The organism is Arthrobacter sp. TJ-254 (genome assembly GCF_058269175.1).
In genome coordinates this window covers 1-223,599 of the sequence record NZ_JBZCNF010000002.1, presented here as the reverse complement: position 1 = coordinate 223,599, position 223,599 = coordinate 1, and the positions used below count along the sequence as shown (strand labels likewise).

At 66.6% G+C, this 223,599-nt stretch carries 223 protein-coding genes, 2 tRNA genes, 1 pseudogene and 3 riboswitches; of the genes and pseudogenes, 114 read left to right on the top strand and 112 right to left on the bottom strand.

Annotation, left to right across the window (positions count from 1 at the left end; genetic code table 11):
- Positions 1-18 precede the first annotated feature (18 nt).
- A complete protein-coding gene (locus AC4D14_RS06100) occupies positions 19-492 on the top strand; it encodes a cupin domain-containing protein (protein ID WP_490900767.1) in 474 nt (157 codons plus the stop codon).
- 103 nt (positions 493-595) lie between these two features.
- Here the strand turns inward: AC4D14_RS06100 and AC4D14_RS06095 are convergent, their stop codons facing one another.
- On the bottom strand, positions 596-994 hold the full coding sequence (locus tag AC4D14_RS06095; RefSeq protein WP_490900765.1) for an MmcQ/YjbR family DNA-binding protein: 399 nt from the start codon (positions 992-994) through the stop codon (positions 596-598).
- Between the two features lie 48 nt (positions 995-1,042).
- Entirely contained in the window at positions 1,043-1,696 is a 654-nt protein-coding gene (locus tag AC4D14_RS06090; RefSeq protein WP_490900763.1) for an isochorismatase family protein, read from the bottom strand.
- Between the two features lie 132 nt (positions 1,697-1,828).
- On the opposite strand from AC4D14_RS06090, the gene AC4D14_RS06085 reads away from it, so the two are divergent.
- Positions 1,829-2,803, top strand: a complete 975-nt coding sequence (locus AC4D14_RS06085; RefSeq protein ID WP_490900761.1) for a GlxA family transcriptional regulator — start codon at positions 1,829-1,831, stop codon at positions 2,801-2,803.
- A 33-nt stretch (positions 2,804-2,836) separates the two neighbouring features.
- On the opposite strand, the gene AC4D14_RS06080 is transcribed toward AC4D14_RS06085, so the two are convergent.
- The 5 genes from AC4D14_RS06080 to AC4D14_RS06060 all read right to left on the bottom strand — a co-directional run bounded on the left by AC4D14_RS06080 (position 2,837) and on the right by AC4D14_RS06060 (position 7,429).
- Complete coding sequence (locus tag AC4D14_RS06080; RefSeq protein ID WP_490900760.1) at positions 2,837-3,469, bottom strand: response regulator; 633 nt, start codon at positions 3,467-3,469, stop codon at positions 2,837-2,839.
- A gap of 19 nt (positions 3,470-3,488) precedes the next feature.
- Entirely contained in the window at positions 3,489-4,811 is a 1,323-nt protein-coding gene (locus tag AC4D14_RS06075; protein ID WP_490900758.1) for a sensor histidine kinase, read from the bottom strand.
- Between the two features lie 34 nt (positions 4,812-4,845).
- Positions 4,846-5,727 (bottom strand): ABC transporter permease, encoded by an 882-nt coding sequence (locus AC4D14_RS06070; protein WP_490900757.1) that lies wholly within the window; start codon positions 5,725-5,727, stop codon positions 4,846-4,848.
- Complete coding sequence (locus tag AC4D14_RS06065; RefSeq protein ID WP_490900755.1) at positions 5,724-6,677, bottom strand: ABC transporter ATP-binding protein; 954 nt, start codon at positions 6,675-6,677, stop codon at positions 5,724-5,726. Before AC4D14_RS06065 ends, AC4D14_RS06070 begins: the two co-directional genes overlap by 4 nt.
- A gap of 158 nt (positions 6,678-6,835) precedes the next feature.
- Complete coding sequence (locus tag AC4D14_RS06060) at positions 6,836-7,429, bottom strand: LURP-one-related family protein (protein WP_490900753.1); 594 nt, start codon at positions 7,427-7,429, stop codon at positions 6,836-6,838.
- Between the two features lie 218 nt (positions 7,430-7,647).
- Here AC4D14_RS06060 and AC4D14_RS06055 point away from each other — a divergent pair, with 218 nt between their 5' ends.
- Positions 7,648-7,983 (top strand): DUF6968 family protein, encoded by a 336-nt coding sequence (locus AC4D14_RS06055; RefSeq protein WP_490901511.1) that lies wholly within the window; start codon positions 7,648-7,650, stop codon positions 7,981-7,983.
- A gap of 18 nt (positions 7,984-8,001) precedes the next feature.
- Here the strand turns inward: AC4D14_RS06055 and AC4D14_RS06050 are convergent, their stop codons facing one another.
- The gene (locus tag AC4D14_RS06050) at positions 8,002-8,784 is read right to left on the bottom strand and encodes an ABC transporter permease (RefSeq protein WP_490900751.1); all 783 of its coding nucleotides are present in this window, start codon (positions 8,782-8,784) and stop codon (positions 8,002-8,004) included.
- A 43-nt stretch (positions 8,785-8,827) separates the two neighbouring features.
- Positions 8,828-9,826 (bottom strand): ABC transporter ATP-binding protein, encoded by a 999-nt coding sequence (locus AC4D14_RS06045; RefSeq protein ID WP_490900749.1) that lies wholly within the window; start codon positions 9,824-9,826, stop codon positions 8,828-8,830.
- Between the two features lie 113 nt (positions 9,827-9,939).
- Here AC4D14_RS06045 and AC4D14_RS06040 point away from each other — a divergent pair, with 113 nt between their 5' ends.
- Together AC4D14_RS06040 and AC4D14_RS06035 are read left to right on the top strand one after the other, a co-directional pair.
- Positions 9,940-11,328: a sensor histidine kinase gene (locus tag AC4D14_RS06040; RefSeq protein ID WP_490900747.1), complete on the top strand. Its 1,389-nt coding sequence runs from the start codon at positions 9,940-9,942 to the stop codon at positions 11,326-11,328.
- Positions 11,325-11,927 (top strand): response regulator transcription factor, encoded by a 603-nt coding sequence (locus tag AC4D14_RS06035; protein ID WP_490900745.1) that lies wholly within the window; start codon positions 11,325-11,327, stop codon positions 11,925-11,927. Before AC4D14_RS06040 ends, AC4D14_RS06035 begins: the two co-directional genes overlap by 4 nt.
- A gap of 46 nt (positions 11,928-11,973) precedes the next feature.
- Here the strand turns inward: AC4D14_RS06035 and mnhG are convergent, their stop codons facing one another.
- Genes mnhG through AC4D14_RS06005 form a run of 6 tightly spaced genes read right to left on the bottom strand, consistent with a single transcriptional unit; the run spans position 11,974 to position 18,247 of the window.
- Positions 11,974-12,339 carry a monovalent cation/H(+) antiporter subunit G gene (gene mnhG / locus AC4D14_RS06030; RefSeq protein ID WP_490900743.1) on the bottom strand — a complete coding sequence of 122 codons (366 nt, stop codon included), beginning with the start codon at positions 12,337-12,339 and terminating at the stop codon, positions 11,974-11,976.
- Between the two features lie 5 nt (positions 12,340-12,344).
- On the bottom strand, positions 12,345-12,602 hold the full coding sequence (locus AC4D14_RS06025; RefSeq protein WP_490900741.1) for an MrpF/PhaF family protein: 258 nt from the start codon (positions 12,600-12,602) through the stop codon (positions 12,345-12,347).
- Positions 12,599-13,147: a Na+/H+ antiporter subunit E gene (locus AC4D14_RS06020; RefSeq protein ID WP_490900739.1), complete on the bottom strand. Its 549-nt coding sequence runs from the start codon at positions 13,145-13,147 to the stop codon at positions 12,599-12,601. The genes AC4D14_RS06025 and AC4D14_RS06020 overlap by 4 nt, the downstream gene beginning before the upstream one ends.
- On the bottom strand, positions 13,144-14,754 hold the full coding sequence (locus AC4D14_RS06015) for a Na+/H+ antiporter subunit D (protein WP_490900737.1): 1,611 nt from the start codon (positions 14,752-14,754) through the stop codon (positions 13,144-13,146). The genes AC4D14_RS06020 and AC4D14_RS06015 overlap by 4 nt, the downstream gene beginning before the upstream one ends.
- Positions 14,751-15,248, bottom strand: coding sequence for a Na(+)/H(+) antiporter subunit C (locus AC4D14_RS06010; RefSeq protein ID WP_490900735.1), 498 nt, complete (start codon positions 15,246-15,248; stop codon positions 14,751-14,753). Before AC4D14_RS06010 ends, AC4D14_RS06015 begins: the two co-directional genes overlap by 4 nt.
- Positions 15,245-18,247, bottom strand: coding sequence for a Na+/H+ antiporter subunit A (locus tag AC4D14_RS06005; protein ID WP_490900733.1), 3,003 nt, complete (start codon positions 18,245-18,247; stop codon positions 15,245-15,247). Before AC4D14_RS06005 ends, AC4D14_RS06010 begins: the two co-directional genes overlap by 4 nt.
- A 198-nt stretch (positions 18,248-18,445) precedes the next feature.
- Here AC4D14_RS06005 and AC4D14_RS06000 point away from each other — a divergent pair, with 198 nt between their 5' ends.
- The 3 genes from AC4D14_RS06000 to AC4D14_RS05990 all read left to right on the top strand — a co-directional run bounded on the left by AC4D14_RS06000 (position 18,446) and on the right by AC4D14_RS05990 (position 21,056).
- Complete coding sequence (locus tag AC4D14_RS06000; protein ID WP_490900731.1) at positions 18,446-19,642, top strand: TerC family protein; 1,197 nt, start codon at positions 18,446-18,448, stop codon at positions 19,640-19,642.
- A 165-nt stretch (positions 19,643-19,807) separates the two neighbouring features.
- On the top strand, positions 19,808-20,383 hold the full coding sequence (locus AC4D14_RS05995) for an NADPH-dependent F420 reductase (RefSeq protein WP_490900729.1): 576 nt from the start codon (positions 19,808-19,810) through the stop codon (positions 20,381-20,383).
- A gap of 172 nt (positions 20,384-20,555) precedes the next feature.
- Positions 20,556-21,056 carry a MarR family winged helix-turn-helix transcriptional regulator gene (locus AC4D14_RS05990; RefSeq protein WP_490900727.1) on the top strand — a complete coding sequence of 167 codons (501 nt, stop codon included), beginning with the start codon at positions 20,556-20,558 and terminating at the stop codon, positions 21,054-21,056.
- A gap of 58 nt (positions 21,057-21,114) precedes the next feature.
- Here the strand turns inward: AC4D14_RS05990 and AC4D14_RS05985 are convergent, their stop codons facing one another.
- The 6 genes from AC4D14_RS05985 to AC4D14_RS05960 all read right to left on the bottom strand — a co-directional run bounded on the left by AC4D14_RS05985 (position 21,115) and on the right by AC4D14_RS05960 (position 27,389).
- Entirely contained in the window at positions 21,115-22,080 is a 966-nt protein-coding gene (locus AC4D14_RS05985; RefSeq protein ID WP_490900725.1) for a DUF368 domain-containing protein, read from the bottom strand.
- Between the two features lie 143 nt (positions 22,081-22,223).
- On the bottom strand, positions 22,224-23,162 hold the full coding sequence (locus AC4D14_RS05980) for a MurR/RpiR family transcriptional regulator (RefSeq protein WP_490900723.1): 939 nt from the start codon (positions 23,160-23,162) through the stop codon (positions 22,224-22,226).
- A gap of 133 nt (positions 23,163-23,295) precedes the next feature.
- On the bottom strand, positions 23,296-24,738 hold the full coding sequence (gene lysA / locus AC4D14_RS05975; RefSeq protein ID WP_490900721.1) for a diaminopimelate decarboxylase: 1,443 nt from the start codon (positions 24,736-24,738) through the stop codon (positions 23,296-23,298).
- An 86-nt stretch (positions 24,739-24,824) separates the two neighbouring features.
- Positions 24,825-25,655, bottom strand: coding sequence for an amino acid ABC transporter ATP-binding protein (locus AC4D14_RS05970; protein ID WP_490900719.1), 831 nt, complete (start codon positions 25,653-25,655; stop codon positions 24,825-24,827).
- A gap of 2 nt (positions 25,656-25,657) precedes the next feature.
- Positions 25,658-26,494 carry an amino acid ABC transporter permease gene (locus AC4D14_RS05965; protein WP_490900717.1) on the bottom strand — a complete coding sequence of 279 codons (837 nt, stop codon included), beginning with the start codon at positions 26,492-26,494 and terminating at the stop codon, positions 25,658-25,660.
- A gap of 73 nt (positions 26,495-26,567) precedes the next feature.
- Complete coding sequence (locus AC4D14_RS05960) at positions 26,568-27,389, bottom strand: ABC transporter substrate-binding protein (protein WP_490900715.1); 822 nt, start codon at positions 27,387-27,389, stop codon at positions 26,568-26,570.
- A gap of 304 nt (positions 27,390-27,693) precedes the next feature.
- Here AC4D14_RS05960 and AC4D14_RS05955 point away from each other — a divergent pair, with 304 nt between their 5' ends.
- Positions 27,694-28,191 (top strand): winged helix-turn-helix transcriptional regulator, encoded by a 498-nt coding sequence (locus AC4D14_RS05955; protein WP_490900714.1) that lies wholly within the window; start codon positions 27,694-27,696, stop codon positions 28,189-28,191.
- Positions 28,188-29,555 carry an MFS transporter gene (locus AC4D14_RS05950; protein WP_490900713.1) on the top strand — a complete coding sequence of 456 codons (1,368 nt, stop codon included), beginning with the start codon at positions 28,188-28,190 and terminating at the stop codon, positions 29,553-29,555. Before AC4D14_RS05955 ends, AC4D14_RS05950 begins: the two co-directional genes overlap by 4 nt.
- A 25-nt stretch (positions 29,556-29,580) precedes the next feature.
- Here AC4D14_RS05950 and AC4D14_RS05945 read toward each other — a convergent pair whose 3' ends face one another.
- The 3 genes from AC4D14_RS05945 to AC4D14_RS05935 all read right to left on the bottom strand — a co-directional run bounded on the left by AC4D14_RS05945 (position 29,581) and on the right by AC4D14_RS05935 (position 32,998).
- Complete coding sequence (locus AC4D14_RS05945; protein WP_490900712.1) at positions 29,581-30,528, bottom strand: DMT family transporter; 948 nt, start codon at positions 30,526-30,528, stop codon at positions 29,581-29,583.
- A gap of 152 nt (positions 30,529-30,680) precedes the next feature.
- Positions 30,681-31,706 carry a zinc-dependent alcohol dehydrogenase family protein gene (locus tag AC4D14_RS05940; RefSeq protein WP_490900710.1) on the bottom strand — a complete coding sequence of 342 codons (1,026 nt, stop codon included), beginning with the start codon at positions 31,704-31,706 and terminating at the stop codon, positions 30,681-30,683.
- A 17-nt stretch (positions 31,707-31,723) separates the two neighbouring features.
- Positions 31,724-32,998 (bottom strand): multidrug effflux MFS transporter, encoded by a 1,275-nt coding sequence (locus AC4D14_RS05935; RefSeq protein ID WP_490900709.1) that lies wholly within the window; start codon positions 32,996-32,998, stop codon positions 31,724-31,726.
- A gap of 100 nt (positions 32,999-33,098) precedes the next feature.
- Here AC4D14_RS05935 and AC4D14_RS05930 point away from each other — a divergent pair, with 100 nt between their 5' ends.
- A complete protein-coding gene (locus AC4D14_RS05930; protein WP_490900707.1) occupies positions 33,099-33,974 on the top strand; it encodes a helix-turn-helix domain-containing protein in 876 nt (291 codons plus the stop codon).
- A gap of 171 nt (positions 33,975-34,145) precedes the next feature.
- Here the strand turns inward: AC4D14_RS05930 and aztA are convergent, their stop codons facing one another.
- Positions 34,146-34,826 (bottom strand): zinc ABC transporter ATP-binding protein AztA, encoded by a 681-nt coding sequence (aztA, locus tag AC4D14_RS05925; RefSeq protein WP_490900706.1) that lies wholly within the window; start codon positions 34,824-34,826, stop codon positions 34,146-34,148.
- A 55-nt stretch (positions 34,827-34,881) separates the two neighbouring features.
- Here aztA and aztB point away from each other — a divergent pair, with 55 nt between their 5' ends.
- From aztB to aztD, 4 genes are read left to right on the top strand one after another with little or no spacing between them, the layout of a single operon-like run.
- Positions 34,882-35,775 (top strand): zinc ABC transporter permease AztB, encoded by an 894-nt coding sequence (aztB, locus tag AC4D14_RS05920; RefSeq protein ID WP_490900705.1) that lies wholly within the window; start codon positions 34,882-34,884, stop codon positions 35,773-35,775.
- Positions 35,762-37,018: an ABC transporter gene (locus AC4D14_RS05915; RefSeq protein ID WP_490900703.1), complete on the top strand. Its 1,257-nt coding sequence runs from the start codon at positions 35,762-35,764 to the stop codon at positions 37,016-37,018. The genes aztB and AC4D14_RS05915 overlap by 14 nt, the downstream gene beginning before the upstream one ends.
- A gap of 3 nt (positions 37,019-37,021) precedes the next feature.
- Positions 37,022-37,930 (top strand): zinc ABC transporter substrate-binding protein AztC, encoded by a 909-nt coding sequence (gene aztC, locus AC4D14_RS05910; protein ID WP_490900701.1) that lies wholly within the window; start codon positions 37,022-37,024, stop codon positions 37,928-37,930.
- 22 nt (positions 37,931-37,952) lie between these two features.
- On the top strand, positions 37,953-39,206 hold the full coding sequence (gene aztD, locus AC4D14_RS05905; protein ID WP_490900699.1) for a zinc metallochaperone AztD: 1,254 nt from the start codon (positions 37,953-37,955) through the stop codon (positions 39,204-39,206).
- 78 nt (positions 39,207-39,284) lie between these two features.
- Here aztD and AC4D14_RS05900 read toward each other — a convergent pair.
- Positions 39,285-39,548: pseudogene (locus AC4D14_RS05900) on the bottom strand (zinc-binding dehydrogenase); the annotation flags it as partial.
- A 37-nt stretch (positions 39,549-39,585) separates the two neighbouring features.
- Positions 39,586-40,113 (bottom strand): carboxymuconolactone decarboxylase family protein, encoded by a 528-nt coding sequence (locus AC4D14_RS05895; RefSeq protein WP_490900698.1) that lies wholly within the window; start codon positions 40,111-40,113, stop codon positions 39,586-39,588.
- Positions 40,114-40,418: 305 nt separating this feature from the next.
- Here AC4D14_RS05895 and AC4D14_RS05890 point away from each other — a divergent pair, with 305 nt between their 5' ends.
- The 12 genes from AC4D14_RS05890 to purM all read left to right on the top strand — a co-directional run bounded on the left by AC4D14_RS05890 (position 40,419) and on the right by purM (position 52,140).
- Entirely contained in the window at positions 40,419-40,610 is a 192-nt protein-coding gene (locus AC4D14_RS05890; RefSeq protein WP_490900696.1) for a hypothetical protein, read from the top strand.
- A gap of 200 nt (positions 40,611-40,810) precedes the next feature.
- A complete protein-coding gene (locus AC4D14_RS05885; RefSeq protein ID WP_490900694.1) occupies positions 40,811-41,401 on the top strand; it encodes a sugar O-acetyltransferase in 591 nt (196 codons plus the stop codon).
- Positions 41,398-41,961: a TetR/AcrR family transcriptional regulator gene (locus tag AC4D14_RS05880; protein ID WP_490900693.1), complete on the top strand. Its 564-nt coding sequence runs from the start codon at positions 41,398-41,400 to the stop codon at positions 41,959-41,961. The genes AC4D14_RS05885 and AC4D14_RS05880 overlap by 4 nt, the downstream gene beginning before the upstream one ends.
- A complete protein-coding gene (locus AC4D14_RS05875) occupies positions 41,961-43,232 on the top strand; it encodes an MFS transporter (RefSeq protein ID WP_490900692.1) in 1,272 nt (423 codons plus the stop codon). Before AC4D14_RS05880 ends, AC4D14_RS05875 begins: the two co-directional genes overlap by 1 nt.
- Before the next feature lie 86 nt (positions 43,233-43,318).
- Positions 43,319-44,971: a molybdopterin-dependent oxidoreductase gene (locus tag AC4D14_RS05870; RefSeq protein ID WP_490900691.1), complete on the top strand. Its 1,653-nt coding sequence runs from the start codon at positions 43,319-43,321 to the stop codon at positions 44,969-44,971.
- A gap of 52 nt (positions 44,972-45,023) precedes the next feature.
- A complete protein-coding gene (locus AC4D14_RS05865) occupies positions 45,024-46,028 on the top strand; it encodes an asparaginase (RefSeq protein ID WP_490900690.1) in 1,005 nt (334 codons plus the stop codon).
- A gap of 93 nt (positions 46,029-46,121) precedes the next feature.
- Positions 46,122-46,520 (top strand): sterol carrier family protein, encoded by a 399-nt coding sequence (locus AC4D14_RS05860; protein ID WP_490900688.1) that lies wholly within the window; start codon positions 46,122-46,124, stop codon positions 46,518-46,520.
- A 41-nt stretch (positions 46,521-46,561) separates the two neighbouring features.
- Positions 46,562-47,953: a DUF2079 domain-containing protein gene (locus AC4D14_RS05855; protein ID WP_490900687.1), complete on the top strand. Its 1,392-nt coding sequence runs from the start codon at positions 46,562-46,564 to the stop codon at positions 47,951-47,953.
- Positions 47,954-48,103: 150 nt separating this feature from the next.
- Positions 48,104-49,075: a universal stress protein gene (locus AC4D14_RS05850; RefSeq protein ID WP_490900686.1), complete on the top strand. Its 972-nt coding sequence runs from the start codon at positions 48,104-48,106 to the stop codon at positions 49,073-49,075.
- Positions 49,076-49,084: 9 nt separating this feature from the next.
- Entirely contained in the window at positions 49,085-49,393 is a 309-nt protein-coding gene (locus tag AC4D14_RS05845) for a hypothetical protein (protein WP_490900685.1), read from the top strand.
- Between the two features lie 78 nt (positions 49,394-49,471).
- Entirely contained in the window at positions 49,472-51,031 is a 1,560-nt protein-coding gene (gene purF / locus AC4D14_RS05840; protein ID WP_490900683.1) for an amidophosphoribosyltransferase, read from the top strand.
- Entirely contained in the window at positions 51,028-52,140 is a 1,113-nt protein-coding gene (gene purM, locus AC4D14_RS05835; protein WP_490900682.1) for a phosphoribosylformylglycinamidine cyclo-ligase, read from the top strand. The genes purF and purM overlap by 4 nt, the downstream gene beginning before the upstream one ends.
- A gap of 208 nt (positions 52,141-52,348) precedes the next feature.
- Here the strand turns inward: purM and AC4D14_RS05830 are convergent, their stop codons facing one another.
- Positions 52,349-52,585 carry a DUF3073 domain-containing protein gene (locus tag AC4D14_RS05830; protein WP_490900681.1) on the bottom strand — a complete coding sequence of 79 codons (237 nt, stop codon included), beginning with the start codon at positions 52,583-52,585 and terminating at the stop codon, positions 52,349-52,351.
- Between the two features lie 292 nt (positions 52,586-52,877).
- Here AC4D14_RS05830 and AC4D14_RS05825 point away from each other — a divergent pair, with 292 nt between their 5' ends.
- A complete protein-coding gene (locus AC4D14_RS05825; protein WP_490900680.1) occupies positions 52,878-54,275 on the top strand; it encodes a hypothetical protein in 1,398 nt (465 codons plus the stop codon).
- A 40-nt stretch (positions 54,276-54,315) separates the two neighbouring features.
- Here the strand turns inward: AC4D14_RS05825 and clpB are convergent, their stop codons facing one another.
- On the bottom strand, positions 54,316-56,937 hold the full coding sequence (gene clpB, locus AC4D14_RS05820) for an ATP-dependent chaperone ClpB (protein ID WP_490900678.1): 2,622 nt from the start codon (positions 56,935-56,937) through the stop codon (positions 54,316-54,318).
- A gap of 282 nt (positions 56,938-57,219) precedes the next feature.
- Between clpB and betT the strand changes: the two genes are divergently transcribed.
- Genes betT through AC4D14_RS05800 form a run of 4 tightly spaced genes read left to right on the top strand, consistent with a single transcriptional unit; the run spans position 57,220 to position 64,473 of the window.
- The gene (gene betT, locus AC4D14_RS05815) at positions 57,220-59,358 is read left to right on the top strand and encodes a choline BCCT transporter BetT (protein ID WP_490900677.1); all 2,139 of its coding nucleotides are present in this window, start codon (positions 57,220-57,222) and stop codon (positions 59,356-59,358) included.
- Positions 59,355-60,848, top strand: a complete 1,494-nt coding sequence (locus AC4D14_RS05810) for an aldehyde dehydrogenase family protein (protein WP_490900675.1) — start codon at positions 59,355-59,357, stop codon at positions 60,846-60,848. Before betT ends, AC4D14_RS05810 begins: the two co-directional genes overlap by 4 nt.
- Positions 60,845-62,443 (top strand): GMC family oxidoreductase, encoded by a 1,599-nt coding sequence (locus tag AC4D14_RS05805; protein WP_490900673.1) that lies wholly within the window; start codon positions 60,845-60,847, stop codon positions 62,441-62,443. The genes AC4D14_RS05810 and AC4D14_RS05805 overlap by 4 nt, the downstream gene beginning before the upstream one ends.
- Positions 62,444-62,487: 44 nt before the next feature.
- On the top strand, positions 62,488-64,473 hold the full coding sequence (locus AC4D14_RS05800) for a penicillin-binding transpeptidase domain-containing protein (protein WP_490900671.1): 1,986 nt from the start codon (positions 62,488-62,490) through the stop codon (positions 64,471-64,473).
- Between the two features lie 3 nt (positions 64,474-64,476).
- Here the strand turns inward: AC4D14_RS05800 and AC4D14_RS05795 are convergent, their stop codons facing one another.
- Together AC4D14_RS05795 and AC4D14_RS05790 are read right to left on the bottom strand one after the other, a co-directional pair.
- Positions 64,477-64,923 (bottom strand): YccF domain-containing protein, encoded by a 447-nt coding sequence (locus AC4D14_RS05795; protein ID WP_490900669.1) that lies wholly within the window; start codon positions 64,921-64,923, stop codon positions 64,477-64,479.
- A gap of 194 nt (positions 64,924-65,117) precedes the next feature.
- Positions 65,118-66,782, bottom strand: coding sequence for a DEAD/DEAH box helicase (locus AC4D14_RS05790; protein ID WP_490900667.1), 1,665 nt, complete (start codon positions 66,780-66,782; stop codon positions 65,118-65,120).
- A 334-nt stretch (positions 66,783-67,116) separates the two neighbouring features.
- Here AC4D14_RS05790 and AC4D14_RS05785 point away from each other — a divergent pair, with 334 nt between their 5' ends.
- Complete coding sequence (locus AC4D14_RS05785; RefSeq protein WP_490900666.1) at positions 67,117-68,385, top strand: M20 metallopeptidase family protein; 1,269 nt, start codon at positions 67,117-67,119, stop codon at positions 68,383-68,385.
- Positions 68,386-68,446: 61 nt separating this feature from the next.
- Positions 68,447-69,343 carry a tRNA (guanosine(46)-N7)-methyltransferase TrmB gene (gene trmB / locus AC4D14_RS05780; RefSeq protein ID WP_490900664.1) on the top strand — a complete coding sequence of 299 codons (897 nt, stop codon included), beginning with the start codon at positions 68,447-68,449 and terminating at the stop codon, positions 69,341-69,343.
- Positions 69,344-69,362: 19 nt separating this feature from the next.
- Here trmB and AC4D14_RS05775 read toward each other — a convergent pair whose 3' ends face one another.
- Positions 69,363-69,710 carry a UBP-type zinc finger domain-containing protein gene (locus AC4D14_RS05775; protein ID WP_490900662.1) on the bottom strand — a complete coding sequence of 116 codons (348 nt, stop codon included), beginning with the start codon at positions 69,708-69,710 and terminating at the stop codon, positions 69,363-69,365.
- A gap of 367 nt (positions 69,711-70,077) precedes the next feature.
- On the opposite strand from AC4D14_RS05775, the gene AC4D14_RS05770 reads away from it, so the two are divergent.
- Positions 70,078-71,067, top strand: coding sequence for a DUF5996 family protein (locus AC4D14_RS05770; RefSeq protein ID WP_490900660.1), 990 nt, complete (start codon positions 70,078-70,080; stop codon positions 71,065-71,067).
- A gap of 100 nt (positions 71,068-71,167) precedes the next feature.
- Here the strand turns inward: AC4D14_RS05770 and AC4D14_RS05765 are convergent, their stop codons facing one another.
- A complete protein-coding gene (locus AC4D14_RS05765) occupies positions 71,168-71,851 on the bottom strand; it encodes an SDR family NAD(P)-dependent oxidoreductase (protein WP_490900659.1) in 684 nt (227 codons plus the stop codon).
- Between the two features lie 75 nt (positions 71,852-71,926).
- Between AC4D14_RS05765 and AC4D14_RS05760 the strand changes: the two genes are divergently transcribed.
- On the top strand, positions 71,927-72,496 hold the full coding sequence (locus AC4D14_RS05760; protein ID WP_490900657.1) for a DUF5655 domain-containing protein: 570 nt from the start codon (positions 71,927-71,929) through the stop codon (positions 72,494-72,496).
- Here AC4D14_RS05760 and AC4D14_RS05755 read toward each other — a convergent pair.
- From AC4D14_RS05755 to AC4D14_RS05720, 8 genes are all read right to left on the bottom strand, one after another.
- Complete coding sequence (locus AC4D14_RS05755; RefSeq protein WP_490900655.1) at positions 72,468-73,169, bottom strand: PspA/IM30 family protein; 702 nt, start codon at positions 73,167-73,169, stop codon at positions 72,468-72,470. The genes AC4D14_RS05760 and AC4D14_RS05755 overlap by 29 nt on opposite strands.
- Before the next feature lie 35 nt (positions 73,170-73,204).
- A complete protein-coding gene (locus AC4D14_RS05750) occupies positions 73,205-73,771 on the bottom strand; it encodes a hypothetical protein (protein ID WP_490900654.1) in 567 nt (188 codons plus the stop codon).
- Positions 73,772-73,894: 123 nt separating this feature from the next.
- Positions 73,895-74,296, bottom strand: coding sequence for a heat shock protein transcriptional repressor HspR (locus tag AC4D14_RS05745; protein ID WP_490900652.1), 402 nt, complete (start codon positions 74,294-74,296; stop codon positions 73,895-73,897).
- A gap of 81 nt (positions 74,297-74,377) precedes the next feature.
- A complete protein-coding gene (locus AC4D14_RS05740) occupies positions 74,378-75,361 on the bottom strand; it encodes a DnaJ C-terminal domain-containing protein (RefSeq protein WP_490900651.1) in 984 nt (327 codons plus the stop codon).
- Positions 75,362-75,531: 170 nt separating this feature from the next.
- Positions 75,532-76,212, bottom strand: coding sequence for a nucleotide exchange factor GrpE (locus tag AC4D14_RS05735; RefSeq protein WP_490900649.1), 681 nt, complete (start codon positions 76,210-76,212; stop codon positions 75,532-75,534).
- A 2-nt stretch (positions 76,213-76,214) separates the two neighbouring features.
- A complete protein-coding gene (gene dnaK, locus AC4D14_RS05730) occupies positions 76,215-78,092 on the bottom strand; it encodes a molecular chaperone DnaK (protein ID WP_490900648.1) in 1,878 nt (625 codons plus the stop codon).
- Positions 78,093-78,234: 142 nt separating this feature from the next.
- Positions 78,235-79,083 carry an esterase/lipase family protein gene (locus AC4D14_RS05725; protein WP_490900647.1) on the bottom strand — a complete coding sequence of 283 codons (849 nt, stop codon included), beginning with the start codon at positions 79,081-79,083 and terminating at the stop codon, positions 78,235-78,237.
- Positions 79,084-79,371: 288 nt separating this feature from the next.
- Positions 79,372-81,549: an MMPL family transporter gene (locus tag AC4D14_RS05720; RefSeq protein WP_490900646.1), complete on the bottom strand. Its 2,178-nt coding sequence runs from the start codon at positions 81,547-81,549 to the stop codon at positions 79,372-79,374.
- 99 nt (positions 81,550-81,648) lie between these two features.
- On the opposite strand from AC4D14_RS05720, the gene AC4D14_RS05715 reads away from it, so the two are divergent.
- The 4 genes from AC4D14_RS05715 to pabB are packed head-to-tail and all read left to right on the top strand — an operon-like array spanning position 81,649 to position 85,779.
- Positions 81,649-82,146 (top strand): MarR family winged helix-turn-helix transcriptional regulator, encoded by a 498-nt coding sequence (locus AC4D14_RS05715; protein ID WP_490900644.1) that lies wholly within the window; start codon positions 81,649-81,651, stop codon positions 82,144-82,146.
- Complete coding sequence (locus tag AC4D14_RS05710; RefSeq protein WP_490900642.1) at positions 82,143-82,940, top strand: methyltransferase domain-containing protein; 798 nt, start codon at positions 82,143-82,145, stop codon at positions 82,938-82,940. Before AC4D14_RS05715 ends, AC4D14_RS05710 begins: the two co-directional genes overlap by 4 nt.
- A 58-nt stretch (positions 82,941-82,998) precedes the next feature.
- Positions 82,999-83,616, top strand: coding sequence for a LysE family transporter (locus tag AC4D14_RS05705; RefSeq protein ID WP_490900640.1), 618 nt, complete (start codon positions 82,999-83,001; stop codon positions 83,614-83,616).
- Between the two features lie 45 nt (positions 83,617-83,661).
- On the top strand, positions 83,662-85,779 hold the full coding sequence (gene pabB, locus AC4D14_RS05700; protein WP_490900638.1) for an aminodeoxychorismate synthase component I: 2,118 nt from the start codon (positions 83,662-83,664) through the stop codon (positions 85,777-85,779).
- Between the two features lie 43 nt (positions 85,780-85,822).
- Here the strand turns inward: pabB and AC4D14_RS05695 are convergent, their stop codons facing one another.
- From AC4D14_RS05695 to AC4D14_RS05665, 7 genes are read right to left on the bottom strand one after another with little or no spacing between them, the layout of a single operon-like run.
- Positions 85,823-86,809 (bottom strand): sugar kinase, encoded by a 987-nt coding sequence (locus AC4D14_RS05695; RefSeq protein ID WP_490900637.1) that lies wholly within the window; start codon positions 86,807-86,809, stop codon positions 85,823-85,825.
- Positions 86,806-87,492, bottom strand: coding sequence for a bifunctional 4-hydroxy-2-oxoglutarate aldolase/2-dehydro-3-deoxy-phosphogluconate aldolase (locus AC4D14_RS05690; RefSeq protein WP_490900636.1), 687 nt, complete (start codon positions 87,490-87,492; stop codon positions 86,806-86,808). Before AC4D14_RS05690 ends, AC4D14_RS05695 begins: the two co-directional genes overlap by 4 nt.
- Entirely contained in the window at positions 87,489-88,244 is a 756-nt protein-coding gene (locus AC4D14_RS05685) for an SDR family oxidoreductase (protein ID WP_490900634.1), read from the bottom strand. Before AC4D14_RS05685 ends, AC4D14_RS05690 begins: the two co-directional genes overlap by 4 nt.
- Entirely contained in the window at positions 88,237-89,292 is a 1,056-nt protein-coding gene (locus tag AC4D14_RS05680) for a zinc-dependent alcohol dehydrogenase (RefSeq protein WP_490900633.1), read from the bottom strand. The genes AC4D14_RS05685 and AC4D14_RS05680 overlap by 8 nt, the downstream gene beginning before the upstream one ends.
- Positions 89,289-90,263 carry a C-terminal binding protein gene (locus tag AC4D14_RS05675; RefSeq protein WP_490900632.1) on the bottom strand — a complete coding sequence of 325 codons (975 nt, stop codon included), beginning with the start codon at positions 90,261-90,263 and terminating at the stop codon, positions 89,289-89,291. The genes AC4D14_RS05680 and AC4D14_RS05675 overlap by 4 nt, the downstream gene beginning before the upstream one ends.
- A 1-nt stretch (position 90,264) precedes the next feature.
- Entirely contained in the window at positions 90,265-91,635 is a 1,371-nt protein-coding gene (locus AC4D14_RS05670) for an MFS transporter (RefSeq protein WP_490900631.1), read from the bottom strand.
- Positions 91,632-92,720, bottom strand: a complete 1,089-nt coding sequence (locus tag AC4D14_RS05665; protein ID WP_490900630.1) for a mandelate racemase/muconate lactonizing enzyme family protein — start codon at positions 92,718-92,720, stop codon at positions 91,632-91,634. The genes AC4D14_RS05670 and AC4D14_RS05665 overlap by 4 nt, the downstream gene beginning before the upstream one ends.
- Before the next feature lie 181 nt (positions 92,721-92,901).
- On the opposite strand from AC4D14_RS05665, the gene AC4D14_RS05660 reads away from it, so the two are divergent.
- Both AC4D14_RS05660 and AC4D14_RS05655 read left to right on the top strand, forming a co-directional pair.
- On the top strand, positions 92,902-93,975 hold the full coding sequence (locus tag AC4D14_RS05660; RefSeq protein ID WP_490900628.1) for a LacI family DNA-binding transcriptional regulator: 1,074 nt from the start codon (positions 92,902-92,904) through the stop codon (positions 93,973-93,975).
- Positions 93,976-94,021: 46 nt separating this feature from the next.
- Complete coding sequence (locus AC4D14_RS05655; RefSeq protein WP_490900626.1) at positions 94,022-94,897, top strand: aminodeoxychorismate lyase; 876 nt, start codon at positions 94,022-94,024, stop codon at positions 94,895-94,897.
- Positions 94,898-94,944: 47 nt separating this feature from the next.
- Here the strand turns inward: AC4D14_RS05655 and AC4D14_RS05650 are convergent, their stop codons facing one another.
- Genes AC4D14_RS05650 through AC4D14_RS05640 form a run of 3 tightly spaced genes read right to left on the bottom strand, consistent with a single transcriptional unit; the run spans position 94,945 to position 97,843 of the window.
- Positions 94,945-95,742: an energy-coupling factor transporter transmembrane component T family protein gene (locus AC4D14_RS05650; protein WP_490900624.1), complete on the bottom strand. Its 798-nt coding sequence runs from the start codon at positions 95,740-95,742 to the stop codon at positions 94,945-94,947.
- Entirely contained in the window at positions 95,739-97,232 is a 1,494-nt protein-coding gene (locus tag AC4D14_RS05645; RefSeq protein ID WP_490900622.1) for an ABC transporter ATP-binding protein, read from the bottom strand. The genes AC4D14_RS05650 and AC4D14_RS05645 overlap by 4 nt, the downstream gene beginning before the upstream one ends.
- Positions 97,232-97,843, bottom strand: a complete 612-nt coding sequence (locus AC4D14_RS05640) for an ECF transporter S component (protein WP_490900621.1) — start codon at positions 97,841-97,843, stop codon at positions 97,232-97,234. The genes AC4D14_RS05645 and AC4D14_RS05640 overlap by 1 nt, the downstream gene beginning before the upstream one ends.
- A gap of 64 nt (positions 97,844-97,907) precedes the next feature.
- Positions 97,908-98,040: riboswitch (TPP riboswitch) on the bottom strand.
- Between the two features lie 120 nt (positions 98,041-98,160).
- Between AC4D14_RS05640 and AC4D14_RS05635 the strand changes: the two genes are divergently transcribed.
- Entirely contained in the window at positions 98,161-98,421 is a 261-nt protein-coding gene (locus AC4D14_RS05635; RefSeq protein WP_490900619.1) for a DUF4235 domain-containing protein, read from the top strand.
- Between the two features lie 79 nt (positions 98,422-98,500).
- Positions 98,501-99,892, top strand: a complete 1,392-nt coding sequence (locus tag AC4D14_RS05630) for an MFS transporter (RefSeq protein ID WP_490900618.1) — start codon at positions 98,501-98,503, stop codon at positions 99,890-99,892.
- A 313-nt stretch (positions 99,893-100,205) separates the two neighbouring features.
- On the opposite strand, the gene AC4D14_RS05625 is transcribed toward AC4D14_RS05630, so the two are convergent.
- Positions 100,206-101,156, bottom strand: a complete 951-nt coding sequence (locus AC4D14_RS05625; protein ID WP_490900617.1) for an endonuclease domain-containing protein — start codon at positions 101,154-101,156, stop codon at positions 100,206-100,208.
- A 122-nt stretch (positions 101,157-101,278) separates the two neighbouring features.
- On the opposite strand from AC4D14_RS05625, the gene AC4D14_RS05620 reads away from it, so the two are divergent.
- A complete protein-coding gene (locus AC4D14_RS05620) occupies positions 101,279-101,404 on the top strand; it encodes a hypothetical protein (protein WP_490900615.1) in 126 nt (41 codons plus the stop codon).
- On the opposite strand, the gene dcd is transcribed toward AC4D14_RS05620, so the two are convergent.
- The gene (gene dcd, locus AC4D14_RS05615) at positions 101,401-101,976 is read right to left on the bottom strand and encodes a dCTP deaminase (RefSeq protein WP_490900613.1); all 576 of its coding nucleotides are present in this window, start codon (positions 101,974-101,976) and stop codon (positions 101,401-101,403) included. The genes AC4D14_RS05620 and dcd overlap by 4 nt on opposite strands.
- A gap of 18 nt (positions 101,977-101,994) precedes the next feature.
- The gene (gene kynA / locus AC4D14_RS05610) at positions 101,995-102,849 is read right to left on the bottom strand and encodes a tryptophan 2,3-dioxygenase (protein ID WP_490900612.1); all 855 of its coding nucleotides are present in this window, start codon (positions 102,847-102,849) and stop codon (positions 101,995-101,997) included.
- 103 nt (positions 102,850-102,952) lie between these two features.
- On the opposite strand from kynA, the gene AC4D14_RS05605 reads away from it, so the two are divergent.
- From AC4D14_RS05605 to AC4D14_RS05565, 9 genes are all read left to right on the top strand, one after another.
- Positions 102,953-103,993, top strand: coding sequence for a M4 family metallopeptidase (locus tag AC4D14_RS05605; RefSeq protein WP_490900610.1), 1,041 nt, complete (start codon positions 102,953-102,955; stop codon positions 103,991-103,993).
- Positions 103,990-104,292 carry a protealysin inhibitor emfourin gene (locus tag AC4D14_RS05600; protein WP_490900609.1) on the top strand — a complete coding sequence of 101 codons (303 nt, stop codon included), beginning with the start codon at positions 103,990-103,992 and terminating at the stop codon, positions 104,290-104,292. Before AC4D14_RS05605 ends, AC4D14_RS05600 begins: the two co-directional genes overlap by 4 nt.
- 117 nt (positions 104,293-104,409) lie before the next feature.
- A tRNA-Gly gene (locus tag AC4D14_RS05595) sits at positions 104,410-104,480 on the top strand.
- Between the two features lie 82 nt (positions 104,481-104,562).
- Positions 104,563-104,988 carry an aspartate 1-decarboxylase gene (gene panD / locus AC4D14_RS05590; RefSeq protein WP_490900608.1) on the top strand — a complete coding sequence of 142 codons (426 nt, stop codon included), beginning with the start codon at positions 104,563-104,565 and terminating at the stop codon, positions 104,986-104,988.
- Between the two features lie 188 nt (positions 104,989-105,176).
- On the top strand, positions 105,177-106,493 hold the full coding sequence (locus AC4D14_RS05585) for an extracellular solute-binding protein (RefSeq protein ID WP_490900607.1): 1,317 nt from the start codon (positions 105,177-105,179) through the stop codon (positions 106,491-106,493).
- Positions 106,490-107,494 (top strand): carbohydrate ABC transporter permease, encoded by a 1,005-nt coding sequence (locus tag AC4D14_RS05580; protein WP_490900606.1) that lies wholly within the window; start codon positions 106,490-106,492, stop codon positions 107,492-107,494. The genes AC4D14_RS05585 and AC4D14_RS05580 overlap by 4 nt, the downstream gene beginning before the upstream one ends.
- Positions 107,494-108,336 carry a carbohydrate ABC transporter permease gene (locus tag AC4D14_RS05575; RefSeq protein WP_490900605.1) on the top strand — a complete coding sequence of 281 codons (843 nt, stop codon included), beginning with the start codon at positions 107,494-107,496 and terminating at the stop codon, positions 108,334-108,336. The genes AC4D14_RS05580 and AC4D14_RS05575 overlap by 1 nt, the downstream gene beginning before the upstream one ends.
- A 30-nt stretch (positions 108,337-108,366) precedes the next feature.
- A complete protein-coding gene (locus AC4D14_RS05570) occupies positions 108,367-109,743 on the top strand; it encodes an ABC transporter ATP-binding protein (RefSeq protein ID WP_490900604.1) in 1,377 nt (458 codons plus the stop codon).
- A 172-nt stretch (positions 109,744-109,915) separates the two neighbouring features.
- Positions 109,916-110,899 (top strand): hypothetical protein, encoded by a 984-nt coding sequence (locus tag AC4D14_RS05565; RefSeq protein ID WP_490900603.1) that lies wholly within the window; start codon positions 109,916-109,918, stop codon positions 110,897-110,899.
- A 158-nt stretch (positions 110,900-111,057) separates the two neighbouring features.
- On the opposite strand, the gene AC4D14_RS05560 is transcribed toward AC4D14_RS05565, so the two are convergent.
- From AC4D14_RS05560 to AC4D14_RS05525, 8 genes are all read right to left on the bottom strand, one after another.
- Entirely contained in the window at positions 111,058-113,034 is a 1,977-nt protein-coding gene (locus AC4D14_RS05560; RefSeq protein WP_490900602.1) for an NHL domain-containing thioredoxin family protein, read from the bottom strand.
- Positions 113,031-115,160, bottom strand: a complete 2,130-nt coding sequence (locus AC4D14_RS05555) for a bifunctional copper resistance protein CopD/cytochrome c oxidase assembly protein (RefSeq protein WP_490900601.1) — start codon at positions 115,158-115,160, stop codon at positions 113,031-113,033. The genes AC4D14_RS05560 and AC4D14_RS05555 overlap by 4 nt, the downstream gene beginning before the upstream one ends.
- A gap of 115 nt (positions 115,161-115,275) precedes the next feature.
- Positions 115,276-115,554, bottom strand: a complete 279-nt coding sequence (locus AC4D14_RS05550; protein ID WP_120167571.1) for an HU family DNA-binding protein — start codon at positions 115,552-115,554, stop codon at positions 115,276-115,278.
- Between the two features lie 273 nt (positions 115,555-115,827).
- Positions 115,828-116,133 (bottom strand): 30S ribosomal protein S14, encoded by a 306-nt coding sequence (gene rpsN / locus AC4D14_RS05545; RefSeq protein WP_049830829.1) that lies wholly within the window; start codon positions 116,131-116,133, stop codon positions 115,828-115,830.
- A 3-nt stretch (positions 116,134-116,136) separates the two neighbouring features.
- A complete protein-coding gene (rpmG, locus tag AC4D14_RS05540) occupies positions 116,137-116,304 on the bottom strand; it encodes a 50S ribosomal protein L33 (RefSeq protein ID WP_019481734.1) in 168 nt (55 codons plus the stop codon).
- Positions 116,304-116,540: a 50S ribosomal protein L28 gene (rpmB, locus tag AC4D14_RS05535; RefSeq protein WP_026545364.1), complete on the bottom strand. Its 237-nt coding sequence runs from the start codon at positions 116,538-116,540 to the stop codon at positions 116,304-116,306. The genes rpmG and rpmB overlap by 1 nt, the downstream gene beginning before the upstream one ends.
- Positions 116,541-116,876: 336 nt before the next feature.
- Positions 116,877-117,371 carry a MarR family winged helix-turn-helix transcriptional regulator gene (locus AC4D14_RS05530; RefSeq protein ID WP_490900600.1) on the bottom strand — a complete coding sequence of 165 codons (495 nt, stop codon included), beginning with the start codon at positions 117,369-117,371 and terminating at the stop codon, positions 116,877-116,879.
- The gene (locus AC4D14_RS05525; protein ID WP_490900599.1) at positions 117,368-118,144 is read right to left on the bottom strand and encodes an SGNH/GDSL hydrolase family protein; all 777 of its coding nucleotides are present in this window, start codon (positions 118,142-118,144) and stop codon (positions 117,368-117,370) included. Before AC4D14_RS05525 ends, AC4D14_RS05530 begins: the two co-directional genes overlap by 4 nt.
- A 107-nt stretch (positions 118,145-118,251) precedes the next feature.
- Here AC4D14_RS05525 and AC4D14_RS05520 point away from each other — a divergent pair, with 107 nt between their 5' ends.
- Positions 118,252-119,214 carry a diacylglycerol/lipid kinase family protein gene (locus tag AC4D14_RS05520; protein ID WP_490900598.1) on the top strand — a complete coding sequence of 321 codons (963 nt, stop codon included), beginning with the start codon at positions 118,252-118,254 and terminating at the stop codon, positions 119,212-119,214.
- A 51-nt stretch (positions 119,215-119,265) separates the two neighbouring features.
- On the opposite strand, the gene AC4D14_RS05515 is transcribed toward AC4D14_RS05520, so the two are convergent.
- The 6 genes from AC4D14_RS05515 to AC4D14_RS05490 all read right to left on the bottom strand — a co-directional run bounded on the left by AC4D14_RS05515 (position 119,266) and on the right by AC4D14_RS05490 (position 125,651).
- Complete coding sequence (locus AC4D14_RS05515) at positions 119,266-120,075, bottom strand: M23 family metallopeptidase (RefSeq protein WP_490900597.1); 810 nt, start codon at positions 120,073-120,075, stop codon at positions 119,266-119,268.
- A 3-nt stretch (positions 120,076-120,078) separates the two neighbouring features.
- Positions 120,079-120,287, bottom strand: a riboswitch (cyclic di-AMP (ydaO/yuaA leader).
- A gap of 120 nt (positions 120,288-120,407) precedes the next feature.
- Entirely contained in the window at positions 120,408-121,472 is a 1,065-nt protein-coding gene (locus tag AC4D14_RS05510) for a siderophore-interacting protein (protein WP_490900596.1), read from the bottom strand.
- Entirely contained in the window at positions 121,469-122,362 is an 894-nt protein-coding gene (locus AC4D14_RS05505) for an ABC transporter ATP-binding protein (RefSeq protein ID WP_490900595.1), read from the bottom strand. The genes AC4D14_RS05510 and AC4D14_RS05505 overlap by 4 nt, the downstream gene beginning before the upstream one ends.
- 1 nt (position 122,363) lies before the next feature.
- Entirely contained in the window at positions 122,364-123,350 is a 987-nt protein-coding gene (locus tag AC4D14_RS05500; RefSeq protein ID WP_490901510.1) for a FecCD family ABC transporter permease, read from the bottom strand.
- 47 nt (positions 123,351-123,397) lie between these two features.
- A complete protein-coding gene (locus AC4D14_RS05495; RefSeq protein ID WP_490900594.1) occupies positions 123,398-124,444 on the bottom strand; it encodes a FecCD family ABC transporter permease in 1,047 nt (348 codons plus the stop codon).
- Between the two features lie 112 nt (positions 124,445-124,556).
- Entirely contained in the window at positions 124,557-125,651 is a 1,095-nt protein-coding gene (locus AC4D14_RS05490; protein WP_490900593.1) for a YihY/virulence factor BrkB family protein, read from the bottom strand.
- 148 nt (positions 125,652-125,799) lie between these two features.
- Between AC4D14_RS05490 and AC4D14_RS05485 the strand changes: the two genes are divergently transcribed.
- Positions 125,800-126,870, top strand: coding sequence for an NAD-dependent epimerase/dehydratase family protein (locus tag AC4D14_RS05485; RefSeq protein ID WP_490900592.1), 1,071 nt, complete (start codon positions 125,800-125,802; stop codon positions 126,868-126,870).
- Here AC4D14_RS05485 and AC4D14_RS05480 read toward each other — a convergent pair.
- On the bottom strand, positions 126,867-128,954 hold the full coding sequence (locus AC4D14_RS05480) for an ATP-binding protein (protein WP_490900591.1): 2,088 nt from the start codon (positions 128,952-128,954) through the stop codon (positions 126,867-126,869). The genes AC4D14_RS05485 and AC4D14_RS05480 overlap by 4 nt on opposite strands.
- Positions 128,955-129,133: 179 nt before the next feature.
- On the bottom strand, positions 129,134-129,955 hold the full coding sequence (locus tag AC4D14_RS05475; RefSeq protein WP_490900590.1) for a CPBP family glutamic-type intramembrane protease: 822 nt from the start codon (positions 129,953-129,955) through the stop codon (positions 129,134-129,136).
- A 106-nt stretch (positions 129,956-130,061) separates the two neighbouring features.
- On the opposite strand from AC4D14_RS05475, the gene AC4D14_RS05470 reads away from it, so the two are divergent.
- The 5 genes from AC4D14_RS05470 to AC4D14_RS05450 all read left to right on the top strand — a co-directional run bounded on the left by AC4D14_RS05470 (position 130,062) and on the right by AC4D14_RS05450 (position 133,663).
- The gene (locus AC4D14_RS05470) at positions 130,062-131,432 is read left to right on the top strand and encodes a dihydrolipoyl dehydrogenase family protein (protein ID WP_490900589.1); all 1,371 of its coding nucleotides are present in this window, start codon (positions 130,062-130,064) and stop codon (positions 131,430-131,432) included.
- A gap of 129 nt (positions 131,433-131,561) precedes the next feature.
- Positions 131,562-131,822: a hypothetical protein gene (locus tag AC4D14_RS05465; RefSeq protein ID WP_490900588.1), complete on the top strand. Its 261-nt coding sequence runs from the start codon at positions 131,562-131,564 to the stop codon at positions 131,820-131,822.
- 83 nt (positions 131,823-131,905) lie between these two features.
- Positions 131,906-132,136 carry a DUF6480 family protein gene (locus AC4D14_RS05460; RefSeq protein WP_490900587.1) on the top strand — a complete coding sequence of 77 codons (231 nt, stop codon included), beginning with the start codon at positions 131,906-131,908 and terminating at the stop codon, positions 132,134-132,136.
- Positions 132,137-132,240: 104 nt separating this feature from the next.
- On the top strand, positions 132,241-133,293 hold the full coding sequence (locus AC4D14_RS05455) for an iron-siderophore ABC transporter substrate-binding protein (protein ID WP_490900586.1): 1,053 nt from the start codon (positions 132,241-132,243) through the stop codon (positions 133,291-133,293).
- Positions 133,294-133,357: 64 nt separating this feature from the next.
- Entirely contained in the window at positions 133,358-133,663 is a 306-nt protein-coding gene (locus AC4D14_RS05450) for a PRC-barrel domain-containing protein (protein ID WP_490900585.1), read from the top strand.
- Positions 133,664-133,686: 23 nt separating this feature from the next.
- Here AC4D14_RS05450 and AC4D14_RS05445 read toward each other — a convergent pair whose 3' ends face one another.
- Positions 133,687-134,100, bottom strand: a complete 414-nt coding sequence (locus AC4D14_RS05445) for a ChaB family protein (RefSeq protein ID WP_490900584.1) — start codon at positions 134,098-134,100, stop codon at positions 133,687-133,689.
- Positions 134,101-134,130: 30 nt separating this feature from the next.
- Positions 134,131-135,105, bottom strand: a complete 975-nt coding sequence (locus tag AC4D14_RS05440; RefSeq protein ID WP_490900583.1) for an ATP-grasp domain-containing protein — start codon at positions 135,103-135,105, stop codon at positions 134,131-134,133.
- 146 nt (positions 135,106-135,251) lie between these two features.
- Between AC4D14_RS05440 and AC4D14_RS05435 the strand changes: the two genes are divergently transcribed.
- A complete protein-coding gene (locus AC4D14_RS05435; protein ID WP_490900582.1) occupies positions 135,252-136,889 on the top strand; it encodes an ABC-F family ATP-binding cassette domain-containing protein in 1,638 nt (545 codons plus the stop codon).
- A 96-nt stretch (positions 136,890-136,985) separates the two neighbouring features.
- Here AC4D14_RS05435 and AC4D14_RS05430 read toward each other — a convergent pair whose 3' ends face one another.
- Positions 136,986-137,546, bottom strand: a complete 561-nt coding sequence (locus AC4D14_RS05430; RefSeq protein ID WP_490900581.1) for an AMIN-like domain-containing (lipo)protein — start codon at positions 137,544-137,546, stop codon at positions 136,986-136,988.
- 105 nt (positions 137,547-137,651) lie between these two features.
- On the opposite strand from AC4D14_RS05430, the gene AC4D14_RS05425 reads away from it, so the two are divergent.
- Positions 137,652-138,347, top strand: coding sequence for an SDR family oxidoreductase (locus tag AC4D14_RS05425; protein ID WP_490900580.1), 696 nt, complete (start codon positions 137,652-137,654; stop codon positions 138,345-138,347).
- 439 nt (positions 138,348-138,786) lie between these two features.
- Here the strand turns inward: AC4D14_RS05425 and AC4D14_RS05420 are convergent, their stop codons facing one another.
- The 4 genes from AC4D14_RS05420 to AC4D14_RS05405 all read right to left on the bottom strand — a co-directional run bounded on the left by AC4D14_RS05420 (position 138,787) and on the right by AC4D14_RS05405 (position 142,610).
- Positions 138,787-139,851 (bottom strand): spore photoproduct lyase family protein, encoded by a 1,065-nt coding sequence (locus AC4D14_RS05420; protein WP_490901509.1) that lies wholly within the window; start codon positions 139,849-139,851, stop codon positions 138,787-138,789.
- A 146-nt stretch (positions 139,852-139,997) separates the two neighbouring features.
- Positions 139,998-140,630, bottom strand: coding sequence for a uracil-DNA glycosylase family protein (locus tag AC4D14_RS05415; RefSeq protein WP_490900579.1), 633 nt, complete (start codon positions 140,628-140,630; stop codon positions 139,998-140,000).
- A 275-nt stretch (positions 140,631-140,905) separates the two neighbouring features.
- Entirely contained in the window at positions 140,906-141,574 is a 669-nt protein-coding gene (locus AC4D14_RS05410) for an alpha/beta hydrolase (protein ID WP_490900578.1), read from the bottom strand.
- Between the two features lie 94 nt (positions 141,575-141,668).
- Positions 141,669-142,610 (bottom strand): ring-cleaving dioxygenase, encoded by a 942-nt coding sequence (locus AC4D14_RS05405; protein WP_490900577.1) that lies wholly within the window; start codon positions 142,608-142,610, stop codon positions 141,669-141,671.
- Between the two features lie 410 nt (positions 142,611-143,020).
- Here AC4D14_RS05405 and AC4D14_RS05400 point away from each other — a divergent pair, with 410 nt between their 5' ends.
- Together AC4D14_RS05400 and AC4D14_RS05395 are read left to right on the top strand one after the other, a co-directional pair.
- Positions 143,021-144,313, top strand: a complete 1,293-nt coding sequence (locus AC4D14_RS05400; protein WP_490900576.1) for a HipA domain-containing protein — start codon at positions 143,021-143,023, stop codon at positions 144,311-144,313.
- A 121-nt stretch (positions 144,314-144,434) separates the two neighbouring features.
- Positions 144,435-144,902: a MarR family winged helix-turn-helix transcriptional regulator gene (locus AC4D14_RS05395; protein ID WP_490900575.1), complete on the top strand. Its 468-nt coding sequence runs from the start codon at positions 144,435-144,437 to the stop codon at positions 144,900-144,902.
- A 29-nt stretch (positions 144,903-144,931) separates the two neighbouring features.
- On the opposite strand, the gene AC4D14_RS05390 is transcribed toward AC4D14_RS05395, so the two are convergent.
- Entirely contained in the window at positions 144,932-146,431 is a 1,500-nt protein-coding gene (locus tag AC4D14_RS05390) for an MFS transporter (RefSeq protein ID WP_490900574.1), read from the bottom strand.
- Positions 146,432-146,754: 323 nt separating this feature from the next.
- Between AC4D14_RS05390 and AC4D14_RS05385 the strand changes: the two genes are divergently transcribed.
- The 11 genes from AC4D14_RS05385 (at position 146,755) to AC4D14_RS05335 (ending at position 156,557) form a co-directional block, all read left to right on the top strand.
- Complete coding sequence (locus AC4D14_RS05385; protein ID WP_490900573.1) at positions 146,755-147,318, top strand: dihydrofolate reductase family protein; 564 nt, start codon at positions 146,755-146,757, stop codon at positions 147,316-147,318.
- A gap of 137 nt (positions 147,319-147,455) precedes the next feature.
- A riboswitch (cyclic di-GMP riboswitch) is annotated at positions 147,456-147,530 on the top strand.
- A 70-nt stretch (positions 147,531-147,600) separates the two neighbouring features.
- On the top strand, positions 147,601-148,803 hold the full coding sequence (locus AC4D14_RS05380; RefSeq protein WP_490900572.1) for a glycoside hydrolase family 26 protein: 1,203 nt from the start codon (positions 147,601-147,603) through the stop codon (positions 148,801-148,803).
- A 225-nt stretch (positions 148,804-149,028) separates the two neighbouring features.
- Positions 149,029-149,235, top strand: coding sequence for a Flp family type IVb pilin (locus AC4D14_RS05375; protein WP_490900571.1), 207 nt, complete (start codon positions 149,029-149,031; stop codon positions 149,233-149,235).
- An 87-nt stretch (positions 149,236-149,322) separates the two neighbouring features.
- On the top strand, positions 149,323-149,700 hold the full coding sequence (locus AC4D14_RS05370; RefSeq protein ID WP_490900570.1) for a TadE/TadG family type IV pilus assembly protein: 378 nt from the start codon (positions 149,323-149,325) through the stop codon (positions 149,698-149,700).
- Positions 149,688-150,695, top strand: coding sequence for a pilus assembly protein TadG-related protein (locus AC4D14_RS05365; RefSeq protein ID WP_490900569.1), 1,008 nt, complete (start codon positions 149,688-149,690; stop codon positions 150,693-150,695). The genes AC4D14_RS05370 and AC4D14_RS05365 overlap by 13 nt, the downstream gene beginning before the upstream one ends.
- A gap of 8 nt (positions 150,696-150,703) precedes the next feature.
- Positions 150,704-151,438, top strand: coding sequence for a Flp pilus assembly protein CpaB (gene cpaB, locus AC4D14_RS05360; protein ID WP_490900568.1), 735 nt, complete (start codon positions 150,704-150,706; stop codon positions 151,436-151,438).
- Positions 151,435-152,631, top strand: coding sequence for a CpaE/TadZ family protein (locus AC4D14_RS05355; protein ID WP_490900567.1), 1,197 nt, complete (start codon positions 151,435-151,437; stop codon positions 152,629-152,631). The genes cpaB and AC4D14_RS05355 overlap by 4 nt, the downstream gene beginning before the upstream one ends.
- Entirely contained in the window at positions 152,628-154,130 is a 1,503-nt protein-coding gene (locus tag AC4D14_RS05350; protein WP_490900566.1) for a TadA family conjugal transfer-associated ATPase, read from the top strand. Before AC4D14_RS05355 ends, AC4D14_RS05350 begins: the two co-directional genes overlap by 4 nt.
- 27 nt (positions 154,131-154,157) lie before the next feature.
- Positions 154,158-155,087 carry a type II secretion system F family protein gene (locus AC4D14_RS05345; RefSeq protein WP_490900565.1) on the top strand — a complete coding sequence of 310 codons (930 nt, stop codon included), beginning with the start codon at positions 154,158-154,160 and terminating at the stop codon, positions 155,085-155,087.
- 7 nt (positions 155,088-155,094) lie between these two features.
- Entirely contained in the window at positions 155,095-155,979 is an 885-nt protein-coding gene (locus AC4D14_RS05340) for a type II secretion system F family protein (protein ID WP_490900564.1), read from the top strand.
- A 197-nt stretch (positions 155,980-156,176) separates the two neighbouring features.
- Entirely contained in the window at positions 156,177-156,557 is a 381-nt protein-coding gene (locus AC4D14_RS05335) for an Hpt domain-containing protein (RefSeq protein WP_490900563.1), read from the top strand.
- A gap of 31 nt (positions 156,558-156,588) precedes the next feature.
- Here AC4D14_RS05335 and AC4D14_RS05330 read toward each other — a convergent pair whose 3' ends face one another.
- A complete protein-coding gene (locus AC4D14_RS05330) occupies positions 156,589-157,356 on the bottom strand; it encodes a response regulator transcription factor (protein WP_490900562.1) in 768 nt (255 codons plus the stop codon).
- 179 nt (positions 157,357-157,535) lie between these two features.
- On the opposite strand from AC4D14_RS05330, the gene AC4D14_RS05325 reads away from it, so the two are divergent.
- Both AC4D14_RS05325 and AC4D14_RS05320 read left to right on the top strand, forming a co-directional pair.
- Complete coding sequence (locus AC4D14_RS05325) at positions 157,536-159,254, top strand: sensor histidine kinase (protein ID WP_490900561.1); 1,719 nt, start codon at positions 157,536-157,538, stop codon at positions 159,252-159,254.
- Positions 159,255-159,328: 74 nt separating this feature from the next.
- Positions 159,329-161,476 (top strand): alpha-galactosidase, encoded by a 2,148-nt coding sequence (locus AC4D14_RS05320; protein WP_490900560.1) that lies wholly within the window; start codon positions 159,329-159,331, stop codon positions 161,474-161,476.
- Positions 161,477-161,483: 7 nt separating this feature from the next.
- Here the strand turns inward: AC4D14_RS05320 and AC4D14_RS05315 are convergent, their stop codons facing one another.
- Positions 161,484-162,500, bottom strand: a complete 1,017-nt coding sequence (locus AC4D14_RS05315) for a LacI family DNA-binding transcriptional regulator (RefSeq protein ID WP_490900559.1) — start codon at positions 162,498-162,500, stop codon at positions 161,484-161,486.
- A 204-nt stretch (positions 162,501-162,704) separates the two neighbouring features.
- On the opposite strand from AC4D14_RS05315, the gene AC4D14_RS05310 reads away from it, so the two are divergent.
- The 6 genes from AC4D14_RS05310 to AC4D14_RS05285 all read left to right on the top strand — a co-directional run bounded on the left by AC4D14_RS05310 (position 162,705) and on the right by AC4D14_RS05285 (position 169,220).
- On the top strand, positions 162,705-164,765 hold the full coding sequence (locus tag AC4D14_RS05310) for a beta-galactosidase (protein WP_490900558.1): 2,061 nt from the start codon (positions 162,705-162,707) through the stop codon (positions 164,763-164,765).
- Positions 164,762-165,691, top strand: a complete 930-nt coding sequence (locus AC4D14_RS05305) for a carbohydrate ABC transporter permease (RefSeq protein WP_490900557.1) — start codon at positions 164,762-164,764, stop codon at positions 165,689-165,691. Before AC4D14_RS05310 ends, AC4D14_RS05305 begins: the two co-directional genes overlap by 4 nt.
- A gap of 77 nt (positions 165,692-165,768) precedes the next feature.
- Complete coding sequence (locus AC4D14_RS05300) at positions 165,769-166,602, top strand: carbohydrate ABC transporter permease (RefSeq protein ID WP_490901508.1); 834 nt, start codon at positions 165,769-165,771, stop codon at positions 166,600-166,602.
- A gap of 72 nt (positions 166,603-166,674) precedes the next feature.
- Positions 166,675-168,006 (top strand): ABC transporter substrate-binding protein, encoded by a 1,332-nt coding sequence (locus AC4D14_RS05295; RefSeq protein WP_490900556.1) that lies wholly within the window; start codon positions 166,675-166,677, stop codon positions 168,004-168,006.
- A 228-nt stretch (positions 168,007-168,234) separates the two neighbouring features.
- Positions 168,235-168,939 (top strand): alpha/beta hydrolase, encoded by a 705-nt coding sequence (locus AC4D14_RS05290; protein WP_490900555.1) that lies wholly within the window; start codon positions 168,235-168,237, stop codon positions 168,937-168,939.
- A complete protein-coding gene (locus tag AC4D14_RS05285) occupies positions 168,936-169,220 on the top strand; it encodes an acylphosphatase (RefSeq protein WP_490900554.1) in 285 nt (94 codons plus the stop codon). The genes AC4D14_RS05290 and AC4D14_RS05285 overlap by 4 nt, the downstream gene beginning before the upstream one ends.
- Here the strand turns inward: AC4D14_RS05285 and AC4D14_RS05280 are convergent.
- The 3 genes from AC4D14_RS05280 to AC4D14_RS05270 form a co-directional block, all read right to left on the bottom strand.
- On the bottom strand, positions 169,217-170,134 hold the full coding sequence (locus AC4D14_RS05280) for an NAD(P)/FAD-dependent oxidoreductase (protein ID WP_490900553.1): 918 nt from the start codon (positions 170,132-170,134) through the stop codon (positions 169,217-169,219). The genes AC4D14_RS05285 and AC4D14_RS05280 overlap by 4 nt on opposite strands.
- 46 nt (positions 170,135-170,180) lie before the next feature.
- Positions 170,181-172,352 (bottom strand): 4-alpha-glucanotransferase, encoded by a 2,172-nt coding sequence (gene malQ / locus AC4D14_RS05275; protein WP_490900552.1) that lies wholly within the window; start codon positions 172,350-172,352, stop codon positions 170,181-170,183.
- Between the two features lie 113 nt (positions 172,353-172,465).
- Positions 172,466-172,678 (bottom strand): hypothetical protein, encoded by a 213-nt coding sequence (locus AC4D14_RS05270; protein ID WP_490900551.1) that lies wholly within the window; start codon positions 172,676-172,678, stop codon positions 172,466-172,468.
- A 332-nt stretch (positions 172,679-173,010) separates the two neighbouring features.
- Between AC4D14_RS05270 and AC4D14_RS05265 the strand changes: the two genes are divergently transcribed.
- Entirely contained in the window at positions 173,011-174,648 is a 1,638-nt protein-coding gene (locus tag AC4D14_RS05265) for a hypothetical protein (RefSeq protein WP_490900550.1), read from the top strand.
- A gap of 58 nt (positions 174,649-174,706) precedes the next feature.
- Here the strand turns inward: AC4D14_RS05265 and AC4D14_RS05260 are convergent, their stop codons facing one another.
- Together AC4D14_RS05260 and AC4D14_RS05255 are read right to left on the bottom strand one after the other, a co-directional pair.
- Entirely contained in the window at positions 174,707-175,261 is a 555-nt protein-coding gene (locus tag AC4D14_RS05260) for an acyl-CoA thioesterase (RefSeq protein ID WP_490900549.1), read from the bottom strand.
- A gap of 40 nt (positions 175,262-175,301) precedes the next feature.
- Positions 175,302-175,964, bottom strand: coding sequence for a pyridoxine/pyridoxamine 5'-phosphate oxidase (locus tag AC4D14_RS05255; protein ID WP_490900548.1), 663 nt, complete (start codon positions 175,962-175,964; stop codon positions 175,302-175,304).
- An 86-nt stretch (positions 175,965-176,050) separates the two neighbouring features.
- On the opposite strand from AC4D14_RS05255, the gene AC4D14_RS05250 reads away from it, so the two are divergent.
- Positions 176,051-176,845 (top strand): phosphatase PAP2 family protein, encoded by a 795-nt coding sequence (locus tag AC4D14_RS05250; protein WP_490900547.1) that lies wholly within the window; start codon positions 176,051-176,053, stop codon positions 176,843-176,845.
- Between the two features lie 31 nt (positions 176,846-176,876).
- Here AC4D14_RS05250 and AC4D14_RS05245 read toward each other — a convergent pair whose 3' ends face one another.
- From AC4D14_RS05245 to AC4D14_RS05235, 3 genes are read right to left on the bottom strand one after another with little or no spacing between them, the layout of a single operon-like run.
- Complete coding sequence (locus AC4D14_RS05245) at positions 176,877-177,533, bottom strand: cyclase family protein (protein ID WP_490900546.1); 657 nt, start codon at positions 177,531-177,533, stop codon at positions 176,877-176,879.
- Positions 177,530-178,942: a purine-cytosine permease family protein gene (locus AC4D14_RS05240; RefSeq protein WP_490900545.1), complete on the bottom strand. Its 1,413-nt coding sequence runs from the start codon at positions 178,940-178,942 to the stop codon at positions 177,530-177,532. The genes AC4D14_RS05245 and AC4D14_RS05240 overlap by 4 nt, the downstream gene beginning before the upstream one ends.
- A 9-nt stretch (positions 178,943-178,951) precedes the next feature.
- Complete coding sequence (locus AC4D14_RS05235) at positions 178,952-179,362, bottom strand: YybH family protein (RefSeq protein WP_490900544.1); 411 nt, start codon at positions 179,360-179,362, stop codon at positions 178,952-178,954.
- A gap of 131 nt (positions 179,363-179,493) precedes the next feature.
- Between AC4D14_RS05235 and AC4D14_RS05230 the strand changes: the two genes are divergently transcribed.
- Entirely contained in the window at positions 179,494-180,159 is a 666-nt protein-coding gene (locus AC4D14_RS05230) for an alpha-ketoglutarate-dependent dioxygenase AlkB family protein (RefSeq protein ID WP_490900543.1), read from the top strand.
- A 9-nt stretch (positions 180,160-180,168) separates the two neighbouring features.
- Here AC4D14_RS05230 and AC4D14_RS05225 read toward each other — a convergent pair whose 3' ends face one another.
- Complete coding sequence (locus tag AC4D14_RS05225; protein WP_490900542.1) at positions 180,169-180,606, bottom strand: GNAT family N-acetyltransferase; 438 nt, start codon at positions 180,604-180,606, stop codon at positions 180,169-180,171.
- Positions 180,607-180,993: 387 nt separating this feature from the next.
- Here AC4D14_RS05225 and AC4D14_RS05220 point away from each other — a divergent pair, with 387 nt between their 5' ends.
- Complete coding sequence (locus tag AC4D14_RS05220; RefSeq protein ID WP_490900541.1) at positions 180,994-182,238, top strand: alpha-hydroxy acid oxidase; 1,245 nt, start codon at positions 180,994-180,996, stop codon at positions 182,236-182,238.
- A gap of 181 nt (positions 182,239-182,419) precedes the next feature.
- Positions 182,420-182,743, top strand: a complete 324-nt coding sequence (locus AC4D14_RS05215; RefSeq protein ID WP_490900540.1) for a hypothetical protein — start codon at positions 182,420-182,422, stop codon at positions 182,741-182,743.
- An 87-nt stretch (positions 182,744-182,830) separates the two neighbouring features.
- Here the strand turns inward: AC4D14_RS05215 and AC4D14_RS05210 are convergent, their stop codons facing one another.
- On the bottom strand, positions 182,831-183,133 hold the full coding sequence (locus tag AC4D14_RS05210) for a DUF4193 domain-containing protein (RefSeq protein ID WP_490900539.1): 303 nt from the start codon (positions 183,131-183,133) through the stop codon (positions 182,831-182,833).
- Between the two features lie 256 nt (positions 183,134-183,389).
- On the opposite strand from AC4D14_RS05210, the gene AC4D14_RS05205 reads away from it, so the two are divergent.
- From AC4D14_RS05205 to AC4D14_RS05190, 4 genes are all read left to right on the top strand, one after another.
- On the top strand, positions 183,390-183,899 hold the full coding sequence (locus AC4D14_RS05205) for a MarR family winged helix-turn-helix transcriptional regulator (protein WP_490900538.1): 510 nt from the start codon (positions 183,390-183,392) through the stop codon (positions 183,897-183,899).
- Between the two features lie 169 nt (positions 183,900-184,068).
- Positions 184,069-184,332, top strand: a complete 264-nt coding sequence (locus tag AC4D14_RS05200; RefSeq protein WP_490900537.1) for a hypothetical protein — start codon at positions 184,069-184,071, stop codon at positions 184,330-184,332.
- Between the two features lie 1,149 nt (positions 184,333-185,481).
- Entirely contained in the window at positions 185,482-186,129 is a 648-nt protein-coding gene (locus AC4D14_RS05195) for a hypothetical protein (protein ID WP_490900536.1), read from the top strand.
- Complete coding sequence (locus tag AC4D14_RS05190) at positions 186,129-186,356, top strand: helix-turn-helix domain-containing protein (RefSeq protein WP_490900535.1); 228 nt, start codon at positions 186,129-186,131, stop codon at positions 186,354-186,356. Before AC4D14_RS05195 ends, AC4D14_RS05190 begins: the two co-directional genes overlap by 1 nt.
- 7 nt (positions 186,357-186,363) lie before the next feature.
- On the opposite strand, the gene AC4D14_RS05185 is transcribed toward AC4D14_RS05190, so the two are convergent.
- Entirely contained in the window at positions 186,364-186,984 is a 621-nt protein-coding gene (locus AC4D14_RS05185; RefSeq protein WP_490900534.1) for an ABATE domain-containing protein, read from the bottom strand.
- Positions 186,985-187,083: 99 nt separating this feature from the next.
- On the opposite strand from AC4D14_RS05185, the gene AC4D14_RS05180 reads away from it, so the two are divergent.
- The 4 genes from AC4D14_RS05180 (at position 187,084) to AC4D14_RS05165 (ending at position 190,174) form a co-directional block, all read left to right on the top strand.
- Positions 187,084-187,626, top strand: coding sequence for a carboxymuconolactone decarboxylase family protein (locus AC4D14_RS05180; RefSeq protein WP_490900533.1), 543 nt, complete (start codon positions 187,084-187,086; stop codon positions 187,624-187,626).
- A 285-nt stretch (positions 187,627-187,911) separates the two neighbouring features.
- Positions 187,912-188,853 carry a LysR family transcriptional regulator gene (locus tag AC4D14_RS05175; protein WP_490900532.1) on the top strand — a complete coding sequence of 314 codons (942 nt, stop codon included), beginning with the start codon at positions 187,912-187,914 and terminating at the stop codon, positions 188,851-188,853.
- Positions 188,854-189,039: 186 nt separating this feature from the next.
- Positions 189,040-189,690: an isochorismatase family protein gene (locus AC4D14_RS05170; RefSeq protein WP_490900531.1), complete on the top strand. Its 651-nt coding sequence runs from the start codon at positions 189,040-189,042 to the stop codon at positions 189,688-189,690.
- A gap of 178 nt (positions 189,691-189,868) precedes the next feature.
- The gene (locus tag AC4D14_RS05165; RefSeq protein ID WP_490900530.1) at positions 189,869-190,174 is read left to right on the top strand and encodes a DUF4193 domain-containing protein; all 306 of its coding nucleotides are present in this window, start codon (positions 189,869-189,871) and stop codon (positions 190,172-190,174) included.
- 55 nt (positions 190,175-190,229) lie between these two features.
- Here the strand turns inward: AC4D14_RS05165 and AC4D14_RS05160 are convergent, their stop codons facing one another.
- Positions 190,230-190,550, bottom strand: a complete 321-nt coding sequence (locus AC4D14_RS05160; protein WP_490900529.1) for a hypothetical protein — start codon at positions 190,548-190,550, stop codon at positions 190,230-190,232.
- Positions 190,551-190,876: 326 nt separating this feature from the next.
- On the opposite strand from AC4D14_RS05160, the gene AC4D14_RS05155 reads away from it, so the two are divergent.
- Complete coding sequence (locus tag AC4D14_RS05155) at positions 190,877-191,539, top strand: alpha/beta fold hydrolase (protein ID WP_490900528.1); 663 nt, start codon at positions 190,877-190,879, stop codon at positions 191,537-191,539.
- Here the strand turns inward: AC4D14_RS05155 and AC4D14_RS05150 are convergent.
- The 3 genes from AC4D14_RS05150 to AC4D14_RS05140 all read right to left on the bottom strand — a co-directional run bounded on the left by AC4D14_RS05150 (position 191,472) and on the right by AC4D14_RS05140 (position 193,138).
- Entirely contained in the window at positions 191,472-191,885 is a 414-nt protein-coding gene (locus AC4D14_RS05150) for a hypothetical protein (protein WP_490900527.1), read from the bottom strand. The genes AC4D14_RS05155 and AC4D14_RS05150 overlap by 68 nt on opposite strands.
- 299 nt (positions 191,886-192,184) lie before the next feature.
- Complete coding sequence (locus AC4D14_RS05145; RefSeq protein ID WP_490900526.1) at positions 192,185-192,775, bottom strand: hypothetical protein; 591 nt, start codon at positions 192,773-192,775, stop codon at positions 192,185-192,187.
- A 78-nt stretch (positions 192,776-192,853) separates the two neighbouring features.
- A complete protein-coding gene (locus tag AC4D14_RS05140; protein WP_490900525.1) occupies positions 192,854-193,138 on the bottom strand; it encodes a hypothetical protein in 285 nt (94 codons plus the stop codon).
- Between the two features lie 64 nt (positions 193,139-193,202).
- On the opposite strand from AC4D14_RS05140, the gene AC4D14_RS05135 reads away from it, so the two are divergent.
- From AC4D14_RS05135 to AC4D14_RS05120, 4 genes are all read left to right on the top strand, one after another.
- Positions 193,203-194,075, top strand: a complete 873-nt coding sequence (locus tag AC4D14_RS05135; RefSeq protein WP_490901506.1) for an IS30 family transposase — start codon at positions 193,203-193,205, stop codon at positions 194,073-194,075.
- Positions 194,076-194,101: 26 nt separating this feature from the next.
- The gene (locus AC4D14_RS05130; RefSeq protein WP_490900524.1) at positions 194,102-194,623 is read left to right on the top strand and encodes a barstar family protein; all 522 of its coding nucleotides are present in this window, start codon (positions 194,102-194,104) and stop codon (positions 194,621-194,623) included.
- A 427-nt stretch (positions 194,624-195,050) separates the two neighbouring features.
- On the top strand, positions 195,051-195,416 hold the full coding sequence (locus tag AC4D14_RS05125; RefSeq protein ID WP_490900523.1) for a hypothetical protein: 366 nt from the start codon (positions 195,051-195,053) through the stop codon (positions 195,414-195,416).
- A gap of 1,343 nt (positions 195,417-196,759) precedes the next feature.
- A complete protein-coding gene (locus AC4D14_RS05120) occupies positions 196,760-196,975 on the top strand; it encodes a helix-turn-helix transcriptional regulator (protein ID WP_159620314.1) in 216 nt (71 codons plus the stop codon).
- Between the two features lie 224 nt (positions 196,976-197,199).
- On the opposite strand, the gene AC4D14_RS05115 is transcribed toward AC4D14_RS05120, so the two are convergent.
- On the bottom strand, positions 197,200-197,403 hold the full coding sequence (locus tag AC4D14_RS05115) for a hypothetical protein (RefSeq protein ID WP_490900522.1): 204 nt from the start codon (positions 197,401-197,403) through the stop codon (positions 197,200-197,202).
- 21 nt (positions 197,404-197,424) lie between these two features.
- Between AC4D14_RS05115 and AC4D14_RS05110 the strand changes: the two genes are divergently transcribed.
- A complete protein-coding gene (locus tag AC4D14_RS05110; protein ID WP_490900521.1) occupies positions 197,425-198,171 on the top strand; it encodes a tyrosine-type recombinase/integrase in 747 nt (248 codons plus the stop codon).
- Between the two features lie 161 nt (positions 198,172-198,332).
- On the opposite strand, the gene AC4D14_RS05105 is transcribed toward AC4D14_RS05110, so the two are convergent.
- Positions 198,333-198,405: transfer RNA gene (locus AC4D14_RS05105), tRNA-Ala, on the bottom strand.
- A gap of 113 nt (positions 198,406-198,518) precedes the next feature.
- Here AC4D14_RS05105 and AC4D14_RS05100 point away from each other — a divergent pair.
- Genes AC4D14_RS05100 through AC4D14_RS05090 form a run of 3 tightly spaced genes read left to right on the top strand, consistent with a single transcriptional unit; the run spans position 198,519 to position 201,744 of the window.
- On the top strand, positions 198,519-200,054 hold the full coding sequence (locus AC4D14_RS05100; protein WP_490900520.1) for a DHA2 family efflux MFS transporter permease subunit: 1,536 nt from the start codon (positions 198,519-198,521) through the stop codon (positions 200,052-200,054).
- A gap of 37 nt (positions 200,055-200,091) precedes the next feature.
- On the top strand, positions 200,092-201,570 hold the full coding sequence (locus AC4D14_RS05095) for a S10 family peptidase (RefSeq protein WP_490900519.1): 1,479 nt from the start codon (positions 200,092-200,094) through the stop codon (positions 201,568-201,570).
- Positions 201,571-201,618: 48 nt separating this feature from the next.
- The gene (locus AC4D14_RS05090; protein ID WP_490900518.1) at positions 201,619-201,744 is read left to right on the top strand and encodes a hypothetical protein; all 126 of its coding nucleotides are present in this window, start codon (positions 201,619-201,621) and stop codon (positions 201,742-201,744) included.
- A gap of 30 nt (positions 201,745-201,774) precedes the next feature.
- Here the strand turns inward: AC4D14_RS05090 and AC4D14_RS05085 are convergent, their stop codons facing one another.
- Positions 201,775-202,275 carry a DUF456 domain-containing protein gene (locus AC4D14_RS05085; RefSeq protein WP_490900517.1) on the bottom strand — a complete coding sequence of 167 codons (501 nt, stop codon included), beginning with the start codon at positions 202,273-202,275 and terminating at the stop codon, positions 201,775-201,777.
- 109 nt (positions 202,276-202,384) lie between these two features.
- On the opposite strand from AC4D14_RS05085, the gene AC4D14_RS05080 reads away from it, so the two are divergent.
- Positions 202,385-203,245 carry a hypothetical protein gene (locus AC4D14_RS05080; protein ID WP_490900516.1) on the top strand — a complete coding sequence of 287 codons (861 nt, stop codon included), beginning with the start codon at positions 202,385-202,387 and terminating at the stop codon, positions 203,243-203,245.
- A gap of 92 nt (positions 203,246-203,337) precedes the next feature.
- On the opposite strand, the gene AC4D14_RS05075 is transcribed toward AC4D14_RS05080, so the two are convergent.
- Positions 203,338-204,255 carry an SDR family oxidoreductase gene (locus AC4D14_RS05075; protein WP_490900515.1) on the bottom strand — a complete coding sequence of 306 codons (918 nt, stop codon included), beginning with the start codon at positions 204,253-204,255 and terminating at the stop codon, positions 203,338-203,340.
- A 379-nt stretch (positions 204,256-204,634) separates the two neighbouring features.
- On the opposite strand from AC4D14_RS05075, the gene AC4D14_RS05070 reads away from it, so the two are divergent.
- Both AC4D14_RS05070 and AC4D14_RS05065 read left to right on the top strand, forming a co-directional pair.
- Positions 204,635-205,717, top strand: coding sequence for a fatty acid desaturase family protein (locus AC4D14_RS05070; protein ID WP_490900514.1), 1,083 nt, complete (start codon positions 204,635-204,637; stop codon positions 205,715-205,717).
- A gap of 113 nt (positions 205,718-205,830) precedes the next feature.
- Positions 205,831-206,079, top strand: coding sequence for a zinc-ribbon domain-containing protein (locus tag AC4D14_RS05065; protein ID WP_490900513.1), 249 nt, complete (start codon positions 205,831-205,833; stop codon positions 206,077-206,079).
- On the opposite strand, the gene AC4D14_RS05060 is transcribed toward AC4D14_RS05065, so the two are convergent.
- The 6 genes from AC4D14_RS05060 to AC4D14_RS05035 all read right to left on the bottom strand — a co-directional run bounded on the left by AC4D14_RS05060 (position 206,058) and on the right by AC4D14_RS05035 (position 213,503).
- Entirely contained in the window at positions 206,058-206,903 is an 846-nt protein-coding gene (locus AC4D14_RS05060; protein ID WP_490900512.1) for an HpcH/HpaI aldolase/citrate lyase family protein, read from the bottom strand. The two genes, AC4D14_RS05065 and AC4D14_RS05060, sit on opposite strands and share 22 nt — an antisense overlap.
- Before the next feature lie 138 nt (positions 206,904-207,041).
- Positions 207,042-208,955 (bottom strand): Na+/H+ antiporter, encoded by a 1,914-nt coding sequence (locus AC4D14_RS05055; protein WP_490900511.1) that lies wholly within the window; start codon positions 208,953-208,955, stop codon positions 207,042-207,044.
- Entirely contained in the window at positions 208,952-210,424 is a 1,473-nt protein-coding gene (locus tag AC4D14_RS05050) for an ATP-binding protein (RefSeq protein ID WP_490900510.1), read from the bottom strand. Before AC4D14_RS05050 ends, AC4D14_RS05055 begins: the two co-directional genes overlap by 4 nt.
- Positions 210,421-212,121 (bottom strand): NAD(P)/FAD-dependent oxidoreductase, encoded by a 1,701-nt coding sequence (locus tag AC4D14_RS05045; RefSeq protein ID WP_490900509.1) that lies wholly within the window; start codon positions 212,119-212,121, stop codon positions 210,421-210,423. Before AC4D14_RS05045 ends, AC4D14_RS05050 begins: the two co-directional genes overlap by 4 nt.
- Before the next feature lie 268 nt (positions 212,122-212,389).
- Positions 212,390-213,145, bottom strand: a complete 756-nt coding sequence (locus AC4D14_RS05040) for a MerR family transcriptional regulator (RefSeq protein WP_490900508.1) — start codon at positions 213,143-213,145, stop codon at positions 212,390-212,392.
- Positions 213,146-213,242: 97 nt separating this feature from the next.
- Positions 213,243-213,503, bottom strand: a complete 261-nt coding sequence (locus AC4D14_RS05035; protein WP_490900507.1) for a hypothetical protein — start codon at positions 213,501-213,503, stop codon at positions 213,243-213,245.
- A gap of 155 nt (positions 213,504-213,658) precedes the next feature.
- Here AC4D14_RS05035 and AC4D14_RS05030 point away from each other — a divergent pair, with 155 nt between their 5' ends.
- On the top strand, positions 213,659-214,039 hold the full coding sequence (locus tag AC4D14_RS05030; RefSeq protein WP_490900506.1) for a helix-turn-helix domain-containing protein: 381 nt from the start codon (positions 213,659-213,661) through the stop codon (positions 214,037-214,039).
- Here AC4D14_RS05030 and AC4D14_RS05025 read toward each other — a convergent pair.
- Positions 214,036-215,250 carry a PucR family transcriptional regulator gene (locus tag AC4D14_RS05025; protein ID WP_490900505.1) on the bottom strand — a complete coding sequence of 405 codons (1,215 nt, stop codon included), beginning with the start codon at positions 215,248-215,250 and terminating at the stop codon, positions 214,036-214,038. The genes AC4D14_RS05030 and AC4D14_RS05025 overlap by 4 nt on opposite strands.
- Positions 215,251-215,581: 331 nt before the next feature.
- On the opposite strand from AC4D14_RS05025, the gene ald reads away from it, so the two are divergent.
- Entirely contained in the window at positions 215,582-216,694 is a 1,113-nt protein-coding gene (gene ald / locus AC4D14_RS05020) for an alanine dehydrogenase (RefSeq protein WP_490900504.1), read from the top strand.
- Positions 216,695-216,730: 36 nt separating this feature from the next.
- Here the strand turns inward: ald and AC4D14_RS05015 are convergent, their stop codons facing one another.
- The 5 genes from AC4D14_RS05015 to AC4D14_RS04995 all read right to left on the bottom strand — a co-directional run bounded on the left by AC4D14_RS05015 (position 216,731) and on the right by AC4D14_RS04995 (position 220,167).
- Positions 216,731-217,762 carry a Gfo/Idh/MocA family protein gene (locus AC4D14_RS05015; RefSeq protein ID WP_490900503.1) on the bottom strand — a complete coding sequence of 344 codons (1,032 nt, stop codon included), beginning with the start codon at positions 217,760-217,762 and terminating at the stop codon, positions 216,731-216,733.
- 44 nt (positions 217,763-217,806) lie between these two features.
- On the bottom strand, positions 217,807-218,613 hold the full coding sequence (locus AC4D14_RS05010) for a GAF and ANTAR domain-containing protein (RefSeq protein WP_490900502.1): 807 nt from the start codon (positions 218,611-218,613) through the stop codon (positions 217,807-217,809).
- Positions 218,614-218,719: 106 nt separating this feature from the next.
- Positions 218,720-218,911, bottom strand: a complete 192-nt coding sequence (locus tag AC4D14_RS05005) for a hypothetical protein (RefSeq protein WP_490900501.1) — start codon at positions 218,909-218,911, stop codon at positions 218,720-218,722.
- A 51-nt stretch (positions 218,912-218,962) separates the two neighbouring features.
- Positions 218,963-219,925 carry a lantibiotic dehydratase C-terminal domain-containing protein gene (locus tag AC4D14_RS05000; RefSeq protein ID WP_490900500.1) on the bottom strand — a complete coding sequence of 321 codons (963 nt, stop codon included), beginning with the start codon at positions 219,923-219,925 and terminating at the stop codon, positions 218,963-218,965.
- Between the two features lie 104 nt (positions 219,926-220,029).
- Positions 220,030-220,167 (bottom strand): hypothetical protein, encoded by a 138-nt coding sequence (locus AC4D14_RS04995; protein WP_490900499.1) that lies wholly within the window; start codon positions 220,165-220,167, stop codon positions 220,030-220,032.
- A gap of 428 nt (positions 220,168-220,595) precedes the next feature.
- On the opposite strand from AC4D14_RS04995, the gene AC4D14_RS04990 reads away from it, so the two are divergent.
- The 3 genes from AC4D14_RS04990 (at position 220,596) to AC4D14_RS04980 (ending at position 223,203) form a co-directional block, all read left to right on the top strand.
- Positions 220,596-221,564: a helix-turn-helix transcriptional regulator gene (locus AC4D14_RS04990; RefSeq protein WP_490900498.1), complete on the top strand. Its 969-nt coding sequence runs from the start codon at positions 220,596-220,598 to the stop codon at positions 221,562-221,564.
- Between the two features lie 46 nt (positions 221,565-221,610).
- Positions 221,611-222,924, top strand: coding sequence for an aminotransferase-like domain-containing protein (locus tag AC4D14_RS04985; protein WP_490900497.1), 1,314 nt, complete (start codon positions 221,611-221,613; stop codon positions 222,922-222,924).
- An 87-nt stretch (positions 222,925-223,011) separates the two neighbouring features.
- Complete coding sequence (locus AC4D14_RS04980) at positions 223,012-223,203, top strand: hypothetical protein (protein ID WP_490900496.1); 192 nt, start codon at positions 223,012-223,014, stop codon at positions 223,201-223,203.
- A 62-nt stretch (positions 223,204-223,265) separates the two neighbouring features.
- On the opposite strand, the gene AC4D14_RS04975 is transcribed toward AC4D14_RS04980, so the two are convergent.
- Positions 223,266-223,599, bottom strand: a 334-nt coding sequence (locus tag AC4D14_RS04975) for an NAD(P)-dependent oxidoreductase (RefSeq protein WP_490900495.1), incomplete at its 5' end; no start/stop codon positions are given.

Here is a 223,599-nt window from a genome sequence, read left to right as displayed (position 1 = left end):
ATGGGACAGAATTCGGTAATGGACATCACCGACAATGGACCGAAGCCGAATGCGTTCGACATCGAGAGCGCAACGACGGAAAACACCAACTACCGCCGCGTCGCCTGGACGGGCAAGCACCTGCAGGTGACGCTCATGTCTATCGAGCCCGGCGCTGCGATCGGCCTTGAGGTGCATCACGGCACCGACCAGTTCCTGCGCATCGATGCCGGGAACGGCCGCGTGAAGATGGGGCCCTCGAAGGACGACCTCTCGTTCCAACAGGATGTCGAGGACGGCTGGAGCATCCAGGTGCCCGCCGGCACGTGGCATGACGTCGAAAACACCGGGGACAAACCACTCCGCCTCTACACGATCTACGCGCCCACGCACCACGCGCAGGGCATCGTGCAGGAGACGCCGGAGGACGCCGAGAAGGACGAAGACCAGGGCCGCGATGAGCCGCCGTCGTGGGTCGAGGAAGTAGACGACAAGGGCGAAGAGACGGCCTGAGTCCTGCATCGCGAAGGGGCCCGCCGAGTACTCGGCGGGCCCCTTCGCGGCTGCACGAGCCGCTTTTCCCATCCGATGGATCCTTCGCCTCGCAGGACCCCTGTCAGGGGGTGCCCACGGACCAGCCGAGTGCGTCCCTATCCGCGGCGGGCAGGGACGCAACGACCAGGTCATAGGAGTCCTCGATCATGTCGCGCACGGTTTCGGCCGGCATGCTTCCGTCGAGCCGCACACCATTCCAGTGCTTCTTGTTCAGGTGCCATGCACCCGTGATCTCGGGATGTGCCGCGCGAAGCTGGACCGCAAGCGCCGGATCGCACTTCAGGGAGATGGACAACGGGCTGGCATCGACGCCGACGAGGGCGAAGATTTTGCCGGCTGCCGGCGTCTCTCCCCGGCGTCGGACCCGGACGCGGAACACGGCGGTCTCGGGTCCGAAGGGGTAATCCTCGTAGGCACCGGGGAAGGACAGGCACGAGGTCCGGAGCCAGTCGAAATCCATGCGATCACCCTAGCTGCTGAGGCTCCCGGCGCTGTCACCCCGCTGCGGTTAGGACGCCAGGGACGAGGACCGGGCGACGCGTGCGGTTCCAGCCGCCGCGGAGCTGCCCAGATCACTTCCCTGCAGCACCTGCCGGGCGCGGAGGAGTTCGGTCCAGGTTTCGGTGGTCCCGACCGAGGCCCAGTTCGAGTTCAGCAGCGTGAGCAGAGTTGTGTGAACAGTTTTCGCGTCGGCGAAGCCGGCTTCGTTGGCGAGGTTGATGGCTCCGGTGGCATCAGAGAGGACCTCCGTGGCGAAGCCGATGGATTCCGCTTCCACAGCCGAGGCGAGGATGCAGTTGTTGGTCATGTAGCCCACGAGGGTGACGGTGTCGATGTCGTGTCCGCGCAGCCATTCAGTCAGGTCCGTGTGGGCGTAGATGGACCCGTACTCCTTGACGACGCTCTTCCACGCGTCGGTGCGTCGGCTCTGGACCTCGGGGTGGAGTTCGAACTCCGGTGTGCCGGGGGCGAAGACCGGGGCTCCGTCGCCTGCGGTGTGCTGAATGACCGCGATCGGGATACCGGCCGTGGTGGCCGCATCAATCGCTTGTGCGATCATCGGCAGGGAATCCTGGTGCGGCGGGTACTGGATCTCGAGGAGACCGCTGAAGTACTGCTGCTGGACATCGACAATGACGAGGGCGCGACGGGGCATGCTCATGGTTGGGCTTCTCCTGCATAGGCGTGGTCACCGCCGAATCGGCGATAACTCCATGTTTCACGCTCCAGCAGCGTCCAACCAGTGGCATGGAGGCCTATGTACGATGGATTCAGGCCAGTAGAAGGGATTCCAGTGCGCATCGCGGTGTACGCCTTCGACGGCGTGACGATGTTCCATCTCGCCGTCCCGCAGATGGTCTTCGACGAGGTCATGCGGCAGGGACTCGCGGAGTGGACGACCACCCTGTTCTCCGACCGCCCCGGCACGGTTCGGACGGCCGAGGGTTATCAGTTGGCCGGGATTGAGGGCCCCGACGCCGCGGCGGGCGCGGATGTCGTGGTGGTGCCCTCGTGGTTCGACGACGGGCGCGTTCCGAGCGACACGCTGCGGACCGTACTGCAGGATGCACACAAGCAGGAGGTCGCAATCCTGGGTCTGTGTCTAGGTGCGATCGCCGTGGCGGACGCGGGCCTGCTCACCGGCCGTCAGGCCGTCACGCACTGGCAGGCCTTCACCACCCTGACCGAGCGGCACCCGGACATCCTCCTCGACCGCTCGGTCCTGTATATCGACCACGGGGATGTCATGACCTCGGCGGGCACGGCATCGGGCCTTGACGCATGCCTTCATCTCGTACGGACACGTCTGGGAGCCGACGCAGCAAACAAGGTGGCCCGCAGTCTCGTCGTCGCACCCCACCGGGAGGGCGGACAGGCACAGTACATCGAGCACCCGGTTCCCCAGCGTTCCACCGACGACCCGATTGCGCACCTGCTCGAGTGGGCGCTGGGCAACCTCCGTGAGCCACTCACCGTCGACCGTCTAGCCGGGCAGGCACATATGAGCCGCCGCACCTTCGTCCGCGCGTTCCGGGCAGCGACCGGGACAACACCCTCCGCCTGGGTACGCTCCCGCCGGCTCGATACAGCCCGGCGCCTGCTGGAAACCACGGACCTGTCGATTGATCAGATCGCAGCGGACTGCGGGTTCGGCAACGCCGTCACACTCCGCCAGAACTTCGCGGCCGCCTTCTCGACCACTCCCACCGAGTACAGACGCCGATTCGACACCCGCGGTCGAGGCAGTTCCAACGGCAGTGATGCATAACGCCGTTGACAGTAACGTCCCTGCAGATCGTGTTCAGGCAGCCGGCCCCGGCACCACAATGCCGTTCTCATACGCGTACACCACAGCCTGCACGCGGTCCCGCAGGCCGAGCTTCATGAGGATCCGCCGCACATGGGTCTTGACTGTCGCTTCCGAGAGGAAGAACCGCTTCGCCAGCTCCGCGTTCGACAATCCCTCCGCGACCGCCTCAAGGACCTCCCGCTCCCGCGGCGTGAGGTCAGCCAGCCGCTTATCGGGCGCTGAGGGAGCCGTCTGCGCCGGCGCGAGCGACCTCACGTACGTCTCCAGCAGGCGCTGGGTGACCCGCGGCGCGACGACGGCGTCGCCGCTGGCCACAACGCGTACCGCCTGGACGAGGTCCGTCGGCGCCACATCCTTGAGCAGGAAGGCCGACGCTCCCGCCTGCAGACCCGCGAACGCATACTCGTCCAGGTCGAAGGTGGTGAGGATGATGATGCGGGACGACGCACCCGACGAGGTGATCCGCCGGGTGGCTTCGATCCCGTCACCGCCGGGCATCCGGACATCCATGAGGACGACGTCGGGAAACAGCCGGGCCGTCAGGCGGACTGCCTCTTCTCCCGTGGAGGCCTCCCCCACAACCTCGAGGTCCGGCTCGCCCTCGAGGATCAGCCGAAAACCCATCCTTAGGAGCGGTTGGTCATCAGCCAGCAGGATTCGAATGGGCGTGGCCGGCATGCTTGGGTTTGTCGTCATCGTTTTCTTTCTCCAGTTGGTGCGCTGCACCGTGGCCGGCGTCCGGAACCGTCAGCTGCACATTCACAATCCAGCCACCCGACGGCCTGCTGCCGCTTTCGGCCGTGCCCGCATAGATCGCGGCACGCTCCCGCATGCCGGCAATGCCCCGGCCCGAGCCCAGAGACACGGCGGGGCCCATTGCGCCCCGGCCGTCGTCCGCGATCCGCAGGGTGACCAGGTTCCCGGTCCTCGCAATTGACACATCCACGACGGTGACGCTCTTGCCATAGCGCAGAACATTGGTCAGGGACTCCTGGATAATGCGGTATACCGTGAGCTGGAACGCCGGATCCTCCGGCAGGCCCGGTCCGCTGCTCGTCACCCGCAGCGGCAGGCCCGCCGCGCGGAAGCCGTCGAACAGCTGCGCCAGCGAGCCCGACGCCGGCAACGGCTCGAGGGACCCGCTTTGCGCTTCAAGGCGGAGGACGCCGAGGACCCGGCGCATGTCCGCGGTCGCCGCGCGGCCCGTGCTGGAAAGCTCGCCCAGGACGGCGATCGCACGGTCGGGGTCGCGCTTCATCACGACGGCGGCGCCGTCCGAGAGCGCCACCATGACCGTCAGGGAATGCGCGATCACGTCGTGCATCTCCCGGGCGATGCGGTTCCGTTCCTCTGCCGAGGCGAGTTCCGCGTTGCGGGCAGCCCACCGGCGTACTTCCTCCTCGTGCTCGCGGTCCCGCCGGACCGCGACCCCGATCCCGACGGCGACGGCCAAGAACATGACGAGGAATCCGATCAGCAGAAAGATGACGCCGGGCGCCTCGGCGAATCTCTCGTTCGGTGCCAGGAGGATGGCGCCGACCGTCAGGAAGGTTGCACCAACCGCTGCGGCGAGGGTTTTCCCCAGCGGATAGGCCGCAGCCACGGTGTACAGGGCGATCAGGGCGGCGGTGCTGATGCCGACGGTCCCCCCGGTGAGGAAGGTTATGGGTGGGTCGAGCAGCGCCACGAGGGCAAGGACGATCAGGGGACGGTCCCGGCGGAAGGCGAGCGCCCCGGCCGCCAAGATGACGCCGGTCAGGCCCAACCCTTTGCCGGACTCCACGGTCATGACGATCGCGTCGGGGAGGGCGATCACCAGGAATGTCAGGACGACGACGGCGTCCATAGCGCGCGGGTGCCGGCGGAAGTACCGCCGGAGGGGCCCACGCCTGCGGGCATTGAGCTCGGTGAGGGAGCCCGCGGCCGTTCGTTCCGCAGGTTCCCCCACCAAGGGCAGGTCGCTCATGGTTTTCGATCCATGGAGCGAGTGTACGGGCGGACTAGACGTCTCGCTTCTTAGTGACGACGAGCGAGGTGACCAGGAGCAGGAGTGCCCAGCCGCCGAGTACCAGCGCGCCCTGCCACTGGGTGAAGGCACCCTCGGTGATCGTTGTGGCAACCATCTGGTCCCCACCCGAGCTCGGGAGGAACCGCGCTGCATCGGCAACCCATTCGGTGCCTGCGCCGAAGAGGCTGAAGAGGATCGGCAGCACCAGCAGGGCGCCGATCGAGGTGACAATGCCACCGGCGGTGTTGCGGATCAGCGTGCCGATCGACATGGCAATGATGGAGACGAGGGCGAGCACGAAGCCCGTGTTCACGATGTGCAGGAGTACACCGTCGTCGCTGAGGGCGAAGCCGAGGCCCGCACTGTCTAGGATGGGCTGCGCCACGAAGTAGCCGGCGAAGGCCGACCCGGCACCCACCACGAAGGAAATGGCGGCCATGACTAACTGCTTCGCCAGCAGGGCCACGCCCCGGCGGGGAACAGCCACCAACGCGGAGCGGATCATTCCGGTTCCCCACTCCGAGGCGATGAGGACCACTGCGAGCGAAGCCATCAGCAGCTGTCCGAAGGTGAGGCCGGACCCCGGGACGCCGAAGGCGGTGGAGGCCGCATCGGCCTGTCCCTGCATCTGCGCCGCCATCTCAGGATCGCCCTCGAAGTCGAGGAGCACAGTGGTCTGCCAGGCCAGCAACGCGGCGAGACCGATCATGACGACGGTGGTGATGATGATCAGGACGACCGTCGACGGCACCGAGGTGATCTTGATCCACTCGGACTTCAGGACCCTGCCGAAGGTGACGGCGGATCGAGCCTCATGCCGCGGGTGCAGCCTCGATTGGGCGGGGGTCGGCGCGGTTTCGGTGAACGTGGTCATGCTCGGTGTCCTTCAGTTGATGCCGCAGCAAGGCCGCCGGTGGGCAGGCTGTGCGAGGAGTATTCGACTTCTTGGGAGGTGAGCTGCATATAGGCGTCCTCGAGGGACAGCTGCAGCGGGGTCAGTTCGTAGACAAGGACGCGCTCCCGGAGGGCGAGCTCCGCGATGCGACGGGGATCGACGCCGGTGACCTCGAGCAGTTCGGGCTCGAGGAGTTGCGAGGAGACGCCGTCGGCGGCGAGGCTGGCCAGGAGGTCCTGCGGTCGATCCGCCCGGACCCGGACGCGGGCGGCACCCTGCCCGTCAATGATCGACTGGATAGGGGCGTCGGCGATGATGCGTCCGCGCCCGATCACGATGAGGTGGTCGGCCGTGAGTGCCATTTCCGACATAAGGTGCGAGGAGAGGAACACCGTCCGCCCCTCCGCGGCGAGGGCCTTGGCCAGGTGGCGCACCCACTGGACGCCCTCGGGGTCCAGTCCGTTGACCGGCTCGTCGAGGATGACGGTCTGGGGATCTCCGAGAAGAGCAGAGGCGATGCCCAGGCGCTGACCCATGCCGAGGGAGAATCCGCCCACGCGCTTCTTCGCCACCGGACCGAGGCCGGCCAGCTCGATGACTTCCTTGACCCGGCTGTTGGGGATGCCATGGGTGGCGGCCAGGGCGCGCAGGTGAGTGTAGGCCGAGCGCTTGGGGTGGACCGCCTTGGCGTCAAGCAGGGCCCCCAGCTCACGCAGGGGTGCCCTGTGCTGGGCGTAGGGCAGGCCGTTTACTGTGGCCCGCCCGGCACTCGGGTTGTCGAGGCCCACGATCATGCGCATCGTGGTGGACTTGCCCGCCCCGTTGGGGCCGAGAAACCCCGTCACCTTGCCGGGCTGCACGGTGAACGACACGGCGTCTACGGCGGTCTTGGAACCGTACCTTTTCGAAAGTGCCTGTGCCTCGATCATTGCTGCGTCCTTTTACTGTTGAAGTGCGTTGGGTGAGCCTGCTGCTGCAGGGTCACTCCAACAGTAGGTTTTGAGCGGTGCCCGGTAACCGGCCTGAGGGATGATCCCTGACCGGCCCCTTGTACGCCTTTTGAAGGACGCCGCGGCCCGTGCCGGGCTTAGCGCGCCTGCAGTGCGTCGAGTGCTACGGCCATGGCGGCAGCAACGCGTCCGTCAAATGTCCTTCCGGGGACTGTCACGAGGTAGCTGTCGCGGAGTGAGCGACGGCGTTCCGAGGTCATGATGCGCTGACCCGCGGTGTCGAGGAAATCGAAGTGGAACAGGAACGGGGACGGGATGAAGTCGGCGATCGGCGTCACTTCCCACAACCGCCGGGCCACCGCCACACCGGCGCTGCGCTCGTTCCCCACGGCCTTCACTCCCGGGGCATCGAGGTGCCACGTCGAGCGGAAGAGGGACTTGCCGAAGTCCTTCCGGAAGTTGCCGATCGGCCTGCCGCCGGCATCGAGCACGTCGTAGGTTGCCCCGACGTCAAGGCGCTGCCGCGCTTTGAAGGAGAACAGCGGGGTGCTTCTCGCTTCGTCTGCGTAGAAGGTGACCTGTTCCTTGAATGCCGCCCGCTTCTGCTGGGCAACGGCAAGCAGGGCGCCCGGTCCGCCGGCGTCATCCGTCGCTCGGATTTCATAGCGGTTCACCATCAGGGTGATCTTCTGCACCAGGGTGAAGCGTTCGACGTGTTGCAGCGATTCCATTGTTCTTTTTCCTCAAGAGTTCTTCCGCACCGGTTGCGGTGCGATGGGGGTGATTTGTTGACCCCTGAAGCGTAGTTGTGACCGGTATGCCGGCGCGTCAGCAGTAGGAGGGAGATTTCAGACCGCGGTGTCATCATTACTGCTGATCTCCCGGGGAGTTCGCGTCATGGCAAGGCCGCCGGCGGGAACACCTGATAGGACTAGATCCCGTGACCACCATGAACTCCCCCGCGTACCCCTTCGACTCCTCCCGGGTCATCGCCTCCCGGTCCCTCTCGAAGACTGACGGAAGCGAAGTCACGGTATCCATCTGCAGACCGCAGCCGGTGGGGAGTGCTCCCGATGAATGGTTCTGCGCGTTTCGGATCGAGAATCTAGGCCTGGCAGACCCCGACGGGCGCGCCCTGGGAATCGACGCAGTACAGGCACTGCTGCTGGCCACCGTCACGATTGGTGACAGGTTGTCGCTGAGCCCGGAGCCATTGTCTTTCCTCGGCGGGCCGGACCTGAGATTCCCGCGGACGACGACGACCGGGACAGAAGCTGTCCTGTAAGCAGGGCGAATAAACAGGTCAGCGCTTCTCCCAGCGGAAGCGCTTCGCGGCGAATGCGTAGGGCAGCACAATCCAGGCGATGAGCACGAGAGCCGCACCCAGCACCGAGGCGTTCAACGGCTCCGCGCCCCAGCCTGCCATGAGCAGGTTTTGGAGGGAGCCTCCCGGGGTGAGGCGGGAGATGGTCTCGAAGCCGTCGTCGAACCCGGTCCAGAAAAATGTGCCCATGACGACGGCGAGGAACGGGAGGGTCGTGATCTGCGCGGCCGCCGCGGACGGAGTGTAGATGCTGGTGAGCATGCCGGCCGATGCGCAGAGGGCCAGGAAACCGAATGCGGCGCCGAGCACCACCTGGGGATGGGTCGGCGCGTCAACTCCCCCGACGGCGAACCCGATGGCGATGACGGCGAGCTGTGCGGCGACGAGGGCCACGATCGGGGTGAGCATACCCAGCCAGATCACGGTGTCGGAAGACTCACCGCTGCGCAGCCGCTTGAGGAACAGCTCCTGGCGGCGTGTGGCAAGGGTTGTTGTCGCCGTCAGGTAGACGCCCAGGAGGGCGACGATCATGAGGGTGAGGCCGGCCAGGATCGCAGCCCCGGACGGGCCCGTCATTTGATCGGCGCCGATGTAGAACATGTAGACGCCCGTCGCGATCGGCATGAGGACTGCACCGGTCAGGACGGTTTTGTTGCGGAAGATGATGCGCAGTTCCATGAGTGCGATGGACGTGACGCGGCTCGCTGCGGAGGGTTGGTGCGCGGCGTTTGGTGAAGCCGGGGATGGCCTAAGGGTTTTCATCGTTCTCTCCTGGCGGCGGGATTGTCTGGGTGTCCGTGGCTGGTCATGCGGCATCGCCGAGGCTCACGCGGCGGAAGACGGCGGCGAGGGAAGCCTCCGAGGCGGACAGGCGATCCAGCCGGATCCGCCGTTCTTCGGCCCAGCCCAGCACCTTCCACAGGTCCTGCTGGAGATGCAGCGACGGCACAGTGACCTGTGTGCTGGCCGGGGTCCGCGTGACGTCCGGTGAGAGGCCGAGGCTCCTGAGGGACAGGACGTCCACGGCGGCGTCCACCTGGAAGGAAATGGCCGCTGGTTCGCGGCCCAACACGTCGGCAAGCGTGCCCGCGACGGCGATCTCACCGTCGTGCATGATCGCGATGCGGTCGGCGTAGGCTTCCGCCTCCTCGAGATAGTGGGTGGTGAGGACCACCGTGGTCCCGGCGCCGTTCAGCCCGCGCACCAGCTCCCACGTCCGTTCGCGGGATTCCGGATCAAGGCCGGTGGTGGGCTCGTCGAGGAACAGGAGGTCGGGCTCGTTGGCGGTTGCAAGCAACAGGTCCAGGCGGCGGCGCTGCCCGCCAGACAGCATTTTCACCCTGGTGGACGTCTTGTCGGTGAGGTCAAGGAGGTTGAGTCCTTTCCTCATGACTTCCTCCCGGCTTTTGCCGTCGGGGTTTGCCTTGGAGAGCCGGAGCCAAAGCAGGCAGGTCTCCTCGACCGTCAGGTCGTCGGCGAAGCCTGCTTCCTGCAACATGATGCCGATGCGGGGGCGAAGCAATGCCTTCTGGCGAAAGGGGTCGCTGCCGAGGATGGAGAGGGTTCCGGAGCTTGCGGCGCGGTGGCCCTCGAGGGTCTCCATCGTTGTCGTCTTGCCGGCGCCGTTGGTGCCGAGCAGGGCGAAGAATTCCCCGTTGCGGATCGAAAGGTCGACACCGCGCACCGCCTCGTAGGAGCCGTAGGAGCAACGGAGTCCCTGGACGGACACGGCGATGGTGTCGAGGGGTTCGGCGGGGAGGTCTGTGGATGAATTAGTTGTCGGGGCGTTGGATGAGGTGGTCACTCCTCTATACTCGCGGACCACCGGACGGGGCATCAGTGGCTCCACGTCACCTCTTTACGTGGTGGTCCGCACGCGGGAACCATGACAAATGTCATGGTTCTACGATGGACGTCATGGTGCTCTTGAGGGTTCGCGGCAGCAGGCATGATCCCGTGGGGACCGCGGCACCGGAGGCGGGCGCCGCTTCCGACACGGGCCGGGGCGTCCGCGCCACCTGGCGCTACACGGTGGGCTCGATCGTCGGCTACAGCGTCTTCGTCAGTATCGTTGCCACACTAATCATGCTCGACGGCGGTGACGACGAACTGCAGCTGTTCGACCTCCTAATCGTCGCCCTGGTTGTCACTGCCATCGCGGCATTGACGCGGTACTGCTGGTTCTTCCGGAGCGGGCTGGGGGGCGGGTTGCCCGAACAGCGCTACACGCTGTGGCTCCTGCTTCCCGCCGCCGCGCTCTGGGTCATCTGCCTCTTCCAACCGCACACCCTCTGGGTGGGTGGGCTGCCGCTCTGGATTGCGGCAAATGCGCTCTCCGTCGTCGTCGGACGCAGGTTTCGCTGGTGGGTGCTCGGCGCCGGCTTCGCCGCCCTTGCCCTCCATGGACCGCTCGGTTTCCTGCTCGGACGCAGCGTTGTTGAAGCGGCATGGGGCGCCGGAGGGCTCGTGCCGGCGGCAGTCTATGCACTGATGACGCCCCTGCTCTTCATGGGCAGCATCTGGTGGTGGGAGATCGTTGTGCGCCTCGATGACAGCCGGAGCACTTCCTGTGAGCTCGCCGTCGCGAAGGAACGGCTGCGCTTTGCGGCCGACCTGCACGACATCCAGGGGCACCACCTGCAGGTCATCGCCCTGAAGACGGAGCTCGCGGGCCGCCTGCTCGACGCCGACCCGGAGGCCGCCCGCACCCAGATCAACGAGGTTCAGCACCTCGCGCGCACGGCCCTCGAAGACACACGCGCACTCGTCCACGGCTACCGGAAGGTTTCCCTGGCCTCCGAAGCCGCCAACGCGGCAGAGGTCCTCCGGGCTGCCGGCATTGACTGCTCGGTGGAGGTTGACGCCGAAGGGCTTCCTCCCGAGGAGCGGACCCTTTTCGGGCTCGTCATCCGTGAGGCCACGACGAATATCCTGCGCCACAGCGAGGCCCAGGCCGTTGCACTCAGGCTCCAGCGCTCCAGGGACAACCTTGTCCTCACTGTCACGAACGACGGCGTGCTGGGCGAGGAGATCCCGCGCCCCGGCGGGTCCGGGATCGACGGCCTGCGCCAGAGGTTCGAAGCCGTCGGAGGCGGCATTGCTGCACAGCGCCGCGGCGGGGACTTCGAGCTGACCGCAACCGTTCCCCGCCATGGCCGTGCTGCCCTTCCGGGTGCTTCAGTGCCGGGTGCCTCAGCGCAGGGTGTTTCAGTGCAGGGTGTTTCAGTGCAGGGTGTTTCAGTGCAGGGTGTTTCAGTGCCGAGTGCTTCCGTCCCGCGCACCGCCGCAGGGGAGGCGCGGCCGTGATCCGGGTGGTTCTCGCCGACGACGAACACCTGATCCGCGGCGCCCTTGAGGCGTTGCTGGGCTTGGAACCGGACCTCAAGGTGGTGGCCAGTGCCGACAATGGAACGGACGCGGTACGCCTTGCCAGGGAGCATGCACCGGACGTGTGCGTGCTCGATCTGGAGATGCCGCCGACGGACGGCATCTACGCCGCCGAGGAGATCCTGAGGTCGGTGGCGACGCGCGTCGTCATCGTCACCCGGCATGCCCGTCCGGGGGTGCTGCGCCGGGCGCTGGCGAGCAAGGTTTCAGGGTTCGTCCCGAAATCGACTCCCGCTGGCCAGCTGGCCGAGGTCATCCGTGATGTCGCGGCCGGCCGCCGCTATGTCGACCCGGACATTGCCGCAAGCGCTTTGACCGGGGAGGCCTGCCCGCTGACTTCACGCGAACTCGACGTGCTGCGCCACGGGCGGCAGGGCGCCAGCCTCCAGACAATCGCCCGGGAGCTGCACCTGGCACCGGGAACGGTGCGCAATTACGTCTCCTCCGCCATGACCAAGCTCGACGCGCCGTCACGCCATGAGGCAGCGGCGATCGCGTGGCAGCAGGGCTGGATCTGACAGGCCTGCTGCCGCCGGGGGCGTCGTTCGCCCATGCCCCGGCCGTCTACTCCCGGTGCGGGCGGGGATCGGCGTCGGCTGCCCGGTTTACGATGTCGTCGAGCTCGTCGAGGGTGAGCAGGTCCCGCCGGAGGTGCCTGGTTCGATAGCCCGCCCGGCCCACCATGTGTGCCGAGACCGGGCTGGTCAGCAGCTGGAACACCCAGCAGAGCACGAGCACCGGCACAAACAGCCATCCCTCGATCTCGACCGCGAGCGCCAGGAGGAACAGGAGCAGGCCAAGGACCTGGGGCTTGGTCCCGGCGTGCATGCGCGAGAGGAGATCGGGGAACCGCGCAAGGCCGATCCCCGCGGCCAGGGACATCAGGGCTCCACCGATCAGGAGGATCGAGACGATGACATCGCTGATCATGGGCGCTACTTCCTGTCCGTGACGAAGCGGGACACAGTGACCGAACCGATGAACCCGATCAGGGAAATGGCGACGAGGAGGACAAGGTTGTCGAGGTGCCGGTTCACCACCATGTTGAGCACCAGGGCCGCGCCGATGATGGCGAGAAGAACATCGAGCGCAAGGACGCGGTCGAGGATGGAAGGTCCGCGCACCACCCGGTACAGGGTGAGGGCCGTCGCCACCGAAAGTATTCCTCCCACGACATAGATCACCGCGGTCATTGTCTGACCTCCTCGGCCCTGAGGCTGTTCAGTTCGGCGCGGGTGCCCATCATTCGGATGAGCCAGGCCTCAGTGGCGCGGACATCGCGGCGGACGGCCTCGGCGTCGAGATCCGTAGAGACATTCAGGCAGTGCAGGTACAGCGTCGAGGTCGACCGGTCCACCTCGAGCACCAGGGAGCCGGGGATGAGGGAGATGGCATGGCCTGTCGCGGTGACAAGGAAATCCGAATGGCTGCGCAGCTGCACGGCAATGACGGCGTTGTGCAGTGAGGGCCCCTTGACCACGGCGAGCCAGAACACCTGGATGCTGGCCGTCACGAGCTTGTAGAGGAAGCGTCCAAGGAACAGTGCGGCCCATGGCACGCTGAACCGGCCGGAGAGTTCGACGGGCGGCAGGTAGAAGAAGTTCACGACGGCGTAGGCGATGATCGCGCCGAAGGCGAGGTTTCCGAGGCTGAAGTCCTGCCAGAGCGCACCCCAGACGAGGATGAGCCAGATGACGAGGGGAAGTTCGGTGATCAGGGGAATGCGCTGGCGGCTCACTCGTCGGCCCCCTCGCCCAGGACGGCCTCGATGTACGGGGTGCGGTCAAGCATCTCCTGCGCGGCGCTGTCGCTGAGGGCAAAGAGCGGGCCGGCAAGGACCGTCAGGGCCAGCCCGAGCGCCACGAGGCCGATGGTCGGCCCGGTCATGGTGGCGGGAAGCAGCGTCACCGCATCCCTTCCGGCGAAGCGGCCGGTGCCCTGCCGGTTGACATGCCGCGAGGTTCCCACCCGCGAGCCGTCGGCCTTGCTCGCCAGCAGGATGGGATCGGGGTTCTCTGCGTCCTCCGGCGTCCGCCAGAACGCACGGTTCCAGACACGTGCCATGACAAGCAGCGTCAACAGGCTTGTCGCCACTCCCCCGGCGATAAGCACGAAGGCCAGCGGTGTTCCCAGTTCCACGCCCGCCTGGATGAGTCCGAGTTTCCCGAGGAAGCCCGAGAACGGCGGGATTCCCGCGAGGTTCATCGCAGGCAGGAAGAACAGGACGCCGAGGATCGGGGAGAGCTTGGCGAGTCCACCGAGGCGGTCGACGTTGGCCGTGCCGCCGCGGCGTTCGATCAGCCCAGTCACGAGGAACAGGCTTGTCTGCACGATGATGTGGTGTGCCACGTAGTACACGGCCGCACCCAAGCCGATGCGCGTTGAAATGGCCAGCCCGAAGACCATGTAGCCGATATGGCTGACGAGGGTGAAGGAGAGGAGCCGCTTGATATCCGACTGGGCGAGGGCACCCAGGATGCCGACGACCATCGTGAGCAGCGCGACGACCATGAGCAGCGAATTGATGCGGTCACCGGGGAACAGCAGCGTCTCGACGCGCACCATCGCGTAGACGCCCACTTTGGTCAGAAGCCCGGCGAACACCGCGGTCACCGGGGCGGGCGCGGTCGGGTAGGAGTCCGGAAGCCAGAAGGACAGAGGGAACACCGCGGCCTTGATGCCGAACGCGACAAGCAACATCAGGTGCAGCACCATCTGCGTCGCCGGATCGACGTCCTCGAGCTTCACCGCGAGGTCGGCCATGTTGATGGTGCCTGTGGCGCCGTAGATCATCCCGATCGCAATGAGGAACAGCATCGACGACACCACGCTGACGACGACGTAGGTGACTCCCGCGCGGATGCGCGGCGCGGTGCCGCCCAGCGTCATGAGCACGTAGCTGGCTGTCAGGAGGATCTCAAAGCCGACGTAGAGGTTGAAGAGGTCGCCGGTAAGGAACGCGTTGGACACCCCGGCCACAAGGATGAGGTAGGTGGGATGGAAGATCGAGACCGGGCCGTCCTCGTCGCCGTCGGCAATACCCTGGCCCGCCGCATAGATGAGCACCGCGAGGCTGACCGCCGAGGAGACCACGAGCATGAGGGCGGAAAACTGGTCGACGACAAGCACGATGCCGAACGGCGGCTCCCAGCCCCCGAGCCGGACTGCGTGGGTTCCGGCCGAGGGCGCGTTGAGGAGCAGGATCACTTCGATGAACAGCGTGATGCTGACTGTCGAGATGCTCACCACCCGCTGGGCGCGCGGATGCCGGATGAGGATGAACGTCACGGCGGCGCCCAGGAAGGGCAGGACCACGGCGAGGGGAGCGAGGTTGGCGACGTTCATCGGTCCCCTCCCGTCGGCTGCCTGGTGGCGCGCACCGGCCGGGGGTCTCCGGCCGGTGCGTCGCCGGGTCCCACGGCGGGGTCGAAGAATTCAGAGGTGTCGGCGGGAACGTCGGCATCGTCCTCTTCGTCATAGCTGTCCTGGTCCGCGACGCGCCGATCCTCAGGGTCATCCTGCACATCGTCCTGGCGGCCCAGCACCCACGAGCGGTAGATGATGCCGAGCATGAAGGCCGTGACGGCGAAGGTGATGACGATCGCCGTGAGGATCAGCGCCTGCGGCAGGCTGTCGGTGTACTCCTCCGCGGCGGTCCCCGAAACGTAAAGCGGGGACTTCCCTCCTCCCCCGCTGGTTGCCAGAATCAGGATGTTCGCTCCATTTCCGATGAGAATCAGCCCGAGCAGAACGCGGGTCAGGCTGCGTTCGAGCAGCAGGTAGATCCCGGCAGCGAAGAAGGCAGCCATGAGCACGATGAGGGTGATGTTGATCGTCACGGACGGCCTCCTTCGATGGTTGCCGGAACGACGGCCTCGGCCCCGGGAGCTTCCTCCACCGGACTCTCGGTCTCGCTGCGATCGTCGATTTCCGAGCCGAGGCTGCGCAGCACGTCGAGGACGAGGCCGACGACGATGAGGTACACGCCGATATCGAAGATCGTTGAGGTAACGAACTTCACCTCCCCGAAGACCGGCAGCCAGAACTCGAGGATGTAGCTCTCCAGCACCGCGCCGTCGAGGAGCAGGGGCGCCGCCGCTGTGAGCGATACGATGGCCAGTCCGATGCCCAGGAGCGCTCCGGCGCTCACCGGGCTGGCCTCAGCGAGTTCAAAACGCCCTCCGGCCAGATACCGCACGGCAAGGGCGAGGCCCGCCATGAGCCCGCCTGCAAAACCGCCGCCGGGAAGGTTGTGTCCGGCGAACAGAAGGTAGATCGAGAGCACGATGATCGTGTGGAAAATCAGCCGGGTGATGACTTCGAAGATGATTGAGCGGCGCTCCGGAGCCAGGGTCCGGCCGGCGACGAGCCAGGCATCACGGGACACGGCGGCGAAGCGGGCGGCCAGCTTACGGGCTGCCGCTTCACGGCCGCCGGCGTTGAGGGGTTCCTGGCCCCGGTCCACGGAGCCGTCTTCCACACCGTCGGCCCGGTGCCGCTTGTCGCCGCGGCCACGGATGAAGATCAGGCTTGCGATGCCGGTGGCGGCGATCGCCAGAACGGTGATTTCGCCCAGCGTGTCCCACGCACGGATGTCAACGAGCAGGACGTTGACGGCGTTCGCCCCGCCGCCGTCGTTGTAGGCCAGTTCCGGGTAGGCGAGCGAAATCGGCGCGGCGTTCCTCGAGGCCATGGCCGACATCGCAATAACGGCCATGATCCCGCCGAAGGCGATGCCCAGACCCGCGCGGAGCAGCCGGTGCCGGCTTTCCTTCCGGTTCCACAGGCGTGCCGGCAGTGAACGCAGGGCCAGGACGAAAGCCACGAGCACGATCGTCTCGACGAGCATCTGCGTTAGCGCGAGGTCCGGTGCTCCGTGCAGTGCGTAGATGGCGGCCATCCCGTATCCCGTGATTCCGACCATCAGCACCGCCATGAAGCGCTTGTTGGCGCGCAACGCCGCGACGATGCCCACGAGGATGACGGCGCCGACGATCAGCTGCGCCGGGGATTCTGCGACACGAAAGTTCGAGGGCAGGGGTGCGTCGAACCGGATGAGGGCGGCCAGCGGCGTCGCCACGGCGGTGGCCAGGATGACGAAGAGGTAGAACGAGAGCGAACCACGCTGGGTGCGTCCGGTGACCCAGACCGCGAGGTCATCGAGCACGCCGATACCGCTTCGATAGGTGCGTTCCGCGTCAATCAGCGGGTGGAACCTGTCCTGCAGCCGTTCGACCCGCACCCGCAGCAGGAACAGGACGACGCCGGTGGCGATGGTGATGGCCGACAGCAGGAGCGCCAGGGTCCATCCATGCCAGAGGGCCAGCGAAACCGGTTTCTCGGGGGCGTCGAACAGCGACACGTACGGCTGGATGGCGGAGTTGAGCGGAGCCGGCCAGAGGCCGAAGACCACTGTCGCCGCCGCCAGCAGGGCGGGAGCGGAAATTAGAGACGTGCGGATGCGTTTGATCTCGGTGGGTTCCATGCCGGATTTTGCGGCGAACCCGCCCCAGACGAAGCGGGCACTGTAGGCGAAGGTGAGGATTGATCCAAGGACGATGCCGCCGAGGAGGAGCACGCCGGTGATGCTGGAACCACCGTCCGCCAGGTGCACGAACGCTTCGTAGACGGATTCCTTTGCCACGAAGCCGAGCAGGGGCGGGATCCCCGCCATCGAGGCAGCGGCGATTACCGCCGTGGCTGCGAGGATCGGCGCTGAGCGCCCCACCCCGGACAGCTTCCCGATGTCACGAGTGCCCGTTGTGTGGTCGATGATGCCAACCACAAGGAAAAGCGTGGCCTTGAAGAAGCCGTGGGCCAGCAGGAGCCCCAGGCCGGCAAGTGCACCGTCAGGCCCGCCAAGCCCGACCACCATGGTGAGGAACCCCAGTTGGCTGACGGTCCCGTAGGCGAGGATCAGTTTGAGGTCGGATTGACGCAGCGCACGCCAGCCGCCGACCAGCATTGTCAGCATGCCCAGCGTCATGACCACCGGATGCCAGAAGGCAGTGTCACTGAAGCCGGGCGCGAAGCGGGCCACGATGAACACTCCGGCCTTGACCATCGCTGCGGCATGGAGGTAGGCGCTGACGGGGGTGGGCGCCGCCATGGCGCCGGGCAGCCAGAAGTGGAACGGCACGAGGGCCGACTTGGTGATCGCCCCGACCAGGACGAGTGCGATGGCGACGTCGATCAATGTTCCGCGGGCGGCCAGTCTCTCCGCTCCCGCCAGGATTTCGGAGATGCGGTAGGTGCCGGCCTCCTGGCCAAGAATGACGAGGCCCACGAGCATCGCCAGTCCACCGAAGGTGGTGACGATAAGTGCCTGCAGGGCCGACCTGCGGGCCGAGAGCCGATGCCGTGAATACCCGATCAGCAGGTAGGACAGGATCGTGGTGAGTTCCCAGAAGATGAACATCAGGATCAGGTCATCAGCGGTCACAAGTCCGAACATGGCCCCGGCGAAGGCGAGAAGTTGCGCCCCGAACGCCCCAAGGTCGGGGTCGTCCTCCTTGAAGTACCTCGCACAGTAAAGGAGGACGAGCGCGCCGATGCCGAGAATCAGGATGCAGAGCACGGCCGCGAGGGCATCAATGCGGAACGCCAGCTCGAGCTGGAGGCTGGGAACCCAGGGAACCGTGACCGACGGCGGGGCATTGGGCATGCCTGCGGGCAGTCCCTGCCCGGCCTGCGTGTACTGGCGGTACGTCGCCATCAGCCAGATAAAGGATGCTCCCGGTAGAGCGGCAAGAAGAAAGAAAGCCGACCGTCCGAAGCGCCGGAACAGCAGGGGCGCGGCAAGTGCGCCCACAAACAGCACTAGGAGGATGATCAGCACGAGTCCGTGGCCTTCCGGTTGGGGATGGTCAGGAGTTTTAAGCTTACCGTGCAGGGGCAAATCCTCCCCCGGCCGGAGCCGAAGAGCCCGGCTCCGTCATGTCGGCGACTCTTCGGGATGGGTCCGGGTTCGTCCCAGTATCGTTGGAGCGAACCCTGCGCGGAAGGAACCCTGCGCCTGGCAAAGGAGAGACTCCGGATGGATGTACCCACTTCTGTATGGATCGTGACGGTCATTGGGATTGTCGGCCTGCTTGTCTTCGATTTCTTCTTCCACGTCCGCAAGGCCCACACCCCCAGCCTGCGGGAGTCGGCAATCTGGTCCTCCATTTATGTGGGGATCGCCCTGCTGTTCGGGGTGGGCGTGCTGATCTTCGGCGGGCCAACCATGGGAACCGAGTATTTCGCCGGTTATGTCACCGAAAAAGCTCTCTCGGTGGACAACCTTTTCGTGTTCCTGATCATCATGGCCAGCTTTAGGGTGCCGCGTGCGGACCAGCAGAAGGTGCTGCTGTTCGGCATCGTGTTCTCGCTCATCGCCCGCACCGCGTTCATCTTCCTTGGTGCGGCCCTCATCAACTCCTTCGCCTGGGTGTTCTACATCTTCGGGCTGATCCTGCTGCTCACCGCCGGGAACCTGCTCAAGCCGGGCGGCCATGACGCGGACGCCGAACCGGCCATGGTGCGCCTGGCCCGGCGCTTCCTGCCGGCCTCACAGCACTACGACGGCGACAAGCTGTTCACCATCGAGAACGGTAAGCGGGTCCTGACTCCGATGCTGCTGGTCATGATCGCCATCGGCGGAACGGACATCCTTTTCGCCCTGGATTCGATCCCTGCGATCTTCGGCCTGACGCAGAACGTGTTCATCGTCTTCACCGCAACGGCGTTCTCCCTGATGGGCCTGCGGCAACTCTTCTTCCTGATCGACGGCCTCCTGGACCGCCTGATCTACCTCTCATACGGCCTCGCCGTCATCCTTGGCTTCATCGGGGTCAAACTCATCCTTCACGCCCTTCATGAAAACAACCTTCCGTTCATCAATGACGGCGAGAAAGTGCCCGTTGTGGAGGTCAGCACCGGGGTGTCCCTCACGGTCATCTTGGGAGTCCTCGTGGTGACCGTCCTCGCCTCGGTCTACAGCCCCAAGGGCAAGGCCAAGAACGCCGTCTCCGGCGCCAAGCGCCACGCGACGGACTACCTCGACCTCAACTACGAGACGGACATCGTGGAGCGGGAGCGGATCTACGCCAAGCTCTGCGCCGAGGAGCAGGAAATCCGGAAGCTCCCCGAGAAGTACAAGCGCCTGATCCGGAACGAAACCGAATTCATGGACCTCATCCGCAGCGCCCACATCGAGCATGACAAGGCACTCGCCCGCGAGCCCGGCCGGTAGGACCGGGTCTCCCCGACCGATCCGCCGGGACGCGGCGGGTGCCTTGTCATGCCGCACGCCCGCCGACCGGTGGAACGCGCATAGCCCGAAATGGTTGTATCTACAACTAATAACCGGTAGTTTACTTGAAGCATCAACTGATGCGCCAACTCGAAGGAGATCGACATGACCACTGTGAGCATCCTCGGCAGGGGCAACATGGGCCCGGCCATTGCCAGCATCGTCGAAAAGGGCGGCAACACAGTCGAAGTTTTCGGAAGCAGCGACACCGATAAGCCGGTAACGGGCGACATCGTTGTCTTGGCCGTTCCCTACCCCGCCGTCAGCACCGTGCTCGGCCAGCGCAGCGGGCAGCTGGCCGGCAAGGTCGTCGTCGACCTCACCAACCCGATGGATTTCGAGACTTTCGACTCCCTCACGGTGCCCGCGGACTCCTCGGCGACAGCGGAAATCCAGGCCGCGCTTCCTGATTCGCGCGTCATCAAAGCCTTCAACACCAACTTCGCCGCAACGCTGGCCGAGGGCACCGTCGCCGGAGTGCCCACCACTGTGCTGATTGCCGGAGACGACGCTGACGCGAAGTCCCAGCTCGCCGACGTCGTGACCGCAGGCGGACTCAAGGCGATCGATGCGGGCCCGCTGCGCCGCGCCCGGGAGCTGGAAGCGCTCGGCTTCCTGCAGATCACCCTTGCAGCCGGCGAGAAGATCTCCTGGAGCGGCGGCTTCGCCGTACAGGGCTGACACCCCGCCACCGTGGCGATCATTCCCGGAGCGCTGGGCGGCGGCTGTTGCGTCCCGCCGCCCAGCCCGCACCTGCGGGCGAGCGTGGTCTCACTTGTCACCGATACCGCCGAGATGCCACCGGGGCCGACGTCGGGCTCGGCGGTTGACGGTTGTTTGGGAGGATGGCCCTGTGGATACGCTGTGGCTTTCGGATGATGAACTCGCGGCTTGGAAACGGCTTGTGGCCGTGGTCGAGTTGCTGCCAGGGGTGCTTGACTCCCAGCTGCGCCGGGACGCGAACCTTACGCACTTCGACTACTACGTGCTCGCGATGCTCTCGGAAGCCGACGGGGAAACCCTGCGCATGACGACGCTGGCCGCTCAAACCAACGCGACGCTGCCCCGCCTCTCCCACGTGGTGCGGCGCCTGGAGGCCCGGGGCTTGGTGCAGCGGTTCCCCTGCCCCGAGGATGCGCGGGCCACCAATGCCAGGCTGACGAGCGAGGGCCGGCGGAAAGTCGTAGCTACGGCGCCCGGACACGTGGCCAACGTGCGCCAGAACGTCATCGACGCGTTGACCCCGGATCAGCTCTCCCAACTCACGGCGATCACCGACGCAATGCTGCGTCGGATGGATCCGCTCGGCACAATGGCCCCGATGTACCGGCAGGAGAAACCGTCGGTCGGATGACACCCCACTCCGGGCAACGGCCTGCTCCCCACGCCGTGGACGCGGGTTTTGGATGTGGTCAGGGGACCCGTTTCTCCCCGCCAATTTGCACAGCAGTCCGTGTGGTGTGACGGTCCCGCCACCAGAGGAGCAGGACCAGGGCAGCGCCGCCGAGGCAGGCGAGGAGCGGTCCAGCCCACGTTTCGCCGGGCGGCAGGAGCGCGCTGTTCTCCTGCCAAGGCCAAAGTGCCCGCAGTGAACCGAGCATTAGGCCAATGGCCACAAAGAGGGTAGCGCGGCGATGGGCACGTAGGAGGTATGCGAGGACCTGGACCACGGAGACGAGTCCAAGGACCGCACCGGCCACGAAAAGTGCCAGGTAACCGCCGTTCCGCGTGCTGACAGCCTCGAGCGTCGGTTCGTACATGCCGAAGGTCAGCAGAATAAAGGAGCCCGAGAGCCCGGGGAGAGCCAGGGCGCAGACCGCAGCTGCCCCGCTCAGAACCAGAACCCAGCCAGCGGGATCCTCTACCTGCGCCGTGGGCAGGCCCAAGAGCCAGAACACGGCCGAAGCAACCACGAGTACGACGACGGGCCCGACAACTTTGGAGACCGTGGTGGAGGGCCCCGCCTCCCTGCCCATGGTGATCGGCACCAGCAGGCTCGCCGCCACCATCCCGAGGAACAAAGCGCTGGAGATCGTCGGCTGTGTCTCCACGAAGGTGTGCAGCGGTCCGGACAGGATGAACAGAGCCACGAGCATGCCGCCGACCAGCGGCAGAATCAGCGACCACTCAACACCTGCGGACAGGCGTCTGGAACTCCTTCGCTCACGCTTCACCATGACCCGCAGGAGTCCACCGATGAGATGGTTGGCCGAAGAAATCAGGCGGTCGAATACCCCCAGGACGAGCGCGACGGTACCGCCAGAGATTCCCGGAACAAGCTCCACCAGACCGATCAGGGCACCGCGCAACGCGTTGGCGAGGCTCGAACGGACGGAGGTCTTCGGAGGCGTCACAACACCTGAACTCGGGGAAGTCATTGGTTCAACGCTAGCAACTGGGATGGGTCCACTCGACCTCGCTGGGCCTGACCGCTGCTTTCCACCCGATCGATAGGCGATCGTGACCTGATCAGCGGGACTCCAATGTTTCCGCCGCACCGCCGGGTTCACCGAGACCATCCTCAGACCTCTGCGGCCCTTCCCCTGACTGACGTACCCGCCGCGGCTGTCTCCTCGACCTCCTGCCGGTATTCCCAGTGCGGGACCAGTGTGTCAACGAAGGAGCCAAAGCGTTCGAACCTGGCTCGGGAAGAGTCGGACGTCAGGTCGACCACGCGTGACGTCAGGGCTTCCACCACCGCCAGGCTGGACACGTAGGACTCGAATGGCCTCGGAGTTCCCACCGATGCCGGCAGGACCGCACTTGCCACGTCCGCTAAGGGAGACAGCCAGGGGTCGGTGAAGAGGATGAGCTTGGCGCCCTGTTCGACGAGCGATCTTCCAAGCTTTTCGGTCTCGGCCTCATAGCGACGGAAATCGAAAGCAACCGCTGTCGTGCGTTTGTCGGCATCGCAGAGTGCCGCCACACGCCGGGTGCGTGCTTCGTCCACGAATTCAACCCCCGGCCGCAGCTCCTGAAGCATGGCGGACAGGTGCCGGGCCAGGGACGAGCTGAACCATCCGCCGAAGACGAGCACCTTGCGGCGGGGGTCGGCCAGAAGGTTCGCCGCCGCGTTGATGTCCTCGGAGGACAACCGGTTCATTGTGTCGGAGATCGCCGAACTGAGGGTGGCCGAGAAGTCGTGGAGCTCGCTCCCTGCGGCGCTCTGCGCCTCGGGGTACAGCTCGACCGGCGTCGTCACCCGCGCGACCACCTCGACCTTCACCGCCTCCTGGAACTCCGCGTAGGTGCCATAGCCGAGATGGTTGACGAAGCGGATCACTGTGGGCCCGCTCACCTGCGCGAGGCGTGCGAGCTTGGTTGATGATGCGAGCCCGGTGGCGGCCGGCCCGCCGAGCAGGGTCCGAGCCACCTTGCGCTCCGCGGCCGACATCTCGGACAGCTGACGCCGGATGCTTTCGAACACGGGAAGACCCGCGGCCGCTCCCTGGTCGGACATGCCTTACCTCCGTAAATGCATCCGTTCGATGACTGGCCGTGCCGACCGGAACTGGAAGCAATGGTACTTTCCTGCCCCCGCTTCCGGACCGAAAATCAGGAAGGAAAGTGGTGGACTAGACGGCCGGACTTTTTCAGGCCCATATGTCGCGCCGGAAGAGGTCGTCTTCGGTTTCCCCCCGAACGATCAGGCGGGCGCGCCCACCTGAGACGGCGACGACCGGAGGGCGGGGCGTGTAGTTGTAGTTGCTTGAGAGAACCCAGCAGTATGCCCCGGTGCCGGGCACTGCAAGGAGATCCCCGGGTTCGAGATCGGCCGGAAGGTAGGCGTCGCGGACCACGATGTCCCCGCTCTCGCAGTGCCGGCCGACCACCCGGGACAGAACGGGGCCGGCGTCCGAGGTGCGGGAAGCCAGGCTTGCGGAATAGTCGGCACCATACAAGAGGGGGCGCGGGTTATCGCTCATTCCTCCGTCGACGGAGACGTACCGCCGGGGATATATGCCGGATCCGCGCTCGACGTAGTTCGTCTTGAGCGTACCCACCTCGTACAGGGTGAAGGTGGAGCTGCCGACGACAGCGCGGCCGGGCTCAATGGAGATCCTCGGGATCTCAATGCCAAGGTGGGCGCAGGAGTCGGCGACGACGCGGGCCATGGCCCGGGCAACATCCGTGATCTCCTGAGGGTGGTCGGCCTCCGTGTAGGCGATGCCGTATCCCCCGCCCAGGTCGAGTTCCTTCAACACAATGCCGTGGATCCTTCGCATTTCGGCGATGAACTCCAGAAGCCGTTCGGCGGCGAGGGCGAAGCCCTCGGGGGAAAAGATCTGCGAGCCGATGTGGCAGTGAATTCCCAGAAGCTGTACGCCCGGATTGTGCAGGGCCGCGGTTACGGCGGTTTCGGCCGCGGAGACGCGCCCATCGGCAGAGGCCATCGAGAGGCCGAATTTCTGGTCCTCGTGGGCTGTCGCAATGAACTCGTGGGTCTCGGCGTGAACGCCGGGCGTAAGCCGCAGCAGAACAGGAGCAGTGGCGCCCCGCTCCCGGGCGAGTTCTCCCACGCGCGAGAGTTCCTGAAGGCTGTCGACGACGATCCGGCCAACTCCCATGTCGAGCGCACGGACCAGTTCGGCGTCGGACTTGTTGTTGCCGTGCAATCCCAGCTTCAAACCTTCGATGCCGGCACGGGCCGCGAGCGCCAGCTCCCCGCCGGAGCAGGTATCAAGCCGCAGCCCTTCGTCGACCGCCCATCGCGCAACCTCGACACACAGGAATGACTTGCCGGCGTAGTAGACGTCAACCCCGCCGCACAGCGGCTCGAAAGCCTCATTGAACGCCGTGAGGAATGCCCGTGCGCGCCTTCGAAAGTCGTCCTCGGATATGACGTAGGCGGGGGTACCGAATTCGCCTGCCAGTTCCAAGACACCGACCCCGCCCACCTGCAACTCCCCCGATGCCGACCGGCTCACGGTGCTCGCCCAGACCTTGGAGGGGAGGGCATTCAGGTCGGCGGGAGCCCCCAGCCACTGGGGCGCCAGTGGCGACGCAGCCGCCGTCATCGTCTCTTCAATCGTCATGTCTGTTCCTGCCTCGTTCCGGTTCTTGGCAATTCAACGGGCCGCGCGTCCACGCCTGCGGGTATCACCCGGGCGCCGGTCAGGGGTCAGGAAGCCGTGGAAAGCTTCTCCTCTTGGATTACCTCTTCCGCATCGATCACCATCGGGTTGAGAACCCGGTGGAGGAACGACTTCGTGCGGTCTTCCTGCGGGTTGCCGATGACGTCCAGGGCAAGGCCCTGCTCGACGATGTAGCCGCCATCCATGAAGACCACGCGATCGGCCACCTCACGCGCGAAAGCCATTTCATGGGTGACAATGACCATCGTCATTCCTTCATTGGCGAGCGACTTCATGACGGCCAGGACCTCCCCGACGAGTTCGGGGTCAAGTGCCGACGTCGGTTCGTCGAAAAGCATCAGCTCCGGCTCCATCGAAAGTGACCGCGCGATCGCCACGCGCTGCTGCTGGCCTCCCGAGAGCTGAGTCGGGTACGAGTCCTCCTTGTGCGACATGCCGACTCGGTGGAGGTTGAGCCGGGCGGTCGCTATCGCGTCCTCTTTGCGGCGCTTGAGGACCTTGACCTGGGCGACGGTGAGGTTCTCAAGGACGGTCAGGTGCGGGAAGAGGTTGAAGGATTGAAACACCATCCCGATGCGCCGACGGATGCGGTCCAGGTCGGCGTCGGGGTGGGTTACCTCGTCCGGACCGACGAGGACAGTGCCCGACGTCGGGGTTTCGAGCAGGTTCACGCAGCGCAGCAGCGTCGACTTGCCCGACCCGGAGGGGCCGATGATGCAGACGACTTCACCGGGGTTTATCTCGAGGGAGATGTCCTTCAGCACTTCGTTGCCGCCAAAGCTCTTTTTGAGGTTGCGGATCGAGATTGCGTGCGAGCTTGTGGCACCCTCGGGTGCCGGGGTCGATGTGGTGGGCATGATCAGCGTGCTTTCGCGTAGCGGGCTTCGAGCTTGCGCACGAGGCCGGACAGAGGAAGGGTGATCGCCAGGTAGCACAGTGCGGCGACAATCAGGGGGGTGGCGTTCACGGAGCGGTTCAGGAAGTCCTGGGCGAACTTCGTGAGCTCATACTGGGCGGCCGTCACCCCGAGGACATAGACCAAGGATGAGTCCTTGACCAGGAGGATCATCTCGTTGGTGAGCGGCGGTATCACGACCCGGAAGGCCTGCGGGATGACGATCGTCGCCATCGTCCGCGTGTGGCTCATCCCCAGGGTCCGCGCAGCTTCGAACTGTCCCTTTGGCACCGCCTGGATGCCGGCCCGGAAGGTTTCCGCCATGTAGGCGGCCGCAGTGATGCCTAGGCCGACCATCACCATGCCGTACTTGTCTCCGGGGAACTGGAAGCCCGGGAATGCGTTGGGAATGCCGTAGGCCACCATGAAGAGGACGACGAGGGCAGGTACCCCGCGGAAAAACTCGACGTAGGCGGTGGCGAACCACCGATAGGCTGCAACCGAACTCAGCCTCATCATGGCCAGAAGCAGCCCTACGACGAAGGCGAAGACGAAGGCCAACGCCGCGTAAATGATGGTGTTCACAAGCCCGATGAGGATCACCCGCGGGAGCATCCGCTCAAGGATGTCGAACCTTAGGAATGCGGCACTGAAGGTTGCCCAGTCCGTCATGACCGCCAGAAGTGCAATGACGGCGATCCCGATTGCGTATTGAACGCCGAGAGAGACGCGGGCCCTCTGCCGCCGCGTCAGCCGCGGCGTAGCTACCTCTGCAGTGGCGTGCATGGTTTGTGTGCTCATGGTTTCCTCACTGGTGCCTGCGCTTCATAGGGTGTCGGCCCGCGGCGGCAGCTGGCCGCCGCGGGCAGGCAGCTCACTTCTGAGGCACGTCGCCGATCCACTTTTCGAAAATCTGGTCGTACGTGCCGTCGGTCTTGGCCGTAGCAAGGACCTCGTCCACGACCTTCTTGAGTTCCTTATTGCCCAGCTTCATCCCGAGGCCGTACTGCTCGCCGGTATCGAACTGAGCCGAGATGCTTGCCTTGCCGGGGTTGGTCTTCAACGCTTCGGTCCACACGGGCAGGTCATTGATCGCTGCGTCCACCTGGCCGGTCATCAGTGCCTGGGTCAGTGAGGCAAGGTCCTGGAACTCGATGATTTCGCACCCGCACTCGGGGTGTGCCTTTGCGTAGTCGAGGCCGGTGGTGGCCGACTGAGCGCCCAGCTTCTTGCCCTTCAGCTCCTCAAGGGTTTTCACGGTCGAGTTTTCGGGCACCAGAAGGGCCTGGGTTGCATCGAAGTAAGGCTCGGAGAACAGGATGGCTTCCTTCCGGGCATCGGTGATGGTCATACCGGCGGCGGCGATGTCGCACTTGCCGGTGGCCATGTCTTCACCGGACTTAATGCCCTCGAAGGGCGTGTCGACGATGGCTGCTTCGGCACCAAGGCGCTTCGCCACGAGGTTGACCAGGTCGATGTCGAACCCGACCGTCTCTCCGGAATCGTCGTTGACCTGGAAGGGGGCGAACGGAAGGTGGGTGCAGACCGTGAGCTTGCCCGGCGAGACAAGCGAGACCCCGTCCGCAGATCCGGCTGAGGGGTTAGTGGCCGCTGTCGATGCGCTACTGCAGGCGGTTAGTGCTAATGCGCATATGGCGACAAGAGCGGCGAATTTTGGCCTTCCGTGCAACTGCATGGGTCTCCTTAGATAGCGGGCCGGACATGCGTCGGCCTTGGCTTACTGGTTCGGATAGCTGGCCCTCGGAAAGCGGCATCGTCCGGGTGTATCCGCGCTGCCGAGTCCGTAAGCCTGAGCCATACGCCCAAGTGTGGGCGTGGTCACATCCTGCGTGAATTGAGTATGAACTCATTTAGCGACGACTGCAAACGCGGCTCGAAGAATGGTTTGATACAGACCGGTTCCCGGCCCGGGCCGCGCTGCCGGCCGATATGTTCGGCTATCCCTAGCTTTCTCCAAGAAAGCCGCCTAGCATCGGGGGATGCCTTTGCGCTCTGACTGGTCGGCCGACAACTGCCCCCTCGCCCGGAGCCTTGAGGTCCTCGGGGATCCATGGACCCTGCTGATACTGCGGGAGGTCTTTTTCGGCGCGGGCAGGTTCGATGAGATTAAACAGCGAACCGGGATCGCGGACAGCGTGCTGAGCAAGCGTCTTTCGTCTCTCACGGAGGGCGGCATGCTCACGAGGGCTCCCTACGTGGATCACACGGGCCGGACGCGGGACGAGTACCGCCTCACCGAAATGGGCGAAGGATCCCTGCCCGCCCTCAACGCCATGATCCACTTCGCTGAGTTCTACCTCGAAGCTCCTTCCGACCGGGCCCACATGGGGGTCATCCATACGACATGTGGGCAGCCCACCACCAGCGCCGACCGATGCGATCGATGCCGGGAGCCGCTCACCGCAGCCACGACGAGCTGGGTCAGCTACGCCCGCACCGGGGAGCCGGTCCGGCTCGGCACGGCAGCGACCGGATGAAGACACGTTTCCGCAGTGACGCCCCGTCCGCCGGAAGGCGTATCCATCCTGCCTGGATCGTGGCAGGCGTTGCCTTTCTGACACTGGTCGGCGCTGCGGGGTTCCGTGCGGGCCCGTCGGTTCTGATGGTGCCCTTGGAGCAGGAGTTCGGGTGGTCGCGCAGCGTCCTCTCACTGGCCGTAAGCATCAACCTTGTGCTCTTCGGACTGACGGCGCCCTTCGCTGCGGCATTGATGGAGCGGTTCGGTATCCGCAGGGTCACCTCGTGCGCCCTTCTGGTCATCGGATCCGGCAGCGCCCTGTCCGTGTTTGTTCGCGAACCGTGGCAGATCCTCCTGACCTGGGGAGTCCTGATCGGCCTGGGAACCGGGTCGATAGCCCTCGTGTTCGCAGCCACTGTCGCCAACACCTGGTTCGTTCGACACCGCGGACTGGTGATCGGGATCCTCACCGCCGGCAGCGCCGCCGGCCAGCTGGTCTTCCTTCCGATCATCGCGGCACTTGTTGAGGTGTCCAGCTGGCGCACGGCCTCGCTGGTCATCGCCGCCGGGGCGATCGTGGTTGTCCCCCTGGTCCTGCTGTGGCTCCGCAATTCCCCCCAGGAGGTCGGCCTGCTGCCCTACGGCGCGACGGCGGACCCACCCAACTCCTCGCGCCCGGCCGCCCCGGAAACCGCACCGGCTTCGTCCGTCGTCGGGCAGCCGGCGAACGCGGCGGTCCGGGCGGTGGGCGCCCTCAGGACCGCTTCGCGCAGCAGGACGTTCTGGGCGCTGGCGGTCGGTTTCGGAATCTGCGGTGCGACGACGAATGGGCTTATCGGCACCCACTTCATTCCCTCTGCGCACGATCACGGCATGCCGACCACCGTTGCGGCAGGACTCCTGGCCGCTGTGGGAGTTTTCGATATCGTCGGAACCATCGCCTCGGGGTGGCTGACCGACCGTTACAACCCAAAGGTGCTGCTCGCGCTGTACTACCTGTTCCGCGGCGTGAGCCTGTTCGTCCTGCCGGCGCTTCTGGCCGCGACAATCCAGCCCCCAATCATCTTCTTCATCGTCTTCTATGGGCTGGACTGGGTTGCGACCGTGCCGCCCACCGCTGCCATCTGCCGACAGGCCTTCGGGGCCGACGGGGCCGTTGTCTTCGGCTGGGTCTTCGCGGCCCACCAGGTCGGTGCCGCAGCCGCCGCCTTCGCCGCCGGCTACATCCGTGACGCAACCGGCCACTACACCATTGCGTGGCTCGGAGCCGCAATGCTCTGCGCTGTGGCTGCTGTCATCAGCTTCCTCATCCGCAGGGACGGCGAGCACGAGGCGCGGGCCATGAACCAGGAAAGCCCGCACCAGCGGGCACTCGCCGAGTAGCGAGCGAACCGGTTTCCGGCGAGCGCTAGCTTTTGACGGCAGGGTGATCCGCCGTAGGACGCCCGGCCGCTCCCGCTCCGGTCCGCTGTCTGGGTTCCCAGCGGCTGAGGATCACACCGGCAACGATGACCGCAGCGCCCAGGGGCTGGTTCCAGGTGAGGGTTTCTCCGAGAATGAGGATCCCTGCAAGCACCCCAACAACGGGGGTCAGGTAGGTGACGGACGATGCGACCGTGGCTCCCCAACCCGCGATAATCTCCGTGTTCCAGATGTATGCCATGCCGGTGCTTAGGCATCCGAGACCCAGCATCGAGAGGACGATCGGAAGGTCCAGCGCGATGGTCCCGCGGGCGAAGACGGGTGCGGCGATCACCGTCACCAGTGCACCAAGTCCCACCTGAATTAGGGCGACGGAGGGTGCCGGCAACTGGCGGGGACTGATGAACTTCCTCAGCCACACGAACGCGGCGCCGTAACAGAGGGTCGCTCCGAGGCACAGCATCTGCCCACGCAGGCCCGATCCCGACGCGCCCAGGTTCCACACGCCCACAACGACCGCGACGCCCACGAATCCCAGCCCGATTCCCGCTGCTGCCCGAGGTGTCAGCCGCTCCCCGGGCAGGGCCGCAAACGCGATGAGACCCGTGATCAACGGCGTGGTCGCGTTATAGATGCTTGCGAGCCCGGAGGAGATTTCCGTTTCGGCTACGGCAAACAGGGTGAAGGGGACAACGCAAAGGAGCAGGGAGACGACCAAGAGGTGCACCCATATGAGGCCTATCCGCGGCAGGCGGTGTCTTCCCACGCACACGACGACCGCCAGGGTGAGAGCACCCAGCACCAGCCGGCCAAGGACGACCTGCTGCGGCGAAAGACCCTCGAGCGCGATCTTGATGAACAGGAAGCTCAGCCCCCATGCGGTGGCCAGGAGGGCGAATCGCACCGCAAGACCGAGATTGCCGCTTCGCTTCATACGAAGGACTCTATGCGCGCGGCGTCTGACGGGCTGGCGGAAATCAGCCACAACATTTGGTCCATCCCCGGAACGACCTCACCCCCGTCGGCCCGGGGGCCAACCCGTCGACCTTCCCGGGTTCCTCCCTGCAGCGATGAGGCGCCGATGAATCAGGTTGTCGTGAGCAGGACCTTGGTGGCGCGGCGCTCGTCCATCGCCCGGTACCCCTCGGCTGCCTTTTCGAGCGGCAAAGTGAGATCAAAGACTTTCCCCGGGTTGATCTGTCCGCTCATGATGAGTTCGATGAGTTCGGGCAGGAACCGGCGGACGGGGGCGGGCCCGCCGTGCAGGTGGACACCGGAGAAGAACAGTTCCTCGCCGGGCAGTTCGACGTCGTGGGCCACACCCACATAGCCGACGTGGCCTCCGGCGCGGGCCGATCGGATGGCCTGCATCATCGACTCCTGCGTCCCGACCGCCTCGATGACCGAGTGGGCGCCGAGCCCGCCGGTCATTTCCTTGATCCTCGCCACGCCCTCATCGCCGCGTTCGGTGACGACGTCTGTGGCGCCGAAGGTGCGGGCGAGGGCCTGCCTGTCTGCGTGCCGGCTTATGGCAATGATGCGCTCCGCGCCCAGCCGCTTGGCGGCGAGGATGCCAAGCAGTCCAACCGCGCCGTCACCCACGACGGCGACGGTCTTCCCCGGCCCGGCCTCGGCCGCAACAGCGGCGAACCAGCCGGTTCCAAGGACGTCGGAGGCGGCCAGCAGGCTGGGGATCTGCTCGGCGGTGGGCTCGGTCGGGGTGGCGACGAGCGTGCCGTCCGCCCATGGGACTCGGAGGCGTTCTGCCTGGGTTCCAAGGGCGCCCATGATCACGGCGTGCACACAGCGGCTCTGGTACCCGGCCCGGCAGATCTCGCAGGTGTTGTCCGAGGCGAAGAAGGAACCGACAACGAAATCACCAACGTTGATGTTCTTCACCTCGCTGCCGATTTCCTCAACGACGCCCACGTACTCGTGTCCCATCGGTGTTGGGCCATTGAGCGCTTCGATGCCACGGTACGGCCACAGGTCCGAGCCGCAGATGCACGCGGCGCTGACACTGATGATCGCGTCGGTTGGGTCGATGATGCTCGGGTTTTCGCGCTCTTCGACCCGGACGTCGCCGGGGGCGTACATGATGACTCCGCGCATGGGATGTGCTCCTTCTTTCAGGGGGAAATGATTCGATCAACAAGCGGATTGGCCGTTGAGGATGAGGACGCAGGGTCGGGGTCGGTCCGGCGGAAAATCAGTGCCACATAAGCGGCCACGGACAGGGCAACCGCCACGACCGTGATGACGCCCAACGGAAGCAGCATTGCCGCACCCGCGATGCCGACCAGAGGTGCGGAGACGGCGCCGAACGCGAAGCGGGCCATACCCAGCAGCGACGACGCGGTCCCTGCAATCCGCGGGTATCCGCTCAGCGCGAGGGTGGTGGCGGGCGGAGTTGTGACAGCGACTCCGCTGACCAGGATCAGCAGGGACAGGATGACAGCGATCAACGGCAGCCTGAAGAGGCCCGCCGCAAGCAGGCCCAGTGCTCCCACCGCGCACATGCCCAGACCGGTCACCAGCGTTCCCTGCAAGCCCCACCGCGCGGAAGTGCGCCCGGCGATGTAACCGAAGACCATGAACCCGGCGGAGTTCAGCCCGAAAGCCAGCGCGTACTGCTGCGGCGACAGGGCGTACATGCCCTGCAGCACGTAGGTCGCTCCACTGAGATAAGCGAAAAGGGCCGCGTTGACGAAGCCCTGGAGGAGGACAGCACCAAGGAAAACCCGGTCGGAGAGCAGGACGTGGAAATCCCGCAGGGTCTGCAATCCTCCCCCGCTCATCCGCGCCGCGGGAGGCAGCGTTTCACGGAACCCGAGCAGGATCGCCGAGAGGATCGCCACGCCAACTGCCGCAAGGAACAGGAACAGTCCGCGCCAGTCGGTGAAGGTCGCCAGCTGGCCTCCCAGCAGCGGCCCGATGATGGCGGCGAACCCGCTTAGGACAGTGACTCGGCTGTAGTAGCGGAGGAGCGCATCACCGGAGTACAGGTCGCGGCCGGCGGCCTGGGCGATGACGATACCGACCCCGCCTGCCAGCCCCTGCACAAGACGGGCGAGAATCAAAAGTTCAACGCTTGGGCTCACCGCGCACAGGACCGAGGTGGCTATGTACGCGACCAGCCCGGTCAGGAGCGGTACTCGACGGCCGAACCGGTCGGACAACGGACCGGCGACCAACTGCCCGAGGGCGAGGCCGATCAGGCAGGCCGTCACGGTCAGCTGCGCCATCGACGCGGCAGCATCAAGCTCGGTCGTCAGCGCGGGAAGTACCGGCAGGTACAGGTCCATGGAGATGGGACCGAAGATCGTCAGCAGAAGCAGCAGCGCCGGCAGGAGCCGATCGGCGGTGCCCGGGCTTGACCGCAGGGATGGGGAAGAAATAACCACGCCACCAGTCAATCCCGGCAGGCCGGAACCGGGGAGTCCCTATTGAGAGGTGTACTGAGAGAGCACCCCGCCCCGTAGTCTCCGCCCTACCCTAGGAAGCATGGATAACCGAGCCGAGGTCCGCGACTTCCTCATGTCGCGCCGTGCCAAAGTCACACCCGAGGCGAGCGGCCTGCTGCCCGGGCCAAACCGGCGCGTGCCGGGGCTCAGGCGCACGGAAGTCGCACTCCTCGCCGGCGTGAGCGTCGAGTACTACTCGAAGCTGGAACGCGGGGCGATCGCCGGCGCATCCTCGTCGGTGCTCGACGCGGTATCCCGCGCGCTGCAACTCGACGAAACCGAACGGGCGCACCTTCTCGACTTGGCGCGCGCCGCTGACGGGGTACCCGCCGCTGGCCGGCCACGACGCCGCACCACGAAACAGCCGCCGGCACGTCCCAGCCTTCAATGGGCTCTCGACGCGGTCACCGAGGGCATCGCGTTCGTCCGCAACCAGCACCAGGATCTGCTCGCGACGAACCTTCTGGGCCGTGCCTTCTACTCTCCCCTGATTGGCGAGGGAGGACCGACCCCGAACCTGGCCCGGTTCCAGTTCCTCGACCCCGCATCCCGGGCCTTCTACCCCGACTGGGACGCCTTCGCTGCGATGTGTGTGGCCATTATGCGCGCCGAGGCCGGCCGTGACCCCCACGACCGCGCGATGCAGGACCTCGTTGGGGAACTTTCCACACGCAGCGAAACCTTCCGCACCCTTTGGGGAGCCCACGACGTGCGGACCCACGGCACCGGAACCAAACGGTTCCGCCATCCGATCGTCGGTGAACTCAGTCTCGCCTACGAGGAACTTGTGTTGACGGCTGAGCCCGGCCTGGTCTTCATGATCTACACCGCCGAACCGGGGTCGCGCTCGGCCGAAGGGCTGAGGCTGCTCGCGTCCTGGGCCGCCGAGCGGCAGCCGGCAGTCCCCGAGCGCTGACCCGGATCCTGCGCCGGGAGCCAGGCGAGCGCGAGCTGGCCCGGCGTCAGGCCGAGGTCCTGGCCCCTCGTCCGAACGGAGCGAACCGGTCGTTTTTCGTCGTGATGTTCTCCTCCGGGAAACGGGGTGCGTTCTGTTGATGAACAGCTGCAAGAGGGCCTGCAGCGTGGTTTACGCGGGTACGACCCGGCCGCCGTTCAGGCGTATCACCTGGTCTGCCGCTTCAAGGGCGGCTCCGTCGTGGGACACGCACACGACCGTCGTTCCGCGCCGCTTTTCGCTGCGCAGGATGCGGGCGACCCGATCCTGCGCTTCCGCATCCAGCCCCGTGGTGGGCTCGTCCAGAAGGATCAGGCCCGCTCTTTGAGCCAGGCCCTGGCCGAGGAACGCGCGCTGCCGCTGCCCGCCGGAGAGGGTCCGGAGCGCTCGATGCTCGTAGCCGGCAAGGCCGACCAGCTCGATGCACTCGGCGATGATCCGCCGGTCGTCCACGCGCAGCGGCCGCCACAGTCCCGCCGGTGCCCAACGGCCCAACGTGACGACGTCCCGCACCGTAAGGGGCACCCTGTCGGGCACTTCACTGCGCTGCACCACGAGGGCGGTGCGGCGCCGCGGTGGAAGCAGGACCCTTCCGTGCCGCGGGCGCAGTAGTCCGGCAAGGACACCCAGCAGGGTCGATTTACCTGAACCGTTCGGGCCGGCCACAACGGTGATCGTGCCGCTCCCGATTCTCGCGGACACACCGCGCAGGACATCCACTCCGCCGTGGTCGAACCACACGTCATCAAGCACAAGGTCCGCCGAGGGATGTCGCGGCCGGCAGGCAAATCCGGAGGGAAAAGGGAAGCGCATCCCGTCACCGTACCATGTTGCGAATGATTCTCATTTTCGTTTAGGGTCGGTGATCGTGACCCTCCTTACCGAACCCTTTGCCGCTGATTTCATGGGCCGTGCCCTTGCCGGCGGAATCCTGTGCGCGGTGATCTGCGCGGTGGTGGGGACCTGGGTCGTGATCCGGGGCATGGCCTTCCTCGGTGAAGCGATGGCCCACGGAATGCTGCCCGGGGTGGCCGCGGCAACCCTGGCCGGCATCCCGGTGGTCATCGGGGCGGCCGGCAGCGCTGTGGTGATGAGCATCGGTGTCAGCCTGCTCGCCCGCCGCGGCCGGCTGTCCCACGACACCAGCATTGGACTCCTCTTCGTCGGAATGCTCGCCGGCGGGGTGATCCTCATCTCGCATTCGCGCAGCTTCGCCACCGATGCCACTGCCATCCTCTTCGGGGACATCCTGGCCATCAGTGGCACCGAGCTCGTGATGCTCGGCGGCGCACTGGGTGTGACGGTGCTCACCGCGGTCCTCTTCCACCGCTCCTTCGTTGCGCTCGTCTTCGACCCGCGCGTCGCTCAGGTCATGGGTCTCCGGCCCCGCCTCGCGCAGATGCTGCTGGTGGGGTTGGTGACCCTGGCGGTTGTCGCCTCCTACCAGGCGGTCGGCGCGCTGCTCGTCATCGGGCTCCTGCTGGCCCCTGCCGTCGCCGCGTCCGCCTGGACCCACCGGATCCCGACCACGATGGTGCTCGCAGCACTGGTGGGCGGCGTCTCGGTCCTGTGCGGGCTGCTCATCTCCTGGTACTACGGCACCGCCGCCGGTGCCTCGATCGCCCTCACGGCGGTCACCTCGGCGGCGCTCTCCAACATCGCCCACGCCCTGGAACAACCGCTGCGGCGTCGTCCGGTTGTCGAAGACGCAGCCTCCCCCTCCTGCCACGCTACCCAGGAAGTCATCCGTGCGACCGCATAACAAGCTCATCATCCCCGTATCCCTGCTCGCCCTTGCCTTACACGGGTGCTCAGCCCCCGAAGCGCCCCGTACGGCACCCGCTACACCCGCTACACCCGCGGAATCATCCGCCGGCGAGGGGCATGGCACCCTCGTTGGGGCGAGCGAGGAAGCGGAGCCTCAGCTCCACCTCCTGACGGTCAACCCGGCCGGCTCCGTCGACATGCTCGAACTGGCCACCGAATCGTGGAAGGCCGCCGGGTCCGTGCGGGACGTCAGCTCGATCGCTACCGACGGCAGGTATGTCTTCGCCTCCTCCGCCGATAACGGCACAGTGACCGTTGTCGACAGTGGGGTGTGGACCTGGGACCACGAGGATCACTTCCACTACTACAGCTCGGAGCCGCGGACGCTGGGAACAGTCCCTGGTGAAGGGGAAGCGGTCGTGTCACCCGGAACGTCCGGCACGGGCGTCTATTTCCCGGCTACCGGACGAGGAGTGGTGCTGGACAACGAGGGTCTTGCCGACGGTGAAGTGCGTCAACGAATTGAGCTGGCCGGTGAACCGCACGAGGGCATGCTTGTGCCGCTCGCAAAATTCACCCTGGCGACAGTACCCGGACCCGGCGGCACGACTGCCGGGGTCCGGGCCTACGACGTGGACGGCTCCCCGCTCGACGGCTCAGAGGCCGAATGTGCTGATGCGCGCGGCACCATCACGACGCCGGTAGGCGCGGTGATCGGCTGCGCCGACGGCGCCCTCCTCGCCACCGCCGGCGAGGCCTCGGTCACCTTCGAGCGCATTCAGTATCCCGCCGGGACAACCGCCGCAAGAGCCACCGAATTCCGGGCACGGGAAGGCCGGCCAACAGTCGCCGCCGTCGCAGGAACCGAAGGGGCATGGCTCCTCGATACGCGCGAACGCACCTGGCAGTTGCTTCAAACGGACGTACCGCTGCTGCAGGTCTCGGCGGTGGATGACAGGGACGGACATGTGGTGGCCCTGTCCGCCGACGGGCGGGTCCTCGTGCTGTCCGCCGAAACCGGGGCCACCCTCTCCGCGACCGGGCCGCTCCTGCCCGAAACCCTCTCCGCTTCCGAGCTGCCCGCAGGGGTCGAGCTGATCGTCGACCAACACCGCGCCTACCTCAATGCGCCGGCCGAACGGCAACTGCACGAGATCGATTTCGCCGACAAGGCTCGCCTCGCCCGCTCCTTCGAGGCGCCCTCCAATCCCCGGTTCCTCGCCGAGACGGGACGGTAGACGATGCTCCGCCGCCTGCTTCCATCCGTGCTCGCAGCAACCACCATGCTGGCCGCAGCCGGCTGCTCCCCATCGGGTCCCGACCGCCCGCTCATCGTTGTCACTACGAACATCCTTGGTGACGTTGTCGAAAACGTGGTGGGTGACGACGTGGAGGTCCACACGCTGATGCAGCTCAACGCCGACCCCCACTCCTTCGAGATCTCGGCTCAGGAAGGAGCGATGCTGCGCGGCGCCGACCTCATCGTCGCGAACGGCCTCGGGTTGGAAGAAGGCCTGCAGAAACACATCGACAGCGCGTCGGCGGCCGGGGTGCCCGTGCTGGCGGCCGGCGACGTCATCGATGCTCTCGACTTCAACGAAGGCGGCGCAGCATCCGCCGACCCCCACTTCTGGACCGACCCGACGCTGGTGATCGAGGTGGTCGATGAGATTGAACACCGCGTAACGGCGCTCGACGGCGTCGACAGCGCCTCAATCGGCCCGGCCGCCCAGGCTTACCGGGCCGAACTGCGCGCGCTCGACGAGTACATGGCGACCTCCTTCGCGGCCATCCCGGCGCAGCGGCGGAACCTTGTGACGAACCACCATGTCTTCGGGTACCTGGCGCACCGGTATGACTTCCGGATCATCGGCGCGGTCATTCCGGGAGGCACCACGCTTGCATCACCGAGCGCATCCGACCTCAGGGAACTGATTTCCGCCATCGAGGAAGCCAAGGTGGGCACGATCTTCGCTGAGTCGTCCCAGCCCGACCGGCTCGTCCAGGTCCTCGCGGACGGCGCGGACATCGACGTGGCCGTCGTTGAACTGTTCACCGAATCATTGACGGGCCCTGGAGAGGGCGCCGAGTCCTACCTCACCATGATGCGTGCCAACGCGGAGCGCATCTCCACCGGTCTCTCACGCTGAGCGGCCCGACCCGAAGGAAACCATGAAGACCGACCAATCGCGCCACGCCCGTTCCCGGCGTGTTGTTCTGGCCGCCGCCGCCACCTCCTCCGCCCTGCTGATCTCCGCCTGCGGATCCACGGCCGGTCAGAAGCCGGGCGCAGCAGGTTCGGCCGATACGTCGCCGGCAGCTGCCTCCTCGCCGGCGCCCCGTCTTGCGCTCACATACGACGGCGGGATCGCCATCCTCGACGGAGCCTCCCTTGCACTTCGGGGCAGCCTGCCTGTCGAAGGGTTCACCCGGCTCAACCCGGCAGGGGACGGCCGTCATGCCCTGGTCACGACATCGAATGGCTTCCAGGTGCTCGACACCGGCACCTGGACGGACGCCTCCGGATCACACCAGAGCGAACCCGCACTGACCGATCTTGTGTTCGACGCCGACAAGGCGGGCCACGTGGTGCACCACGGCGACAAGACCGTCTTGTTCGCGGACGGCACCGGTGAAACCACCATCTTCACCACCAACGACCTGCTCCACGCCGGGGACACCCTGCCCGAGACGGAGGTCGTCCCAGCCGAAGAAGCCCACCACGGGGTATCGATTGTGCTCGAAGGCGGCACGCTGCTCACCACGGTGGGCGACTCGGAAAGCCGTTCCGGAATCCGGGTGCTCGACGCCGACCGTACCGAAGTCGCCCGGAACGACGAGTGTCCGTCCATCCACGGCGAAGGCACTGCGGCCAACGAGGTCACCGTCTTCGGGTGCAGCAACGGCGTGCTCGTCCACGATTCCGGCAAGATCACGAAAATCGCGGCCCCCGACGAATACGGACGCATGGGCAACGCCTACGTCACCGGCACCAGTCCGATCGCCGTCGGTGACTACAACTCCGACCCCGACGCCGAAGGCTACCTCCTGACCGAGCTCGCCCTCATCGACACGGCTGCGAAGACAATGAACGTCATCGACCTGCCCGACGGCGTCGGATACACATGGCGCGACGTCGCACGCGGCCCCAAGGGCGAAATCCTCGTCCTAGGCACGGACGGCTCCCTCCACACCATCGATGAGGAGTCCGGTGAAATCACCGCTTCCCTGCCGGTCATCGACGCGTGGGAGGGTCCAACCGAATGGCAGGATCCCCACCCCGCGCTGACCGTGCTCGATCGGACGGCCTATGTGACCGAGCCCGCAACGAAGAGGGTCCACGCCGTCGACCTCTCAACTGGAACCATCACCTCTTCGACGGAGCTCCCCGGTGTTCCCAACGAGATCACGGTGGTCGAAGGCTGACTGCCGGCCCTCCCGTTAGCGCCACCACAGGCGGTGCTAACGGTGGGTCCGAAAGGGACCCGGCGGCAGCAGCGAAGGTCATTCCTTGACGACCAGGACCGTCCTTCCGGGCCTGCCAAGGCGCGGCCCCTCATCGTAGGCCCGGCGTCCCTCGGCCAGCGGGTAGACCGCTGCCACGGTGGAGCGCAGTTCGCCCGAGTCGAGCAGGCCCGCGATGGTCTCCAGCTGCCCGCCATCCGGGGTGACGATGAAGAACTTCGCCTCGATCTTGCACCCCTTGGTCAGGGATTCGTCGACGGGCCCGCCCAGTGTGATCAGCCGAGCCCCGTCGCCGGGGCTGCGGCAGCTGTCGGGCGCGGCAGCACCTGCTCCGGGCGGCCTATGGGGCGACGGGGTATGCGCTGCTGATCGCGATGCGGTTGTAGCTGTTGATGACCATCGCCACCCACGTCACAGCTGACACCTGGCCCGGAGTCAGATGGGCGACGGCGGACTCGTACAGGCCCGTAGTGCGGTGGGAGTCCTCAATCAGCGTGATGTACTCGGTCAATGCCAGGGCTGAGCGCTCCTGCTCGTCGAAGTAACCGCTCTCCCGCCACGCCGGCAGCACGCTCAGCCGCTCATGGCTCTCGCCCTTCGCCAGGGCGTCCATCGTGTGGATTCGCAGGCAGAACGCACACCCGTTGATCTGGGAAGCACGGAGCTTGACCAGCTCGAGCAGCAGCGGGGACAGGCCCTCCGCGAGCGCGGTCTTATCCGCCAGCTTCGCCACAGTCGCCAGTGCCCCGTAGAGCTCCGGGTGCGTCGCTCCGACATTCGTCCGCATGGTGTTGTCCTTCATCGTCATTGTGGCCGTTCCTTCGATCATCGGGTGTTCCAGCGCTTGTTCCTGCGCTGGTTCCACCATCGCCCCAAAGCACCTGATTGGACGACGAAATGGGACGAAATGGCACCGATCGTTCCACCGTTGTCGCCACGCGGCGATACCCGACGGCCCGGGGCCGACCCCCATTGTGGAGTCGGAAACTCTTGACACCTGTTGGAGAGCGAGGACGATCAGACAAACAGGACCTGAGGCGCAAGACCTGACCGGAGGACGAGATGACAGCGAGCGATGCGGGACCGAGCGATCCTGTTCGGCTCCAGGTGGTTGCCTATCCGTCACTGGAGCAGGATCCCGCTTCATGCATTCCAGGAGATCCCGCTTCCGGGATGCCGGTCGAGCCCGGCACCATTGCATCGCTCTTCAGGGCGGACGGGGGCGGCCGGCCGCGGTACGACGATCCGGACGTGCTGCGCGCCGGTGGATCAGGGCAGACCTACGCCGGCGTCGCCGAGCCGGGTCCGCCCCTCGAACCGCCAGGCGCGTTCGACCACGGCCATGCAATCGCCGACGGCGAATAGGGCCGGAACGGTCAACGCGACGCAGCATCATCGCAACGGCGGCCCGTCACCTCTTCGCAGGGCCGCTGTGCAGACCTTCCAGTTTGCGGTCAGCCACTCAAAGACATGTAACAACTCCATCCAATATCCCTGAGCAACGCCTCCCGCGGTCCGGCGCGGACCTGGTGCCATCCCCAACCAAGTTGTGTACGCTTGTACATATGAACGATGTGAAAGCGGCCTACTTCGAAGGTGACGAGCGGTCGATGCGTGAGCGGATGCTGGCCGGGGACCTGTACTTAGCCGATGATGAGGAACTAGCCGAGGCGAGCACGCGTGCAGTCGAGCTCGCATCCCGGTACGGAACGTTGTGGCCGACGGACCGCAGCGCGGCGGCCACCGTCCTGGAGGAACTGCTGGGAAGCCTCGGCGAGGACACCGAGATCAGGGCGCCCTTGTTTGTCGATTACGGCTCGCACCTGCACATCGGGGCGCGCACCTTCATCAACTACAACCTCACCGCATTGGACGTTGCGGTCATCACCATCGGAAATGACGTCCAGATCGGCCCGAACGTTCAGTTGTTGACTCCGACCCATCCCGTGGAGCCCGCCGCCCGGAGGAACAAGCTGGAGGCCGCCCGGCCCATTACTATCGGTGACAACGTCTGGATCGGCGGCGGCGCAATCGTCCTCCCTGGTGTCACCGTCGGCCAGAACTCGGTCATCGGAGCTGGGTCTGTCGTGACAAAAGACGTTCCCGCCAATGCTGTTGCAGTCGGGAACCCTGCCCGGGTCATCCGCACCCTATGACCGCCGGGAAAGGCTCCCCACGGCCGCGGCGGCACGACCCCGATCGCCGCGAGCGCCTGATTGACGTGGCGCTTGAGGTGATTTCCGAACACGGGGTTGCAGGCACGACCCACCGCAAGGTCGCCGCCGCGGCCGATGTCCCACTGGGATCGATGACCTACCACTTCACCGGGATAGACGAGCTGTTCACAGCGGCATTTACCAAGCTTGCCAACATGACCGCTGACGGGTTCGAAGAGGCCTTGGGATCTGCGGACGGGCCGGAAGCGGCCCGCGAAGCCGTCGTCCACCTGATCACCGGCGAGCTGCTCGGTTCACGGCGCAATGTGCTGCTGACCTATGAGTTGTACTCCCTCGCGGCACGCAATCCCGCGCTGCGTGAGGTCACGGACGCGTGGATGGCACGCAGCCGGGAGGCCCTGGCCCATCATTTCGATGCTCCGACCACCGTCATGCTCGACGCGCTCATTGAGGGTCTGGTCATCCACCGCACCCTCGCCCTCAATCCCATGTCTGATGCGATCGTCCGCGACGCCGTAACGAGAATAGTGACCCCTTAATGACGCCCCAGCTTGAGACCACCGCACAGGCCGCCCACGGCGGGCCCCCCGTCCAGCTTTCCCGTGCCCGGGTAGCGGTTGCCGTCCTGTTCTTCACCAACGGTGCGATCTTCGCGAACCTCGTGCCCCGGTATCCCCAGATCAAAACGGACCTTGAGTTGAGCAACACCGCGTTCGGGCTGGCAGTCGCTGCGTACCCGTTGGGCGCGCTGTTGATGGGCATTGCGGCCGGTGTGCTGATCCGGCGGTTCCGCTCCTCCAGGGTGGCCGTTGTGGCAACACTGCTGACCGCACTGGGCCTCTTCCTGGCCGGCGTCGCACCGACGGGCGTCCTCCTGGCCGCTCTGCTGTTCCTTGCCGGAGGAATGGATTCCATCACGGACGTCGCGCAGAACTCGCATGGCCTGCGCGTCCAGAAACTCTATAAGCGCTCGATCATCAACTCCCTCCACGCGGTGTGGTGTGTGGGAGCCGTCCTGGGCGGAGCAACCGGTGCGGCAGCAGCGGGACTCAACATCCCGGTCGGTATTCACCTTGCCGCAACCGGGGTTGTATTCACTGCCATTGCCCTTGGTTGCTACAGGTACTTTCTCCCCGGCCCGGAACCCACGGAAACCACGCAGACCCCGGGGGAAACCACCGGAGACAACAAAGCCGATTCGGTGGTGACACCCGGCACCGGACGCCGGGTCAGGCACGGGGCTCTCGTCGCCCTGGTTTTGATCGCAGCGTCCGCCGCCCTGGTGGAGGACGCGGGCAGTTCCTGGTCGGCGGTGTACCTCGCCGGGTCCCATGGGGCGACAGCGTTCCTTGCCGGAGTTGGGTTTATCGCACTGCAGGGCATGCAGTTCGTTGGGCGGATCTTCGGGGACCGGATGGTCGACCGGTTCGGCGAAAGGACCGTGGCTCAGGCCGGCGGGGCACTGGTATTCCTTGGCATGGGCACCGCCCTTGCACTGCCGAGCCTTCCAGGCACCATCATCGGCTTCGGCTGCGCCGGTCTCGGCGTTGCCACGCTCATCCCCGCCGCGATGCACGCCGCAGACAATCTGCCCGGGCTCAAACCAGGAAGCGGTCTCACGATCGTCAGTTGGCTGCTGCGCCTCGGCTTCCTGATCTCGGCTCCCCTGATTGGAGCGATAGCGGACCTCTCGAATGTCCGCTATGGCCTGATCGTCGTCCCAGCCGCCGGCCTCCTGGTTCTCGCATTCTCCCCCGTGTTGAATCAGCGCAAACTTCCCGGCCCGCCCCCCATTGCGTACAGTTCCTGACGTCTAGGTCGGGGCCCGTGCCTGGCTGAACGCCCGGCGTCGGCCCTGATACCCATACCGACGGCTGTTCCCTCCGAATAGATGCCATGAACCCTCCCTCCGGCTCGCGACGCGGCGCACTCCTCCTTGCAGCACTTGCCGGCATCCTGGCGGCGGGGCTGGTTCTGGGTGCGGCGGAGCTCGTTGGCGCATTTTTCACGGCGCGGGCCACGCCCGTCATCGCCCTTGGTTCCACCTTCATCGATTTCACGCCGCCGTGGCTCAAGGATTTCGCCATCGCCACGTTCGGCACAAACGACAAGGCGGCCATGTTCGTCGGCATGGGAGTCACAATCGCGGGTCTTGCCGCCGCTCTGGGAGTGGTGGCCTACCGGCGGTGGACCTATGGTGCCGCCGGAGTTGTGCTGATGGGCACGGTCATTGTGGCAAGCGTCCTCACCCGCGCCGGCGCCTCGGTCCTCGATGCGGTGCCGTCAGTTGTGGGCACCGCGGCGGGACTCATCGCCCTCCGGCTGCTGACGATCAGGCTCCACCGCGTCTTCCCTGCCCACCCGGCACAGGCCTCCCGGAGCGCGGTCACCCCGGTACATGCCCGCACGACCGGCGCCGGACCTGACCCCGCGGTCCCGATCACGGGAGAACCGGCAGCCGGCAGCACCCCCGTCGCGCCGGCAAGCCGACGGTCCTTCATGACGGCGGCCGGCATCACGGCCGTCGTCGCAGCTGTTGCTGCCGGCGGCGGGCGGGCCCTTGGGGGCATCCGCAATACCGTTGACACCGCGCGGCGGAACCTTTCGCTTCCCGCCCCTGCGAGCGCGGCACCGGCGCTGCCGGCCGGGCTGCAAGCCCCCGTCGACGGCGTGACTCCTTGGCTCACGCCCAACAGCGACTTCTACCGGATCGACACTGCCCTGAGCGTGCCGCAACTGGACGTTGAGCAGTGGGAGCTTCGCGTTCACGGAATGGTGGAGGAGGAGCTGACGGTGACGTTCGCGGACCTCCTTGCCGCCGACCTTATCGAGCGGCACATCACGCTGACCTGCGTGTCGAACCCCGTGGGCGGAAATCTGGTGGGCAACGCCAAGTGGCTTGGGTATCCGGTGCGGGAACTGTTGAAGCGGGCCCGGCCGCTGAAGGGGGCCGACATGGTGCTCTCGACCAGTTCCGACGGCTTCAGCGCATCAACGCCCCTGCCGGTGCTCCAGGACGGACGCGACGCCCTGCTCGCCGTGGCCATGAACGGGGAGCCTCTCCCCCTCGAACACGGGTACCCGGTGCGCATGGTCGTGCCCGGACTCTACGGATACGTCTCGGCGACGAAGTGGGTCGTGGATCTCGAGGTGACACGCTTCGCCGACCAGACGGCGTACTGGACGGACCGCGGCTGGTCCGAGAAGGGGCCGATCAAGACAATGGCGCGGGTCGAGGTGCCGCGGTCCTTTGGACAGGTCGCCTCCGGCACGGTGATGATCGGCGGCACGGCCTGGGCGCAGACCCGTGGCATCACCCGCGTTGAAGTCTCGCTTGATGAAGGGGCCTGGGAGGAAGTGACCCTCGCCGCGGAGGCGTCGGTGGATACCTGGCGCCAGTGGCACCACGAGATTTCCGTTGACGCCGGGCTGCACACCATCCGGGTGAGGGCGACCGACGCGGAAAACGGTGTCCAGACCAAGGAGCGTGCCGAGACTGTGCCCAACGGCGCTTCGGGCTGGCAGTCCGTGCAGTTCACGGCGCAGTGAAACAGTCTCACCATGCCCCGGACCGACCCGGGTCATAGGCAATACTGGTTTCATGCCTTCAACCTTCACCTCCACCGACGCCGTGGATCTGGCCGTGCTCGAGCGGAACGGATTCATCGAGTCCCGGCACATCGGTTCCGCGGTGGTGCTTGCCGCCGACGGGTCCGTGGTCACGGCCCTGGGCGACATTGACGCCCCCATCTTCGCGCGGTCCACGCTCAAGCCGTTCCAGGCGCTTGCCACGATGAAGGCAGGCGTGCCGCTGCGCGGTCCGCAGGTGGCGCTGGCCGCCGCAAGCCATGTCGGCAGCAGCGAACACACCGCCGTGGTGAAGACGATGCTCAACGCCGCCGGGGTCACCGAGGACGATCTCCAGTGCCCCGAGGACTGGCCCCAGGACGAGGAAGCGCGCACCCGGCTGGTCGTCTCGGGCAGCGGGAAGCAGCGCATCGCATTCAACTGCTCCGGCAAGCATGCGGGATTCCTCTGGGCATGCACGGAGAACAACTGGGACCACGGAACCTACCTCGACCCCGGCCACCCGCTGCAGCAGAGCATCGCCGAGGTCATCGAGGAGTACACCGGAGAGACCCCGGCGCACTGGGGAGTCGACGGATGCGGCGCCCCGCTTGCCGCAGTGTCCCTGACCGGCCTGGCGCGGGGCATCGGCCGGATCGCCAAGGCACCCTCCGACAAGAACGCCGACGCCCGGGCAGCGACGGTCGCCACCGCGATGCTCGACTACCCCTGGGCCGTCCACGGGCGCGGCTTCGACAACTCGGTGGTGATGGAGGAGCTGAACATCATCGCCAAGAGCGGTGCGGAGGGGGTGCTGGTCCTGGGTGCCCCGACGGGTGCCTCGCTCGCATTGAAGATCCTTGACGGGAACCTGCGCGCGGCAACGCTCGTGGGACTCACCCTTTTTGCGGCCGCAGGTGCGCTGGATGCGGCGAAGGTCGGTGAAGTCCTCGAACGGGTGGTTCCTCCGGTGCTGGGCGGCGGCCGCCCGGTTGGCAGGCTCCGCCTCGCGGCACCTGTGACCGCGCTGCTCGACTAGGAAACCGGCACTGCCCATCGACGCCCGGCGGGGCTGAAGCTCCCGCGGGATTGGACCCGCAGGATGAGAACCTCGGCTGTGAAAGGACCAGGCATGGCAAGGCGGCGCATCAGCACTGCAGACGGCACAGCTGCCCTGCATGCGGTGTCCAGCGGCAGCACCGGCAGGACGCAGAAGGCCACCGCCGTGCGCTTCTGCCTTGAAGAACTGGCCGAACGCGCGCCCGGGAACAGCGTCGAAGTGCGGGTGCCGCCCTTCGGCGTCGCCCAGTGCGTTGAAGGCCCGCGGCACACGCGCGGCACCCCGCCCAACGTGGTGGAGACCGACGCCGAAACCTGGCTCCAGCTCGCGACCGGTTCCCTCGCCTGGACGGAGGCTGTCGCTGCGGGCAGGGTCGCGGCTTCGGGCCAGCGGGCCGACCTCAGCATGTGGCTGCCGCTCTTCTCCGCCGGGCCCCAAGCGCAGGCCGGGCCTTCACTCGGCGGCGCGTGAGCATGCGCCGCACCCGGACACCCGCAGGAGCCAGGCCGCTGGTGCGGTCGGTGCGAAACGCGGTGCGCCGCCAGCCCCTGACCGCCCTGGCCGTTGCGGCGGCGGTCACAGCCGTCTACCTGGTCTTCTCGGCCGCCCAATGGAACCGCCTCGAATCGCCGTCGTGGGACCTTGGCATCTTCACGCAGCTCGCCAAGGCCTATGCCGGCTTCGACGCGCCGATCGTTCCCATCAAGGGCCAGAACTTCAACCTGCTCGGTGATCACTTCCACCCCCTGCTGGTGCTGCTGGGCCCGGTCTACTTCCTCTTTCCGTCGGCCTTTACACTCTTGGTTGTCCAGGACCTGCTGTTTGGCGTGTCGGTCTTCGTTGTCGCACGCACCGCCGCCCGCCATCTGGGCCGGGCCGCGGCGGTCTGGGTGGGCCTGGCCTACGGGCTGTCGTGGGGACTGCAGTCGGCGGTTTTCGCCCAGTTCCATGAGATTGCCTTCGCCGTTCCACTGCTCGCGCTGAGCCTCGAAGCAGTAATCGGCCGCCGTCTGCCTGCGGCCGTCGGCTGGGCCGCGATGCTGGTCTTCGTCAAGGAGGACCTGGGCCTGACGGTCATGGCGCTCGGCCTCGTCATCGCCCTGCGGTTCCGCCACGCCGCAGGCCTGTGGCTCGCAGCGTGGGGCGCCGCGTGGCTGATCCTTTCGGTGGCTGTCATCCTGCCCGCCCTCAACACCGGTGGCACCTACGATTACGCCGGCCGGATCGACGTGGCCGGGCTGCTCGCCGACCCCTGGCAGGCCGCGGTGGCCCTCGTCTCCGGGGCCGAAAAACAGGAAACGGTGTTCCTGCTCCTTCTCTCCGGCGGCTTCCTGTTCCTGCGCTCCCCGCTGGCGCTTGTGCTGCTTCCGACCCTGCTCTGGCGCTTCGCGTCGAAGGAGGAGTGGTACTGGGGGCCCGACTGGCATTACAGCGCCGTGCTGATGCCCGTGCTCTTCCTCGCCCTCGTCGATGCCGCCGCAGCCACACGGCGCAGTCGCCGCGCCTGGCTGCGCACCGTGGCGGCCGCCGTCGTGCCGGCGACGGCGGTCGTGGCTGTTGCCCTGCTTCCCAGCCAGGAGTTCGCCTCCCTTGTGCGCCCTGAAACCTACCAGCGCTCGCCGCGCTGGGAGGCGGCCAACCGTGTCATTGAGTCGGTGCCGGAGGGTGCCTCGGTCGAAACCGGCGTTGGGCTGATGGCCTACCTCGCCCCGCGCGCCGAGGTGTACTGGATCGGTTCCGAGAACCCAGCGCCCGATTACCTCGTGGTTGACGCCGAGGACTGGAGCTGGGGCCCGTCCCGTCCCGCCGACGCCGTGCAGCATGCGGAGCAGGTCTATCCGGGCACCTCGTACGCGCTCGTGTTCGCGGATCAGGGCTACCAGTTGGTGCACAGGACCGGCTGACGTCCGGTCCGGCGCAACCGGCGTCGGTGCTCGTGCCCCTGCACCGCAAGGGGCAGAGGTCTTAAGCCTCTAACCCGGGGGAACCGCCTTGCGGACAATGTCGCTGGAGCCCGGTTTGCCGGGCACCGGACGAAAGGCGCGGTGATCACGATGGTTCAACCCCTTCCGAAGAATGCGATAGTCGTTGGAATCGATGAAGGCCAGTCGCACCGTTCAGCCCTCGACTGGGCAGCGACGCGGGCCCAGCAGCTGCGCCGCCCCCTGGTCCTCCTCCACGCCCTCGACGACACCTGGGCAATGCCCGAGTACGCCTTCTACGAGAACCTCACCACGCATGCCCGGACAACGCTCCAGAAGGCCGCGGAACATGTTCGGGAGTTCACGCCGTCGGTGCAGGTGAGCACGCAGGTGGAAATGGGGTCAGTGACATCGGTGATGGGTGCGGTTTCAGCACAGGTCGAGCTGATCGTGGTCGGCGGGCACCGGCCCGGCGTGCTCGGCGGCCTCGTCCCCGGAACAACAAGCCTCCAGGTCGCAACGCGCAGCCTGTGTTCGGTCGCGGTGATCCCCACAGCCGACCTCGTCCGCAGGTCCGGCGTGGTGGTTGGTGTCGACGGCTCCGACCAGTCCCTTGAGGCTGTAGCCATCGCCGCGCGCGAAGCCGACCGGCTTGGCGAGGAACTGCACGTCGTCTATTCGTTCACCCCTCCGGACAATTGGGTCTACAGCTTCATCCCCAACGAGACCTTCCTGCGGCGGATGGAGGAAGCCGAAGAGGTTGTCCTCTCCGAGTCTGTCGCCGGGCTCGGAGAGCGTTACCCGGACCTCGTGATCAGCAAACACCTCGACACCCACCGCTTCCCCGCCGAGGCGCTCCTCGCCGCGGCGGACAAGGCGCAGCTGCTTGTGCTGGGCAGCCGCGGTCGCGGGGTCCCCCACAACCGGTACCTCGGCTCGGTGAGCCACAAGGCACTGCTCTGGCTGCCCTGTGCAACCTTCGTCTGGAGGAACCCGCAGCAGCGGCAGCAACCCGGGAACGCCGAAGTGCAGGGGCTCGGCGCACGAATCAGCCAGCGCGCCCGATCGCGGCGCGGCGCCTACCGCCGCGCCGAAGGCCGGTAGCCTTGGACCATGAGCCCTGAACAGCCGGTATCCCCAAGCACCCCCGAGCGCCGGGAGGTCACCATCCGCCGGGCGCCGCGGTTCGCCCCCTTCATGGGGCTCGGCGCGGTGCTGGGATTTCTCGCGGCGCTGATCGTCGCGTACACCGGACCGGGCGACCCAACGCTCACCCGGGAATCGGCCCTCGGCTTTTTCACAGTTGTCTTCACCATCCCCGGCCTGATGCTCGGAGCGCTTGTGGTTCTCCTCCTCGACCGGCGCAGCGTCCGCCGTGCCCAGCGTGCCCAGGTGGAGCGGACGTACGACGACGAGGCCTAGCGGTTTCCGCCGGGTCATCCGGCTCCTCCCCGCCGTCGCAGTTCAGGGACCCGCTGCCGCTCGTGAGAGAATGATGCAATGGTGCGCGGTGATGGAAAACTTACCCACGATCTTCTCCCCCACGAAAAAGGCCCCCAGGACGCCTGCGGCGTTTTCGGAGTTTGGGCGCCGGGCGAGGAGGTAGCCAAGCTCACCTACTACGGCCTTTACGCCCTGCAGCACCGCGGCCAGGAGTCAGCCGGCATCGCCACGAGCGACGGATCGCGGATCAACGTGTATAAGGACATGGGCCTTGTTTCCCAGGTCTTCGACGAAACCACCCTGAACACCCTCACCGGTCACATGGCCGTCGGCCACTGCCGTTACTCGACGACCGGCGCATCACAGTGGGCGAACGCGCAGCCCACCCTCGGCGCCACCGCTATGGGCACCGTGGCGTTGGCACACAACGGCAACCTCACCAACTCGGCCGAACTTTACGAAATGGTCCTTGAGCGCCATGGAAAGCCGCGCTCCGGCGAGATCGCCCAGGGCAACACCACCGACACGGCCCTCGTTACAGCCCTGCTGGCCGGGGAAGAAGGCTCATCCCTCGAAGAGACAGCAATGGAGCTGCTGCCGAGCATCCAGGGCGCTTTCTGCTTCGTGTTCATGGACGAAGGCACCCTCTATGCCGCACGGGACACCTACGGCGTGCGCCCGCTGGTCCTTGGCAGGCTCGAACGCGGCTGGGTTGTCGCCTCCGAACAGGCCGCCCTCGCCACAGTCGGTGCGAGTTTCATTCGGGAGATCGAGCCGGGCGAGTTCATCGCCATCGACGAGGACGGCGTGCGCTCCCGCCGTTTCGGCATGCCCTCCCCGGCCGGATGCGTCTTCGAATACGTATACCTGGCCCGGCCCGACGCCGCGATCGCCGGGCGCTCGGTGTACGAGTCCCGCGTGGAGATGGGCCGGCAGCTGGCAAGGGAAAACTCGGCGCAGGCAGACATCGTCATTCCGGTCCCTGAATCCGGCACGCCGGCGGCGGTCGGGTTCGCCGAGGAGTCCGGAATTCCCTTCGCCCACGGTTTCGTGAAGAACGCCTATGTGGGACGCACCTTCATCCAGCCGAGCCAGACCCTCCGGCAGCTGGGCATCAAGCTGAAGCTCAACGCCCTCGAATCGGTCATCCGCGGCAAACGCATCATCGTCGTCGACGACTCGATCGTGCGCGGCAACACGCAGCGCGCCGTGGTGCGGATGCTGCGCGAAGCCGGCGCCGCCGAGGTGCACGTCAAGATCTCCTCGCCGCCGGTGCGCTGGCCGTGCTTCTACGGGATCGATTTCGCCTCGCGCGCCGAGCTGATCGCCAACGGGGCCGCGGTCGACGAGATCAGCAAGTCGATCGGCGCCGACAGCCTGGCCTACATTTCCGAGGACGGGATGATCGACGCGACACGCCAGCCCCGCGAACGCCTTTGCACCGCGTGCTTCACCGGGCAGTATCCGATCCAGCTTCCCGGATCGGACCGCCTCGGCAAGAACCTCCTCGAGCGCGTGAACCCGTCCGACAAGACCGGCGCAGACGGCTGCGATCCGGGACCGGGCAGTGAACTCGAAGCTGTACTGACCGAAGAAGACAAGAAAGAACGGGTATGAGCGCCTCCCCCAATCCCATCACCTATGCAAGCGCCGGCGTTGACGTCGAAGCCGGCGACCGCGCCGTCGAACTGATGAAGGACGCCGTGAAAGCCACCCACGGCACCGAGGTGCTTGGCGGGGTCGGCGGGTTCGCGGGGCTTTATGACGTGTCGCGCCTGCTCACCTACCGCAAGCCCCTGCTCGCCACCTCCACCGACGGCGTGGGAACCAAGGTAGCCATCGCCCAGGCCATGGACATCCACGACACCATCGGTTACGACCTCGTTGGAATGGTCGTCGACGACATCGTGGTGGTGGGTGCCGAACCGCTCTACATGACCGACTACATCGCCTGCGGGAAGGTGGTGCCGGAGCGGATCGCCGACATCGTGCGCGGAATCGCCGCTGCCTGCTCGGTTGCCGGAACCGCGCTCGTCGGCGGGGAAACCGCCGAACACCCCGGGCTGCTGGGGGAACACGAGTACGATGTCGCGGGCGCGGCAACGGGCGTCGTCGAGGCGGACGCACTGCTGGGCCCGGCGCGGGTCAGGGACGGCGATGTGGTGATCGCTATGGCTTCCTCCGGCCTCCACTCCAACGGGTACTCGCTGGTGCGCCGGGTCATCAACCAGGCCGGATGGGCCCTCGACCGCCAGGTATCGGAACTGGGCAGGACCCTCGGCGAGGAACTGCTCGAACCGACCCGGATCTACGCGGCCGACTGCCTCGACCTGGCACGCCACCTTCCGGCCGCAGTGCACGGCTTCAGCCATGTGACCGGCGGCGGGCTTGCCGCGAACCTCGCCCGCGTGCTCCCGCACGGCCTCGAGGCAACGGTCGACCGCTCCACCTGGGAACTTCCGCCCGTCTTCAAGCTCATCTCCGAGCTCGGCAGCGTCCCGCTTCCCGACCTCGAGCGCACGCTGAACCTCGGCGTGGGAATGGTCGCGATCGTCGGTGCGGAAGGGGCGGACGCTGCTCTGGCCCGCCTCGCCGACCGCGGCGTTCCCGCCTGGGCAATGGGCACCGTCGGCGCCGGACGCGGCGAAGGCTCAGGACCCGACTACGTCCAGGGCGCCAAGGGCGTCGACGGCGGAGCGGTGCAGCTGCTCGGCGCCTACGCCTGACACGGCCGTCGGCCCGTCCCCGGCTGCAGGCAGGGGACGGGCTGACCGGCGGATGTCGGGTGGGTCAACACCGAGGGATTAACGAGCTGAGGCGATGCACAGGGTGCATCGCCTCAGCAACGAACGAACCGGTTGGAGCAATCCACCGGTGCGAAGGAAGAAATTCAGAACCGCGAGCGTCTATGGGGTGCTCGCACAAACCGGCTGGTCAGCCGGTGCGGCGGGAGCCGTCTTCTCCGTCGTCGTCGAACTCGTCGGCGTACTTGTCCGCATACTCCGAATAATCCGGCTCGGCCGGTTCAAGAGGTTCGGTACGCCGGTTCGAGGCACGACTGCCTGGGCCTGTGAGCTCGCGCTGCAGTGCCGTGTAGTCAGTCGCCGGGCTGAAGTACTTCATGTCCCGGGCCTGCTTTGTAGCTTTTGCCTTTTGACGGCCGCGCCCCATGGCGTGACCCCCTTTGTGCGTCGATCCGGAGGTGGTCACTGGGGCACGAGGCCCAAGGCTGCAGCGAGGCCCCGGAGTATTTGGTCAATTTATCGTAACTATAGGTTACATGCTTTGTGGTGCGTAAGCGTCCGCTTGTGATCAGCATGACTTGAGTTTGGGCAATTCCCTGTTGGCGCGGCGGGTTACCGGCGGAATAGCCCCTCAGCGCCGGGAATTTGGATAGAGTCAAGGCCGAAATGCAATATGGCCGGCACCCAGGCGCCAAGACTGTCGAGGAGACAACCGTTCGATGAGTGACAAGGAGAACGCGGTGCCGGGCCCGGAGGAAACCCCAGAGCCGGAGCTCGTGAACCCCGATGACGTGGTTCTCTCCGATGCCGCGGTGTCGCAGGAAGCGCTCGAGCCGGAGCTGACGGTCTCCCCCGAGGAACTCGCATTGACCGAGCCTTCCCTTGAACCGGCCCGGATCAGCGAGGAGACGGCCGAGGCGGCGTCCCTGGAGGCCGCTGCCGCCGAAGCACGTGCAGTAGCGAAAGAGGCCGAGGAGGCAGGAACCCTCGTGGCCGGCCCCCTTCCGGCCGAAGCGCCGGTCGTCGAGGCCGCACCGTCCGGAACCGCTCCCCCAGGGGGTGCCGCCGGTGACACGGAAACGCCGGATCCAGCGGACGACACGAATTCTTCCGATCCAACAGGCGGCACAGCTGCGTACGACACTGCGGGCGGCACGGGCGCGTCCGAGGCCGTTCACGTCACGCGTGGGCCCGAGAGCATGGAAGCCGCCCCCGAATCCGGCGACTCCGGTGAAACCCCGCGCCCGTCCGCTGATACCCCGGTGACGGCGGCGGGAACGGACGACTCCGAGGGTGCGGACTCCGGCCTGGCCGCAGCCGGTGCTGCATCCCCGGTCGCAGCGGGTGCCGCGGAGGTGCCGGTCACCGTCTGGCCTGCCGGGCCCGGTCTTGGCGCGGGAACCGACCCTGCCGCGGTCGGCGCGCACGAGAATCAGGGCGGAGGCGCCCCGCACACTGCCCGCGTCCCTGCCGCATCTGCCGACTCCGCACCTGCCGACTCCGCACCTCCGGCACGGGGGCCGTGGATCCCGGCCGGTGAGGCTCCTTCGTCCGGCCCGGACGCCTCGGTGGCCGCGGGCGCGCATCCGATCCGCCCACGGAACCGCAAGAGTTCAGGCAAGCGACCGGTGGTGCTGATCCTCGCGGCAGCGCTGGTGCTGATCGCACTTTTGGTATGGGCAGTTGTGGCGCTCGTCGCACGGCTGTCCGGGCCCGACGCTTCGGCCGCCGTGATACCGACAACGGCCGGTGCGGACGGAATCATCGCCGAGGACGTCTCCACAACCAGCGTCGAACCGGGGCAGTGCCTCCTCGATTTCTCCGGCGCCGACCAGAACGTGACAATCGTTACCTGCACGACGCCGCACCACGCCCAGCTGCTCGCCTCCGAGTTCTATCCGGACGACGCCGACTTCCCCGGGCGCGACCAGCTCGGCGCCCGCGCGAAGGCCGCGTGCGACGCCGCCGACATCAACGAGGGCGCCGCAGCGGCGGCCGGGGAGATCACCCTCCTCCACGTCACTCCCACGGAGGGCTCCTGGGCTGACGATGACCGCCGCGTCGACTGCTTCGCGGTGTCCGAGGCGGCCACCCTCAGCCGGAGCCTGCTTAACTGACGCCTCCCGACCGGCACCTCCCGAACTGACGGCTGGCCGCCTAGGCGGCGAGCCGGTGCAGGCTGAGTCCGTCGTTGTCTCCGCCGTCAAGGGACTCTGCGCCGTCGGCCCGGTCCACAAGGACCGTGTCGCCGTCGGTGATTCCACCCGCGAGCAGTTCGCGTGCAAGCCGGTCGCCGATCTGGCGCTGCACCAGGCGGCGCAGCGGACGGGCACCATAGGCGGGATCAAAACCGGTCAGCGCGAGCCATTCGCTCGCCGCCGGCGTCACCTTGAGCGTGAGCCTGCGGTCCTGGAGTCGCTTTGCGAGAGCCGAGACCTGAAGGTCAACGATCTTGGACAGCTCATCAAGGCTCAGCGCGTCGAACATGATGACGTCGTCGAGACGGTTGAGGAACTCGGGGCGGAAGCTCGCGTTGACCGTCCGCATGACCGCTTCGCGGCGCTGGGCGTCATCAAGGGCCGGATCCACGAGGAACTGCGAGCCGATGTTCGAGGTGAGCACGAGGATCACGTTGCGGAAATCCACGGTGCGCCCCTGGCCGTCGGTGAGCCTGCCGTCGTCGAGCACCTGCAGGAGGATGTCGAAAACCTCGGGGTGCGCCTTCTCCACCTCGTCAAGCAGCACCACGCTATAGGGACGCCGGCGCACCGCCTCGGTGAGCTGGCCGCCCTCCTCGTAGCCCACGTAGCCCGGAGGCGCTCCGACGAGCCGGGCCACCGAATGCTTCTCGGAGTACTCGGACATGTCGATGCGCACCATCGAGCGTTCGTCGTCGAACAGGAAGTCCGCCAGCGCCTTGGCGAGCTCGGTCTTGCCGACACCGGTGGGACCGAGGAACAGGAAGGAGCCGGTGGGCCGGTTCGGGTCGGACACCCCGGCGCGGGCGCGGCGCACCGCGTCCGAGACCGAGGCGACGGCCTTGGCCTGTCCGATGAGCCGGGAGCCGATAACCTCCTCCATGTGCAGGAGCTTCTGGCTCTCGCCCTGGAGCATGCGGCCGGCGGGGATGCCGGTCCATGCGGAGATGACCTCGGCGATGTCATTCGCCGTCACCTCTTCGGCAACCATCAGCTCCGGGGCGTCCCCCGCCGATTCCTGTTCGGCGGCCTGCGCCTCATCGAGTTCGCGCTGGACCTGCGGGATCTCCCCGTACAGGATGCGCGATGCCGTCTCCAGGTCGCCCTCCCGCTGGGCCTTGTCGGCCTGCGAGCGCAGCTCGTCGAGCGAGGCCTTGAGGTCGCCCACCCGGTTCAGGCCCGCCTTCTCGGCCTCCCACCGGGCGTTGAGCGCCGTCAGCTCCTCCTGCTTGTCCGCCATTGAGGCGCGCAGGTCCTCGAGGCGTTCATGGGAGGCTTCGTCCGTCTCGCGCTCCAGGGCCAGTTCCTCCATGCGCATCCGATCGATGGCGCGGCGCAGCTCATCGATCTCCACCGGGGCGGAATCGATTTCCATGCGCAGCCGGGACGCGGCTTCGTCAACAAGGTCGATGGCCTTGTCGGGCAGCTGGCGGCCCGAGATGTAGCGGTTGGAAAGAGTTGCCGCGGCCACCAGCGCCGAGTCGGCGATTGAAACCTTGTGGTGTCCCTCGTAGCGCTCCTTCAGCCCGCGGAGGATGCCGATCGTGTCTTCGACGGACGGCTCACCCACGTAGACCTGCTGGAACCTGCGCTCAAGCGCCGGATCCTTCTCGACGTTCTCGCGGTACTCATCCAGGGTGGTGGCCCCGATCATGCGCAGCTCACCGCGGGCGAGCATGGGCTTGAGCATGTTCCCGGCGTCCATCGACCCTTCCGAGGCTCCGGCGCCCACCACGGTGTGGAGCTCGTCGATGAAGGTGACGACCTGCCCGTTGGAGGAGCGGATCTCTTCGAGGACCGCCTTGAGCCTCTCCTCGAATTCGCCGCGGTACTTCGCGCCCGCGACCATGGAGCCGAGGTCGAGGCTGATCAGCGACTTCCCGCGCAGCGACTCCGGCACGTCCCCGGCGACGATCCGCTGGGCGAGGCCTTCCACGACGGCGGTCTTGCCGACGCCGGGCTCACCGATCAGGACAGGGTTGTTCTTGGTGCGCCGCGAAAGGACCTGCACCACCCTGCGGATTTCCGCGTCGCGCCCGATCACCGGGTCCAGCTTGCCCTGGCGTGCGATTTCGGTGAGGTCGACGCCGAACTTCTCGAGGGCCTGGAACGTGTTCTCGGGGTCCATTGAGGTGACCTTCCGGTCCCCGCGCACGTTGGGCAGCGCGGCGGCGAGGGCGTCGCGGGAAATCCCGGCCCCCCGCAGGATCCTGCCGGCGGCTCCGGCATCGGATGCCAGCCCGAGCAGCAAATGTTCGGTTGAGACAAACTGGTCCCCCAGCGCCTCTGCCTCCTGCTGGGCGGCAGTGATGACCTGGAGGGCGCCGCGGGAGAACTGCGCCTGCGCAACGGATGTCCCCGAGGACGACGGCAGCGCACGGATCGCCGAGCTCGCCTGGACGCTGATGTCGTCGGGTGAGACGCCCGCGGCTTTGAGAAGCGCGACGGCGATGCCCTCACGCTGGTCCATCAGGGCTTTGAGGAAGTGGGCAGGTTCAACCTGGGCGTTGCCCGCCGTGGAGGCGTTCATCGCCGCTGCCGAGAGGGCCTCTTGGCTCTTGGTGGTGAATTTGGCGTCCATTGGCACATCCTTTTCTTCAGGCGCGTCACTGCGGCACTCATGCAAATGCTTAAGTTGAGTGTACCTGACTCAACTTATTTCCGGCGTTCTTCGGTGCGAACTTCGCTCACGGCGAAGCCGGGTTTGCCTGTATCTTTGGCCGCGTGGCGCTGTGATTAAGATCAAACGTTTCGGGGGTTGCCACGAGCAGGAGATACCCTCTTTAGGCCCGCCAAACCGGACACGCTCCGTGCTGCACGGCGGGCCGCTAGCTGGCGTTGCCTCCATCAACCTGAGGGAAGAATGAGTACAAGAGCTGAAGCACCACCGGGTCCCATCAAGGACACCACTGACACCGACGGGGGCCGGCCCCCCGGCCGCACCCGAACCAACCGGACCGTTTTCTTCGGCTCCGCCGTGGGAATCCTCGCGATCGCCGCCTGGGCAATGATCTCGACCGAGAGCGCCGAGGCCGTCATCGGCTCGATGGTCGGCTGGGTTTCGACGAACATGGGCTGGTACTACTTTCTCGTGGTCACCCTCGTCGTCGTCTTTGTCCTCGTCGCCGCGCTGACGCGGGTCGGCAGGACCAAGCTGGGCCCCGACCACTCGAAGCCGCAGTTCAGCATGTTCACCTGGGGATCGATGCTGTTCGCGGCGGGCATCGGCATCGACCTGATGTTCTTCTCGGTCTCCGAGCCCATCACGCAGTTCCTCGCCCCGCCGCAGGGCGAGGGAGGAACTGCCGAGGCGGCGCGCCAGGCCATGGTGCTCACCCTGTTCCACTACGGGATCACCGGCTGGGCCCTCTACGCGCTGATGGGCCTCGCCCTGGGCTACTTCGCCTACCGGCACAACCTGCCGCTGAGCATCCGCAGTGCGCTTTACCCCATTTTCGGCAAGAAGATCGACGGTCCGCTCGGGCACACGGTCGACATCGCCGCACTGCTGGGCACCATCTTTGGCATCGCGACCTCCCTGGGCATCGGCGTCGTCCAGCTCAACTACGGGCTCAACGTGATGTTCGGGCTCCCCGAAGGTCTTGCCACCCAGATCGGCCTGATCGCCGTCGCCGTCGTCATGGCCACGGTCTCGGCGGTCTCGGGCGTGGAGAAGGGCATCCGGCGCCTGGCCGAACTGAACGTCGTCCTGGCGATCGGGCTCATGCTCTTTGTCCTCATCAGCGGCAAGACGGCCTTCCTGCTCGACGGCATCATCCAGAACACCGGCGACGTGCTCAGCCGATTCCCGGGCATGACCCTCGACACCTTCGCCTACGACCGGCCCGACGAGTGGCTGAGCGCGTGGACGCTGTTCTTCTGGGCGTGGTGGATCGCCTGGGCGCCCTTCGTGGGGCTGTTCCTGGCACGCATCTCCCGCGGCCGCACCATCCGGCAGTTCGTCCTCGGCACCATGATCGTGCCGTTCGCCTTCATCCTGCTCTGGATCTCCATTTTCGGAAACAGCGCCCTGGACCTGGTGCTCGGCGGCGGCGCCGCCTTCGGCGAGACGGCGATGAGCCAGCCCGAGCGCGGTTTCTACTCGCTGCTCGAGCAGTACCCGGCCGCGCCGATCAGCGCCGCCGTCGCCACCTTCACCGGCCTGCTGTTCTACGTGACCTCCGCCGATTCCGGCGCGCTCGTCATGGCGAACTTCTCGTCGCACCTGAAGGACGCCGACGCCGACGGCCCGCGCTGGATGCGCATCTTCTGGGCCGTTGCCACCGGCGTCCTCACCCTGGCCATGCTCATGGTCGGCGGCATCACCACCCTGCAGAACGCCACGATCATCATGGGCCTGCCCCTGTCGATCCTGCTGCTGTTCATCATGCTCGGCCTTTACAAGGCGCTGCGCGTTGAGAACACCCTGGCCGACAGCTACCGCTCGAGCCTTCCCGGCATTATGTCCGGCCGCGCCGGAGAGGGCCGGGGCCGAAACTGGCGTCAGCGCCTTTCCCGCGCCATGACCTACCCCGGCCAGCGGCAGGCCAACCGCTTCGTCGATACCGTCGCCCAGCCCGCTCTCCAGGAGGTGCACGACGAACTGCGTGCCCAGGGCGCCGCGGTCAGCCTCGCGACCGGCCTCGTGGAGTCATGCGGGATCCGCCACGTCGACCTCAACGTCGGCCTCGGCGAAGAGCGCCCCTTCAAGTACCAGATCTATCCGGTGCAGTACGAGACGCCGTCGTATGCGCCGCGGAACGCCTCGGTTGACGAGAAGTACTACCGCATGGAGGTCTTCTCCCTTGAGGGAAGCCACAGCTACGACCTCACCGGCTACACCAAGGAGCAGGTCATCACCGACGTGCTCGACCACTACGAAACACACCTTGAGTTCCTGCACCTCAACCGCGAAGCGCCGGGCAACACCGCGCTGGCGGACGAGCAGGCGGCCAAGGACAACTGGGAATCCGACTTTCCCCTCCAGGAGGAAACCAAGTGACTGAGACAACACTGTTCATCGGTGGCGAGTGGAGCGCCGCCTCCGACGGCGGAACCCGGGACATCCTGAACCCCGCCGACGGCGCCCTCGTGGCAACCGTCGCCGAGGGCACCAGGGAGGACGCCCTGCGCGCCATCGCTGCGGCCCGGAAGGCGTTCGACGGCGGCGAGTGGGCTTCGGTGCCCGCTCCCGAGCGTGGGGACTTCCTGCTCCGGGTTGCCGCTGAACTGCGGGAGCGCAGGGAGGAGTTCGCCCGCGCCGAATCCCTCGACACGGGCAAGCGGCTCGTGGAGAGCCGGATCGACATGGACGACATCGCCAACTGCTTCGCCTACTTCGGCAAGCTCGCCGGGCAGAACGCGGGCCGGATCGTCGACGCCAACAACCCCAGCGTGGTCAGCCGGATCGTCTACGAGCCGGTGGGCGTTGCCGCGCTGATCTCCCCGTGGAACTACCCGCTGCTGCAGGCCGCCTGGAAGATGGCGCCGGCCCTCGCCGCTGGCTGCTCCTTCATCCTCAAGCCCAGTGAGCTCACCCCCTCGACGGCCATCCTGATGATGGACGTTCTGGACAAGCTCGGCCTGCCCAAGGGCGTGGCCAACCTGGTGCTGGGACCCGGGGCCGTCGTCGGAGCCCCGCTCTCGGAACACCCTGACGTCGACATGGTCTCCTTCACCGGCGGCCTTGAGACCGGCCGGAAGATTGCCGCCGCCGCCGCGGGAACGGTCAAGAAGGTCGCACTCGAACTCGGCGGGAAGAACCCGAACATCATCTTCGCCGACGCCGACTTTGACGCCGCCCTGGACAATGCACTGAACGCGGCGTTCGTGCACTCCGGCCAGGTCTGCTCGGCCGGGGCGCGCCTGCTCGTCGAGGAGTCAATTGCCGACCGGTTCGTCAACGAACTCGTCGAGCGCGCGAAGCGGATCCGCCTCGGTGGGCCGTTCGATGAAGATGCTGAGACCGGACCCCTGATCTCCGCCGCCCACCGCGACAAGGTCACCGCCTACGTGCAGAAGGGCCTCGAGGAGGGCGCGCGGCTGCGCTGCGGCGGAACCTGGGGCGAGGGCGAGCTGGAAAAGGGCTTCTACTACACCCCCACCGTGCTCGACCAGGTCACCCGCGGCTCATCGGTGCTCGTCGACGAGGCCTTCGGGCCGGTTGTCACAGTCGAAACCTTCAGCAGCGAAGACGAAGCCGTTGAGCTCGGCAACGACACCCACTACGGGCTGGCCGGGGCCGTCTGGTCCCAGGACGCCGGGAAGTCCCAGCGGGTGGCCGCACGCCTGCGTCACGGCACCATCTGGATCAACGACTTCCACCCCTACCTTCCGCAGGCCGAATGGGGCGGTTTCGGCTCCTCCGGCGTCGGCAGGGAACTTGGGCCCACCGGTCTGGCCGAGTACCAGGAAGCCAAGCACATCTACCACAACATCGAACCCGCCGTCACCGGCTGGTTCCAGGCACCCGTGAGCGAGGAGACAGCATGAGCGACCTCACGAAAACCGAATTCGACTACATCGTCGTCGGCGGCGGCTCGGCCGGAGCCGCCGTCGCCGCCCGGCTGAGCGAGGACCCCTCCGTGGAGGTGGCACTCGTCGAGGCGGGACCGGACGACCGCGGCAACGAGGCGATCCTGAAGCTCGACCGCTGGATGGAACTCCTCGAGTCCGGCTACGACTGGGACTACCCGGTGGAGCCCCAGGAGAACGGCAACTCCTTCATGCGCCACGCCCGCGCCCGGGTCATGGGAGGGTGCTCGAGCCACAACTCGTGCATCGCCTTCTGGGCCCCGCGCGAGGACATCGACGAGTGGGAGCGCAGGTTCGGCGCCGAGGGCTGGAACGCCGACACGGCCTATGCGCTGTACAAGCGGCTCGAATCCAACGAGGACGCCGGACCGGACGCCCCGCACCACGGCGCCGACGGCCCCGTGCACCTCATGAACATCCCCGCCGAGGACCCCTCGGGCCGGGCCCTGCTCGACGCCTGCGAGCAGGCCGGGATTCCCCGCACCCGGTTCAACACCGGCGAAACGGTCATCAACGGCGCCGGCTTCTTCCAGATCAACCGTCAGGCCGACGGAACCCGCGCGTCGTCGTCGGTCTCCTACATCCACCCGATCCTGGAGCGCTCCAACTTCACGCTGCTGACCGGGCTGCGCGCCCGCGAACTTGCCTTCGACGCCGACAACCGGTGCACCGGCGTGGACGTGGTCGACTCCTCCTTCGGGCGCACCTCCACCCTGACCGCGCGCGCCGAGGTCGTCCTCTCGACCGGCGCCATCGACTCGCCGAAGCTGCTGATGCTCTCCGGCATCGGGCCCGCCGAGCACCTCGCCGAGCGCGGCATCGCGGTGCGCGTCGATTCTCCCGGCGTCGGCTCGAACCTCCAGGACCACCCCGAGGGCGTCATCCAGTGGGAGGCGAAAAAGCCGATGCCGGAGACCTCCACCCAGTGGTGGGAGATCGGGATCTTCACCACCACCGAGGAGGGGCTCGACCGTCCCGACCTGATGTTCCACTACGGGACCGTCCCGTTCGACATGCACACCCTCCGTCAGGGCTACCCCACAACGGAGAACGGGTTCTGCCTCACCCCCAACGTCACCCACGCCCGCTCGAGGGGCACGGTGCGCCTGCGCAGCCGCGACTACCGCGACAAGCCCATGGTTGACCCGCGCTACTTCACCGACCCGCACGACATGCGGGTCATGGTGGCGGGGATCCGGCTTGCCCGCGAGATCGTCGCCCAGCCCGCCATGGCCGAATGGGCGGGAGCGGAACTGTACCCGGGCATCGGCGTGCAGACCGACGAGGAGCTCCAGGACTACATCCGCAGGACGCACAACACCGTGTACCACCCCGCGGGAACGGTGCGCATGGGCGCCGTCGACGATCCGATGTCACCGCTGGACCCCCAGCTGCGCGTCAAGGGCGTCACGGGCCTGCGCGTCGCTGACGCTTCGGTCATGCCGGAACTCACAACGGTCAACCCCAACATCACCACGATGATGATCGGCGAGCGCTGCGCCGACCTCATCAAGGCGGACCGCGCGGCGCTCGTCACAGCGGCGGCCGGCTGATCTCTTGCGCGAACCGAAGGTTCCCCATCGGCAATAATGGCCTGATGGGGAACCTTCACCGCTTAACAGCGATATTGACCACGGCAGTGCTCGCCGCCACGCTCGCTTCCTGCGCGGACGACCGCCCAACGGCGGAGGACGCGGCGAAGAAGCTTGCCCAGGGACTGTCCGCACTCGACGTCACCGGCTCGTCGTTCACCGCAGCCGCAGCCGAGGATGTCACAGCGGACCTCGCCACGATCACCGAGGGCGTGGCGCCGCTGAAACCGCAGGTCGCCGTGGGCGCCGTCGAATCGACCGGTGACGACACCGCCACCGCCGAGCTCAAGTACACGTGGGACATCAACGCCACCGACACAGACTGGACCTACTCCACCTCGACGAGCCTCACGCGGGTCGAGGACCAGTGGCAGGCCGAATGGGATCCCGCCGTCTTCGCTCCCGAGCTCCGCCCGGACGAACGGCTGAACATTACCGAGATCCCGGCGGACCGCGGCGACATCACCGGCGCCGACGGTGAAGTGCTCGTGACCCAGCGCCCGATCCTGCGGGTCGGCATCGACAAGACACGCATCCCCGAGGCCGACCACCCCGCAGCGGCAAAGGCCCTGGCAGAACTGGTCGAGATCGATCCCGGCGCCTATGCCGAACAGGTCGCCGCCGCCGGCGCGGAGGCGTTCGTCGAGGCAATCGTGCTGCGCGATGATTCCTCCCGCACCATCAGCGATGAACAGATCAACGACGTCCCCGGGGCGTCGGCGCTGCCCGGCACCCTGGAGCTCGCCCCGACGCGGACCTTCGCGCGCGAGGTGCTGGGGACGGTCGGAGAAGCCAACGCCGAAATGATCGAACAGTCGAAGGGATCGCTCAAGGCCGGGGACATCACCGGGCTCTCGGGCCTGCAACGCCAGCACAACGACGTGCTCGCGGGAATTCCGGGGGTCGAAATCACCGCCGTCCTGGGTGACGGCGAAAACGGCGAACGCAAACAGCTGTTCGCCGCGGAACCGGTGGACGGCGCCCCACTGGCCACCACCCTTGACCTCGGACTGCAGACCCTCGCCGAAAAGGTGCTCGCCGATGAGCCGTCGGCGTCGTCGATCGTCGCCGTCCGACCCAGCACCGGGGAGATCCTCACCGCCGCGAACGGCCCGGGCAGCGAGGGCCTGCCCACCGCGCTGCTCGGGCAGTACCCTCCCGGATCTACCTTCAAGGTCGCAACGACCCTCGCCCTGCTGCGCAAGGGCTTCACCCCCGAGACGGACACGCAGTGCACCGCGGAGCTCGAGGTCGAGGGGCGCCGCTTCAACAACGCGAGCACCTACCCGGCACAGTATGTGGGCACCATCCCGCTGCTGCAGACCTTCGCACAGTCCTGCAACACCGGGTTCATCTCGAACCGCGAGAAGGTCTCCCAGGAGGAGCTCGCCTCCGCCGCGGCGGACCTCGGCATCGGCGTCGAGGCAAGCATCGGGCTGCCTGCCTTCTTCGGCGCCGTCCCCGCCGAGGCCGACGGCACGGCGCACGCCGCCTCAATGATCGGGCAGGGCGAGGTGCTTGTCTCTCCGCTGGCGCTCGCCACGATGGCCGCGAGCGTCGGTGCCGGCGCCCGGGTCACGCCCACGCTCCTGGGCGCGGCCGGCCCCGAGGCCTCCGCAGCGCCGTCGCCCTCGGGTGAACCGTCGGGTGGATCGCCCGCGTCGGGGGAGTCGTCGGAGCCCTCGGCGTCCAGCACAACGGCCGCGAAACCCAGCGCGCTGACCAAGACGGAAGCCGAGCAGCTGCGCACCCTGATGCGCGCCGTGGTGACCGAGGGCGGCGCCCAGCTGCTCAACGACGTGCCGGGGGAACCGGTCCTCGCCAAGACGGGAACCGCCGAGTTCGGCAGCGAGACACCTCCGCGCACTCACGCCTGGGTCGTCGCGCTGCAGGGGGACCTCGCCGTCGCCGTCTTCGTCGAGGAGGGGGAGCTTGGCTCAACCTCGGGCGGACCGCTGATGAAGTCGTTCCTGGGCGGAACCGGCTCCTAAACCTCAGCGGTACTTCGGGGCCTGGTACGGCTGGAACGGCTGCTGCGGGAACTGGTACTGCGGCAGCCGGGTGCCGCGGGTTTCGACGATGACCTTGCCCAGTGGCATCAGGGACACGGGGATGAGCTTCAGGTTCGCGATGCCCAGGGGAATCCCAATGATGCTCACGAACATGGGGATGGCCGTGAGCACGTGGCCGATGGCGATCCACACACCGGCGACCAGCAGCCAGATGATGTTGCCGAGCGTCGAGAAGAAGTACGTCTGGCCGCCCCGGTCAACGACGGTGCGCCCGAAGGGCCACAGGGCGTAGGCGCCGATGCGGAACGAGGCGATGCCGAAGGGGATGGTGACGATCAGCGCGCAGCAGACGATGCCTGCCAGGAAGTATCCAAGGGCAAGCCAAATGCCGCCGAAGAGCAGCCAGATCACGTTCAGGAGTGTGTTCATTGGGCAATTGTCGCTCACGGTGGACGGAGTTGGCAGCTAACCACCCTTTCCCCGTCCTCCACCCCCGCCGAAACTGCAGCTCACCACGCTTCGGCGTCGTCGAACGGTGGTGACCTGCCAACTCGACGGGGGTGGGAGACGGAAGAGCCCCCTCCCGCATGCGGGAAGGGGCTCTTCTGCGGTCTCGGCAGGGCCTAGCGCGAACGTCGTTCGTTCGACGCCGGAGCGGTGGCCCGGCGCGGTCCGCCTGAGCGGGGTGCCGATGCGGGCCTGCCGCCGGACGACGGCGCGTGGCTGCGCTGGCCGCCGGCCGCTGGTGCTGCGCCGGACGCGGGACGGCGCGGTGCGACGTCACCGGCGCGCTGGCCGGTCGCCGGCCTGCGGCTGCGGGTGCCTGCGGCCTCGTCGGTCGAACGACGGCGGCTTCCGCCGGTGCCTGACCCGGCGTCGCTCCCGAAGCGGGGAGCCTGCGGCTGGTCCTTGCGGCGGTCGGCGCGGTTGCCCTGGGCGGGCTGCGCGTCGGCGGAGACGCGGCCACGGCCACCCCTGCCGCCGCGTCCGCCGGCTGCCGGCGCTGCGGTGCCGCGGCGGGCGCGCTTGCGCTGGGCGTTCGCCCCGGTGGAGGTGCCCTCGCCGCGGGCGGAGTCGCGCTGGGCGATCAGTGCGGCACGGGTGCGCGGATCAACCTTCTCCGCGACATCACCGATCAGCTTGCCGATGAGCGGCGAAGTCGCCTTGACGTTCTCGAAGGCGACGTCGACGCCGGCGGCGCGCATCAGCTTCTGAACCTCGGACTTCTGCTCCGGCAGGGTGATCGTCACGACGGTGCCTGAGGAACCGGCGCGGGCGGTGCGGCCCGAACGGTGCAGGTACGCCTTGTGCTCGGTGGGCGGGTCGACGTGGACGACGAGTTCGACGTCGTCAACGTGGACGCCGCGGGCGGCGACGTCGGTCGCCACGAGGACGCGGACGTCTCCGCTGGAGAACTCCGCAAGGTTCCGGTCGCGGGCGTTCTGCGAGAGGTTTCCGTGAAGGTCGACGGCGGGGATGCCGGCGTCGGTCAGGGTCTTGGCCAGCTTGCGCGCGTGGTGCTTGGTGCGCATGAACAGCAGGCGGCGCCCGGTGCCCGAGGCGAGCTGGACGATGAGCTGCTTCTTCTGGGTCTGGTCGCCGATGAGCAGCACGTGGTGCTCCATCGTGGTCACCGCGGCCTGGGGATCGTCGACCGAGTGGGTCACGGGCTTGCTCAGGTAGCGGTTGACGAGCTTGTCAACGCCGTTGTCGAGCGTTGCCGAGAACAGCAGGCGCTGGCCCTCGGTGGGCGTGGTGTCCATGAGCTTCTTCACGACGGGCAGGAAGCCGAGGTCGGCCATGTGGTCGGCCTCGTCGAGGATGGTGATCTCAACCGACTCGAGCGTGATCAGCTTCTGGCGCATGAGGTCCTCAAGGCGGCCGGGGCACGCGATGACGATGTCGACGCCGGCACGCAGCGCCTTTTCCTGGCGCTGCTGGGAGACGCCGCCGTAAATGACGGTGGTGTTCAGGCCCAGCTCGTTGGCGAGGGGCTCAACGGTGTTGTTGATCTGCGTGGCGAGCTCGCGGGTCGGGGCGAGGATCAGTGCCAGCGGCCGTCCGGGCTTGCGCCGGTAGGCGGCTTCCTGCTCGGCGAGGCGGGAGACCATGGGGAGGGCAAAAGCGAGGGTCTTTCCCGAGCCGGTGCGGCCGCGTCCGAGGACGTCACGCCCTGCCAGGGTGTCGGGCAGGGTCTTGACCTGGATGGGGAAAGGTTCGGTGATTCCCTGCGCGGAAAGGTTCGCAACCAGCGCTTTGGGCACACCAAGGGCAGCAAAAGTAGTCATGTATTTACACGAACTTTCTTCTCATCTTCCCCGGCGCCGGTTGGCACAGGGGTTCGCCGAAGAAAAGTCAGACAGTGTCCACCGCGCTTCCATCAAAGGAAGCTTGATGCGGGACAAAAGAAAGCGTTCATCGACGCAGGCTGCGGGCAGTGCGGGTCGAAATGACCCTAAAGGTACGCAGACATGTCCTTTCACTGTACCAGCCGGACGGCGGCCCGCCGGACCACGGGCCGCGGACGGGCGCGCAATGCCGCCGATTGGCGCTGTTGTCTGCGATTGTGGGATCCGACACACCCGTATCCATTCAGCTCGCCGCAGATCAGGAAGGACCCCCGTGATTTCTCCCGCTTCGCCGCAGTCTCTCCCGGCCCAACCGGCCCCGGGCCTGCTCGATGACGCCCGCCGCATCAGCGCCTCCCTCACGGAGCTGCGGCACCGGCTCCACCAGGAGCCGGAGATCGGACTCCTGCTGCCCCGGACCCAGCAGAAGGTCCTCGAAGCGCTGAACGGGCTCCCCCTCGAGATCACCTGCGGAACGGCGTCGACGTCGGTCACGGCGGTGCTGCGGGGCACGGCGCCCTCCGGCACGGGGCCCCGGCCGGTGGTGCTGCTGCGCGGCGACATGGACGCGCTTCCGGTCGCCGAACTCACCGGAGTCCCCTACAGCTCCCAGGTTGAGGGCGTCATGCACGCCTGCGGCCACGACCTCCACACGGCGATGCTCGCGGGTGCGGCAACCCTGCTTGCCGAACGCCGCGGCGAGCTGGCCGGCGACGTCGTGCTGATGTTCCAGCCCGGCGAGGAAGGCTACGACGGCGCCGCGGTGATGATCCGCGAAGGCGTGCTCGACGCCGCGGGGCGGGTCCCTGATGCCGCCTACGGGATCCACGTGACGTCCTCGCTGCTGCTCAACGGCGTCGTTGCCAGCCGCCCCGGGACCCTGATGTCGGCGTCGGACGGCCTGACGGTGACGATCCGCGGCGCGGGTGGCCACGGTTCGGCGCCGCACCGGGCGAAGGACCCGGTGACGGTTGCCGCGGAGATTGTGACCGCCCTGCAGGTGATGGTGACCCGCAGGTTCGACATGTTCGACCCCGTGGTGCTCACGGTGGGCGTGCTGCGTGCGGGAACGAAGCGGAACATCGTTCCCGACAACGCGCGCGTCGAAGCCACTGTGCGCACGTTCTCGGAGGAAAACCGGAAGCGCATGACCGAATGGGCCCCGCAGCTCGTCAACGGCATCGCCCAGGCGCACGGGCTCGAAGCGGAGGTCGAGTACTCAACCGAATACCCGCTCACCGTCACCGACGCCGCGGAAACCCTCCACGCGCAGCGGCAGGTCGAAGCCCTGTTCGGGCCGGAACGCTACCGCACCTTGGAGCAGCCGCTGAGCGGATCGGAGGACTTCTCCCGGATTCTTGAGGCGGTGCCGGGGACGTTCCTGTTCCTCGGGGCGACGACGCCCGGAGCGGATCCCAGGGAGGCGCCGTTCAACCACTCACCGGGCGCTGTGTTCGACGACAACGTCCTCGCCGACGGCGCTGCCCTATACGCCCAGCTCGCGCTGTCGCGGCTCGCTGCCCCCGCCGGCGAACCCGGCTGACCGGGGTTCCAGCCGCCCGGGCGGCGTCCCCGCGCCGTCCCGGGCGGTAGCCTTGATACCGATGTATACAGACCATGACTCCCAGGACGCGCCGTCGGCCGACGCTTCCGCAGCCCACCGCGGCCAGCCGGTCTCCTTTGTCCGCCGGGGCTCGAGGCTGCAGGGGCGCCGCCGCGACGCCTGGGCCGAACTCTCCGCCGACTACCTGATCGATGTGCCGCGGGTTGAGGCCGATACCTCAGTCGACCCCGGTTACAGGTTCGATGCCGAGGCCGCCTTCGGCCGCAGGGCCCCCCTGGTGGTCGAGGTCGGTTCGGGCCTGGGCGAGGCGATCACCCACGCCGCGGAACTGGAGCCGGAACGCGACTTCCTTGCCCTTGAGGTGTACCGGCCGGGGCTGGCGCAGACAATGCTGAGGATCAGCCAGAAGGACCTCGCGAACGTGAGGGTGGCCCAGGTCAACGCCCCCGAGGCGATGGCGGGAATGCTCGCGGCCGGGTCGGTCAGCGAGCTGTGGGTCTACTTCCCCGATCCCTGGCACAAGGCCCGCCACCGCAAGCGCCGGCTCGTGAAGGAAAGCTTCGCTGAGCTCGCCGCGCGCGTGCTCACCCCCGGATCCCTGTTCCGGCTGGCAACCGACTGGTCCGATTACGCCGTGCAGATGCGCGCGGTGCTTGATGCTTCGCCGTTCTTCGACAACGCCCATGCCGGCGAGCGCACCGGAGCGGCCAGCCCCCTGACCCAGGTGTGGGCGAGCGGGGTGGAGCAGATCGTTGGAGGCGCTCCCGTGCGTGCCGGCAAGGATCCGGTCAGCACCGGAAACACCGGAGAGAACGAAGGCACCGACACGCTCGGCGGCTGGGCCCCGCGCTTCGAGGGCCGCCCGCTGACCAGCTTCGAGAACAAGGCCATTGAGGCGGGCCGAATGATCTTCGACCTCACTTACCGGCGCCTCTAACGACGAAAGCCCGCTGGAGCTAGTGCAGTTTGGTGACCCAGTCGGCCGGCACACGGCCCTCGGGCCCCGGAACGGGCTGGGTCTGCGGGTAGCTCTGGGGAGGCGCAAGCTCCGGTCCCCTCACGTACTCCCCGGTGGTGTAGTTCCAGAACCAGTCCTCCCCCGGCTCGAAAGAGCGGACCACAGGGTGGCCGGTCTCAGCGGCATGTGAGCTGGCGTGCTGGTTGGGCGAGGAATCGCAGCAGCCAATGTGTCCGCACTGGGCGCAGCGGCGCAGGTGGAACCACCAGCCGTTCGCCGTCAGGCATTCCACGCACCCGGTCCCCGAGGGGGGCGCCGATTGATCAATCCCCGTAACATCGGTCATTATTTCGTCCTTCCCGCAGGCCGGCGTGAAGCAAAGCCCTGCAATGGTCGTCTAGTTTTACACCCTGCGCCCCACCGGTGCCAGAGCCGGGCCGTGACCCCTTTACCGCGGCACCCCGTGGACGTACATTCGTGGCAGCGCATCGGCGGCCCTGCAGCACTCCCAGAGGGCATTCGCCGCACCACCTTCCCCATCATTACGCTTCCCCACCGCCAGGAGCAGCAGTGAGCATCGCAGTCCGCGGAACAGGAAAGGTGGGCACGGTGCTGGCGGACGGTCTTCTCATCGCGGGGCACGGAGTCGTGCTGGGAACAGCCTCCTTCAACCTCAAAGCCGGCGTCTAGGACCGGAGATTCGGAGGGACACTGTGGAATTCACGAGAACCGACGCCGCCGCAGTTCCGCCCTGGCCGCGGCTGCGGGTCGACGAGTGGGCTTCGACGCGGGAGACCGTCCACATGTGGCTGCAGATTGTCGGGAAAATTCGTTTGGCGCACGCCCCGCTGGTCAACCACTGGTGGAATGTTCCCCTCTATGTGACACCGCGGGGCCTCGGCACATCCTCGATCCCCTACGGGCAGGGGAACTTCGACATGGAGTTTGATTTCCTCGCTGACGTTCTCCGGATCCGCAGCAGCGACGGCCGCGAAGGGTCGGTGGTTCTCGAGTCGAAGCCGGTGGCCGAGTTCTTCGAGGAGACGATGAGCGCGCTGGCCGGCCTTGGCATTGCGACGTCGATCCGCGCCGTGCCGACAGAAGTCGAGCCTGCTGTCCCCTTCACCGAGGACTACGGGCACCGCACCTACGACCGGGCGTCGGTCGAGCTTTTCTGGCGGCAACTGATGCAGGTGGACCGGGTCATGCAGAAGTTCCGGGCGCATTTCGCCGGGAAGGTGAGCCCGGTGCACTTCTTCTGGGGTTCGATGGACATGGCGTGCACGCGGTTCTCCGGCAGGCCTGCCCCGCCGCACCCCGGCGGCATCCCGAACGCGCCGGACTGGGTGATGGTCGAAAGCTACTCGAGGGAGCTGAGCAGCTGCGGCTTCTGGCCGGGCGGCGGGGAGGAGGGCGCCTTCTATTCGTACATCTATCCCGAGACCGCCGGGTATGCCGAAAGCCCGGTGCGGCCGGCCGGCGCCTACTACAACAGCGACTACCGGCAGTTCCTGCTCCCCTACGAGGTGGCGCGCGCGGCTCCCAATCCGGATGCCGCCGTCCTTGAGTTCTTCCAGTCGACCTACGAAGCGGCGGCCGAGGCCGGCGGTTGGGACCGCGCAGACCTCGAGACGGATCCCGGGCGGCTCCCTCCGGGCGCAGCGGGGGCTGGGCAGGGAAACACGTCGGGCCAGCCGGGCTGACCTGCCGTCAGCAGGGCCGCCCGGCGCGCCGGTGAACCGCCGGGGTAAGGCTTCGGAGCCCGGCGGCCCCAGGACAGTGTGGAGCACGGTGTCGGGTCCGTCAGAACGCCGACGACGGCAGGTCCTTCTCCCCGTCCACAATGGCCATTACGATCCGCTCGGCCACTTCTCCCGGGTCCTTGCCGCGCGGCAGCCGCGGCGCGCTGCCGGCAAGGGGCCGCCCGGCGAGTCCGGTTTCGGTGTGGGGAGGCCGCACGTCGAGCACCCGCACCCCCTGCCGCCGCAGCTCAAGTCCGAGCGACTTGCCATAGGCGCTGAGCCCGGCCTTCGTCGCCGAGTAGGCGGCCATGCCAAGGGTCGGGCTCTCGGCGACGACGGCGCTGAGCTGCACGACGACCGAATCCTGCGCCAGCTTCGGGCCCACCTCGCGCATCAGCCGCATGTAGCCGAGCAGGTTGGCAAGCATGAGTTCATCAAGGGTTTCGTCATCAACCTCGACGGCGGGGCCGAAGGCAACCGAGCCGGCAGCGAAAACCACCCCATTGAGTTCGCGCCCGTACGCTGCGGCGGCGATCTCGGCGGGAGCACCGATGCGTCCGAGGTCGGCCGCGACGGTGCCGAGAGCCGCAGTGCCGAGTTCCCCGGCGAGGGCCTCAAGCTTGGCCGTCGAGCGCCCGGAGAGGGTGAGCCGGGCGCCCCGCGCCGCCAGCCGCCTGGCGATCTCGGAACCGAGCACTCCGGTGGCGCCGACAACGAGGTAATGGGACCCGTTCAGCTCAGTCATGGTGCGAGTGTACCAACGGGCCCTTCACCCCGCAGGGTTCCGGCCGGCGCCCGGTGGGCAGCTAGGCTGTGGGCCATGAGCGAGATCAAGACCTGGCAGGTGATGGTTGACACGAACGCCGAACGTCTCCAGCGCACAACGGGACGCAGCGTCGACGAGTGGGTGCTCTCCGCACGGGAAGCCGGCATCGGATCCCGGGCCGAGCTGGCGGCCTGGCTGAAACGCCAGGACGTCACCGGGTACAGCCTGATGAGCGTTGACTGGGCCATGTTCGGCTATCCGGCGTACTTCATGCGCTCCGCTGACGAGCTTTACGAAGGGCAGTACGCCGACCGGCCCGCACTGCGGCCGATCGCCGACATCCTCCTGGCCTGGGCGCTCGGAACCGAGGGCGTTGAGGTCCAGATGCGCAAGACCTACGTCTCGCTCCAGACGGCGCGCCGCAAATTCGCGCAGGTCACCCCGGCCACCAAGACGGCGGTGGACGTGCTGCTGCGCGTTCCGCTGCCGGGCAACGCGCGCGTCGAGCCGGTGCGTGCACCGGCCAACGATCCATTCGCGTGGCGCATCCGCCTCCGCAGCGTTGACGACGTCGACGCTGCGGCAATGGAGGCCCTTACTGCTGCCTTGGAGGATAGCCTTTAGGGCGTCGTTCCTTGAGCCGGGCGAGTTCTTCACCTGCCGCGGTGTCGGCCTCGAGTTCCTCAAACGCTTCCTCGACGCGCAGGGATGTTGAGTCCGACCACGCCAGTTCCTCCCGCGCTGCCGCAATGGCGGCGAGCCGGCGGGCCTCCCGCTCGGCTTCCCGGGCCGCAAGCTCCGCGCCGGGGACCGGCCGCGACGCGGCGTTGAGAGCCTCCTGCACCCCGAGGGACGCCTCGGCGCGTGCGCGCTGCGCGGCGATGGCCTGGTGTTGGAGCGCGTTTTCGTAGATCCGGCGTTCAAGGCGGCCGACGTCCGCCGCGATCCTGCGGGCCTGGGCGTCGGCTTCCTCAAACTGCGCCGACACGATGGCCAGGTGCTTGCCTGCGTTCATTGCCTCACGGATCGCCGTCCGCGCTGTGGCGTCGTCGCCGCGGTCGACGGCGGCTGCGGCCTGGGCTTCGAAGTAACGCACCCTCGCCGCGGCGTCCTGGGTGATGATTTCAAGGCGCCGGCGGTGGGCGGCGAGGTCCGCCGCTGCCCGCCGCGCGGATTCCAGGGACTGCTGTTGCGCCTGCTGGACCTGCTGGGCGGCGAGCATCGGGTCGGTGCCGGCGTCCTGGGCCGACGCTTTCGATGCGCGGACAATGCGCTTGATGCGGCGTCCAATCGACATGCCGGAGCCTCAGCCGCGCCGCTGTTTCCGGGGCCTCACGAGGCCTGCCGGGCGCCGTATGCATTCATCCACGAGTGCATTGCGCTGATTTCCATGCGCAGCCGCACGTCGGCCCGCTGAAGCTGTACGCCGTCGAGCGACCAGGATGTCTGCAGCAGGCACCGGCGCAGGTCCACCGACAGTTTTTCGAGGGCGCGCGCCTGACCTGCCAGCCCTGCCGAGAGTTCGCGCTTGAGTTTGCGGTTCGGCTCCCGGTCGGCGATCCTGAGCTGATCCTCAAGGGACAGCGCCGCCCACTCCAGCTCCCGGGCCGCCCCGGGGAGCTCACCCACCGGCCGCCCGCGGTGCACTGCCTCGGCAAGCGCCCGCCGCGTGGCCTGGACCGAGCGGCGGAGCTCGAGGATCAGGCGTGCCGGCTCACGGGTGATGGGGTCCACCGCATAGCTGTGGAGGGTCAGCCTTCCGTGCTCGGCGGCCTGCTTCACGACGCCCGAACGCTTGATGCGCCTGACGAGCAGCCACAGCGTCACACCGGAGCCGATGGTGAGGAAGGCCAGGAAACCCAGGCCAAGAAGGAGGAGTTGAAGTAGTTCTTCCATCATTTCCTCGGCATTCCCGTTCGTGCGCGGAGTTCTGGCATTACTCAAGTCTGCCCTGCGGCCACTCCAATTTCCAGCGCCATTCTCTGCGCAGGGCCCCGGGCGGCCCAAGACGGCCGGGAGGATTCAGCTCTGCGGCCGCCAGACCATCAGCGCCTGGCTGCGGGCGCGCGGGCGCTGGCCGCGGGCGAGCGTGACGACGTCGCCGGCAAGGCCTGCGGCGAAGACGCGGCTCGGGTCGGGCTGGCCGCGGCGCTGCAGCAGTTCGGCGCTGAGTTCCTTGACCCGCTGCTGGAGTTCCGAGACCTGGTTTTCAAGGTCGAGGATGCGCCGGATCCCCTCGAGGGAGACCCCTTCCTGGGAAAGCCGCTGGATTTCCCGGAGGGTGCTCACATCCTTCATCGAATACCGGCGGGCGCGGCCGGGAGCGCGGCTGGGCGTCACCAGGCCCAGCCGGTCGTACTGGCGGAGGGTTTGGGGGTGCATATCGGCCAGCTCCGCGGCCACCGAGATCACGTAGATCGGCATTGACACATCCATTGCGGGCGTCGCCTCCTCATGGCAATTCTTCGGTTCGTGGTGGGCAGCCCGTCCGGAGGCGGGCTGCCCTTAGAGCTGCGCTTTGGCAGCGAGGCCGGCGCGGGGATTCGCTTCGGCTGTTGCGGCCGCGAACGCCTCGACGGCGGCCGCGGCTTCCTTCGAGAGGTTCTGGGGGACGACGACGTCGATCGTGACGAGGAGGTCGCCGGTTGTCTTCGAGGTTGAAACGCCGCGGCCCTTGAGCCGCAGGGTCCGGCCCGAGGGCGTTCCGGGTGGAACCTTCATCTTGACCATCTCTCCGGAGATGGTGGGAACCTCGATCTGCGCGCCGAGCGCCGCTTCGGGGAAGGTGACCGGAACGTGGACCTTGATGTTGTCGCCGTCGCGTTCGAACAGCGGGTGGCTCTTGACGTTGACGGTGACCATCAGGTCCCCGCTGCCTGCCGGGCCCGACTGGCCCTTGCCGCGCACGCGAACCTTCTGCCCGTCCTTGATCCCCGGCGGGATGCGCACGTCGATGACTTCACCGGACGGTTCGCGCAGGCCGATCGTGGTGCCCTTGATCGAGCCTGCGAAGGAGATGGTGGTGCTGGCGGTGCGGTCGGCGCCGCGCCGGGGAGGAGCCGAGAATCCTCCGCCGAAGCCACCGGCGCCTCCGCCGAACAGGTCGGCGAACTCGGGCGGGAGGTCGCCGTATCCGGTTCCGGTGCGCTGGCGGGACCCGGCGCCCTGCCCGAAAAGGTTGCCGAAGATGTCCTCGAAGCCGCCGGCGCCTCCCCCGGCGCCACCGGCCCCGCCGGCGGTGAAGCGCGCTCCGCCGCCCATGGCGCGGATGGCATCGTACTGCTTGCGTTCCTCAGGATCGGAAAGGACGGAGTATGCCTCGGAGACGTCCTTGAAGGTCCGCTCGGATCCGGCATCGCCGTCGTTGCGGTCCGGGTGGTGCTTGCGGGCAAGCTTGCGGTACGCCTTTTTGATATCGGCGTCCGTTGCGTCCTTGGAGACACCGAGGATCTTGTAAAAATCCTTATCGACCCAATCCTGACTAGCCAATTGGAGTCTCCTTTCACTGCTTCTTCAATGATGTAGGGAACAGTACCTGCCGGAGGTACTGCCGACGCTGGCCGGGTTCCCGGGGAAGGCGGCTTTAATACTTCCGGCGAGCTCTGCGAGCGGGAAGTTTCGTTGCCGCCGTCCGGGGACCCGGCCAGCATTGACGGAGATTACTCCGGTACTGCGACGATCACTTGGGCCGCCCGAAGCACCCGGTCACCCTTCCGGTATCCGGCGCGGAGGACCTGGCTGACACTGTCGGCCTGCACCTCCGGGCTCGGCTGCTGGATGAGCGCCTCGTGGATGTTCGGGTCGAACGCGACACCGGTCTCGTCGATCCGGGTCAGTTCGTAAGCCTTGAGGGCGTTCTCGAACTTGCCCGCGATCGCCGCGAACGGCCCGTCGACGAGGTCGCCGTGCTGGCGCGCGGCGTCGATGTCGTCGAGGACCGGCATCAGCGAGTTGATGACGCCGATGACTGCCTGGTCGCGTGCAACGTCGCGGTCCCGCTCTACGCGGCGCCGGTAGTTGACGTACTCAGCCTGCAGCCGGAGCAGGTCGTTGCGCAGTTCAGCGATGACCTCCGTCACCGGCGCGTCTTCGCCCTCGCCGGCCTCGTTGAGGATGGCTTCGGCCTGGGCGAGCGCGTCGCCGTCGGCGGTGTCCGCGGCGGGCGGCGCCGGGGGCGCCTCCTCCCCGGCTGGGTCCCCGGACACCGGCTCGGCCGGTGCCGGGTCGCCGGTGCCGTTCTGCTGCCCACGGACCGCGCCCGTTTCAGGATCAATCTTCCGCTTGTCGCGGAAGCTCACTGGCTCTGACTGGTGCTCTTCTTCGTTTCCGTGGTGCGGCATTGTTACTTCTTCTCGTTGATGTCGTCTTCGTCCACAACTTCGGCGTCGACAATGTCGTCGTCGGCACCGGCCGGCGGCGTCTGGCCGTCAGCCGAGGCACCGGCGCCCGCCGAACCCGCGTCCTGCTGCGACTGGGCGTAGATCGCCTCGCCCAGCTTGGTCTGGGAGGACTGCAGCTTCTCGAACGCGGACTTCACCTCGTCGTCGTTGTCCTGGCCTTCAAGCGCCTTCTTCAGGGCGTCGACGTCGGCCTGAACCTCGGTCTTGACCCCCTCGGGCAGCTTGTCCGAGTTATCGGAGATGAGCTTGTCAACGGAGTAGGCGAGCTGCTCGGCGGCGTTGCGGGTGTCGGCTGCCTCGCGGCGGGCCTTGTCCTCGGCTGCGTGCTCCTCGGCCTCGCGGACCATGCGGTCGATGTCCTCCTTGGAGAGGGAGGATCCACCGGTGATGGTCATCGACTGCTCGGCGCCGGTGCCCTTGTCCTTGGCGGACACGTGGACGATGCCGTTGGCGTCGATGTCGAAGGTGACCTCGACCTGCGGGACTCCGCGCGGGGCCGGCGCGATGCCGGTCAGCTCGAAGGTGCCCAGCGGCTTGTTGTCGCGGGTGAACTCGCGCTCGCCCTGGAAGACCTGGATCGCCACGGACGGCTGGTTGTCGTCGGCGGTGGTGAAGGTCTCGGACCGCTTGGTCGGGATGGCGGTGTTGCGCTCGATGAGCTTTGTCATCATGCCGCCCTTGGTCTCGATGCCGAGGGAGAGCGGGGTGACGTCGATCAGCAGGACGTCCTTGCGCTCGCCCTTCAGCACACCGGCCTGCAGTGCGGCGCCGACGGCCACGACCTCATCGGGGTTGACGCCCTTGTTGGGCTCCTTGCCGCCGGCGAGTTCCTTGACCAGCTCGGAGACCGCGGGCATGCGGGTGGAGCCGCCGACCAGGATGATGTGGTTGATGTCGGAGACCTTGATGCCGGCCTCGGAGATCACGTCGTGGAACGGCTTCTTCGTGCGGTCGAGCAGATCCTTGGTGAGGTCCTGGAACTTGGCGCGGGAGAGGTGCTCGTCGAGGTGCACGGGGCCCTCGGGGGTGACGGAGAGGTACTGCAGGGAGATGTTGGTCGAGGTGGCCGAAGACAGTTCCTTCTTGGCCTGCTCGGCAGCTTCCTTGAGGCGCTGCAGGGCGATCTTGTCCTTGGACAGGTCGGCACCCTTGGCCTTGGCCTGGGCCAGGAGGAAGTCGACGACGCGCTGGTCCCAGTCGTCGCCGCCAAGGCGGTTGTCGCCCGCGGTGGAGCGGACCTGGATGGTGGAGAACTGGTCCTCGTCCTTGCCGACTTCGAGCAGGGAGACGTCGAACGTTCCGCCGCCGAGGTCGAACACGAGGATGAGCTCGTCTTCCTTGCCCTTGTCGAGTCCGTAGGCGAGCGCCGCGGCGGTGGGCTCGTTGACGATGCGCAGCACCTTCAGGCCCGCGATCTCGCCGGCCTCCTTGGTGGCCTGGCGCTCGGCGTCGTTGAAGTACGCGGGAACGGTGATGACGGCGTCGGTCACCTTCTCGCCGAGGTAGGACTCGGCGTCGGTCTTCAGCTTCTGCAGGATGCGGGCCGAGATTTCCTGGGCGGTGTACTTCTTGTCGTCGACGGGGATGGACCAGTCGGTGCCCATGTGGCGCTTGACCGACGCGATGGTGCGGTCGATGTTGTTGACGGCCTGGCGCTTGGCGATCTCGCCGACCAGCACCTCGCCCGCCTTGGAGAACGCAACGATCGACGGCGTGGTGCGCGCGCCTTCGGCGTTGGCAATGACGGTGGGCTCGCCGCCTTCGAGGACTGAAACAACTGAGTTGGTGGTTCCGAGGTCAATGCCTACTGCACGTGACATGCAAGTTTCCTTTCGACAGCCCGGGAATTTGCTGGCCGCTCAACCGCCGGGCGCGTAGATTGAGCGTTCTCCACTCAACTGTACTCCGTGCTGGCAGGGAGTCAAACCAAAGTTGAGTCTGTATTACTCAACTCCTCAATGGTCATAAACATTCCGGCTGGTACAGGGGGCTCGCCGGACCCTTCGAGGCGAGGGCGTGGCTGACCAGCTGGTGCACCACCGGATCGTTCGGGGCCTGGTCGTGCTCGATCGGATCGAGCGGGCACTTGTCCTGGAGGGTGATGTTCGTGACCTGCCGGGCCGGCCCACTCAGGAACTGGCTCGTATAGGGGGTGACCACCTCGTCGTACTTTGTCGAGAGCACCGTGTAGGACGGGCCGTTCACGGTATCGCCGATCGAGTTGAGCTTCGCGAGGAACGCCGACCCCGCCTCCTGGTCGGCACACGCCTGGCAGAGGAGACCCGAATCGCCGGCGCCCAGGGGAACCTGGTCCGGCGTCGGGGCAATGACGCCTTCGGTGCCGTGGTTGGACGGCGCGATCCCCACGAGGTGGTTGACCATTTTCGCTCCGCCGAGGAACCCGAGGTAGTACCGCGGCATCATTCCGCCCTGGCTGTGGCCGACGATGTCCACCTTCTGGGCCCCTGTGGCACCCAGCACCCCGTCGATGAAGGAGGCGAGCTCGCCTGCCGAATCGGCGATGAACCCGGTCGCGTCCACGCCGTTGGTGGTGCCGTAGTTGAGGGCGAAGACGCAGTACCCCTGTGCCGCGAGGCGTGGAGATAGCGTCGCCCAGTTCTTGGTCATGCTCTCGAAGGTGCCGGGGACCAGCACCACGGGCCGCGGGTGCTTGGCACTGGGCTTGCAGGACCAGTCGTTGGCGCCGGGCGGGGCGATGTCGAGGGTGTCGGCCGAGGCAGGGGCTCCTCCGGCGAGGCTTGTGGCGGCAAGGGCGACGGTCGCGAGGACGGTTCGGATGCGGAAGGACATTGTCTGAGACCTCTTCGAATCAGCACGGGCCCGGAAGGGCTTTGGACCCCGTCAACGCTAAGGGCCCTTATTACTTATGGCAACGGCGTTGGGAAAATGTGCACGGCCAGCAGTGACGGACGCGGAGGGTCAGGAGACGGCGGCATCGCCTGACAGCCGCTCCCTCCGGTTTGCCCCTGCCCACCGGCCGGCGCCGATGGGTGGGCATGTCCGGACATGCCCACCCATCACCCGCGCTCCCCGGGCGTCAGTGTCGGGACGACCCGCCGTGTGGCCGGCCCGCAGACCCTAGCCGCGGTGGGCCGCCACCGCGCGGTGCTCGTGCTCGTCGGCGTCGGGCTCCGCCGCCCGGTGCGCCGGCATCTGGCCCCTGCCGAGGGCGGACGGCCACCAGATGCGCCGGTCGAGGTCGTAGGCGAGCGCCGGCACGAGCAGTGATCGCACGAGGACCGTGTCGAGCAGCACCCCGAACGCCACGATGAAGGCAATCTGGGCGAGGAACAGGATGGGGATGACGCCGAGGGCCGCGAAGGTTGCCGCCAGCACCACTCCGGCGGAGGTGATGACCCCGCCGGTCACGCCCAGCCCGCGCAGGATGCCGGGGCGGGTTCCCAGCCGCAGGGACTCCTCCCGAACCCGGGTCATGAGGAAGATGTTGTAGTCAACACCCAGCGCCACGAGGAACACGAAGCCGAACAGCGGCACCGACGCGTCGGCGCCCTCGAACCCGAGCAGGTTGTTGAACACCAGCGCGGAGACGCCGAGGGCTGTCGCGTAGGAGAGCACGACGCTGAGGATGAGCAGCACCGGGGCAACGACTGCGCGCAGCAGGAGCATCAGGACCACAAGGATGACGGCCAGGACGATGGGGATGATCTTGCCGAGGTCGGCGAGCGCCGTGTCGTTGGTGTCGACGGCAATCGCCGTGACGCCCCCGACCAGCGAATCGGGGCTTTCGCCCTCCAGCGCCGTGCGGAGGTCGCGCACAACGTTTTCGGCGTCTTCGGAGTCGGCCTGGTATTCGAGGGTACCGTTGATCAGCACCCTCCCGTCCTTGACCACGGGCACCCCGGCGCCGTCGACCGTGAGGGCCGCCTCGGAGACGCCGGGCTGGTTTTCGACGATTTCCAGGACGCGGTCCTGGTCCTGCTCGGGGGCAACGACGGCGAGGGGGCTGCCGGAGCCGGCGTCAAAGTGGCGGCCGAGGGCCTCCTGCCCGTCGACGGCGTTGGAGGAGGTGAGGATCAGCTCGGACTGGGGCACGCCGCTTGCCTGCAGCTGGGTCAGCCCCAAGGCCCCGGCGACGAGGACCAGCAGTGAGCCGATCCAGACGGCGCGGTACCGGCGCGCCACAAGGACGCCGACACGGCGCCACAGCCCGCGCAGGCCTTCGGTGCCCGCCGGCCCGCCGGTTGAGGCGTTGCGGGAGTTAGCTCCGACCTTCGGGCGCAGCGGCCAGAAGGCTGCACGGCCGAAGAGCAGCAGCAGCGCCGGGAGCAGGCTCAGCGCCGCAGCAACGGAAAAGACGATCCCGATTGCGGCAATGGGTCCAAGGCTGCGGTTGGAGTTGAGGTCGGAGAAGAGCAGGCACAGCAGCCCCAGGATGACGGTCGCCCCCGACGCCGCGATGGCTGCAACCGATCCCCGGTAGGCCATCTTCATGGCCTCCCAGGGCGACTGCACCTCGCCCAGGCTTTCCCGGAAGCGGGCCACCAGCAGGAGCGCGTAGTCGGTTGCAGCGCCGATCACCAGGATTGAGAGGATGCCCTGGCTTTGGCCGCTGAGCTGGATCCAGTCCCACTTGGCGAAGGCGAACACCACCAGGATCGAGGTGGACAGTGCGAAGACGGAGGTCAGGAGCACGAGGAACGGCAGCACCACGGAACGGTAGACGGCGAGCAGGATGACGAACACGCAGCCGAGTGCCACGGCCAGCAGGATGCCGTCGATGCCCCCGAACGCGCTGACCAGGTCGGCGGTGAATCCGGCAGGTCCTGTCACATACCCGGTGGCGCCGTCCGGCAGTTCTTCGTTGAGCACGCCGCGAAGCTCGGCGACGACCTCGCCCAGCTCGGCGTCGGCCGAGACGAACGCGATGTACTGCACGGCCCTGAGATCCTCCGAGGGGATGGGACCCACGACGGCCGGGCCTCCTCCGGCGGGGGCCTCGAGCCCCTCGACCTCCGCCAGCCGACCCGCCACCTCGGCATAGGCGCCGAGGTCCCGGGGCGGAATGTCGCTCGTCGATTCGGCGACGATCACGGCCGGCACCGCATCGGAGCTGCGGAACTGCTCCTCGAACTCGCCGGCCGCCGTTGATTCGGCGCTGGCGGGGAGGAAGGCCGCCTGGTCGTTGCTCGACACCTCCTCGAGGCGCCCGAAGGTGGGCCCGCCGACGGCGGCACCGGCGAGCCAGATCAGGACGATGACGGCGGGAAGCAGGACGCGCAGCCAGATGCTTTTCATTGTGGAGCCTCTCGAAGGATTATCTCTATTGCCGAGTATATCCATGATGGAGATACTCGGCAGGGCGCATAGAGTAGGAAATGAAACGAGGTGTAAACAGTGGCCAATGACAACCGGGCGGATCTGCTGGCGCTCCTGCAGCAGTTCACCGCCGAGACGGAGCGGTATGTCGACGTCGTCAGCACCAAGGACGCCCTGCACCCGACGGACCTTCACGCGCTGGGTGTCATGGTCGGTGCCGCGCGGTCGGGAACGGTCGTCACCCCCAGCAGGCTGCGGGAGGAACTCAACCTCAGCTCCCCCGCCACCACGGCGCTGATCGACCGGCTCACCTCGGCAGGCCACGTCACCCGCACGCGCAGCGACGTCGACCGCCGGCAGGTGCACCTCCAGATGACGGAGAAGGCGCAGGCTGCCGGGAACCGGCTCTTCGCCCCCCTCGCCCGGCACATCTCCGACGCCCTCGCCCGGTACACCGACGACGAGCTCGCCCTGCTGAAGACGATGATGGAAAGTGTCACCGCCGCAACCATTGCTGCGAAGAATGACGCGGGGAGGCTGACCGTTTCCCCTCCGGGGTCTAACCTCAGACCATGAACAGCGAGGTGTACTCCCACGGCCATCATCCAAGCGTCACCCAGGCTCATGCGACCCGCACCCTTGCGGACTCCGGCGCCTACCTGATCCCGCACCTGCGGCCGGGCATGGACGTCCTCGACGTCGGCTGCGGTCCGGGAAGCATCACCGCGGACCTCGCGCGGGCCGTCAGCCCCGGAACGGTGACCGGCCTCGACCGCTCCCCCGACGTGGTGGCCGAAGCCGCCGAGCTTCACGCCTCGCTTGCCAATGTCCGCTTCCAGACCGGAAACGTCTACGACCTCGACTTTCCCGACGAAACCTTCGACCTGGTGCACGCCCACCAGGTGCTCCACCACCTCGTCGACCCGGTTGCCGCGCTGCGCGAGATGCGCCGTGTCGCCCGCCCGGGCGGGCTCGTCGCGGTGCGCGACGCCGACTTCCACGCCATGACCTGGTACCCCCAGCTGCCCGAACTCGACGAGTGGATGGCGCTGTACCAGGCCATTGCGCGCGGCAACGGCGCCGAGCCCGACGCCGGGCGCCGCCTGCTCGGCTGGGCCCAGGAGGCGGGCTTCGAGGAGGTGGAGATCTCCTCCTCGAACTGGCTCTACGCCAGCGAGGAGCGGAGGCAGTGGCACGCGCAGTCGTGGGCGGAACGGGTGCTCCACTCCGCCTTCGCGGAACAGGCCCTCGAACGCGGGCTCGCCGACAAGGCCGCGCTCGAGCGCATCTCCGCCGGGTGGCTCGCCTGGGCGCAGGCGCCGGCCGGCACGTTCCTGATCCCCAGCACGGAAATCATCGCCCGGTCCTAGGTCCGTGGTTCCAGGGCTCCGGTAGGGCGCCCCGGGCGGGACGATTTACTATGAACAGGTGAACCCCTCGGTCTGGCTTGCGCTTCTGGGTGCCGGCACCCTCATCAGCTTCACCCCCGGCGCCGGCGCGGTGAACACCATGAGCAACGCGCTCACCGTCGGCTTCCGGCGGGCGATCTGGGGCATCGCCGGCCAGCAGGCCGCGCTGCTGATCCACATCGCCGTCGTGGCAGCCGGAGTCGGGCTGCTCGTTGCGAGTTCGCCGGTCGCCTTCAACGTGATCCGCTACTCCGGAGCCGCCTACCTCGTCTACCTTGGGGTGCGAAAATTCCTTCAGGCACCGGATCTGGAGGAGGCCTCCGAAGCCCGCCGCCGCGAAGGCCCGCTGTCCATGTTCCGCCGCGGGCTGTGGGTGAACCTGCTCAACCCGAAGGCCGTCGTGTTTTTCCTGGCGTTCATTCCGCAGTTCATCCGCCCCGACGAACCCCTGCTGGGACAGTACGGGGTGCTGGCGGGTACGGTGATCGCCATCGACGTCCTCGTGATGTGGTTCTTCTATGCCGCAACCGCCCGCTCGTTCCAGCGCTTCACCCGCGACCAGCGCGGTCAGCGGATCCTCAACCGCGTCTTCGGGTCGCTGTTCGTCACAGTGGGGGTCCTGCTTGCCCTCGCCTGATCCCGCCCTTTCCAGCCCGGTGAACCATGTGAAGGGGTCCTAGCGGTGGCAGCACGGGCCGGCGGTGCGGACGTCCCGCTGATCCTCGCCGTTGACGGCCGCTCCGGCGCGGGCAAGACCACCCTGGCCGTTGAACTCGCGGCACTGCTGCGCGAGCACCACCGGGTGAGCCTGTTCCACCTCGAGGACATCTACCCGGGCTGGGACGGACTGGCAGAAGGCCTCACCCGTTATGTCGAGACGGTCCTGCGTCCCCTTGCCGCCGGCGAATCCGCGTCCTGGCACGCCTGGGACTGGGAAAACGGCACAGACGGCCCGCTGCGGCACACCGAGCCGGCCGAAATCGTGATCGTCGAGGGGGTCGGGGCCTCCTGCGCGGCGGCCCGCCCCTACCTCGACGCCGCGCTCTGGGTGGAGGCGCCCGACGACGTCCGCCGCACCAGCGCGCTCACCCGTGACGGCGACACCTTCGCACCGTACTGGCAGCACTGGGCCGAGCAGGAACTGACCTGGCTCGGGCAGGACGCCCCCGCCGTCAACGCCGACCTTCTGGTTCAGGGCCACCGTGGGACCACCACCCCGCCCCAGGTGCGGCTGGCCCTGTCCGGGCTGCCCCGCTGGTCGGCGGCGATGTCCCCCGAGCGGGCAGGACGCCGCGGGCTGGCCGTCTCGGCTGAACGGATCGGGCACGAACCCGACACCCCGGCTCTTTTCGCCGCGCTGTACGGCCGATCGCCGTCCGCCGTGTGGCTCGACAGCTCTGACGCCGGTGCTGCCGGTTCTCCCCCGCCGGAGCGCAGCCGCTTTACCGTGATGGCCGACGACGGCGGGATGTTCGGCCAGTCCGTCCGCCACCGCGCGGGCCTCACCGAAGTCACCGCCGGCGCCGTCACCGCCCGCATCGCGGGGCCGTTTTTCCGGTGGCTCGACGGCGTGTGGGGGCGCGGCAGCTTTGGTGCCCCTGGCGGTTACGAGTGCGGGTTCACCCTCGGCTGGCTGGGGTACCTCGGCTACGAACTGAAGCGGGAAACCGGCGGCTCCTCGCTGCCTGCCACCGCGCTGCCCGACGCGGCATTGATCTTCGCCGGGCGCGCCGTCGTGGTCGACCACCGGGACCGCTGCGCGTTCCTGCTGACCCTCGGCGACGGCTCGGCCGACCCCGAGCTGGGTCGGTGGTTCGAGGCGGCCCGGGCCGCAGTGCTCGGTGCTTCCGGTGCAGAGGTGGCCGGATCGGCAGCGACCGCTGTCGAAGCCGCCGGTTCAGCCATCCCCACGGCCGCGCCCACGCAGGGCCCGGCCATTCCGCACGCTCCGGTCTTCACCTCCCGCGACGACCGTTCCGGCTACCTTGCGAAAATCGGGAAGGCCCAGGCCGAAATCGCCGAGGGAAACACCTACGAGGTGTGCCTCACCACTGAACTCGCCGCCCGGCTTGACACTCCGGTCGATCCGCTTCAGCTCTACCTCGCACTGCGCGCCGCCAATCCGGCACCGTTTGCGCACTTTCTCCGGTTCCCTGGGCTGGCGCTTGCCAGCACCTCCCCGGAACGCTTCCTGAAGCTCGGCGCTGACGGTTCGCTGCGCGCCGAGCCGATCAAGGGAACCCGCCGCCGCTCGGCCGACCCAGAAGAGGACGATGCCCTGAAGCGGGACCTGGCCACGTCGCTGAAGGACCGCGCCGAGAACATCATGATCGTTGACCTGCTGCGCAACGACCTTTCCCACTTCGCGGTGCCCGGTTCGGTGACGGTCAGCCGGCTGTGCGCCATCGAAACCTACGCCACCGTGCACCAGATGGTCAGCACCATCGATGCCCGGCTGCGCCCTGGCTCGTCCCGCGCTGAGGCGGTTTCCTCGGCCTTTCCGGCCGGATCGATGACCGGCGCCCCGAAGATCAGCACAATGGAACTGCTCGACCGGCTGGAGCAGGGGCCGCGGGGCGCCTACGCCGGCGCGGCAGGGTACTTCTCGCTGAGCGGCGCGGCGGACCTCGCCGTCGTCATCCGCACGCTCGTCATCGAGGATGACGGCCGCGGGGCTCGCCTCTCGCTGGGGGTGGGCGGTGCGATCACCGCCGATTCGGTGCCGGCCGAGGAGTGGGAGGAAGTGCGGACCAAGGCCTACGGCGTCCTTTCGGCTCTGGGCGCCGTGTTCCCCGGCTGAGGCCCGCGCGCAGCGGCGCCGTCGGACACGGGCAGCAGCCCGCTCAGCGTGAGACCGGATCCGCCGCCTCGAGCAGCCCGAGTTCGCTGCGCTTCGGCATTCCCTCCCAGTCACCTGGAACGAGGCACGCAAAGGCTCCGGTGCGCACGGCCGTCAGCAGGCACACCTCCGTCGCGAGCCCCTGCAGCCGTTCGGCGAGGTAGCCGGCCACGAACGCGTCACCGGCACCAACCGTGTCGAGCGCCTGAACGGGAATCGCCACCTGCTCGAAGTACGCCCCGTCCACCAGGGCCGCACACCCGCGGGCCCCAAGCTTTACGACGACCTGCGACGGCCCCAGCCCGGCGAGCCGTTCCGCGAGTTCCTTCGGGCCGTCCGCCTGGCCCACGAGCAGTGCCGCCTCGTCGTCGCCGGCGAACAGGATGTCCGCCCTGGCCGCAAGGCGCCGGAGCACGGGGGAGGCGGCGTCGGCACTCCACAGCGCCCCGCGGTAGTTGACGTCGAAGGAGACGAGGGTGCCCGCCGCCCTCGCTGCCTGAACGGCGAGGTCGACGGCGTCGGCGGCAGTCCCCGAGAGCGCCGGGGTGATGCCGGTGATGTGGAGGAGCCGGGCGGCGCCGATTTCGTCGACGGGCACGTCGGCGGGCGCCAGCCGTGATCCGGCGCTGCCTGCGCGGTAATACCAGACCTTCTGGGTGTGCTGGGTGCGCCGTTCCTTGATCATGAGCCCCGTTGGCGCCCCCGGGTCCCGGATGGCACGCACAGCGAGTCCTTCAGCGCGCAGTTCGCGGACCACGAGGTCGCCCAGGCTGTCCTCGCCCACCCGGCCGAACCAGGCCACGGGGGTGCCGAGCCGGGCCAGGGCGATTGCGACATTGCTTTCGGCCCCGCCGATGCCCAGGCCGAGTTCGGAGGCGTGGGCCAGCGGCCCCGGCGTCTGCGCCCGCATGAGGGCCATGGTTTCGCCGAAGGTGATGACGCCGTCCCGGCCCGTGGCGCCCGGCAGACCCGGTCCCGGGGCCCCTGTCATTTCCCTGCTCCCCCGGCTGTGGCCGGTTGCCGCGACCGGGCCACCAGCTCGGAGACTTCCCGGGCCCGCTGGATCAGTCCCGCCGGGCTTCCTCCGGCGAAGGCGTCCTGCAGGAGCGGACCGCCCAGGCTGACGGCCAGCGCACCGGCTTCAATCCAGCCGGGCACATCGGCGATGCCGACGCCGCCGCTGGGGATGACCTCGATGTCAGGGAAGGGCCCGCGCAGCTGCCCGATGTACCCGGCTCCGACGGTGGATGCGGGGAACAGCTTGACCGCCGTGGCCCCGGCATTCCACCCTGCCAGCAGTTCGGTGGGCGTCAGGCCCCCGGGGTAGACCGGGACGCCCCGCTCCACGCAAAGGCGCACTGTGGGAAGGTCCATCACCGGGGTGACGATGTAGGCCGCTCCGGCGTCGATGGCCTGCTGCGCCTGCTGCACTCCGGTGACGGTGCCGATGCCGATGTCCGCAGCGGTCCCGAAGCGTTCGAGGAGCCGTGGAAGCTCCTCGAGCGCGCCGGGGGTGCTGAGCGTGAGCTCGATCGAGGTGACCCCTCCGGCGAGGAGCGATTCGATCACCGGGGCGTACTGGTCGGCATGGCCCGCCCGGAGCACCGCGATCACGGGATTCCGGAGCAGGGCCGGCCCGGCCGGAGGACGCTGAACGGAAGAGGGAGCAGTCATCGGCCCAGCCACCCGCCGTCGATGGGAAGGATTGTGCCGTGGATGTAGTCGGCGGCCCGCGAGGCAAGGAACACGACTCCTCCTGTCAGGTCGTCCGGCTTCCCCCAGCGTCCTGCGGGGATGCGCTCGAGGATCTGCGCCGAGCGGCTCCCGTCGGCCAGGAGGGCCTCGTTCATGTCGGTGGCAAAGTATCCGGGGGCGACGGCGTTGACGTTGACTCCCCGGCCCGCCCATTCGTTGCTCAGGGCCTTGGTCAGCTGCCCCACCGCGCCCTTTGATGCAGCGTACGCCGGCACCCGGAACCCGCCCTGGAAGGTGAGCATCGAGGCGAGGTTCACGATCTTCCCCTCGCCGCGCTCCAGCATGGGGGCGCCGAAGCCCTGGCACAGCTGGAAGACGGCGCGGGTGTTGACCTGCATCACGGTGTCGAAGTCCGCCAGCGGGAATTCCACGGCATCGTGCCGGATCTGCGTCCCGGCGTTGTTGACGAGGATGTGCACCTCGGAGGCGGCCAGTGCCGCGGTGATCGCTTCAGCGATTGAGTCCTCGCTCGTCAGGTCCACCGGGATGTGGCGGATGCTGCGGCCCAGCCGTCCGGCGGTCTCCTCAAGTTCCGCGGAGAGTGCGCTGCGCTGGAGGGCGATGACGTCGGCTCCCGCCTCGAGCAGGGCCCGGGCCGTGGCCTGGCCGATGCCGCGGGAGGCGCCGGTGATGGCGGCGGTTCGTCCGGTGAGGTCGAAGGGGTTAGACATGAGCCGCCCCGCTCTCTTCCGCCGCCGAACCGACGAGGACCTTCAGGACGCCACTGGCCGACATGGCCTTCGTGAAGGCGTCGGGCACCTTCTCGAGCGGGAAGACCTCGACCGGTATCCGGCTCAGCTGCAGCACGTCGGTTTCAATGAGCGCGACGGCCCGTTCCATGTCCTGGCGGGTATAGACGCGCACCCCGAGGAGCCTTTGCTCGGCGAAGGTGATGCCCTGCAGGTCGAGCTTCGCCGGTTCCTTGTAGACGCCGACGAGCACGATGGTTCCCTGCACCCGCGCTGCCCCGGACAGGGCGGCGGCGACGCTGGGATGGGCCGCGGAGTCGAAAACGATGTCGGCCCCGGCGTTGCCGGTTCTGGAGCGCACCGTGTCCACCGGGTTGTCACCCGGGGCGACGACCGGAAAACCGAACCGTTCGGCCGCCTCGCGGCGGTGCTCGCTGGGTTCGATCAGGAACACCTCTCCGGCGCCGGCTTCACGGGCGACAAGGGCTGTGAGCAGCCCGATGGGGCCGGCCCCGAAGACGGCGACCCGCTCCCCGCCTGACAGCCCGGAACGGGAAACGGCGTGGACCGCAACGGCCAGGGGCTCCGCGAGGGCCGCCTGCCGTGCGGGAACACCGGGATCGACGGGAAGGAGTGCGTGTGCCGGAAGGGCGACGTATTCCGCGAGCGAGCCCGGCGCGTCGATGCCGTAGAGGTTCAGGTTCTGGCATACGTGGGTGTTTCCGTCGGAGCAGGGCCCGCAGGTGCCGCAGGTGATCAGCGGCTCCACGACCACCCGGGTTCCCTCGGCCGGACCTCCCGGTGCGGCGACGGCGACCGTTCCGGTGATCTCATGGCCCATGATCAGCGGCGTCTTGGCCCGCGGGTGGGTGCCGTGATAGATGGAGAAGTCGGTGCCGCACAGGCCCGTGTACTCGACCTTGATCAGCGCCCAGCCTTCGGGCACCTCGGGCAGGGGAACCTGCTGCATCGCGACGGTGTCCGGCGCGGTGAGGACGGCGGCCTTCATTGTCGAATTGGAGGTGGTCATGAGAGAACTTTCGGGTTGAGGATGTTGCGAGGGACGGTTCCGGAGCAGACGTCGAGCACGTTCTGCAGGGTCCTGCTTTTCAATTCTCCGTAGGATTCCTCGCTGTACCAGGCGGCGTGGGGGGTCAGCACCGCGTTCTCGAGCCGCAGGAGGGGGTGGTCCGCCGGCAGCGGCTCCTGTTCGAAGACGTCGAGGCCGGCCCCGGAGAGCTGCCCCGACTCGAGGGCCGCGACGACCGCATCGGTGTCCACAACCCCGCCCCGGCACGTGTTGACCAGCACCGCGCCGGGTTTCATGGCCGACACGGTGCCGGCGTCGATCAGGTGGTGCGTTTCGGCGGTCAGCGGCACGTGGAGGGAGACGACGTCGGCGCGGGCGAGGAGGTCCTCGAACCCGACGACTTCGACGCCGTCCTGGGTGAGAGATCCCGGGCGGAGTCGCGGTTCATAGCCGATCACCGTGTACCCGATGCCGCGGGCCTTGCGGGCCGTCGCCGACCCGATCAGCCCGAGGCCCACGATGCCGAAGACCCGGGTCGCGGTCCGGTGCAGCGGCTGGACCGGGGCCAGGCTGTGCTCTCCGGCGCGCATGCGGCGGTCCAGTTGCGCGACCCCCCGCGCCAGCGTCAGGGCCAGTGCAATCGCGTGGTCGCTGACGTCTTCGGTTCCGTAGTCGGGAACGTTACACACGGCGACGCCGCGGGCGGTGGCGGCCTCGATGTCGACGGTGTCAACGCCCACCCCGTAGCGCCCGATGGCCTTGAGCCCCGGGAGGGCGTCGAGCACCCGGGCGGTGATGGGGGCGTACTGGACGAGGATCCCGTCGGCGCCTGCGGCAGCAGCGATGACGTCGTCTTCGGTGCGGCAGGAGGCAAGCTTGAGGTCGGCGCCGCGGCTGCGGGCGAGCTCCTCCTCGATGGCGATTGAATCGTGGTCGCAGTCGGTGATGATGATTTTCAACTGGTCTGACATTTCATCCCTCCAAAGCCGGTGATGCTTGTGCTTGTGCGCCGGGAACGAACGCCGGGGGTGCCTTGACAATAACCAAGGCGACCGCGCCGACGATAGCGAGGGCCGCGGCGAGGGTGAAGGCCCCGGTCCAGGACCCGAGGTCCTCGATGAGGAATCCAGTGACGATGGGGGCAATTACGCCGGCCATGTTGGCGCAGAAGTGGACGAAGCCCGTGACCCCGCCGAGGCGGGCAGGGTGCACCGCATCGCGGACGATTGCGAAGAACTGCACATTGGCCAGGTAGAGCAGGAACAGGACGACGGCGAAGAGGCTTACAGCGAAGGCCAGCGAATTCACAGTCGCCAGCGGGATGCACAGGGCGCCGCTGACCGCCAGGAACAGCGCGGTTGCCCATTTGCGCACGGTCAGCGGCACGGCGGCCTTGCTGGCGAGCCGGTCGGAGAGCACCCCGCCGAGCGCCGTTCCAATGGCGCCGGCCACCCAGGGAAGGGATCCGGCCCAGGCAAGCTCCTTGAGGTCGATGCCCTGGGTCTGGACAAGGTAGGTCGGGTACCAGGACAGGAACATGAACAGCATCCAGCTGAACCCGAAGAACGCGAGCGCGTTGGCGATGACGGCGGGCTGGCGCAGGTAGAAGGAGAGCTTGGGGACCTCCTCGGTGGAAACCTCGTCCACCGGCGTCCGGTCCGAGGAGATGAGAGCGAGCTCCTCGGCGGTGATGCGGGGGTGCTGCTCCGGCTTGTCGCGGACCACCCAGTACCAGCCCGCGGCGATGACAATGCCAATGCCGCCGAGCACCAGGAAGGGCACCCGCCAGTTGTTGTTCGACCAGATCAGCAGGGCGGACACGACCGGCACGCCAAGGGCTGCACCAAGCGGGTTGGCGGCGAAGGTCAGGCCCATGGCCGTCGCATATTCACGCCGGGGGAACCAGTTGCCCATGGTGCGCGCCGTCGTCGCACCCTGCGGCCCCTCACCGAGCCCGAAGAGCAGGCGCTGGAGGAAGAAGCTGGCGAAGTTGAAGCAGAAGGCGGCGAGCGCCGTGGCGATCGACCACCACAGGGCCGCGATGGCCATTACCTTCCGCGAGCCGTACTTGTCGGCGAGCGCGCCACCGGCGAAGCAGGCGGGTGCGTAGGTAAAGGCGAAGGCACCGAGGATCAGCCCCATGGTGCTGGTGCTGAACCCGAACTCCTGAATGATCAGCGGCGCCGCAACACCGAGCGCCGCGCGGTCTCCGTAGTTGAGCAAAAGGACTGCCGCATTCGAGCCCATGATCCGCCAGCGCATGCCGGGGGCGGGCCGCTGGAACCGGCGGGGTCGGACGGGCTCGCGGGCGGGTTCGCGGGCGAGGACTTCCGAAGCCGTCATGAACGCACCCCTTCGAGTGCGGCGAAATCAAGCTCGACGCCGTGGCCGGGGAGCTCCGGGGCGACGGCGAAGCCGTCCTCGATGCGCAGGGGCGCGGCGAGGTAGGCGTCAAGGCCGAACCCGTGGGCTTCCATGTAGGTGCGGTTGGGAGCCGCCGCAAGGGCCTGCACCGTGAGGTCGTGCACGCCGTGGGAGGTCACGGGAAGGTTGTGTGCCTCAGCGAGAGCGCTGATCTTCCGGAAGGTGGTGTAGCCGCCGCAATTGCTGACATCGGGTTCCGGGAAGGTGATGGCTCCTGCGGAGATGGCCTGCTGGAATTCGTAGAGGGTGTGGAGGTTCTCGCCTCCGGCGATCGGCTGGCGCCCCTCGCGGACGATGCGGACGTATCCGGCGATGTCGTCGGGGATCGTGGGCTCCTCGATCCACACCAGGTTGAACTCGGCAAGGGCATGGGCGGCGCGGATCGACTCATCGACGCTCCACTTCATGTTCGCATCAACCATCAACGGGAAGTCCTCGCCGAGGTGCTCGCGCATGCGTGCCACGCGGGCAACGTCCTCGCGCAGGTGGGGGCGCCCGACCTTCATCTTGATGGCACGGAAGCCCTGCTGCTGGTAGCCGTCGGCCTGGGCCAGCAGTTCCTCGATCGGCAGCTGCAGGTCGATCCCACCGGCATAGACGGGCACCTTCGGGTCGAACCCGCCGAACAGGCGCCACAGCGGTTCGTTGGCCTTCTTGCCCTTGAGGTCCCACAGCGCGATATCGATCGCCGAGATGGCGGAGGTGACATGCCCGCCGCGGCCCGCGTAGTGCATTGCCCACCATGACTGCTGCCAGATGGATTCGATGCGGTCGGCGTCCTGGCCCTGCAGAAGGGGCGCCAGGTAGCGCTCGATCATGACGGCCACGGCGGCGCCGCCGTGGTTGACCGTGTAGGTGTAGCCAAGGCCAACGGCGCCGTCGCTGTCGGTCACCCGGACGGTGATGAGTTCGAAGTCAAGCATGACCCCGTGCATGCTGTCGGTCAGCGTCTGCTGCAGGGGGATCCGGTAAAGGTCCGTCCGCATCGTTTCGATTTTGGCCATTGTCACTCCTTTGGGCATGGTTACCGCTGATGGGTCGGCCGTCCCTAAGGGCCGGTCCGGCACTGTAGAAAACCGGTTTTCTCCGGCGGCGTCCACCCTACGGCGAATCCAGAGTGAGGTCAACATCACACTGTCTCCTGTGACACAATCAGAGTGCCGCATGGGTCTAAAGGGAGGTTCAGTGCGCGATTCCTCCGATACACCGGTCAGGCCAAAGCAGAGGTCACGGCTCATCGACGTGGCCAACCACGCCGGCGTCACCAAGTCCGTCGTCTCCCGGGTCCTCAACAACGACGGCACCCTCTCCATCCGCGAGGAGACACGCGTGCGGATCCTCGAGGCGGTCCGGGACCTCGAATACCAGCCGCACACCGGTGCCCGCGCCCTGGCCGGGGCCAGCACGCGGGCCCTGGCCCTGCTCATCCCCGACCTCACGAACCCGGTCTACTCCCGCATCACCCGCGGCGCGGTCCAGCAGGCACGGGCCCGCGGCTTCGCGATGCTGCTCGCCGAGGACGCCGCCGACTTCGGCGTCGACCGGCAGTTCGCCGACCTCGTGGCGAGCCACCGCGTCGACGGCCTCCTGATCGCCTCGGCGCGCTCCGACCACCCCCTGCTGGGTATGCTTCCCGATTCCCAGATCCCGCATGTTTTCGTGAACCGCGTCGTCTCCGGGTCGGGCCGCAACATTTCGCTGAACATCGAGGCGGCCAGCCGCGCCGCCCTCGACCACCTGCTCGCGCTGGGGCACCGGCAGATCGGGCACGTCTCGGGCCCCGAGGACCTCACGCCGACCATCAGCCGGCGGTCCGGCCTGCTTGGGGCCGCACGGAGGGCCGGAATACCCGAGCCGTTCATCGAGCCGGGTGAGTTCAACGAGCAGGGGGGCTTCGCGGCCGCCACCCGGCTGCTGCTGGATCATCCGGAGATGACCGCGATCTACGCGAGCACGCTGAACCAGGCAATCGGTGTCCTTTCCGCCGTCCACGACGCGGGGCTGAGCGTTCCCGAGGACATTTCGGTCATCTCCTATGACGACCTCCCGCTTGCCGGCTTCCTCCACCCTCCCCTGACCGCCATCGCCATGCCGCTGATGGAGCTGGGGCAGGCGGCCGTCGACGCTCTCTGCGCCCAGCTCGAAGGCGCCCCTCCCGAAGACATCATGGTTCCGGGCGGGCCCGAGGTGGTCGTGCGGCAGTCAACCGGTCCTCCGCCTCCGCATCCGCGCGGCGGCCGCGGAGGCGTTCCCTCCTAGGCGGTACCCTCCGGGCCGCCTCCGGGGCGCCCGTTATGCTGACGTCATGACTGTACTGGTGTTCCTCGATCCGGCATTCGAGCACGGCCGCGTCGTCGATGCGTCCCAACCCCAGCTCATGGCGACCGACCAGGGCGCGACGCGCGGCGACGGCATTTTCGAATCCCTCCTCGCCGTCGGCGGCACGCCGCGGAAGGAACAGGCCCACCTTGAGCGGTTGGCGTCGTCGGCGTCGGCCCTGGCCCTCAGGATTCCCGCCGCCGAGGCCTGGAGCAGGGCCATGCGCACCGGGCTTGCCGAATATGCGGCGGCATCCCCGGAGGACGCCGAGGTTGTCGTGAAGCTTGTCGCAACGCGCGGCGTGGAGGGCCGCGGAGCGACGGCGTGGGTGCAGGTCTCCGCCGTCCCGCCGGCCACAAGGAAGCAGCGCGAGACCGGCGTGGCGGTGCTGCTGCTCGAGCGCGGGTACGACAGCACTGTCGCCCAGCGCGCGCCGTGGCTGCTGCTTGGCGCGAAGACCCTCTCCTACGCGGTGAACATGGCCGCCATCCGGTATGCGAAGGAACACGGCGCCAACGACGTCATTTTCACCTCCTCCGACGGCAAGGTCCTTGAGGGCCCGACCTCTACCGTGCTGATCGCCCGGCGCCGGGACGGCGTCAAGACGCTCATCACCCCGCAGCTGGAGAGCGGCATCCTGCCCGGAACCTCGCAGGGCGCCCTGTTCCGCGCCGCCGCCGAAGCCGGCTGGCAGCTGGGGTACGGCCCCTTGGAGCCCAAGGACCTCCTTGACGCCGACGCCGTGTGGCTCATTTCGAGCATCCGGCTGCTGGCACCGGTGACCGCGATCGACGGAAATCCGATCCCCGTGGCTCCCGAGCTGACCGAAGAGCTGTCTGCGCTCGTCGACCGGTTCCTCTGAGCTGACCGGCTCATCTTGTCCCGGCCCGGCTTTCCCGGCGCCAACGGTCAGGACACGATGAGGTTCCACGTTCCCGCATAGACGGCGGCGCTGACGGCGGCCGTGGCCAGTGCCGCGCCCGCGAGGGCGACCCAGCCGTCGACCGCGCTGAAGGTGCTCTGCCGCGCCCAGGTCCGCTCCCCGGCGCCGAAGCCGCGGGCCTCCATTGCCACGGCGAGGCGGGTGGCGCGGCGGATCGCCTGGACGAGCAGCCCGAAGGACTGCCCGAGGAAGTCGCCGGCGCGCGCGAACGGGCTGCCGTCGGGCCCGGCGCCTCGGGCGTGGCGTGCCAGCCCGAGCATCCGCCACTGATCGAGCAGGAGCCCTGCGAGCCGCAGGGCGGCCAGCGCGCCAAGGACGAACCGGTGGGGAAGACGCAGCTTCTGGGCGAGGGCGTCGGCAAGGTCGGTGGGGTCGGTGGAGACCAGCAGGAAGATCCCGGGCAGCGCCACGGCAAGCCCGCGCAGGCCCACCGCGATGCCGGCGGCAACCGAGTCCTCGGTGAAGAGGAAGGGTCCGGCATCGAACAGGACCCTGCCGGTTTTTTCGGCGAGCAGCGCGGTGCCGTAGCCGCCGAGGGCCGCGGCGATCACCAGCGGCCAGATCCGCAGGAACAGCCGCCGGATGCTGATCCCCAGCAGGGGCATCAGGAGGATCTCACCGGTGAGGGCGACGGCGGCGCTGACCCAGTCGATGCTGAGCATGACGGCGACCGTGACGATGCCTGCCGCGAACAGCTTGGAGAGCGGGTTGGCGCGCAGCAGCACCGTCCCGCTGAGGACCGGGGTGAGCAGGTCGGCGCTCATGCCGCCGCCCGCAGCTCGGCCCTGCCGGTGCGCACCTCGAGGACGCCGCTGCCGAGCGCGCGGGTGAAGTCGTCGTCGTGCGTCACGGAGACGACGCTGCAGCCCTCGGCGACCAGTCCCCGGAGCAGCCCCACGAGTTCGGCCCAGGTTCCGGCGTCCTGGCCGAAGGTGGGCTCATCCAGCACCAGCACCCCGGGACGGGTGGCAAGCACTGTGGCGACCGACAGCCGCCGCTTTTCACCGCCGGACAGCGTGAACGGGTTGGCTGCCAGCAGGTGGGTCAGGCGCAGGCGTTCGGCGAGCGCCTCGACGCGGGGACGGTACAGCGCCTCGGGCTCGCGGGCCGACCGCGGACCGAAGGCCAGCTCGTCGGCGACGGTGCCGGTCAGGAACTGGTGCTCGGGGTCCTGGAACACCGAACCGATGCGCTGGACCAGCTGCGAGGACTTCCAGCGGGCCGGGTTGCTTCCGGAGCCCCGGGCCAGCGCGTCCGTTGCGGCGAGCGTTCCTCCGCGGGCAGGCAGGAGCCCGGCCAGGGTGAGCGCCAGCGTCGACTTTCCCGACCCGTTCGCGCCCACGATGCTCAGTGCGGAGCCCTCCCGCAGGGAGAGATCCACCCCTTCGAGGACGGCGGGCCCGCGCTTGGTCCGTGCCACGGCCAGGCCCCGGGCGGCAAGGAGTTCCGCACCAGCACCCGGCGCCGGCAGGGTACCCGGGACGGGCGGGTGCCAGCCGGGAATCCACACCCCTGCCGCTGCGAGGACGGAGCGGGTGGCGGGGCCGGTGAGGACTGTTTCGGGCGGTCCGTCGGCGAGGAGGCCGCCGCCGGCGCCGAGGACCACCACGCGGTCAACGACATCGGCCCACACGGCAACCCGGTGCTCGACGACGATGAGGGTGGCCTTCGTCCGGTCGAGGGTGCGCACGACGGCGTCGCGCACTTCGGTGACGCCCTGCGGGTCGAGGTTCGCCGTGGGTTCGTCGAGCAGCAGCAGGCCCGGCTGCATGGCGAGCACGGCGGCCAGCGCGAGGCGCTGTTTCTGTCCGCCGGACAGGGCGGAGGTGGGACGGTCCAGCGGGACGTCGAGTCCGACGTCGTCGAGGGACTGCCGGACGCGCTGCCAGATCTCGGGCCGGGGAACCGAGAGGTTTTCGGCTCCAAACGCCACTTCGTCTCCCACCCTGGCGAGCACGATCTGGGAGTCCGGATCCTGCAGCACGAGCCCGGCCCGGCCGCGGTGGGCGGCCGGGCGTGCGCCGTCCAGCAGGATCGAGCCCTCCTGCTCGCCCTCCTCGGCGTCGCCCAGGACGCCGGCGAGGGCGGACAGCAGCGTTGACTTTCCCGATCCCGACGCGCCGAGGAGCAGCACCCGTTCACCGGGCTCGATCCGCAGGTCGACGCCCCGGACGGCAAAGCCGGGACGACCCGCGTGGCGCCACCCCCACCCCTCGGCGGTGGCGCCCACGGGGGCGGTGTCGGTGCGGGCCATCAGTCTGCCGAGCGGCCGGCGGCGAAGGAGGAGAGCACCCCGGTCTTCGCGAGGCCCCGCACGGCGAGCCAGGACAGCAACCCGGCGATGACAACGCCCGAGACCGAGGCGAACAGCACGTAGAGCAGCTGGTAATCGACGGCCCACAGGGCGTTGTAGAGGATGTTCTCGCTGACGGCCAGGGCCATGCCGGACCCGAGCCCCGCGAGCAGGGCGACGCCGAGGTTCCACTTCCGGTACAGGAAGAGGAGGAACACCAGTTCGGCGCCGAGACCCTGGAGGAAGCCAGAGAGCAGCACGGACAGGCCGAACTGGGTGCCCAGCAGCGCCGACACGGCGGCGGCGAGGACCTCGCAGTAGATCGCGGCGCCGGGCTTGCGGATGATCAGGCCGCCGAGGACCCCGGCGATGAGCCAGCCGCCGGTATAGAGGCCCATGAGCGGCGGAAACGCGCTGGTCAGCAGCACGACCCCGCTGTAGCCGGCGGACCAGGCGAAGAAGACGACGCCGACGGCCACGGCGAGCACCGAGGCGACGACGATGTCAACGACGCGCCATTCGAGGCGGCGCCGGGTTGGAGCTGTGCTGGTTTTGGCACTGGAAACTGCCATTGTGAAGATCCTCCTGAGGTACAGGAGGGGAGGGCGATGGACGGCGCCAATATGCCGCCGCGCTCGCCCTGAGAACTCGACTCCCTTCGCCGGTACTAACCGGATCAGGTTCGAGGGTCTGCGGTTGTCCGCACTCTCAGCGCCCGGTTCCTTCAGCAGCGTAACTGCGTCGGGCCGGCGCTCCCCTGTCGTATGTTTGCGCGACCGAGTCTACACCCGGGTTCCGGCACGCTGCCATGCGGGCCCAGGTGGGCAGTGCCGCCCCGGCCCGGCACCGTTAGGCTTGGTTGGAGAGTGAGCCAACCGAAGGAGACGCAATGCAATTGCTGTTCAAACTGCTCGGAACCGGGATGAGCCTGGGCGCCGGTATCGTCGCAAGCAAATTGGTTGACTTCTTCTGGGAGAAAATCACCGGGGAATCCTCGCCCAAGGGCACAGAGGGACTCGAGAACACGGTACGCTCGGCGCTCGTATTCGCCCTGGTCTCCGGTGCAGTGAGAACCACCATCCAGGTGTTCACCAACCGCACCCTGCAGAAGGCGATCGAGCGGTTCGAGAAGACCCGCGACCTGACCTAAAGCCCAAGCCGCGGTGGGCGCTGAAGTCGTCCACCGCGCCGGACCGACGATTCCACGGGCCGCCGGTAGCATTCACCCTATGACCAAGGATCAGCAGCTGCCGCTGCCCGCGAAGAGCGCTGCCCCGTCGTCGTCCGGGCACCGCCCCGAGCGGACCTTCTCCCGCCAGGTCCTTGCCTGGGCCTCCTGGGACTGGGGGTCTGCGGCGTTCAACGCGGTGATGACCACTTTCGTCTTCACCGTCTACCTCACCTCGGATGCCTTCGGCGGTGAGGAGCGCGCGTCGTCGACCCTGGGGTGGGGGCTCGCGGCGGCGGGGCTGCTCATCGCGCTGCTCGCCCCGGTGACCGGGCAGCGCTCCGATAACGGCGGCCGGCGGAAACTGTGGCTGGGCGTGAACAGCCTCATCGTGGCGGTCCTCACCGGTCTGTGTTTCTTCGTCTTCCCCCGCCCCGAACTGCTCATCCTCGGTGTCGCGCTGATCGCCGCGGCCAACATCTTCTTCGAGTTCGCCGGCGTCAACTACAACGCGATGCTCTCCCAGATCTCGACTCCGGCGACCATCGGCCGCATCAGCGGCTTCGGCTGGGCCATGGGTTATGTCGGCGGGATCATTGCCCTGGTCATCGTGCTCGTCGCCTTCGTGCAGCCGGTGATCGACTGGCCGGGCTCCTCCACTGAGGACGCCCTGAACATCCGGCTGGTGGCCGTATTCTCCGCCCTGTGGTTCCTCGCCTTCGCCCTGCCAGTGATGTTCTCGGTACCCGAGGTACCGCGCCAGGCCAAGGCCGCGCAGCTCGGCTTCCTCGCCTCGTACGGGCTGCTGATCCGCCGGGTCCAGGCGATCTACCGGACCAGCCCGCACACCATCTTCTTCCTGCTGGCCAGCGCGGTGTTCCGCGACGGACTGGCCGCCGTCTTCACCTTCGGCGGGATCATCGCGGCGGGCACCTTCGGCTTCACGCTCAGCCAGGTCATCGTCTTCGCCATCGCCGGCAATGTGATCGCCGCGCTCGGGGCCGTGGTCGGGGGCTATTTCGATGACCGGGTGGGGCCCAAACGGGTCATCGTCGGCGCGCTGGTCGGCCTGCTGATCGCGGGCTCCGCCATCCTGATTCTTGGCGCGGAGACGTACTCCTTCTTCGGGATGGCGTGGACGGGCGACACCACGTTCTGGGTCTTCGGCCTCCTGCTGACGCTGTTCGTCGGGCCGGCCCAGTCGTCATCGCGGGCGTACTTGGCGCGCCTGGCGCCCGAGGGCGGGGAAGGCGAACTGTTTGGTCTCTACGCCACGACAGGGCGCGCCGTCAGCTTCCTCGCCCCGACCCTGTTCGCCCTGTCCATCGGCATCTTCGGTGCGCAGCGCTTCGGGATCATCGGGATCCTCCTGGTGCTCCTCGCCGGGCTGCTCCTGCTCCTGCCGGTGAAGCCGCCGGGGAAGGTGGCTCCCGCCGTCGTCCCCGCGGCCTGAGGACGGCCGGCGTTCCCCGGCCCGTTCTCCCCGATCGAAGCTGCAGCTCATCACCCTTCGCGGGACCTCGTATCGCCGAAACTGCAGCTCACCACCCTTCGTGGGGCCCCCTTTCACCGAAACTGCAGGCAACCACGCTCCGGCGCTCCGAAAACGGGGTGACCTGCCAACGCAACCGTGGTGATAATGCCGTCACCCGTCGAATCCACAGCTCACCACCCTTCGCCTTGCCGTTGACGTGTTGACCTGCCAACTCGACCGCCGACAGTCCGATGCCGCGGGATCAGGTGGAATGAACCCGCCGTTCCCCAGTTCATTCGAGGTGCCGGCGAGGGTCCCATCCGTTGCGCAGCAGCGCGTCGCGCACCTTGACCACGGCGGCGGTCGATCCGAAGACGTCCATCATGCGTGAAGTGATGATGATCTGCGTCCACCCGGCTCGTGCGGTCGCCTCGTTGCGGGCAATATCCAGTTCCTGCCGCTCCCGCGCGAAGTGATGTGCGCCGTCGTACTGCAGGGCGACCTTGTACTCCGGATAGGCGAGGTCCGGCCAGACGACGTGGCCACCGGTCGCATCCGTGATCACGAATCCCAGCTCGGGCTCGGGGAGCCCCGCCCGGACGAGGGCGAGGCGGAGCGCGGTTTCGGGCGCCGAATCGGAACCCACCCGGATCAGGACCAGAGCCTGACGTGCGGTGGTTACCCCGCGCGTCCTCCTCCGGCCTTCCAGCATTTCCGACAGTTCCTCGAGGGACGTGAGCCCCTCGCGTTTCTCGCCGAAGATTCGGTGATTGCAGTTCACCAGGTAATCCCCGGCGGCGACGAGGGCATCGAGGTCGAGGAGTTGCGCCAGATCGCACCAAGTGCGGGCCGGGCTGGTCAACGGAATGCCTTCCAGCGCTGTTATCTGCGCCGCACCGAGGTTCATTGAGTGGCCGCGCACTCCCTTCCGACGCGGCCCCGCCATACCCCGGGGACAGGTGAGGTGGATGGTGAAGTCGCGTTCCACTGCCGGCGGTAGGGGGATTCGCCACAGGCGGGCGGCGGTCGAGAAACTCGCCACGGCGCCGGGACTCACGGCGAGCAGCGGTCCGAGCGACTGGCTGAGCGGCTGGACGGCGCCCCATGGAACCCTGATTCCGCGGCTGGGCGTCTCAAACCGGGAGGCTTCCGTCCGCCTCCTCGAAACACCCAACCGGAGTGCCTCCTCGAGAGTGAAGGACCGTCCGGCCAAGGTTCCCGGCAACGGCTGAGGCTTGCGCATAGAGCCAGTGTCTTGGGCTGAGGGCCGCGGGTGGGGTCCAGGCGCTGCTATGTGCGTATCGGTCCGGGCGCCGGCTAACGACGGCGGATCGACACCTCACAACGCCAAACGGCGCAGCAACGGTGGTCAGCTGCAAACTCAACGCCGGAGAGGCGACGGCGTCCCCGGCGAACGACGCCGGAGAGGCGACGGCGTCCCCGGCGAACGACGCCGGGCGCCGCGCCAGCCGGCGCCGCCTGGGGAACTAGATCGACGTGCGGTGGAAGTTGAGGTGGCTGCGCGACGCCGTCGGCCCGCGCTGTCCCTGGTAGCGGTTGCCGTACTCGCCGGACCCGTAGGGGTGTTCCGCGGGCGAGGTCAGCCGGAAGAAGCACAGCTGACCGATCTTCGACCCCGGCCACAGCTTGATCGGCAGCGTCGCCATGTTGGAGAGCTCGAGGGTCACGTGGCCCGAAAACCCGGGATCGATGAAGCCTGCGGTGGAGTGCGTCAGCAGGCCGAGCCGACCCAGCGAGGACTTGCCCTCGAGGCGGGCCGCAATGTCGTCGGGCAGGGTGACCATCTCATAGGTCGAACCGAGCACGAACTCCCCGGGGTGGAGGATGAACGGCTCATCGGGGGCCACCTCGACAAGGCGCGTCAGGTCCGGCTGGTCCTCGGAAGGGTCGATGTGGGCGTACTTGTGGTTGTCGAACAGCCGGAAGAACCTGTCGATCCGTACGTCCACACTGGACGGCTGGACCATCGCCGGGTCGTAGGGATCCAGCTCGATGCGGGAGGCGGAAATTTCGGCACGGATATCGCGGTCGGAGAACAGCACGCTACAAAACTACAGGAGTCAGCGGCCGATCTCTGTCCGCACGGCGAACAGCTCGGGGAAGAAGGTCAGCTCCAGGGCACGCTGCAGGAAACCGACTCCCGAGGACCCGCCGGTGCCGGTCTTGAAGCCGATCGTCCGGGCGACGGTCTTGAGGTGGCGGAAACGCCACAGCTGGAAGTTGTCCTCGAGGTCAACGAGCTCCTCGCACGCCTCGTACACATCCCAGTGCTCGGCCGCATTCTCGTACACCGTCTTATAGACCTGGACGAGCGCGGGCGTGAATTCGTGCGCCTTGCTGAAATCCCGGCCCAAGAGCTCCTCCGGCACGGCGTAACCGCGCCGGGCCAGCAGGGCGATGAACTCGTCGTAGATGCTTGACTGCCCCAGCAGCTCCGACAGCAGCGAGAGGGCAGCGGGGTCGGCCGCGAAGACCTGAAGCATCGCGTCGTTCTTGTTGCCCAGCAGGAACTCGACGGCGCGGTACTGGTAGGACTGGAATCCGCTCGCCGATCCCAGCTCTCCGCGGAACTCGGCGTACTCGGACGGCGTCAGGGTCGCCAGCACCGACCACTGCTCGGTGAGCGAGCGCTGGATGTGCTTGATGCGCGCAATGCCCTTCATGGCGGCGCGCAGGTCGTCCGCACCCAGGAACCGCCGGACCGCCCGCAGTTCGTGCAGGACGAGCTTGAGCCACAGCTCGGAGGTCTGGTGCTGGATGATGAACAGCATTTCGTCGTGGTGCTCGGGCCGGCTGACCGGCTGCTGCGCCGAGAGGAGCTGGTCCAGGCGCAGGTAGGAGCCGTAGCTCATCTTGTCGGCGAAATCCCGCTCGATCCCGGCCTCAAGGCTGCGGGTGTTCTTCTCGACGCTCATGAACCAACAGTACGACGCCGCACCCGGCGAACGCCGCAGGAGGCGGGGTGCATTGAGGGGAGCGGAACCGTGGTCTACGTTGAGGAGCAACCTAGGAGGCAACATGTTCTGCGCCATCGTCCCGCCGCACCTTCTCGCCCGGCTTGCCCGGCTCGACGATCCCCGCCATGCAACGGCGGCATCGGCCGCCCGGCACGCCCTGGTCCAGCTCGACCCGCTGCTCGCCGCCCGTTCCGCGGCCCTTGCCGCACCGGTGCGCCGCGGCGCGACGATCAAGGCAGCCCTCCACCGCCGGATCTCCGACGCCGGGAACCTTGAGACCCTTCCCGGCACCCTGATCCGCGCCGAGGGGGCCGGTCCCACCGGGGATTCCGCGGTCGATGAAGCGTACGACGGACTCGGCGCGACCCACGCCCTGTTCAGCGAGGTGTACGGGCGCGGCTCGATCGACGACGGCGGCCGCCCCCTCGACGCGACCGTCCACTTCGGCGACAAGTACGACAACGCTTTCTGGGACGGGGAGCGCATGGTCTTCGGCGACGGCGACGGCGACGTCTTCGGAGGCTTCACGCGGTCGCTGACGGTCATCGGCCATGAACTGGCCCACTGCTTCACGCAGTACACGACCAACCTGATCTACCAGGGCCAGTCCGGTGCGCTCAATGAATCCCTCTCGGACGTCTTCGGGGTTCTGGTCGAGCAGTACCTGTTGAGGCAGAACGCCGCCGATGCCGCATGGCTTGTCGGGGAGGGGGTTTTCACGGAGGAGGTGCAGGGCGAGGCCCTGCGCTCCCTCGCCGCCCCGGGAACCGCGTACGACGACGACGTGCTCGGCAAGGACCCTCAGCCGGCCGTCATGGCGGACTACGTCGACACGGCCGAGGATGACGGCGGCGTCCACATCAACTCCGGCATCCCGAACCATGCGTTCTATCTCGCCGCCCGGCAGCTTGGCGGCTTTGCCTGGGAGCGGGCGGGGCAGATCTGGTACGACGCCGCCGTGGGCGGCAACATCCCCGCCGACTGCGACTTCGTCGGCTTCGCCGCGGCCACCGAGCAGGCTGCCGCGGAACGGTACGGGGCGTCCTCCGAGGAAGCCAACGCCGTTGCCGACGCGTGGTCAAAGGTCGGCGTGGCCCCGTGAGAATAGAGATCTCCCGCTCCGGCGGCATCGCGGGGATGACCCGCACGTGGAGCCTCGAGGTTAGCCCCGCGGAGGCCGAGGAACGGTGGCTGCCGCTTGTCGGCGAGGCGACCGGAGCGGCGCAGCGTTCCGTCCTGACACCTGAGGACCAGACCCAGCAGCCCTCCCCCGACCAGCGGCGCGACCGTTACGTCTACACCATCGTCATCGGCATCGAGCGGGTCACGGTGCCCGAAAGCCGGCTGGATGAGCCGCTGCGCGAACTCATCGAGCGCGCGCGGCGGCAATCGCAGGGCTGAACCGGCGGCGGACTCCGGCCCGGCCCCGCCGCCCCAACGTTCCGGTAGCGCCCAACTCTGAGGTAAGCTCAATCTCGTTGTTTCATCGGGATTGCCGGCTCCGCCAGCGGTCCCAGTGCGGGCGTAGCTCAATGGTAGAGCGCTAGCTTCCCAAGCTCGATACGCGGGTTCGATTCCCGTCGCCCGCTCGTTTCCTTCCCGCCGGTGCCGGCGCTTCGCTGTGAGCGATGCAGCACGGGCCACTGCTCCGCGCGCAGTATCCTTGTACGGATGAACCGCACAATTTTTAAGTCGAAGATCCACCGCGCCACCGTGACGCACGCCGACCTCCACTACGTCGGATCGGTCACGGTGGACTTGGATCTGCTCGAAGCCGCCGACATCCTGCCGGGAGAGCTCGTTTCGATCGTCGACGTCACAAACGGCGCCCGGCTGGAAACGTACACGATCGCCGGCGAGCGCGGTTCGGGCGTGCTTGGCATCAACGGCGCCGCCGCCCATCTGGTGCAGCGCGGCGACCTCGTCATCCTGATTACCTATGCCTCGATGACCACCGAGGAAGCACGTTCCTTCGTGCCGACCGTGGTCCATGTCGACGGAAAAAACTCGATTGTGAAGCTGGGTTCGGACCCGGCGGAAGCCCTCACCGATGACCTTCAGCGCCCTCCGCACGCGCTCCACACCGCGGCTTCCTGAACCGGGCCACCGCCGTTTCCTCCCGGCCCTCCATTTTTGGATTACTCCTAGTCAGCCAATTAGTAAGCCGACTGTCTAGCGGATTCTGCTGTTCGGGCATATGGTCAAAAAGCGAACGTTGATTTAGGCTGTCGCTTCACCTGAACCGTCAGCTGGGTTGTCTACAAAGATGTGGAGGCTCGGTAAGTATGCCGACTAGGAAACGAAATTCCACTCGAGGCCGACCGCGCGCAGGCACAATCGCCACAGTGCTCGCGGGAACCCTGCTCCTGAGCGGCTGCGGTGATTCCGCAGGGAGCACTGAAACACTCACCTGGTACATCAATCCGGACGCCGGGGGGCAGGCGGACATCGCCGCCAAATGCACCGAAGAGGCAAACGGCGCCTACCGGATAGAAACCTCACTGCTTCCCAGCGACGCGGCCTCCCAGCGGGAGCAGCTCGCCCGGCGTCTCGCCGCAGGAGACTCCTCCCTCGACATCATGAGCCTGGACCCGCCGTTCATCCCTGAACTCGCGGAGCCGGGCTTTCTTGCTCCTGTGCCCGAGGACGTGGCCTCAAACACAACCGAAAACGTTGTTGAAGGGGCCCTTGCGGGAGCGACCTGGAAAGACGAACTTGTTGCAATCCCCTTCTGGGCGAACACGCAGATCCTCTGGTACCGGAAGTCGGTGGCGGAGGCGGCGGGCCTCGACATGTCAAAGCCTGTCACCTGGGACCAGATCATCGACGCTGCCAAGGAGCAGGACAAGGTGCTTGGAGTTCAGGGGGCGCAGGCTGAATCGATGACGGTCTGGGTCAATGCGCTCGTGGAGTCGGGTGGTGAATCGATCATCGTCGATCCCGAGGCAACGTCCGACCAGATCGAGCTCGCCCTGACCTCGGAGGCGGGCACCGAAGCCGCCCGGATCATCTCGACGATCGGCGGGGAGGGGCTCGGCGGTCCGGGCCTGGCGACCCAGGACGAGAACACGTCGATGATCAACTTCCAGGGCGACGACGGGGCGTTCATGGTGAACTGGCCGTTCGTGTGGCCCGCCACCAACGGCGCGGTCGAGGCTGGCACCCTCGACGAGTCGCTGATCGACGACATCGGCTGGGGCATCTACCCGCAGGTTAAAGAGGGTGAGGATGCCGCTCCCCCGCTCGGAGGAATCAGCCTCGCCGTCGGCGCGGCAAGCGACAACCCGGAGCTCGCCTACGAGGCGATCGAGTGCATCGTTTCCCCCGAGAACCAGGCCGAATACTTCGTCACGAACGGCAACCCGCCGGCCAACACCGAGGCATACGACGACCCGCGGATCGAGGAGACCTTCCCGATGGCTGACACCATCCGGGAATCGCTCGAGCAGTCCAAGCCGCGCCCCCAGACTCCGTTCTACAACGAGATCTCGACGGGCATCCAGCAGACGTGGGCGCCTCCGGCCAGCGTCGACCCGGAATCGACGCCCCGCAATTCAACCGATTTCATCATCTCGGTCCTTCGAGGGGAGCAATTGCTGTGACTTCTGCAATTCCGGCAAAACCCGTCAGCCCGGACGTAGAGGCGGACACGCAGCCGAGTGTCGGCCCGGGCGGCCCATCCGACAAGAAAGCAACGGCCCAGTACAGTGACCGCGTCCGCGCGGAACGGCGGCTCGGATGGATGCTCGCGGGTCCCGCGTTCATCATCATGCTCGCGGTGACCCTGTATCCGATCCTGCAGGCCATCTACGAGTCCCTCTTCCAGTTCCGCCTCACCGCCCCGGGTGAGCGCGAATTCATCGGGCTGGGCAACTACGCGGTGATCCTCAGTGACGGGGTGTGGTGGTCGGCCCTGTGGACCACCCTCTTGATCACCATCATCACCGTCGCCGTGGAACTCGTCCTCGGCTTCGCGCTGGCCCTGGTCATGCACAAGGCCCTGAAGGCGGTGCGGGGCCCGCTCCGCACAGCGATCCTGGTGCCCTACGGCATCATCACCGTTGTGTCGGCGTTCGCGTGGTTCTACGCCTTCGACATCAACTCCGGTTACGTCAACAGCTGGTTCGCCTGGCTCCCCGGGATCGACCAGGACCTCAACTGGTTCGCCCAAGGCCCCACCGCCCTGTTCGTGATCATGGCATCGGAAATCTGGAAGACGACGCCGTTCATCTCGCTCCTGCTGCTCGCAGGGCTGGCGCAGGTTCCCGACGAGCTCACCGAGGCCGCGAAGGTCGACGGCGCCACCTGGTGGGAGCAGATGCGCAAGGTGATCATTCCGAACATGAAGGCGGCAATCATGGTCGCCGTCCTGTTCAGGGCACTCGATGCCTTCCGGATCTTCGACAACGTGTTCATCATGACCAACGGCGCCTACGGCACTGAAGTGCTCTCACTGCTGGCCTACCGCCAGTCGATCAGCAGGCTCGAGATCGGCCTCGGATCGGCAGTCTCGGTCCTCCTGTTCCTGTGCGTGCTGCTCATCTGTTTCGTCGCCATCAAGCTGTTCAAGGTGGACCTCGCCGGGGCCCAGGGAGGTAAGTGATGACCAGTACCAAGTCCAAGGTCCTCTGGACCATCGTCACCGTGCTCGTTCTGGTGTACGCCCTGTTCCCCGTGATGTCGATCCTGGCCACGTCGTTCAAGACGCCGAGCGACCTCACGAGCCAGCGGTTCCTGCCCTCTCCGGGCACGGCAACCACCGGAAACTACGAGCAGATCCTCGTCGGTGACGCCCAGGGCCTGTTCCTCACGGCGCTGCGGAACTCCATCGGCATCTGCCTGATCTCCACCTTCATCGCCGTGGTGCTGGCAACCCTCTGCGCCTACGCAATCGCCCGGCTCGACTTCCCGGGCAAGAAGCTGGTGCTCACCACGGCGCTGGCGGTCTCCATCTTCCCCGTCATTTCGATCGTTACCCCGCTGTTCAACCTCTGGCGCACCATCGGGCTCTACGACACATGGCCTGGGCTGATCATCCCCTACCTGTCCCTGACCCTCCCGATCTCCATCTGGACGCTTGCGGCGTTCTTCCGGCAGATCCCGTGGGAACTCGAGCAGGCCGCCCAGGTTGACGGAGCGACGACGTGGCAGGCGTTCCGGAAGGCGATCGTTCCCCTCGCGGCACCCGGCGTCTTCACGACGGCGATCATCGCTTTCTTCATCGCCTGGAACGACTTCGTCTACGGCATCTCGCTGACCTCCACCGAGGCGGCGCGGCCGGTCCCGGCGGCCCTGGCGTTCTTCACCGGGGCCTCGCAGTTCGAAGCACCGACCGGCGCCATCTCGGCAGCGGCCATCATCGTCACCATCCCGGTTGTCGTGCTGGTCCTGGCATTCCAGCGTCAAATCGTTTCAGGCCTGACTCAGGGCGCCGTCAAGGGCTAACACCCCGGATCAAGAAAAGGATTCCCTCCAATGGCTTCAATCACACTCAATCACCTGATCAAGAGATACGGCGATGGCTTCCCTGCCGTCAACGACATCAGCATCGACATCGCCGACGGTGAATTCATCATCCTCGTGGGCCCCTCTGGCTGCGGCAAGTCAACCCTGCTGCGGATGATCGTGGGCCTCGAGGACATCACCGAAGGCGACCTGCTGATTAACGGCGAGCGCGTCAACGACAAGGCCCCGCGCGACCGCAACCTTGCGATGGTGTTCCAGAACTACGCTCTCTACCCCCACCTGACCGTCTACGAGAACATCGCTTTCCCGCTGCGGCTGGCCAAGGGCAAGCACAGCGATGAGGAGATCAAGCGCCTGGTGACCGAGGCGGCCTCGACCCTTGAGCTGACCGACCACCTCCAGCGCAAGCCGGCGAACCTCTCCGGCGGCCAGCGCCAGCGGGTCGCCATGGGCCGGGCAATCGTCCGCCAGGCCGACGCGTTCCTCTTCGACGAGCCGCTGTCGAACCTCGATGCGAAGCTCCGCGGGCAGATGCGCTCGGAGATCTCGCAGATGCAGCGCCGGCTCGGGGTGACGTCGGTGTACGTGACGCACGACCAGACCGAGGCGATGACCCTAGGCGACCGGGTCGCGGTGCTGAAGAAGGGCGAACTGCAGCAGATCGCCTCCCCCCGGGAACTCTACGAACAGCCCCGCAACCTGTTCGTTGCCGGGTTCATCGGGTCCCCGTCAATGAACTTCCTCCCTGCCACGATCACGGGGAACGGGCTGCACACCGCGCTGGGCGACCTTGAAATCCCGGCGGAGAAGGCCGCGAAGGCCGCCGGGAAGAAGGTTGTACTGGTCGGGGTGCGCCCCGAGTTCTTCGAGGACGCGAAACTCGTCGAGGAGTCCAAGCGGGGACACGGCTCCGTCTTCCGCGCCAACCTCACCCACACCGAGTGGCTGGGCAACGAGCAGTACGGGTACATCAACTTCGACCCGGCCCCCGAGGTCCGGGAGCTGCTGAACAACCTGGCCAAGGAGATGGACGCCGACGAACTGCGGCCCCAGGTTGTCGTCACCCTCGACGCCGCAAGCCGTATCCGCGGTGGCCGTGAGGCGGAGATCTGGCTCGACACCCGCAAGCTCCACCTGTTCGATCCGGAGACTGGGGACAACCTCACCCGTGACGCCGACGCCGGTGCGGCCCTCACCGAGGAGGCGAACCAGGAGCGCGCCGAGGAGATCGCCAACGCGCAGGGCGACGGCAGCAACACGGGTTCGGGCTTCTCGAGCAGCAACCGGACGGCGGCGCCCTCCGGCGTAGCGGCCGGAGGAGGCACGGCGGCGGCCGGCTCGCGGGGCGGAGCGACTGCGACCGGAGGCAAGCATTCCGCCGGCTGAGGCCTCCCGCGCCCGCTGAAAAACATTGGCGAAGCCGCACCGCTGATCGGCGGTGCGGCTTCGCCGCTGTTTGGGTGCGACCGGCGTTTTCAGGGCTGACGGCGCCGCCCGCCCTGCGTCAACAGGGCACCCGAAGAGGAGGGCAGCCGCCCGAACCGGGTAACGTTGGAGCGTGCAAACTCCACCCGTCGTGAAAGTCCTTGCCGGCTGGCTGCTGGGACTGATGCTCACGGCGGCGGCCTTTGTCGGCGTCGTGCTCTTCCTCAACAGCGGCCTTTACGGCCCTGAGCGCCAGGTCGAGGAATACTTCTCGGCGCTGCGCGAAGGCGACGGCGAGGGCGCCCTGGGCCTGCTCAACGGCTCGGTGCCGCAGGCCAACCCCGCGCTGCTCGACGGCCCGGCGCTCGCGGCAGGTGCAGCGGCGGTCAAGGATGTCGAGGTGCAGGATGCGGTGCCGGCGGGCGGTGACCGGGTCGATGTTCCCGTCAGCTACACCATCCGGGGCACGGAGCACACAACAACGTTCCCGCTCGAAAAGACCGGGAACCGCTGGATCTTCTTTCAGGTCTGGGAGTTCGTCCCGGCGATGCTCCCGGAAGTCGAAGTGTCGGTGGTGAACGGGACCGAGGCCACGGTCAACGGTGAGCGGGTCGCCCTGCCCGAGGGGCGCAGCAGGTTCGCCTCGTTCTACCCGGTGGAACTCGAGGGCCACTTCAGCGGCAAGTACCTCAACGCCGCCTCGCGCACCCTCCCGGTCACGGCACGCACCGCCGGCACGGAAACCCTTGCCCTTGCGACGGCCGCCACACCCGAGCTCACCAAGGCCGTCGACGGCGAGATCCGGGCCTTCCTCGATAAGTGCGCCGCCCAGACGGTGTTCCAGCCGACCAACTGCCCCTTCAACTTCCAGACCGCCCAGCGGCTGGCCGGGGACATCTCCTGGTCAATCACGAAGTACCCGGCGATCCGCATCGGGCCCAACGACGGGAAGTGGGTCATCGCCCCACTCACCGGCACCGCCCGCCTCGACACCCGGCTCCAGGACCTGTTCAGCGGCGCCATCGAGGACGTGAGGGCGGAGCGGTCGTTCGAGTTCTCCGCAAAACTCACGGTCACCGACTCGGAGGTCACCGTGACGCCGGTCGTCGAATACTGAGCACCGTCGAAGACTGACCGCCGTCGAAGACTGAGCACGACCGGGTACTGAGAACCGTCGAGTGCTGCGGCACCGGGCACCGGGCACAGCCGTCCGGGCCCGCCGGGCCGGCGGCAGCACCCGCCCCCTCACGAAGGGACGCCGGCCCACCCGTCCGGTCAGTTGAGCCCGCGCAGGTCCAGGGTCAGTTCGTTGTCGCCGCCGGCGGTCAGCACAACGGGGATGCCCCAGTCCTGCTGATACAGGTGGCAGGCCGCGTGGTCGGGGATCTCCCCGCCCGGCTCGCCGTCGCACGCCGCGGCCCTCGCGGTGATGTGCAGGACGCCTTCGCGCACCTCGTCGGAGAAGCGCAGTTCCCGCGTCAGCCCCACCGAGGTGCCGCTCCCGGAGAGCAGAAGCGATTCAGGCGACGCGGAGATCTTCAGCTGCGACGGATCGCCCCACCTGTCATCGAGTTTCTGCCCCGTCGGCGGGGTGAAGCGCACCTTCACCGCGAGGGGGCCGGTGGCCGTCACCGAGGTTGTGGGGCGCTGGCTCTGCGAGGCGCCCTCGTCAACGGCAAGGGCCTCCTTGGGAATCGGCACCCGCACCAGCTGATGCCGGTTGGTTTCGACAACGACGAGCAGGGGCTCGGATCCGCTTTCGGTAGGCGTTGAGTCGACGATCAGGTCGGAGGGCTCCGCCAGGCCGCGGACCAGGGTGGACACCTGCTCGGTGGCCGGGTCGTAGCGGCGCACCGCGCCGTTGTAGGTGTCGGCGACGGCAATCGAACCGTCGGGCAGTGCCGTGACCCCGAGCGGGTGCTGCAGCCGCGCCTGGGCGGCGTCCCCGTCGCGGAACCCGAAGTCGAAGAGTCCGCTCCCGATGGCGGTCTCCACCTGCACCAAGGGCTGGTCGCCGGGGGTGACGGTGAGAACACGCAGCGACGAGGTTTCCGAATCGGCAACCCAGATGCGGCCGTCGGCGTCCTCGGCCAGCCCTGAGGACTGCGCGAACCACGCGGTGTCGCCCGCGCCGTCGTTGAGCCCTTCGAGCCCGGTGCCCGCGAGGATGTTGACGGCGGAGGTGACCGGGTTGAAGGTGAAGATCTGGTGCGTTCCGGCCATGGCGATGACCACGCTGTCGAGGGCGCGCGAGTAGATGACATCCCAGGGTGAGGAAAGGGAGACGTTCAACGCGTCGGTGCCAAGGACGGCGCCGTGCAGGCGCGGCGTATCGTCGTCGGCGTCCGCGGGCGCTCCGCCCGGAGCGGCCTTGGTGAGGTTCTCGGCGTCGAGGAGCCGCTGCACACCATTGCCCGCGAGCGTGCGCACCTCCCCTGTTGCCAGGGAGACTCCGCGCAGCCGGTGATTGACCGTGTCGGCCACGACGACGTCGTACCCGACCCGCTCCGCTGTCTCCTGGGGCAGGAGGGCAAGGCCCTGGGGTTCGTTGAACTCGGCCGTATCGGCGGCGCCGTCGGCCCAGCCCCTCGTTCCGGTTCCGACGGTGCGCCGGACCGTTGTCAGGTCGGCGTCGAGTTCGACGAGGCGGTGGTGGCCGGTGTCGGCGGCAAGGAAGGTGCCGGTTTCGGGCAGGGCGAGCAGCTTGCCCGGGAACTTGAGGTCGCCGGCGGTGCTCTCGGCAGGAACGTAGGGGCCGTCGCCGCGGTGGAGCGTGCCCTTGGCTGTGTGCTCCTCAACGAGTTCGGCGACGAGCGAGTCGAGGCCGTCGGCGTGGCCTTCGCCGGAGAGGTGCGCAACGATGTAGCCCTCGGGGTCGATGACCACGAGTGTGGGCCAGGCCCGCGCCGTGTACGCCTGCCAGGTGCTCAGCTCCGGGTCGTCGAGGATGGGGTGGTGGATGTCGTACCGCTCGACGGCGGCGGCAAGGGCCACGGGGTCGGCCTCGTGCTCGAACTTGGGCGAGTGGACGCCGACCGTCACGAGGACATCGGAATACTTGGCTTCGAGGGGGCGCAGTTCGTCGATGACGTGAAGGCAGTTGATGCAGCAGAACGTCCAGAAGTCGAGGATCACGATTTTCCCGCGCAGCTCCTCAAGGCCCAACTGCTTCCCGCCGGTGTTGAGCCAGTTGCGGCCCTCAAGCGCGGAGGCGCGGACTCGGTACGAGCTACGGATCGACGTGTCGGTCATTCGTTGTCTCCTGGCTTTGCGGGAACCTGGGGTGCGGGGGCCTGGCTTCGCCTGTCCCGCTCCGCCAGGTTGGCGAACATATTGTTGTAAGCGGCGAGGTCCGCGTCATTATTCCGGTCCGCAGCGCGGTCCTTGCGCTTTGTCTCGCGCGCATCGGTCCTTGACCACATGATGGCGACGCCGATGGCCAGGAGGAGCGTTGGCACCTCCCCGATCCCCCAGGTGGCCGCTCCGCCGATCTGCTGGTCCTCGAGGGCCGAAGGCCCCCAGTCCCTGCCCATGCTGCCAAACCAGGAGGCCTGCAGCAGCGACGTGGAGCCCATCAGGGCGACCCCGAAGAAGGCGTGGAAGGCCATTGTGGAGAACAGGAGCAGCAGGCGCATGGGGTACGGCGCCCGCCTCGGCAGGGGGTCCGTGCCGGCCATGGTGAGGACGAAAAGGTAGCCCGTGATCAGGAAGTGCGTGATCATCAGTTCGTGCCCGACGTGCTCGCGCAGCGCGAATCCGAAGAGGGGCGAGTAGTAGAAGATGACGATCGATCCGGCGAAGTTCGCGGCCGCGACCAAGGGGTGGGTCACCACGGCGGAGAAGCGCGAATGGATCAGCACGAGGATCCATTCGCGGATGCCGCGGGTGCCGTCGGTGCGGGCGGGAAGCGCTTTCAGGGCCAGGGTCACGGGGGCGCCGATCACGAGGAACAGCGGCACCACCATGGTGAGGGCCATGTGGTCGACCATGTGGGCGCTGAAGAGCACCACGCCGTAGACGGCCGGACCGCCCGAGGTGAAGTAGGTCAGCAGCACCAGCCCGATGAGCCAGCTCAGAAGGCGCGGCAGCGCCCATGAGTCGCCCCGGCGGCGCAGGTTGCGCACCCCGAGGAGGTAGGCGGCACCGAGGGTCATGGCGACGGCGATCCACAGCCAGTCCGGCCGCCATTCGGTGAACCAGCGGGACAGCGTGGGTGCCGGCGGAAGGTCGTAGCCGGTGAGGATCCGCGCGGGGGACGCGTTGGGGGCGAGTTCCTCCGCGCGCGGGGGTGCCGTGCGGCCGAGCGCGCCGGCGATTCCCGAGACGGCGGCCATGATCAGCAGCTCAACGGCGATCAGCTGCCACAGGACCCGCCGTGCGCTGAGCCGGGCCTCCGTGGCGACGCCGGGGCCGCCGAGCTGCGGAATGACCCACTGACGGTGCATCCAGCCCACTCCGCCGAGCACGAGGGTTGCCACGGCCTTGAGGGTGACGAGCAGCCCCCACTGGGAGCTCAGCTGTGCCAGGTCGGAGATCCGCAGGCTGGCATTGACGATGCCGGAGAGGAACACGAGCGCGAACGCGAACCCGGCAAGTGCCGAGAACCGTTTGAGGACGGGCAGGGTCTGGTCGCCGAGGCGTCCTCCCACGACCGCGAGGACGAGGATCCCGCCGACCCACAGGCAGACTCCCACCAGGTGCAGCGCGATCGAGTTGACCGCTGCGTTGTGGTCGTCGCCGCTCGCCGCGTGGCCGACAAGGGCCATGGGGAGGAGGTTGAGGAGGGCGAGCGCCGCCATTGCGCCGAGGCCGTTGAGGGAGCGCACACCGAAGGTGAGGGTTGCGAGGACGGCCGCGACGGTCGAGGTCACAAGCCAGGCCCTGCCGGTGCCAAAGTCCGTCAGGAATTCGGCGAGTCCGGTGGTGTACGCCTGGTCGGAGCTCACGGGCACGCCGGCGGCGTCGGAGTACGAGAGGACCATGACCCCCAGGGCGCCGAGGGTCCACGAAATTGCCGACACCGAGGCGAGCGTCAGGGCCCGCGTGAGGGCTGGATGCTCCGTCTGGGTGTCTTTCGCACGCGGGCGCCGGCCCCCGCCGGTGGTCCGGGGAAGGATGACGATTGAGAAGATGAGCGCCCCGATGGTGCCGGCAGCGCCGAGGTTGTTGAGCGTCTTGGCGGCAGGAAGCCCCCACCGGGTCAGGGCCCCGGGATCACCCAGCTGGCGCGGGGCTGCGGCGCCTGAGAAGAGCAGGGCGGCCAGGAGACCGGCAAGGACGACGGCAGCACCGGCCGCGAGCAGGGCCGGAGGCACCGCCTGCGCATGATTGCGGGTGGCACCGGCTGCGGGCCGGGGGTCCTTCGCGGTTGTTGACACGCCTCCTATTGTCTACCCGCGGTAGAACAAGGGCCAATTCGATGCGTATTAAACGCAGAGGACCGCTGCCGGTTCTCGGCAGCGGTCCCAAATTCTGCGGTGGAGTTCACCTGTGTTACTTGGCGGAAGCCTTCAGCTTCGAACCCGCGGTCAGCTTGACGCCGTGGCCGGCAGCGATCTGGATGGTCTCGCCGGTCTGGGGGTTGCGTCCGGTGCGGGCAGCGCGGCTCGTGCGCTCAACAGCCAGCCAGCCCGGGATGCTGATCTTTTCGTCCTTGGCAACGGACTCCGCGAAGACATCGAACAGAGCGTCGAGGACGCTGTTCACTGCAGCCTGGCTGGTATCAGCCTTGGCGGCTACCTCGGCAACGAGTTCACTACGGTTTTTAGCCAATTTTCGGTCCTCCTGGACATGTGTTAGTACATCGAGCTTTCGGGATATTCGAAAAGCCTCTGTCCGAGAACTTACCAGCTTGGGCGAACGGAACATCAAATTTGGGCTCGATATGAGCGTATTTTGCTATGTTTTTGGGCAATTTCCGCGATCGGGCGGGTATTTCGCCCTCCGGCGGGCCGCTGCCGGCCGTGCGCTGAAGGGGATCAGGACCCCGGGGCATAAGAAAAGCCGGCGGCCCGTAGGCCGCCGGCTTTCCTCAACCGTCGTGGATTACCAGCTGGACTTGGTCACGCCGGGCAGCTCGCCGCGGTGTGCCATGTCGCGGAACCGGACACGGGAGATGCCAAACTTCTGGAGGGTGCCGCGGGGGCGCCCATCGATCTGGTCGCGGTTGCGGAGGCGGACCGGCGACGCGTTGCGCGGCAGCTTCTGCAGGCCGAGGCGAGCCGCTTCGCGGGCGTCGTCGGTAGCGTTTTCGTCGACCAGGGTCTTCTTGAGTTCGAGGCGCTTCGCAGCGTAGCGCTCAACAATAACCTTGCGCTGCTCATTGCGAGCAATTTTTGACTTCTTGGCCATTGTTTAGCGCTCCTCTCGGAATTCGACGTGCTTGCGGATCTTGGGGTCGTACTTCATCAGGACCATGCGGTCAGGGTCGTTACGACGGTTCTTCCGGGTCACGTAGGTGTACCCGGTGCCCGCAGTGGACTTCAGCTTAATGATGGGACGTACGTCCTTGTCCTTTGCCACTAGAGCTTCACTCCCCTCGCCTGGATCTCGGCCACGACGGCGTCAATGCCACGCACATCGATGGTCTTGATGCCGCGGGCCGAAACCTGCAGCGTGACGTTGCGGCGCAGGGACGGAACCCAGTAGCGCTTCTTCTGAATATTCGGGTCGAACCGACGCTTCGTGCGGCGGTGCGAGTGCGAAATGCTGTGTCCAAAGCCAGGCTCGGCTCCGGTCACTTGGCAGTGGGCTGCCATAACTCTCCTCCAGTTAGATGATCGTGACGAAATCACTTTTAAAGCGTCCCGCCACCAGTAATGACACCGTTATTACTGCAGCTTTCCGGAGGTGGACCTGGCAGGGTGAGAACCTGCCGAGGCGCCTCGCCGCGGGGAAGACGGTGAAGTTGAGGTCGGCGTGCGGGCGCGAAGCCCTGCGACGACCTTAATTCCAGGTAGTTACGGGTAGCTGGGCCGACCCCGGCATGCGGGATCCAGCTCAACCAAACGCCATACCATACTACGGGTCGTCCGCCGCTGAGCCAAACCGGGGGAAGGGATTCTTCGGCGTCGGCGCCGGCAACGGGGCCGCGCCTACCGCTCTCCGGGCGTCCCTTCCTTGAGAATCCAGGAATCGTGCTTGAGGCTGCCGAGGATTTTCCGCCCGACCCGCTCCAGGTCCGCGACATCGCGGTCGTCGAGCGGGTTGAAGACGAGGCTGCGCACCTGCCCCACGTGGGCGACGGCCAGCTGCTTCACCGTTTTCAGTCCCTCCGCGGTGAGGGCGGCGGTCGTCACCCTCCCGTCCTTCGCCGAAGGGTTGCGGATGACCCACCCGCGCTGCTCGAGCTTCTTGACCACGTGGCTGAGGCGGGACAGCGAAGCCGTTGACCGGTCGGCAAGTTCACTCATGGGAAGGGTGGTCCGTTGCGCCTCGGAGAGCATCGCCAGCACATGGTAGTCAAAAAGGGTGATGCGCGCCTCGCGGAAGAGGTGGGCGTCGAGGGCGCCGGGCAGCAGCGTCGAGACGGCGTAGAGGGCAAGCCAGGCCCTGCGTTCCTCGGCGCTGAGCCAATCCGGTTCGGTCATCGTCGCACCAAGTCCGGCTGGGTGAGCTCGGGATACCTTGCCCGGAGCTCGTCGCCGGAGGAGACCCCGCGCAGGCGCCGTCCCACCCAGGGCGAGAGGTGGTCGCGGGCCCATTGCGCGTCGGCGCGGAGCTGCCGCAGCCGCGAGAGCGCCGGCCGTGCCTCGAGTTCCGGCGTGTCGACGCTGTGCGAGGCTGCGAGGACCTCCAGCACGCGCATCGCCATCAGGGTGTGGCCGGCCGTCGACATGTGCATGCGGTCGACGTCCCAGTAACCCCAGTTCTGGAACTCGCGCATCCTCCAATAGTCGACGATCACGGCACCGCGGCGGTCCGCGACCTCCCGTATGAGTTCGTTGTACACGGCGGTGCGGCCGCGCGTCTTGCTGAAGACTGCCGAAGCCGACGAGTCGAAGCCTGTGAACAGCACGACCGTTGCACCGCTGTCGGCGAGCCGGGCGATCCCCGCGTCGTACCCCTCGACGAGGCGGTCGATGTCGACGCGCGGGCGCAGCAGGTCGTTGGCTCCGGCATAGAGGCTCACGAGCGTGGGACGCAGCCGGAGCGCCGGTTCGATCTGCTCGTCGAGGATCTGCTGCATTTTCTTTCCCCGCACGGCCAGGTTCGCGTACCCCCAGCCCGGGTCGGCGAGGATGAGCTGCTCCGCCACGCGGTCGGCCCAGCCGCGCACCCCATTGGGGCTGCCGGGATCCCAGTCCCCCACTCCTTCAGTGAACGAATCGCCAAGTGCGACGTACCGCTGAGTAAATTCCACCCGGACAGGCTACCCCGTCCTCCTCCCGGTCCGGGGACTCAGCGCGGTAAGCTCATGCGCAGATGCCCCTTGGCGCGCCATTTTCCGCACTTCGACCGAAGGACTCCATGACCACCACCCCCGGCACACCCGGACGGCGAGCAGCACTCATCCTGAACCCGATCAAGAACACCGGGCAGGACGTGCGGGAGATCGTCGCGCGCATTTCGGCGCGGGAAGGGTGGCTTGAGCCGCTGATTTTGGAGACCACGCCGGAGGACCCCGGCCACGGCCAGGCGCAGGAGGCGCTGCGTGCCGGGGTCGACGTCGTCATTGCGGCCGGCGGCGACGGCACCGTGCGCTGCGTCGCGGAGGAGCTGTCGGGCACTGACACGGTGATGGCGCTGGTGCCGCTGGGGACAGGGAACCTCCTGGCTCGCAACCTCGACATCGCCGTGGACAACCCCGAGGAGGCCGTTGAGACCGCGTTCAACGGGACCGAGCGCAGGATCGACGTCGTCCATGTCACGGTTGACCGCGCGCAGGAGGCCCACGTGTTCCTGGTGATGGCCGGGCTCGGTTACGACGCCGCCATCATGTCGGATACGCGCGATGACCTGAAGGACCGCGTGGGCTGGCTCGCGTATGTCGACGCGGGCATCCGGAACCTTCCGGGCCGTCCGGCACGCACCACAATCACCGTTGACGGCGGCCGGCCCTTCGAGCGCCGGCTGCGCAGCGTGATGGGCGGGAACTGCGGAAAGATCATGGGTGGGCTCGAAATTTTCCCGGGCGCCAAGATCGACGACGGCCTCCTTGACCTCATGACCGTCGCTCCGCGGGGAAAGCTGGGTTGGCTCAACGTGGCCGGGAAACTGTTTGCCCGCGGGAAGGGCAAAGACCCGTCCCTTCAGTACTTCCAGTGCAGCCGCGCCGAAGTGCAGCTCCACGAACCGCTTGAGGTCCAGCTTGACGGAGACCCGCTGGGACGGGCCACGCACATGTCCTTCGAAATGATGCCCGAGGCGCTGCGGCTGCGCATGCCCTTCGGTAGCAAGGACCCTGCAATCCTGAGCAACCCCCTGCCGTAATCCGGCACGCGCTGCAGGCTGCTGCAGCATCACGCCCGGCGGGCGCGCTTCCTACAGGTAGGGAAGCGGGTCGACCTTGGCGTCGTTGATCAGCACTTCAAAGTGGAGGTGGCAGCCTGTGGAGTTGCCGGTGGTCCCCACAGCGCCGATCAGGGACCCGCGGGAAACCTTCTGCCCCACGCTGGCCCCGAGCTGGCTGAGGTGGTTGTAGGTGGTCTTCATTCCGGCGCCGTGGTCGATGACGATCCGCTGGCCTCCACCGTAGGGGTGCCAGCTTGAGTCGATGACCTTGCCGTCGTCCGCTGCCTTGACCGGGGTGCCGCACGCTCCCGCGTAGTCGATGCCGGTGTGGAGTTCGGGTGCGTATCCGCCGAGCGGGTTCACCCGGTATCCGAAGGTCGAGGCGACCGAAAGGTTGTCGAGGGGTGCTGCGAGGGCTGCGGCCTTCTTGGCCTTCGCCTTCTTGACGCTGCTGGAGAGGGCCTTGGCCTTCGCTTCGGCCTTGCCTGCGACGGCGGCGGGGCTCTGCCGGCCGAAGTCGATCTTCGCCTTGGCGTCGGCGGTCACCTCGGGCGCCGGTTCGGCCGCGGCCGCCTGGCTGATCGGGGACTCGGCGGTTGCCTGGGAAGGGGCGACGGCACCCATGATGAGCCCTGCCCCAACGAACAGTGCTCCCGCGGCGAGGCCGCCCTGGCGGATCCTCGCGGTCAGGCTGCCCTTGCCGCTCCGGGCCGACGGTTGCGGACGCAGGTCGCGACGGCTGGGAAGTTCGCAGGGTCGGTCGGACACCACGGTTGCTGCAGGAGTGCTCGGGACGGCTCCGGGCGCGCGGCGGCGCCCGGACATGGCCGGCTGGGTCACGAAAATACCTCTCTCGAACGCCGGCGAAGTTAGCTGTCGGGTTCGAGCAAGAGTTGACTCGGCCCCACTGCGCAACGCAGCGGCAGCTTGCGCTGCGGCTCGTTGCACTGCGGACAGTTAGTGCAGTGAAGGCTTCACCCCGAGGCAGTCGCTGACTGCCGGGTGGTGGGTCCTCCGCCCCTGTCATGCAAGGTTGAGGGCGGTCCGCTGACAGGGTTTGGCGTGCGGACCTCAAAAGTTGGTTCAGACTCCGAGTAATACTACTCGCTTCGCCTAAAGTTACAATTCCGTTACATGGCTTCCGGCGTGTCGTTGTGTGAAGCGCTGCACAATCATGCCGATTCGGCCCGGCCGAGGCGCCAGTACCCCATGAAGGCCACCTGTTTCCGGTCGATGCCGACCTCGCGCACCAGATAGCGGCGCAGGCCGCGGACCACTGCCGCCTCCCCCGCGATCCAGGCGTAGAAGGGCCGGGTTCCGGCGGGCTGGTCACCGCCGCCGTTCTCATGCCCGGAGGCCTCAAGGCGCTGCGGCGTCTCCCACAGGACGGCCTGTTCGATGTCGACGTCCTCGGGTTCGGGGCCCGCTGCCACTTCCCCGCCGTCGGCGCCGCCCGGCGCTGCCCCGAGGGCGGCCCACCCGGGCTGGGGAACCGCATTGCGCACCGCGGCTCCGAGGAGTTCACCGTGTTCGCACCCGTTACGGACCAGCCAGGTGACCGCCACCTTCGAGGCCGTGGGAAGCGGCTGGATGTCGGCGGCGTCGGGAACTTCAAGGAAGGCATGGCCTCCCATGTCGGCGGGCAGCGTTTCAAGGATCGCGCCGATGGCCGGAACGGCGGTTTCGTCGCCGGCAAGCAGCACGCGCTGCGCCAGGCCCGGGGCCCACTCGATGCCGCCGTAGGCGCCTGCGGTGGAGCAGCGCGCGGCGTTAACGTTCGGTCCGATGAGGCATATCCTGCTGCCGGGACCGGCGGCCGCCGCCCACTGCGAGGCGGGTCCGCCCCTGCCGTTCGCGTCGAAGTGGAGTACGAAGTCGACGTCAATTTCCGGTTCTGCCGCCGTGCAGCGCGTGCTGCGCACGGTGTAGGTCCTCATTGCGCCGCGCACTGCCGGGTCGAGGCCGAGCCACTGCTGGTACCAGCCGCGGCCCTCCGGATCGGCCCGCATCAGTGCGGCGATGTCGGGCGCGTTCCCGTCGGCCGGCGGGATCAGCACCTTGATCCGCAGGTCGTGGGTGGGTCCTACGACCCCGAAGTCCTTCAGGCTTGGCCCGGCGAAGGTGATGCGGTTGAAGTTCGCACCGATCCTTTGGACGCGTTTGACTTCAACATCGAACGTCAGCATGACCGGAACCGCGGGCTGGGTGTGCGGTGGGCGGTGCGTCAGGTCGGTCATGATGCAGCACCGGAGCGTTCGGAGCCTGCCACTGCCGCGCCATGGTGGCGGCCGATCGGCACCACCAGGGGCGTGCCGGAGACGGGGTCGGGGATCACCTGGCACTGCAGGCCGAACACCTCGGACACGATGTGCTGCGTGACCACTTCGGACGGCAGGCCCTGCGCAAGGATCCGGCCGTTCTTCACGGCGATGAGGTGGTCGGCGTACCGGGCGGCCAGGTTGAGGTCGTGGAGCACCATCGCCACGGTCGTCCCCGCCCTCCGGTTCAGGTCCGTGATCAGGTCGAGCACTTCGACCTGGTGTGTCACATCGAGGAAGGTGGTTGGCTCGTCAAGGAGCAGGATTGCTGTTTCCTGGGCCAGGGCAAGGGCGATCCAGACCCTCTGCCGCTGTCCGCCGGACAGCTCGTCGACGGGGCGGTCGGCGAGTTCGGTGATGCCTGTGGCCTCAAGCGCGGCGGCAACAGCGGCGTCGTCTTCGGGTTTCCACTGCCGGAACCAGCCTTGGTGCGGATAGCGTCCGCGTCCGATCAGATCGGTGACGGTGATCCCTTCGGGGGAAACCGGAGCCTGCGGCAGGAGTCCGAGGGTGCGCGCCACGGCTCGTGTGGGCAGTGAGTGGATGTCCTCGCCGTCGAGCAGTACGGTGCCGCTGGCGGGCTTGAGCAGCCGGGCCAGCCCGCGCAGCAGGGTTGACTTGCCGCTGGCGTTGGCGCCGACGATCACGCTGACCTGTCCCTGCGGCAGCGTTACCGACAGATCCTCGACCACTCGGCGGTCGTCGTAGGAGAGTGTGAGCGAGCGGGCCGCGAGGGTGTGAGCCGGAGGCTTGGGTCCCGGTGATGCGGTGGTGAACACAGTGGTGGACACAGTGGTGGATAGAGCCATGTCAGCCTCCCTGGCCGGAACGGTTTACGGATAGGAGCAGCCCCAGCAGGACCGGCGCGCCGAGGGCTCCGGTGATCACCCCGACAGGAAGGGATCCTCCCGGAACGAGGTTCGCTGCGGCGAAGTCCGCTGCGAGGACGAGCGCCGCCCCCACAAGCCCGGCCATCAAGAGGGAGGGCCTTCCGCCGAGCAGGCGCCGCGCAATGGGGCCGGAGAGGAAGGCGACGGCGGCAACAGGTCCCGCCGCGGCGGTTGAGACTGCGGCGAGGCCGACGCCGGTGAAGATCAGGGCGAGCCTGGACCATTCGACCCTGACTCCGAGCCCTGCCGCCGCGTCGTCGCCGAGCTCGAGGATCCCGAGGCTCCGGGCGAGCACCGCGGCCGCGGGGAGCAGCAGGCACAGGCTGGCGCTCAGGATGCCCACGCGGTTCCAGTTGCTTGAGTTAAGCGACCCGTTGAGCCATACGAGGGCTTCACCGGCGGTGCGGATGTCGGCGCGGGTGATGAGGAAATTCACGAGTGCGTGCATCACCGCGGCAAAGCCGATGCCCACCAGGATCAACCGGTGCCCGGCAAGGCCGTCGCGTCGGGCCGTCAGGTAGATGGCTGCGGCAACCGCCAGCGCTCCGACGAGCGCCGCCAGCGACACCGGCACTCCCGAGGCACCGAACAGCACGATCGCGGCCACAGCGGAGGCGCTCGCTCCGTAGCTGATCCCGATGATGTCGGGACTGGCCAGCGGGTTGCGCAGCAGGGTCTGGAAAAGCGCTCCGGCAACGCCGAAGCCCACCCCGACCAGCAGGCCGGCCACCGCGCGGGGGAGCTTGTTTTCCCTCACGATGAAACTTGCGCCGGGGATGTCTGCCCCACCAATGATGCGGAACAGGTCCGGAACCGTCACGGTGTAGGAGCCAAGGAGAACCGAGACGCAGAACAGCGTCACAACCAGGGCCGCGGCGGCAACCACCCGGCCCCGGAGTCCGGGGATGCCGGGGCGGCGGCGCCGTGCAACAGCGCCGGCGCCATTGAGCGCGGTCAAAGGTGTGCCAGCTTCCGGCGGCGCAGGAGCCAGATGAACACCGGCGCGCCGACCACGGCGGTCATGATGCCGACCTGGATTTCGCCCGGGGGCAGGAGGACGCGGCCGATGATATCGGCACCCAGCAGGAGCACGGGCGCCAGGACCACACAGAACGGCAGGATCCACCGGTAGTCCGCTCCGACAATCAGCCGCACGAAGTGGGGAACAACAAGGCCGACGAAAGCGATCGGACCCGCGGCGGCGGTTGCGCTGCCGCAGAGGAGGACGATCCCGCCGGCGGTGATGCCGCGGGCCAGTCCGACGTTCTGACCCAGGCCGCGCGCCATGTCATCGCCGAGGGCGAGGCTGTTGAGCAGCTTCCCGGTTCCGAGGACAAGGAGGAGCCCGGCGGCAAGGAACGGAGCCACGGCAAGCAGCACCTCCCAGCCGCGTCCGGAGATCGTTCCGACCTGCCAGAAGCGGAACTGGTCGAGGGTTTCCCGGCTGGTGACGAGGAATGCGTTGGTCAGGCTGCCCAGTCCTCCCGCGAGCGCCGCTCCGGCGAGGGCGAGCTTGACCGGCGTCGCGCCCTCCCTGCCCGCGCTTGCAACCGTGTAGACAACCGCTGCTGCTGCGGCGGCGCCGGCGAAGGCGAACCATACGTAGCCGGACGGCTGGCTTATTCCGAACAGATGGATGCCCACCACCACGGCCAGGGCGGCGCCGGCGTTGATGCCGAGGATGCCGGGGTCGGCGAGGGGGTTCCGGGCCACGCCCTGCATTGCCGCGCCTGCGGTGCCGAGGGCGGCCCCCACCAGGAGGCCGGTGACGGTCCGTGGTACCCGGGAGGCAAGGACCGCGTGGTCGCCATTGCCGGGGTCGAAGGCGGTGAAGGCGTCGACGATTGTCCCCACGGGTACGGGCCTTGCGCCGATCACAAGCGATGCCGCGCACACCAGCACGAGGATGGCGGCTGCGGCGATGAGCTTGGCGACGCTCCCGCGCGGTCCCGGCGTTGCCGGAGGGGCCGGCTGCTGGAGAACGGGGCTCAACCCGGCCATGCGCCCTCCTTCAGCCGTTCCGTCGTGTAAAGGAAGGCTAACCTACGCCGGCGGGGATTAGGAAACGGGAACGTGTCCTAATCCCCGCCGGCAAGGAGGGTGGTGAAAGCGCCTATCGGTTGGCGGACTTGCGCGAGAAACGGTGCCGGATTTCCCGCCCGTCGTTCGCGAGCTTCCTGAACTTCTCCTCTTTCTTCTTCGTCGCCTTGGTGTCCCGCGGGGGAAGCTGGATCATTTCCTCGGCCTCGATGCCTGCCTGGAGCTGGCGTCCGCGCTCCACCTCGGCGTCGAACTCGACGCCGAACAGCAGCGAGAGGTTGGCCAGCCAGAGCCACAGCAGGAAGATGATGACGCCGGCGATTGCGCCATAGGTCTTGTCATAGCTGCCGAAGTTGGCCACGTAGAGCGAGAAGGCGGCCGTGGTGATGGCCAGGACGAGGAGGGCGATGAACGCCCCCATGCTCATCCAGCGGAACTTGGGCTGCTTGACGTTCGGTGAACCGTAGTAGAGGACCGCGATCGTGATGACCGCGAAGGCCACCATGACCGGCCACTTGGCGATGTCCCAGATTGCCACGGCGGTAGAGCCGAGACCGATGGTGTCGCCTACGGACTGCGCGATGGGGCCGGTCAGCACGAGCAGCAGGGCCATGATCACGATCAGGATGAGCACGACGACGGTGATCAGGAGCATCTGCGGGCGGAGCTTGAAGAAGGGGCGTCCTTCTTCAACCTCGTACACCCGGTTCATTGCGCGGGAGAACGCGGTGACATACCCGGAGGCCGACCAGATGGCGCCCAGCAGACCGACGACGAGGCCGAGGCCCGCCGCCTGGTTGGACGCGAGCTGCGTCACGACGCCTTCGACGGTGTCCAGCGAACCTTCCGGGGCAAAGTCTCCGACGATCCCCATCACGGTGTTGGTTGTTGTTTCGGCCTGGCCGAAAATCCCGAGCAGCGAGACCAGGGCCAGGATCCCGGGAAAGATTGAGAGCACGGCGTAGTAGGTCAGCGCCGCGGCGATGTCGGTGCACTGGTCCTTGCCGAATTCCGAGACGGTCCGCTTCAGAATGTAGCCCCAGGCCGGCTTTGCAAGGTCGGTGGGGTCGTCGGGCTTGCGCGAGTCATTCGGGTCAGGACTCTGGCTCGCTCTGAGGCGGGTCGCTTCTTCCTTGGAATCCGCCTGGGCTGCGTTCTTGCTGTTCACGTTACCTCCACAATGCTTGCCTGTCCGAAAGCCCAGCGGGCCACTTTCGTTGATTCCTTCAGGAGCTACTGCACCATAAGCTTACTTACTAGTCCAGTTGGATGACAGCGTCTACGGTTGAATGAAGCAGAAATAAAGGAGCCAGCTCATGCGCATCGTTGTCATTGGCGCGACAGGGAACGTCGGCACGGCGGTACTGCGACGGCTTCACCGGGCGGCGGCCGAACGTGCGGGAACGGGCGCGGAACCGATCACGATTTCCGGGGTGGCCCGGCGCGCTCCGGACACCTCCGCGGCTCCCTACAGCGGCGTCGACTGGCACGAACTCGACGCGGGAACGGGCGCCGGGCGCGCGCAGCTCAGCGAAGTCCTGACGGGCGCCGATGCGCTGATCCACCTCGCCTGGGAGATCCAGCCCAACCGCAATGAGGCCCAGCTGCACCGCAGCAACGTCATTGGAACGGAAAATGTCCTGCGGGCGGCTGCGGACGCCCGCGTGCGCCACGTGGTGTGCGCCTCCTCCGTCGGGGCCTATTCGCCCTCCGACAAGGATTCACGCAAGGACGAGTCCTGGCCGACACGGGGCATCGTGACCTCCCATTACAGCCGCCACAAGGCCGAGCAGGAACGCCTGCTTGACCGCTTCGAATACCTGTACCCCGAAATTCCCGTGGCACGGCTCCGCCCGGGGCTGATCTTCCAGGCGCGGGCCGGAAGCGAGATAGGGCGCTATTTCCTTGGCCCGCTCATCCCCAAAATCTTTCTGGGCCGGGTGCCCCTGCCGGTGCTGCCCATCCCGCATCAGCTCATTTTCCAGGCCGTCCACGCCGACGACGTCGCCGACGCCTACTGGCGCGTTGTCGACCAGCGCGCGTCGGGTGCCTTCAACATCGCCGCGGAACCGGAACTGACCCCGGCCCGCGTGGCCGGGGCACTGCGCGCCCAGCGCGTCCTCAACATCCCCGTGCCGCTGCTGCGGGCGGTGGTGGGCCTGAGCTGGCGGCTTGGACTGCAGCGGACCGACCCCGGCTGGATCGACATGGCTGCCCAGGCGCCGATCATGAACACCGACAAGGCAGCGGGGATTCTCGGTTGGAGCGCGCAGCACTCCTCGGTCGAGGCGCTGACAGCGGTGCTCGAGGGTCTGCGCGACGGCAAGGGGCACACCGCTTCGCCGGCCCTCTACCCCCGGGGCCTCCGGCGCAGGTTTGGGCACTAGCGCCCCTTCCCGGGAACCGATTCCTCTTTTCCGGCTCCCTGCGCCTGCGGCGGGGCGGTTGAAATTCCCGCGGGAAGCTGTTCCGGCCGGTTCGGAAGGGTGAAGGTGAAGGTCGATCCGCCGTCGGGCCCGTCCTCAACGTAGATCCGTCCGCCGTGGTTTTCCACGATGCGCCGGCAGATCGCCAGGCCCATGCCTGTGCCGCTGGCGTGGGAGATCCCGTTCGCGGACCTGTGGAGCTCGTTGAAGATTGCCTCCCGCTCCTCGGCGGCGACCCCGATTCCATTGTCGGCGACCCGTACTCGCGTCCAGCCCGTTTCCGGGTCCTCGTCCGAGGTCACCGTGACCATCGCCGTGCCGTCTTTCCTGCCGTACTTCACGGCGTTGCCGATCAGGTTCTCGAGAAGCTGGGAAAACAGGCGCGCGTCGGCGAAAACATGCCTACGGATGTCCGTGTGGAAGGTGACCGCCGGTGCCGTCGTGTCTACCGGAAGCGTCGAGCGCATCTCGAGGATCCCCGCGACGACCGCGGCGACGTCGACGGGCCCGGCTGCAATCTTGTCCTCCTCGGCCAGGCTGTAGGCCAGCAGTCCGCGGATCAGTGAACGCATCCGCTGGCTTGCCCGGCGAAGGCGGAGGATGGCGCCGCGGCGTTCACTGTCCGAGACTTCGTCGTCCTCAAGGATCTCGAGCCACCCGTCAAAGACGGTGAGGGGGGTGAGCAGGTCGTGGGCCGCTACCGAGGCGAACCGGGTGAGGTCGTCCTGGTGGCGGCGTTCCTCGGTGACGTTGCGGAAGACAGCCACTGCGCCCTGTCCGCCCGGCAGTGGGACGGCGTCTACCGAAAGCCGCACCACCTGCCCGTCGGCCCGGTGCAGTTCGACCGACGCGCGCTCCACCTTTTCGCCGGTGAGTGCCCGGGAGAGCGGCAACTCCTCGACCGACAGCCGTTCCGACCCGCCCGGGGCGCGCAGGTCGTAGCGCGCCACCCATTCCTCCCGGGTTGCCGGCATCCCTCCCCCGAGGCCTCGGATGCTTGCGGGGTTGCGCAGCAGCACCCGGCCGGAGCTGTCCGCGACAACGACGCCGTCATTCATCTTCTCGATCACCACGTCGCGGAGCCGGGTTGCAGCCTGCGCTTCTCGGTTGGCCTTTGAAAGGCGCCGGATGAGCTGCAGGCGTTCCTCAGTGATCAGTGCCAGCACAGCGGAAACGGAGAACGCGACGAAGGTGAAGAGCTGGGCCACATAGGCGGCTGTATCGGGCGGGAAGCTGTGAAACGGGCCGCGGCCGGAGAGGGTGAGCCAGATGAGGAGGATCCCGCTGCCCAGCCCGTAGGCCATCGCCCACTCCGGCCGCAGCCTGAGCCCGGCCCAGATGTTCGCCGGTATGAGGATGAATGCGATCGGCAGGGGGTCGACCCGCGCGAATCCGACAACGTACAGCACGCCTGTGGCTGCTAGAAGCGCAACTACTTCGACCGTGCGCACACCCGCGTCACGGGGTACGGGAACCGGGCGCAGGGCGGACCGGACGGCCACCAGGGCGAAGCTGCCGATCGCCACAAGGGAAACAGTGTTGCGGACCACCCACGCGAGGTAGGTCTGCAGCTGGCCCTGTGCACCGAGCACGAACCCGCCGGCCAGGAGGATCAATCCCGCGGCGGCGGCCGCGAGAACGGCGACGGCGGTGAGTCGGAAGTAGTCACCCAAGCCGCTGACGCTGCGGGACGGAACCATCCGCGAGAAGATGGCTGCCGCAGCCGCGCCTTGGACCGCACCCCCTAGCCCTCCGGCGACGGCGAGCACCGGCTCGAGCCCGGTGACCATGTTGATCAGGGAGATCAGAACGAATACGCCGCCCAGGGCTACGCTGCGTCCGGCACGCCGTGGCCATGCCCACAGGATCCACAGGAATCCGACACCTGCCACCGGCCAGGCGACCGCAAAACCGCTGCCCGGCAGCTGGGTGCTCCGGCCGACCAGCACCGCAAGCAGGACGGCGGCCGCGAATGCTCCATGGCGGGCTGCGCGCGGCAGGGCCGCGGTCCGCTCCGCGAGCTTACCGGTAATGCGTCCTTGCACGTGTCCCCGCTTAGTCAACCAGCACCCAAAACCCTGCCGCACCCTTGCCCCCATGGAGCGGCATCCCGGCCCGCACTGCGGGCTGTAAGAACCACCCTAGTCGCTCCACCGGGCGGGTTCACTGCGGCAGGAACCGGAGGCGCGCGCCACCATATCCGCACTTGACGAAAGGCTCCGGATCAGTAGAGAAAAATCGGGAGGAAGCTCCGGTTGTGCGCATGGAGGAGCACGAGGAAGAGTACGAAGTCGAACAATAGGTGGACGCTCACGATGTAGGAGAGCGACTTGGTGCGCGCGAAAATCCATCCCTGAATCACCGCGAAGGGGTAGATGAGGAAGGGGCCCCAGGAGTGGAACCCCAGCTCCCACAGGAACGAGGTGAACACCACCGCTTGGAGCAGGTTCGCCTGCCATTCCGGCAGGTGGCGGCGCAGCAGGGTGAAAATCGTGCAGATGAAGAACAGTTCGTCCCAGATGCCAAGGACGTTCGTGCCAAGGAACAGGCGGAAGACCGTGTCAGCCTCACTGGCCGCCGGCCAGTTCTGGTACACGCCGGTGGGAATCATGTACACCGGAAGCACGAGGTAGCCAATGACGACGACGGCGGCGAGGTACCAGCGCTCGGTGCGCGACCACTTCTGCCCGGTGAGCACGGGAAACCGGATGGCCCTGTCCCGCAAGACCCACCGGGACAGCGCGTACGGGAGGGCAACCGCGATGATCATCGCCGTGCCCATCACCGCCATGTGGTCGATGCTGATGTCGGTGGTGATCGGCACCGTGCTGATCACCACGATGCCCAGGGTGGCGAGGGCGAGGTCCTTGAACAGCGCCCTGCTGATAAACACCGCGGCCGTGAGCGCGACAGCGAGCAGGAGGTAGCCGGGCACCCGCTGCCCGAGCCCGAACAGAATAAAACCCGCCGCAGCGATGGCGATGGCAGGGATCAGGTTCAGTGCGGTTTGCCGGATCACCGGCTGCGTCGCGGGGATGGTGGTCACCCTTCGAGCCTACTCGCGCCGCAGCGCTCCGTCATTGCCCTTGAGCCGCGGGGTGATCCGGTAAAGGATGGGACGCATACCGGCCGGCCACCCCAGGGAGCACCGCATGGACTACACCTACGATGTGCTCGTGATTGGGGCCGGCCCGGCGGGCATGGCGGCGGCAACGCGGGCCGCGGAACTTGGGGCGCGCACGGCCGTCGTCGAGCGCGCGGCCCTTGGCGGAACCTGCGTCAACTCGGGATGTGTGCCCACCAGGGTCCTTGCGAAAACCGCGAGGCTGTTCCGCGAGGTCCGCACGGCCTACGACTACGGCATCGTTGTGGTCCAGCCTTCGGTCGACTGGGAAAAGACGGTCCAGCGCGTCCGTTCCACGGTCGACCGGGTGCTCCGGGCCAAGGGCTACGACGCGGCACTCGACCGCCTCGGCATCGACCTGCTCACGGGGCAGGCCGAGTTCACCGGGGAACACACGCTCCTTGTCGACGGCCGCGAGGTCAGCGCGGCGAAGGTCATTCTCTGCATCGGCGGCAACGCCCGCCGCCTTCCCATCCCCGGAGCCGAGCTCGCGGTACTCCCCCATGAGGTTCTCTCCCTTCCCGAACTGCCCTCCGCAGTCGCCGTCATCGGCGGTGGGCACACCGGGGCGCAGCTTGCCACGATCTTCAACGCCCTTGGCTCGGAGGTGCTCCTGCTCGACGTTGCTCCCCGGATCCTCCTCACCGAAGATGCCGATGTGGCCTCGGCGGTCACTGAGGGCTTCACCGCCCGGGGTGTCACCGTGGAGACCGGCATCGACGGCATCGACGGCCTTGCGCGCGACGGTGATGCCCTGTCGATCTCCTGGCGCAGCGGTGGAAGGCAGCAGCAGAGGGAGGTGGGCGCCGTCGTGATGGCGGCCGGCTGGCCCGCAAATCTTGAGGGGCTGAACCTTGAGGCGGCCGGGGTGGCTTCCAACGGGCGCGCGGTGCCCGTCGATGAGTACCTGCGCTCCAACGTTCCATCCATCTTCGTTGCCGGTGACGCCAACGGCTCGAGCATGCTCGTCCAGGCCGCGGTCTTCGAAGGTGAGACGGCTGCCGAGAACGCAGTTCTCGAGGCGCAGCGGACAACCCCGCATCACCTGCTGCCCGAGGGCGGGTTCACCGACCCCGACTACGCGGGAGTGGGACTTACCGAGGAAAAGGCGCGGGAGCGCGACGCTGAATGCCATGCCGTCCTCGTTCCCTACGCAGCCGCGGAACGGCCGATCATCGACGACCGGGAACAGGGGTTCCTGAAGCTGGTGATCGACAGGCACCGGGAGCTCATCCTCGGAGCCCACGCCGTCGGGGAAAACGCGGTCGAGGTGATCCAGGCCGTGGCTTCCGCAATGGCCGCCGGCACCGACCTCGCCACCCTTGCACGGGTCAAGTTCGCCTACCCCACCTACAGCGCCGTCATCGGCCAGGCTGCCCGCGCCGGACTGCATGGCTGAAGCTGTCAAACGCCATTCACATCTTGTCAACCGCACCGGATCCGCGGGTCCGACGAAGACGCGGCTGATAAAATGGGCCCACCTAAGAGTGGCAGGGGGCTCGTCCTACACCACGAATGAGGGAGAAACATGCTTGCATCCGACCGGAAATTCACAGCTACCGAGAAATCGACGAGTAAGCATCCCCAGGACTGGGGACGGGCAATGGCGGTCACCATCTGCCGGCTCGGGGAAATGGCGACACAGGCGGGCGACGAGTTTGAGCACGAAGCGCTGCTCGGGGAGGACCTTCACCTCTTTGTCGAGGAGATTGAAGACGGAGTGACAATCACGATGTCCTGGACGCCGCGGCGCGTGCCGCAACAGGACACGGCTGACAACCCCTCCTGAGGAACCGCAGCAAAAGCTAAGCAGACTTATGGTCACCGGGGTACTGTTGAATGCACTACGCAGCGACCGAACCGGAGGAAGACATGTCCGCTCAGAACCCCGATCCGGAAAAGGACAACATCACCGGCCTCGAGCCCGGCGGCGGCGTGCCTCCAGGCGAGACCCCGCCCGGCGAGGCGAGCACCACGTGGCAGCAGGGCCACTCGGAAAGCGGGCCGGCCAAGGGTTATTCCCGCATCTGGCTTGTCCTCATCGGGATTATTGTTATCCTCTTCATTCTCTTTATCGTCGGTTACATCGTGGGGCTCGTCTAACCTCGCAATAACGGCACAAAAGCATTTCGTAATGGCATTGAATTTAGGCTAGCCTTACTTCTGTTCACTCCTGAGTCCAGGATCCCCAGAAGTAAAGGACCACCATGGCCCCCTCACGCGTGCGTGCCCTCATGGCCGTCGCAGCCGCCGCAGCACTTTCCCTCACCGCATGCTCCACGGGGCCTGCAGACGGAGGGGCTGCCGCAGCCGGCGGCAATGACGCCGGTGCCGCAGACGCTTTCCCGGTCACCATCGAGCACGCCTTCGGTGAAACGACCCTCGAGGAGAAGCCCGAACGCGTCGCAACGGTGGCCTGGGTAAATGCCGACGTTTCGCTGGCCCTCGGGGTGGTTCCGGTGGGAATGCCTGCCGACTCCTACGGCGGCAACGAGAACGAGTCAACGCCGTGGAAGGACGCCAAGCTTGAGGAACTGAACGCTCCGATCGGCAGCGAGGACGCCCCGGCCCAGTACTCCGAAACGGACGGCATCGCCTTCGACGAGATCGCCGCGACTGATCCCGACGTCATCCTCGCCGCCTACTCGGGGCTCTCCCAGGAGGATTACGACACCCTTAGCGCCATCGCCCCGGTGGTCGCCCACCCCGAGGTTGCCTACGGGACCTCATGGCAGGATTCGACGCGCATCATTGGAAAGGCGCTGGGGCTGTCGGACCGGGCGGAGGATCTCGTGGCGGACACCGAATCCGCAATCACGAAGGCGGCCGCCGAATATCCGCAACTAAAGGGCAAGAGCTTCATTTACGGCACCCTCGCACCGAAGAGCGCGGAGGGAATCAGCATTTACACGGCCAATGACAACCGGCCCCGCTTCCTGTCGCAGCTTGGCATGATGCAGGCGGATGTCGTCACCGAGAACACCAAGGGCTCGGAGGAGTTCTTCATCCCCTGGTCCACGGAACGGGCGGAGGAGCTGAAGTCGGACATCTTCGTAACCTATGTGCCCGACGCCGCCACGGCGGAAGCGATTGGGAGCGATCCCCTGCTCGCTCAGATTCCTGCCGTGAAGATGGGCGCGCTCGTGGCCGACAGCGACGAAACCCTCACCCTGTCCATTTCGGCGGCCAGCCCATTGAGCCTGCCATGGGCCTTGGACAAGTTCCTTCCGCTCCTCGGCGAGGCTGCGGACAACGCCTAAGCGCCACTTCGTTGCCGTTCCCGCGCATCTAGGCTGGAATTGGAGAAAACGAAGGGAACCGATGATGGCCCAGTTGGAAATCAATGAGCTGCAGGAGGCAACGGCCTGGGACAGCGAGGGCACCAAGCTCGGCGCCGTCAACGAGGTGCATCTGGAGAAGTCTTCGGGAGCGCCGGGGTGGGTGACCGTCTCCCTGGGGCTGCTCAACACCCGCGAGCATTTCGTTCCGCTCGCCGGGTCCCGCCTTGAAGGGTCCGACCTCCATCTGGGCTGGACCCGGGACGTCATCACCGACTCCCCCGACGTAGCCAGCGATAAGGAACTTTCGGCTGACGAGGAACGGCAGCTGAGCGACTACTACGGCCTTTAACAGGGGCGCCGGGCCCGGCCGGATCACTTCCCGCGGGCCCGGCGGGACTCCCTCTCATTGGCCTTCTGGAGGGCGTCAACCAGCTCGCTTTTCGTCATAGACGAACGGCCCGGCACATCGAGCCGCTTCGCGAGTTCGTAAAGGTGGGCTTTTGAAGCGTTGGCGTCAACACCCCCGGCCGTCGCGCGGGACGTATCGGCGCCGCCTTCGGCCTGCGGGTCCGACGGGCCGTACTCCTCCTTCGGCTCCCAGTGATCGCCTACTTTCTCGTGCGTGTGCTTCAGCGCGGCGAACGCCGTCCGGTGGGCCCGCTCGCCGTCGCCGTACTGTTCCTCGGCGGACTCAAGCGTGCTCGCGAACGTATCCTGGGCGCGTTTCCCCGACCGCTGAAGCGTGCTCGGCAGTTCCTCGGCCGCGGGTTTCTTGGGCTTGGCCATGTCCTACCCTCCTTGGACTGTTTTTCCACCCTAGGCCAGGCTTGGCTCGTTGTCTCCGGCGGCAACGCCGGCGAGGTAGCGCGCCAGGGCACGCGGCGCGGAGGTCGGCGCAGAGGCCTCAACGGCCGCGTTGTAGTTGGTGTTCGTATTGACGTCGTAGGTCACAACCCGCCCGTCGACCGTCTCGATGAACTCGATCCCGCACACCTCGATGGAGTTCCTGCGCGCGAACTCCACGTACCTCTCAAGGATCGGATGGTCGAAGCCCTCCCGAAGGCTGAACAGCTGCTGGCCGGGCTCCGGTGCGATCGTTGCCCCGGGCGGCGTGATCGGCCTGCCGGTCACCGGGTCGATGGCGCAGGCGTCGGCCGGGCACAACTGGAAACCGCCCCGGGCGGTGTCCGCCTTGATCGCATAGATGAACTCTCCGCCCACGATTTCTACGCGCGTGATGAACGGCTCCGCGGCCTGGAGGAACTCCTGGACCAGGGTGATGCCGTCCTGGGGCTCCTCGAAGGCCTCCGAGTCGACGTAGGCGGCAAGCTCGGCATGTGAGTCGAACTTCCGCACGCCGAGCCCCTTGCCGCCCTGGTTGTGTTTGAGGATCAAGGGAAGCTTGAAGGTCTTCGCCGCCTCGAGGATGCGCCCGCGTCCAACCGCGGCGACGGTGCGCGGCGTCTCGATGCCGGCAGCCTTGAGGGCCGTGAGCTGGTCGACCTTGCTCATCTCAAGCTCAAGCACGCGCCGGCCATTCACGGTTCGCCGCCCGTGCGCCTCGAGCCAGGACAACACCGCCCGCGCGTAATCCTTGGACAGGGCGTGGCCGCGCGTGTGCGCCGAGGCGCTGATACGGGACCAGAAGATGCCCTCGGGCGGCACTGCCCCCAGGTCAAGGACGCCGTCGGTGAGGAGCCATTCCACCACCTCAACGCCCTCCTGTTCGAAGGCCCGGGCGAACGGCGGGAACCACTCCGGATTCTCGTGCAGGGCGTATACGGTGTTCACGTCTTGCCTCTCGAGGGGATCGCTTGGAATCCGCCCATCCTACCGGCGAGGGCACACGCCGCCGCGGAGAGCGTCGAAGCCCGCGGGCGGCCTCCCGCAGGGGCGCTCCGTCACGGCCGGCCGCTCGTTGCTTCTAAACTGGGGCAATGACTGCAACTCTCGTGGCCAAGAACCTTTCAGGCGGCCACGGTCACCGCACCCTCTTCTCCGGGCTCAACCTCACGGTGGCCCCGGGCGCCGTCGTCGGGGTGGTGGGGCCCAACGGCGCGGGGAAGTCGACCCTCCTGCGCCTGCTCGCGGGTGAAAGCGCGCCGTCGGCGGGGACCGTCAACCGCGCCCCGGGCGACGCATTCGTCGGGTGGCTCCCCCAGGAGCACGAACGCATCCAGGGTGAGACGGTGGCCGCCTACCTCGGCCGCCGCACCGGAGCCACAGCTGCCACCACCGCGATGGAGGATGCGGCTGCCGCGCTTGTCACGGGAACCAAAGCCGCCGAGGACCGCTACGCCGCCACCCTTGACCATTGGCTGGCTTCGGGTGCCGCCGACCTTGACGACCGGATTCCGGCGGTGCTCGCCGAACTGGGGCTGACCGTCGGCCCCGAGGCGGAGATGACGAGCCTTTCCGGCGGGCAGCTCGCCCGGGCGGGCCTCGCCGCGCTGCTGCTCAGCCGCTTCGACATGGTGCTCTTGGATGAGCCAACCAATGACCTTGACCTCGACGGGCTCGCGCGCCTCGAGGCGTTTGTGACGAACCTGCGCGGCGGGGTGGTGCTCGTCTCCCACGACCGCGAATTCCTGGCCCGGTGCGTGACCACCGTGGTGGAGCTGGACTCCGCCCAGAACAAGGTTTCGGTCTACGACGGCGGCTACGACGCGTACCTCGAGGAACGCGCCGTCGCACGCCGTCACGCACGGGAGGCCTACGACGAGTTCGCCGAGAAGAAGTCGGAGCTCCAGGCACGGGCAAGGACGCAGCGGGAATGGAGTTCGCAGGGCGTACGCAACGCCCTGAAGAAGAACCCTGACAACGACAAGATCCGGCGCCGGGCGAGCATGGAGTCATCGGAGAAGCAGGCCCAGAAGGTGCGCCAGATGGAGTCGCGCATTGCCCGGCTCGACGAGGTCGAAGAGCCGCGGAAGGAGTGGCAGCTGCAGTTCAGCATCGGTTCGGCTCCCCGTTCAAGCTCAGTTGTGGCAACCCTGAACCAGGCAACGGCCCGCCACGGAAGCTTCACCCTCGGGCCGGTATCGCTGCAGGTCAACGCAGGCGAACGCATCGGCATCACCGGGCCCAACGGCGCCGGCAAGTCGACCCTGCTGCGTCTTCTGCTGGGGCACGAGGCGCCGGGTTCCGGAAGTGCGTCCCTCGGCGCGAGCGTTTCGGTCGGCGAGATCGACCAGGCGCGGAGCCAGCTCGCCGAGGACGCCCCCTTGGGCGAGGCTTTCGAAAGGGCGATGCCGCAGCTGACCCAGGCGGAAGTGCGCACCCTGCTGGCGAAGTTCGGACTCAAGGCCGACCAGACGGGTGCGCTGGTGGGCGCGCTCTCCCCCGGGGAACGCACCCGCGCGGGGCTGGCCCTGCTCCAGGCGCGCGGCGTGAACCTGCTGGTGCTCGATGAGCCAACGAACCACCTGGACCTGCCCGCCATCGAGCAGCTCGAGGAGGCGCTGGAAAGCTACACGGGCGCGCTGCTCCTCGTCTCGCACGACCGCCGGATGCTTGAGAACGTTCGGCTCGACACCCGCTGGGCGGTTGACGCCGGGCAGGTCACCACGGCCTGAGGCTCAATCCGTCCGGGGCCCGGGCAGCAGCACGCCCGGGGTCCTTGGGCGCCCGGGCGTGCCGTTCGAAGTGCCGGTGTCAGCTAGGTTCCGGCGTCACCACCGGTGGGCGACGTCGATCACCACGCGGGAGCCGTTGCCCGGCCCTGCCACGGTGAAAACGCGGAACGGCAGCCGCGCCCGGACCCCGAGTCCGAAGGTGGTCGAACCTTCGAAGCTTCCCGCGTAGGCGAGTTGCCGGAAGGTCCGGTACCCGTTCACATTTACAATCTCCTTGCGGTTGGCGGGACGGTAGGTCGCCTGTCCCCTGTCGTTGTAGGCGGGGGCATGGACATCAACCTGGATGTCCGCTTGTCCGCGGAGTGGGATTACGGCGCCGGACCCGGGGGCATACACCCTCGGAACGTACGACACCCGGTAGCCGGGGGCACGTCCGGAGATGTCGACCACCATCCGGTCGAAGCACTGGTGCTGCCCTGCGCGCACGTTGGTGATTGGAGCCGTACGAGTGACCGGAGCGGTCTTGGCCTGCGAGCCCCAGGTAATGCCGCAGTAGGCGGCTGAGGCGGGGGCCGGACCGGCCAGCCCCAGCGCCGCGGTGAGGCCAAGAGCGGCCAGCGCGGCGGGAATCGTGCGGGTCCTGCGGATTTCTTTCATTCCACACCACCTTAGGGTTGCACAACTGGTGCGTCTATGTTAGGCCCGCAGAAGGCGGGCGTCTTCAATGGAGCAGGAGTTGACGCTCGATTGTTATGGTGAAGCATGACCGGACTCCCCGTTGCCCTCATTACGGGCGCCTCGCGCGGAATCGGGCGCGCCATCGCGGCCGAACTCGCCTCGACACATCACCTCTTCCTTGGCGGAAGGGACGCCTCCGCCCTGCAGGACCAGGCATCGAATTTTTCCTCGGCCGAGCCCTTTGTCGCCGAACTCCGGCACAGCGATGAAGTGGAACGGGCCTGCGCCGGGATCGAACGCCTCGACGTCCTTATCCACTCAGCCGGAATCCTCCGCGGAGGCAGGGTGGCGGATCTGGGCGGGGACGACTGGCGGGAAAGCTTCGAAGTGAACGTCTTCGCCGTCGCGGACCTGACCAAACGGCTGCTTCCCGCCCTGCGGACGGCCGGCGGGCAGGTCATTGCCATCAATTCAGGCTCCGGCTACAGCTCGGGCGCCGGCTCCGCCGCCTACAGCGGAACGAAGTTCGCCCTTCGCGCGCTCACCGACGCCCTGCGCGAGGAAGAACGCCCAAACGGGGTCAGGGTCAGCTCCATCCATCCCGGGCGCGTCGCCACGGACATGCAGCGGGAACTGCACGCGCTGGAGGGCAAGGAGTACAACCCAGCGGCGTGGATCCAGCCCGATCAGGTGGCCAAGGCCGTGCGCCTTGCGGTTGATGCGTCCCGCGAATCGACGATCGAGACGCTGAGCATCAGGCCGTCGGGAATCTCCTTCTAGGCTCCAGCCATTCCGTCCGGACCGAGCCGCGCACAGCTCAGCCCGGATGGAACGGCGGCGTCGAGGCTCAGACCGGCGGGGTGCGCCGCCCTGACTGAATACGGCTTGTCAGGCTGCGCATCGCCTGATGCCTCCGGGCCGAGAGGTCGCGGAGGAACTTGTTCGATTCGGGATTGCGCAGTGGGCTCGCAGCGCGCTGGTACCTGGACTGTCCGGGAGCGCGGGAGTTATCTGCCTGGGGCCTGGGTGTCATGGTGGGATTGTCCCCTTCGGTCGGAACGCGGGGTATGGCTGTGGTGTGAGGCGTTATATGAGGCGTTGGAAGTGGTGGGATGAGGCGTTGAAGCTGGCGCCGGCGGGCGCTCCTCGAACTCGGAAGTGTGAATTGATTGTAGGGCCGCCCGGCCGGGCCTACAAGGAAATTCGTATCGATGAGGCTTCAAAAGGCGTAGCGGATGCGGCAGTAGGGAATGGCGTGACGTGCATCCTGCAGGAAGTCGTCGAGGTAGCCCCGCTTCTCGTACGCAATGTAGCGGACGTTGGTGAACCCGTTGCTTGAACGCTTCACTTCCTGGAGGTCGGGGCGCCAGAGAATCTCCTCCGCCTGCGGGTGCCATCCAAGATTCACCTCGTGGAGCTGCTGGTTGTGGGTGAGGAAGATGACTTCCGCCGCGAGTTGGGCTTTGGCGGCGGGGGTCAGGGCCGCGTCGAGCTGGGCGAAGAGCTCGCGCCACTCCGCCCGCCAGTTGGGGGTGATGATCACCGGGGAGAAGTTGACGTGGACTTCATAGCCGGCCTCAACGAAGTCGTTGATCGCGGCGATGCGTTCGGAAACGGGGGCCGTCCGCACATCAACGGTCCGGGCGAGCCGCTCCGGCATGAGGGAAAACCGGACGCGGGTGCGGTGCTGCGGATCCCAGGACAGCAGGTCGCGGTTGACGTACTTGGTGGCGAAGGACAGCTTCGCTGTGGGAAGTTCCCGGAACAGATTCACGAGGTCTTTGACGTTGTCGCTGACCAGCGCGTCCACCGAGCAGTCGCTGTTCTCCCCGATGTCGTACACCCACGCCGAGTCATCGCACTGGTTCGGCTCGAGCTTCATGCCCTGCTTCGCGACATGACGCTCAAGGTAGGCGCTGATCTGCTCGATGTTTGCGAAGACGGTGATCGGGTTGCTGTAGCCCTTGTGCCGAGGGACGTAGCAGTAGGCGCACGCCATCGCGCATCCGTTCGCCGTGGAAGGCGCGATGAAATCGGCGGAGCGCCCGTTGGGCTTGGCCGTCAGCGACTTCTTGACCCCCACGACGAGGGCCTCGGTCTTGATCCTGACCCACCGGCGCACATTGGCTTCATCGCCATTGAGCTCCGGGATGCGCCAGTGGCTGGCAACCTCGACCACCTCGGCCTGAGGCCAACGGGCAAGGATCTCCCGACCCCGTGGGAGCTCGGCCGCGGCGGGCTCGATATAGATCCGGCTGATCTGCAGGAGCTTGTTCGGCTCGATCATGCGCTTCCTTGGCTGACGACGTCGGGTATCCAACGCTATCGCCCGCCTCCGACATTTCAGCGCGCTGCTGTGCCCTTCAACCCGAGCAGCATCAAGTAAGCCCCTGCCCAGGCGGGCGCGGGCTTCCGGACCGCCGGGGCGCGCTAGATCGTCTGGCGCTGGCGGATTCCGGCCCTGCCCATGGCATCTGTGTACGCCGCGTGGATTTCGGCGAGCCAGAGTTCCTGGTTGGCGGGGGTGCCCTTGAATGCCCGTTCGCTGGTGGAGCGGACTTCGTAGATCTTGAAGCCGCGCTTGTAGATGGCCCGGTTCTCGAGCTTCATCAGCCTGCGCGCCGCCTTGTGTGCGTCAGCGCCGTGGGCGATAAGGGCGGACGCCCTTGGCACCTGCTGGAGAAAACTGAGCAGCGGCTTCACGCCGTCGGTGATCTGCTCCATGGTGAGCGCCCGCTCCTTGCCCTCTTCGACAAACCACGGATAGGCGTTCCAGGGCATGACCTGCTCTGGACGAAGGCCCGCGGACTCATAGATTTCCGCGATCCGCACCGAAGCGGGATCTTCGTTCTCGAAGGAGACGAATCCCGACGAAAGCGAGGAGCCGGGGCTCGAGAAAAGGCTGACAATCTTGCAGCCGTCGACGTCGTGCGCCGGGTCGATATAGGGGACGGTCGAGCCGGGTTTGGAAGCGCTCAGCGAATCACACAGCCGGTTGACGTCTTCGATGTTAGGGTCGTAGCGCCGTTCCCATTGCTGCGCCCGATAGGTGGGATCCGCCATACGTTGTACCAATTCAGCCTCCTAGCGGGCAGCGCCCGGAGTGGCAACAACTTGTCCGCAGATACCCAGTTTACGCCGACCGCCGACGGGAGCCCGTTCGGGGGCCCTCCGGCCCCTGTCCGCGCGGATCCACCGAGGTAACCGGCCGGCGGTGGCAGGCCCGCAAATACGGCGTGTCGGACGGGGCGCGCCGAAGACGCCGACGCACTGCCGGCCAGCCGCGGCTCCCTCCGCTGTGGCTAAACTCTCCGCTGTAACTTTCCGGCCGCGCGGCGCTAGGCCGGCTTCTCGGTGCGCCCGGCGTCGGAGTGCTCCGCAATCCATGCGGCCGCCTGGATGATGTCCTCGGGGTTGATGCCGTGTCCGCCGGGGCTTGTGGTGCGGTGGACGGTGGCGTTGCGGGCCTTGAGGTCGGCGGTGAGGCGTTCGACGCTGGCCTGGGGGGCCATGGGGTCCGCGGCCCCGTTGTAGAGGGCGATGGCGGTGGCGGTCAGGTCGGTGTCGGGGGCGTGCCCGTCCAGGGGGTGCATGCCGGAGAAGGCCACCACCCGGTCCAGGGCCCCGGGGTGGAGCAGGGCGGTGGCCAGGGCGATGTTGGCCCCGTTGGAGAAGCCCACCGCGATGACCCTGCGTCCGGTGAGGTGGTAGGCGTCCCGGGCCCAGGTGAGGAACGCTGTGAGTTCCCCGGCGCGGGTGATGACGTCGGCGGTGTCGAACACGCCCTCGCTCAGGCGCCGGAACCACCGGTTCAGGCCGTGTTCGCGGACCGGTCCGCGGGGGGAGAGGATTCCGGCGCCGGGGGCCAGGCGCGGGGCCAGGGGCACCAGATCCTCCTCGGTGCCGCCGGTGCCGTGGAGCAGCAGCAGCACCGGGGCCCCCGGGTCGGTGCCGGGATCAAACACATGCGGCCACGGATGCCCGGATGAGGAAGGGGTTGCGGTCATGGCGGTCGTCCTTTGGGTTGGGCCCGGCCCTCACCTGCTCACAGGTGGCGGCTGCCGGGCAGCGGCCGTGCTGCCCGGCGGCGGGAGCGAGGGGTCAGGGGGAGGTGAGGGCGGGGTTGTTTTCCTCGGGCAGGTCCAGCTTGGCCACCGCGTTGGCGATCGCATCCCTGCTTGGTTCGAGCCACGGCGGCAGCTTCAGGCCACGGCCCAGTTCCAGCAGGGGCTCGTCGATGGCGAAGCCCGGGGTGTCGGTGGCGATCTCGAACAGGGTTCCGCCGGGTTCGCGGAAGTAGATCGAGGTGAAGTACTGCCGGTCAAGGATCTCGGTCACCGCATAGCCGCGCCCGACGAGTTCGGTCCTCCACACTTCCTGGGTGGCCTTATCCGGAACGCGGAAGGCAACGTGGTGCACGGTCCCACCGGCCACCAGGCCGTTCTGCACACGGGGATCCACGAGCACATCGACAACGGTGCCGGGCTCCCCCGAGCCCGTGGAGAGCCGGTAGCGGTCCTCCGACTCACCCAGCACGCTCATCCCCAAATCCTGGGTGAGGGTCTCAAGGGTTCCGGCCGGATCGTGGACCGTGAGCACCGAGGAATGCTGCCCGCGCACCGCGTACTGCGCCGGAACCGAGGCCGAATCCCACGGATCCCGCGGATCCTCAAGGGAGGAGGCCACCAGGTCGATCTGCAGCCCGTCCGGATCCCGCAGCGAAAGGCGCTCCTCTTCGGAGGAGGTTCCCGAGATCACCGAGTCCACGCCGAGGTCCTTGAAGTGCTCCTGCCACCAGCCCAGGGTGCCCTGGGGCACCGAGAAGGCCGTCGTCGTCGACTGCCCGGCCCCTACCCGGCCGCCCGGGACCCCCTTCCACGGGAAGAAGGTCAGCAGCGAGCCCGGGTTGCCCGATTCGTCCCCGTAGTACAGGTGGTAGGTTCCCGGATCATCGAAATTCACTGTCCGCTTCACCAGGCGCAGGCCAAGTCCGCGGATGTAGAAATCGATATTGCGCTGCGGGTCCCCCGCAATGGCAGTCACATGGTGCAGACCAGAAGTAGCAGCAGTCACGGCAAGCCTCCCTGAACTGGTGGAATTAAAGTTGGTTCAGTTTTCGTTCGAGCGCCGGCGGCAACCCTTCACACAACCGAAGCCGATCACCTTTCGGCTCTGCGGAAGGTGGGGTTCCTGCGGCTGTGCTGTTGCCTCGCGTGGTACGAAAGTCTAAGACTCCCGGTCCGCGGGCGGGCCTGCCCTTCGCGGAAAGGCCGTACATTACGCCAGCCGTTCCTCGGCACACCCCTGCCGTCATGTTCCCAGGCAGGTGCTGGTCAACGGCGCACGGGCAGGTGTAGAAATAATTCGGTCCCACCGGCTGCTTTCACGCCGAGGAGGCAGTTCAGTATGAGCTCGACGCTTCGACCTGAGGAACCCCACGCTGCGGAGGCCCGATGAAAGAGCTGAAAGCCTTCCATAACGGCGAGCCGATGGGAGTGCTGCGGGAGAGCGCCGGCGGCCAGAACTACTTCGAATACGACCCCGCGTGGCTGGCCAACGACGGCGCCACCCCGCTCTCGCTTGCCATGCCGCTGCAGGAGGAACCGCACGAGCATAAGGTCGTCGACCCCTACCTGTGGGGACTTCTTCCGGAGAGCAGCGACATTTTGGATCGGTGGGCGCACCAGTTCGGGGTGTCCCCCGGCAACCCGTTCGGGCTCCTGGCCCACACGGGGGGCGACCTTGCCGGAGCCGTGACATTCCAGAAGGCGGGCCCGGAGGACGCCGCCGCGGCGGGCGTTCCCGTAAGCGGTGAGGATATTGCCGGGCGCCTGCGCGTGCTTGAACAGGATCCGGCCGCCTGGCAGGATCCCGGCGGGGCAGGAAGGTTCAGCCTCGGCGGCAGATCCGGCAAGTTCGCCCTGCACCAGGACGGCGAAGGCCGGTGGTGGACACCGTCGGAGCGGATGCCCTCCACCCATATCTTCAAACCGTTTGCCTCCCCGGACGGCGAGGGCGAGGTGAACGAGCTGCTGACCCTGGGCGCCGCCCGCAGGCTGGGCCTGGCCGCGGCGCGGCCGGAAGTGATGAGCTTCGGCGAGCGACGGGCGCTGGTCATCCAGCGGTACGACCGCGTGCGCGCGGCAGACGGCACCGTGGGCAGGATCCACCAGGAGAATTTCTGCCAAAGCCTCAGCCACGATCCGGGCAGGGAACATTACCAGCACCCCGGACCGGGAACCCCGGACATCCTCAAGCACCTGACCAGGTTCTCCTCAGAACCGGAGCAGGATGTCCGGGCCTTTCTTCAAGCCCTCGCATTCACGTGGGCCATCTGGGGAATCCACACTTCCGCACGGAGTTTTTCCCTGATGCTCTCGGGCACCGAGGTGCGGCTCGCCCCGCTGTACGGCATGCGCTCCGACACCTTCCCGACGTACTCGAAGACGGGTCCGGCCAGCGACAGGGCACGGCTCTCGCTGGCCGTGGGCGGCGAGCGGCGCCCCGCCGCCATCCGGAGGATCCATTGGGAGCAGCTCGCCGAAGCCAACGGGCTGGATGCCGGGCAGGTAAGCGGCTGGGCGCGGACCATCGTCACATCGACGGCGGAAGCGTTCGAAGCGGCAATCGCCGACAACGCCCAGGCACTTGAGGGCATGCTCCAGCCCGACGCCCTGCTCCAGCATGTCCGGAAGAAAACCTCGCTGCTCGACGGCGACGACGTCTGGCCTGACGGACGCCACTGAGCCGCCCTGCGGCGTCGCGCGTTTCGTTCCCACACCCGCGCCCCGGCACCATTCATCGGCCTCCAGCGTGAACCGTTAGCACGCTAAGATATAGAGCGTCGATGAATGGAGGAAGAAGGCGATGAGCGACAACGATGACCTGCTGCTTGACCGCCAGCTCTGCTTTGCGCTGTCCGTTGCTTCCCGCAGCGTTGTGAACGCCTACCGGCCGGTGCTCGAGGAGCTCAACCTGACACACCCGCAATACCTGGTGATGCTGGCACTGTGGGAGAAGAGCCCCCGGACGGTCCGCGGACTCAGCGAGGCCCTGGCGATGGAATCGGCAACGCTTTCCCCGATGCTGAAACGGCTGGAGATGCTCGGCTTCATCACCCGGAAGCGGGTCCCCGGCAACGAGCGTGCGATGGACGTCGCCCTCACCGAGTCGGGCCGGGCCCTCCGCACGCAGGCGACGGCGGTTCCCCCGGCAATGATGGAGCGGCTGGGGATCACCCGGGAGGAGGTTGAGGTGCTGAATTCGGCGATGCACAAGCTCATTGCCGCAACCGGAAACACCCGGTTCCTCGCCTCGGGCGCCCGGTCCGCCTGACGCCCCGGGGTGTGGCCGCTGAGTCGCGCCTAGTCGTCGTCGTGCAACCCGCGGCTGGCCGCAGCGGTTCCCGCCGGCGGGCAGTCGACCGCGCAGTGGTGCAGGGTCGAGACCGCTTCATCCTTGCGCTCGATCATCACGCCGTCATTCCGAATGGTCGCGGCGGACAGGATCGCTGCGGCAACCAGGATCACCGCGCACGTCCACGCCGCCATCTGGAAACCGTCGTTGAACTCGGAGGCATCAAGGTAGGCCTCGCCGGTGATCCCCGCAAACGCCGGTATAACCGCCACAGCGATGAGCGCCGCAGCGCGCGCGACGGCGTTGTTCACCCCCGAGGCCATGCCTGCCTGCCGTTCGGGCACCGCGGAGAGCGCGGTCGACGTCAGCGGCGCGACGAGCAGGGAAAGTCCAAGACCCAGGACGATGACAGCGGGAAGCACGTCGAAAATGTACGAAGCGCCTTCACCGATGCGCAGCATCAGTACCACGGCGGCCGCACAGGTCGCCGTGCCAAGCGACATCGGGAGCCGCGGACCGATGCGGGCGCTGAGCTGGCCGGCCCGCGCCGAAAGCAGGAGCATCAGCACGGTTATCGGGAGCAGCGCCACGCCGGCGGCAAGCGGCGTATACCCGCTGACCACCTGCAGGTGGACGGCGAGCAGGAAGAACACACCCCCAAACGCGGCGTACGTCAGGAAGGTCACGGCATTGGTTGCGGAGAACTGCCTCTCCTTGAACAGAGCCAGCGGGAGCATCGGGTTGGAGGACCGCGCCTCGTTGACGAAGAAGGCCACCAGCGCGGCCACTCCCAGCAGCCCCGAGATGAGGACCGGCTGGGAGAACCAACCCTGCGCCGGGGCCTCGATGAGCGCGTAGGTCGTGCCGGCGAGGGCGAGGGCTCCGAGCGCCGCACCGCTGATGTCAAGGGATCCGGACGCGTCTTCATCCCGGGTTTCGGGCACGTGGCGGAGCGCGAGAACGACGACGACGGCAGCCAACGGCACGTTGATGAGGAAGATCCAGCGCCACGAAACACTCTGGACGAGGTAGCCGCCCAAAAACGGCCCGATGGCGGTTGCCACACCACCGAGGCCCGACCACGCTCCGACGGCGCGCCCGCGGTCGTCACGCACGAACGATGCCTGGATCATGGCGAGGCTGCCGGGCGTGAGCAGCGCCCCGCCGATCCCCTGCAGGGCACGGGCGGCGATCAGCGTTCCGACGTTCGGTGCGAGCCCGCAGAGGAGCGAGGCAGTCGCGAACCACACGACGCCTATGAGGAACACGCGCCGCCGGCCGAACCTGTCGCCCAGGGAACCGCCGAGGAGAATGAAAGCCGCGAGGGTGAGCGTGTAGGCGTTGATCGTCCACTGCAGTGCGGCGAAATCGGCCTGAAGATCCGCACCGATGGCCGGCAGGGCAATATTCACGACCGTCGCATCGATGCCCGCAAGGGCGGACCCAAGAATGGTTGCGACAAGAACCCAGCGGCCCACTGCCGAGTCAAACCGGATCTGCCCGCTCATGAGGTGTGCGCCCTGCAGGCCGGGGCAGCCCCAGCGCCCGGGGTTCCCGCCGCGGGCCGGCCCCTGCGGATCGTGGGATGCATACAGCGGGGTCTTTCAGGCATGGCTTGCTCGATTCGGGGGCGCCGCTGGGCCCTCTGCAGTGCAGCAAGCCCGGCTGGTGATTCAGGCAATATGGTCGTTCACTACACCGACCAGATGGTGATGATGCGTCAGCTTATCGAGGCCCGGCGAGGGCGAGCAACTGCACTGGTGTCATACAGTCCCGTAACACCGCCCGAAGGGTTAGTCTGAGCGCACCCGACCGAAGGGACAGGCGCGCCATGACAAGGACGATCTATCGAACCGCTACCTCTCTGAACGGCTACATCGCCGACGAAGAGGGGTCCCTCGATTGGCTCTTCGCGGTCAACCAGCCCGAACCACAGCATCAGGGCCACTTCCTGGACAGCATCGGCGTACTTGTGCAGGGAGCTGCGACCTACGAGTGGATGCTTACGGTTGAGGACATCCTCGAAAAGCCCCGCAGGTGGCGGGAGTTCCACGGGGACCGGCCGACCTTCGTCTTCACCCACCGAACCCTCCCGGCGCCGGACGGCGCTGATATCCGCTTCGTGAGCGGCAGGCCTGCCGATGTGTTCCCCGACATCGTCAAGGCCGCGGGCGAGCGGGATATCTGGGTTATGGGAGGCGGAGAACTGGCGGGACAGTTCTACGACGACGATCTGCTCACTGAGGTGCAGTTGGCGGTCGCACCGGTTGCCCTGACAGGCGGTGCCCCGCTGTTGCCGCGGAGGATCGAGTCGGACCGGTTGTCGCTGCGCGAGGTCGAGCACCTGGCGCAGTTCGCGTACCTCACCTACGACATCACGCACTGGGATCCCTGAACGGCACCCGCCGGAGGGACACGAAGCTCCTGCGTAAATCCTGCGCAATTCCTGCGGATGCCCCGAAGGTTCCTCCGGATAATGGGTAGGGCACCCACCGGTCGGCGCGCTCGCTGTACGGCCCGGGGTGTTTCCCTTCTCGACAAAGGCAAACCCGGTGCGAGCCGGTGACGCAAAGCCACGGAACCCAAGCGGTCAGCCGGGCCACCGACAGCAAAGGTCTCAGCCATGCTTCCTCTCCCTTATCCCGACCTGCCCATTTCGCCTGTTCCACGGTCTGCAATGCGCCGGATTCTTACTGCCTTGATTATTGGAATCACGGCAGTCCTGGTGGGGACCTTCGCCGTCGTCCCTCCCGCCCACGCGGCAGCCACGATCACGCTGAGCGTGTCCTCCGGTCCGGCAGGGACGCCCTTGAAGGTCACCGGAGTGGGTTTCCCCAAGCGCGCTAAGGGCATGCTCACGGCGGGCTCAGCCGTAATGGCGTTCGCCACCACCACTTCCGGGGCTTTTTCGGCGACAGTGGCCATCCCGAACGAAGGGCCAACTGTGCCCATCCGGGCAGCCGTGGGCACGACGTCGGCGTCGGCCACCTTCACCGTCACCTCGGGCAAGCCGCAGATCAGTCCCGCGCCGCTGCGCTTCGGCGTGGGGACGCCGGGTGGTCCCGCCGCCTCGGCCGAGCTGGACGAAGCCGCAATGCTTGCCGGGGAGGCGCCGTCGATCGTGCTCTCCTACAAGGACTTCCATCAGGCCCCGCCGCTCGCTGAGCTAGACGCCGTCCGCGGCCGCGGCGCGCAGACCCTGCTCACCTGGGAACCGTGGGCTTGGGGTGGAGGCATCGACCAGCCGCTGTACTCGCTCGACCGCATCACCGCCGGCGACCACGACGAATACCTGCGCCAGTGGGGCACAGCGCTGGCACAGTGGGGACACCCGGTGATGCTGCGGTTCGGCCATGAGATGAACGGCAACTGGTACCCCTGGGCCGAGGGAGTCAACGGCAACGGTGCGGGCGACTACGCCGCCGCGTGGCGCCACGTTCACGACGTCGTCGCGGCCACCGGCGCCTCGAACGTGACGTGGGTGTGGAATCCGAACGTCCCCTACACGGGATCGACGCCGCTTGAGGGGCTGTATCCGGGGGCGGGTTACGTTGACGCTGTTGCCCTCGATGGCTACAACTGGGGCACCTCGGCGGCCTGGAGCAGCTGGGTTGAGCCGTCGGCGCTGTTCGGCGACGGACTGGCGCAGCTGCGCGGCCTTGCACCGGGCAAGCAGATCCTGATTTCCGAGACAGCCTCGGCAGAAGCCGGCGGATCGAAGGCCGCCTGGAACCGCAGCCTCGTCAGCTACCTCTCCGCCCAGCCCGATGTGACGGCGATGGTCTGGTTCAACTACAACAAGGAAACCGACTGGCGCATCAACAGCAGCGCTTCCTCGGCGACCGCCCTGGCGGAGGCCCTCGCCGCCCGTCCGAAGTAGGCGCGGCGCTCAAGCAAGCGCCGGACCGCTCCGGACGCTCACTAACGGTCAAAACGCAGTTTTTGCGCACCTTCAGACCCACGAAACGCCGGTAAATCGAAGTGTTCCCGCAGGATTTGAATTTTTTGTGGTATCGGCGGGTTTCGCTTGTTACATTCCTAGTGACACAACTGCAACACCAGCAACAAACGTCACACCAGCCGTCCTTCCACATCAGGAGTACTCATGACTCACCTTTTTGCATCACTTCAGACCCTTGGCTTCACCGTCAAGAACCGCCTCAGCCGCGAAGAATCCGGCGCCACCGCCGTTGAGTACGGGATCATGGTCGGCCTCATCGCCGTCGCCATCATCGTCATTGTTGGCACTCTCGGCGATCAGCTCGCGGCGCTCTTCACCGGCGTCTCCGGTCAGCTCCCCGCGGCTCCGTAAGCTCCTCAACTTGAAGGAATGGTGGTGGCTAATGCCTCCACCATTCCTTCATTTTCGGACCAGTCCGCACGATGAAAGGGTTACCGGGTGAGCAGATTACAAGAACGCGGCGCTGTCGCGGTTGAATTTGCCCTGCTCCTGCCCGTCCTTCTCCTGATACTCATGGGCATCATCGAATTCGGCCGCGCCTATAACACCCAAATCGTTCTGACCCAAGCTGCTCGTGAAGCGGTTCGCGTCATGGCCATTTCAAATGTTCGAGCAGATGCCGTGAATGCTGCCACTAATGCAGACCCAAATCTCAGGCCTGGAATCGCTGCAACGAATGTTACGGTCCTCCCGCTAACAGGCTGCGCCACCGGCGCAACAGCGAGAGTGGAAATCACCTACACCTTGGACACCATCACCGGAATCGCCGGACCGTTTGCCTTGACCGGAGAAGGAGTCATGCTGTGCGGCGGCTAGATGCACCAGGGAAGTCGGAGCGGGGTGCAGTCAGCGTCATGCTGGCCCTCCTGATGGTTGTCCTACTGGGTTTCGCCGCCATTGTCATTGACGTAGGCCTCCTCTATGCAGAGCGGGCCCAACTTCAGAACAGTGCTGACGCCGGCGCACTGGCCGTGGCGCAGAAGTGCGCGCTTAACGCAAGTGCCGCTGATTGTTCAACTGCTTCTCCAATTGCAAATCGACTGGCGAACGACAATGCACCAGATGGCCAAACCAACGTGCGACAGATCGCGCTCAACCGTTCCGACGGCAGAGTAAGGGTGACCACCAGCGCCGAGGAACTAGGCGCCCCCGACAATAGCGTTTCGCTTTTGTTCGCCAACGTCCTCGGAATTCCCTCGGCCGAAGTCGGAGCGCGCGCCAGCGCCCGCTGGGGCGGGCCGACAAGGGGCCCCGCCCCGTTTCCCGCCACAGTGTCTCGCTGTCAGGTCGAGGACCGCATCGACGGCGCGCGCCAACTCCTCCGACTCCATGGAAGCGACCGAGGAGTGGATCCAGAAAAGTGCCCGTCACGCACCCCATCGGGTGCCGACGTTCCGGGCGGTTTCGGCTGGCTGGATCAGGAGCCAGGCGAATGCGGTGCGGAGATCAACGGCAACCTTGCTCAGGGAAATCCCGGCCTTTCGGCCCCCAGTATCTGTTCGACCCTCCTGGACGAATGGGAAGCGGACATCAGGGCGGGGACCCCTCCAGTGGTCCTCCTTCCTGTTTATATCGCAGCAGACCTCACCGGCAGTCGCTCGACATACACCATCGGAAGCTTTGCGGCCTTCAGAGTGGATGGGTGGAGTTTTCCCGGGGAAACTTTCAGAAACACGGGAACACCGAGGTGCACTGGCGATTGCAGAGGGATTATCGGAACTTTCGTCAGATACGTTTCACTGGATGAGGGATATACCATCGGACCCCCGAGTGAATATGGCGCAAACATCGTTCAAATGACAATCGACTAGGAGTATCGGTGAAGTCACGCTTAGTGGGTGGGACGGTTGCCGTGGTTCTAGCGCTCATCGGTGTTGTCCTCGTTTTTTCGTACGCTCAGAACGCGGACGCGCGCGCCATGAAGGACCTTGAACCGATCCAGGTCCTGGTAGTGCAGGAAGCGGCACCGGCCGGCACTCCCGTTGAGGATCTGACCGAGCTAGTCGCCGTTGAATCACAACCCTCCAACGCGGTGCCGGACTCGGCAATCTCAAGCCTGAGTGATCTCAAGGCGCAGGAGGGCAAGGTCACTGTGGTCGATCTGGTTCCGGGTGAGCAACTGCTCGCGGAACGGCTGGTTGATCCTGTGGAACTGCAGACTCCAGGTTCGGTGCCGGTGCCAGCGGGCCTCCAAGAGGTGACCTTCGGACTCGACGTCCAGCGGGTAGTTGGTGGCAGGATCACAGCAGGTGACACAGTCGGCATCTACCTGTCCTTTGAACCCGAAGAAGCGCCCCAGGTCACCCAGCGTGGCTTCCACAAGGTGCTCGTGACCGGGGTCCAGCGCGCAAAGAAGGTTTCCGAAGAATCCGAGGACGAGGAAGGGCAGGAGTTTACCGAAGGCGCCCAACTCATCACCGTTGCCGTGGATGACGCGCAGGCGGCAAAAATCATCTTTACCGCCGAATTCGGTTCTATCTGGCTCACGAAGGAGCCGGCGGAAGCCAAGGAAAGCCCCCGTGAGCCTGTCCGCTTCCCGGAGGTGCTCCAGTGAGCCGGTTCATCCTTATCTCCCCAGACATCGAATTCGACCGGTTACTGCGTGCTGCCGTGCAGGGCGGGCTCCAAGGCGACGTGATGACGTTCGCCACCTCCGCGCTGCCGGAGGATCCTCAGCAGCTTTTCGCGGAGCTGACGCGGCACCCCGAAGTCTTGGTCCTCGGTCCCGGGGTCGCGCCGGATGACGCCCTGAGGCTGTCCACGATCTTCGACATTCAGCACCCTGAAATCAGCGTCATCCTCGTCGGTGATTTCGATCCCGAACTGGTGATCCACGCAATGCGCGCCGGCATTCGGGACGTACTCAGCCCGGCGGCGGACGCGGCGCAGATCCGAGTTGTCCTCGAACGTGCCTGCCAGGCATATGCGACCCGGCAGCGTACCTACCACTCGGCACCGCAGGAGTCTCAGGACAAGGGAATGGTCATCGGGGTCTTTTCCCCAAAGGGTGGGGTAGGCAAGACCACGGTCGCCACGAACATCGCCGTCGGCCTTGGAAAACTGGCTCCGATGAGCGTGGTGATCGTTGACCTCGATCTGCAGTTTGGCGACGTTGCATCAGGGCTGTACTTGGAGCCGGAGCACACCGTCACAGACGCCGTTTCCCCTTCCGCGAGCGCGGACACGCTCGTACTCAAGGCTTTCCTCACAGTGCACCCGGCCGGCATCTACGCCCTGTGCGCCCCAAAAAACCCTGCGGAAGCCGACGGTGTTTCCGCCGCCCAAATCACACACCTCCTTGACCAGCTCGCCGCGACCTTCCAGTACGTAGTGGTAGACACCGCGCCAGGGCTGCTTGATCTCGGACTCGCTGCGATGGAACGCTGCACCGATGTTGTATGGGTGACCGGCATGGACATTCCCAGCGTGAGGGGGCTGCGCTCAGGGCTCGACGTCCTCAAGCAGCTGGATATCCTCCCCGAAACCCGACACGTTGTCCTCAACATGGCCGATTCAAAAGCCGGATTGTCAGTTCAGGACGTCGAAGCGACGATCGGTGCTCCGGTCGATGTGAGCATTCCCCGCTCCAGGGCTGTCGCCTACTCGACCAACCGCGGCATCCCTGTCCTTCAGGAATCACGGAAGGACGGCGCAGTGAAAGGCATGGTTCAACTGGTACAGCGGTTCGATCCGGTGTGGCGGGCAAAAACCCAGCGAAAAATCCACCGAAGGGTTGTTGTCCGATGAACCTTGCCGAACGCCTCAATGCCGCCCAGCAAAAGAACCAGCCGGCGGAGGAGCGTGCCCGGCAAGCCGACAATCACCAATCCATTTCCCTGAAGCCCTCTGCTGCGGCGCCCGCCCTGCCCGCACCTGCCAAAGGCGAAGAACCGGCACCAGTGTTCGCTACCCCGAAACTTGGATTGGACAGGTCAACAAAGCCGCGGGTCCAGCAGCCGGTTGATGCACTCGCGGGGTTGAAGCAGCGCGCGGCGACGGCCTTGTTTGAGCGGATGGGGGGCCGGTTCAGCGACTCCAGCGTTTCCGAGCAGGAGCTCCGTGCGGCTGCCCGAGATGAGCTGACCAAAGTCATCGACGCCGAGCAGGTACCGTTGTCGCCCGACGAACGGACCCGCCTCATCCGCGATGTGGCCGACGACGTCCTCGGGTACGGCCCCCTTCAGCGGCTCCTCGACGACCCCGATGTCACAGAGATCATGGTCAACCGAATGGACCAGATTTACGTTGAGCGAAAAGGGAAGCTGACGCTCACCCACTCCCGGTTCAGCTCCGAGGACCACTTGCGGAAGGTCATTGAACGCATCGTCTCGAAGGTGGGCCGACGTATCGATGAGTCATCACCGCTCGTTGACGCCCGCCTCGAAGACGGCTCGCGCGTGAATGCCGTCATCCCGCCCTTGGCCGTGGGCGGATCCTCGCTCACCATCCGAAAGTTCAGCAAGGTTCCCCTTACTGTCCAAAACCTGATCGACTTTGGAACCCTCACGCCCGAAATGGCCGAACTACTTAATGCCTGCGTTAAGGCAAAGCTAAACATCATTGTTTCGGGCGGCACGGGAACCGGCAAAACCACCCTGTTGAACGTCCTGTCCTCCTTCCTGCCCGACGATGACCGGATAGTCACCATTGAAGACGCGGTCGAACTGCAGATCCAGCAGGAACACGTGGTTCGACTCGAAAGCCGCCCGCCTAATACTGAAGGGAAGGGCGAAGTCACGATTCGCGAACTGCTGCGCAATTCCCTGCGCATGCGCCCCGACCGAATCGTTGTCGGCGAGGTACGAGGAGGTGAATCCCTCGATATGCTCCAGGCAATGAACACCGGGCACGACGGTTCCCTCTCGACCGTCCACTCCAATTCACCGCGTGATGCAATCGCCCGTCTCGAAACTCTGGTCCTCATGGCAGGCATGGACCTGCCACTGCGTGCAATCCGGGAACAAATTGCCTCTGCCGTTCATCTGATTATTCAGATCTCGCGGCTCCGTGACGGCACCCGACGTATTACGCACGTCACCGAAGTGCAGGGAATGGAAGGTGACATCGTCACGCTCCAGGACGCCTTCGTCTTTGACTTCGCCGCGGGAGTTGACGAACGTGGGCGGTTCCGGGGTGCTCCAATCCCCACAGGGATTCGCCCACGGTTCATCGACCGTTTCGAGGACATGGGAATCCACGTTTCCCCTCGGGTCTTTGCCGGAAGAGACGCCCCCGGTGTGCGCTAAAAGCGTTGAGATCAAAAGGAGGCACATATGGAACTGCTGATTGGCGCGTTCCTTGTTATCACCGCGCTCCTGCTCGTCCTCGGAGTTGTACTCAAGCCTCAGCCGGATGTTCCGCTTGACCGCAGACGTCCGTACAAGACCGAATCGTCCTCCTCTTTCTCGCGTTTTGCGGGGACCGCCACAGACCTGGTCGACCGGTACCTCGCACAACACACGGTAAGGCTCTACAACAGGGAAGCACTTGAAAACGCCGGAATTCGACTCAGTCAGACGGACTTCCTCGTCCTTGTCGCATCGGCAGCCTTGGCCGCAGCAGTCATCGGGGTTGTGGTCGGTGGCCCCCTTCTAGGAATTCTCCTGTTCATGGTCGTGCCGGTCACAGGCCAGCTCTTTATTGGCCGTTCAACCGCGAAACGACGCCAGAAGTTCGACCAGCAACTCGGCGACACGCTTCAACTGCTGACTGGCGGCCTGCGTGCCGGTCACAGCATCCTTCGGGCTATAGATGCCGCCGCCACCGAATCTGCCGCACCAACCTCCGAGGAGATGCGCCGGGTGGTCACCGAAACCAGTCTCGGCCGTGACCTGCTTGCCTCACTCAATGACACAGCGGCGCGAATGCGCAGCGATGACTTCGTGTGGATAGCGCAGGCCATCCAGATCAACCGCGAGGTGGGCGGAAACCTTGCTGAGGTGCTCGACCAGGTCAGCGAAACCATCCGCGAGCGCGGCGAGATCAAGGGTCAGATTAAGTCACTAGCTGCCGAGGGGAAATTTTCCGCCTACATTCTCATCGCAATGCCATTCGGAATTGTTGTGATGCTTCTGGTTGCGAGCCCGGGATACATGGATCCACTTTTTCAGCACCCCATTGGTTGGGGGCTGATCGGCCTGTCGGCGGTGTTCATGACAATAGGGTCGCTGTGGCTGCGCAAGATGATCGACCTGAAATTTTGAGGACGCAATGGACACGCTAATGCTGACGGGGATGCTCCTCACTGCGCTTCCGCTGGGTTACCTTGGCTGGATTTGGGCGACATCAGACGGAAAGACAAGAGCAGCGATTCAAGTAAATCTGAACCGCGGAGCGGACGATGATGGGCGTGTTGCCAGTTCCGATGGTGGAGCATTTGCGGCGCTCGGGCGGCGGCTCACACCCGACGGTTATGTTGCCCGGTTGGATAGGCTACTCGCCCTTGCTGGGCGCCCGGCATCCATGCCGCTTTCACGCCTGCTGGCTGCAAAACCGGCACTCGCCGTGGGAGGAGCACTGCTTGGCTTTTATCTTTTGAGCGTCGGCTCAAACTCCCTCATGAAACTGACAGGCCTCGCCATCTTTGGAGTGTCCTACTTCATCCCGGACCTGCTCCTCATCAGCAATGGACAAAAGCGCCAGCAGCAGATCCAGATGGAACTCGCCAACACGCTCGACCAGATGCTCATCTCTGTCGAGGCCGGTCTCGGGTTCGAGGGTGCAATGGCCCGGGCCGGCGAGAACGGAAAAGGACCGCTAGCCGAGGAAATCGTCCGCACGCTGCAGGACATGCAGGTGGGCCGCTCGCGCCGTGAGTCCTACCTCGCACTCACCGAGCGAACGAACGTTCCAGAACTGCGCAGTTTCGTCCAGGCCGTGGTGCAGGCAGACGCGTACGGAATTGCGATCAGCCAAGTGCTGCGCATCCAGGCAAAGGTGATGCGCGTAAAGCGGCGGCAGCGGGCGGAAGAGAAGGCAATGAAGCTCCCAGTTATGGTGCTCTTCCCGCTCCTCTTCTTCATCTTTCCGGTGCTGTTCATCGCGATCCTGGGTCCAGCTGGTATCAACGCCTTCATGACCTTTAGCGGCGAATAAGCCCAGGTTTCGCGCAGGAAATGCCCAGAGTTCCCAAAACCTGAGGAATTCCGCAGGGTTTACGCAGGATGCCCCGGGGCTAGCGATTTTTCCCGGGCAAGACCGTAGCCTTTCAGAATGTCCTTGTTGCACGCAGACCCGGCCCGGGCGGCTCGACCTGCCCGGATTCCGCTGCCGTGCGTGAAGGGGGAACTTCGGTGAAAATCCTTCCCCCCGCGCTCAGGACCCCCCTGGTGGACCTGGAGACGCTCCGCCGGCTCGAGGACGAGTTCGACGACGCAGCCCCCGTCCACGCCTTCGCACGGGACTTCGTCGATATCTGGGACCGGCGTTACGCCAAGCTCGCTCACGCCGTGACAGCGCGGGACTGTGACGCGGCAAAAGACGCGATCCTCAGCGTCCGGAACGTCTCAACGATGATCGGCGCGGCCCGGCTGCGCCTGCTCGCCCTGCGCCTCGAGGAGCTCATCGACCGGGAAGAACTCGGAGCCGCCCACGCCCTGATGCCGCAGATTGAACGGGTCGGCTCCAAGACCGTCCGGGCCCTGCGCTCGGGCTACCTTCAAAACGTCCCCTAGCCGCGGGGCGACCGCAGTGCCGGTCAGGCGCTCAGGAACGCTCGGGCGCCAACCGGTAACCGACCCCGCGCACCGTCACGAGCCATCGGGGGTTCCGCGGATCCTCACGCAGCTTCCTGCGCAGGTTCCCGATGTGCACCTCGACCGCCCGCTCGTCGACGTCGCTCACGTACGCTCCCTCGCGGAACTGGTCACCCCGGACCACCCGCACGAGGTCGGCCTTGGTGCGCACTGCACCCGCTCCCCGCATCAGCTCGTGAAGCAGGTCGAATTCGCTGCGGGTGAGGCTCATCTCCACGTCGTGAAGCTTCGCCGTACGCGTCTCCTGGTGCAGCACCAGGCCATTGTGCTTGAGCGTTGCCGGTTTCGTTGCGACCGGCGAGCTGTCGGGCCCGTAGCGGTCGCCGTCGTACTGGGCTGTGGCCGATGGGCGCGGGCGGCGCAGCATCGCGGCGACCCGTGCCCGAAGTTCGCGCGGACGGAACGGCTTGATCAGGAAGTCATCGGCGCCTGACTGCAGCGCTAGGAGGGTGTCGAGTTCATCGGTGCGCGCGGTCAGCATGATGATGTAGCAGTCGCTGAACGCGCGGATCCTGCGCAGAACCTCGAAGCCGTCGATATCCGGCAGCCCGACGTCGAGCGTCACCACCGTCGGGTCGTTGAGGCGGACGGCCTCGACCCCGTCGCGGCCGGTAGCGCCGGTTCGCACATCGAAACCCGACTGTTGCAGCACCGCTCCTAGGAGATTCCGCACATCCTCATCGTCCTCGATAACGACAGCTGTCCCCTGATCACCCATATTTGTCCCCTGTGATGGATAACTGAACCTGTGAAATTGATTCACACCGCGCGTTTGAGACCCGCTGTTATCTAGTACAGGCTACAAGCACTGGGTGTGTTACGTAAGTGACCCTTGTTTTTCCGAGTTTCCTTTCTTCCTTAGCACCCACTGCCGCCGGGCGGCCGCATAATGGAACAATGTCGTCAATTCAAAAGGAGCATGGGGCCGCGGATCTCCTTGATGAGCCGTATCTGCCGCCCGATGACCTCGCAGTCGGCGACACGAACCGGTTCCTCCGCCGGCTTGGGCCTCGGGCCCGGATCGGCCTGTGCCAGCTCCCCCTGACGGCCATCATCCTGGGCGTCGCGCTTGCCGCGCCGGGCGTGTGGCCGGGACTGCTCGGCGTCCCCTTGTTCGAGGCGTCGCTGGTCCTTCATGCGGTGCTGTTCATCTGCTGCTGGGTTGTGCCCTGGGAGCGGCTTCCGCAGAGCGCTCCCCTCTTGATTCCCCTCGGCGATATCGTAGCGATCGCCCTCTCCCGGAACAGCGGGAACGAGGTCCTCCCCGGCCTCGGAATACTCCTGATCTTCCCGGTCATCTGGCTGTCGGCCTCGGGCATCTTCCCCTGGGCCGCGGTGCTGATCAGCTTCCTTGCACCCTTGGCAACCATTGGAATTCCCTTAATCGGTCAGCCGCCGGAGGTGGCCGCCGCACAGTTCAGCGGTCTCGTCTTCCTTCCGGCAATGCTTCTTGCCGTAGCCCTGGTGCTGCGCTTCGTGACGGCGAATGCGGCACAGCAGCAGCGCGAGCTCCTGCGCAAAGACGGAACCCTGCGCCGGCTGCTCCGCTCCAGCAACGAGCGCGAGCGCCTGCTCAACACGATCCTCGACACCATCGACGTCGGCGTGGTTGCCGTCGACGCCGACGGCGACACGATGCTCTCCAACCACCAGCAGCGCGTCTTCCACAAGCTCAGCTCCCCTCCCGGAACACCTAAGGCGAAGGAACCTGACCTGCTGCTGTTCGGCGCCGACCGCCGTACCCCGGTTCCGGCCAGCAGGCGGCCCGTGCGCCGGGCCATCAACGGCGAAACCTTCGCCGACCACCTCGTCTGGGCCGGAGTCGGCCCGGGCCAGCGCGCCCTTTCCACCGCCGCACGCGCCATGACCACCGACGCCGGGGAATTCGGCGGGGCAGTGGTCGCCACAAGCGACGTCACGGGGCTCGTCGAGGCGATCGGCGCCAAGGACGAGCTGATCGCCAACGTCTCCCACGAACTCCGGACGCCGCTGACCTCGATCCTCGGCAACCTCGAATTGGTGCTCGACGAGGAGGACCGCATCCCGCCGGACACGGCCTCCTACCTGAACATCGCGCACACCAACGCCGAACGGCTGCTCGAGCTGGTTTCCGACCTCCTGCTCTCCGCCTCCGCCGCCATGAGCGTCCACCCGCGCCGGACAGACCTCGCCGGTCTCGTCGGCTCGAGCGTCGGAACGGCGCTGCCCCACGCCGAAGCCGCAGGGCTCACCATCCTGACGGACGTCCCGGCACCCCTGTGGACGCATGCGGATCCGCTGCGCATCAGCCAGGTGCTCGACAACCTCCTCTCCAACGCGATCAAGTACTCAACCACCGGCGGAACGATCACGGTGAAGGCCCGCCCGCAGGGCAGCGAAGTGAAGCTCTGCGTCGAGGACACGGGGATCGGGATGTCGGCCGCCGACGCCGCGAAGGCCTTCGACAAGTTCTTCCGCACGCAGTCGGTGCGGGAATCGGCAATCCCGGGCACGGGGCTCGGGCTTTCCATCACCAAGGCCATCGTTGAAGGGCACGGCGGCACGATCACCTGCACCAGCGCCCCGGGCGGCGGAACCAGCTTCACCGTCACCCTTCCGGCCGAGCCGGCCCGCTGAGCGCACGCCGCAAAGAACCGTTTCGGGCACTTGAGAATTGACACTCGAATTCACTTTTCAAGTACAAATGAAGCATGCCTTCCACTCCCGTCCTTCACCTTGCGCGCTCCGGAACCAGCGTCGTCATCGACACCTCAACCGGAGGCCTACCGACGATCCTGCACTGGGGGGCGGCACTTGGCGATGTCTCCGCCGATGACCTTGCGGACCTCGCCGCTGCTGTCCGCCCGCAGCGGGTCTCGGGAGGCCTCGACGTCCCCGCGCGGCTGACCCTAGTGCCGCAGGAGGCCTTCGGCTGGCAGGGAACGCCCGGGTTCACCGGGCACCGCGGCGGGTCCTTTCTCTCGCCCGCCTTCGCCACCACCGCACTTGAGGCCACGGAGCACGGGCTGACGGTCACCGCGGAGGACGCAACGAGCGGCCTGACGCTGAGCAGCACCCTGACCCTCACCGCCGCCGGTCTCCTGCGCCAGCAGCTCACCGTCACGAACACCGGCGGCACTGAGTACGAGGTCCGCTCCCTGCTGGCGACCTTCCCGCTTCCCTCGACGGCGCAGGAAGTCCTCGACACCACCGGGCGACACCTGCGCGAGCGGAGTCCGCAGCGCCACAACCTCACTGCCGGCAGCTACCGCAGGGAAAGCCGCAAGGGCCGCCCCGGCGCCGACGCCTCACTGCTCCTCGCCGTCGGCGAAACCTCGTTCGGGTTCGAGCGCGGCCTCGTCCACGCCGTCCACAGCGCGTGGAGCGGAAACCACCAGCTCCTCGTCGAAAAGACTCCCACGGGCGATGCATTCCTCGGCGCCGGCGAACTGCTGCTTCCCCAGGAAATCGTCCTGGCACCGGGTGAAAGCTATTCCGCCCCCGATGCCCTCGCCTCCTGGGGCAACGGGCTCAACGAGCTCTCCGCCCGGTTCCACGAGGAGTTTCGCTCCCGGCCATCACACCCGCGCCGGCCGCGCCCCGTCACGCTGAACACCTGGGAAGCGGTGTATTTCGATCACAACCTCGAACGCCTCAGCCGGCTGGCCGACCGCGCGGCCGAGGCCGGGATTGAGCGTTTCGTGCTCGACGACGGCTGGTTCCGCGGCCGCCGCGACGACACCGCCGGCCTTGGCGACTGGTTCGTCGACCCCGCCGTCTGGCCCGAAGGCCTCACTCCCCTGATCGACCATGTGAAGTCGCGGGGCATGGAGTTCGGCCTGTGGTTCGAGCCGGAGATGATCAACCTCGACTCCGACCTTGCCCGCTCCCACCCCGAGTGGATCCTTCAGGCCGAGGGTCGCCTGCCGGTGCCCGGCCGCCAGCAGCAGGTGCTGAACCTGGCCAACAACGAGGCCTACGAGTACATCCTCAAGTGCATTGACGACATCCTGGCGAACAACGACATCTCCTACATCAAGTGGGACCACAACCGGGACCTCCTCGACGCCGCCGACGCACGGACCGGACGGGCCGCCGTCCACCAAAACGTCCGCGCGCTCTACCGGCTGCTCGATGAGCTCAAGAGCCGCCATCCGGGCCTCGAGATCGAAAGCTGCGCCTCCGGCGGCGCCCGCGTCGACATGGGGATCCTCGAGCGGACCGACCGCATCTGGACCAGCGACTGCATCGACCCGATCGAGCGGCTGCCCATCCAGAAGTACACGGGCCTGCTCGCCCCGCCGGAACTGCTCGGCATGCACATCGGCGGCCCAGTCTCCCACTCCACCGGCCGCACCCACGAGCTTCCCTTCCGGGCGGCCACCGCCGTGTTTGGCCACTACGGCGTCGAGTGGGACATCTCCGGGCTCTCCACGGCACAGACAGCAGAGCTTCGGGAGTGGCTCGAGCTGCACAAGCAGTGGCGCGAGGTGCTGCACGGCGGCCGCATGGTCCACGCCGACCTCGCCGATCCCGCAATGGACGTCCGCGGCATCGTGGCGGCGGACCGCGGTTCGGCCCTGTTCGGCTACACGCTCACCGCCTCGAGTGCCAGCTACCCTGCGGGCAGGATCACCTTTCCCGGGCTCGACCCCGATGCCAGGTACAGCATCGGTCTCGCCGCCCCGTACCGGGAGCTTCCCGGCAACGGCCAGTCACCGCTTGAGTGGGCGCAGGCCTCCCTCGAGGGCCGCCCGCTCAGCCTCACCGGGCGCCTGCTCGGCTCCGTCGGCATCGAGGCGCCGGTCTTGCTGCCCGAACAGTCGCTGCTGATCGAGCTGCGGGCCTCCGGCTCCTAGGGCAGGCTCAGGCCGAGTCCCGCCACATCACCGTCGTCTCAAGGGTGCGGGCGGGGCTCGGCATTCCCCGGATCTGGGCGAGCACCAGCTCGGCGGCGGTGCTTCCGAGCAGGTCGGCCGGCTGCCGTACCGTCGAAAGCTGCGGCCTGGTCCGCAGGGCCCAGCTGCTGTCGTCGAAACCGACGATGCCGACGTCCTCCGGGACCCGCCGTCCGCTTTCCTGGAGCGCGGTCATCGCGCCGGCGGCGACGGCGTCGGAGGCCGCGAACACGCCGTCGATGTCCGGGCGGCGCCTCAGCAGCTCCAGCATTCCCTCAAAGCCGTAGCCGTAGGTGTAGAGCGGGTATTCGACCACAAGGGTCGGGTCGAACTGGTCACCGAGCGCGGCCTTGAAGCCGAGGAATCGGTCCTGGCCGGAATCGCGGTCGAGGGCGCTGGCGATCATCCCCACACGCTTCCGTCCGGTCGCGACCAGCCGGCTGGTGATGGTGTGCGCCGCGCTCAGGTTGTCGATCGCAACGTACGGCAGGTCGGGGGTTCCTGAGGGGTGGCCCACGAAGGCTGCGGGAATGCCGATGTCCGAGACGGCCTTGGCGATCGGATCGGCGGCGCGCGCCGAAACGATCACCGCCCCGTCCACCAGGCCTCCGCTGAGGTATTCGGCCACCCTACGGCTGTCGCGGTCGGAATCGATGATCAGCGACACGAGCTGGTAGTCGGCCCTGGAGAGCGACTCGTTGGCGCCCAGCAGGATCGAGCCGATATTGGGATCCTCGAAGAGCAGCGAATGCGGCTCGTGGATGATCAGCGCGACGGCACGCGACTCCTGGGTCACGAGGTTCCGCGCGGCCGTGTTCCGCACATAGCCGACGCGGGCGATCGCCGACTCGACGGCCAGCCGGGCCTCTTCCGAAACGTATTTTTCGCCGTTGACCACCCGGGAGACAGTGCCGCGGGAGAGACCTGCGGCGTCCGCGACGTCGTTGATTGTGGCCCGGCGGACACGGGGGCGGATGAGCGGCATATCAGTACTCTATCCGAGCGTGAACGCCTTGTTTGCGCGGAACTCCGTTGACCGCTCCGGAGAACGTTGTTACGCTGGGAGCGTTCACAGAGGCACAGGCCGGATTTGGTCGCTCCTTTCTGGGAGCGTTCACAGAATGCATCCAGGCCGGCGCAGCCCAACCCAGAGACCTCACGTTTTTATCGCAGTGTTGAAGGAGCAGGGTTGAGCCCGAGCAAAACATCAGTCGCCGGATTGTCGGCGCAGGGGCAGTTGATCTTCGGCTGCGACTACAACCCGGAACAGTGGGACCGCGAGGTGTGGCGGGAGGACGTCCGCCTCATGCAGGAGGCCGGGGTCAACCTCGTCGCCGTCAACATCTTCGGCTGGGCCGAGATCGAAACGACCCCCGGAAACTTCTCGTTCGACCACCTCGACGAAATCCTCGACCTGCTCCACGAAAACGGCATCGGCGTCAACCTCGGCACGGGAACCTCATCCACCCCGGCCTGGCTGACCACCCTCCACCCGGAGGTCCTTCCCGCCGCCGTCGACGGCACCACCCGCTGGCCGGGCGGGCGGCAGGCCTTCTGTCCGAGCTCGCCCATCTACCGCGAGTACGCGCTCCGGCTCGTCGAGGAGGTCTCCCGACGGTACGGCTCGCACCCCGCCGTCCGGCTGTGGCACGTCTCCAATGAGCTCGGCTGCCACAACGCCCTGTGCTACTGCGACGAGTCCGCCGCCGCGTTCCGCCGATGGCTTCAGGGGCGCTACGAGAACCTTGATGCCCTGAACTCGGCCTGGGGCACGGCCTTCTGGAGCCAGCGCTACTCCGCCTGGGAGCAGATCCTCCCTCCGCGGACCACCCTCTCCACCCCCAACCCCACACAGAGCCTCGATTTCCAGCGCTTCAGTTCCGATCAGCTGCTGGCCCACTACCAGGCCGAGGCGGAGATCCTCAACCGCAACAGCGCGGTGCCGGTAACCACCAACTTCATGGTCACCGCCCACATCCGCACCCAGGACTACTGGACCTGGGCGGAGCACATGGACGTCATCGCCAACGACCACTACCTCGACCACCGGCTCGATGCGCCCCTTCCCGAACTCTCGTTCGCTGCCGACGCCACCCGTGGCCTCGCCCACGGTTCGCCGTGGCTGCTCATGGAGCACTCGACCGGAGCCGTGAACTGGCAGCCCCGCAACTTCGCCAAGGGCCCGGGCGAGATGCTGCGCAATTCGCTCACGCACCTTGCCCGCGGGGCAGACGGCCTGTGCTTCTTCCAGTGGCGCGCGTCGGTGCAGGGAAGCGAGAAGTTCCACTCCGCGATGCTCCCCCACGCCGGCACCGACTCGCGGATCTGGAAGGACGTCGTCGAACTCGGCGGCATCCTCCAGCGCCTGAAGGAGGTGGCGGGAACCACCGTCCGGTCCGAGGCCGCCCTCGTGTTCAGCTGGGAAGCGTGGTGGGCCCACGACCAGGACTCCCACCCGTCCTCGGACGTCAGCTACATCGAGCAGATCCACGCCGCCTACCGGGCGCTGTGGGAGGCCGGCATCACCGTTGACATCGTTCCTCCGGGCGCCGACCTCTCCGGATACAAGCTCGCCGTCGTGCCCTCCCTGTACCTCGTGCGGGACGCCGACGCCGAAGCCCTCCAGGCCTACGTCCGCGGCGGCGGCCACGCCGTCGTCACCTACTTCAGCGGCATCGTCGACGAGAACGAGCGGGTCCGCACCGGCGGATACCCCGGCGCCTTCCGCGAGCTCCTGGGCATCCGCACCGAGGAATTCTTCCCGCTCGCTCCCGGCCAGAGCCTCACGCTGGACAACGGCGCCGAGGCCTCGCTGTGGAGCGAGGCGCTGCGCCTCGAGGGTGCCGACGCCGTCGCCTCCTACGCGGGCGGCACCCTCGACGGGACCCCGGCGGTCACCCGCAACGCTTTCGGTGCGGGCCAGGCCTGGTATGTCGCGACGTCGCTTGAACTCAAGACGATGCGCGGCCTCCTCACCGAAGCGGCAGGCGCGGCGGGAATCGCCGTGCCTGCAACGGCGGAGGGGCTCGAGACGGTCATCCGCTCCAACGACTCCGCCAGTTACGTCTTCCTGATCAACCACTCAACCGAGGACCATAAGTACCCAGTGCGGGGGGTTGAGCTCATCGCCGGCGAGGAAGTTGCCGACGTCGTCGTCATTCCTGCCGGCGCCGTCCGCGTAGTTCGCACGACCGCTCCCGTAATGCCCACCGATGCCCCCTTCCCCGGGCCAAAAGGAAAAGAACAGTGACCACCACCAGCACATCCCCGGCCCCGGTGAAGGGGGCAGCAAAACCCCGGAAGAGCAGGACCTTCGCTGCGCAACGCCGCGCCGTCCTCCTGTTCATCGCACCGTTCGCGGTCCTCTTCCTGGCGTTCTACGCGATCCCGATCGTCTTCGCCGTCGTCCAGTCCCTGCTCACCGTGGAGCGCGAGGGAACCTTCGGTCCCCCCAAGCAGGTGTTCGGCGGGTTCACCCAGTACGAGCAGGTCTTCCAGAACACCGCGTTCTGGGCCTCGGTGGGCCGGGTGCTCCTCTTCGGAGCCGTACAGGTGCCGATCATGCTCGGCCTGGCCCTGCTGTTCGCGCTGCTGCTTGATTCGCCGCTGCTGAAGGGCAAGAAGTTCTTCCGCCTCGCGTTCTTCGCCCCCTACGCCGTTCCCGGCGTCATCGCCGCGATCATGTGGGGCTTCCTCTACTCGCCCACGCTCTCCCCGTTCGGGCTCGTCACCTCGGAGGTCAACGTGCTCTCCGCGGAGCTCGTGCTGTGGGCCATCGCCAACGTCGTGACGTGGGTCTACGTCGGCTACAACATGCTGATCATCTACTCGTCACTGCTGGCCATCCCCACCGAAATCTATGAAGCGGCCCGCCTCGACGGCGCAAGCAACCTCCAGATCGCGTGGCGGATCAAGATCCCCCTGGTGGTCCCGGCCATCATCCTCACCGGTGTCTTCTCGATCATCGGCACCCTCCAGCTCCTTGCCGAGCCGCAGACCCTTCGCAGCTTCAGCTCGGCGATCAGCAGCAGCTTCACGCCTAACCTCGCCGTCTACACAACGGCCTCGGTGCCCAATTACAACCTCGCGGCCGCCTTCTCGGTTGTCTTGGCCGTTGCCACCTTCATTCTTTCCTTCGTCTTCCTGAAGGCAACCCAGCGGAAGGTTTCCCAGTGACTTCAGCAGCCGCCACCGCACCGGGCCGGAGGTCCTCGCAGCGAGGATCAGCGCCCCGCGGCCCCAAGCACAGCCTCATCTCGCGCAGCGCCGCGATGCTCATCATGGGCGTCTTCACCCTGTACTTCCTCACCCCCATCTGGTGGCTCCTTGTCTCCTCGACAAAGACCGGCGGGCAGATCACCGGAACCGCCCCGCTGTGGTTCACCGCGGAGTCGTTCTCGACGTTCTTCTCCAACATCGGGCGGCTGTTCTCCTATGGAGACGGCGTTTTTGGCCGCTGGCTGGTTAACAGCGCGATCTACGCCGGCGTCGGCGCCCTGCTGGGCACCATCATCGCCGCCATGTGCGGGTACGCCCTCGCCAAGTACGAGTTCCGGGGGCGTGAGGCGATCTTCAACATCGTGCTGAGCGGTGTGCTGGTTCCGGCCACGGCGCTTGCCCTTCCGCTGTTCCTCATCTTCAGCGAGGTCAAGCTGACCAACACCCTGTGGGCGGTCTTCCTCCCCAGCCTCGTGAGCCCGTTCGGCGTGTACCTCGCCCGCATCTATGCGGCGGCAAGCGTGCCCGGTGAGCTCCTTGAAGCGGCCCGCCTCGACGGCTCCGGTGAAATCCGCACCTTCTTCACCGTGTCCACCCGCCTGATGGCCCCCGCCCTGGTGACGATCTTCCTGTTCCAGTTCGTGGCCATCTGGAACAACTTCTTCCTTCCCCTGATCATGCTGCGGGACCAGACCCTGTTCCCCGTGACCCTCGGCCTCTACGCCTGGAACAGCCAGATCAGCCAGATCCCCGAACTGCGCAGCCTCGTCATCATCGGCGCGCTTGTTTCGATCCTTCCGCTCATCGCCGCATTCCTCGCGCTCCAGCGCTTCTGGAGCAGCGGTTTGGGCGCCGGAAGCGTCAAGTAACGCCCGGACCAACACCACCAATCCGTTGAGCGGCGACCGCCGCTCAATTCATCCCACCGATAGGAATAGAGAATGCGCGCGCATTACGGAAAAGCCACCGCAGCCTTTGCCATGGTTTCTGCGCTCACACTGGCCGGCTGTGCAGCCGGCGGGGAAGACACCGCAGGTGCCGAAGCCGCCTCCTGCGAGCCGGCCTCGGGCCCCGTGGAGCTGACCTACACCAGCTGGGTTCCCGGCATGGACAAGGTCGTCGAACTCTGGAACGAGGAAAACCCCGACATCCAGGTCAAGGTCCAGACCGGACCCAACGGCAACTCGGGCACCTACCAGAACTTCTTCAACCAGCTCCAGGCCGGTAACGCCCCCGACCTGGGACAGATTGAATACGACGCCCTTCCCAACTTCCGGGTGCAGGACGGCCTCGAAAACATCGCTTCCTGCGAGGGAGTCTCCGACGCCAAGGACCAGTTTGTTGACTGGACCTGGGGCCAGGTGACCTTCGGTGAGGAAGACGCCGTCTACGCAGTGCCGCAGGACAGCGGCCCGATGGCCATGTTCTACCGCGCCGACCTCTTCGAGGAGGCCGGCATCAAGGTGCCGACCACGTGGGATGAGTACGCCGACGCTGCCGAGCAGATCAAGGAACGCGGCTCGTACATCACCAACTTCCCCCGCGGCGACGTCAACTGGTTCGCAGGCCTCGTCTGGCAGGCCGGCGGACAGTGGTTCGGCAATGACCAGGAGGGCTGGGACGTAAACCTCACCGGCGAGGAGTCGGAGAAGGTTGCCGGCTACTGGCAGGACCTGCTGAGCAAGGACCAGGTCTCCACCCTTCCGTCCTTCTCGGATGAGTGGAACGCGTCCTTCAACGAGGGCGACCAGTGGACCTGGGTCTCCGCCGTCTGGGGTGCCTCGACCCTGGCCACCGGTGCGCCCGACACCGCCGGCAAGTGGGCCGTTGCCCCGATGCCGCAGTGGGAAGAAGGCGGAAAGGCCGCAGGCAACTGGGGCGGCTCGTCAACGGCTGTCCTGAAGGGCTCGGAGCACCCGCACGAAGCGGCCCAGTTCGCCCTGTGGCTGAACACCGATCCCGAAGCGCTCGCGCTCGCCAACGAGCTCGGCGGCCTGTACCCGGCTGCGAAGTCGGCGTCGACCCTCGACGCGTTCAGCGGCGGTGTCGAGTTCTACGACGACGCCAAGATCTACGACGTCTTCGCCGAGGCATCCTCGAACGTCAACCCCGACTTCACCTGGGGCCCGACAATGACGCAGACCTACACCGACGTCTCTGACGGATTCGGCAGCGCCATCGGCGGCAGCGGAACCCTGATGGACGCCCTTGAAAACGGCGAAAAGAAGACGATCGAGTCGCTGAAGTCCCAGTCGATTCCCGTCAAGGAGTAACCCAGCACTCTCCTTCCGCGAAACACCAGATCACCACCTCCGCCGCACCGGCAGGGGTGGTGATCTGCTGTTTGGGCAGGGGCGGCGTAAGACTTCCGGTGATTCTGCCGCGGCGCCCGGACCTCCCCTAAACTAAGGCAAGTGGTGACGCGCCGCGCATTTCTTCAGGGAGCGGTCCAGTGTGCACTGCTGACATCGGCTGTGAGCTGCGGAATCGATGGAGGACGCGTGCAGAATCAGGAGCACCCGGCAAGGCTCAGCGCGCGTCCCGACCAGGTGGACCCCGGAAACCGCACAATGAAAGGCACCCACCCGCTGGGTCTTGCACCGCGCCGTGATCCGGTTGTCTACGTACCGGAAAGCCTCAAGCCGGAGCAGCCGGCTCCCCTGCTCGTGGCCCTCCACGGTGCGGGGGGTGACGCCGCCGGCGGCCTGGCGCTGCTGAGCACCGTTGCCGAGAAATACAGCATCGTCGTCCTCTCCCCGGCCTCCCGCGGCTCGACCTGGGACGCCATCCATCAAGGGTTTGGCCCCGACGTCGATCTCATCAACCGTTCGCTGGAGCAGGTGTTCGAACTCGTCGCCATCGACCCGGAAATGATCGGCATCGGCGGCTTTTCCGACGGCGCCTCCTACGCCCTCGGCCTCGGCCTGGCCAACGGGGACTTCTTCAAGCGCATCCTCGCCTTCTCCCCCGGCTTCATTCCCAGCGCCCCGCGCACCGGGAATCCCGCCGTCTTCATTTCGCACGGAGTCAACGACGCCGTCCTGCCCATCGAATCAACGAGCCGCAGGATCGTCCCGGTGCTCCAACGCGAGGGGTACGAGGTTATCTACCGCGAGTTCGACGGCCCGCACACCGTGCCCGTGGGAACCGCCCAGGAGGCGGCCGGCTGGCTGAACTGGCAGCAGCACCACCGGATGGAGGGTTGATCATCAGCGACATCATGCGGCTCGAAGCGCTTGTCACCGGCGAGGTCCAGGCTGTGGGCTTCCGGTACTGGACGTTGAAACAGGCTCAACAGCTCGGCCTTTCGGGTTCGGCCGCCAATCAGAACGACGGGTCGGTGCGGATCATCGCCGAAGGGGAGCAGCCTGACCTCGAGGAACTGCTCCGCCGCCTGCGCTCCGGCCGCACGCCGGGTCAGGTGGAGAACGTCAAGGCCACGCTGGGCGAGGGAACCGGCGCGCTCACCGGGTTCGACACCCGCTAGGAGGCTGCGTCTTCCTCGGCGAGGATCGCGTTAAGCGAGACGGCAGTCCGGTACGCGTCGCCCGCCGCGGAAATGAGCTGCGCCGCGGGATCCGCAACATTTCCGACAGCCCACACTTTCTCCACGCTGGTGCGTCCAAGTTCGTCGGTAGAGAGACAGCCGTCCTCGCGCAGCTCGCAGCCGAGATCACCAATCAGCGGACCGTCAACCTCGGCCTGCGGCTCGCAGAACAACGCATCACACGGAACCGACCGCCCGCCGGCGAGCTCGGCCGCCGCGAGGCCCCCGGGCCCCGAGACCAGACGCTGCACCTGGCCCTCGGCGATAGTGACCCCACGCGCCTTGAGCCGGCTGCTGTCTTCGGGGCTGAGGGTGCCGATCTCGTGAGCGAAGAAGGTGACGTCAGGCGACCACTGGCGAAGCAGCACGGCCTGTTGGACCGAGGAATCGGTTGTGCCGAGGACACCGAGCCTGCGGTCGCGCACCTCCCACCCGTGGCAGTAGGGGCACTGCAGCAGGCCTGTCCCCCAGACATCCCGTGCACCCTCGATGCTCGGCAGCACATCCCGCAGGCCGGTGGCGACGACGACGTGGCGTGCACCCAGCACCACTCCGGCGTCCAGGGTGACGAGCCAACCGGGCCCCGCGGCTTCGGCCGCAACAGCCGTGCCGTAAAGCATCTCCACCCCGTAGGCGGCTGCATCCTCCCTGGCCAGTCGGACCATCTCCTCGGGAGCGGTGCCGTCGCGGGTCAGGAACCCGTGAGCGAGTTCGGCGGCGGCATTGCGCGGCCCCCGGGCGTCGACAACGGCAACGGCACGCCGGGAGCGCCCGAGGACAAGGGCCGCGCTCAGCCCGGCCATTCCTCCGCCGATAATGACCACGTCGTACTCTTCGTATTCCCCGGTTGGCATGGACATATTTTTCCACAAATCGGGTGATTGGTCAGCCTGCTTACTTTTAGCGGCCGGTTGAAGATTTTTCTTGACCACGCGCCCGGGCCGCAGCCCGCAGCACCTTGATGAGCGATGTGAACCGCTCGTTGCCTGCAAGGTCATCGAGCAAAACGGCGCTGCCTTCGGCATCGGCCAGCGGGATGCGCCAGTTGGGGTATTCATCGTTCGTTCCTGGCTGGTTCTGGGTGCGCCGCTCCCCCACGGCGTCCGCGAGCGCTACACCAAGCAGCACGGACGGGGTTTGGGCGATGAAGGCGTGGAGGGCCTCGACGGTTTCCTGCACCGACGCCGCCTCGACGTTGCGCAGCAGGCCGCGCTCCCTCAGGACGGCAAGGAACTTCGCCTGCGTGGCCCTGTCTTCGGCGCCCTCCTCCTCGACCGGGCGGCTGAGCAGCCCCAGGGATTCGCGCAGCACCACATGCTCGCCGGCGAGGTATCCGGCCGAGGGCGGGAGGTCGTGGGTGGTGACCGTCGTCAGGCAGGCCCTGCGGTAGCGCTCAGGCAGAAGTGGACCGTTCGCGTCCTGTTCGAACCACAGGATGGAGGTTCCAAAGATTCCGCGTTCGGCGAGGTACTCCTGCACCCCTGGCTCGAATACACCAAGGTCCTCGCCCACCACCACGGCTCCGGCCCGTTCGGCCTCGAGCGCGAGGATGCCGATCAGCGCCTCGTGGTCGTAGTAGACGTAAGCGCCGTCCCCGGGCTCACTGCCCTGCGGAATCCACCAGAGGCGGAACAGTCCGAGGATATGGTCCACCCGAATTCCCCCGGCGTTGCGCAGAATATTCCGGAGCATGTCGCGGAACGCCGCGTAGCCGGATTCGGCGAGGCGCTCCGGGTGCCACGGCGGCTGGCTCCAGTCCTGCCCGTGCTGGTTGAACATGTCCGGCGGGGCACCAACGCTGATGCCTGAGGCGAGGACGTCCTGAAGTGCCCATGCGTCTGCCCCGCTGGGGTGGACACCCACGGCGAGGTCGTGCACGATGCCGATGCCCATCCCCGCATCTGTCGCCTCAAGCTGCGCCTCCTGCAGCTGTTCGTCGCACAGCCATTGCAGCCACTGATGGAACTCAACCCTCGGGGCAAGCCGCCTGCGCTGCTCCAGCGCGGCGGGGGTGCCGGGGCGGCCGGCCGACTCCCACTCCGGTGATCCCGGCGGAAGGGTCTCGGCGAGAGCGGACCACAGGGCGAAGTTTTCGAGGCCCTCGCCCTGCTCGGCGCAGAAATGGTCGAAATCCGACTGCCGCTGGGCCGGGCGCTCCACTTTGAAGATGAGCTCGAGGGCCGAGAGTTTGGCCGCGTAGGACGCGTTGCGGTCAAGCAGGTCAGTCGTCGAGTTCGTTTCGCGGAAGCCCGCCGCGAGCCGCTCGACTTCGGCATGGGAGGCCGGGTCGAGCCGGGCATACTCCGGGATATTTTCGATCCGCAGGTAGAGGGGGTGGAAGAACCGCCGGGTGGTCGGCAGGTACGGGGAGGGCTCGACGGGCGGTTTCGGCTCCGCAGCGTGCAGCGGGTTCACCAGAACGAACCCCGCCCCCTTCTCCGCAGCCACTGCCGCAAGCTCGCCGAGGTCTCCGAGGTCTCCGATCCCCCAGGAGCGCGTGGAGCGCACCGAGTAGAGCTGGGCCATGAGGCCCCAGACGGTCGAGTTCAGGAGCTTGCCCGTGGTGCTCAGCCGGTCCGGCGTGACCACGAGCGTGCACTGCTCTTCGCGTCCGCCTGCCGTGGCGTGAAGGGTATGCCATCCGAGCGGGAGGGCGTGGGGCAGGCTGGCGCTCACACGCTCGACTTCCTGACCGTCAACTACCCGGGTCTGTGTCGGATCGCCTTGGGTGCCGCAGGTGTACCGCAGCCCGTCTTCCCCCGCCACCCATACCTCGGCCTCGGCACCGGCCGGAAGGTGGAGCGTAACGGGTGCCGGCTCGTCGTGCCGGACGACGACGACCCGCGGCAGCATCCGGAGCCAGGGTTCGGTTTCCTGAAGTTCAAGGGAGGCTTCGACCGCCTCCTCGCTCGAGGCGGGAACGCCCAGCGCGGCGAGCACCGCTACGAGTGTTTCCGGCTGGACCTGCTTCAGGGCGCCGTCCCACCCGAGGAATGTGGTGCTTACCCGATGGGCTTCAGCAAGACGCTGCAGCGGGGTGGGCAGGGGGGACGGTGCATGTGTTTCGGCCATCCCTCAAATGTAGGGGTGGTGGGTGCTCTCCTCCACCTTCGCCCCGCCCCAGTGCCCCATCCTTGACACGGAAGCGTCAGATGGGGCCTGTGTCTTCTAGGCTGCAGCGGGGATCAGCCGCCCTGCCTCGACACCAGGTAGGTTGATCCATCGGCGTTGCGGACAACCTCCCACTGCTGAAGTTCCTCCTGGCGCCGCTTCTGTGCGGCATCGTTGCGGTACGCCACGGGTCCGGCGGTTGATCCCTGCTGCGCGGGACCGAAGACCGCTCGCATCCTTCCGGTTGCCGCCATGAACCTCAGTGCGAGTCTCTGCTTCTCAGCCATTTCCGGTGTCCTCCCGCGGCCTGGAGCCGCCTCCTGCAGTCGATTCTGTTGATATTCCTTTCAACCATTAGCACACTAACAAAATTCCAGAGGGCCAGCCGCCGCGCCCAGGTCGTACTCCCCAGTAACTTATCTCCGCAACCCCTTGCTAAGTTACCCACCAGTAGCCTACAAATGTAACTTGAGTCACATTTTCGCTTAACTTTGAGTGCTCCTGGGCCGGCAGAGGGTCCGGCGCTCACCGTGCACTGCTCAACGACGAGTGCTTGCCGGCATTTCCGCTCGTCGCCCATGCCCTCACGGGCGTTTCGCTTCGAGAACGGAATTTCTGCATGCTCAGGTCCACCGCGCCCTCCAACCGCCTCCATGCGGTCCTCACCATCTTCCTTGCCCTGCTCCTAGTTGCCCTCCTCGCCTTCTTTGCACTGTTCACCGGGAAGGTCGCCAACGGCGCAGGGCAGCTCCAGGACGGCGCCGTCCGCGCCAACGACGGCTCAGCGGCGCTCAGCGAGGGCGCCGAAAAGGTGCGGGACGGCTCGAAGGAACTGGCATCCGGAACGGCGAAGCTCGATGCCGGAACCGGAAAACTGACAACCGGCCTGAAGTCCGCCGGAACCGGAGCGGCGGCCCTCGCCCGGGGCGCAGCGGAACTCAAGGAAGGCACCGGGACGTTGAGCGCCGGGGCAGATACCGCGGCGACGGGTGCCGCTGACCTGCAGGCGGGCACGGGCAGGCTTGCCGCCGGTACCGAAAAGCTCGCAGCGGGAACCGCGCAGGCGCAGAGCGGCGCCCAGCGGGTGGCCGACGGCGCCGCGAAACTCCACTCAGGTGCCGGCCAGCTCGCCGACGGAACCCGGCAGGCGCTCGACGGTTCGGCCGCCCTGAGCGCTGGCACAAACGACCTGCTCGCCGAGGTTGAAGAATCACTTCCCGACTCCGCCCGCCTCGCCGAAGGCGCCCAGAAAGTCGCAGCCGGCGCGGCAACGCTTCGTGACGGAGCCGTGCGGCTCGATGAGGGCGCGGGACAGCTCAGCCAGGGGATCTCCGACGCAAAGGACGGGTCGGGGCAGCTCTCCAAAGGAACGGCCGACCTCCTGGCTCTGGCCAATCACCCGGTCTACGGCAACATGACGCTCAAGTCGCTGCTCCCCCAGCTGGATGCCCTCAACTCGGGCGCCGGCCAGCTCGACGCCGGGCTCGGTCAGCTCAAGGCGGGAAGCGCCACGCTGGCCGAGACGACCGCAACCCAGGTTGTTCCGGGAACCGCGGCCCTGGCCGACGGTGCCGCACAGGTGCAGGTGGGCACGGCCAAGTCGCAGACCAAGCTGAACCGCCTCTACACCGAAGGGCTCACTCCCCTCTCGGCGGGTGCCGGAAAACTGACAAGCGGAATGCAGCGCCTCGACGCGGGGTTCAACGGTTCGGCGACCAGCCCCGGCCTGCTCCCCGGCGCCGCGCGGCTCGCCGAAGGCGCAGCCACCCTCAACGGCGGCTTGATGCGCCTCAATGCCGGCTACCAGGGCACCGCCACCGAACCGGGCCTGCTGGCCGGCGTGGCCAAACTCTCCGACGGCGCCACCCGGCTCAGTGACGGCAATGCGCGGCTGGCCGACGGCGCCTCGCGGCTCGCCGCCGGTTCAAACCGCCTCGCCACCGGAACCACAACCCTGAAGAGCGGAATGGGCAAGCTCAACGAGGGGGCCGGCGCACTCGACACCGGCGCGTCCAAGCTCAACGAGGGCGCGGCACAGTTGGCCGAGGGCAACACCAAGCTCGCAGACGGCGCGGCCAAGCTGGCAGCCGGCAACGGCAAGCTCGCCGCGGGCACGGAGCGCATGTCCGCCTCAACCTCGGCCATGACTCCTGCCGCTGTGGTTTCCTCGCCGGGCATTCTGGCACTGATCATTCCGCTGGCCATCCTCGGCGGACTGCTGGCCATGATGCTGCTGACCCGCCGCCGCCTCCACTAGGACAGGCAAAGGAAAGGGGTGCACCAGGAACTGGTGCACCCCCTTCCTCATGTGAGCGTCAGTGCTGATCCGCCCAGGCGTGGGGAGCGGCGTGGCGGGCGCTCGGCAGCGAGTTGTTCAGCCGCCACTCGTGGATCCAGTCCGGAAGCACAAGGCTCGCCGGGGGTGAACCGAACGCGGCAAGGATGTCCTCGATTGGCACCGGCCCGCGGGGAGAGACCAGGCGGGTCGCGATGAATGCACGGGCGTAGATCTCGCCTCCGCTCACCATCCGCTGTTCGAAGTAGAAGGCGCGGTCATCCATGCCAAGGATCCGCGTCTCAACCGAGTACCGCTGGCCCAGCTGCAGCGACTTGCGGAAGCTGATGGTCTCTCCGGCTGCAACCGGGCTCCAGCGGAGTTTGCGCATTTTCCGCCATACCCCGCTGCGGATCATCAGGTCGAACCGACCCAGATCCATGAGCGAAAAGTACATTCCGTTGTTGACGTGCAGGGCGATGTCGATGTCGGTGGGAAGGACACGCAGCGGAAGCGAGGATTGGCCCCACACGCTCAGCGCCGGTCGACGGCGGGAAGTCCAGAGCAGGAGGAGAGTGCGGAAGATCAGGTGCATCCCCCTAGGTTACCCGCCGGTAACTCCTAGGGAAGGGGGATCACGGCCACAACAGGTCGGTTCGCCAGCCCTGCCCGGAACGCGAATAGAGAAGGCGGATGTGGCGCCGCTCGAGGTCCGCCTGCCAGAATTCGACGGCGTCGGGAGCGACAGTGAAGACTGACCAGTCGGGTGCCTGCAGCATGGGCTCGGATTCGAGTCGGCCCAGCTGGCTTTGGACGGCGGCGTCGAGGGCTGCCCTGCTCTCGAGCACGCTGCTTTGGGCGCCGGCCAGGACCAGCGCCCGGGCCACCGGGTGGCGGCGCTGGAAATCCGCATCGTTCTCGGCGGAACCTCCAACGCTGACTGCGCCGCGGACGCGTACCTGGCGCCCGAGCTCCGGCCAGAAAAAGGTGAGCGCAGCGCTGGGGTTCGCGGCAAGCTGCCGGCCCTTCGGGCTGTTGCTGCTCGAGGCGACGGACCAGCCGGACGCGTCGACATCCTTGAGGATGACCACCCGCGCGTCGGGCACACCGCCGTCCTGTGCGGTTGCCAGGTGAACCGAATGCGGCGCGTGGAATCTCGAGTCGACCGCCAGGGCAAGCCATTCGACGAAGAGGTCAATCGGCGAGGCCGGGGCCTCCCGGGGGTCGAAGGAAGGCATGCTCTCGGGAAATACCGGAGCACCGCGGAGGAGTTCCTGCACTGTTCTTGAGTCGCTCACTGCGCCATCCTAACCTCCTGTCCGCCAGCCCGCCCGGGCGTTTCCTCGACCTGCCAATGCCGCCGCCGTCGTCATAGGGTCGAATCATGACAGCCGACGAAGACCGTTATGCCGGATCCCGGGACCTCACCCGGTGGGCGACCCCGGTGGGGCGCTGGCTGGTGCGGGCGGTCCGGCCGCTGGCCCGCTGGGTGGGCCCGCACTGGGCGATCCTCCTGCTCCTGGCGATCGGCGGCGGCCTGGCCGCGGCGCTGACCACGGCGTCGGCCGAGGTCTACGAATCGGTGGTGGAGTCCGATGGCGTTTCGGCGCTGGACCGGCCGGCCCTGGACGCCGCACTGTCACTGCGCGAGCCGTGGCTCAACTCCCTTGTCACCGCTTACACGAACATCGGCGGGCCGATCGGCATGCCACTGTTGACCACCGCCGTGATGATCCTGCTCGCCTCGCTGCGGAAGTCATGGACACCGGTGATCCTCATTGCTGCGGCCGCCCTCGGATCCCTCCTGATGACCGTGGCGGGCAAGGAGATCGTCGGACGGCTCCGCCCTCCCCTTGAAGCTGCGGTTCCACCCTACGAAAGTTCGCCGTCGTTCCCCAGCGGGCATTCCCTCAACGCGATCGTTATTGCCGGAATCGTTGCCTATCTCCTTGTGCTTCGCCCGGAGCGGCGCAAACGCACGGCGGCCGTGGTGATCGCCGGTGCCACCCTCTTCGCAGTGACGATGGGGCTGAGCCGGGTCTTCCTCGGGCACCACTGGTTCACCGACGTCCTTGTCGCGTGGACCCTCGGGCTGGCCTGGCTCGCCGTCGTGATCACCGCCCACCGGCTGCTGCTGACCCTGCGGGCACGGCGGGCCGCGGCCGCCGACGAGGACTAGGACGGCTCCTGCCCCGAGTACCGTTAATCGGTCAGGGCAAAATGGCGACCGCGCGCACCGGCGACCCGTCGAGCCCCGCCAGCCGCAGCGGCAGCGCCGAAAACAGCGGGTCCGGCCAAGTCACAGCGTCGAGGTTCGTAAGGTTCTCGACGATCGCGCCTCCGGCCCCGAGGATCACCGCATGGACCGGCAGCTCAAGGGGCGCGCCGGGCTCGGCCGGAAGTGTCCGGTCCGGGTTCAGGGTGTCGACGCCGATGACGCTCACCCCAAGGTCCAGGAGGCGGGAGGCGATGTCGGCGGAGAGCACGGGATGTTCGAGGTACATAGCGGTACCGAAGTGACGGGACCAGCCGGTGGAGAACAGGACGATGGTTCCCGGGCGCACCCCGCGGAGCTGGTCCTCGACGTCGGACCACTCCACGGTGGCGTTCCGCCCCGCCGACTCGGCCCGGACCACGAGGGCCGGGCCGTGGAGCTGCGCGAGCTCCAGCTCGTCAACCGCGGCACCGCCGGTCACCGTGTGCAGGGGCGCGTCGACATGGGTGCCGCTATGCGTACCGAGATGGAGCTCGGCCACCTGGAACCCGTCCGCGGAAAGCGTTGCCGCGAGCATCGTGTTCACGAAAGGGTCACCCGGAAAAACCTGCATGCCGGCGGTGATGGGCTGGCTCAGGTCGACAACCTTCACGCGGTGCCCTGTCCCGCCTCGGCGAGGTGCTGCTGGCCGTGGCCGGTGCGGGCGATCTTCCGCCTCAACGCCGCCCAGCCGACGTAGAGCGCCGCGGAGACGACGAAGGTCGGGATCGTTGCACCGAGCGGGCTCGGTGCAACGTAGGTGAGCAGCAGGGACGATGCGGCGCCGATCACCCAGACCACCACGGCCGCGGCGTTAACTCCGCCCTGGTACCAGTAGTCGCCTCCCTTGCCCTTGAGGATGTCCCGGGAGTAGAAGCCGCGCTTCACGATGTAGTAGTCAACGAGCATGATGGCGAAGACGGGAATGAACAACGAGCTGATCACAACGAGGAAGCTGGTGAACTGGTCGAGCAGGTCAAGCCATGTTGCGCCGAGGATGGAGATGGCGCCCAGGATCAGTGCGGTGGGAAGGAACTTAAGCCGGGTCGACGGGACCATGTTCACCACCGAGGACACCATGCCGTAGACCACCATGGTGTTTGTCGCCATGACGGACAGAAAAATCACGACGGCGAGCGGTGCGCCGAACGCCGCAACGATGACCGTCGGGTCGAACGCTGTTGCTTCCCCGCCGCTCAGGACCACGTACGCGATGGCGGTTGCCCCAAGGCTCATGGCGAGCACCGTCGAGAGGATGTAACCGATTCCCGATCCGATCATGCCGCCTGCCTGCGAGCGTGCGAGCCGGTTGAATTCCGCCGAGAGCACCGTCCAGGAGATGGCGGTGGCGATCACGATGTCGAGCACCACGATTCCCGTCATCCCCAGCGCGGGGTCCGCGGGCAGGGCGGCGAAGTCGGCGGGCGGATATGAGGTGAATGCGGTGATGAAGACGTAGGCCATGATGCCGAGGATCACGAGCGCGAGCCACGGCTCGACCTTGGCGATGCCCGCATGCCCGAAGATGGCAAGGGCGACGACGAGCAGCTGGCACAGCACGGAGAAGAGCACTGGGCTCGAGAAGCCGGTTGCCTGCTCAACGAGGAAGTTGACGGTGACGCCGGCGAGCATCGCCTGGACCCAGCTCCAGCCCATGAGAATGAGGACGTTTGCGGCAACGGGAAGGAACGATCCACGCAGCCCGAAGGACCCCTTCGTCAGGGACATCGTGGGCAGCCCGGTGCGGGTTCCCATGTTGCCGACGAGCACGAGAACCGCGCCGCCGATGATGGTGCCCAGGACGATCAGGCCCAGCGCCAGCGGCCAGGACACCCCGGGAACGAAGAGGGTTCCGGTCAGCAGCGTCGTGACGACGAGGTTGGCTGCGAGCCAGATCATGCCGATTCTGCCCAGAGGCAGCGTTCCCTTGATCGGGCCGTAGCCTTCGGAATTGTTGTCGAGCTGGGTGGACAGCCGCGACCATGCGCTGCCCCGGGGTTCTGTGTGCTGTGGGAGGGACATGTTTCTGCCTCAGTTCGAAGGGGAAGGCACTGGGGAAAGGTGTTCGTGGATTGCGAGAATGCGCCCGTCGGCGGTCCTGCGGAAAATGATCGTTTCGCGTTCATTCACCGTTTCCTCGGCTCCGCCGGACCGCGTGGTGGTGCGCACGTCGTGTGCGAAGACGGCGGTGTCTCCGCTGAGCTGGATGAGCGCATTGCTGCTTTCGCAGGCAATCACCCGCCATCCCGACGCCAGCCAGGACTGCCAGAGCTCCTCGTAGGCCGCCCGGGTGTCGAGGCGGGCGGCCTCATTGTGGAAGATGAAGCTGGCATCGGGCGAGAAGGCCCCGAAGTACGCCTTGGTATCGGTGGCGGCGAAGGCGCCGACGAGCGCTGCTGCTGCGCGGTGCACGTCGGCCGGGGTCAGGGGATCCTGCTGCATAAGCGTGGCTCCGGGATTGAGGAGTTGATCTGGGTGCAACTTCTGTTTACAAAAGTGTGAAGTGATGTGCGCAACATTGTCAACGGACTTTTGTACCCCGGACGGGCTGGCGGGTACGCGAGAATTGCAGGATGAGCTCTTCGCTTGATTCGCTGCTGCCGCGCGAGCGCGCCGACATCGCCCCCGGCGCGGTTCACATCCCGGACTGGCTGACGCTTGACCAGCAGAAGGAACTCGTTGCGGCATGCCGCCGCTGGGCCGCTGGGCCGGTACCCATGCGTGCGGCGCGGATGCCCAACGGGGGCGTGATGTCGGTGCGCACTGTGTGCCTGGGCTGGCACTGGCAGCCCTACCGGTACAGCAGGACCGCGGACGACGTCGGCGGCGGACCGGTGGCACCCTTCCCCGACCCTTTGGGAACGCTGGGCAAGAGCGCCGTTGCCGCAGCGTTCGGGCCCGACGCAGCAGCCGGATATGCCCCGGACGCCGCACTCATCAATTTTTACGACGCCGCGGCCAAGATGGGAATGCACCAGGACAAGGAGGAGCTGTCGCCGGAGCCGGTAGTCTCGATCAGCCTCGGGGATTCCTGCGTTTTCCGTTTCGGCAACGCCGACACCCGGGGCAAACCGTGGCGCGACGTAGTGCTCGAGTCGGGCGACCTTTTCGTTTTCGGCGGCCCTGCCCGCTTTGCCTACCATGGCGTGCTCAAGACCGCGCCCGGAACAGCGGACCCCACTCTCGGGCTGACGGGCCGGCTAAATATTACGCTGCGGGTCACCGGACTTACCGGCTGACCCGGCGCCCTACCCCGAAGCCCTCGCCCCTTGCTGTGCCATGCGCGCGGCGGTCATCAGCTTGAAGCGGCGCCGCTGGCGCGGTGGGAGCAGGGCAAGGTACTGCGGGTTGGCCCGCAGAAAGTCCTGGGCCTCGGGGCAGTACGGAGTCACGGCCAGGCGCCGGCGATGCGCGTTGAGCAGCACGGATTGCATGAGGAAGGGCTCCAGACCCATCTTGCGGAACCGCGGATCGACCACCGCATGAAGCAGCAGTACGTCTCCGCCCCGCATCTCGTACTGGACGTATCCCGCCATGATCCCGTTTCGGTAGAGCTCAAACCGGGAGAAAAGGGCGTTGTCGCGGAAGACTTCGCGCACTCCCTCGGGTTCGGTCCTTGGCTCGACGATCGATTCGCGCCGTTCAAGTTCGACGACGAGGGCCTCGTACTGTTCGCGGGTTTCCATGGTTGGGAAGTCACAGTCGAGAAGCTGGTAGGTTCGGTTGCACAAAGTGCGCAGCTGCCTCGTGGGAACGGTTGAAAGATCGGCGGGAAACTCTGCCTCATCGCCCTGCCGGGTCGAAGGCAGTGCGAGCCGGGAAGTCCTCGTCCAGGATCCACTGCTCGAATTTTCACCCACGAAGGGCTGCTGTGGGTGGTCGAGTACTTGCGGGAAATGTTCCATGGGTTTTGCTCCACAATGGTGCGTCCAGGGCCTCCTGCTTGACCGTTCGTGAAGTCTAGTTCACATTCTTCAAAAGGGAAAGGTCAGGGTGCTGAGGATCCCTTCCGTTCTTGTTTGAATGAAACCAGCGTGCTGGAAACAGCCCCAAGGCAATAGAAATGACGCTTTATGGACAGCTCTCTCCCTCCCGCCCTCCGACGCCGTGTGCCCAAGGTTTCCGACCTGACGCCGCTGATCCGGTTCCGCAGACCGGAGTTCGGAGCGCAGGCCCGGCTACGGCGGGCCAGCACCATCTGGGACCTGCGCAGCATGGCCCGCCGCCGCACACCCACCGCCCCCTTCGACTACACCGACGGGGCGGCGGAGGGCGAAGTGTCGCTTGCCCGTGCGCGGCAGGCCTTCCGGGACGTTGAGTTCCAGCCGAGCGTTCTCCGCGGAGGAGGAGCGGTGGATGCGCGCACGATGATTTTGGGGGCGGAGTCGGCCCAGCCCTTCGGCATAGCGCCGACGGGGTTCACGCGGATGATGCACTCGGAGGGCGAATACGCGGGCGCCCGCGCGGCCGAGGCCGCAGGCATCCCCTACACCCTCTCAACGATGGGCACGGCGTCGATCGAGGACGTCTCAGCGACGGCGCCCGGCGGCCGCAACTGGTTTCAGCTGTACCTTCTGACCGACCGCGACCGCTCAATGGAGCTGATTACCAGGGCGGCCGCGGCCGGGAACGACACACTGATGGTCACCGTCGACACTCCCGTCGCCGGCGCCCGCCTGAGGGATGTCCGCAACGGTTTGACCGTCCCTCCCGCCCTGACCCTCAAGACGCTGGTTGACGCCTCATACCGCCCCTCCTGGTGGTTCAACTTCCTGACCCATGAGCCGTTGTCCTTCGCTTCCCTCTCCCGCTACCCCGGCACGGTGGCCGAATTGATCAACTCGATTTTCGATCCGACGCTCAGCTACGACGATCTCGACTGGCTGCGCGGTGTCTGGAAGGGGAACCTTGTGGTGAAGGGCATCCAGACCGTCGACGACGCCAAACGCGCGGTGGACCACGGGGCGGACGGCGTCGTCGTCTCCAACCACGGCGGCCGGCAGCTGGACCGCGCCCCTGTGCCCCTCCACCTGCTCCCCGCGGTGGCGGCCGAGCTGAAGGGGAAAACGTCAATCCTCTTCGACACAGGAATCATGAGCGGAGGTGACGTCGTGGCCGCCGTGGCGCTCGGAGCCGACTTCACCCTGATCGGCAGGGCATACCTGTACGGGCTGATGGCGGGGGGCCTGGCAGGGGTTCAGCGAAGCCTGGAAATCCTCAGCACGGAGGTGGCCCGGACCATGCAGCTTCTCGGCGTGAACGGAATTGCCGAGCTGAATCCGGATCACGTCCGGCTACCGCGTACGCCATTGGATTAACCGCTCTTTTCCAGATCCGCGGCGGTCTGTATGACCCAACGGCCGGGGCCGCAGGACCACGCGATCACCGTCCCAGATATCAATCTGATATCGAACCCTTCCTGCACCGAATTTTGACGCTAGCATTCAGAAAGCGGCGCGCCGGTATGCGTGTTTTGATTGAGGGTCTGGGGACATCACAATGCAAAAGAAACGGGTGCAGTACCCGCTTAATTACCGGCGCGCCCGGACACTTCTTTTTGCCGTTGGGGCTTTTTGGTTATGGGTCTGGTTTGGAAGCGCAGGGCTCGTCTCGGCCGCCTCTGACACTCCGGCCCACGCGTTCCTCGCGATCTACGCCCTGAGCGCCGCCATTCTGGTGTCGCTCCCCGCCGCGGTGCTCGCCGCCGCCTGGATGCTGGTCAACCGGCCGGCCGCTCGGACCGGGAGCGTCCACCGACTCCAGGCGCGCCCGCCCGCCTCCGATGGTGCCGCGCACTGGTGGTACGAGAACAGGGCGTCCTAAAACACCCGCCTGCTGTCCCGGGAGCGCAAACCAAAACGGCGCTCCCAAGTGGAGCGCCGCCGAAAGTGGACTGGTGAACGTGCTGAATCAGCCCTCACACTCGTTGCAGTATTTCTGCCCGTTCTTTTCAAGGGCAATCTGACTGCGGTGGCGCACCAGGAAGCACGAGGCACAGGTGAATTCGTCCTCCTGGGGCGGAATGACCTGAATCAGAAGCTCTTCCCCGGAGAGGTCCGCCCCGGGAAGGTCAATGCCCTCCGCGGTGTCGCCGTCCTCAATGTCCACTGAAGAAGACTGCGCGTTGCTGCCCCGGTTCGCCTGGAGCGCTTCGAGGGACTCGGCTTCCTTGTCCTCGTCGTTATTCCGCGGTGCGTCGTAATCCGTTGCCATGCCGGTGCCGTTCTCCTGGGGGTGTTGCGCTAATGAAGCCTGTTGCAGCAACCGAGTCTAACCGTAAATGGTAGGCCCGTTGACACGATGGCGAGGATATGCCGTGACTCTTGTCATATCAGTCAAACCTCCCTCACCCACTCCGGGTGCGCCCTCCAAAAGCCCCTCCGCCCGACCCGGCAGCACGTGCTCACCGGCTCTTCCCGGAAAGGTAACGCTAAGCCCCCCGAAATACCAGATGGGCTAGCATTACGCTATGGCGACGAAGCTTCCGGAACCAGCCCCAAGCTACTGGTTCACAGCGGACGAGCAGCGCGACCGCGGGCTTGATGTTCTACGCGCGCTTCGCGATTACCGATCATCGGAAACGGCGATGCGTCGACGCACGCGGGACGCCATGGGAATGAACGAAACCGACCTGCTCGCCGTTCGCTTCCTCCTTCAGGCCGATCAGGCCGGCCGAGCGATCGGCCCCAAGGAACTAGGGGCAAGGCTCGGAATATCGTCGGCCTCGACGACAACTCTCATCGACCGGCTCGTCAAGAGCGGTCACGCCCGGCGCGAGGACCACCCCAGCGACCGCCGCGCCCTCGTGATCAGGCCGACCGCAACCTCGGATCACGAGGTGAGGGCCACCCTCGGGGGGATGCACGCCCGGATGATGGCGGTCGCGGCCTCCCTCAGTGATGAGGAAGCCGAAGTAGTGGTTCGGTTCCTGACAAGGATGCGTTCGGTCCTCGACGAACCGGATACCGTCCGCTCATAAGCGCCCTGCGGAGGGCCGACGTCGTCGACGTGCTCAATCCCAGCTGGCATGGTGCCGCTGGGACTGCCGGAACCCTCTGCCATGATTAAGTTCTGCGTGATTGGAAAGAGATCCCGCCGTCTCAGCGGCGGGCCCGCCGGCGCGTTGCCGGGACAAGACAGGGGGAGCCATGGAAGACGAGTCGCCGCCCGTCACGGACGTCGCGGGAACCTTCACCCCCTGGCCGCGTCCGGTTCCGGCGCCCGTGCTGGGTACGGCGAAGAAGGCACTTCTGATCCTCATGGCCGTAACCGTTGTGCACCAGTTCGTGCCCGCCGGAGACGCCGGCTCTATTGCCAGTGAGCTCTTTACCATCGCCCTTCTCATGTCTTGGCTCTCACCTGCCAGGAGGGTGCTCGCCCGCGTCTCCGCACGGCGCGGACCCCGCGGCTAGGAGCACTGCCCGGCACAGGCCCGGGGAGGATCGGGCGCACGGCGCTGGTTGACCGGCAAGAGTCCAGCCATTACTGGTAAAGCGGGATAAAAGCAAGCACTGGCGGGCAGTCGAATAAAGCAGCGCCACTAGCTACGGTGACAGTGCAGGGGCAACCGTCCTGCAGACTCGGAGAATGTGGTGGGCGGCACGGAGAACTGGATGAAGCGCGGCACAACGGTCCTGGCTCTTTGCGCTGCCCTCCTCACAGCGGGTCCTGCGGCGACCGCCACCAGCCTGGTCACTCCGTCGCAGACAACGGACCCGGCGCCGCCGCCGCAGCCAGGCTTCGAAACGCCCGTCCCTCCCTTTGAGCCCCTTCCAACGGTTCCGCCGGGCGAGCCCATTCCTTTCCCGGAGTTGCCGGAGGTTCCCACACCTGCACCCGAGCTCCCCGTCCCGACCCCGGAGGTCCCCACTCCAGCCCCGGAGGCGCCAACCGCACCGCCGGTGGACCCAGCCCCGGCACCGGTGGCCCCTGCGCCTGCGCCCGTAGTGCCTGCCCCTGTAGTGCCGGCGCCTGCACCGTTGGCTCCGCAGGAGGCCGGCCCGCCGGCAATCATCCCGAATCAGCCGGCGCCAGCGCCTACGCGCGCACAGGAGAAGCCGCGGCCCCGCTACACCCTCGCGCCGTCGCCTGAACCGGAGCCGACGCCCGCAGCAACGGCTCCGCGTGCGGAACCATCGGATGAAGCATCAGCGGAGGCTGTGGTGGTCAGTGGCCCGGAAGCACCCCGCCCCAACTTTGACCGTATGGCAGGTGTCGGCGCGACGCTGATCCTTGCAATCGGCGCCCTTGCCGGGTTCATCGCCTACTGGAGGCAGCCCGAACCGGAAACCGACTAGCCACCCCGCCGACTGAACTCGCGGGGCCGGCTGCGCCCGGGACGCCCTGATCCGCTCTACCCTTGGGGACGACCACTTCCGACGACGGCTGAGGGTCGCTCAACCCATGGAGGTAGCCGTGAGAGTGGGACCGCACCCGACTGCCGGATCACCGGCCGCGCCGGTGGCCTCACCTGACGGCCTGTCCCCGTCGACCCGGGTGCCTTGACCGCACCGGCACGCCGCAATAGGTTATCGAATATCGTTAACTAACTAGGAGCGGACATGGCCTCTGCCGGGCGGAAATCCACCGTAATACCACGCCGCAAACCAGCGCAGATCGTTTCGCGGCGCGACGCCGTCTTCTACATGGTGCTTGCCGTTCTTGCGGGAGCGCTCAATACCGTGTTCATCAGCTCAACCATCCGTACCCTTCTCACCGGCCCGGTCACCCTGGATCTCCCGCTGAAGAACGTTTCACCACCCCGGGTCGACGGCAGTGCCGAAGCGGTTCTTGGCGCGCGCTACAGCACCGCCGAGGTCGCCTTCGCAGGTCTTCCGTCCTACGAGGCGGGCCTGCTGGCCTCATCCGCGGCGCTGAACGGAGTCATCGTGCTGGCCATCTCGGTCCTGGTCTTCGTGTTGTGCCGCCGGCTGCGGGCGGAGCGGCCATACACCGAGGGATCGGCGCGGGCCGTCGGCATCACCGGAATCGTTGTGGCCACCGCCGGCACCTTGGAGCAGGTCCTGGATGCCGCGGGACGGAGCCGCCTCGTTGAGTATTCCGGGCTTTTCCCAGCCAACACTGGATCCGGCTACTTTGTCCTGGATCTCAATCCGGCACCTTTGGTCATCGGAGTGGTCATGTCGCTCTTCGCCGCCATCACCCATCGTGGACGCCGCCTTCAGGACGACGTGGACGGCCTCGTCTGATGCCGGCCGACGAGGCCAGGATCCACTGCCGTCTCGACGAACTGCTCGATGAGCGGAACATGACCCTGACCGAGCTCAGCGGGCGCGTGGGGATCAGCCTGGTGAACCTTTCGGTGCTCAAGAATGACAGGGCGAAGGCCATTCGGTTCTCAACGCTGTCCGCGGTCTGCGAGGCCTTGGAATGTCAGGTGGGTGACCTCCTGGTCCTCGCCCCTTCATCCTCCTGAGCGGGAATCAACCCGGGAGCACCTCATCCGCGGCACGGTTGGTCCGCTTGTAATAGGCACGTGCAGCACGGACGCGCATCCCGCAGGCGGGCGTACACCATTCCCGCCGGGGGTGGTCCTTGAGGAAGAACAAGTAGCATCCCGGCGCCTGGCAGTCCCGAAGCAGGGCACTCCGCTCGCCGGAAAACAGGTCGACGGCGTCGCGCGCGAGCGCCGAAAGCGCGGCCTTCGGCGCCTCGCCTTCCGCACGGGCCGACTTCTTCAGTGTCCCGTCCGGCGCCATGGCGAGGACCGGGGAGGCTGGCGCCAGTGCGGCGGCGCAGTTCAAGACATGGACCGGCTCTCCGGCAGGGCTCTGGCCCTTGGTGAGGTCCTCGACGATATCTCGGATAGCGGAGCGCAGCTCGAGGTACTGGCTGAGGTCGCCCTCCCCCGCCGCGGCGAGCTCCTCATGCGCGAGCTCGACTCCATCGAGGCGCGGCGCTACGACGGCGGTCCAGGCGCCAACGTCCTGCGGTGAGGCAAGTCCTTCCCGGAGCTTCCCCCGCACCGCGTAGTAGGTATTTGCAAGGTCAAGTGCGGGGGAGTCCCCAATGACCGGGGCTCCACCCTCATACTTCAGGGCCATGTTCTCATGATAGCAGCAAGTTGCATGCGTGAGAATAGTGTGCTCTACTTGATCTCACGGTTGCAATACCGAATAAACGTTAGATACGAGGAGAAAATCATGACCCGCATGCCAATGATCCAGCTTGAAGAGGCCACTGGAGTTCAGGAAACCCTGCTGTCGCAGGTCAAGAAGGGCATGGGCGTTGTGCCGAACATGACCAAGGCGATGGCGAACAGCCCGGCCGCCCTTAAGGGTTACCTTCAGCTCTCCGGCGCCCTCGCCGGCGGAGCCCTGGGCGCCAACACGCGGGAGCGTCTCGCCCTGGCCCTGGCCCAGGCCAACGAGTGCGACTACTGCCTCTCGGCCCACACCATGATGGGACCCAGCGCCGGCCTGAGTGCAGAGGATATCCGCGACGCCCGCAAGGCCTCCGCTTCGGATGCCAAGACCGACGCCATCTTGAAGTTTGCCCTCGCCGCCGTCGATAACCGCGGTGGGGCCACCACCGAGCAGGTCAATGACCTCCGCGCCGCCGGAGTGACCGATGAGGAGATCGGCGAGATTGTCGCGGTCATCGCGCTGAACACGATGACCAACTTCTTCAACAGGATCGCGGACACCGACATCGAGTTCCCCGTCGTTCGCGCCTCGGAGCTCTAGGAACACCAGCGGCGATCCATCAACGTCGCCGACGCGCGAAGTACTGCATAAAGGAGGTGGCCGGGCAACCCGGCCTCCTCCTTCGCTGTTTAACTCCCCGGTGCCGCCTTCGTGGTGAAGCCGAAACCGAACCCGCCGCGGGCGAAGCGTAACAATCCCACCCTGTCTTCGAGGCGCTGAATTCCGGCGCGATATTCGGCTACGGTTTGAGGGGGTCGCCATCAAACTTCCGCCGCGCCTCGGGCGGAGCCACGCTGGAATGAGCAGACCGTTGAGGGGCGGGCCATGGACCTCGACCTGAGGAAGCTGCGGTACTTCGTCGCCGTTGCCGAGCACGCAGGATTCCGGCGTGCGGCCGACGCCCTCCACGTTGCGCAGCCGGCCCTCACACGCCAGATCCGGTCGCTGGAGCGTGAGTTGGACGTTCAACTCTTCATCCGCACGGCGCACGGAAGCGCACTCACCCCCGCCGGCATCCAGCTCCTCGATGAGGCCAAGCCCCTCCTTGCCGCCGCCGCGGCCATCAAAGGCAGGGTCAGCCGAGCCGGCGCTGCCCCCAGGCTGACCATTGGATTCGCCCCCGGCATCCGCATCGCCCCGGTGATCAAGGCGTACGGCCGCCTGCACCCCGACGTCGCCATCGAATTCCTCAGCACGCCCGCCGACGACCAGACGCGCCTGATCCTGGAGGAACGCGTTGACGCCTGTTTTCTGCGGCTGCCGATAGCCCGCGATGGGCTGACGCTGGTTCCCCTCTTCGAGGAGCGCCACGTCGTCGCGCTTCCCGCCGGCCACCCGCTGACCCGCCGACACCATGTGACAGTGCGGGATCTCATCGGACTTACGCTGCTGCAGGACCCCGACGGCGTGCCCGAGCTCCGTGCCATCAGTCCTGTCCCCCTCGGCCGCCGCGAACCCTCCCCGGACACCAGGGCCATTCCGGGCGCGGGAGTTGAAGACCAGCTCGAACACGTCGCGGCCGATCGCGGCGTCGTCGTCCTTCCGCAGTCGATAGCTGCGCTCTACTCCCGGCCGGGGGTCGTGTACCGCGATGTCGACGGGCTTGCTTCAAGCTCGGTGGTGCTCGCGCGGGGCGCGGCCACGGACACCGCGGAGGTGCGTCAGCTGACCGAGCTTGCGGTGGCGATGATGCGCCCGCACGACGTCCATCGGGCGGTTCCCGGTTCGTCCTCATCCGCCCGGAACTCCCACGCGCGCTCTGCGTAACCGCCGTCCGGAGGCGGAGTGCACCGCCCTGGAACCCGGTCGCGGTGATGCCCCAGCGGCATAGCCTGCTCCGGAAACGGGTATTAGACGCGGCGCCGCCGCGGACCGAGGATGGGAGGGCGACGGACCCGGCCTCGATACCAGGGCTGCCTTTCTCCACCTCATTGCATCGTTTAAGGAGCCGCAATGCAGTTCAGTGCCTCTGATACGGCAGTCCTTGTAACCGACCCTCAGAATGACGTCCTGCGTGAAGGCGGCGTCGCATGGGATCTGATCAAGGACAGCCTCAAAGCCAACAACACAGTCGAGAACCTCGAAAACCTCCTGGGGACGGCGAAGGAGCGGGGCTACCTCCGGGTGATCTCCCCCCACTACTACTATCCGACCGATAAAAAATGGGAGTTCGGCGGCCCGATCGAAACGATGATGCACGAGAGCAACATGTTCGCCAGGGTCGGCCCGCTCACCACCGAGGGGTTCGCCGGCTCGGGTGCGGACTGGCTGGAGTCACTGGCGCCGATCATCAACGACGGCGAGACGATCATCTGCAACCCCCACAAGGTCTTCGGTCCCGGAACCAATGATGTAGTTGTCCAACTTCGCAAACGCGGCATCAAAAAGGTGATTCTTGGCGGGATGCTGGGGAATCTCTGCATGGAATCACACCTTAGGGAACTGCTCGAAAGCGGCTTTGAGGTTGCTGCAGCCACTGACGCGACGGCATCCCCCGTCCATCCCGAACTGGGTGATGGCAACCTGTCGGCCCAAATCAGCTTCCGGTTCCTCGCAAATGCAGCACTATCAACGAAGGAGGCAGTTGCCGCAATGCAGGGCTGAGCGGCCAGCCGGATGTGCGGAGCAGGGGCAGCCCCTACGTATCTGCCCCTGCTCCGCCCGCGTCACTTAAGGGCGCATTCGATTCGCGGTTTCGCCGTTTCGGGCACCGCTGTCATGGGGCGTGCAGTTCTCACATGTAATCTGGTGGGCGACCGATACAAAGGAGATCCCCCACATCATGGCAACTGACTACGACGAGCCACGCGTCAAACCCGAGGACCAGCCGGCGAACGAATCGCTTGAGGCAATCCAAGCCCAGCGCAGCGCCACCACCCAGACTGCAGTCATCGACCTCGAAGAAGCTGAAAGCGCCGACGGTTTCGAGCTCCCCGGCGCGGTGCTCGTCAATGATGAACTGCTGATTGAGGTGGTGCCGGTCCAGGAGGACGAATTCACCTGCATGTCCTGCTTCCTGGTCCACCACCGCAGCCAGCTCGCCCGCGAGAAGAACGGCGATAGGTACTGCCGCGAGTGTGAAGGCTAGCCCCCGCCTTCCGCAGTGAGCATGCCGCAGCAACTACCCGCTTAGCCCAAATGGGCTACAGCGGGGAGCGGCCGCGCATCTCGTTGTTCAGCCGCTGGGCGAGGGGGTCATACGGGACGCTGTTGGCGTCGTAACCGTCGAGCCAGATCAGCCCGCGGCCGTCCTCATTTTTTTGGACAAGGGTGATCGCGTACCACCGCCCGGCCGCGTTCTCCTCTGCCCACTGCTTCACTTCGGACAGGATCGCACCGGAGATGTCGAATAGTTCGCTGTTGCTGCCGAACCCAGGGCCGACCCTGTCGAAAAAGTAAACGCAGTAGGTGTTGCGGTGCTCTTCCCACCGGCCGTCACCCTCGTATGCCGGAACAACTTCCATCCCCGCACCATACTCTTTCCGGGCATGCCGCGCCGGTCCGTTCTGCTTGCGGCAGCGCCTTCACTCGGTGGATGGACGACGCCGGGGCATCTGGTGCGGAGCCTACCGCCCTGATGGTTCAGGGAGTGGCGCCGGGATCGGTTCTTGATCGAATCGCCACCGTTCAAGCGCCTAGGTCATCCCCGCCGACTTCACGCGCCGGTTGAGCGGCACGATGTCCGACTCCGGCGGTGATATGGGCCGCCTCGATATGAGCAGCCTAAACGTCGCAGGGCGCGGGTACAGTGGCCGCATCCGCCCATCGATCGCCTGGAACGGGGAATCTTATGGCAACTTTCGCGCTCATCCACGGCGGCGGTTCCACGGCGTGGGACTGGCACCGCGTTGCCCCGCTCCTCAAGGGTGCGGGGCACGATGTCGTTGCCGTCGACCTTCCGATCGAGGACGACAACGCGGGCCTCGAGGAGTATGTCGCCACCATCGGGGCCGCTGTGGGCGCGGCACCGCACGTCATCGTCGTCGGACATTCCCTCGGCGGGTTCATCGCTCCCCTGGCCTGTGAGCAGCTCGACGCCGAAGGCCTCGTATACCTCGCGGGGATGATTCCGTTGCCCGGTGAGAGCTTCGCCGACTGGTGGACGAACACCGGCCACGACGGCGAGACCATCGACGACGATCCTGACGTCGTCTACTTCAACGGCGTCCCTGACGCTCTTGCCCGTGAAGCGCAGGCGCGGGAACGGGATCAGCGCGGCGATTGGATGTCCCGGCCATGGCCGGCGGATCGGCACCCAGCAGTACCCACTCGGGCGATCCTGTGCTTGGAGGACCACCTCTTCCCGCCGCCTTTCATGAGGCGCCAGGTGCGCGAACGGCTGGGGATCGAGCCGGTTGAGATCGGCGGTGGGCACTATGCCACCCTCAGCCAGCCGGATGCCGTTGCCGCTGCGTTGGTCGACTTCGCTGGGCAGTTGGCGGCAGCATCGTAGGAGAATGTCCCCTTGTGCCCGTGGCCCAGGTCGAAGTCTGCTCCTTCTTTTTGGCCGCGGCGCCCTTGAGCGATTCGAGAACAGCTGCGAGCCCAGGCAGGATGATCAGCAGGACTGCTATCCCGAACCCGAAGCTGATCTCGGCGGTCTTGTTTCCCTCAGGAGAGGTGCTTCGCGTGTAGTCGAAGAACACCAGCGGCCCGAATGTGGTGCGGAACGTTTCGGCCGCAGAAGACGCGTGGATGGAAACCGTCCATAGAAGCAAACCAACGGCCAGCACCAGACCGATGGAAAACACCTGAATGAATGCGCGGACAACGCGGGGACCGGGTGCCCTGGGTTTCATCGCCGCACTCCGTCCGGAAACTTCTTCACTCCTTGCTGCTCCATCATCTATTGCTCCTTCGTTGTGCGGCCACGAACACCAACCGCTGCCCCATTGATTCCCGAATGATGCCACACCAACCAGCCGCCCGGGGTGGGGTGGGCCTGGCTAGGGTGAGGGTCGCTTCGAGTCTTATGCCAGCCTTGGGCGCATTGGGTCACGTTCTTCACGGATATGGGATCGCCGCGAGTGCGCGGGCCGTGGCGGATAAATTCACCAACACACGATCTCAATGACTGCCCGATATGCCCTGCGTCCGGCTACCGCTTGACGTCGCTCCAGAAGCCCTGGCTGCGGTGCGCGGCTTCGAGGACCGCTCCGGCGTCCAGGGTGAGCGTCGACTCCGGAATCCCCAGTACTGGCCCTTCGACGGCGAGGATGAGTTCTCCGGCCGGCGGCAGCGGGTACAGCCACAGATCTATCGACCCGGTGATGGTGCTCTCGGTGGCCCCTGACTCCGCCTGCATCATCAGCACGGGCCCCCTCACGGGTTCCTGTCCGGCCCAGGGGAGTGCATCCGTGGCGGACTTCCGTCCGCTGGCGTCCCGGATCCCGAAGCGCAGCGTCTGTCCGCTCCGTCGGTCCTGCCCCATCCAGCGGTCCAGCAGGGCGTTCCATTCGGCGTCGGATCGGGCCCCTCGGCGGAGCATCCAGCGGATCCGGATCGAGCACCCTGACGAGTAGGCCTCGAGGTGGGACACGCCCACGGATACGTCATCACCGCGCCAGAGGAACCTGCCCTCGGGAAGGACGGCAGGCAGTTCATCGGAGGGTGGCCGCACCCAGTCCAGGTTCCGTTCGGCATGCCGTGGCGGAGGCGGCGGGGGCTGCACGTCGTCGAAGAAGCTCACCGCCCCAGTCTCACAGCGTTGTCAATGGGGTTCCCGCTTGCGCCTCCGGCGTAACTTGGGCCTTCAAGTCCGGTTCGGTCACGTGGACCTGCTGTCCCCCGAGGAGCGCCGTGCGTTCTTCCTCGCCTCCCATTCTGCCTGGCGGGCATCCTGCCACTGATCGAACGTCATGGCAGTGGTGCCGGCGGGCAGATCTTCAAGGTACTTGTCGTACCGGTAGTTACTGCAGGAGAGCGGCCCGAGCAAATCCTCGGTCAGATCCTTGTGGGTGCTTGGGGTGATCGGCTCCGGGCCGGCGGCGTGGCGCAGACCTTGAGGAACGACCTCGAAAGCAATCGCACAGCGGACGGGGAAAGCGCGCATGTCGCGTCAAGATCCGCGGCAACAGTGGAGCTTAGGGGAATCGAACCCCTGACCTTTTCTCACCATCAAGCGCGAACTCGACCGCCACCGTGACAGTAAGGGCCGCTACCTTCCCCAAGTCGCCGACCATGACGCGCATCGGCAGCGGCGCCGACCACGGCAACGCAAACTGCAGACGAATCCGCGCCTGCGGGCACTGGTGCAGACCAAGCTCACCAGCCGCTGGTCCCCGGAGCAGATCTGCGGGTGGCTGGCTCGAATGTTTCCCACCGAATCGGGCCTGCGCCTGTGTCCGGAGACGATCTACCAGGCACTGCTGTTCGGTGACGACGGCGGGCTGAGGACCGATGCGAGACCGCAGCTGCGCACCGGCCGGAGGATCCGCAAACACCGGTGGCGGAGCGGCCCGGGCCACGGCGCGACCGTGCAGAACATGACGATGATCAGCGACAGGCCAGCGTCAGTCGAGACCAGGACCGAGGCCGGCCACTGGGAAGGAGACCTCATCGTTGGACCCGGCTCCGCATCGGCCATGGTGACACTGCTCGAACGCAAAACCCACTACGGCATCATCCTCAACCTCCCGACCGGACACACCACCGCCCTAGCCAACCAGGCGATCATCGCCGCCATGTCGACCCTGCCGGCCCACCTGAAGCGGACCCTGACCTGGGATCAGGGCGTGAAAATGGCCCGGCACCAGGACTTGGCCGCCGCCACCGGGCTGCGGATCTACTTCGCCGAACGCTCCAGCCCCTGGCAGCGCGGGGCCAACGAGAACTTCAACGGACTGGCCCGCCAATACTTCCTCAAAGGCACCGACCTCTCCGTGCGCTCCGACGACCACCTCCAACTGGTCTGCGAGGAGCTCAACACGAGGCCGCGAAAAAGCCTGGACTTTCAGAGCCCAGCAGTAGCCCTCCGAGCCGAATACTGAACCAACACGAGGCTAGAGTAAAGCCCATGGCGACCTGGGACCTGGCTGATGAGCTGAACCATCCCCTCGACTTTCGTCTCATTCAGAACGGGTTCGTTAGTCTGTTCTGCCGGCGGGCGATACTGGACGAGGCGATCTCATGGCTCCGGCAGCACAGCTACAAGGTGACGTACCTGGACGCCGCATCGTGGCGATCGGACGAAGATATGCACCGCGACATCGCTGATGCATTAGATTTTCCCGCGTACTACGGGCGGAACCTCAACGCCCTCAACGACTGCCTGAGCGACGTAGCAACACAGTCCTACGGCTGGACCGCTGCGGACGCGGGCTTGGTTGTCGTGATTGATGGGTATGACCATTTCGCGAAAAGGGATGCGAGAACGGCTCATCTTCTCCTGGACATCTATGCCAGGCAAGCAGCCTACGCTGCACTATTTGGACACCGCCTGATGTGCCTCGTTCGAACCGATGACCGCCGGATTGAAGTCCCCCGGGTTGGGTGCGCCCCGGTCATGTGGAACCATCAGGAATTTCTCAGATGCTAAATTGCGAACGCCCTCGTGCGTTCTATTCCGGGCGCCACGCCTTCTAGCGATCGAGCTGGCCAAAGGATGGCACTTCAACAGTCAATCCCTCCGATTGTCGCTAGTTTCGAGATGAGACGGCAAAATCGCCTCATATAGGCCCACTGTTGCGTCGACCACTCCAATCCGCCTACCCCGGGCGGGACAGTTTTACGGGCGGGATATACGCGACTCGGCGGCATAAGGTTCTATATAGGATTCTCGGCGGCAGTCAGCTCGGGAAATTGTGTTGCGGTGAGGGAACGGCTTACGGGCGAACTCGTTGGTACTCGGCGAGGTCACTCAGGAAACCAAACTTCGGGTTGCTAATGCACTACTCGTTCGATTCGGGATAACCTGCAAAAGGGGGAGAACCCGATAATTTCATTCAGGTAGGGGTAGTAGGAACATGAAGCGTGAACCGATACAAAAGATCAGCGCACGCTGCGACTCCCCACTCTCAGCTGAGGAAGTCTTGGCGGCGGTGAGCGAAGCGCTCAGTGAGGAAAAGGTCACCCTTGATGCGGGATCCGGCACCCTGGAAGTACGGAGCGGATCAAATTCCAAGTACCGGATGTGGGGAGAATCTCTCAGCGGGTATAAAAACTTCCCAGTCGCTCTCACACCGAAGGTGCATGATTCGCACACTGGCTCCACAGTCGACGTCAGTGCATTTGATACTTTCGGGTTCCGCTTGGTGGATCAACCCTTAATGGGCGCCGATGCGACGCTCAAATCAAAACTGGTTGACCTGGTGGTGCCTCGAACGCAGTGAAGCCGCGCAATCCCGGTTGGTCCTAGTTGTCAGTTCCGCTACGTTCTTCGCGCAGGAGGATCGTCCTACGCGACTAAGAGCTCGCTTCAGTCGGCTTGCTGCGGGTCTTCCTCGGAGTATCGATATTCATGGCGAAGGGTCTTGATCTGCTTGATCGCCGTGAATATCAGAAGAGGCCCAAGGACAAGAGCCACAACGGCTGCGATAGTCGCCTCGGTGGAGGGCTTCCAAAAGGCGAGAAACACCAACGCAATGGTGAGCCCCCCCAAAGCTATGCTCTGCATTGTCCACCAAATCGTCCCGCGGCGTACCGTCGGATGCGTCCAATTTTCAGTCAAGAGATCTCCCGCTGGTCAACGAGGCCTGCAATGTTCCGCCTTCAATTCTCGAGCCTAGTCGAACGGATGCTTTTCTATTGGTTCAATAACCGCGACAGCACGGTTGTCGCCCTGAGCCCGTCCGGGAGAGTGTCCTTTGAGGGATCGGTTTATGCGGCAGGCCCATTTTTCTCCGTTGCCGGCTCTAAGGCAGCCGCAGCGCCGGAGAAAGTTGGTAAACGAGTGGGTGCATTACGGTGCAGGCCGCGCTAGTTTGAGGCATGAACAAGTCGAGCCCGCTCTTCAGTAAACGGAACGCCGTTAAGGGGCAAATAACCGCTGGTGCGATGGCCCTCATCGGCTTCGGCATGTTCCTGGGTGCATTCATTCAGGGTGAATCCCTGACAGGTACCGCCTTCAGTCTGGCTTGGGCATTGTTCTCGACAGGCATCTCGATCACCTTGTTTTGGTTAGTGGTATATCTTCGTCTGGCCCGGAGACGGTAAGCCGGGGAACACGCTCCCCTGCCCGTTCGAGTCGCCCGCAAACATGTCCGCTGAGGGATCCCTGAGTGGGAATCACTGCCTACAAGTGCTCCGGACTTTCCAAGGAGCGAATATATGCCGCGCTTCCACTGATTGTTGGCGTGTAGCGCTCAGTGTCAGAGGTGAGAACGAAGTCCACCACTAGATCGAGAAGCGAGGCGATGGCTTCGTCTGGCTGTCCGGCAGCATGAAGAGCGACCGCCGCTATACCTGCAGCCCTCGCCCGGCCAGGTGATGCATCCAGCCCTAGCGCACCAGCCACCTCACACCTCTGGCATCCAAGGCAATCGCCGTGAGTGCCGACTCACGTCCAGTCATATCGAACGTTGGATTGCCCCCCCCTTCCCGAGCACGTGCAGGGCCCCGGTGGCGCCGCTGGCAGCAACTTTTCAAGTGTCCGTCATGCCGTCCCGACCCCCTGCTCCCATGAACTGAGAACAGACCTTGCCCTTGGGCCGGCAACTACGACGGAAAGAATTTCATGACTACCACCCCAGAAAGCAGCAACACTGCGGAAGCTGCCGACGATCAGTGGCTGACCCCGAAGGACATTTGCACCCAGCTACAAATTCCAGAGCAGACGTTCTACCAGTGGCGGGTCAAACACCTCGGCCCCCGCGCGTATCGAATCGGAAGGCATCTTCGAATCAGCCGCACCGACTACGACTCCTGGCTCTCTTCTCGATTGGAAACCTAAATGTCTCCCAGGCCTCCTCTACCGCTCGGAACATGGGGGAAGATCAGCCGGAAAAAACACCCGAATGGCCGCTGGCGTGCGACGATAAGATACCGCGACACTGACGGCATCACCCGCACCGCGGAAGCCTGGGGAACCAGCGGAGCCGCCGCCGAGCGAACCCTTGTCACTTCATTTCAAGATCGGCGGGCCCTATCTCAAGTGAAATTTCCAGGACTACTCGGCTATCCGAGCTCAGCGATCTGTGGTTCGAAGAAATTGAGAACAATGGTCGCGCGGGCCGAAGGACCATCGATGGCTATCGTGACACCTACAGGCGTGTCATCGAGCCCGCACTGGCCGGACTCCGGCTGCACGAGCTGAGCACCGGCCGTATTGACCGGTTCCTCAAAGACGTCGCCGCAGACCACCCTGCCACCGCACGTCATTCCAAAATCATTCTGACCGGCATGATCGGTCTCGCGCTTCGGCACGATGCCCTGCGCAGCAATCCAGTCCGGGATGTCGGACCTATCAAAATCGCCAGGACGGACGTCAAGGCACTGTCAGTCGAAGACGTTCAGAAGCTCCGGACTGTCATTGCCGGGTGGCAAAAGGACCCCACCCACCAGGGGCGGCCACGCGCAGCAGACCTACTGGACGTTCTCGATATCTTCCTTGCCACGGGCGCCCGAATTGGCGAGGTCCTGGCCATCCGTTGGCAGGACGTCGATCTCCAAGCGGAACCGCCCACCATCACCATCTCGGGAACCGTCGTCATGGAGAAAGGCCGCGGCGCCTACCGGCAAGACCATCCGAAGACAAAAGCTGGCTTCCGCACGATGAGGGTGCCGCCCTTTGCCGTGCAGACACTCCAACGCAGGTATTCAGCCGAGCAGCCCAAACCCGAAGACATGCTGTTTCCGTCCTCCACGGGGACAGTGCGCAGCCCCCACAACTTCCGCAGGCAATGGCGGGACGCCCGCGCGGGATCGCCCTACGAGTGGGTAACCCCGCATGTCTTCCGTAAATCAGTTGCCACACTCATCGACCAGGAATACAGCTCAAGGCAAGCTGCCGCCCAACTGGGTCATTCCGGGACGGCAATCACAGAGAAGCACTACATCGCCAAGGCGACCGAGTCACCGGACCTCACGGCGACCCTCCAAAAGTTCGGCACGGAGTCGCCACTCGGTCCCGAACATTTGTCCATGTGAATGGCAGCTACCACAACGAAACTTCGGGACGGACGGAACTCAACGCCACCGTCCCAACCCAAGTTCGACGAAAGCGTGTGGTTTCCGTGTGGTTGAGCCTTCGCGAGACAGGAGAAAAGCCCTTCATCCCGACGTTTCCGCAGGCCAAAGGGCCTTCGTAGTGGAGCTTAGGGGAATCGAACCCCTGACCTTTTCATTGCGAACGAAACGCTCTACCAACTGAGCTAAAGCCCCTGATACCGAACACTGTAGCGAACGGGGGCCAGCACCTGCCACTCCAGCTCCCCGGCCCTGTTGGAGATCTGCCCCACAACCTTCCCTCGGCGGGCAGGAGTAATCTTCTACTCATGCCCGGCACACCACCTGCACCACCTGCGCCCGCTCTCCCCTCCGAAGAAATCCGCCCCTGGCCGGCCCTGTGGTCCCTTGTGATCGGCTTCTTCATGATCCTCGTCGACTCGACGATCGTCTCCGTGGCCACCCCTGCCATCATGGACGGACTGAACGCCGACATCGACAGCGTCATCTGGGTTACCAGCGCCTACCTGCTCGCGTTCGCGGTGCCCCTCCTTATCACCGGCCGGCTCGGCGACCGGTTCGGCCCCCGCAGAATCTACCTTCTTGGCCTTGTGGTGTTCACGCTCTCAAGTGCCTGGTGCGGATTCGCCGATTCGGTCGACTCCCTCATCCTTGCGCGGGTTCTCCAAGGTCTCGGCGCGGCCCTCATGACCCCCCAGACAATGGCCGTCATCACCAGGATTTTCCCGCCCGAGCGGCGCGGCTCAGCGATGGGTCTGTGGGGCTCGGTCGCAGGCTTCGCAACCCTCGTCGGACCGATCATGGGCGGCCTGCTCGTCGATTCGCTGGGCTGGGAGTGGATCTTCTTCGTGAACGTTCCGGTGGGAGTGCTCGGGTTCGTGCTTGCCTACCGGCTGGTACCCCGCCTTGGCACAACCGCCCGCCGCTTCGACATCCCAGGGGTGTTCCTCAGCGCAACCGGAATGTTCTGCCTGGTCTTCGGCATTCAGGAGGGCGAAACCTACCGCTGGGGAACGATCGCCGGACCAGTGTCTGTGTGGTCGCTCATTATCACCGGACTGCTGCTTCTGACGGCATTTGTCCTGTGGCAGCGCTTTAACCGGGGCGAGCCACTGATTCCGCTCAAGCTGTTCCGGGACCGCAACTTCTCCCTCGCCAACACGTCGATTTCGGCGATGGGATTCTCGATCACCACCATGGCGCTGCCGCTGATGCTCTACGCCCAGAATGTGCGCGGCCTCAGCCCCACCCAGGCGGCGCTGCTCCTGACGCCCATGGCGGTAATCTCCGGCGTCCTCGCCCCATTCGTTGGAAAGCTTGTCCAGCGGGGCAACCCCAAGTACATGGCCGTCTTCGGCTTCGCCGGCATGTCGGTGTCACTGTTCTGGCTGGGATCGCTCCTGTCCCCGGACGTCCCGCTCTGGCAGATTTTGCTGCCCGTCGCGCTGCTCGGACTCTCCAGCTCGGGCATCTGGGCTCCGGTGTCACTCACGGCAACCCGGAACCTCGCACCGTCCCTCGCCGGGGCAGGATCCGGGGTGTACAACACCACCCGCCAGGTGGGTGCCGTGCTCGGCAGCTCAGCGATCGCGGCGATGATGCAGTCACGCCTCACCGCGAATCTCGGCACCACCGGCGGCTCTTCCGGTGCCGGCGGTGCACTCCCCGAATCGGCACAGGCAGGGTACTCACTGGCGATGGGGCAGGCGCTGTACCTGCCTGCTGCCGTGATCATCATCGGCGTGGGCGCGGCGCTGTTCTTCGCCAAGCCCCAGCCCAACAACACGTGGGCGGGAGACGCCGCCGCACGAGGGGTCGCCTCCCCCAAGACCGTCCACCCCTAGGGTGGTTGCCTCCATCAACCACCGGTAGGCTTTCGCCATGGCTGATGAAACCGTTGACCCGAACAGCACCGACGCCCCTGCAGAGGTGAAGGAGGTGACCGACGACTTCGTCACGCGGAACCACACCACGCCGGCCGGCCTCGACTACACCACCACCACCGGACGCCTCGTGCTGCGCCGGGAGGAGATCAAGGACGGCAAAGCCACCGGCTTCAAGCCCAAGGCCGAGATTTTCATCGTCGCCTACACCCGCACCGGCCAGCACTCCGGGCGGCCCGTCACCTTCGCCTTCAACGGCGGGCCGGGATCCTCTTCGGTCTGGCTGCACCTCGGGCTGCTCGGCCCGCGGCGGGTCGACTCCGGCGACGTCGGCAGCATGACCCCGCCGCCCTTTGGGCTTGTGGACAATCCCGAAACGCTGCTGGAGCACAGCGACCTCGTCATGATCGACCCGGTCAACACTGGATTCTCCCGCGTCGTCGAGGGCGAGAAGTCGGACGAATTCCACGCCTTTATCGAGGACCGGGACCTCGTTGCCGAAGTGATCCGGCTGTGGACCACCCGCAACAACCGGTGGCTCTCGCCCAAGTACCTGGTCGGGGAGTCCTACGGCACGCTGCGGGCGGTCGCCGTCGCCGGCCGCCTGTTCGACGCCTACGGCATGGCCGTCAACGGGCTCGGGCTCATCTCAACGGTCCTGAACCTGTCAACCCTCCGCTTCCTCCCCGGCAGCGACCTACCCTACGCGCTCCACCTCCCGACCTATGCAGCGATCGCCCACTACCATGGCCGCCACCCCGGACGGGAGCTCTCGGACGTGGTGCGCGAGACCGAGGAATTCGCGGGGGGCGAGTACGGGCATGCGCTCACCCAGGGCAACCGACTCACCGCCGATGAGTACGACGCCGTCGTCGCAAGGCTGGGCGCGCTGACCACACTGGACGAGGGGTTCATCCGCCGCACCAACCTGCGCTGGGGCTATCACGAGTTCGCCGCCGAACTGCTCCGCGCGGACGGGCTCGCAGTCGGAAGGATCGACGGGCGGTTCACGGCGCGCCCCGAGAACCTGCAGGCGTCGGACTCCTGGGACGACCCAAGCATGCGGGCAATCACCGGACCGTACGCCGCCGCAATGAACCACTATGTCCGGGCCGAACTCGGCTATGAGAACGACCTCCCCTACGAAATCCTCACCGCCCGGGTGCAGCCGTGGAGCTACCGGACGTTCGAAGGCGCTCCGGTCGACGTCGCGGGTGTGCTTGAGCGGCTCCTGGTCCACAACCTGGGCCTGCGCGTGCACGTGGACTACGGGTACTACGACGGCGCGACCCCGCACTTCGCGGCGGAGTATGTGTGGGCGCATATGTCCCTTGACGAGCAGATGAAGGCGCGCTTTTCGCACCACTTCCACGAGGCTGGACACATGATGTACCTGAACCCGGAGGCGCGGCAGGCACAACTTGAGTCCCTGCGCCGATTCGTGGCGGCACCGCTTAACAACGGAGATAGTAAGTAGTATTAGTAATACCGCCGCGGAGCCGCGGCCGTCGTCGAAAGGAACGTTGTGCTGAAAAGAATCCTCTGGGCACTGGTGCCCGTCATCGCCTCCAAACTGCTGCAGAAGCGGCGCCACGGAGGCACCATCAACCGCGCTGACAAGACCCGCTACCGGAGGAACTTCGGCCGGTAGGCCAAGAGCCGCGGCGGGCACTGCGGGGGCTTAATTTGGGGAGAAGTGAACCCAGGCTCCGATGATGAAGGTGCTGCCCGCCGCGAAGGCGAGGCCCAACTCGGCCAGAATCCCGAGCCCCGTGGCTTTGAGCGCCTGGGCGCTTGAGGCGAGCGCCGGCCTGACGCTGCGCTGGCGCAGGTATTCGCTCGCGAACAGGCCCGCCGCGAAACCGATGAACAAGCCGACCACCGGGATGACGAACATCCCCACCACGCCGGCCAGCAGCCCGATCGTCACCGAGCGTCCCGGTATGCGCTGGCGTTTGAGTGTCCGCCCGGTCAGGACCAGGCCGGCGAGCAGGCCCGCGACGGCGAACAACGAGCCGACCGCGAAGACCACCCATCCCACTGGATTGTTCAGGGTGACAGCCCACAACAGCAGCGATCCGATAATGAGGATGCTGCCCGGCAAGACCGGGATTACGACCCCGGCAATTCCCACCGCAATCAGCAGCCCGGTCAGCACTGTCACGATCGCCTGATACTCCATGAAGCAAGTCTCGCACCTGCCGGCAGCCGCGTTGACATGGAGTTCCCCCTTCCGGCCTGCAATACTAAGGGAACTTAGTTAAAAGCGAGCCCTGCAACCAGGAGGACCAATGAGTACGCCAGTAACAGGGAACGGTGACGAGGGCGCCCAGCGTCCCCGCGGCGGGCAGAACCCCCACCGTGACGCGGGCGACGCGAACGCGGCCGGCGCAAGCAGCATCGGGGAAGCCCCGGCTCCCCGCGATGAGGACACCGCTACGCGCGAGCACACCCGCGCAGTGCCCGTGACCCACACCAGCGATTCACGGAACCACCGGCTCGACCCGGACGACGACGGCCACCGCGACCGCAACGACCGCCCCGCCGTCGACGGCGACGCCGTTCCAGCGGCAGCGGACCGCCGGGCCCTGCACCAGCGGGAGAAGGAAGAGTTCGGCGGAATGAAGTTCGGATCGGCGTTCTTCGGCTGGCTTACCGCAACGGGGATGGCCGTTCTGCTGACCGCGCTCCTCGCCGCGGCCGGGGCCGCCTTCGGCCTTTCGACGAACACCAACCTCAACGAGGCGGCCGACCAGGCATCCAACAACGCCCAGACGGTCGGGCTCACCTCGGCCATCGTGCTGCTTGTCCTGCTGCTGATCTCCTACTTCGCCGGCGGCTATGTGGCAGGCCGCATGGCCCGGTTCGACGGCGCGAAGCAGGGCCTTGCCGTCTGGCTCTGGGCCGTGATCATCGCCGTGGTGGTGGCGATCCTCGGTTTGATTGCCGGAAGCCAGTTCGACATTCTCGCGAACTTGAACAGCTTCCCCCGGCTGCCCATCAATGAGGGCGACCTGACCACAAGCGGAATCATCGCCGTCGTTGTCGCTGCCCTTGCCGCTCTCATCGGGGCGGTGCTCGGCGGCCTGACCGGCATGCGCTACCACCGCCGCATCGACCGCGCGGACTTCGACGAGCATTCACGCCGCTGAGTCCACACCCCCGCAGCAACCGGCCCCGGTTCCCACGATCGTCTCGTGGAATCCGGGGCCGGTTCATTGGGGCGGTGCCGCGCGGCGATCGGCTAGGGCGAGGGCATTCCGCCGTTCACGTTGAGTGTCTCCCCGAGCACGTAGCTCGACTCGGATGAGGCAAGGAACACGTACGCTGGGGCAAGTTCGGTGGGCTGTCCCGCCCTGCCCAACGGGGTGCTTTTCCCGAACTCGGGCAGGGCTTCCTTCGGCTGACCGTCGGAGACCTGCAGCGGCGTCCAGATGGGCCCGGGCGCCACAGCGTTCACGCGGATGCCTTTCGGCGCCAACTGCTGTGCCAGGCCCTTGGTGAAGTTATTGATCGCGGCTTTGGTGCTGGCGTAATCAAGCAGGGTCGGCGACGGCTCGTAGGCCTGGATCGACGTCGAATTGATGATCGACGAGCCCGCCGGCAGGACTTTCAGCGCCTCGCGCGTCACCCTGAAGAACGAGAGGATGTTCGTTTGATAGGTGTGCTCGAGTTGCACATCGGTGAGTTCCTCGAGTGATTCCACCGCGATCTGCTTGGCCGCATTGTTGACGAGGATGTCCAGGCCGCCCAGACCGGCAGCGGCTTCCTGCACCACAGACTTGCAGTACTCGGGGCCCTTAAGGTCGCCCGGGAGCAGCACGCCCTTGCGCCCGCTGTCCTCGATCAACTTCAGGATCACCTCAGCGTCGGCCTGCTCCTCGGGGAGATAGCTGAGGGCGACGTCGGCGCCTTCCCTGGCGAAGGCTATAGCAACGGCGGCTCCGATGCCCGAGTCGGCTCCGGTGACCAGGGCCTTGCGGCCCTCAAGGCGCCCCGTGCCGCGGTAGGAGGTCTCGCCCCGGTCGGCGTGCGGGGCCAGGTCGCGGTCAAGGCCGGGCTCAGGCTGGTCCTGCTCCGGTGGTGAAATGCTCTCGAAGCGAGTGACTGGATTCTGGAACGTGTACTGGTCGGTTGCCGATGGCGAATTTTCGGGGCTCATGCAGTCCTCCCTTGCCGGATGTCCCCGGGGCCGGAAGGCCCCGGGCCAGGCCGTCCACGTGGAAACTAAGCCTACTTATCATCCTATGCGGCCCTTTTGATCCGAGGCAAGGGCGCCTAGAAGACGGCAGAGAAGAAACCCGCTCCGACGCTCAGAATGAGCGATATTACGAGGACCCAGACAATGGGAGTGCGGTATTTGGCAATGAATCGCATGATTATCCCATTCTAGGGGCGGCCGGCTGGCCGCCGGTGCGCATTCCGGCCGAATCGGGGATCCACCCAGTCTTTACACAGGAACCTCCCGTAGAGTTGAGAGCATCCGTGGGGTTTTCCCCCAGTTCGAGGCTGGGAAGCCGACCCCAACACCAGGGATACTGATGAGCGTTACCACCCCAGCTCGAAAAGTCCGGATTTCAAAACCGAACGACGTTGTCGCCTCCTACTCGGTCCTGCTCAAGCAGGTTCGCAAAGAGGGACTCCTGAACCGCCGCCGCCGTTTCTATGTTGCGGTATTCGTTCTGCTGAGCCTTGCAATGGGTGCCGCGTGGACAGGTTTCGCACTGCTGGGCGATACGTGGTTCCAGCTTCTCATCGCGGCCGTCCTCGGCGTCGTGCTGACCCAGATCGCGTTCCTCGCCCACGAGGCCTCGCACCGGCAGATCTTCAAGACCCGCGGAGCCAACGACTGGTCCGGGCGCATCCTTGCCGCCGGCGTTGTCGGCATCAGTTACGCCTGGTGGATGGATAAGCACAGCCGGCACCACAACGACCCGAACACGCGGGGCAAAGATCCGGACATTGAGATCGACACGATCTCCTTCATCGAAGAAGACGCGGCCAAGGCCAAGGGCATCCAGGCCTGGATCACGCGCCGGCAGGGCTACCTGTTCTTCCCGCTGCTGACCCTCGAGGGCCTGAACCTCCACGCCCGCTCCTTCGTCACCCTCTTCCGCCGCGGCACCGTCAACGGCCGCTGGGTTGAGCTCTCACTCCTCGCGGTGCGGTTCACCGCCTACCTCGGCATTCTCTTCTGGTTCCTGCCCGTCGGCATGGCCTTCGCGTTCCTGGGCGTGCAGATGGCCGTCTTCGGCGTCTACATGGGCGCCTCGTTCGCACCCAACCACAAAGGCATGCCCATCGTGCCCAAGGACAGCAAGCTCGACTTCTTCCAGAAGCAGGTCATCACCTCGCGCAACATCCGCGGCGGCTCCTTCGTGAACAACGCCTTCGGTGGCCTGAATTTCCAGATCGAGCACCACCTCTTCCCCGACATGCCCCGCCCCCACCTGCGCCGGGCCGCGGTCATCGTCAAGGAACACTGCGAGCGCCTCAAAGTGCCGTACACCGAGGTCGGCGTCGGCGCTTCCTACGCCGCCGTGGTCACCTACCTCAACCGGGTCGGCCTTGCCGCCCGCGATCCCTTCGACTGCCCCATGGTCAACCGGTTCCGCAGGCAATAGCCGTACCGCCCGCCCGGCACATCGGCAGGGCGCGTCCACCCCGGATCCATTCCGAGGGGCCACCCGTTAGTAAGCATGCTGTCTAATTCTGGGCAAACAGGTTACTGTGAAGTATGTTCTTCCTCTTTGGCCTTTCAACCCGTGAAAACCTCCGCTTCACCAGCCCGGCATCCTGCCGTTACTGCGGCATGCACGCCCCCCAGCAGGTGATCGAACGGAAAACGAAGCTGTCCGTGTTCTTTATCCCGCTGTTGACCGTGAGCAAGAAGCGCCTCCAGGTGTGCACCAACTGCGGCGGGGCCTCGGGCATCAGCGGCGCTGAGGAACGCGCCCTCGCGGGTCAGGCGTTCCAGAGCCCGTAGGAGTCGGCGAGCGAGGAAATCTTCTGCGCACGCGCCAGGCGGGGCAGGTAGGAGCCATCGCCCACCACGGCGCCTGCGGCATGGGCGTCGAGGAGCTCGACGGCCCACTGGATCTCCGAGTCGCTGGGCGAGAGCCCCTTGTTGATCGTGTCGGCCGCTTCTGGCATGAGGCACAGTTTCCCGGTCATGCCCATTGACGCGGTCACCCGGCAGGCCTCGAGGAGTTTCTCACCCAGCGCCCCGACGGTCGGCCCGTCAATGGGGCCGGGAAGCTTCCCCACGCGTGAGGCAACAACAAGCTTGGACCGGGCGTAAGCCAGCGCCATCGGGTCGTCCGAGGCGCCCGTGTCCCTCCGGAAATCGCCAACTCCGAACGCAAGCCGGAAGGTCCCGGGAGCGCTAGCGATCGCGGTCGCGTTCTCGATGCCCAGTGCCGATTCGACGAGCGCCAGGACCGGGGTTCCGGCCTTCAGCCGCATTGCGGTGTGCGTGACCTGTTCGGGTTTCTCGGTCATGGCGAGCATGACGCCGCGCAGCCCCGGTGCCCCCGACAGCGCCGCAAGGTCATCCGCCCAGTACTCGGTTTCGATTCCGTTGACGCGCACCCATGCGGTCATGCCGGTGGACAGCGCATTGACAACACGGTCGCGGGCTTCCGCCTTGCCGTCGGCGGGCACGGCGTCCTCCATGTCGAAGATCACCGAGTCCGCTTCCGAGGTCAGCGCCGGAACGAAGTTTGCCTCGGATGCCGCCGAGGCAAGCAGCCAGGAACGGGAGAGCTTGGCAGGGAGCGCGGCGGCGCGGCTGTTTCTAAGTGAGGCCATAGGGAAACAGTACTGAGGGGGGCGGCCCATTATCCAACGGGGATGCCCCAAGCCGCCCAATTCGGGCGCCCGGCGCCCGATCCGCTGCAGACTCGGTGGCATCATTACGCACCGATCTCCCAGCGCGTCGGCCGAGGATCAGCCGAGCACCTCATCCATGTAGCACCAGCGCCACGATTCACCGGGCTCGACGCTGCGCATCAGCGGATGCCCGGTGTTGCGGAAGTGCCGGTCGGCGTGGAGGCCGGGCGAGGACTCGCAGCACCCGACTTCACCGCACTCGAGGCACATGCGCAGGTGCACCGGCGTTGTCCCTTCCCGGATGCAGCCGAGGCACTGGGGATCCTCCGGCGCGCTCCGCTGCGGCGCGACCAGCAGGTGGGCGCATCCATCAAGCGCGGGGCCGCTGCGGCGCAGGGGTTCTCCCGGTGCCGACGGCAGCCCCATCAGGTCGTCCGCTTCGTTGAAGTCGTCTGCTTCGTCCGCCAGGAAGGTCTCAAGCATCGCCTCCTCCGAGTCGAGGCGCTCGAGGACCTCATCCACCACCTCGGGGGCATACAGCCCGTTGCGGCGCAGGTTCAGCACCTCCCGCCGCTCGGCGTCGAGCATCTCCATCCGGAGTTCGAAATACCGCTGGCTTGGGGTCTGCATCAGGTGCTCCGGCCGGCCGAGCCGCTCCCATGCCGCGCTGCTCCACTCCCTTGTGCGGCGGCGGAGCATCACAAGTATTTCGGGGGGATCCTCGGCACTGACGCGCCCCTCGAGTGCCGAAAGGCCCGCTCCCGTGGATTGCCGGACCAGCAGCGCCCGCTGCAGGGCGTCCTCCCGCCGGTCCGGGCCGCGCAGTTTCAGCCTGCGCACCACCCAGGGCAGGCTGAAGCCCTGGATGGCCAGGGTCCCGGCGGCCACGACGAGTGCGGCAAGGATGAGCACCGGCCGGTGCGGGATGTCCTCGGGAAGCACAAATACAGCCGCGAGGGTGACCACGCCCCGCATCCCTGCCCAAGAGACGACGGCGGGCAATTGCCACGGCAGTGGCGGCTCGGATTTCTTGATCCGTGGCAGAAGCCGCGGCAGGTAGCTTGCCGGGAACACCCAAACCGGGCGCAAAAGGATCACCGCGAGCAGGATGACGCCGCAGACCACCCAGACCCGCTGTGGGCCGAGCGGGTCCTTCATGGCGGCGTCGATGATCGAGCGCACTTGGAGCCCGATCAGCAGGAACACCGCGTTTTCCAGGAGGAACTGCACCGTTGCCCAGTTGGTGCGTTGGCTCAGCCGGGAGGCGCTTCCGGGCATCGCCGGGGTCCGGGTGCCGATGATGAGGCCGGCCACGACGACGGCAAGCACACCCGAGGCGTGGACCGCTTCGGCCGGGAGGAATGCCACGAAGGGGGCCGCAAGCGAGATGGCGGTGTTGATTGAGACGTTCCGCACCCGCTTGCGGATGTGCAGCAGCAACAGTGCAGCACCGGTGCCGATGAGCGCCCCGCCGGCTGCCGCCACCACCAGTTCGAAGGCCACCTCCAGAAGGCTGAAGCCTCCCGCGAGAGCGGCGATTGACGAGCGCAGGAGCACCAGCGCCGTGGCGTCGTTGACGAGGGACTCGCCTTCAAGCAGCGCGACCGCGCGGCGGGGCATCGCGACGCGGCGGGCGATCGAGGTTGCGGCCACGGCGTCGGGGGGCGCGACGACGGCGCCGAGGGCGAACGCCGCAGGCAGGGGCACTTCGGGGATGAGCCAGGAGACAAGGAATCCCACGGCGACTGTCCCGAAGATGATGTAGCCGACGGACAGCATGGCGATCTGCCGTTTGAGGGTGCGGAACTGGACGATGGAGCTGCGCAGGGCGGCCGCATAAAGCAGCGGCGGCAGGATCCCGATCAGCACCAGTTCCGGAATGAGGCGCACCGGAGGGATGAAGGGTAGGTAGGACCCGATGACCCCGACCGCAACGAGCAGGAGCGGGGCCGACATCCTCCACCGGCCGGCCAGGGCGCTGCCGGCGCAGATGACGGCAACGATCGTGAGCAGGCCCAGGGCGAGGTTCACCTGTCCGCGACCTCGGGACCCTCCGCCCCCGCCCCTGGGGGCGGGACCTCCACGGCCTGGTTCAGCGGCAGCCGCACCTGGAAGCGGGTGGGTCCGGGGCCGGGGACCAGCTTCAGAGACCCGTGGTGCTTGTTGACGACAATCCGCCAGGAGATATCGAGGCCCAGCCCGGTTCCACTTCCCACGGGTTTGGTGGTGAAAAACGGTTCGAAGATCCGGTCCTGGATGTCCTTGGGTACGCCCGGCCCGGTGTCCCCGATCTCCACCATGACGCTCTCGCGTTCGCGGACGGCGGTGACCGTCAACGTCCCGTGCCCGTCCATTGCGGCAACTGCATTGTCGATGAGGTTGGTCCACACCTGGTTGAGCTCCGCCGGATAGCACTGGACCAGGGGCAGGTCCGGGTCATAGGTCCGCTCGACCGTGATTCCGCTGCCGATCCGCCGGTTGAGCATGACGAGCGTGCTGTCGAGCAGCGTCCGCACGTCGGACTCCTGGTAGGGGGCCCGGTCGAGCTGCGAGTACTGTGAGGCGGCCACAAGCAGGGACGAGATGCGCGACGTCGAGTCCTGGATCTCGTCCATCAGCTGCTCGGTGGCGATGACATTCGCAAGCCAATGGAGCACCCCGCTGACGTCGCCGTCCGGGGACCACCGCGCGGCTTCCGCGAGCCAGTCCACTTCGATGCCCGCCTGGACGAATGTCGCAGCCAGGTCCCAGCTCCCTTCGACGCCCTGGTCCTCGAGCCAGTCGGCCAGGGCGTCTTCCTTGTCGGAAACCTCGAGTGGGCTCAGGTCCGACCTGTGGTGTGCCCGCTTGAGGATTTCATCCTGCAGTTCGACGAGCCGGGCCAGCACCTCCGGGGAGACGGTCAGGCCCCCCGCGAAGTGGATGGTGTCGCGGAGGTCCGCCACCCGCTCCCTGAGGATTGAGGTGGCCCGCAGCGCCGACGCCGCAGGGTTGTTGAGCTCGTGCGTGAGGCTGGCGGAAAGGGAGCCCAGGGCGATCAGGCGCTCCCGCTGGCCGATGACCTCTCGGGTGTTTTCCATCCCCAGGAACAGCCCTTCAAGCAGGTGCAGTGCCATCGGGAACCAGTCGGCAATCAGGTTCCCGAAGTCCGCGGCATCGATCTCGAGGAACGTGCTGGGCACCGCAGCAAGGAACGACGTCGGATACTTCTGCGGAACCCGGTCTCGGAGGTACGCCTGCGTTGCGCCGGCGTACACCCCGCGCTGGCTGGTGCGCACGAGTTCGACGTCGTCCTCGCCAACGCGCCGGGTCAGGACCACCTCGCCCTCGAGCAGGACGTAGAACCGGACCGCCGGCGTGTTCTCGAGGTAGATGGTCTCAGCCCCATAGGAGTGGACGCTGCCGATTTCGCAGATCCAGGCCAGCTGCTCGTCGGTGAGTTTTTCGAAGAGGAAGAGGGTGCGCAGCTCCTCGGGGCTGCAGCGCCGGGACCCGTTCACTGCGGAGCCAGGTAGCGGTGGGCGAGGGTGACCGCCATGGCACCTTCCCCGACGGCGGAGGCGACGCGCTTGACCGATCCTGCCCGCACGTCGCCGGCGACGAACACCCCGGGGATGCTGGTTTCCAGGGGGAAGGGCATGCGGTCCAGCGGCCAGCCCGGGGGCGGTTTGCCGTCGATGAGGAGATCGTTGCCGGTCACGATGAACCCGCGGCTGTCGCGCACGAGGACCCCTTCAAGGTTCTCGGTGTGCGGGTCGGCGCCGATGAAGACGAAAAGCCAGTTGGTTGCCACATCCTCGGTGCCGCCCGTCGCGCGGCTCCGCAGCGTCAGCCCCTCAAGGTGTTCCTCGCCGCGGGCCGAAACAACCTCCGTCTCAAGGAGGACTTCGATGTTTTCTGTCGCCTCGATCTGGTCGATGAGGTAGGAGGACATCGAGGTGCGCAGCGTCGAGGAACGGATGAGCACCTTGACGGAGCGGGCAGTGCGCGCGAAGAAGATGGCGGCCTGGCCCGCGGAATTCGCCCCGCCCACGATGTAGACGTCCTCGCCGGCGCATTCGGCCGCCGACGACGTGGCCGCACCGTAGAACACGCCCCGGTCGGTGAGGTTCGCGAGTCCTTCTCCGGACAGGGTCTTGTAGGCGACGCCCATGGCGAGGACGATGGCGTGGCCTGCGATCTCCGTCCCATCGGCGAAGGTGACAACGCGCGCACCGCCGCGGGCCTGGAGGCCGGTCATGTTGCGGGTGGTCAGCACCTCGGCGCCGAACTTCGAGACCTGGCGCCTCGCCCGGTCCGCGAGCTGTGCGCCGGACACGCCGTCAGGGAACCCCAGGTAGTTCTCGATGCGTGAGCTCTGCCCGGCCTGGCCGCCGGTGGCGCTCTTTTCGATCAGGACGGTCCGCAGCCCCTCGGAGGCACCATAGACGGCAGCCCCCAGCCCGGCCGGCCCGCCGCCCACCACGACGAGGTCGTAAAACTCCTCGAGCGGGGCGGTGCTGAGGCCGACGCGTGCCGCGAGTTCGGCGTCGCTCGGGGCGATAAGCGCTTCGCCGGTGTCGGTGACCACCACTGGGAGCACCGAGGCATCGGTGCCGGCCGCCGCAAGCACGCGCAGCCCCTCCGGTTCGGTGGAAGACAGCCACCGGTACGACACCTGGTTCCTCGCGAGGAATTCACGCACTTCGACGGAGCGGGCCGACCAGCGGTGCCCGATGATGGTTGTGGTGCGCACCGGACGGCGTTCGGCGGTGCGCCAGGACTCAAGAAGCGAATCGACAACCGGATACAATTTCTGCTCGGGCGGGTCCCAGGGCTTGAGCAGGTAGTGGTCGAGGTCCACGACGTTGATGGCGTCAATGGCGGCGCTGGTGTCGGCGTAGGCCGTGAGCAGCATGCGGCGTGCGGCCGGGTAGATGTCGAGCGCTGCTTCAAGGAACTGGATGCCGTTCATCTCGGGCATCCGGTGGTCGGCGATCAGCAGGGCCACCTCATCGCCGCGGAGCTTGAGCTCCCGCAGCGCGGCGAGCGCCTCGGCACCCGAATCGGCGCGCACTATCCGGTATTCCTCACCGAAGCGCCGTCGAAGATCCCTTGCGACGGCGCGGGACACGCTTGGCTCGTCGTCGACGGTGAGGATCGCGACAAGCCCCCTCGCGCCGGTTCCCTGGCGCTGGCCGTTAGACAAGGCAGTCACGGCGCTCCAGAAGACAACGGCCCGCTGGTCCGGCACCTAATACTTCGGCAGCTTTTCTGCTCCCGCCCCCTGAAACAACAGCTGATCCCGTCACAGGGCCTCCTGCATTCGGTGCGCGTCGAAGCACACGCGCTTATCGAATCACCTGTTTCAACCGGGGGTCAATACCCCCGCCTCCGGTGGGAAGCGGGGGTCAGGGTTCCGGGGCTCCGGCGGGTGAACCCGGGCGGACCCGGATCGGCGCTCCACGGGCCCGCCCGGAACCGGCTCAGAGGTTGGCGTCGGCGAAGGTCCGCAGTGCGTCGCGGACGAATCCGGCACCGGCGGCACCGCCGTAGACGGCGCTGAAACGGGGATCTGCGACGTACATCTCACCGAGGCCGATGACGTAATCCTTGGCCGGCATGCCACCCTCACGCGGAATGCCCGGCGCCTCCGCCAGCCACCGGTAGTGCTCGTCGGCGAGCGCCTGGGCTTGGACGCCGTCGGGCTGCTCCCCGGATGATGCAGCGGTGATCCATCGATCGGCGAGCCGCTTGGCCGCTGCCGAGTACTCCCTGCGTTCGGTATCGCTCTTGGCCCTCCACCATGCATCGGCCGACGCGTAGGCGTCAGCGCCCCACCGTTGCTCCACCTCCTCCTTGTACTGGCTGTGGTCGAAGCCCTCGAACATGTTCTCCGCCATGAGCGGTTCTCCTCTCTCGAGATTGCGCACGGTGCCAAGCACCGAGTCGATCTGCTTACCGATCCGCTGTTGTTCACGGCGCAACTGCCCGAGATGGGCACGCAGCGCTGCGGCAGGCTGTTCACCGCCATCGAGGATGTTCCTGATGGCGGGCAGCGCAAGCCCGAATCCGCGCAGGAGGAGGATACGTTGAAGGCGCACCAAGGCGTCGTCGTCGTAGTAGCGGTAACCGTTGGCGCCCACCCGTGAAGGATTGAGCAGGCCCATCGCACCATAGTGGCGGAGGGTCCTGCTCGTCGTCCCCGCAAGGCGGGCGACATCATGAATCGACCTATCCACAGCGTTTCTCCCTGTTCCTTTTCCTGCAGAATTCAGTCTAGGAATTGACGCTGCGTCAAGGTCAAACGCCTATTCAGGCCCTCCCGGGCCTGTGGCGTCAGCTGTACCAGAACCAGTGCGGCGGCCGCCAGGTAGAGGGCACGGCGTGCGCGTTGAAGCTCCCGCACTCTGAGCAGGAGTATCCGGCGCTCGCGGAAAGGAAGTTGCCGGCATCCGGCTGGCGCGCTGGAATGAACTCTTCGAAGATCAGGAACTGGTCGGTTTTGCAGACGGGGCACCACGGCATTTCGCCGGGATCGCCGGGCCGAACCGCTGGCCGCGCTGAGCCCAGCGCGGCACCATGATTGATTGTTGTCATTGTCTTCACCATTTCAAACCTTGGCGGAGCCTACGCTGGCTTCGCGCGACGGTAAGGGTACTTCCAATATCCAGAATAGGCCCGTCTATACCACGTGGAAACCCTGTTGGGTGCAAGTAGTCGGGCGCGGCGCGGATGTTTGGCACAATGTCCTCATGCCGCCGAACCCTCCACGCATAACCGGACCGCTGCCAACAAAGGAAGCGGGCGCCCTCAACCGAGCGCTGGCGGACAGTGCCGACGTCACCGTGTTCGTGGACGGGACGGCGTACCGGCTCCCGCCGGCGGCCCGCGATGGCGTCCTTGACCTGCTTCAGCGGCTGGCCGCGGGAAGCACGGTGCAGTGCTCGTCGGTGGCCGATTTCCTCACCACCTCCCAGGCCGCCGAGCTTGCGGGTATTTCGCCGACCTACCTCCGCAACCTGACCGACGCGGGGGACATCCCCGTCGAATACCGGGGCTCCCACCGGCGCTTCCGGCGCGGGGATATTGAGGAGTGGCTGCGGCACCAGGGCCGGAGCGCCGCGGGCAGCTAGAAGCGGGGCCGGAGCATCCAGCGGCGGGCCTTCAGCGCCAGGTGCAGCTCAAGGCGCACTCCACCGGCCAGCGGATCGGCCCCGATGATCGAGCGCATCCGGGCCAGCCGGTTGTAGACACTGCTGCGGTGCAGGTGCAGCTGGGTTGCAACGTCCTGGACTGAACCGTTCTTGTCGTAAAGCAGTTCAAGGACGGGCAGCAGTTCGCCGTCGCCGTCCTGCTCCTCGAGTTCGGTGAAGTAGACGCTGTGCGCCGCCGAGAGCTGCCATCCCATCGCCGCCAAAAACTGGTAGGCGCCGATTGCCCGGTATTCGACAACCTCGCCCAGTTGCTGGTCGACCGCGCCGGCCTGGGCCGCATGCCCGGCCTGGGAGTATGCACCGGGCAGTCCGCGGAGGTCGGTGAAGGTCTCACTGATGCCCAGCACGAGCCTCCCGGGTTCCCTGCCGGTGCGCTGGGCAAGGCCCTGGCGGTAGCGCCCCAATACCGTCGCATGGGTGGCCCGGCCGATTCCCGTTGCGAGGAACACCGCATGGGAGGCGGCTCCCGCGCTGAAGAGGACCGGCACCACGCCCACCGTCGCCTGGAGGGCGACGGTGCTGTGCTTCAGGGTGTCGGCCTGCGGGTCGGGATCGGCCCGGCGCAGGCCGCCGGTCTCGACCACGACGGCGAGATGCCAGGGGCCCGCGGCGTCGTCGATATCCCGCCAGCCGCGCAGCTCCTCGACGGCGGGGACCACACCGCCGCAGGCGGCGAGGAAGGCCGCCTCGCGTCCGCTGCGGTGCTCGGAGTCGGCGGTGTTGCCCTCAAGGAGCAGCTCGGCGAGCCGGTCGAGGCCGGGACGGACAGTGCGCAGCGCTGCGAGGATCGCTCCGGCCGAATCCTCCTCGGCATCCTGCTGGACCCAGAGGTAACCCACCCGGAACCCGCGCACGAGCAGCGGGACGCACACCCGCCCAAGCATGCCGAGTTCGGCATTGGCCGGAACGGCGACGGGCCGGACGGCGCTTCCGACTCCGTGCCGCATCTGCCATGCGTGAACATCCGCCGGGACCTTCTTGCTCAGGAGGAAGTTCACCCTCACCCGGTCCGCGGCACCCTGGTGCCGACTGTAGGCGATCAACACTCCGTCCAGGTCCTCAAGGGAGAGCCCCCTGCCAAGGGCGGTCGCAATGTCCTCGACGACGTCTTCAATGGCGGGGGTCTGCACCGACCCAGCTTAGGGCGTGCGTGCGGGGACGGCGACATTTGCCGTCCCCGGACTCGACACCTGTCGATTGCAACAGCGCGGCAGCACTGCTAGTGAGCGCGGTCACACAGCAGCGGACCGCGGGACTCGGATCCGGGAAATCGTCCCCGGCTGCCGCGGCGCCGCGCATCCAAGGTGGCGGTCACGCCCGTTCCCCGCTCCGCAGGGGACCAGCAGCCCTCCCCGCCCGCCGCCGTCGGCGTTGTTCCACCGGAGACAGCACCGCCCTTGAGCGGCCATACTGTGGAGAAGCCTGATCGGCGCCTTTCCCTTATGTGCTCTGGAGAACCCCATGATCATCGGTGTCCCTAAAGAAGTTAAGAACAACGAGTTCCGCGTGGCCATCACCGCCTCCGGGGTTCACGAATTCAAGGCGCACGGCCACACCGTGCTGGTGGAGCGCGGCGCCGGTGCCGGCTCTAATATCACTGATGTGGAATATGAATCCGCTGGTGCGGAGATCGTCGATGCAGCCGACGAGGTGTGGGCCCGCGCGGACATGGTGATGAAGGTGAAGGAGCCGATCGCACAGGAGTACCCGCGCTTCCGCAACGGGCTCATCCTTTTCACCTACCTTCACCTTGCTGCAGAGCCCGAGCTCACGAAGGCCCTCCTGGAATCGGGGGTGACGGCCATCGCCTATGAGACCGTCCAGGACGGGCGCTCCCTTCCCTTGCTCGCCCCCATGTCGGAGGTCGCGGGCCGGCTCTCCGTGCAGGTCGGAGCGCAGGTCATGACCGCGCCCGCCGGCGGCCCGGGCCTGCTCTTGGGAGGAGTCGCGGGCGTGCGCCCGGCGAAGGTCACCGTATTGGGCGCCGGCGTTGCCGGGACGAACGCAACGGCGATGGCAGTGGGAACCGGTGCCGACGTGACGATCCTCGACATCAACATTGCGCGTCTGCGCGAGCTCGACGCCCTCTACTCCGGGCGGGTCAAGACCGTCGCCTCGAACGCCTTCGAGATCGAGAAGTCGGTGCTTGAGGCCGACCTCGTGATTGGATCGGTCCTGATCCCGGGCGCGAAGGCACCCAAGCTTGTCACCAACGACCTCGTGGCGCGGATGAAGCCCGGGAGTGTGCTGGTGGACATCGCGGTCGACCAGGGCGGCTGCTTCGAGGACTCCCGGGTCACAACCCACGAAGACCCGACTTTCCGGGTGCACAACTCCCTGTTCTACTGCGTCGGCAACATGCCAGGGGCCGTGCCCAACACGTCGACCTACGCACTGACCAACGTCACCCTGCGCTACGCAGCGGCGCTTGCCAACAAGGGCGTGCGCGCGGCCTTCGAGGCGGATCCCGCCCTGGCGCGCGGACTCAACATCGCCGCCGGGCAGGTGGCACACTCGTCGATCTCCGAGGCGCACGGCCTTGAGCTGGCCGAGGACTGGCGCGCGCTGGTTTAGGGGCGGGCGTCCTTGGCGCGGTCCTAGGGGTGCGCCCTAGGACCGCGAGGCAGCCCGGTGGGCCTGCTCGATGAGCCGCAGGCCCGCCAGTGATTCCTGCGGATCGACCGGCACTGGGCCGCCCTCGAGCAGGGCGGCCGCCAGCCCCCGGTAGAACTCCGCGTAGTCGCCTTTTTCGGTGCTGACGGGGACCGTTGCGCCGTCATGGCCAAGACGTCCCTCCCGGCCCTGCGGCTCTACCCCGTAACCGGCATCCGTGGGGCGGGCACCGGAAACGATTGAGGCCTCCTGCGGATCCATCCCCCACTTGGTGAAAGATGAGCTTGTCCCGGTCACCCGGAAACGGGGACCAGCCTGGGGCGCCAGCGAGTTCATCGCCAGATGGGAAACCACTCCCTCCCCGTGGAGCAGGACAAGGAACGCGTCGTCGTCGGGGCCGCCCCCTGCCCTGCCCGTGGAAACTTCGGCGTGCAGCAGATCGGCCGGCCCAAACAGCCGCAGCGCCTGATCGATGAGGTGGGGGCCGAGGTCATAGAGGATGCCGCCGCCCTCGGCGGCCCCTGCACTGGCCTTCCAGGGTTTGGAAACGGCCGGCTTGAAAGACTCGATGCGGGATTCGAACCGCCGGATCCGCCCAAGGGCGCCGTCGCGCACCAGCTTTTCGACGGTGAGGAAGTCACCGTCCCAGCGCCGGTTCTGAAACACGCTCAGGGCCTGCCCCGTTGAGGCGGCAAGGGCGACGAGCCGCTCACCGGCCGTGCTTTCGACGACGAAGGGCTTGTCGACGACGACATGGTGCGATGCAAGGAGTGCCGCCTCAGCCAGTTCCGCGTGGGTGGCCGGCGGAGTGCTGATCACGGCGAGGTCGGTCTGGCCGGCCGTCAGCGCCTCCCCCGCGGAGGAGACGACCGAGGCCCCCGGATGGTCCCGGCGGGCGGCCGCGGCCCGCTCCGGGTCGGCGGTGACGATCGCGGTGAGTTCGTAGCGCGGGTCGGCGGCAATGAATGGGGCATGGAAGACCCTTCCGCCCAGACCGTAACCCAGAAGGACCACTCGGATTTTCTGCATTGCCCCAGCCTACCGGGCGGGGTAGGCGTGCCGGCGGCGCCCGATCAGGAGTGGTCGAAGTGGGTGTCGGGGGTTGACCCGTTCAGGGTCCGGACGATGTCCGCCGCGAGGCTGCGCACCTTGATGTTCCGATCGTTCGATTGCTTGCGCAGCAGGTCGAATGCCTCCTTTTGGGAGCAGTTGTTGCGTCCCATCAGGATGCCGACGGCGAGGTCGATTTCGGTGCGGGTTTCGAGGACCGCCCGCAGGTCTTCGGCGGCGGCCGCGTGGTGGGCGACGCGCACTGTCATGCGCAGGGCCTGCGACGCCTGGAGGGCGAAGGAGCGCGCCAGGTCCCTGAAGGGGCCGGTGAACACCGCGGCGTCGTCAGCGTAGAGGTTGAGCGCAGCACGGGCGGACCCCTCGAGCCGCAGCGGAAGACAGAACATCGCACCAACACCGTGCTGGGCGATGTGGGTCATGAATGCGGGCCAGCGCTCGTCCCGGTTCACGTCGGCGATGAAGACTTCGCGGTCGGTCCGCAAGGCGCTGAGGCAGGGGCCGTCGTCGTGGTCGTACTGCACCTCGTCCATGTGCAGGGCCAGATCATCGCTGCTGGCCACGGTGAATTGCTGGCTGCGGTTGCGCTGCAGCGTTATTCCGCAGTAGGTGGTGCCGTAGGCACTCAGCGTTGATCCGGCCAGCTCGGCGAGTTCCTGGAGGAAGGTGCGCACGTCCGGCTGGTCCACCAGCAGATCCTGCAGCTGCGCCGCGGTTTCCGGATCGCTCCGCGACCCGTCAGCGTTCGCCGAGCCCAAGGAGTGGGCGGGGTGCTGCGCTGACCCGTGCCCTGTTTGAACTAGTTCCCGCATTCCTGCACTTTCCCGAGATATCCGACCGGGCGGCGGCACCCGATTCTCGCAAAAGTCTACCGGGGCGGGAAGTCTCCGCCGTGCTTGTCGGGCCGGACCCGCGGGCCTAGTGCCAGAGGTTGTCGGCCCACGCCGCATCACGAAGGTAGTCGCGGGCAGGGCCGACCTCCCAGAGTTCGCCATGGCGCGCAAGGACTCCCCGGTCGTGAAGATCCTCGATCACCGCCGGCGTGCAGCCCAGCGCGATGGAGAGCTCATCGCTATCAGAAGCAAGCACGATGTCCTTACGAGTGCTCATGATGTTCCTCATCCTGGTGTTGAAGGAACGCCGTGGGATGGCGCATTCCAGTCAGATCGAGCTTCGGCTTCGGACACCGCGGCTGGGAGGCTGCCAGGTGCGTGCGTAAAGCCCGAGGGCGGCTTCCTCCCGCGGCAGGAAGCCAAGGCGGTTGATGGTGCCGTGCGCCTGATGGACGGTCAGGTGCTGGGCGGTGCGGCTGACTCGGGCCTTTTCCGCCCTTTCCAAATAGGAGTCGAGGCCGCGGAACCACCGGCGCCGCCACGCTTGGACGGCGGCCTCGGCGGTCGTTGCGCCCATCAAGGCGTGGAAAGGCGGGGTTTTCACGCTCACCTGCTGCCGCATTGCTTCACGCACCGCAGCGGCCCGTGGCCCCACCTCGGTTGTGCAGATCTCAAGATGGTTGTCCCAGTAGGCTTCCCACGTCTGCCTGCGCCGCTGCGGCCAGGAACCGGACCGGGGGCCGCGCATCATGCTCTGGGCCGCGTCGAAAAGCAGCAGCGCTCCAAGTGCGGACCGGCTCTGTGTCTTGGTGAACCGCTGGGTGGCCCACGCAGCGAGTTCGGAGCTCAACTCGAAGACCTCTTCGGCAAGTTCGAGTCCTTCGATTCCCCCGTAACGGAGGACATCGGATTCAAGCTGGGGATCGGTGGGCAGCGGGCTGCCAAAGGAATAGAGGGTGCTGACCGGGCTCGAGAGGTGCTGCACGACCGTGATTTTCGGGAGCACGCCGCCCCTCCGTGACTGGAGGGCGCGTTGGAACATGCGCAGGCGCTCAATGACGCGCGGGTGGGCCTGGATGTTCAGGCGGACTTGGTCACCGCTTTGGGTTTTGGCGCGCGTGAAGTACCACCGCTTCGCTCCGAGAGCGTGCGCCTGCGCCACCAGGGGGGTAACCAGCTCATCAACGATGCCGTCCGCTACGTCGAAGCCACCCGTCGAGAGGGAGAGATGCCACCATTGAGTGCTTCCGACCGTTCGTGAGGCGGTTCGAACGGCGGTCAGCTGACTCATTGGCCCTCTCCTTCAGGGTTTGTGGTTACCCCCACTGGGGGCGGGATCTGGGGGAGCAGCGCCGGCGCTTTCTGCCGGGCCGCTCCGTTTTGTGGAGAACGGCCCTACTTGGGCCAGTCCCAACTGCTTGCCACGACCCGACCGGTGGAGTCCGCGCCTGCCGCTGCCATCGCCGGCGTTGCCGGTGCGGCCATTGCGAGCAGTACAAGTGCTCCGGCGGTCGCGCCCAATATTCTCTTCATGAATGTCACCTCTCGAACTCAGCCAGTCCCCCACAGGAGCGGCGGGCATTGGATCGTGTCTATCAACGGGGCCGCCTGCGGTCTCCCACTGCGGCTCCGGCTCTCTTAGAATGGACGCCCCGGAGATTCGGTGTCCACTCCCTCGGATGACCGCTTCAGGACATGGCCGTTTACTGACGTGGCGCCCTGAAGCGACAGGCGTGGGGCCGGTGGGTAACACCCTCCCCGCCGCGTGATCGCGCTTTTTCCAGCCGTTTTCGATGCTCAAGATTGCTCATTTACGGGTCGTGTCATTAACTGGACATGTCCTATTTTTCCCGAGGCTGCGGCATTACGCCTCTATTTTTTTCAGAGGTGCCGAAGGTCGGGTCGGAGGCTCTGTAGTCTGTGGAGGAGTGCTGTCCGGTATGCACCTACAAGGAGGCCCAATGCTCGACGGCACGTGTCTGGAGCTGTACCGCTTCGCCGTGGAGAACCCGGGATGGACACGCAACCAGGCATCGGAGGCGCTGGGCTACACCCTGCGGGATATCGACGAGGCGGTGCTTGAGCTGTCGAGCCGGAGGCTGATCAGCCCCCGCACCTTCGGGAGCGACGGCTATGTCGCAGTCTCCCCCGATGTCGCCCTCGCCGACCTCGTCGATGCGGATGAGCGTGCCCTGCAGGAGCTCAAGACCAGGATCAGTGCCCGGCGCAGGGAACTCTCAAGCCTTGTCCCCACCTTCCTCGAAGCACGGAAGCACAGCGCATCGAGCACCTCCGTCGAGACCCTTGAGGATCCGCACCTGATCCACCGTGTCCTGATCGACTACGGCCGTGACGTTTCGGAGAAGGTCCTCATCGCCCAGCCGGGCCAGGGGTCGACGGCCGACGTGCACGAGGAAAGCATCCGCAAGGACCTCGAACTGCTGGCCCGGGGCGTGCGCCGCAAGACCCTCTACGACGTAAGCACGCGCGACCATGTGCCCACCCGGAAGGCGGTGGTGGCGATCCAGGCCGGGGGCGGGGAATTCGGCGCCCTGCCGTTCGTCCCGCTGCGGATGATGATCTTCGACCAGAAGCTCGCGCTTGTGGCGCGGCAGCTCGACGCCAAGGACAAAGCGGCACTGGTCATCCGCGATCCAAACCTCATCCACATCTTCACGCTGCTGTTCGATGTGGCGTGGGAGCTGAGCACCCCGTTCCTCGACGCGGAGCCGAGCCCCTCGCCCCTGAACAGCATCCAGCGCTCCATCCTCCAGGGCCTCGCCGCCGGGCTCTCCGACGAGTCGATCGCACGGCGGCTGGACATCAACGTGCGCACCTGCCGGCGGCACATCGCCTGGATGCTCGAGACGCTTCATGCGGAAAGCCGCTTCCAGGCGGGACTCAAGGCCCGCGACGCCGGGTGGCTTTAGGCAACAACTGTTGCCTACCGGTGAACGCGCCGCCTACACTCGGGATGTGACGTTTTCAAGTGATCCAGCCCACGAAGTAATCCCGGCCGAGACCGAAGCCGCGCTGGAGCGCGTTGCCGAGTACGCCGCGCGCCACGATGTCCTGTATTCGGCCCGCGCCGCGAACATCAAGCAGTCGGCCGTCCGCGACGTCTTCGACATCTCGATCCGCCCCGGTCTCGTCTCCCTGGCCGGAGGGAGTCCCTACCTCCGTTCCCTGCCCCTTGAGGACCTTGGCCGGACCGCGCAAAAGATCATCGCCGAGCACGGCCTCGAAGCCCTCCAGTACGGCGGCGGCCAGGGCATGGAGGAGCTGCGGGAACTGATCTGCGAGGTGATGGCTGCCGAGGGCATCACCGATGCGGATCCGGCCGACATCGTCGTCACCACCGGCTCCCAGTCGGCGCAGGACGTCGCGGCCAAGGTCTTCTGCAATCCCGGTGACGTGATCCTGTGTGAGGACCCGACCTATGTCGGCGCCCTCAATACCTTCGAGGCGTACGAGGTCGACGTCGTCACGGTCCCCATGGACGAGCAGGGCCTGATTCCCGACGAACTTGAACGCACCATCCTCCGGCTGAAGGAGGAGGGACGGGCCATCAAGCTGCTCTATACGATTCCCAGCTTCAACAATCCCAGCGGGATCACCATGGAGGCGGGCCGGCGCCAGCGGGTCGTTGACCTCTGCAGGGAACACAACATCCTGGTGCTCGAGGACAACCCTTACGGCATGCTCCGGTTCGACGGCCACCCGATCGCCCCGATGCGTGCCGGGAACCCCAACGACGTGATCTACCTCGGCTCCTTCTCCAAGATCTTCGCCCCGGGCGTGCGCCTGGGCTGGGCGCTGGTCCCGCGCCACCTGCACCGCCGGTTCTACCTCGCCTGCGAGGCCGTTGTCCTGTGCCCATCGCCGCTGACCCAGATGCTGGTGAGCGCCTACCTGACCGAGTACGACTGGCGCGGACACCTTGACACCATGCGGGTGCTGTACCGGGAGCGGTGCGAGGCGATGCTCGCCGCGCTCGCCGAGCACCTTCCGGAGGGCGCGCACTGGACCACCCCGGACGGCGGGTTCTTCGTCTGGGTCACGCTCCCCGAGGGGATCGACACCTATCCCCTGCTGTATGAAGCGATCGATGCCGGTGTCGTGTTCATCCCGGGGGCGGCCTTCACTCCGTCGGACGACGCGTCGAACAAGCTCCGGCTGGCTTTCAGCGCGGTGTCGCCCGAGGACATCGCCGAAGGCGTGCGCAGGCTCGCGCCGATCCTGCAGCGCGCCATCGGTGCCGCGGATCTGGCCAGCACGGTCAACCAGTAGCTGCATCCATCACCGTTGTTCACGGTGATAGGTGCTGCCGGCCGGTTCATGCTTTGACCGGTTAGTCCTCGAAGTGGAAATGCGGAGGTGCCGGGCCCGTTGCGGGCCCGGCACCTCGCATTCTCCCTCGTCGGCATCGGCACCTTCCCCGCTTCCCCCCTCTGGCAGGCCAGTGGGAACGCCCTGACCCGGGCGGAGGAAAAAGCCCTGCTCGATTCAGGGGCTGTGTGCGAGATCTGCCTCCGCTACTTCGACATCGACGGACCGACTCGGAGGTAACCCGCCCGCTCCTCGAACCTCCCCGGCTTGGCGCTCTGGGCTGAGGGCGGTCAGAGGGCAGGTCAGGTGACGGGCTTGTTGCGGTACCGGCCGACGAGTTCGGGGGCTGCTGCCTGAAGCCGGACCGGGGCCAGCCCCCGGGCCATCAGCGCCAGGTCATCGACGACCATCTCTCCGATCGAGTGGAACGCTTGGGCAATTCCGCCCGCCCGGTGGGGCGAAAGCACGGTATTGCCGAGGGCCCGGAACGGACTGTCGTGGGGCAGGGGTTCAGTCGGCCAGACATCGATGGCCGCGAAGAATCTGCCCTGTGAAAGCCGCTCGAGGAGCGCATCGTAGTCAACGACCGCTGCCCTGCTCACGAGGATCAACCGGGCGCCGTGCGGCAGGAGGTCG

Coding starts and splice junctions, on each gene's coding strand:
- AC4D14_RS06100 (WP_490900767.1), top strand. CDS start 19: ATGGACATCACCGACAATGGACCGAAGCCGAATGCGTTCGACATCGAG.
- AC4D14_RS06095 (WP_490900765.1), bottom strand. CDS start 994: ATGGATTTCGACTGGCTCCGGACCTCGTGCCTGTCCTTCCCCGGTGCC.
- AC4D14_RS06090 (WP_490900763.1), bottom strand. CDS start 1,696: ATGAGCATGCCCCGTCGCGCCCTCGTCATTGTCGATGTCCAGCAGCAG.
- AC4D14_RS06080 (WP_490900760.1), bottom strand. CDS start 3,469: ATGGGTTTTCGGCTGATCCTCGAGGGCGAGCCGGACCTCGAGGTTGTG.
- AC4D14_RS06075 (WP_490900758.1), bottom strand. CDS start 4,811: ATGAGCGACCTGCCCTTGGTGGGGGAACCTGCGGAACGAACGGCCGCG.
- AC4D14_RS06070 (WP_490900757.1), bottom strand. CDS start 5,727: ATGACCACGTTCACCGAAACCGCGCCGACCCCCGCCCAATCGAGGCTG.
- AC4D14_RS06065 (WP_490900755.1), bottom strand. CDS start 6,677: ATGATCGAGGCACAGGCACTTTCGAAAAGGTACGGTTCCAAGACCGCC.
- AC4D14_RS06060 (WP_490900753.1), bottom strand. CDS start 7,429: ATGGAATCGCTGCAACACGTCGAACGCTTCACCCTGGTGCAGAAGATC.
- AC4D14_RS06055 (WP_490901511.1), top strand. CDS start 7,648: ATGAACTCCCCCGCGTACCCCTTCGACTCCTCCCGGGTCATCGCCTCC.
- AC4D14_RS06050 (WP_490900751.1), bottom strand. CDS start 8,784: ATGAAAACCCTTAGGCCATCCCCGGCTTCACCAAACGCCGCGCACCAA.
- AC4D14_RS06040 (WP_490900747.1), top strand. CDS start 9,940: ATGGTGCTCTTGAGGGTTCGCGGCAGCAGGCATGATCCCGTGGGGACC.
- mnhG (WP_490900743.1), bottom strand. CDS start 12,339: ATGATCAGCGATGTCATCGTCTCGATCCTCCTGATCGGTGGAGCCCTG.
- AC4D14_RS06025 (WP_490900741.1), bottom strand. CDS start 12,602: ATGACCGCGGTGATCTATGTCGTGGGAGGAATACTTTCGGTGGCGACG.
- AC4D14_RS06015 (WP_490900737.1), bottom strand. CDS start 14,754: ATGAACGTCGCCAACCTCGCTCCCCTCGCCGTGGTCCTGCCCTTCCTG.
- AC4D14_RS06000 (WP_490900731.1), top strand. CDS start 18,446: ATGGATGTACCCACTTCTGTATGGATCGTGACGGTCATTGGGATTGTC.
- AC4D14_RS05995 (WP_490900729.1), top strand. CDS start 19,808: ATGACCACTGTGAGCATCCTCGGCAGGGGCAACATGGGCCCGGCCATT.
- AC4D14_RS05985 (WP_490900725.1), bottom strand. CDS start 22,080: ATGACTTCCCCGAGTTCAGGTGTTGTGACGCCTCCGAAGACCTCCGTC.
- AC4D14_RS05980 (WP_490900723.1), bottom strand. CDS start 23,162: ATGTCCGACCAGGGAGCGGCCGCGGGTCTTCCCGTGTTCGAAAGCATC.
- lysA (WP_490900721.1), bottom strand. CDS start 24,738: ATGACGATTGAAGAGACGATGACGGCGGCTGCGTCGCCACTGGCGCCC.
- AC4D14_RS05970 (WP_490900719.1), bottom strand. CDS start 25,655: ATGCCCACCACATCGACCCCGGCACCCGAGGGTGCCACAAGCTCGCAC.
- AC4D14_RS05965 (WP_490900717.1), bottom strand. CDS start 26,494: ATGAGCACACAAACCATGCACGCCACTGCAGAGGTAGCTACGCCGCGG.
- AC4D14_RS05960 (WP_490900715.1), bottom strand. CDS start 27,389: ATGCAGTTGCACGGAAGGCCAAAATTCGCCGCTCTTGTCGCCATATGC.
- AC4D14_RS05955 (WP_490900714.1), top strand. CDS start 27,694: ATGCCTTTGCGCTCTGACTGGTCGGCCGACAACTGCCCCCTCGCCCGG.
- AC4D14_RS05950 (WP_490900713.1), top strand. CDS start 28,188: ATGAAGACACGTTTCCGCAGTGACGCCCCGTCCGCCGGAAGGCGTATC.
- AC4D14_RS05945 (WP_490900712.1), bottom strand. CDS start 30,528: ATGAAGCGAAGCGGCAATCTCGGTCTTGCGGTGCGATTCGCCCTCCTG.
- AC4D14_RS05940 (WP_490900710.1), bottom strand. CDS start 31,706: ATGCGCGGAGTCATCATGTACGCCCCCGGCGACGTCCGGGTCGAAGAG.
- AC4D14_RS05930 (WP_490900707.1), top strand. CDS start 33,099: ATGGATAACCGAGCCGAGGTCCGCGACTTCCTCATGTCGCGCCGTGCC.
- aztA (WP_490900706.1), bottom strand. CDS start 34,826: ATGCGCTTCCCTTTTCCCTCCGGATTTGCCTGCCGGCCGCGACATCCC.
- aztC (WP_490900701.1), top strand. CDS start 37,022: ATGCTCCGCCGCCTGCTTCCATCCGTGCTCGCAGCAACCACCATGCTG.
- aztD (WP_490900699.1), top strand. CDS start 37,953: ATGAAGACCGACCAATCGCGCCACGCCCGTTCCCGGCGTGTTGTTCTG.
- AC4D14_RS05895 (WP_490900698.1), bottom strand. CDS start 40,113: ATGGTGGAACCAGCGCAGGAACAAGCGCTGGAACACCCGATGATCGAA.
- AC4D14_RS05890 (WP_490900696.1), top strand. CDS start 40,419: ATGCCGGTCGAGCCCGGCACCATTGCATCGCTCTTCAGGGCGGACGGG.
- AC4D14_RS05885 (WP_490900694.1), top strand. CDS start 40,811: ATGAACGATGTGAAAGCGGCCTACTTCGAAGGTGACGAGCGGTCGATG.
- AC4D14_RS05880 (WP_490900693.1), top strand. CDS start 41,398: ATGACCGCCGGGAAAGGCTCCCCACGGCCGCGGCGGCACGACCCCGAT.
- AC4D14_RS05875 (WP_490900692.1), top strand. CDS start 41,961: ATGACGCCCCAGCTTGAGACCACCGCACAGGCCGCCCACGGCGGGCCC.
- AC4D14_RS05870 (WP_490900691.1), top strand. CDS start 43,319: ATGAACCCTCCCTCCGGCTCGCGACGCGGCGCACTCCTCCTTGCAGCA.
- AC4D14_RS05865 (WP_490900690.1), top strand. CDS start 45,024: ATGCCTTCAACCTTCACCTCCACCGACGCCGTGGATCTGGCCGTGCTC.
- AC4D14_RS05860 (WP_490900688.1), top strand. CDS start 46,122: ATGGCAAGGCGGCGCATCAGCACTGCAGACGGCACAGCTGCCCTGCAT.
- AC4D14_RS05850 (WP_490900686.1), top strand. CDS start 48,104: ATGGTTCAACCCCTTCCGAAGAATGCGATAGTCGTTGGAATCGATGAA.
- AC4D14_RS05845 (WP_490900685.1), top strand. CDS start 49,085: ATGAGCCCTGAACAGCCGGTATCCCCAAGCACCCCCGAGCGCCGGGAG.
- purF (WP_490900683.1), top strand. CDS start 49,472: ATGGTGCGCGGTGATGGAAAACTTACCCACGATCTTCTCCCCCACGAA.
- purM (WP_490900682.1), top strand. CDS start 51,028: ATGAGCGCCTCCCCCAATCCCATCACCTATGCAAGCGCCGGCGTTGAC.
- AC4D14_RS05830 (WP_490900681.1), bottom strand. CDS start 52,585: ATGGGGCGCGGCCGTCAAAAGGCAAAAGCTACAAAGCAGGCCCGGGAC.
- AC4D14_RS05825 (WP_490900680.1), top strand. CDS start 52,878: ATGAGTGACAAGGAGAACGCGGTGCCGGGCCCGGAGGAAACCCCAGAG.
- clpB (WP_490900678.1), bottom strand. CDS start 56,937: ATGGACGCCAAATTCACCACCAAGAGCCAAGAGGCCCTCTCGGCAGCG.
- betT (WP_490900677.1), top strand. CDS start 57,220: ATGAGTACAAGAGCTGAAGCACCACCGGGTCCCATCAAGGACACCACT.
- AC4D14_RS05805 (WP_490900673.1), top strand. CDS start 60,845: ATGAGCGACCTCACGAAAACCGAATTCGACTACATCGTCGTCGGCGGC.
- AC4D14_RS05800 (WP_490900671.1), top strand. CDS start 62,488: ATGGGGAACCTTCACCGCTTAACAGCGATATTGACCACGGCAGTGCTC.
- AC4D14_RS05795 (WP_490900669.1), bottom strand. CDS start 64,923: ATGAACACACTCCTGAACGTGATCTGGCTGCTCTTCGGCGGCATTTGG.
- AC4D14_RS05790 (WP_490900667.1), bottom strand. CDS start 66,782: ATGACTACTTTTGCTGCCCTTGGTGTGCCCAAAGCGCTGGTTGCGAAC.
- trmB (WP_490900664.1), top strand. CDS start 68,447: ATGTATACAGACCATGACTCCCAGGACGCGCCGTCGGCCGACGCTTCC.
- AC4D14_RS05775 (WP_490900662.1), bottom strand. CDS start 69,710: ATGACCGATGTTACGGGGATTGATCAATCGGCGCCCCCCTCGGGGACC.
- AC4D14_RS05765 (WP_490900659.1), bottom strand. CDS start 71,851: ATGACTGAGCTGAACGGGTCCCATTACCTCGTTGTCGGCGCCACCGGA.
- AC4D14_RS05760 (WP_490900657.1), top strand. CDS start 71,927: ATGAGCGAGATCAAGACCTGGCAGGTGATGGTTGACACGAACGCCGAA.
- AC4D14_RS05755 (WP_490900655.1), bottom strand. CDS start 73,169: ATGTCGATTGGACGCCGCATCAAGCGCATTGTCCGCGCATCGAAAGCG.
- AC4D14_RS05750 (WP_490900654.1), bottom strand. CDS start 73,771: ATGATGGAAGAACTACTTCAACTCCTCCTTCTTGGCCTGGGTTTCCTG.
- AC4D14_RS05745 (WP_490900652.1), bottom strand. CDS start 74,296: ATGCCGATCTACGTGATCTCGGTGGCCGCGGAGCTGGCCGATATGCAC.
- AC4D14_RS05735 (WP_490900649.1), bottom strand. CDS start 76,212: ATGCCGCACCACGGAAACGAAGAAGAGCACCAGTCAGAGCCAGTGAGC.
- dnaK (WP_490900648.1), bottom strand. CDS start 78,092: ATGTCACGTGCAGTAGGCATTGACCTCGGAACCACCAACTCAGTTGTT.
- AC4D14_RS05725 (WP_490900647.1), bottom strand. CDS start 79,083: ATGTCCTTCCGCATCCGAACCGTCCTCGCGACCGTCGCCCTTGCCGCC.
- AC4D14_RS05720 (WP_490900646.1), bottom strand. CDS start 81,549: ATGAAAAGCATCTGGCTGCGCGTCCTGCTTCCCGCCGTCATCGTCCTG.
- AC4D14_RS05710 (WP_490900642.1), top strand. CDS start 82,143: ATGAACAGCGAGGTGTACTCCCACGGCCATCATCCAAGCGTCACCCAG.
- AC4D14_RS05695 (WP_490900637.1), bottom strand. CDS start 86,809: ATGACAGGGGCCCCGGGACCGGGTCTGCCGGGCGCCACGGGCCGGGAC.
- AC4D14_RS05690 (WP_490900636.1), bottom strand. CDS start 87,492: ATGACTGCTCCCTCTTCCGTTCAGCGTCCTCCGGCCGGGCCGGCCCTG.
- AC4D14_RS05685 (WP_490900634.1), bottom strand. CDS start 88,244: ATGTCTAACCCCTTCGACCTCACCGGACGAACCGCCGCCATCACCGGC.
- AC4D14_RS05680 (WP_490900633.1), bottom strand. CDS start 89,292: ATGACCACCTCCAATTCGACAATGAAGGCCGCCGTCCTCACCGCGCCG.
- AC4D14_RS05675 (WP_490900632.1), bottom strand. CDS start 90,263: ATGTCAGACCAGTTGAAAATCATCATCACCGACTGCGACCACGATTCA.
- AC4D14_RS05670 (WP_490900631.1), bottom strand. CDS start 91,635: ATGACGGCTTCGGAAGTCCTCGCCCGCGAACCCGCCCGCGAGCCCGTC.
- AC4D14_RS05665 (WP_490900630.1), bottom strand. CDS start 92,720: ATGGCCAAAATCGAAACGATGCGGACGGACCTTTACCGGATCCCCCTG.
- AC4D14_RS05655 (WP_490900626.1), top strand. CDS start 94,022: ATGACTGTACTGGTGTTCCTCGATCCGGCATTCGAGCACGGCCGCGTC.
- AC4D14_RS05650 (WP_490900624.1), bottom strand. CDS start 95,742: ATGAGCGCCGACCTGCTCACCCCGGTCCTCAGCGGGACGGTGCTGCTG.
- AC4D14_RS05645 (WP_490900622.1), bottom strand. CDS start 97,232: ATGGCCCGCACCGACACCGCCCCCGTGGGCGCCACCGCCGAGGGGTGG.
- AC4D14_RS05640 (WP_490900621.1), bottom strand. CDS start 97,843: ATGGCAGTTTCCAGTGCCAAAACCAGCACAGCTCCAACCCGGCGCCGC.
- AC4D14_RS05635 (WP_490900619.1), top strand. CDS start 98,161: ATGCAATTGCTGTTCAAACTGCTCGGAACCGGGATGAGCCTGGGCGCC.
- AC4D14_RS05630 (WP_490900618.1), top strand. CDS start 98,501: ATGACCAAGGATCAGCAGCTGCCGCTGCCCGCGAAGAGCGCTGCCCCG.
- AC4D14_RS05625 (WP_490900617.1), bottom strand. CDS start 101,156: ATGCGCAAGCCTCAGCCGTTGCCGGGAACCTTGGCCGGACGGTCCTTC.
- kynA (WP_490900612.1), bottom strand. CDS start 102,849: ATGAGCGTCGAGAAGAACACCCGCAGCCTTGAGGCCGGGATCGAGCGG.
- AC4D14_RS05605 (WP_490900610.1), top strand. CDS start 102,953: ATGTTCTGCGCCATCGTCCCGCCGCACCTTCTCGCCCGGCTTGCCCGG.
- panD (WP_490900608.1), top strand. CDS start 104,563: ATGAACCGCACAATTTTTAAGTCGAAGATCCACCGCGCCACCGTGACG.
- AC4D14_RS05585 (WP_490900607.1), top strand. CDS start 105,177: ATGCCGACTAGGAAACGAAATTCCACTCGAGGCCGACCGCGCGCAGGC.
- AC4D14_RS05575 (WP_490900605.1), top strand. CDS start 107,494: ATGACCAGTACCAAGTCCAAGGTCCTCTGGACCATCGTCACCGTGCTC.
- AC4D14_RS05570 (WP_490900604.1), top strand. CDS start 108,367: ATGGCTTCAATCACACTCAATCACCTGATCAAGAGATACGGCGATGGC.
- AC4D14_RS05560 (WP_490900602.1), bottom strand. CDS start 113,034: ATGACCGACACGTCGATCCGTAGCTCGTACCGAGTCCGCGCCTCCGCG.
- rpsN (WP_049830829.1), bottom strand. CDS start 116,133: ATGGCCAAGAAGTCAAAAATTGCTCGCAATGAGCAGCGCAAGGTTATT.
- rpmB (WP_026545364.1), bottom strand. CDS start 116,540: ATGGCAGCCCACTGCCAAGTGACCGGAGCCGAGCCTGGCTTTGGACAC.
- AC4D14_RS05530 (WP_490900600.1), bottom strand. CDS start 117,371: ATGACCGAACCGGATTGGCTCAGCGCCGAGGAACGCAGGGCCTGGCTT.
- AC4D14_RS05520 (WP_490900598.1), top strand. CDS start 118,252: ATGACCACCACCCCCGGCACACCCGGACGGCGAGCAGCACTCATCCTG.
- AC4D14_RS05510 (WP_490900596.1), bottom strand. CDS start 121,472: ATGACCGACCTGACGCACCGCCCACCGCACACCCAGCCCGCGGTTCCG.
- AC4D14_RS05505 (WP_490900595.1), bottom strand. CDS start 122,362: ATGGCTCTATCCACCACTGTGTCCACCACTGTGTTCACCACCGCATCA.
- AC4D14_RS05495 (WP_490900594.1), bottom strand. CDS start 124,444: ATGGCCGGGTTGAGCCCCGTTCTCCAGCAGCCGGCCCCTCCGGCAACG.
- AC4D14_RS05485 (WP_490900592.1), top strand. CDS start 125,800: ATGCGCATCGTTGTCATTGGCGCGACAGGGAACGTCGGCACGGCGGTA.
- AC4D14_RS05470 (WP_490900589.1), top strand. CDS start 130,062: ATGGACTACACCTACGATGTGCTCGTGATTGGGGCCGGCCCGGCGGGC.
- AC4D14_RS05465 (WP_490900588.1), top strand. CDS start 131,562: ATGCTTGCATCCGACCGGAAATTCACAGCTACCGAGAAATCGACGAGT.
- AC4D14_RS05460 (WP_490900587.1), top strand. CDS start 131,906: ATGTCCGCTCAGAACCCCGATCCGGAAAAGGACAACATCACCGGCCTC.
- AC4D14_RS05455 (WP_490900586.1), top strand. CDS start 132,241: ATGGCCCCCTCACGCGTGCGTGCCCTCATGGCCGTCGCAGCCGCCGCA.
- AC4D14_RS05450 (WP_490900585.1), top strand. CDS start 133,358: ATGGCCCAGTTGGAAATCAATGAGCTGCAGGAGGCAACGGCCTGGGAC.
- AC4D14_RS05445 (WP_490900584.1), bottom strand. CDS start 134,100: ATGGCCAAGCCCAAGAAACCCGCGGCCGAGGAACTGCCGAGCACGCTT.
- AC4D14_RS05435 (WP_490900582.1), top strand. CDS start 135,252: ATGACTGCAACTCTCGTGGCCAAGAACCTTTCAGGCGGCCACGGTCAC.
- AC4D14_RS05430 (WP_490900581.1), bottom strand. CDS start 137,546: ATGAAAGAAATCCGCAGGACCCGCACGATTCCCGCCGCGCTGGCCGCT.
- AC4D14_RS05425 (WP_490900580.1), top strand. CDS start 137,652: ATGACCGGACTCCCCGTTGCCCTCATTACGGGCGCCTCGCGCGGAATC.
- AC4D14_RS05415 (WP_490900579.1), bottom strand. CDS start 140,630: ATGGCGGATCCCACCTATCGGGCGCAGCAATGGGAACGGCGCTACGAC.
- AC4D14_RS05410 (WP_490900578.1), bottom strand. CDS start 141,574: ATGACCGCAACCCCTTCCTCATCCGGGCATCCGTGGCCGCATGTGTTT.
- AC4D14_RS05400 (WP_490900576.1), top strand. CDS start 143,021: ATGAAAGAGCTGAAAGCCTTCCATAACGGCGAGCCGATGGGAGTGCTG.
- AC4D14_RS05395 (WP_490900575.1), top strand. CDS start 144,435: ATGAGCGACAACGATGACCTGCTGCTTGACCGCCAGCTCTGCTTTGCG.
- AC4D14_RS05390 (WP_490900574.1), bottom strand. CDS start 146,431: ATGAGCGGGCAGATCCGGTTTGACTCGGCAGTGGGCCGCTGGGTTCTT.
- AC4D14_RS05385 (WP_490900573.1), top strand. CDS start 146,755: ATGACAAGGACGATCTATCGAACCGCTACCTCTCTGAACGGCTACATC.
- AC4D14_RS05380 (WP_490900572.1), top strand. CDS start 147,601: ATGCGCCGGATTCTTACTGCCTTGATTATTGGAATCACGGCAGTCCTG.
- AC4D14_RS05375 (WP_490900571.1), top strand. CDS start 149,029: ATGACTCACCTTTTTGCATCACTTCAGACCCTTGGCTTCACCGTCAAG.
- AC4D14_RS05350 (WP_490900566.1), top strand. CDS start 152,628: ATGAACCTTGCCGAACGCCTCAATGCCGCCCAGCAAAAGAACCAGCCG.
- AC4D14_RS05345 (WP_490900565.1), top strand. CDS start 154,158: ATGGAACTGCTGATTGGCGCGTTCCTTGTTATCACCGCGCTCCTGCTC.
- AC4D14_RS05340 (WP_490900564.1), top strand. CDS start 155,095: ATGGACACGCTAATGCTGACGGGGATGCTCCTCACTGCGCTTCCGCTG.
- AC4D14_RS05330 (WP_490900562.1), bottom strand. CDS start 157,356: ATGGGTGATCAGGGGACAGCTGTCGTTATCGAGGACGATGAGGATGTG.
- AC4D14_RS05325 (WP_490900561.1), top strand. CDS start 157,536: ATGTCGTCAATTCAAAAGGAGCATGGGGCCGCGGATCTCCTTGATGAG.
- AC4D14_RS05320 (WP_490900560.1), top strand. CDS start 159,329: ATGCCTTCCACTCCCGTCCTTCACCTTGCGCGCTCCGGAACCAGCGTC.
- AC4D14_RS05315 (WP_490900559.1), bottom strand. CDS start 162,500: ATGCCGCTCATCCGCCCCCGTGTCCGCCGGGCCACAATCAACGACGTC.
- AC4D14_RS05295 (WP_490900556.1), top strand. CDS start 166,675: ATGCGCGCGCATTACGGAAAAGCCACCGCAGCCTTTGCCATGGTTTCT.
- AC4D14_RS05280 (WP_490900553.1), bottom strand. CDS start 170,134: ATGCCAACCGGGGAATACGAAGAGTACGACGTGGTCATTATCGGCGGA.
- malQ (WP_490900552.1), bottom strand. CDS start 172,352: ATGGCCGAAACACATGCACCGTCCCCCCTGCCCACCCCGCTGCAGCGT.
- AC4D14_RS05270 (WP_490900551.1), bottom strand. CDS start 172,678: ATGGCTGAGAAGCAGAGACTCGCACTGAGGTTCATGGCGGCAACCGGA.
- AC4D14_RS05265 (WP_490900550.1), top strand. CDS start 173,011: ATGCTCAGGTCCACCGCGCCCTCCAACCGCCTCCATGCGGTCCTCACC.
- AC4D14_RS05260 (WP_490900549.1), bottom strand. CDS start 175,261: ATGCACCTGATCTTCCGCACTCTCCTCCTGCTCTGGACTTCCCGCCGT.
- AC4D14_RS05250 (WP_490900547.1), top strand. CDS start 176,051: ATGACAGCCGACGAAGACCGTTATGCCGGATCCCGGGACCTCACCCGG.
- AC4D14_RS05240 (WP_490900545.1), bottom strand. CDS start 178,942: ATGTCCCTCCCACAGCACACAGAACCCCGGGGCAGCGCATGGTCGCGG.
- AC4D14_RS05235 (WP_490900544.1), bottom strand. CDS start 179,362: ATGCAGCAGGATCCCCTGACCCCGGCCGACGTGCACCGCGCAGCAGCA.
- AC4D14_RS05230 (WP_490900543.1), top strand. CDS start 179,494: ATGAGCTCTTCGCTTGATTCGCTGCTGCCGCGCGAGCGCGCCGACATC.
- AC4D14_RS05225 (WP_490900542.1), bottom strand. CDS start 180,606: ATGGAAACCCGCGAACAGTACGAGGCCCTCGTCGTCGAACTTGAACGG.
- AC4D14_RS05220 (WP_490900541.1), top strand. CDS start 180,994: ATGGACAGCTCTCTCCCTCCCGCCCTCCGACGCCGTGTGCCCAAGGTT.
- AC4D14_RS05215 (WP_490900540.1), top strand. CDS start 182,420: ATGCAAAAGAAACGGGTGCAGTACCCGCTTAATTACCGGCGCGCCCGG.
- AC4D14_RS05210 (WP_490900539.1), bottom strand. CDS start 183,133: ATGGCAACGGATTACGACGCACCGCGGAATAACGACGAGGACAAGGAA.
- AC4D14_RS05205 (WP_490900538.1), top strand. CDS start 183,390: ATGGCGACGAAGCTTCCGGAACCAGCCCCAAGCTACTGGTTCACAGCG.
- AC4D14_RS05200 (WP_490900537.1), top strand. CDS start 184,069: ATGGAAGACGAGTCGCCGCCCGTCACGGACGTCGCGGGAACCTTCACC.
- AC4D14_RS05195 (WP_490900536.1), top strand. CDS start 185,482: ATGGCCTCTGCCGGGCGGAAATCCACCGTAATACCACGCCGCAAACCA.
- AC4D14_RS05190 (WP_490900535.1), top strand. CDS start 186,129: ATGCCGGCCGACGAGGCCAGGATCCACTGCCGTCTCGACGAACTGCTC.
- AC4D14_RS05185 (WP_490900534.1), bottom strand. CDS start 186,984: ATGGCCCTGAAGTATGAGGGTGGAGCCCCGGTCATTGGGGACTCCCCC.
- AC4D14_RS05180 (WP_490900533.1), top strand. CDS start 187,084: ATGACCCGCATGCCAATGATCCAGCTTGAAGAGGCCACTGGAGTTCAG.
- AC4D14_RS05175 (WP_490900532.1), top strand. CDS start 187,912: ATGGACCTCGACCTGAGGAAGCTGCGGTACTTCGTCGCCGTTGCCGAG.
- AC4D14_RS05170 (WP_490900531.1), top strand. CDS start 189,040: ATGCAGTTCAGTGCCTCTGATACGGCAGTCCTTGTAACCGACCCTCAG.
- AC4D14_RS05165 (WP_490900530.1), top strand. CDS start 189,869: ATGGCAACTGACTACGACGAGCCACGCGTCAAACCCGAGGACCAGCCG.
- AC4D14_RS05160 (WP_490900529.1), bottom strand. CDS start 190,550: ATGGAAGTTGTTCCGGCATACGAGGGTGACGGCCGGTGGGAAGAGCAC.
- AC4D14_RS05155 (WP_490900528.1), top strand. CDS start 190,877: ATGGCAACTTTCGCGCTCATCCACGGCGGCGGTTCCACGGCGTGGGAC.
- AC4D14_RS05150 (WP_490900527.1), bottom strand. CDS start 191,885: ATGAAACCCAGGGCACCCGGTCCCCGCGTTGTCCGCGCATTCATTCAG.
- AC4D14_RS05140 (WP_490900525.1), bottom strand. CDS start 193,138: ATGCGCGCTTTCCCCGTCCGCTGTGCGATTGCTTTCGAGGTCGTTCCT.
- AC4D14_RS05130 (WP_490900524.1), top strand. CDS start 194,102: ATGGCGACCTGGGACCTGGCTGATGAGCTGAACCATCCCCTCGACTTT.
- AC4D14_RS05125 (WP_490900523.1), top strand. CDS start 195,051: ATGAAGCGTGAACCGATACAAAAGATCAGCGCACGCTGCGACTCCCCA.
- AC4D14_RS05120 (WP_159620314.1), top strand. CDS start 196,760: ATGACTACCACCCCAGAAAGCAGCAACACTGCGGAAGCTGCCGACGAT.
- AC4D14_RS05115 (WP_490900522.1), bottom strand. CDS start 197,403: ATGACGTGCGGTGGCAGGGTGGTCTGCGGCGACGTCTTTGAGGAACCG.
- AC4D14_RS05110 (WP_490900521.1), top strand. CDS start 197,425: ATGATCGGTCTCGCGCTTCGGCACGATGCCCTGCGCAGCAATCCAGTC.
- AC4D14_RS05100 (WP_490900520.1), top strand. CDS start 198,519: ATGCCCGGCACACCACCTGCACCACCTGCGCCCGCTCTCCCCTCCGAA.
- AC4D14_RS05095 (WP_490900519.1), top strand. CDS start 200,092: ATGGCTGATGAAACCGTTGACCCGAACAGCACCGACGCCCCTGCAGAG.
- AC4D14_RS05085 (WP_490900517.1), bottom strand. CDS start 202,275: ATGGAGTATCAGGCGATCGTGACAGTGCTGACCGGGCTGCTGATTGCG.
- AC4D14_RS05080 (WP_490900516.1), top strand. CDS start 202,385: ATGAGTACGCCAGTAACAGGGAACGGTGACGAGGGCGCCCAGCGTCCC.
- AC4D14_RS05075 (WP_490900515.1), bottom strand. CDS start 204,255: ATGAGCCCCGAAAATTCGCCATCGGCAACCGACCAGTACACGTTCCAG.
- AC4D14_RS05070 (WP_490900514.1), top strand. CDS start 204,635: ATGAGCGTTACCACCCCAGCTCGAAAAGTCCGGATTTCAAAACCGAAC.
- AC4D14_RS05065 (WP_490900513.1), top strand. CDS start 205,831: ATGTTCTTCCTCTTTGGCCTTTCAACCCGTGAAAACCTCCGCTTCACC.
- AC4D14_RS05060 (WP_490900512.1), bottom strand. CDS start 206,903: ATGGCCTCACTTAGAAACAGCCGCGCCGCCGCGCTCCCTGCCAAGCTC.
- AC4D14_RS05035 (WP_490900507.1), bottom strand. CDS start 213,503: ATGACAACAATCAATCATGGTGCCGCGCTGGGCTCAGCGCGGCCAGCG.
- AC4D14_RS05030 (WP_490900506.1), top strand. CDS start 213,659: ATGCCGCCGAACCCTCCACGCATAACCGGACCGCTGCCAACAAAGGAA.
- ald (WP_490900504.1), top strand. CDS start 215,582: ATGATCATCGGTGTCCCTAAAGAAGTTAAGAACAACGAGTTCCGCGTG.
- AC4D14_RS05015 (WP_490900503.1), bottom strand. CDS start 217,762: ATGCAGAAAATCCGAGTGGTCCTTCTGGGTTACGGTCTGGGCGGAAGG.
- AC4D14_RS05010 (WP_490900502.1), bottom strand. CDS start 218,613: ATGCGGGAACTAGTTCAAACAGGGCACGGGTCAGCGCAGCACCCCGCC.
- AC4D14_RS05005 (WP_490900501.1), bottom strand. CDS start 218,911: ATGAGCACTCGTAAGGACATCGTGCTTGCTTCTGATAGCGATGAGCTC.
- AC4D14_RS05000 (WP_490900500.1), bottom strand. CDS start 219,925: ATGAGTCAGCTGACCGCCGTTCGAACCGCCTCACGAACGGTCGGAAGC.
- AC4D14_RS04995 (WP_490900499.1), bottom strand. CDS start 220,167: ATGAAGAGAATATTGGGCGCGACCGCCGGAGCACTTGTACTGCTCGCA.
- AC4D14_RS04990 (WP_490900498.1), top strand. CDS start 220,596: ATGCTCGACGGCACGTGTCTGGAGCTGTACCGCTTCGCCGTGGAGAAC.